The following is a 218,490-nucleotide window of genomic DNA, read 5'->3' on the forward strand; positions in this document are numbered from 1 at the left end:
ACAGCGAAGACGTGCATGCCGTGTTCGTGGGGCAAGGCGGGCATGTGCCGCTGCGCGTGCGCGTCTTTCTCGATTTCCTGGCGCAGCATGTCGACCTGGGGTGATGCGACGGGCTACAGGCGGACACGGCCGCGCAGTACAATATCGGCATACAACAAATACGGTCCGCAATGGTTCGGCCCGTATCGTGTCTCTGAATGGAAATATGTTCCTGGTAAAACCTGAACGCCGCCGCCTGCTGCAGGTGGGCGCGACCGTGGCTGTCATCGCGCTGGGCCTGGCCTCGCGCGCCTATCCCCAATTCCTTCCCGCCGCGCTGGGAAAATATCCTGGCGATGCCCTGTGGGCCATGATGATCGTCTTTGCGCTGGGCGCCTTCGCCACGCGCATGCGCACGTGGCAACTGGCGTTGACGGCCTTGCTGATCTGCTTTGCCGTGGAATTTGGCCAGCTGGTCCGGACGCCGTGGCTGGTCGAACTGCGTGCCCATCCGCTGGGGCACCTGGTGCTGGGTTCCACCTTCGGCTGGACCGACCTGCTCGCCTACACGGCGGGCGTGGCGATGGCGGCGCTGGTCGATGCAGCGGCGCTGTTCAAGCGCCGCTGAATCCGCTTACTTGACGTTACCCTCCGCATCGCGCAATTCCACGGGCGCCAGTTTCAGCTTGCCCAGCTGCGGGGCGATCTTTGCCTTGTCGCCCACGCCGATGACGACCAGCGTGTCCGGCTGCAGGTATTTTTTCGCCACCTGCTGCACCTGCTTGTCCGTCACGCTGGCAAAGCGCTGCGGCAAGGTGGTGTAGTAGTCGAGACCCAGGCCGTAGATATACGCGTTGGCCATGCTGGCGCTGATGCTGGCATTCGTCTCGAACTGGCCGGGCAAGGACAGCACCTGCGCATTGCGCGCATTCGCCAATTCCTTGCCGCTCAAGGGCTTGGCGATCATGGCGCGGATTTCCTTGAAGGTTTCCGACACGGCCGGACCCGTTACATCGGTGCGCACGCTGGCGGCAATCGAGAATGGACCAGGCTGGCTACGGTACTGGAATTGCGAGCGCACGCCATATGTATAGCCCTTTTCCTCGCGCAAGTTGGTGTTCAGGCGGCTGGTAAACAAGCCGCCCAGCGCCGCGTTCATCACTTGCAGCGGCGCGTAGTCGGGCGTGGCGCGCGGCACGGCGATGTTGGCCAGGCGCACGGCCGTTTGCGGCGCGCCCGGCTTGTCGACGAGGATCAGCCTGGCCTTCGTCGTGTGCGGCGCGGCCGCCACGGCCGGCGCCACGGTGCCCGCCTTCCAGGCGCCGAACTTCGCTTCGGCCAGCGCCTTCAATTCCGCTTCGAGGATATCGCCCGAGACGATCAGCGCCGCATTGTTCGGCAGATAGTGCTGCTGCCAGAAACCGTGCAGGTCGGCGCGGCTGGCCGCCTTCAGCGCCGCTTCCGTGCCCAGCTGGATGTAGCCGTACGGATGCTGCGGGCCATACAGGGCAGCCGCTTCCACGCGGGCCGCCACGGCGCCCGCATTCTCGCGCTGCTGGGCCAGTTGTCCGATGCGGCTGGCGCGCTGGCGCTCCACCTCTTCTTGCGGGAACTGCGGATGCAGCACCACGTCGGCCAGCACGTCGAGCGCCTGCGGGAAGGTCGATTTGAGCGACGTCAGCTGGGCAAACGAGGCATCCGCGCCGGAGCCGGTGCTGAGCAGGGCGCCCAGCTGCGCCACGTCGTCGGCGATTTGCGGCGCGCTGCGCGTGGCAGTGCCTTCCTGCAGCAATTGCGCCGTAAAGCTGGACAAGCCCGGCTGCGCCAGCGGATTGGCGCCCGAGCCGCTTTTGATCACCAGCTGGCTGGAAACGAGGGGCACGGCAGGGTTGTAGTGGTGGATCACGGTCAGGCCGTTCGCCAGCGTGAACGATTTTCCTTGCGGTAGCACGATCTTCGGCGCGGGACCGGCCTTCGGCACCGTGTTGCGCCATGGCTCGTCGGCATTGATGGCCGTGCCTGGCGCAGGCTTGACCTTGCCCGGCGCCGGCGTCGGCACTTCCGCGCCCAGGTCCGGCGTGCCGGGCACGCCATACACGACCACGCGCGACTGGTTCTTCAGGTAAGTGTCGACGGCGCGCTGCACGCCGGCCGCCGTCACCTGGCGGTAGCGTTCGATATCCTTGGCCAGGTAGCCGGGGTCGCCCAGGTACTGGTTGTATTCGTTGAGCAAGTTGGCCACGCCGTGGCCGCCCATTTTTTCCACCTGGCTCAGCATGCTCGTTTCGATGCTGTTGCGCGCGCGCTCCAGTTCCTTCTCGGTGGGGCCCTTGGCGCGCAGCTGTTCCAGCTCCGCCTGCAGGGCTTGCTCGATTTCCTCGGGCTGGTGGCCGGGGCGCGCCGTCGCGTCGATGGTGAAGACGGAAGTGAGCGCGTTGGAACCCTGGCTGGCGCCCACGTCCTGGGCGATCTGCTTGTCGTACACGAGGGATTTATACAGGCGGCTGGACTTGCCGCCGGCCAGGATGTGCGCGGCCATCGACAGTTCCGCATCATCCCCGGCATAGGCCGAAGGCGTCAGCCAGGCCATGAAGACGCGCGGCAATTCCACCCGGTCCTGCACCACGACACGGCGTTCCTGCGTGATGGGCGGCGTCACGACGTCGGGTTTCGGCACGGCCGGGCCGCTCTTGAAGCTGCCGAAGTATTTATTCACCAGCTCCTTGGTCTTGGCCTTGTCGATGTCGCCGGCAATCACCAGGCTGGCGTTGTTGGGGCCGTAGTATTTGCTGAAGAATTCCTTGATGTCGGCCAGTTTCGCGTTCTGGATATCCGCGTGCGAACCGATGACGCTGGCGTAATACGGGTGGGTCTTGGGAAACAGCTGGTGGTACAGCGCTTCCTGCACGATGCCGTAGGGGGCGTTTTCCACGCTCTGGCGGCGCTCGTTGCGCACCACGTCCTGCTGGTTCGTCAGCGCCGTCTGGTCGAGCACGTCAAGCAGGTAGCCCATGCGGTCGGAATGCGTCCACAGGGCCAGTTCCAGCTGGTTCGACGGCACCGTGTCGAAATAATTGGTGCGGTCGAAATCCGTGCTGCCATTCGAATCGGTGGCGCCCGCCCCTTCCAGCAGCTGGTCGGCCATGCCGCGCGGCACGTGCTTGGTGGCGGCAAACATCATGTGTTCGAACAGGTGGGCAAAGCCCGTCAGCCCCGGCGCTTCATTCGCGGGACCCACGTGGTACCAGATATTGACGGCCGTGACGGGCAATTTATGGTCTTCCACGAGAATGACGTCGAGGCCGTTCGGCAAGGTGTATTTTTCGTAGGCAATATTGGGCACGGCCGTCGCGCCCATGGGCGCCGTCGCGGCCGCATCGGCGGCGTGGGTCAGGCGCATGGGGGCGCCGTACAGCGACAGCAGCAGGGCGGGGAGGGCCAGCAGTTTGATCGGTTTCATGCATGCTTCCAGGCTAGGGTGGGGAAGACGCTGCTGCCCGCTCGTGGCTGGCGCAGCGCGACGGTGCTACGGTCGGTGCTACGGTTTATACAGCAGGGCTGCGCCGCCCAGCACCAGCAGTGCGCAGGCGATGGAGACGACGGCGGCCGCGCCCAGCAAGCGCCATTCGCGCGGCGTAAACCAGACGGCTGGCGCAGTCGCATTACCGGCAGGGCTGCTCAGGGCGGCTGGCGGCAGCTCAGGCAAGCCGCCAGCCGCGCGCGCCTGCGACGCCAGCGCTTGCGTGGCGGCGTCCAGCAGGGCCAACTGGCGCTCGACGGTTTCCGCCAGCACCGCTTCGTTCAACGCCACCAGGGCGAATATCGGGTCGTCGACGTCGATCTTGATGCCCGTCTTGTCGAACACGTGGCTGCGCAGTTTGTGCTGGTCCATCTACCATTGCACCTTGTCGAGTTGTTCGAAGATGTCGCGGTAGACGACCTTGATGCGCTGTTTTTCCATGATGTTGAACTTGTCGTTCTGCAGCACTTCCTGCATCGTCAGGCGCGCCGTGTTCATTTTCTTGACGTCCGCGCCGAAGGTGTCGGGATTGCGCTGGCTCAAGGTAATGCTGCCTTTCACGCGCGCGCGGTTGTCGCTGTACGACTGCGATTCGACAAACTGCTTGCCGGACGCCGATTGCAGCAGGCCGAAATGTTCGTTTTGCCACAGTACCAGCGGCACCTTGGTCGATTGCGCCGTGGCGACAAAGCCCGTGGCCGTGTCGTGCAGGGTGTCGCCGCCGCCGACGATGGTGTGGATATACACTTTGCGGCCCGATTCTTCCAGCAGCGAGAAGCAGTCGTTTTCCAGCAGATAGCCCATCAGCGGCGAAAAGGTATTGGCGCCATTGTCGATCACGCAGTTGCCGTCCGCTTCGAGGATGTCGATCATCAGGGCGTCGAAGCGTTTCGGGTCGATGTTGCGCGCATCCGTCATCACGGGCACGTGCTTGACCTGCATCGCCTTGTAGCGCGAAAAAGTGGCGTTTTCCTGATCGGTGTCATAGCAGCGCAAGGGCGTGTCGTCCTTGCCGCCTATCCATTGGGCCAGCAGGGTCGAAACCAGGGTCTTGCCGATGCCGCCCTTGCCCTGCAGGATGAAATGTACCGTGTTTTGCATTGCGACTACTCCAAGTTGTTGCGTCAGTGACAATCAAAGATACGTGGCAGGGGCGCGGGCGCCCGGCTAGGCCACGACTGGCATTTTTACCACAATCCTTTGCAAATATGCCATGCGCAAGAGCGAATCTGGTTATGATGTTAATCAGGATACCATTGATGTAGAGCAAGTTTTGTGTGAAAAATCCACCCCAGAGTGTGAACGAGGACGCAGTGCCGATCTCCAGTCTCGATAAAGCCGACATTGACCGTCTGAATCAGCAGGCCCTGTCCTGCCTGGTCGGCAACCGCCGCCAGGCGCGGCGGCTGGCGCAGATGGCGCTGGCGGCGGCGCAACGGCAACAGTATGCGCGCGGCGACGCGTATGCGGAACTCAATCATTGCTGGCTCGCGTATTACGGCGGCGAGGCGGAACCGTCGTGCGAGCGCCTGCGTGCGTATTTCCAGCAGAGCGGCGACCTGGAAGGGGGCATGGAAGTGGCGGCCCTGCAGGGCGCGTATGCGAGCCGGCGCGGCGATTTTGCCGATGCCGAGCAGCATTTCCTGCAGGCGCGCAGCCAGGCCGCGCAGATCCCCGACTCGCTGCACAAGTTCATGCTGTACGCGCGCCTGGGCGTCGATGCCCTGAACCGCGGCGATACGCAGGACGGTCCGCGCAATTTTTTGCTGGCGCTCGATATCGCCGAGCGCTTCGGCAGCCCCGCGCACCGCGTCAACAGCCTGTCGAACCTGGCGTCGTCGCAGCACGACCTGGGCAACGATGAAGACGCCATCCCCCTGCTGGTCGAGGCGCTCGACATCATCGGCACGCAAAAGCTCAAATACCAGCAAACCATCGTCTCGGCCAACCTGGCCATGTGTTTATTGGCCACGGGCAAGCCGGCCGAGGCGCTGGCGCTGGTGGAACCGTTTTACGAGTGGCCGGAAGAAGACCTGGCGATCCGCGCCTTTTTGTTCTGCATCGCCGCCCACGCCGCCATCCTGCTGCAGCAGCCCGCCAGCGCGCTGCAATTGCTGCTGCGGGCCGAAGAGTATGCGCGCCGGGGCCAGGACCTGGAAGAGCAGATGCATGCGTGGCTGGTGCGCGGCAAGCTGGACCTGCACGCGGGCCAGACGGTGCAGGCGCTGGCGTCGCTGACGCAGGCGCACAGCCTGCTGAGCTGGACGCGCAATCCGTTTCACCAGCAGCAGATTCTGCGGGGACTGGCCGACATCAATGCCCAGCTGGGCGAATGGCAGGCCGCGTACGGTTTCCTGCAGCAATACCAGGCCGCGTTCGAGGCCAGCAGCAAGTCGGCGCGCGCCTCGCGCAGCCTGATGCGCAACCTGGAAAAGGAAATGCACAGCCTGAAGGCCGAGCGCGACAAGGCGCTGGAGCTGCAGGCGGCGCGCGAATCGGAAAACGTCAAGCTCGAGCACCTGAACCGCGAACTGGCGCACCAGATCCTGCATGTCAATTCCCTGCAGGACAGCCTGAAGGAACAGGCCATGCGCGACCACCTGACGGGCCTGTACAACCGCCGCCATTTTGAAACCTGCCTCAATGCCATCCTGCACGCGGCCGATGCGGATGCGCCCGTGGCCATCGCCATCATCGACCTGGATTTCTTCAAGCGCGTCAACGACACGTACGGGCATAATTTTGGCGATGAAGTGCTGATCCAGTTCGCGCGCCTGGTGGAAAGCCAGCTGCGCGGCAGCGACATGGTGTGCCGTTATGGCGGCGAGGAATTCTGCCTGCTGTTGCGCGAAGCCGACAGCGTCATCGCCGCGTACAAGATCGACGATATCGCCGCGCGCTACCGCCAGCTGCTGATCCGGCAGGCGCCGCACAGCTTGTCGGGGTGCACCTTTTCGGCGGGCATCGCCGAGTATCCGCGCCACGGCGCGGGCCGCCACGAATTGCTGATGCGCGCCGACAGCGCCCTGTATGCGGCCAAACAGGCGGGCCGCGACCGCGCCTGCATCGCTGAGATCAGTTGATAAATCGCACCAGCCCCTGCAGGGCATGGACGACGGCCTGTTCGCGCACGGCTTGCCGGTCGCCCGCAAACACCCGCCGCTCCGTCTGCACGTGGCCGGCGCGGGCCCAGCCGAAGCAGACGGTGCCCACCGGCTTGCCGGGCACGCCGCCCGTGGGACCGGCGATGCCCGTGGTCGAGACGGCCACCTGGGCTGGGCTGTGGGCCAGGGCGCCCTGCGCCATGGCGGCGGCCACTTCTTCGCTGACGGCGCCGTGTGCCGCGATCAGCCCGGCGGGCACGCCCAGCATGCTGCTCTTGGCCCCGTTCGAATAGGTGACGAAGCCCCGTTCGAACCAGGCGCTCGAGCCTGAAACCTCGGTGACGGCCTGCGCCACGCCGCCGCCCGTGCACGATTCGGCCGTGGCCAGCAGCAGGCCCTTCGCCTGCAAGGCCTGGCCGAGCTCGGTGGAAAGGGAAACGAGGGCGTTGCTCATGGATGACTCCTGCGTGCGGTGGGAATGGTGGCAAGACTGTAGCATGGCCCACGGTAAAATAAACTTTCCCCGGTATCAGCGAAAATGCGTACACTCTTTTATACATTTGCTACCACTCCGGGCCGGCAGGCGGGCTGCCGCTGCGCCACCCTGGTGCGCATCGCCCGAATAGGCAGGCGGCATGGTGCCGCGCCTTCGTATGCATTATCTTTACTCGGTTGTCATGGCAATTCTGAACTGGACCTGGTGGCGTCATCCTGGCTCCCTGCGCAGCCCCTTGCGCGGCGCTGGCCGCGGCTGCCTCGGCTGGGGCTGGCTATTGCTGCTCCTGGGCGCGCTGTGTGCCGACGCGCGGGCGCAGGTGCCGGGAGAACTGGAACGCCAGGTCAAGGCCGCCTATCTGTACAAGTTTGCCGGCTATGTCGAGTGGCCCGATGGCAGCTTTGCCCGGCCCGATGCGCCGCTGGTGATCGGCGTGGCGGGCGCCGATGCGCTGGCCGACCAGCTGGAACAGAGCGTGGCCGGGCACAGCGTCAACGGCCGCGCCGTGCAGGTGAAAAAAGTGCGCCGCGGCGACGCGCTGGCCGGGCTGCACGTGCTGTACCTGGGCGCGCTGGAAAAAACGGCGTTGCAGGAGATGCTGGCCGCCAGCCGTGGCCTGGCGTTGTTGACGGTGTCCGATTCGGATGAGGTCTATGCGATGGGCAGCATGATCAATTTTGTGATGGCCGAGGACAAGGTGCGCTTCGACGTGGCCCTGAAACCCGTGGCGCAGGCGCATATCCGCATCAGTGCGCGCATGCTGCTGGCCGCCTATCGCGTGCAGACGGGGGGCGCCTGAGCATGATACGACTGCGTTCCATCCGCCGCAAACTGATGTCGGTGGTCTTGCTGACCACCCTGGTAGCGCTCGTCATTTCGCTGGGCACCATCGTCGTCTACGACTTGCGCGCCTACCACCGCAACCTGGTGGCCGATATCAGTACCCAGGCCGAGCTGCTGGGGCACATGAGCTCGGCCGCGCTGGCCTTCGACGACGAGCGCCTGGCGCTGGAAAACCTCAACCTGATGCGCATCCGCCCCCGCGTGACGGCCGGCGCCCTGTACAAGGCCGATGGCAGCCTGTTTGCCAGCTACCGGGCGAACCAGAATGTGGGCGAACTGCCGGCGAAGGTGGGCAAGGAAGGCGAAACCATCCAGGGCAGGTCCGTGGAATTGTTCAAGCCCATCGTCGACAATGGCGAACTGCTGGGCACCGTCTACCTGCGCGCCGATTACGAGCTGGCGGGCCGCACGGCCGACTACCTGGCCATCGCGCTGGGGGTGACGGTGCTGGCGCTGCTGGTGGCCTTGCTGCTGCTGCGCCGCCTCGACTTCGTCATCACGCAGCCCATCCTCGACATCGCCGACGTGGCGCGCGAAGTGATCGAGACGGGCGACTACTCGCGCCGCGCGCGCAAGCTCAGCGTCGACGAAGTGGCGCAGCTGGTCGATTCCTTCAACAAGATGCTGGCCGAGATCGAGCTGCGCACGCAGGCGCTGGAACGCTCGAACGGCGAGCTGGCACGCGAAGGCGAGCAGCGCACCCAGGCGCAGCAGGAAGTCATGCGCCTGAACCAGGAACTGGAAGTGCGCGTGCACGAACGCACGATGCAGCTGGAAATGACGAATGGCGAACTGGCCATGGCGATGGAAGAGGCGCGCAGCGCCAACTATGCCAAGTCGGCCTTCCTGTCGTCGATGAGCCATGAGTTGCGCACGCCGCTCAACGCCATCCTGGGCTTTGCGCAAATCCTCAGTTCCGACCGCCTGCCGTCGACGCTGGCGCAAAAGAAGGAGTTCGCGGGCCATATCCTGAAGTCGGGCCGCCACCTGCTGACCTTGATCAATGAAATCCTCGACCTGGCGAAGGTGGAGTCGGGCACGGTCAGCCTGTCGCTCGAACCGGTGGGCCTGGACGCCATCCTGCAGGAATGCCGCGACATGATCGCGCCGCTGGCCAGCCAGCGCGGCATCGCCATGGCCTTTCCCGATGCCTGTCCCCTCAACGTGCTGGCCGACCGCACGCGCCTCAAGCAGATCCTGTTGAACCTGCTGTCGAATGCGCTCAAGTACAACCGCGAGCATGGCGAAGTGAGCATCGCTTGCGCGCCGCAGGCGGGCGGACGCGTGCGCATCAGCGTGCGCGACACGGGCGTGGGCCTCGATGCCGAACAGGTGGCGCTGCTGTTCCAGCCCTTCAACCGGCTGGGGCAGGAAGGCGGCACGGAAGAGGGCAGCGGCATCGGCCTGGTGGTCACCAAGCGCCTGGTGGAACTGATGGACGGCAGCATCGGCGTGGCCAGCGCGCCCGGCGAGGGCAGCACGTTCTGGATCGAGCTGCGCGTGGTCGATGCCTTGCCCGTGCCCGCCGATCCGGCCTTGCCGCGGCCGGACCTGGCCGGCGCGCTGCTCGAGCACAGCGCGCCCGTGACCTTGCTGTACGTGGAAGACAATCCCGCCAACCTGACCCTGGTCGAGGAAATCGTGCGCTACTGCCCCCAATTGCAGCTGCTGACGGCAACGGATGGCCGCCTGGGCGTGGAGATGGCGCGCACGCATTTGCCGCAGCTGATCCTGATGGACATCAACCTGCCGCACGTGAACGGCACGGACGCATTGAAACTGCTGCGCGCCGATCCCCGCACGGCGCACATTCCCGTCATCGCCCTGACGGCCAACGCCATGCCGGGCGACGTGGAGCGCAGCATGGCGCTGGGCTTTTACCGCTACCTCACCAAGCCGATCAACCTCGATGAATTTACCGAGGCGATCAACAGCACCCTGGCCTATGTGGCGCAGCAGCGCCGGCAGAAGGGAACGGGTGCGCCATGATCAGCCAGGCCGATATCTATGCGGCGAAAATCCTCATCGTCGATGACCAGGAAGTCAATTTGCGCCTGCTCGAGCACTTGCTGCAGAGCGGCGGCTACACGGCCATCAGCAGCACCCTTGACGCGCGCGCCGTGGCCGGCCTGCACCAGCGCCACCAGTTCGACCTGATCATCCTCGACCTGGTGATGCCGGGCATGAGCGGCTATGCCGTGATGGATGCGCTGCGCCCGCTGGAGCTGGAAGGCTATCTGCCCGTGCTGGTGATCGCCGCCGACCCGGACGCCAAGCTGGCGGCGCTGGAAGCGGGCGCGCGCGACTTCATCAGCAAGCCCTTCGACGCGCTCGAAGTGCTCACGCGCATCCGCAACATGCTCGAAGTGCGGCTGCTGCACCGCGCCGCGCGCCACTACAACACCCTGCTCGAACGCACGGTGGGCCAGCGCACGGCCGAACTGCAGCGCTTTCGCGGCGCCATGGACGCCACCACCGACGCCATCTTCCTCGTCGACGTGCTGGGCATGACCCTGGTCGACGCCAACGACGGCGCTTGCCGCCTGCTCGGCTATGCGCGCACGGAACTGCTGGCGCTGGCGCCCGGCACCCTGCTGCCGTCGCCGCCGGCCCCGCCGCTGGCCGCGCTGCCGGGCGGCCCCGCCCACCTGGCCACGGAAGTGACGGAATGCGAACTGGTGCGGCGCGACCTGAGCCTGGTGCCCGTGGAACTGGGCTGGCACTGGTACGCGCAGGCGCCCGTGGCGGGCGGACCGGCCACGGGCGGCCTGCTGCTGATCGCCGTGGCGCGCGACATCAGCGAACGGCGCCAGGCGCAGGAGCGCCTGAAGCACCTGGCCCATTACGATGGCTTGACAGGGCTGCCGAACCGCAGCCTGTTCTACCAGACGCTGGCCCAGGCCGTCGAACTGGCGCAGGAAAAAAGCTGGCGCATCGTGGTGCTGTTCATCGCCCTGGACCGTTTTAAAAGCATCAACGACACCCTGGGCGCGGCGCTGGGCGACGAACTGCTGCGCCAGTTCAGCAACCGCCTGGTCGAATGCGTGCGCCTGCGCGACACGGTAGGGCGCCTGGGCAACGACGAATTCGCGCTCATCCTGACCATGAGCCGCAACCAGCAGGAGGCCGTGGCCGTGGCCAACCAGGTGCGCGAAGCCTTGCGCGCGCCATTCGACTTGCGCGGCCACGCGGCCACGCTGACGGCCAGCATCGGCATCGCCATGTATCCGGACGACGCCACCGACCCGGAAACCCTCATCAAATATGCGAATACGGCCATGGGCGGCGCCAAGCAGGCAGGGCGCGACGGCTACCGCTTTTTCACGGCCGGCATGAACGTGCAGGTGCTGGCCCGCCTGGACCTGGAACTGGCGCTGCGCCATGCGCTCGAACACGAGCAGTTCATCCTGTATTACCAGCCCAAGGTGGACCTGCGCACGGGCCGCATCAGCGGCGTGGAAGCGCTGCTGCGCTGGCGCCGTCCCGGCTACGGCCTGGTGGCGCCGGCCGAATTCGTGCCGGTGCTGGAAGACACGGGCCTGATCGTGCGCGTGGGCGCCTGGGTGATCCAGGCCGCCTGCCGCCAGATCGCCGAGTGGCGCGACAGCGAAGTGGGGGCCGTGCGCGTGGCCGTGAACGTGTCGAGCCGCCAGTTTGCCGAAGGCGACCTGGAAGGCGCGGTGACGCGCGCGCTGGCGCAGCATGGCGTGGCGCCGGAACTGCTGGAACTGGAATTGACGGAAACGGCGCTGATGTCGAATGCCGAGCGCACCATCGTCGTGCTGGGCAAGTTGAAGAAGATCGGCGTGAAGGTGGCCATCGACGATTTCGGCACCGGCTATTCGAGCCTGGCCTACCTGCAGCGCTTCCCCATCGACAAGCTCAAGATCGACATCGCCTTCGTACGCAACATCACCAGCAACCCGAACGATGCGGCCATCGCGCTGGCCATCGTCAGCATGGCGCACAGCCTGAAACTGAGCGTGGTGGCCGAGGGCGTGGAGTCGCGCCCGCAGCTCGAATACCTGCGGCGCAACCGCTGCGATGAAATCCAGGGCTTTTATTTCAGCCGCGCCCTGCCGGCGCTGGAACTGGGGCAGATGATCGCCGCCGGCGCCGGCCTGCCGCCCGGCCACGACCCGGCCGCCCAGCCCGCGCAAACCCTGCTCATCGTCGATGACGACGTCAACGTGCTGTCGTCCCTGCACCGCCTGTTCCGCCCCGAGGGCTACCAGATCCTCACGGCCAGCACGCCGGCCGAAGGCTTCGAAATGCTGGCCCTGCACCGCGTGCACGTCATCGTCTGCGACCAGCGCATGCCCAGCATGAGCGGCACGGAATTCCTCAGCAAGGTCAAGGAGCTGTACCCGGAAACCATCCGCATCATTTTGTCCGGCTACACGGGCCTCGAAGCGGTGCTCGACTCGATCAACCGGGGCGCCATCTACCGTTTTTATACGAAGCCGTGGGACGACACCCAGCTGCGCGACAACATCCGCCTGGCCTTCCAGCACTACTGGATGGTGAACCAGCCGGGGCTGGCGCGCGTGACGGTGCGCTAGCGAAAAGGCAGCGGAAAGTCAGTCGCTGAAGTGGTCGAACGACGACAGCTGCAAGTCCAGCGGCAAGCCCGCCGCATCGACCAGGCGCAAGCCGCTGCCGGCCTCGATGCGGCCCACGCGCGTGGCCGGCGTGCCGCAGCTGGCCGCCAGCGCGGCGATGGCCTCGCGCGACGCTGTCGGCGCCGTGAAGCACAGTTCATAGTCGTCGCCGCCGGCGGCCGTGTAGCGGCGGCGCAGGGCGGTGGCTTGCCGCGCCAGCACGGGGCCGGCCGGCAGGGCGTCGACGTCGAGGGTGGCGCCCACCCGCGACGCCTTCAAGATGTGGCCCAGGTCTCCCGCCAGGCCGTCCGAGATGTCGATGGCCGCATGCGCGAGGCCCTGCTCGGCCAGCGCGCAGCCCAGCGCCACGCGCGGCGTGGGCGTATGCATGCGCGCCGCTGCCGTCAGCAGGTCGGCGGCCGCCAGTTCCTGTTCCATGCGATAGCCGGCCAGCGCCAGGCGCGCATCGCCCAAGGTGCCGCTGACCCAGATATCGTCGCCCGCCACGGCCGCGCTGCGGCGCAGGGCCTGGCCCGGCGCCAGCTCGCCAAACACGGTGATGCAGATGTTCAGCGGGCCCTTGGTGGTGTCGCCGCCGATCAATTCGCAATTGAACGCGTCGGCCAGCGCGAACAGGCCTTCGGCAAAGCCGGCCAGCCAGGCGCGCTCCGCCTGCGGCAGCGCCAGGGCCAGGGTAAATGCCACCGGGCGCGCGCCCATGGCCGCCAGGTCGGACAGATTCACGGCCAGGCTTTTGTGGCCCAGCATGCGGGCGTCGGCGCCGGCAAAGAAATGCCGGTCTTCGACCAGCATGTCCGACGAGATGGCGATCTGCCTGCCGGCGCCGGGCGTGAGCAGCGCGCAATCGTCGCCGATGCCCAGGGTGGCGCGGCCGGGGCGCTGGCGCACGAAGTATTGTTTGATCAGGTCGAATTCGGAAAGCGCGTCGTGTGGGGCCATGGTTCGTCTGCAGGTTGAGTAAGGGTGTGGCGCTACTATTATAGGCTGGCCTACAATGCCCGTCTTTGCCAGCCTTGTTCATTTTCCTATGCCCCTACACGATATCCACACCGTGCTGCAGTCGTATCTTGACGACGGCTGGCTGCGCGACCCGCAGGCCGTCGGCCTGGACACGTTTACGGAGCCGGAACTGCTGGCGCGCGGCTTTGATGAACTGTGCGACGGCGGCCAGCTGTGCCTGTATGAGGACGAACGCTGGTTCCGCCGCGCCGGCCGCGCCGTGCAGGCCTCGTTCAAGGTGTATCTGCAGCAGGGTCGCTTGCACGCGAACGGGCTGGAACTCGGCTATCAAGTGCGCCTGGCAGGTTTCCTGCGGGCGGCGCGGCGCCCCCTGCCGCCGTTCCGGCTGCTGCTGGAAAGTGGCGCCCACAGCGGGGCGCTGCTGTTCGACAGCGGCCTGGTGCTGCAGTTCGCCACCAACCTGCGCGGCGCGGCCCGCCATTATTTCCTTACCCTCGTCGAGGGACAGCTGCCCGATCCCGGCGCAGGCGACCTCGACCTGCGCGCGGCCAGCGAGGGCCATGTGCAGGCCCTGTACGGCCACTGTGCGCCGGAAGAATTGCAGCGCCAGGCAAGGCGCGGCCATGCGGCCCTGCGCGAGCTGGCACGCGTGCTCGCTTAAACCTTCTTCGCCTGCGTCATGCCCTGCAGCAGCTTGGCCAGCAACTGGTCGAGCTGGCGCTGCTCGTCCGCGCTGAGTGCCGACAGCATGGCGCGCTCGTTGTCCACATGCAGCAGCACCAGCCGTTCAATCAGTTCCAAGCCCCTTTGTGTCAGGGCCACCAGCACGCCGCGCCGGTCCGACGGGTGCTTCTGCCGTTCGATCAGGCCTGCCGCTTCCAGCCGGTCGATGCGGTTGGTCATGCCGCCCGAGGACAGCATGGCCGCCTCGTACAGGGCCGTCGGCGTCAGGCTGTAGGGTGCGCCCGAGCGGCGCAAGGTGGCCAGCACGTCGAATTCGCCCGGTTGCAAGCCGTGTTCGGCGAACAGGGGGTTGAGCCAGTCGCGCGCCATCAGCTGCGCCACCGTGCCCAGCTGGCCCACCAGCTGCATGGCGCGGGTATCCATCTGCGGCAGTTCGCGCTGCCATTGAGCGGCGGCAAATTGCGCGCGCGTGTGTTCTTGCGGGGTATCTGTCATGGCGCTATCCATTTGTCTCGACATCAAGATACATTTCTATCTTTATGTTAAGATACTTTTCATCGAGTTATTTTATATGACGCATTAAACCATGTGCCTCCCAGCGAGGCAAGGACTACTCTCCCATGCCATCCGAACGCCCCGTCACCTCCCCGTTCCCCTCGTCCGCCCTGCTGGTGGCCGCCATCATCCTGCTGGGCCTGAACCTGCGCCCCATCCTGGCGGCCATCGGGCCCCTGCTTGACAGCATCCAGGCCGGCACGGGCCTCAGCAATGCCGACGCGGGCTTGCTGACCACCGTGCCCGTGTTCGCCATGGGCGTGTGCGCGCTGGCGGGCGCGCAGCTGCAGCGCCGCCTGGGCGTGCCGCGCGGCATCGGCATCGGCATCGCCATCATCGCGGCCGCCTGCGCCTTGCGCTGGCCCCTGCACGGCAGCGGCGGCCTGATCGCCACGGCAGCCCTGGGCGGCCTGGGCATCGCGCTGGTGCAAGCCTTGCTGCCAGCCTTCATCAAGCGCCATTTTCCCGAACGGGCCGGGCAATTGATGGGTTTGTATACGACGGGCATCATGGGTGGCGCAGCCATTGCCGCGGCGTCCGCCTCGCCGCTGGCGCAGTCGCTGGGTTGGCAGGCGCTGCTGGCGCTGTGGGCCTTGCCCGCCGTGGCCGCCGCGCTGCTGTGGCGCCGCGCATCGGCCGCGCGCGTGGAGGCCGGCAATGGCGCGGGCGCCAGCCTGCCCGTGGGCAGCCCCCGCGCCTGGCTGCTGATGGTGTTTTTCGGCATCGGCACGGGTGCCTACACCCTGGTGCTGGCCTGGCTGCCGCCGTTTTATACGGAACTGGGCTGGAGCGCGGCCCACGGCGGCTTGCTGCTGGGCGCCCTGACCCTGGTGGAAGTGCTGGCGGGTGTGGCGATTTCCAGCATTATCCACCGCTTCCCCGACCGCCGCATCCTGCTGCTGTCCGTCTTGCTGGCCGTGCTGGCCGGCCTGGCCTGCCTGATCGTGGCGCCCGCGCAACTGGCGCTGCCCGCCGTGATCCTGCTGGGTTGCGGCATCGGCGCGCTGTTCCCCCTGTCGCTGATCGTCAGCATGGACCATGTGGCGGACCCGGCCGGCGCCGGCGCCCTGCTGGGATTCGTGCAGGGCGGCGGCTACATCATCGCCAGCAGCATGCCCTTCATTGCCGGCCTGATCCGCCAGCATTCGTCCAGCCTGGCCCAGGCGTGGATGGTGATGGCCGCTGGCGTGGTGCTGCTGCTGCTGATCGCCGTGCGCTTCGCGCCGGGCGTGCGGCTGGCCCAATTGGATTAGCGTGCGCCTGGCGGCGGCCGGCAGCTGCTATATTTCGACCATGAACATCGTCGACCATTATTTGGCAGGATTGCGCCAGGCCATGCCGCCCGAGCCGCTGGCGGAGCTGGCGCTGGCCAGCGGCGCCAGCGCGGCGCAACTGGCCAGCCTGCGCCACACGTATCCGCTGTGCCCGGACAGCCTGCTGCGCTTGCTGGGCCAGTACAACGGCACCCATTATCAGGAGTATGCGGGCGGCATGGTGCTGGTGTACATGCTGGGCTCGGACGTGTTCGAGTATCCGTATTACCTGAGTTCCGTCGAGCAGATCCTCCGGGATGGACGGGCGAACCAGCGCAGCATCGCCGACATCTACGGCCATTGCCTGGACGACGATCCCGGCATCGTCGACGCCCGCATCGACGCCGGCATCCAGCAGGGCCAGCGCCTGTGTTTTTCGCACTGCATGAACAATGGCGGCTCGTCGCGGCTGTATATCGATTTCACGCCCACGGCGTCGGGCAAGGTGGGGCAGGTGGTGCGCTTCCTGCACGATCCCGATAGCTACCTGGTCATCGCCGACAGCTTCGACGCTTATCTGCACATGCTGATCGATGACGGCTATGCCTTCCTGACCGACGAAAATTTTGAATAGCCGGGCCGCGCCGCCGTCTCTGCTGCCCGCCAACCGCCGCATCGTGCTGTCCGGCGAGGCGCTGATGCGCCGCATCCTGTCCGCGCCGTTCGACACCACCCTGGGCGCGGACGAGATGGACGATATCGAGCGCGCCGTCGCAGCGCTGCCGCTGTGGCGCGCCGCCGACGCTTCATCATAAAAACTAATTGAAATCTAAAATTTGATAGTTTTTCCTGCTCAGGACGTTTGTGCTGCCGGACGGCCTTACAATGCTAGGTTATGCGTTTTCGTGATATCAGACTGTGGCTAGCGGAAAATACCTAGCTAATTGAAAGAATCGGTCTGATAAAATCCGGAACACCCGATCGACCAAACAGGAAGGCAGCACAGCATGGATTCGTCATCTGATAAAAAAGAAGAATTGCGTCAACAATTGCGCTTGGCCGCACTCGAGTATCACGAGTGCCCGCGCCCCGGCAAAATCAGCGTGACGCCCACCAAACAACTGACCAACCAGCGCGACCTGGCGCTGGCCTACTCGCCAGGCGTGGCGGCGCCGTGCGAAGAAATCGTCATCGATCCGGCCAATGCCTATAAATACACGGCGCGCGGCAACCTGGTGGCCGTCATCACCAACGGCACGGCCGTGCTGGGATTGGGCAATATCGGCCCGCTGGCCGCCAAGCCGGTGATGGAAGGCAAGGGTGTGCTGTTCAAGAAATTTGCCGGCATCGACGTCTTCGACATCGAGATCAACGAATCGGATCCCGACAAGCTGGTCGACATCATCGCTTCGCTGGAACCGACCTTCGGCGGCGTGAACCTGGAAGACATCAAGGCGCCCGAGTGCTTCTACATCGAGCGCCAGCTGCGCGACCGCATGAAGATTCCCGTCTTCCATGACGACCAGCACGGCACGGCCATCATCGTCGGCGCGGCCATCCTGAACGGCCTGAAAGCCGTCGGCAAGCAGATCGAGGATTGCAAGCTGGTCGTGTCGGGCGCGGGCGCGGCGGCGCTGGCCTGCCTGGACCTGATCGTCGACCTGGGCTTCCCGCTGAAAAACATCTACGTCACCGACCTGGCCGGCGTCGTCTACAAGGGCCGCACGGAACTGATGGACCCGGACAAGGAACGCTTCGCGCAAGACACGCCGCTGCGCACCCTGGCCGAGATCATCCCGGACGCCGACATTTTCCTCGGCGTGTCCGCCGGCGGCGTGCTGAAACAGGACATGGTGCGCAAGATGGCGCCCAATCCATTGATCCTGGCGCTGGCCAACCCGAATCCGGAAATCCTGCCGGAAGAAGTCAAGGCCGTGCGCAGCGACGCCATCATCGCCACGGGCCGGTCGGACTATCCGAACCAGGTCAACAACGTGCTGTGCTTCCCGTACATCTTCCGCGGCGCCCTCGATTGCGGCGCCACCACCATCACGCGCGAGATGGAAATCGCCGTCGTGCACGCGATCGCCGACCTGGCGCATGCCGAGCAGTCGGACATCGTCGCCACCACCTACGGCATCAGCAACCTGTCGTTCGGCCCTGAATACCTGATCCCGATGCCGTTCGATCCGCGCCTGCTGATCAAGATCGCGCCAGCGGTGGCCAAGGCGGCCGAGGATTCCGGCGTGGCCACGCGTCCGATCAAGGACTTGCAAGCGTACGCGGACAGCCTGCAGCAATTCGTCTACCGCAGCGGCACCTTCATGAAGCCGCTGTTCCTGATGGCCAAGTCCACGCCGGCCGACCTGAAACGCATCGTCTACGCCGAAGGCGAAGAAGAGCGCGTGCTGCGCGCCGTGCAAGTGGTGGTCGATGAAAAACTGGCGCGTCCTATCCTGGTGGGTCGTCCGCCCGTGCTGGAAGCGCGCATCCAGAAGTTCGGCCTGCGCCTGAAGCAGGGCGTCGACTTCGACGTCATCAACCCGGACTTCGACGAGCGCTATCGCGATTACTGGAATACGTATTACGACATGACCAGCCGCAAGGGCGTCACCGAGGAATACGCGAAGCTGGAAATGCGCCGCCGCCACACCCTGATCGGTTCGATGATGATCCACAAGGGCGATGCCGACGGCATGATCTGCGGCACCTTCGGCACCACCCAGCTGCACCTGAAATACATCGACCAGGTGCTGGGCAAGCGCGCCGGCAGCAATGTCTACGCCGCCATGAACGTGCTGATCATGCCGGAGCGCCAGCTGGTGATGGTCGACACGCACGTCAACGAAAACCCGGACGCCGACCAATTGGCCGAGATCACCATCATGGCCGCCGAAGAGATGACCCGCTTCGGCCTGTCGCCGCGCGCGGCCCTGCTGTCGCACTCGAACTTCGGTTCCAGCGACAGCGCCTCGGCGCAAAAGATGCGCGCCGCGCTGGCCATCATCAAGGAACGCGCGCCGGACCTGGAAATCGACGGCGAGATGCACGGCGATACGGCCCTCGACAGTAAGCTGCGCCACAAGCTGATGCCGAACTCGGACCTCAAGCACGACGCCAACCTGCTGGTCATGCCGAACATCGAGTCCGCCAACATCGCCTATAACCTGGTGAAGACGGCGGCCGGCAACGGCATCGCCGTGGGCCCGATCCTGCTGGGCTGCGCCAAGCCCGTGCACATCCTGACGCCTTCGGCCACCGTGCGCCGCATCGTCAACATGACGGCCCTGTGCGTCGTCGACGCCGTGGCGCAGCGCAAAGCCTAAGGGTTTAGCTGCCGCCTGAAAGCCGCGCCATCCGCAAGGAGGCGCGGCTTTTTTTACATGGGCGGCACGGGCAGGGCCGCGGCGGGCGGATGGCGGCGCAGGTAGTAATGGCGGTACAGCAGGATCTCGCCCCATACCAGCAGCAGCGCGGCCAGCGCGAACAGGGCCAGCGTGATTTTGAGCGAATTGAAATAGGCGCCGGCCTGCCGTTTGATGGCGTCGATGAAAATCATCGGCACCGACTTGTCGAGTTTGCTGAAATCGGCATGGCGCGCCACGTCGGTAGTCAGGCGCACGGCCAGATCGGTACCCAGCGCGGCCAGGTCGCTGGTCGCCTGGCCACGGAAGCTGGCACCCTTGAGCGCTTCGCCGAGCACGCCGACCCTGGTGATCAGCTGTTCCTGCAGCACCTGCGTCAGCAGCACGCTGCCGCGGCGCAGGATGAATTCATTGATCCAGCGCGCCTTGCTGCGCTCCCAGTAGCTGCCTGACGCGGGGCGGTAATACATGCCTTGCACGAAGGGCTCGAGCAGGCTGCGCACGCTGATGGGCTGGCCCGGGGCGATCAGCTTGACCTGCTGTTCCAGGTAGACGCGCAGCGCCGGCATCTGCGCCTCGAACACGGGCTGCACGTCGCGCTCGAGTGCCTGGTTGACGACGCGGTGCACGCCGTGCACGGCGCCCAGGCCGGCGCCGAGGAGCGGTAGCGCGAGCAGGATCAGCACATAGCTGAGCTTGGCTGCCACATGCCAGGCGGGAGGACGGCGCACCAGCAGGCATTGCCTGGCCAGCTGGTAGCAGATGCCCACCGCCAGCATGCAGCCGGCCGCGCTGCACAGCAGCATCCACGGCAGGGCGGTCCACAGCAGTTCGCCGCCGAACGGCAGCAGGCCACGGCCCCAATTGGCGAGTTGTTGATTCATGTACATTGCCTTGGCATGGATAAACAGGCAAGTATACCCATTGTGCAACGACAGGGAGCGCGCCTGGCGTCAGTGCGCCATCAGCACGGGCAAGGTCATCTGGCGCAGCACCGTTTCCGTCACGCCGCCCAGCAGAATTTCGCGGAAGCGCGCGTGGCCGTAGCCGCCCATCACCAGCAGGCCCGCATGCACTTCGGCGGCCATGGCCAGCAGCGCGGCGCCGATGTCGCCCGTGGCGACGGCGGGGCGTACTTCGACGGGCACGCCATGGCGGCTCAGGTAGGCGGCGATGTCGGCGCCCGGATGGCGGGCCGGCTGCGCATGGCCGGCGGGCGGGTGCAGCAGGGCCAGCACCACCAGGCGCGCCGCGCGCAGCAGGGGCAGCGCGTGGCCGATGGCGCGCGTCGCTTCCATGCTGCCATCCCAGGCTACCACCACGGTGTTGTCCACTTGCGCGAATTGGCCGCTGCGCGGCACGATCAGCACGGGACGGGCCGCGTTCAGCATCACGTACGGCACCAGGTCGCTCATGGCGCCGGGCAGCGCTTCGCCGGCGTCGTGCTGGCTGAGCACCGTCAAGTCGCTGTAGCGGGCGCTGACGGCCATGCCGCCGTCTTCGTCGTCTTCGATCAGGCGCCGTTCCAGCGACACGGCGCCGGCCTGGCGTGCCAGCGTTTCAAACTGGTCGAGCGCCTGTTCCGCCTGCCCGTGCAAGGCCGAAATCTGCGCCGCCACGGCCGCGCCGCGCATGCCGCGGTTGTTTTCCAGGTAAAAGCGCGATACGCCCGTCATCGCCGCGCCGATCAGGTGCGCCTGGTGCGCGTGCGCCAGCCGCGCGGCGATGGCGATACGCTGGGGCGCATGGCGCGACAGGTCGGCATGCACCAGGATGGATTTATAGGCCATGTGTCACTCGCTAGTCAGGATGGCAACAAGGCTAGAACGGCAACACGGGCAAGTCCAGCGTTGCCGTGCCGGGCGGGGATTTTCTTTTGCGGGGCTTGATGTGGATCAAAAAAACACAAGCAGCAGCCATCTGCAAGGCCTTCACGAGGAAATGCTGATCTGTTTGATGTGCATCAAAATGTCTGGCCCCCAGCCACCGATAATGGCATTGAACTCCTTGCTCTCCCAGTGGTCTGCATCGGCGCCGGCGCCATCTGTCCGGCACTTGCTTGTGTGACGCAACAACGCTGGCCGTGGCGGGAGTTCACTCCTCACGCCAGCGCGTGCTGTTCCCCCTGCTCCGCCCAGCGCAGCCGGATGGCATCGATGGCGGGCAGCTGCTGCACGAACAGGTCCACCAGTGCGCCGTCGAAATGCAGGCCCTTCTGCTGCTGCAGATAGCCGACGGCGTCCGTGACAGGCCAGGCACGCTTGTACGGGCGCACCGAGGTCAGCGCATCGAACACGTCGGCCACGGCAACGATGCGGCCCGCCAGCGGGATCGCTTCGCCCGCCAGCCCGTGCGGATAGCCGCTGCCATCCCATTTTTCATGGTGCGACAGGGCGATCTCGCGCGCCAGCGCCAGCATGCCGCCGCCCGCATGTTCGCCGATGATGTCGGCGCCGATGCTCGCATGCGTCTGCATGACGGACCATTCGTCCGCGTCGAGCTTGCCCGGCTTTTGCAGGATGCGGTCGGGAATGCCGATCTTGCCCACGTCGTGCATGGGTGCCGCGTGCAGCAGGTCGTCCGCGGCCGTGTCGTCCAGGCCGACGGCCACGCCCAGCACGCGGGCGAAATGGCTCATGCGGATCACGTGCAAGCCCGTTTCATTGTCCTTGTACTCGGCCGCCAGGCCCAGGCGCTGGACGATCTGCAGCCGCGTTTCCTTCAATTCGTCGATGCGCACCAGCGACAGGTGCGTGCGCACGCGGGCGCGCACGATGGCGGGGCTGAGCGGCTTGGTGATGTAGTCGACGGCGCCCGCCTCAAAACCGCTCAGTTCGTCGCGCATGTCGTTCAGGGCCGTGACGAAAATGACGGGAATGGCGGCCGTCAGCGGTGCCGCTTTCAGCTGGCGGCAGGCGTCGTGGCCGCTCATGCCCGGCATCATCACGTCGAGCAGGATCAGGGCGGGGCGTTCCTGCCGCGCCAGTTCCAGCGCCCGCGCGCCATCTTTGGCGAACAGCAGCGCGTAGTCGTTCTGCAATATCTGGCGCAGCAATTGCAAATTGGCCGCTTCATCGTCGACGATGAGGAGGACGGGCCTGGCGTGGCGTGGCGCATTCATGGGAGCTCCGGTGTCAAGGTGTGCAGCAAGTCGTGCAACAGCGACTGTGCCAGGGGGAAATCGAAGTCGTCGATGGCATGCCGTAGCGGCGCCAGCGCGACCCCCTGCGTGCCCATGGCGTGCTGCAACTGCGCTTGCGCCACGTCATCGAGTTCGCCGTGCTGCAGGGCATGCAGCAGGGCCTTGGCCGCTAGCCGGGCGGCGGGCGCATCGATGGCGCTTGCCGTTGCCGCGTGTGCCACAGGCGGCGCCAGCCGGGCGATGGCGGCCAGGGCTGCCGGCCATTGCGTCAGCAGGGCGCCCAGGGTCTCGCCCAGCTGCTGCGGCGTGGCGGGGCCGGGGCTGGCGCACGCCTGTTCCAGCGTTGCCAGGCTGGCGGCCAGCTGTTCCAGGCCGAGGTTGGCTGCCACGCCGCGCAGTTTGTGGCTCTGTGGCAAGAGCGCCGCATGGTCGCCGGCCTCGATGGCGGCCAGCAGGGCCGGCGGCAGGCGCGGATGCTCGCTGCCGAAACGGGCCAGCGCCGCGTGGTAGGCGCTGTCGTTGCCGGCCCAGCGCTGCAGGGCGCCCGCATGGTGCAGCACCCGCCCGCCAGCGGCCGGCGCCGCTTCGTGGCCGTCGTCGGTCGCTTCCGCCGACAGGCCCAGCACGCGGGCGATTTCCTGCGACAGCGCTTGCCACTCGACGGGCTTGGTGGCGAAGCCGTCCATGCCGGCCGCCAGCGCCGCCTTGCGGTGCGCATCGAGCACGCTGGCCGTCATGGCGATCACGGGCACGCGGGGACGGCCATCGCGCACGGCGGCGGCACGGATGGCCAGCGTGGCGGCCAGCCCATCCATGCGCGGCATTTGCAAGTCCAGCAGCAGCAAGTCGAAATCGCCGTGCTGCGCCAGCCGCAGGGCTTCCTCTCCATCGCTGGCCGTGGCCACCGTATGGCCGCGCTTGCCCAACAGTAAGCACAGCAGTTCCAGATTCTGCGGCACGTCGTCGGCGGCCAGCACGCGCAGGGGCGGCAGGCGCACGCTGCGGCGTTCGCTGGCGGGCAGCGCTGCCTGGCGTGCGGGCAACAGGGGCAGCATCACCTGGAACAGGGTGCCATGCGGCAGCACGGCATCGGCCCAGATGCGCCCCTGCATCAAGGTCACCAGCTGCTTGCTGATGGTGGTGCCCAGGCCCGTGCCGCCAAAGCGCCGCGTGGTCGAGGCGTCGGCCTGCACGAACGGCTCGAAGATGGCATCGCGCCGTTCCGCGGCGATGCCGATGCCGCTGTCCTGCACCAGCAGGTGCAGCTGGCCGTCCTGCAGGCGGGCGGCCAGGCTGACGGCGCCGCTGGCCGTGAATTTGATGGCGTTGTCGAGCAGGTTGCCCAGCACTTGCCGCATGCGCAATTCGTCGCCATGCAGCATGGCCGGCAGTTGCGGGTCGTACTGCACTTCCATGCGCAAGCCCTTGGCGCGCGCAGCGATGCCATACGTGGACGCCAGTTCGTCGACCAGGGCCAGCAGGCTGTAGTCGCGCAACTCCAGCACCATGGCGCCCTTGTCCAGCTTGGCCGTATCGAGCACTTCGTTGAGCAGGCGCAGCAGCGAGCGGCCCGACTGGCGCACGGTATCGAGATGGCGCCGCTGTTCCGGCAGCAGCGGCGAGTCGAGCAGCACGTCCGTGAAGCCGAGGATGGAATTCATCGGCGTGCGGATTTCATGGCTCATGTTGGCGACAAAGCTGGCGCGCGTGGCGGCCGCCAGCTCCGCCTTTTCCTTGGCCATGCGCAAGTCTTCCTCCATTTGCCGGCGTTCGCTGATGTCGAGGATGACGCCGTCGACCCAGCGTACGGCGCCCGCCGCGTCATGCACCACGGTGCCCCGCTCCCACAGCCAGCGCGCCGTGCCATCGGCACGCAGCAGCCGGTATTCGAGCAGGTAGGGCTCGCCGCTGGCAACGCTGCGGTTGAAGACCTCGATGACGTAGGCGCGCTCTTCGCTGGCGATCAGGCCCGTGATGGTGCGGCGCGGCGCGGCGCCCAGAAAGTCGGCGGGCGGATAGCCGGTGACCGCTTCCACGCCATCGCTGATGAACAGCATGGGCTGGTTTTCTGCCGTGGTGCAGCGAAACGCGATGCCGGGCAGATTGCCGATCAGCGAGCGCAGCTGCTGTTCGCTTTCGCGCAGGGCGGCCAGCATGGCGCGCCGTTCGCTGATGTCCGTAATGAACAGCACATACAGATCCTGGTCGGCCAGGCGCGCGCTGGCCATCGAGCGCTGCACGGCGACCGGTATGCCGTCCTTGCGCACGTAGACGATTTCCTCGCTGGTGTGGGATGCCTCGCCTTCGCCCGTGCGCAGGTGGTGCAGCAGGCCGTGCTGTTCCGACTGGCGCACGTCGCTGACCAGCAGGCTGACATGGCGGCCCACGATTTCCGCCTGCCGCCAGCCCAGGATGCGCTCGGCAGCGCCGTTGAAATCGACGATGCTGCCGCGCCGGTCGATGGTGATGACGCCGTCGACCGTGCTTGTCAGCAGCGAGCGGGTCCAGTTCTCGCTCTGGTTCAGGTGGCGAAACAGTTCGCGGTAGCGCAGGATGCCCACGGCCGAGGCGACGAGGATCGTCAGGGCGATGGTGAGCAGGGTCACGCTGATCACCAGCATGGGCCGGTTGGCATCGGCATCATTGCCAGGGGGAATCGTCCCCACGAAGCGGGCGGCCTGCATGCCCATGTAATGCATCCCAGCAATCGCGCAACCCATGACGCCAGCGCTGATCAAGGTGCGCCGCGAGGCAGACAGGCTGCCGCTCCAGCCGCGCAAGCCGAAGCGCACCCACAGGGCCACGGTGGCCAGCGCCACGGCAACGCACAGCGACAGGGCGAACAGCAGCGGGTCATAGCGCAGCGACAGGCCCATGCGCATGGCGTGCATGCCCGTGTAATGCATGGCGCCGATGCCCAGGCCCACGAGCAGGCCGCTCCTGAGCAGCAGCGGCGCCGTGACGGCGCGCCGGCTGATGGTGGCCAGGGCCACGAACGAGGCGGCCACGCTGGGCACGATGGACAGCAAGGTCAGGCCCGGAGCATAGGCGACGCTGGTGCCCAGTTCGAACGCCAGCATGCCGATGAAATGCATGGCCCACACGCCGCAACCCAGCGCCAGGCTGCCGGCCAGCAGGCACAGCAAGTGCAGGCGGCGGCTGATGCTGGCCTGCGCGCGGCTGTACGCCGTCATCTGGAAGGCCATCCACGACGTGAATATGGCGATCACCAGCGACAGCAGCACCAGGCCCGGCGCATGCTGGCCGTGGTGCTGCAGTGCCGGGTCGGCGGGAATATGGAACAGGTGCTGGATGCTGGCAGGTATCATCGTAGGAAACAGGTGGCGCCTCGTGGCACTGGCGTCGCCGCCGGCCGCCGCTGCGGGTGATCGATGCGAATTACCTTACCAGATTTCCGGAAACAAATATCTTAATTGTAATTATTTTGCCTGTCGTGCAAGCCCCGGGGCGGCGGGCAAGGCCAGGCAATCGTTGCTGCTCCCCATGGTAGCGGCCCTCCCGCACGGAAGTTGCAACTGAGAATTGTGTGGTTTTTTTGCAAAGTGTGACGCCTTGCCGGGCGGCATGCTACATTCGCGTCCTGTTTTTTCTGAAAGGATGACGATGCCTTCAAGTCACAACTTCTTGCAGCATAATCAGCAAGCCTGGGATGCCCAGGCGGCACGCAACAGTCCATGGTCGCAGCCCGTCGACAGCGCCACCGTCGCCGCGGCGCGTACGGGGCAGTGGCAGATCCACCTGACGCCCGGTCCCCTGCCGGCCGGCTGGCTGGACGCGGTGTGCGGCAAGCGCATCCTGTGCCTGGCCGGTGCCGGCGGGCAGCAGGCGCCCGTGCTGGCCGCCGCCGGCGCCCACGTCACCGTTTTCGATCTGTCTGAACAGCAACTGGCGCAAGACCGCATGGTGGCCGAGCGCGACGGCTTGCAGTTACGCACCGTGCAGGGCGACATGCGCGACCTGTCCTGTTTTGCCGACGCCAGTTTCGATGTCATCGTGCATCCGGTCTCTAACCAGTACGTGCCCGATATCGGTTCCGTATGGCGCGAATGCGCGCGCGTGCTGGCCGATGGCGGCGTGTTGCTGAGCAGTTTCTTCAATCCCGCCGTGTTCATCGGCGACCGCGATCCGCAATGGGCAAAGCAGGGCTTGATACGGCCCCGTTTCGTGCTGCCGTACTCGGATGTGGAGGATATGGACGCCGAGGCGCTGGCGGCGCGCATGGCCAAGGGGGAGGCGCTGGTCTTCGGCCATGGGCTGGACAGCCAGATCGGCGGCCAGCTGGCGGCGGGTTTCGTGCTGACGGGATACCACGAGGAAATGCATCCCCACCCGCGCTTTGAAATTGAAAAATACCTGCCCAGCTTTATCGCCACGCGCGCCGTCAGGCTGGCCCGCGCGGCATAGCCGTTGTCAGTTGTAGGGCTGCAAGTCGAGCCAGACGGCGTACGACAGGCGCTTGCCATTCCACAGGCCGCCGCCGCGGATGACGGCATCGCACGAGGTCAGCTGGCCCACCAGGTCCTGGCGGCCCAGGTTGCGGCGCAGGCGCAGGGCGTCGTTGTGCGACAGGTAGCCCACCAGCTGGCCATCGATGAAGACGGCGATGGCCTTGTCCTGGAACGGGTTGGCGTCGTCGCACACGAGCAGGGCCAGGCATTTTTCTTCCGCATTGCCGGGACCATGCTCGCCCGCCAGTCTGGCGATGGCGGGCTGGTACATCGATTCGTTTTCCACTTCCGACGCAAAGCGGCCCTCGTCGCTCCAGTGGTGCGCGGGCGCGCCCGCAGGGATCGCCGGCACGTACTGGCGCACCGACATGAGCGGCTTGTGCAGCGGTTTGGCGGGCGTGCGGCCACTGAAGACGTAGTACAGCAGGGCGATGACGATCACGATGGCAAGCAGGTAAAGCATGGTATCTCTCTGATTTCGGATGGGGGAGCCGCGGGCGCGCCGCGCGGCGCTGCCGCTACTATAGCAAGTTCGCCGCCCGCGCCCGGGTAAATCTGGCCATGATGCGGCGGCGCCGCCGCAGCGCCAGCGGGTCGCTCGCCACGATGGGCGAGGCGCCCGTCAGCCCCGAATAATACTGGCCGTGCCGGCGCAGGACCATGGCATAGTCGCGCAGTGCGTGGCCGTGCGCCAGCATGCGCGCGTCGCAATCGACTTCGATGGCAAAGCGCAGCCGGTGCAGCTGCCACCACAGGGGCAGGTTCCACGGCATGAGAATAATCAAGGCGTACGCCAGGGCCAGCAGTTGCGGGTCGCGCGCGGCCAGCCGGCATCGCGCGTGCGCCAGCAGCAGCGCCTGTTGCTGTCGAGGAATCAGTTGCAGCCAGACGGGCATCACGATGCGGGGCCGCAGCAGCCCCGCCACGCAGGGACCGATGCCCCCGCTCAGGTACACGGGCATGCCCAGCAAGGTGGCTTTTTGCCAGCGGCGCTGGTGCGACAGCAGCCAGACGCTGCGCAGTGCCAGCAGCATCAGCATGCCGCTCGATAACATGAACCAGCCCAGCTTCAGCTGCGCCTGTTCCGCCGGCATGGCCGTCAGCACGCGGGGCAGCCATGCCAGGGGCGGCAGGACGGAGGCAGCGATGGCCGCCAGCCACAGCCAGCGCGTCGCGCGCCCGCGCCCCTGCCGCACGCGCTCGGCGCGCCAGGCGCCGGCCGACAGCAGCAGCGCCAGCGCCATGGCGCACAGCAGCCAGGCAGGCATCGGGCGCCTAGCGCTTCAGCGCCATGCCGACGGAGGCGGGCGCCGTGTGCTGGAAGCCGAACTGCGCGTACAGGTCTTGCGCCTGGCCATCGGCGATCAGGCTGACATACGCGCTGGCGGGCACGTCGCTGTCGATGAACTGGCGGATTTCGCGCATGATCAGCTTGCCCAGGCCCTTGCCCTGGTGGGCGGGCAGCACGGCAATATCGACCACCTGGAAGAAGCAGCCGCCATCGCCGATGACCCTGCCCATGCCCACCACTTCGTCGCCCTGCAGCACCTGCACGGCAAACAGGGAGTTCGGCAAGCCCCTGGCGGTGGCTTCCATGGTTTTCGCGCTCAGGCCGGCGGCGACGCGCAGGTGCTGGTAGGTGGCGATGGCGGGAATGGCCAGGCGGGTGGTGTAGGGCGTTGCTGCGGTCAAGGCGGTCTCCTGTTGAACTGGTTTGGAGCGGCAATTATAGGCGGCCATGGGTTTCCGGGGCGGCACGCTTTATTCGCCGCGCACTATGTTGTCCGCGCCGCTTTTGCGCTATGGTGGCGACATCCATCCATTTGTTGAAAGCACGCCATGTCCGCAGGATTTACCGCCACCGAGTTGTCCGTTATGAATGAAGACGACGCCCTGATCACCACCCTGGCCGCGCCGGCGGGCAAAGGCGAGCCCGTCTACCTGATGCTGCAGCGCGCCGACGAGTACGACGAGCAGGACGTGGCCATGGGCATGGACGAGCCCTACATCGAATATGGCGGCCAGGAATTTTCCTGGTATGGCCACATGCACGCCGTGATCCTGCATCCGAACCGCCTGTCCGTGCAGATGGATGCCGAGGCCGCCATGCAGATGGACGACGACGGCCAGATCGACGTGCGTTTCAATTTGACGCCCGAGCGCTACGCCCAGCTGCAGCAGGCGCTGCGCACCACGTTCGAGGGCTGCGACTACTATCGAGAAGAACGTTGATCTGCGCGGACGGCATCGTTCACGGCGCCGTTTATGATCGATAGCGGGTAATGACTGGGGGAGACGACGATGACGGTGCTGATATTCGGTTTGCTGCTGTTCCTGGGTTTGCATTCGGTGCGCATGGTTGCCGACGGCTGGCGCAGCGCCCAGCTGGCGCGCCTCGGCGAACGGCGCTGGAAGGGCGTCTATTCGCTCGTGGCGTTCGTGGGGCTGGGCCTGATCATCTGGGGCTACGGCCTGGCGCGCCAGCAGCCGCAAGTGCTGTGGACGCCGCCCATGGGCTTGCGCCATGCCAGCGGCCTGCTGATGCTGGTCTCGCTGATTCTATTGGCGGCGGCCAATGTGCCGCGCAACCATATCAAGACCCTGGTGCACCACCCCATGCTGCTGGGCACGCAACTGTGGGCCGTTGCACATTTGCTGGCCAACGGCACCCTGGCCGACGTGCTGCTGTTCGGCGGCTTCCTCGTCTGGGCATTGTTTGATCTGTATGCCGCCGTGCAGCGCGACCGCGCGGCCGGCGTGGCGTACGAGGGGGGCACGGTGGCAGGCACCGTGATCGCCATCGGCGCGGGCTGTGCGCTGTGGCTGCTGCTGGCGTTCTGGCTGCATGGCGTGCTGTTCGGCGTGCGACCGTTTGGCTATTGATGGAGATGGAGCAGACGAAGCACATCGCCTTGCACGGCCAGCTGGTCGAGCTGCTGCCCATGCAGGCCGGGCACGCGCCGCAGCTGCTGCAGGCGGCGGCCGATGGCGAACTGTGGAACATGACGGTCACCGTGGTGCCGGGGCCCGCCACCATGGCCGCCTGCATCGCCACGGCGCTGGAAGGCCGGCGCGCGGGCACCGTCATGCCCTTCGTCATCGTGCAAAAGTCCACGGGCGCCATCGTCGGCAGCACGCGCTTCTGGAAAATCGACCGTATCAACCGCAAGATGGAAATCGGCCACACCTGGCTGGCCGCCTCCGTGCAGCGTTCGGGCGTGAACACGGAAGCGAAATTGCTGCTGCTGACGCATGCCTTCGAAGCCATGCAGGCCGTGCGCGTGCAACTGACCACCGACGAGCTGAACGAAAAATCGCGCGCCGCCATTGTGCGCCTGGGCGCCGTGCAGGAAGGCATCGTGCGCCACGAACGCATCATGCCGGACGGACGCAAGCGCAACTCCGTGCGTTTCAGCATCATCGATACGGAATGGGACGCGGTGAAGGCGGGGCTGGAAGGAAGGCTGGGGCGCTAATGCAAAAAAACCCGCAGCATCTGGCGATGGGCGGGTTTCATCATGTACTACGAATGTTCTGTGGTGCCGGGAGCCGGAATCGAACCGGCACGCTGTTTCCAGCGCGGGATTTTGAGTCCCGTGCGTCTACCTATTCCGCCATCCCGGCAACGCGAGACGCATTATCACTGATTTGTCACAATCTGGCAAGTTTTATGCTTGGCGTGTGTTTTAGATAAGCAATGAGAATCGTTGAAAGCGCCGATTCCAGCGCAAGAAGCGGAGTGCCGCGCCTGGCTTGCCGTCCTATCGTATTCCTTCATTTACCTGGAGGGATATCCCATGAAGCAACTGGACAACAAGGTCGCCATCATCACGGGCGCCAGCTCGGGCATCGGGCATGCGGCGGCGCGGCTGTTTGCCGGCCATGGCGCGCGGCTGGTGCTGGTGGCGCGGCGGCAGGCGGAACTCGATGCGCTGGTGGCGCAGCTGGCGGGCGGCGGCGCGCAAGCCGTGGCCTGCGCCGGCGATGTGGGCGATGCGGCGTGCGCGCAGGAGGCCGTGGCGCTGGCGCTGCAACGCTTTGGCGGCCTCGATATCGCGTTTAATAATGCGGGCGCCCTGGGACCCATGGGACCCACGCCGGAAGTCGCCCTGGAAGACTGGCGGGCGGCGCTCGATACCAATCTCACCAGTGCCTTCCTGGCGGCCAAATACCAGCTGCCCGCCATGGCGGCGCGTGGCGGCGGCTCGCTGATTTTTACATCGACCTTCGTCGGCCATACGCTGGGCATGTCCGGCATGGCGGCGTATGCGGCCAGCAAGGCGGGCGTGATCGGCTTGACGAAGGCCCTGGCGGCCGAGTGCGGCGCGGCGGGTATCCGCGTGAATGCCCTGCTGCCGGGCGGCACCGATACACCGATGGGGAGGCAAGTGGCCAGTACGCCCGAGGCGCTGGCCTTCGTGGCGGGCCTGCATGCCTTGAAACGCCTGGCCACGCCGGACGAGATCGCCCGCTCGGCCCTGTACCTGGCGTCCGATGCGTCGAGCTTTACCACCGGCACGGCGCTGCTGGCCGATGGCGGCGTGTCCAGCGTGCGCGCCTGAGCGATACGTAACGCGGCACCGGAAACGCCGACGGCCCGGGGATGAGCCGGGCCGTCGGTGTCTTGCAGCTTGCGCTATATCAAGCTCAGTTGTGAACCGAGTTCAGCTGGCGCGCGATGATGTCGTGATTGAGCCAGACGACGGGTGCTTGCGGCTCCGACATGGCGTGGAACATCAGCGGGCCCGTGCCTTCCAGGACCAGCGAGCTCAGGTGGTCGGTGATCAGTTCCTTGCGGTCCTTGTGCAGCTTGGTGATGTCGTCCGAGGTGCCGATCATGACTTCGGCCAGTTCCGGGGTGTTGTCCATCGGCCAGGCGGCAAAGTTGCGGAACTGCACGCTGGTGGCGTCGCCATTGTAGGCGGCGATACGGTCAAGCAAATCTTGCAGCGAGACGCCGTCTTCCAGCAAGCCCTGGCAGATCTTCCACTGTTCTTCGGCCCAGGCCGCGCCGCCTTCTTTTTTCAGCGCGTCGAGCAGGGGGAACAGCGACAGTTCCACGCCCACAAAAATGTCGGACGAGTTGGTGCGGATTTCCGGGCAGTTGAAGACGGTTGCCTTGATGCCTTTTTCCCACGCGGCCTTGGCCACGTTTTCCAGGCGCATCTTGGCCAGGCCTTGCGTGTAGTTGCTGTAGGTTTGCCACTGGTATTTACCGTCGATCAAGATCTCCGTGCCGTGGTAGCCGTAGGCGCTGTAGCGCACCTGGCCGCCCGTTTTCTCGATGCGGGCGCGGATCGCGGCGCTGCCGTCGATCAGGTGCTGCAGGGTGTTGGCCGTGACTTCGTCGAAGTTCATCAGGATCAGCTTGCCCAGGTCGCTGTCGAGCAGGGCGCGCGAGGACATGAAGCGCTCGCCGCGGCCCTTGTAGATGCGGTTGGCGATGGCCAGGAAGACTTTGACTTTCGGAATGCCGCCGGCCATGGTGTGGGCGAAATACACATTGCTGCCGTCAGGAATCAGGCTGTCCAGCTCGGCCATGGCTTTCGCCACGGAAGCGCTGAAGCGGGCGATGCCGGCTTCGCGGCAGCGTTCGATCTGCGCCCAGTCCAGTTTGTCTTCCTGCCAGCTCTTCAGGGTCATGTCGGCCAGCAGGGCCGTCGGGGTCGGCTCGCCGGCCGGCGCGTCGAGGTCGAAGCCGGCCATCAGCGGCACATTGATGATGCGGCCGCCCAGGTTGGCTTCCGCTTCCGCCAGCTCTTCCGCGTTCAGCGGGCGCAGCGCCATGTTTTCATCGCGGCGGCCCACCGTCATGCCGACGATATTCATGCCCGCCTTGCGCGCTTCGTCCAGCAAGCCATTCACATAGCCGCGGCCGAACAGCTCGCCGAACAGCACAAAGGTGTCGCCCTTGCGGAAGATATTTTTTTGCGGGATGTCTCTTAAGGACGTGATCTCGGTCATGGTATCAATTCATTCAAAAATTAGCGGGGCAGACGGCTAAACGCGCTGCCCGCTGGTTCAACATAGTGTGAAATTATGCGCCATTTCAGCGTGGAAAATCCTGTTGCGAACGATTCTCGTCTGGAATGGCATTTTCTTCTTCGTGCAGTTCTTATTCTTTCGCCATGGCGTATTTTACGCTGCCGCAGCGTACAACGCCCGCAGGCAGGGCCAGATAAGCCCGGCAGGCGCCGATATTACCTCAGCTTGGTCATGCTGGTCAGTAAAATTGATTTAAAACAAATCCTGCTGCCCGGACACCAGGCGCGAAAAATCGTCGCCCAGGAACGGCAGTATCGCGTCGGCCACCGGTTGCAGCTGGCGCGTCAGGTAATGGTGGTAATCGATGGGCGAACGCTGCGTTTCCAGCGGTTCCGGCCCCGCCACCGTGATCACATAGCTGATCCAGCCGCCGTTCTGGTATTGCAGCGGCCGCCCCTGCGCCAGATTGTAGGCGTCGGCCGTGCGCGCCGCGCGCACGTGGGGCGGCACGTTGCGCTGGTAATCGTCGAGGGGGCGGCGCAGGCGCTTGCGGTAGACCAATAAAGCGTCGAATTCGCCGCGCACCGTGCGCGCCACGTAGTCGCGCACATAGTCCTGGTAGGCATTGCGCTGGAAGATGCGCCTATATAGATCCTGCTGGAATTGCTGCGCCAGCGGCGTCCAGTCGCTGCGCACCGTTTCCAGGCCCTTGTAGACCATCTCTTCGCTGCCGTCGGGCTTGCCCACCAGGCCCGCGTAGCGCTTCTTGCTGCCTTCTTCCGAGCCGCGGATGGTGGGCATCAGGAAGCGCCGGTAATGCGTCTCGAATTCCAGTTCCAGCGCATTGTCCAGGCCAAACTCTGCGCGCAGATGCGCGTCCCACCAGGCGTTGACGTGCGCCACCAGGGCGCGGCCGATCTTGCCCGCCTCGTCATCCGTATGCGCTGTCTTGAGCCACACGAAGGTGGAGTCCGTGTCGCCGTAGATCACCTGGTAGCCCTGCTCGGTGATCAGTTCGCGCGTGCGGTGCATGATGTCGTGGCCGCGCAGGGTGATCGACGAGGCCAGGCGCGGGTCGAAGAAGCGGCAGCCGCTGGACCCCAGCACGCCGTAAAACGCGTTCATGATGATCTTGAGCGCTTGCGACAGCGGTGCGTTGCGCTCGCGCTTGGCCGCTTCGCGCCCCTGCCACACCTGTTGCACGATGGCGGGCAGGCAGTGTTTGATGCGCGAAAACTGCGCGCCCCGGTAGCCGGGCACGGTATCGGCCTCGTCGCCGCCGGTGCCCACGACCAGGCCCACGGGATCGATCAGGAAAGTGCGGATGATGGACGGGTACAGGCTTTTATAGTCGAGCACGAGCACGGAATCGTACAGGCCCGACTGCGAATCCATGACGAAGCCGCCCGGGCTGTTCTCGCCCGAGACATCGCCCAGGTTGGGCGCCACGTAGCCTTGCCGGTGCATCAGCGGCAGGTACAGGTGTTCGAAGGCGGCCACGGAGCCGCCGCTGCGGTCGGCCGCCAGACCCGTCACGCTGGCCCGCTCCAGCAAAAAAGTCAGCAATTCGGTTTTCGCAAAGATGCGCGTGACCAGTTCGCAATCCTTGAGGTTGTAGCGGGCCAGGGCCGGCTTGTCTTCGCGGAAGCGCCGGTCGATCTCGGCCATGCGCTGGTAGGGATTGTCGATGGACTTGCCTTCGCCCAACAAGGTCTGCGCCACGTTTTCCAGGCTGAACGAGGAGAAATTCCACGTGGCCGACTTCAGCGCCTCGATGCCGTCGATGATCAGCCGTCCCGCGGCGGCGGCAAAATAGTGTTCCTGCTTGCCGCCGTGCTCGCGCCATTCCATGACGGCGCCGCCCCGTCCCAGCCGCAGGGGCACTTGATAGCGCTCGGCATGTTGCTTGAGCACGCGCAAGTCGAACTGCACCAGGTTCCAGCCGATGATGGCGTCCGGATCGTGGCGTTCCATCCACGCGTTCAGGCGCTCAAGGATCTGCGCGCGCGAATCGCAGTATTCGAGGTCGAAATCGCGTTCCCCGTCGACGCCGTTTGGCGGCCCCAGCATGTAGACCTGGCGCTGGCCGCAGCCTTCCAGGGCCAGCGAATACAGTTCGCCGTGGGCCGTCGTCTCGATATCGAGCGATACCAGTTTTAGTGCGGGACGGTAGCCGGCAGCGGGTTTCAACTGGACGTTCTCGCCCGGGTTGGCGCCGTCAAATGCCACCGGCGCCGTAATAAAACGCTCCATCAGATAGCGCTCGGGCGGACGGATATCGGCTTCGTACACGTCGACGCCATGCGCGCGCAGCTGCTTTTCCAGCTTCAGCAAGTGCCGGTATTGCTTGCAATACAAGCCCAGCACGGGACGGTGGTGAAAGTCGGACAGCGACAGGGGGCGCAGCTCGGCATGGCGTTCGCCGCGCAGCAGCAGTTCCGCCTGTTCGCGCTGCTCCATGGGAATGAAGGCCACGGCCGTCTGCACGGGCAGGCGCACGTGGCGGGGCCCGGCATCTGTTGCCAACCAGAAATCGACCTCCGTGCCGGCGCTGGTGTCGCGCCAGTGGCGGGTGAGGATGAAGCCCTGTTCGGGCGGGTGCTGCGTGTTGCCTGTCATGGTGCCGTCAGTTGCCGTGGGTATCGTGTGTGCCGGTCTGCACATTACAGCAAGCCGGTGCAGGGTGGGGGCGGTTGCGGCTATAATTTTTGTAGTCGATGACCATAAGAAGAGCGCGTCGCGCCATTACCCTGGAGACAGCATGCAAGCAATGAGTTATGTACACGGCGCCCACGGGACGCCGTTGATCGGCGAAACGATAGGCGCTTACCTCGATGGCATCGCCGCCCGCTACGGCCAGCACGATGCGCTGATCGTGGCGCACCAGAACGTGCGCTGGACGTATGCCCAGTTCCAGCAGCGCGTGCACCGCCTGGCCGCCGGCTTGCTGAAGCTGGGCCTGCAGCCGGGCGACCGGGTCGGCATCTGGTCGCAGAACTGCGCCGAGTGGGTGCTCACGCAGTTTGCCACGGCAAAGGCCGGCTTGATCATGGTCAACATCAATCCCGCCTACCGCCGTTCGGAACTCGAATACGTGCTCGACAAGGTGCAGTGCAGCGCGCTGATTTTATCGCCCAGCTTCAAGTCCAGCGACTACCTGGCCATCGTGCAGGACGTGGTGCCGGAGATCGCCCGTGCGCGCGCCGGCGCCCTGCAATCGCCGCGCCTGCCGCAGCTGCGCCACGTCATCCGCCTGGGCACGGCCGCCACGCCCGGCATGCACCAGTTTGATGCCTTGATGGACGGCATCACCGACGCCGACCTGGCGCACCTGGCAGAAGTGAGCGCTACCTTGCAGTTTGACGATGCCGTCAACATTCAGTTCACGTCCGGCACCACGGGCGCGCCCAAGGGCGCCACCTTGACGCATCACAATATCCTGAATAACGGTTTTTTCATCGGCGAAGCGATGCGCCTCACGCAACAGGACCGCTTGTGCATTCCCGTGCCCCTGTACCACTGTTTCGGCATGGTGCTGGGCAACCTGGCCTGCGTCACGCATGGCGCGGCCATGGTGTTTCCCGGCGAAGGCTTCGATCCGAAAGCCGTGCTCGAGACGGTGCAGGCCGAACGCTGCACGGGCTTGCACGGCGTGCCGACCATGTTCATCGCCATCCTCGATCATCCTGATTTCAAGCAATACGATCTGTCGAATTTGCGCACCGGCATCATGGCAGGTTCACCGTGCCCGATGGAAGTCATGACGAGGGTTATCGAGCTGATGCACATGGCGGAAATTACCATTGCGTATGGCATGACGGAAACCTCGCCCGTCAGTTTCCAGACGGCGATCGAAGACCCGCGCGAAATGCGCGTCTCGTCCATCGGCCGCGTGCACCCGCACCTGGAAGTGAAAATCGTCGATGCGGAAGGGCGCATCGTGCCGCGCGGCGAAAAGGGCGAATTGCTCACGCGCGGCTATTCCGTGATGCAGGGCTACTGGGGCGATCCTGAAAAAACCGCGGAAGCCATCGACACGGCGCGCTGGATGCACACGGGCGACCTGGCCGTGATCGACGACAACGGTTTTTGCAGCATCGTGGGACGCTCGAAAGACATGGTCATCCGCGGCGGCGAAAACATCTACCCGCGCGAAGTGGAAGAATTCCTGTACCGCCACCCCAGCGTGCTCGACGTGCAATGCGTGGGGGTGCCCGATGCCAAGTATGGTGAAGAGTTGTGCGCCTGCATTATCTTGCGGCCGGGCATGCAAGCCACCAGCGAGGATATCCGCGCCTTTTGCGATGGCCAGATCGCGTATTACAAGATTCCCCGCTATGTGCGCTTCGTCGAAGAGTTTCCCATGACGGTGACGGGCAAGATCCAGAAATACTTGCTGCGCAAGCAGGTGGCCACGGATCTGGGGCTGGGCGCGGACTAGGCTTTTCGGCTGCCCATAAAAAACACCGGGACGCTCGCGCGGCCCGGTGTTTTTTTATTGGTCCGGCGTGAAGCTTAGGCCAGCGCGGCTTGCGGTGCGCGTGCTGGCGTGCGGCGGCGCATGAATGCCAGCAAGCCCAGGCCGGCCAGCAGCATGGCGTAGGTGCCTGGTTCAGGCACGGCCGAGACGTTGACCGTGTTGAAGCCGGAACCGTTCATGGAAACGTGGCCATAGTTGATCGAGCTGACGGAATTGGCGACCAGGGTGCCGTTCATGCTGCCCGAGCCGGAAAACGCGGCGTTCGGCGCCAGGATGCTGCCGTTGATGCCAACGTTGTTCAGGTTGGTGGTGGTGGCGTTGGAGAAGTTGAACAGCGTGCGGTCGGCGAAGCTGCCGAAGTTGTCGAAGCCGCCGCTCATGGTGATGTTGGTGGCCGTGCCGTTGATGATGATGCTGGCCGTGCTTTTCAGCGAGGACAGGTCCAGGGTCAGGTTATGCAGGTTCGACGCATCGATGTTGAAGATATTGACGTCGGCGTTGACATTGCCTACCAGGGTCATGTTGCCGTACTGGGAGACCACGGTGCCGTTCGATTGCAGCTTGGCCACATCGCCCGACAGGGTCGTCAGCTGCTGCTTGGCGCCCGCAAAGTCCAGGGTGGAGGCATTGCCCTTGCTGAAGGTGCCCGTTGGGTACCACGATGGCGCCGTCACGGTGCCGTTGGCATTGCTGACGCCGTATACGCCCGTACCGCTGATGGTGCCGTTGCCGATGTTCAGGCTGTTACCGGCGACCAGCGTGTTGGCGGCGCTGCCGGCTTTCTTGTTGGTACCGACGCTGTAGCTGTCCAGGTAGATATTGCCGCCCGCGGCCAGGCTGCCGCCCACGCTGGTGAAGCCGCTGGAGCCGCTGCTGCCGATATTGCCGAAGATGAAGGCCGAGTAGCCGTTGGCGACGCCGAGGTCAATCACGGTCGCCTGGGCCGAGGCGCTGAAGGAGAAGGCAAACAGGGCGGCGCTGATGAGCGGCAAGGTGCGTGTGGAAAATAATTTCATGAATAATCTCATAGTAAATTGGGGGACGAATCGGGCGGGAAAGCAAGACACCGCCATCGCGCAAGCCATCATTATAATCTAAAAAACAATTCTAGTTCAATTTAGGTAATTAACTATATTTAAAAGCAACACTTTTTCCGTCGCCGGCGCTGGTCTGGCGGGCAACAAAAAACCGGGACTGGCCCGGTTTTTTGCTGCTTATCTGACGCGCTGGTACAGGCGGAAGCGTTCCACGTCATCGGTGGGGCGGCGCCCTTCCCACAGTTTGATCCAGTCCGCGCCGTGGTGCTCGGGCAGCTGTTCCTTGCTGTCGGGAACCTTGATGCTATCTTGCAACAGGAACACATCGCATTGCTGCTGTCCCACGCTGGCAAACGGCAAGTGGCCGAAGTAGGCGAACGAGGCGCGCTGGGCGGCGCCCACATTGCTGTTGATGCATTTGCTGCCTGGCGGCAGGTGGATGGAAATCTGGTGCGCCACGCTGGCGTAGCTCTTGCTGTAGTTCAGCTGGGGCAGGAACAAGGTCATGATCAGTACCCAGATCAGGATCAGGCCGCCGGACGACAGCACCACGGCGCGCCACAGCACGGCCGGCTGGCGCGAAATGCGCCAGTGCACCAGCGCCACCCAGCCTGCGCTGACGCAGGCGGCCACGAAAAAGGCCAGCACGTCCAGTTCGGGTTTGAATCCTGGCAACAGTTTCAAGGCATTGTGGGCCAGGCGCGGCGGCCAGCCCGTCAGCGTGGCGAACCAGAACAGCCACAGCGTGGCCGCGCAAATGGTCAGCACCATCACGGAGAACCAGTCGATGGCGTTGATGGCGCCCCGTTTCATGGTCAGCAAGCCAAACGCCGCCATCACGGCCAGCGGCGGCAGCAGGGGCAGCAGCTGGCTGGGGTCGGGATCGGGATGGGACAGGCCCAGGATGGCCAGCATGGCGACAAAGGTCAGCGGCACGACGATGTGCAGCACGTGGTGCTGGCGGCGCCAGGCATACACGGCCCAGGCGGCGAAAGGCCACGCCGGCCAGAAGAACCAGATGCCGACACGCAAGAAATACTGCACGCTCTTCAGGCTCGGGGCGCTGAACTGGCGGCAATTCCACTCCATCCATGCCTGGATCGGCGAATGGCCGTATGGCTTCAGCCATTCGCCCGGCAGCAGCCAGACCAGGGTCAGCGCGGCGCCGATCAGGATGGCCAGCACCAGGTGGCGCACGCTGCGCAGCAGCGGCAGGCGCAGGAATACGGTGCACAGCAGCAGGGCGATGCTCAGCGCTGCCGGCGTGATCCAGCCGCGCGTGAGGGTCAGGCCGCCCAGCGCCAGGCCCAGCAGGGCCGCATTGCGCACGGACGGGCCTTCCACGTAGCGTACGGCGCGGTACAGCAGGTAAGCCATCAGGGAAACAAACAGTGCTTCGGCCGTGATGTCGTGGCTGTGCTGCAGCAGGCCCAGGCAGCCTAAATAGATGAGGACGGCGGCATCGGCCAGGGTGCGGCCGAAGTCGTCCGGCTCGGGTTGGCCGCCAAACGCCAGGCGCAGCGGCTGGGCGTCGTTGCGGCGGCCCAGGTTGAAGGCCGTGTACCAGACGGACAGGGTGCTGACGACGAAGATGCCGATGGTCGACATGCGCGCGCCGAAGACGTCGCCAGCGATCCAGCCGAACAGCTTGATGAAGATGGCGCCCAGCCAGAAGGCCAGCGGGCCCTCGTCCGGCACCGACAGGCCGGCCACGTTGGGCCACAGCCAGTCGTTCAGGCCGCCATGCGCCATGGTCCACATGATGCCGAAACTGGCGGCGTCATCGTTCTTCCACGGTTCGCGGCCGATCAGGCCAGGCAGGATGTACAGCAGGCCGAGCGCAAACAAGGCCCATCGTGGCAGCGCGAGTGTGGCAGCGGCGGGAAGGCGGACTGGCTTCATCGATAGTCGGTATCAGAAAAAAATGGCAAGACGCGACGAATGGCGTCGGGTATGCGCGAGTATAAAGTAAAGCGGCCAAAGACAAAAAAGGCAGCCGTAGCTGCCTTTTCTCTGGTAGCCGAAGCTGCCCTTCTTTGCCGCAGAGCGGCAAAAATCAGCCTGCTGCGACTGCGGTTTTCGAACCAACGGAACCGAACTTCTGACGGAACTTCTCGACGCGACCAGCGGTATCGACGATTTTGTGCTTGCCCGTGAAGAATGGGTGCGATTCAGCCGAAACCTCGATCTTCACCAGTGGGTAGTCCTTACCTTCGTGGTTGATCGTTTCGCGGGTTTGGATGGTCGAGCGGGTAACGAATTTGAAATCGCACGACAGATCGTGGAAAACAACTTCGCGGTATTCTGGATGGGTATCGACTTTCATGGGATTCTCTCTAAGTAGGTAGCCAAACAGCACTTCGTCGGTCGTCTTGCTTCTTGACCCGATTGCCGATCACTTGCCAGGGTTTAAAATAATGCAACCGTCGATTATATAGCGCTTTCCGGCCGGCGGCAATAAAAAAGCCGCTCCAGGAGCGGCTTGGGCCGGTAGCGCCTTGATATGACGCCACCGAGGGGAGGGAAACCGTAGCGAGCAGGCCCGATGTACGGCCGAGTAGCGCAGCTGTACGAAGGTACAGCGAGCAACACAGGCCGTAGAGCGGGACGCGCAGTAGGTTTACCCCCCTCGGCGCATCATGTCGAAGAACTCGGCGTTGTTCTTCGTTGCTTTCATCTTGTCGAGAATGAACTCCATTGCCTCGATCTCGTCCATCGAGTACAGCAACTTGCGCAGAATCCAGATTTTTTGCAGCTCGTTCGGCTTGATCAGCAGTTCTTCGCGGCGGGTACCCGATTTGTTCAGGTTAATTGCCGGATAGACACGTTTCTCGGCCAGGCGGCGTTCCAGGTGGACTTCCATGTTGCCGGTACCCTTGAATTCTTCAAAGATCACGTCATCCATGCGCGAACCCGTTTCGATCAGCGCCGTGGCGATGATGGTCAGCGAGCCGCCTTCTTCGATATTGCGCGCGGCGCCGAAGAAGCGTTTTGGACGTTGCAGCGCGTTCGCGTCGACACCGCCGGTCAGTACCTTGCCCGAGGCAGGGATGACGGTGTTGTAGGCGCGCGCCAGGCGGGTGATCGAGTCGAGCAGGATCACCACGTCTTTTTTCATTTCCACCAGGCGCTTGGCTTTTTCCAGCACCATCTCGGCCACTTGCACGTGGCGCGTGGCCGGCTCGTCGAAGGTCGAGGCGACGACTTCGCCGCGCACGGAACGTTGCATTTCGGTAACTTCTTCCGGACGTTCGTCGATCAGCAGCACGATCAGCGTGATATCGGGGTGGTTCGCCGTGATCGCATGCGCGATGTGCTGCAGGATCACGGATTTACCGGATTTCGGCGATGCCACCAGCAGGCCGCGCTGGCCTTTGCCGATCGGGGCGATCAGGTCGATGATGCGGCCGGTGATGTTTTCCTGGCCATTCATTTCACGTTCCAGGCGCAGCGGCTCGTTCGGATGCAGCGGCGTCAGGTTTTCAAACAGGATGCGGTGCTTCGAGGCTTCCGGCGATTCGCCGTTGACCTTGTCTACTTTGACCAGTGCGAAATAGCGTTCGCCATCTTTCGGGGTCCGTACCTCGCCTTCGATCGAATCGCCGGTGTGCAGGTTGAAGCGGCGGATTTGCGAAGGGGAGATGTAAATGTCGTCGGTGGACGCCATGTAGCTGGCGTCGGGCGAGCGCAGGAAGCCGAAGCCGTCAGGCAGCACTTCCAGGGCGCCGTCGCCAAAAATCTGTTCGCCGGACTTGGCGCGTTTTTTCAGGATAGCGAACATCAGCTCCTGTTTGCGCAAGCGGGCTGCGTTGTCAATGTCAAGACCGATCGCCATCTCAAGCAGGGCGGATACGTGTAGGGCCTTTAGTTCGGATAAATGCATATGTGTTGAGTGTCCCGAGACGGGATGTAAAGGTAGGGGAGGGGACTGCGTGGCTTGATTAATTATTCGGGAAGGTTTTGCATGAATGGTAGCAAAGCCGCTTTCCGGTGTGTCCAATCAGGCGGCGCTGCGGGCGCAGCGCTGCCCATCATACATTAAATGTTGCTGTCGACGAAAGTGGTCAACTGGCCCTTGGCCATGGCGCCCACTTTTTGAGCAGCTGCAACACCATCCTTGAACAGGATCAGGGTCGGGATGCCGCGGATGCCGAACTTGGCAGGCACAGCCTGGTTGGCGTCCACGTCCATCTTGGCGATCACGATGCGGCCCGCATATTCCTTGGCCACTTCTTCCAGGATCGGGGCGATGGCCTTGCAGGGACCGCACCACTCTGCCCAGAAGTCGACCAGTACTGGCACTTCGGATTTCAGGACGTCTGCTTCAAAAGATGCATCGCTAATGTGTTTGATATATTCGCTCATATTTTCCTCAAATGAGGGTGGGATCAATAATGCCTGGAATTAACCATACGCTGGTTCGCCATCCATGCTTCCTGGAATGCAGTTAGAAGATGGGGGCAATGGGCACAAATTCAATGTTCTTGGAAGGTGCGACCAGAGGTATGCAGGCGGGGATGGCTGAAATAATAACCCATTTTTTCAAAGCGTGGCGATTATTGCAGAAAAACTTGCGGCAGATCGTCCCCGCGCGTGCCGGCATGGCGGCAAAGCCGCATGCCTGCTGGCCCGCAGCGCCGTGTCCGCCCTTGCGGCCAGCCTCCACGCTCAGGCTTGGACGCTGGCCAGGCGCGCCGTGTGCTGCAGTTGCAAGTTCACCATGAGCTGCAATTCCGCGCTTTCCATCGGCTTGCGGAAGGTGCCCAAGATATGCAGGCCATTGGCCACGGCCAGGCGTTCGGCCGCCAGGCGCACGGCCGAGTGCAGGCCCGACAGCAGAACCACGCCGCCGCGGAAGCCATTGTCCGCCGCCATGCGCAGGAATTCGATGCCGTCGATGTCGGGCATGGACAGGTCGCAGATCAGCAGGTCGGGCTGGTGCTGCTTCAGGGTGGCCAGCGCCTGTTCGCTGTGCGACTCGCAGCGGATGTCGAACGGGCCCATTTGCTCGAGCATGTCGCTGAGCACGTCGAGCATGAAAACGTCGTCGTCCAGCAGCAGCACGCGCAACGGTGCCAGGCCTGCTTCGTTCTGTTCGCGGACTGCTTGGTTTGATACTGTATTCATCGTCATGTCTTTCTATGGATATGCTGCATCGCTGTCGATGCCGATACCTTGCCGCAACCCAATTGGCGGTAGCTAATCGTCATTGGCAAAGCTGGTGTTGTTCATGATTTGTTCGGTAATCTGTTCCAGCAGGGGCCACAGGCGCGCCACGATGTGCCGCGCCCGCTCGGCCTCGTCGGCCGGTTCGCCCGGCGCCAGGGTTTCCAGGTTGTGGCACAGCTCGGCCAGCCCCAGCGCGCCCACCGTGCGCGCCGACGACTTGATGCGGTGTCCCAGTTCGCGCACCTGGTGCACGTCGCCGCGCGCCAGGGCCGCATCGATGTCGCCGAAGCCATCCTGCGTGGTCTGCAGGAACTTGAAGGCGAATTTGCGCACCTTTTCCGGGTTGTAGCCCAGCAGCTTGGCCAGGATGGACAGGTCGATCACCTGCGGGTCGCCGGCCAGGGTGGTCTTGAAGGCGGGCGCGGCGCGGCTGCGGGCGGGCGGCGGCGGCGTCTCGCGCGCCGGCAGCCAGCTGGCGATGGTCTGGTACATCATGGCCGGCTGGATGGGCTTGGAAATGAAATCGTCCATGCCCGCGTCCAGGCAGCGCACGCGGTCTTCGCTGGTGGCCGTGGCCGTCATGGCCAGCACGCGCAGGTGCGCCAGCTGCGGGTCGGCGCGGATGTGGCGCGTCGCCTGCAAGCCATCCATCAGCGGCATCTGCACGTCCATCAGCACGCAGTCGAACTGCGTCTGGCGCAGCAGGTCGAGCGCTTCCTCGCCATTGTTGGCCAGGCAGACGGAGGCGCCCGCTTCTTCCAGCAATTCCAGCGCCACCTGCTGGTTGAACGTGTTGTCTTCCACCAGCAGGATGCGCGCATGCTTGAGCGTGCGCATGACCAGGGCCGCGTCGGCGCTGGCGCGCATGGCGGCCGCCGTCTGCACCATGCTGTCGAGCATGGCCGGCGCCGCCTGGTCGGAAATGCCCAGGTTGGCCGTGAACCAGAAGGTGCTGCCGGCGCCGGGACGGCTGTCGACGCCCACGTCGCCGCCCATCAGCTGCGCCAGCTGCTTGCAGATGGCCAGGCCCAGGCCCGTGCCGCCATACTCGCGCGTGGTGGAAGTGTCGGCTTGCTGGAAGGACTGGAACAGCTTGCTCATCTCGTCCTGCGACAGGCCGATGCCGTGGTCGCACACTTCAAAGCGCACCAGGCAGTGTTTCGCATCGGCCACCACCCTGCGCACTTTCACGGTAATGCTGCCCTGTTCGCTGAACTTGATGGCGTTATTGGCGTAGTTGATCAGTACCTGGCCCAGCCGCAGCGGGTCGCCCACCAGCACGGCCGGCAATTGCGGGTCGATTTCGAACAGCAGTTCCAGGTTCTTGCCGGCGGCGCGCGGCGCCACCACCGTCGTCAGGGTTTGCACCACATGGTCGAAACTGAAGTTGACGCGCTCGATCTCCAGCTTGCCCGCCTCGATTTTCGAGATGTCGAGGATGTCGTCGATGATGCCCAGCAGGTGCTCGCCGGCAAAGCGGATCTTTTCCAGGTAATCGCGCTGGCGCGGTTCCAGTTCCGTCTTGAGGGCCAGGTAGGCCATGCCGATCACGCCATTCATCGGCGTGCGGATTTCATGGCTCATGTTGGCCAGGAATTGTCCCTTTGCCAGGCTGGCTTCTTCGGCCACCTGCTTGGCCTGGTCGAGCTGCTCCGTACGCTGCGCCACCCGCTCTTCCAAGTGTTCGTTGAGCTCGCGCAAGGCGCTCTCGCTGCGCTTGTGATACGTGATGTCCGTCAGGCTGGCCACCACCATGCCCACCTTGCCGTATTCATCGCGGATGGCTTCCGTATTGACGGACAGCCACGACAGGCTGCCGTCGGGCTGCTTCACGCCCATCAGCACGTCGCGCATGGCTTCGCCCGTGGACAGGGTGATGTGCACGGGATGGCTGCGCTGGTCGAAGGCGGAGCCGTCTTCGCGGATGGCTTGCCACAGGCTGTTGCCGGCCGGACTGGCCGCCAGCATGCGTTCGGCGGCGGCGTTGCTTTCCAATATGTGGCCGTGGCTGTCCTGTACCACCAGGCCATTCGTCACGGCGCCGAAGACGGAGGCCATGCGCTGGCTGGAGTTGGACAGCGCGATCGACGCCTGGCGCCGCTCGGTGATATCGGTGATCATCGCCAGGGTGCCGCCCGGCTCGCCGTTGTCCGACTGGATGCTGGTGCTCGACAGCAAGCCCCACAGGCTGGACAAGTCCTTGCGGAAGAAGCGGAAGTCGACCTGGTCCGGCTGGCTGGCGAAGCTGCCGTGACTGGCCAGGCGGCGCTGCATCAGCAGCTGGCTGTCGCGGTCCATGAAGTCGAGCAGGGGGCGGCCCAGCATTTCCTGCACCGTGTAACCGAGCATGTGCGCCATCTTCGGGTTGACGAAGGTGGTCTTGCCATCCGCATCCGTCATCCAGATGCCTTCGGCCGCCGTCTGCACGATCAGGCGGTAGCGTTCCGAACTGGCGTGCAGCGCTTCCTCGGCGCGCTGCCGCTGCGTCATGTCGCGCAGCGAGACGATGGAAAACACCTGGCCTGCCATGCGCAGCGGCGACAGGCTGACCTTGGCGGGGAAATGCGTGCCGTCGCGGCGGCGCGCCATCATCACCCGGCCCGGCAGGCTGTGCCGCGCTTGCGGGTCGCCCACGGATTGGCTGGCCGTGCTTTCCGGCACCAATTGTTCCAGCGACATGCCCGTCAGTTCGGCCAGCGGATAGCCGAAGCAGCGCGCGCCGATCTGATTGGCGTAATGCACCTTGCCCTCGACATCGGCGATCAGCATGGCTTCCGGCGCCGCTTCCAGCATCGAGCGCATGCGCGCTTGCTCGTCCTGCTTGCGTTCGCTGATATCGCAGACGATGCCGCTGGCCTGCGTGGCGGCGCCATTCGAGGCGCGCGCCAGCACGGCGCCGCGCGCCAGCAGCCAGCGCCAGTGGCCGTCGCTGTGGCGCAAGCGGAATTCGCAGTTGAAGGTGCCGGACGCCTGGCCGTCCAGATGCTGGCGAAATGCCAGACTCAGGCGCGCGCGGTCGTCACGGTGCACTTCGGCCAGCCAGTCGCTCAATGTCTGGTCGAGCTTGGCGCTCTTGTCGCCCAGCACGTCCTGGTACTGGGGTGCGAACAGCAGCCGGTCGGACTGGCGCCGCCAGGTCCAGCCAGCCAGCGAGGCGCCCCGCAAGGCTTGCCCCGCATCCTGTTCGGCCAGCGCATGCGCGGGCAGCAGCAGGCGGTGCAACTGTTGCCGCAGGCGCCAGGCTTGCCAGCAAGCCAGTCCCGCCAGGGCGGTGGCGCTGGCGGCAGCATACGGCCACAGCAGTGCTGGCGCCATGCCGTGGACCGCCGCCTGGGCCGGCAGCGACAGCGCCATGCCGGCCGCCAGCATCGTACGAGCGAGCCGGCGCAGCGCAGGGCGCCGTGGGCGTGGTGCGCTGAAACTCGTGTGGCTGCAATACGACAAATGCATCCCTTTCTGGGGCGTGATTGGACTGTGCTGGCAGTGCATGAGACGCGCTCATATAAACGCCTGCGGCGCTTTCTGGCGGCAACTATAGCATCGAATATTTACTCGGAGTAGTTAAGTTCAGAAACGGCCAAAACGGCGTTTTTTTTGCCCCGCCATGGCTGTTTTTTTCGCGGTTTGGTGAGAATCCGTGACAAAGTTTGCGCGAAATCGTGCTACTGAACCACCAGATGGGAAGGCGCCTGATAAAACCGTAGCGAGCGGCAGCGATTTGTGGCTGAGAAGCGCAACCGTGCTGTAGCACGGTGAGCATCACAGGCCGCAAAGCGCGGCGCGCAGCAGGTTTTTCAGGTGTTCTCAGCTAAAGCTGCCGGCGAACTGATAGCGGTGTCCGGGATGCCACATGGTGGCGATCGAGGCGATCCTGCCGCCCGAGCGCGTCTGGCGGCGCAGCACCAGGCAAGCCTGCTTCGTGTCGATGGCCAGCATTTCGGCGATGTCGCGCGGCGCGGACAGCGCTTCGATGCTGTAGGTGGCGCCCTGCAGGGGGGCGGCGGCCATCAGGTATTCGTTCGGCGTGATGCTGGAAAAATCCTGCGTCATGTAGTCGGGCGCGCACTCGGGATTGACCCAGCGGTCTTCCACCTGGATCGGCACGCCGTTTTCGAAATGCACGATCAGCGAATGAAACAGCGGGTGTTCCGGCGGCAAGCCGAATTGCTTGGCCAGCAAATCCGACGCCTTGGTGCGTTCGAGCAATTGCAAGCTGCTGCGGTGGATATGCCCGCGCGCCCGCACTTCATCGGCGATACTCTTGATTTCCAACAAGGTCGCCTGGTATTTTTGCTGTGCCACATAGGTGCCGGAACCCTGGCGCCGCGTCAGCACCTGCTCGCTGGTCAGTTCGCGCACGGCCCGGTTGACGGTCATGCGCGAGACGCCGAATTGCTTGACCAAGGCTTGTTCGGACGGAATCACGTCGCCTTCCTTCCAGCGGCCGGCAGCGATGCCCACCAGCAGAAAATCCTTGATGCGCTGGAAAATGGGCGTATTTTCTTGTGTATTGTGATCGTCCAATGCGGTTTCTCCGGGGCGCGGGCTGGGCGCGCCGCCGGCTGGAGGCGCGATGGCCGATTTTAGCACCGAGCACGCTGCCCGCCGCCAGCCTTTTTTCGAATTCAAAAGCAAGCGCCGGAGTGCGGCGCGCGCGGCGACTGGCTATGCTGGTGACTGACTATTGACTTGCATGGAGTTGGCCATGAAACACTCTTACTCGACCGATGATGAACGCTGGGATGCCCTGCAGCGGCGCGCGCCCGATGCCGACGGCGTCTTTTACTACTCGGTGCGCACGACGGGCGTGTATTGCCGCCCTTCCTGCGCCGCGCGTCCCGCCTTGCGCCGCAACGTGGCTTTCCACGCCAGCTGCGAGCAGGCGGAGGCGGCCGGCTTTCGTCCCTGCCTGCGCTGCAAGCCCAACCTGCCGCCGCTGGCCCAGCGCCAGGCGGCCATCGTGGCCGATATCTGCCGCCTGATCGACGCCAGCGACGAGCTGCCTGACCTGGACAGCCTGGCGCAGGCAGCGGGCCTGAGCCGTTTTCATTTTCACCGCGTCTTCAAGGCGCACACGGGCATCACGCCGAAAGCGTATGCGGCGGCGCGGCGCGGCGAGCGCCTCAAGGCCGGCCTGCAGGGCGCGGCGAACGTCACGGAAACCTTATATGCGGCCGGTTTCAATTCCAGCGGCCGCCTGTATGCGGCCACGCCCGGCTTGCTGGGCATGACGCCGGGCGCGTTTCGCGCCGGCGGCAGCGGCGCCGTGATCCGCTTCGCCATCGGCGCCTGCTCGCTGGGCGCCATCCTCGTGGCCAGCACGGACAAGGGCATCTGCGCGATTCTGATCGACGACGATCCGGACGTGCTGCTGCGCGACTTGCAGGACCGCTTTCCCCGCGCCGAGCTGCGCGGTGCCGAGCCCGCGTACGAACGGACGGTGGCGCAGGTGGTGGGCCTGGTCGAGGCGCCGGGCCTGGGCCTGGACTTGCCGCTCGACGTGCGCGGCACCGTGTTCCAGCAGCGCGTGTGGCAAGCCCTGCGCGAGATTCCTGCCGGCAGCACGGTCAGCTATGCCGAGCTGGCCAGGCGCATCGGCGCCCCGAAAGGCGCGCGGGCCGTGGCGGGCGCCTGTGCGGCCAATGCGCTGGCCGTCGCCATTCCCTGCCACCGCGTGGTGCGCAACGATGGCGCGCTGTCCGGCTACCGCTGGGGCGTGGAACGCAAGCAGGCCCTGCTCGAGCGCGAGGGCGAGCGGTGAGGGCGCTGGACTGGCGCCGGATCGAGGATGATCTGAATCAATACGGTTGCGCCGTCGTGCCGGGCTTGCTGGACGCGGACGCCTGTGCCGCGCTGGCGGCCCGGTATGACGATGGCCCGCATTTCCGCAGCAGGGTGGTGATGCAGCGCCATGGTTTTGGCCAGGGCGAGTACCAGTATTTCGCCTATCCCTTGCCTGGCATCGTGGCCGCCCTGCGCGAACAGCTGTACGGCCCGCTGGCGGCCATCGCCAACCGCTGGCAGGCGGCCATGGGACTGGACGTGCGTTTTCCGTCCAGCCACGTCGATTTCCTCGCGCGCTGCCATGCGGCAGGGCAAACCCGGCCCACGCCCTTGCTGCTGCGCTACCGCGAGGGCGATTACAACTGCCTGCACCAGGACCTGTATGGCGAGCACGTGTTTCCGCTGCAACTGGCCGTACTGCTGTCGCGCCCGCAGGATGACTTCACGGGCGGCGAGTTCGTGCTGACGGAGCAGCGCCCGCGCATGCAGTCGCGCGTGGAAGTCGTGCCGCTGGCGCAGGGCGACGCCGTGCTCTTTCCCGTGGCGCAGCGTCCCGTCAATGGCACGCGCGGCAGTTACCGCGTGAACATGCGCCACGGCGTGTCGCGCTTGCGCACAGGCTTGCGCCACACGCTGGGCATCATTTTCCACGATGCGAGCTGAGCGTGTGACGCTTGAGTTTCCAGGATTACATGGCATGATGGCTACTCCCAGTCACTTTCCACTCCTGCCATGTCCGCGTTCCTCCGCCTGCTCTGCCTGTTGACGATCTTGCTGCTGCCCGCGGCCCATGCGGACGACGGCGCCGCCTCGCTCGTCGCGGAGGCCGCCTCCGCCATGGCACCGGCGCAGGCTGCGGCGGCCAGGACGGCACCGCTGATGTTTGCCAACCGCAAGGTCTTCGTCTTCCGCGCCGCGCTGGCCGGCTATCCGCCCGAAGAACGGGCTGCGGGGGCGCAGCGCCGCCTGGAAGGCGTACTGGCCAGGAATGGGCCCTTGCAGGCGAGCACGCGCATGATTCCCGAAGGCACGCAGGTGCTGCTCGATGGCGTGCAGCTGTTCGTCGTCGTGCCCGGCGACGTCAACTTGCTGGCCGGCGACACGACGGAAAGCGTGGCGAAAACGGCGGCCGGGGAATTGAGCAAGGCCGTGCTCGATTACAAGGAGCAAGGCAGCTGGCGCTATCTGGCCATTGCGGCCGCCGTGTGCGCGGCCGCCACCCTCGTCTTCTGGCTGGTGTGGATGGGCCTGACGCGCTTTTACCGCTGGGCCAAGCGCCGCAGCGGCATCCTGCTGGCGTCGCGCCTGCGCGACGTGCGCCTGAAAAACGTGCGCGTGCTCGATGCCGAGCACTACATCGCCTTTGCGTATCAACTGCTCAGCGCCGTGCTGTGGGGCCTGCGCCTGATGGCCACCTACCTGTGGGCTGCCTTCGTGCTGGGCCGCTTGCCGTACACGCGCTCGTGGGGTGAAAGCCTGAGCGGCTACCTGTTCGACGTGGCAGCCGACGTCTTCCACGCCATCATCGGCGCCTTGCCGGGGCTGGTGCTGGTGTGCGTGATCTTCGCCATCGCGCGCCTGATCGCCGCCACGGCCGCTTCGCTGTTCAAGCGCGTGGAAAGCGGCGAATTGCAGATCGGCTGGCTCGACAAGGACACGGCCCTGCCCACGCGCCGCATCGCCAGCGTGGTGATCTGGCTGTTCGCGCTGGCCATGGCGTATCCATATCTGCCCGGTTCGCACACGGCTGCCTTCCAGGGCCTGTCCGTGCTGGTGGGCCTGATGGTGTCGATCGGCGCGTCGAGCATCGTGGGGCAGGGCGCCAGCGGCCTGATCCTCATGTACACGCGCGCCCTGCGCAAGGGCGAATATGTGCGCGTGGGCGATTGCGAAGGCACGGTGGCCGACGTGGGCATGTTCGAGACGCGCCTGCGCACGGGCCTGGGCGAGGAGGTGGCCTTGCCGAACGCGTGGGTGATGTCGCAGACGACGAAAAACTATTCGCGCGCCCAGCCCGGCGGCGGCTTCGTGCTCGACGCCACCGTCACCATCGGCTACGCCACGCCGTGGCGGCAAGTGCACGCCATGCTGGAACTGGCCGCGTCGCGCACGACGGAACTGTCCACCACGCCAAAACCGTACGTGATGCAACTGGCGCTGCAAGATTACTACGTGCAATACCGCCTGGTGGCCTACGCCAGCGCCGAAGTCCCCCGCCAGCGCGCCGAAGTGCTGAACCGCTTGCACCAGAACATCATCGACGTCTTCAACGAATTCGACGTGCAGATCACCTCGCCGCACTACATCGATGACCCGAAAGAGTCGCACGTGGTGCCGCCGGAAGAATGGTTCAGGGCGCCGGCGAAGCGGGAGGAGGACTCGAGTCAAGTGGCGCCTCCCAAGTCTTGAGTGCTGTGACCGGTTTCTTGAGGAGGCCTGCCCTGTCGTGACTCTTCTTCGGGGGCACGGGCATTTTTCCGCTTGTCAGTGGAACGACGTGAAATCCCCCGGAAGGCGCCGTGAGCAGGAAAAAATCTGCCGAGTAGCGTGATGTGGGATCGGATAGGTCCGCGCCGTGATGCGAGTACTGACCGGGCGCAAGGCCTGCGCGCTTGCGTTAAGATGCCGGGCGTTTCCATGAACAGAAAGAGAACATGTCCAGCCCCTCCCGCACCGCAGCTTCCCGCACCGCCCGCAGCCTGGCCGCCGCCCTGGCCGGCGACCCGTTCTACCGCACCGTCACGGTGGCGTGCGGCGACGACGCGGCGGCGCGGCTGGCCATGCTGGAAGCCTATTTCACGCTGGCGCTGGCCGAGGGCGAGCAGGCGGGGCGGGGCGCATCGACCTGGCTGACGACGCGGGCAATGGCGCCGCCATCTGGACCACGGATGCGCCGGCGGCCCTGCGCCAGGCCGCCTACGCGCAGCGCGAAGCCGCCTTGCGCGACTTGCTGGGGGAGCGCGGCTTCGCGCATTTCACGGCCATCGTCGCGAACATGGAGCACGCGCTGGCGCCGCACGGTTTGCAGGATGCCTGGTATCTGTCGATCGCCGGCATCGCTCCCGCCGCGCAAGGGCAGGGGCTGGGCGCGTCCGTGCTGGCGCCGGGCCTGGCGGCCGTCGATGCGGCCGGCGCCGCGTGCTTCCTGGAGACCTACAACGAGCGCAGCCTGCCGTTCTATGCCCGCCTGGGCTTCGTGGTGGCAGGGCGTCATGCGGAAGCCGTCACGGGCTGCGATTACTGGCTGATGGTACGACCGCCCCGCGCTGCCTGATTGACCATTTTGCCAATTTCTATACACTCGTCTTTTCACTCATTTACTTAAAAGACCTGGAGATGGAAATGCCGACCCTGCGCCGCACCCTGCTCACGCTCGCCTGCCTGGGCGCCTTCGCCCTGCCCCACGCCCGTGCCGATATCGTCATCGAGAATGCCAACGGCTACACGCTCGACGCCAAAGGCAAGGTGGTGCGCTTCACGGCGCTGGCGTTTGACGACGGGGGCAAGCTGCTCGCCGTCGGCAGCGCCGCGCAGGTGAAACGCAAGGCGGCCAAGGGCGCCCTGCACGTCGACGTGCAGGGAAAAACCGTGCTGCCTGGCCTGATCGACGCGCATGGCCACGTGTTCGGCCTGGGCACGATCGCCAGCGGTGTGATGCTGTACGGTTCTGCGTCGCTGCCGGCCGCCGTGCAGGCCGTGGGCGACTTCGCACGCGCGCATCCGCAGCGCAGCTGGGTGATCGGCAATGGCTGGAACCAGGAAATCTGGAAACTGGGACGCTTTCCCACGGCAGCAGAACTCGATGCGGCGGAAGGCGCGCGGCCCGTGTGGCTGCGCCGGGTCGACGGCCACGCGGGCTGGGCCAACAGCCGCGCGCTGGCGCTGGCCGGCATCACGCGCGCCACACCCGACCCGGCCGGCGGCAAGATAGTCCGCGACGCGGACGGCAACGCCACCGGCGTGCTGGTCGACAGCGCCATGGACTTGATGGATGCCGTGCTGCCCAAGCCGGGCGACGTGGAAAACCGCGCCGCCCTCGATGGCGCGCTGGCGCAGCTGGCGCAGGTGGGCCTGACCAGCGTGCACGATGCGGGCATCGGCCAGATGCAGGACAGCCTGTTCCGCGACTATGCGGACCACGGCAAGCTGACGGTGCGCGTGTACGGCATGATTTTTGACACGACGGAAGACTTCGACGCGCTGTCGAATAACGGTCCCGTGAACAGCTATGCGCGCGACATGTACGCCTTGCGCGCCGTCAAACTGCTGTCCGACGGCGCCCTGGGCAGCCGCGGCGCGGCCCTGCTGGCGCCGTACAGCGACGATCCGACTACACGCGGCCTGCTGTTCTACCCGGACGCCGCCATGCGCGCGAAGATGGAAAAGGCCATGCGCGCCGGCTACCAGGTCAACGTGCACGCCATCGGCGACGCGGGCAACCATCAGATCCTCGACGGCTATGCAGCCTTGACCGCGCAATACCGCAGCGTGGGCCTGCGCCACCGCATGGAGCACGCGCAGGTGGTGCAGTTATCCGATATCCCCCGCTTCAAGACCCTGGGCATCGTGCCGTCGATGCAGCCCACGCACGCCACTTCCGACCAGAACATGGCGGAGCAGCGCGTGGGCCATGAGCGCATCAAGGGCGCGTATGCGTGGCGCACCTTCCTCCAGCAGGGTTCGCGCATCGCCTGCGGTTCCGACTTCCCCATCGAGTCGCCGAACCCGTTCGAGGGCATCCACGCGGCCGTCACGCGGCAGAACAGCGAAGGCTTCCCGGCTGGCGGCTGGTATCCGCAGCAGGCCATGACGGTCACCGAGGCGCTGCGCTGCTTCACCCTGGACGCGGCCTGGGCGGCGCACCAGGAAAAGGTCATCGGCACCCTGGAAGCGGGCAAGTGGGCCGATTTCATCGTCGTCGACCAGGACCTGTTTAGTGTGGAACCAAAGGCCATCGGCAATACGCAGGTGCTGCAGACGTGGGTGGCGGGCAAGCAGGTGTTCGAGAAAAAATAGGCAGTTTACGTTTGCAGAAACCTGTTGACTTGGTTGTATAGACAACCTATGCTGGGTGTACAAGAGCGGGCCAGGTATTAGGCTAGATACGCCCGCTCGCACCCTACGAGGAGACAGCATGAACAGCACAATGGACAACGATCCACGCTTTGATGCCAGCCGTGTCATCCGCGCCCCGCGCGGCACGGCCATGGCTTGCAAGAGTTGGCAGGCCGAGGCGGCCTACCGCATGTTGCAAAACAACCTGGACCCGGAAGTGGCGGAAAATCCGCAGCACCTGGTCGTCTACGGCGGCATCGGCCGCGCCGCCCGCAACTGGGCCTGCTTCGACCAGATTCTCGCCTCCTTGCGCGAACTGGAAGACGACCAGACCTTGCTGATCCAGTCCGGCAAGCCGGTGGGCGTGTTCCGGACCCACGCGGACGCGCCGCGCGTATTGATCGCCAATTCCAACCTGGTGCCGAAATGGGCGAACTGGGAACACTTCAACGAACTCGATCGGCAAGGCCTGTTCATGTACGGCCAGATGACGGCCGGCAGCTGGATCTATATCGGCACGCAGGGCATCGTGCAGGGCACGTATGAAACCTTCGCCGAAGCGGGCCGCCAGCATTTCGGCGGCGACTGGGGCGGACGCTGGATCTTGACGGCGGGCCTGGGCGGCATGGGCGGCGCGCAGCCGCTGGCAGCCACCATGGCGGGCGCCGTCTCGCTCAACATCGAATGCCAGCAAAGCAGCATCGACTTCCGCCTGCGCACGCGCTACCTGGACAAGCAGGCAGCCAGCCTGGATGAAGCCCTGGAACTGGTCAAATACCACACGCAGCGCAAGGAAGCGATCTCCATCGGCTTGCTGGGCAACGCGGCCGAAGTGCTGCCGGAACTGGTGCGCCGCGCCAAGGCGGGCGGCCTGGTGCCGGACCTGGTGACGGACCAGACTTCCGCGCACGACCTGGTCAACGGCTATCTGCCGCGCGGCTGGAGCGTGTCGGACTGGAAGGCGGCGCAGCAGGACCCGCAGCGCCACGCGCGCCTGACGGTGGCGGCTGCCGATTCCTGCGCCGCCCATGTGCAGGCCATGCTCGATTTCCACGCCATGGGCGTGCATACCGTCGATTACGGCAACAACATCCGCCAGGTGGCGTTCGACCAGGGCGTGCAGAACGCCTTCGACTTCCCCGGCTTCGTGCCCGCCTACATCCGCCCGCAGTTCTGCGAAGGACGGGGGCCGTTCCGCTGGGTGGCCTTGTCGGGCGATCCGGAAGACATCTATAAAACGGATGCGAAGATCAAGGAGCTGTTCCCGCACCACAAGCAGGTACACCACTGGCTGGACATGGCGCGCGAGCGCATCGCCTTCCAGGGCCTGCCGGCGCGCATCTGCTGGCTGGGACTGGGCGAGCGCCACATCGCGGGCCTGGCCTTCAACGAGATGGTGCGCACGGGAGAGCTGAAGGCGCCCATCGTCATCGGCCGCGACCACCTGGACACGGGTTCCGTGGCCAGCCCGAACCGCGAAACGGAAAGCATGAAGGACGGCACGGACGCCGTGTCCGACTGGCCTTTGCTCAACGCCATGCTCAATACGGCCGGCGGCGCCACCTGGGTCTCGCTGCACCATGGCGGCGGCGTGGGAATGGGGTATTCTCAGCATGCGGGCATGGTCATCGTGGCCGACGGCAGCGAAGCGGCGGCAAAACGCCTGGCGCGCGTGCTGGTCAACGACAGCGGTTCCGGCGTGATGCGCCATGCCGATGCCGGCTATGAAACGGCGGCCGCCTGCGCCAAGCGCAACGGCCTGATTCTTCCCATGCTTCCCTGAGACCTTGATCCGAATGACTATGACACAGCATGCCAAAAGTTGGACCCTGAAGCCGGGCGCGATGACCCTGGCCGACCTGCGCGCCGTCTGGGCCGCGCCGGCAAAATTGATCCTCGCTGCCGAGGCCTATCCCGTCATCGAGGCGTCGGCCGCCGCCGTGCAGGCCATCGTCGCCAAGGGCGATGCGGCCTACGGCATCAACACGGGCTTCGGCCTGCTCGCCAAGACGCGCATCCCCGATGAAAAACTCGAGCAATTGCAGCGCAACCTGATCCTGTCGCACTCCGTCGGCACGGGCGAGCTGCTGTCGGACGCCGTCGTGCGCCTGATCATGCTGATGAAGATCGGCAGCCTGGCGCGCGGCTTTTCCGGCGTGCGCCCGCTGATCGTCGACACCCTGATCGCGCTGTACAACGCGGGCATCATGCCGGCCATTCCCGCCAAGGGTTCCGTGGGCGCCTCGGGCGACCTGGCGCCGTTGTCGCACATGACGCTGGCCATGCTGGGCGTGGGCGACGTGCGCGTCAACGGCGAATTGATGCCGGCCCCCGAAGCGCTGGCGCAGGCGGGCATCGCGCCCGTGGTGCTGGCGGCCAAAGAGGGCCTGGCGCTGATCAACGGCACGCAGGTATCGAACGCGCTGGCGCTGCATGGCCTGTTCATGGCCGAGCGCCTGCTGGAAGCGGCCATGGTCACGGGCGCGCTGTCGCTCGATGCGGCCAAGGGCAGCGACTCGCCGTTCGACGCACGCGTGCACGCCGTGCGGGGACAGCCGGGGCAGATCCTGGCCGCGCAGATGTACCGCCAGCTGGTGGCGCACAGCGCCATCCGCGCCTCGCACCTGGAAGGCGACGAGCGCGTGCAGGACCCGTACAGCCTGCGCTGCCAGCCGCAGGTCATGGGCGCCTGCCTCGATTTGATCGGCAATGTGGGCCGCACCCTGCTGATCGAAGCCAATGCCGTCACGGACAATCCGCTGATCTTCCAGGATGGCCCCAACGGGCAGGCGGAAATCGTCTCGGGCGGCAATTTCCACGCCGAGCCGGTGGCCTTTGCCGCCGACACCCTGGCGCTGGCGATTTCCGAAATCGGCGCGCTGGCCGAGCGCCGCATCGCGCTGCTGATCGACGCCACGCTTTCCGGCCTGCCGCCGTTCCTCGTGCGCGATCCGGGCGTCAATTCCGGCTTCATGATCGCCCACGTGACGGCCGCCGCGCTGGCGTCGGAAAACAAGTCGCTCGCGCATCCGGCCAGCGTCGACAGCCTGCCCACGTCCGCCAACCAGGAAGACCACGTGAGCATGGCCACGTTCGCCGGGCGCCGCCTGGACGACATGGCGCACAACACGGCCGTCATCGTCGGCATCGAGCTGCTGGCCGCTGCGCAGGGCATCGATTTCCACCGTCCGCTGAAAACCTCGCCGCACCTGGAACACGTGCATCACCAGCTGCGCCAGAAGGTGCCGTTCTTCGATGCCGATCGCTTCTTCGCGCCCGATATCGAAGCGGCCAAGCAGATGGTGCTGCACGGCGAGTTGAGCAGCACGTGCAAGAATTTGTTCGCCCCGCTGTACGCCTGAGCGGGCGCAAGGAGACAAGCATGGATTTCCGCTTCAATGAAGGCAGCATCCCGCTGCTCGTGTCGATGCCCCACGTGGGCACCGACATACCGGACGATATCGCCGCGCGCATGACGCCGCAGGCCCTGGTCAAGGCCGATACGGACTGGCATCTGCGCGAGCTGTATGGCTTTTTGCAGGAGATGGATGCGTCCGTGCTGTCGGCGCGCTGGTCGCGCTACACCATCGACCTGAACCGGCCGCAGGAAGACACGAATCTGTATCCGGGACAGGATACGACGGGCTTGCTGCCCAGCGATACGTTTCACCGCGAGCCGCTGTACCTGCCAGGCCGCGAACCCGATGCAGCCGACGTCCGGCAGCGCCTGCAACGCTACTGGGCGCCGTACCACCGGCAATTGCGCGCGGAACTGGACCGCCTGCTGCGCGTGCATGGCGCCGTGGTGCTGTGGGATGCCCATTCCATCGCCTCGCACGTGCCGCGCTTTTTCGACGGCAAGCTGCCCGACCTGAATTTCGGCACGGCCGACGGCGCCAGCTGCGACAGCGGGCTGACGTCCGCCGTGGTCGATATCGCGCGCGCGCAGGATCAATTTACCGTGGCCTTGAACGGCCGCTTCAAGGGCGGCCATATCACGCGCCACTACGGCCAGCCGGAAGGCCGCGTGCATGCGATCCAGCTGGAGATGTGCCAGTGCGTGTACATGGATGAAGCGGCGCCGTTTGCCTACCGGCCCGACCTGGCCGCGCAGGTGCAGCCGTTGCTGCGCCAGATGATGGACGCGGCCGTGGCATGGGTGGCGCGTTGAGCGGCTGTCTGTTCGCGCGCCATGCGCTGCTGCCGCAGGGCTGGCGCCGCGACGTGCTGCTGGAATGGGACGCGGCCGGCGACCTGACGCGCGTCCAGGCCGATGCCGCGCCATCGCCAGGCGCGGAAGTGGCTGAATATGTCTTGCCCGGCATGGTCAACCTGCATTCGCACGCCTTCCAGCGCGCACTGGGCGGCATGACGGAGATTGCCGGCGATGGAACGGGCAATGCGCCGGACAGCTTCTGGACGTGGCGCGAACTGATGTACCGCTTTGCGCGCCACATCACGCCGGAGCAGATGCAAACCATCGCCGCGCAGCTGTTTGCCGAATGCCTGCGCCATGGCTACACGTCCGTGTGCGAATTCCACTACCTGCAGCGCGATGGGGCAGGCGCGCTGTATGCGCGCCCCGCCGAAACGGCCGAACGGGTGCTGGCCGCGGCGCGCCTCAGCGGCATCGGCATGACTATGCTGCCCGTGCTGTACAGCCATGCGGGCTTCGGCGAACAGCCCTTGAAGGCCGAGCAGGCGCGCTTTCGCACGGATGCGCAGGATGTCTTGCGCATCATCGAGGCGCTGGCGCCGCAGCGCGGCGGGCAGGTGGAAGTGGGCTTCGCGCCCCATTCGCTGCGCGCGGCCAGCGTGGCGCAGATCCGCGAAGTGGCGCAGGCACTGCCTGCGGGCCGCCCCATCCACATCCACATCGCCGAGCAGCAGGGCGAAGTGCGCCAGTGTGTCGACTACAGCGGCCGGCGCCCGGTGCAGTATTTGTACGACCACGCCGACGTCGATGCACGCTGGTGCCTCGTGCACGCCACGCATGTGCAGCCCGACGAGGTGGCGCTGATGGCTGCCAGCGGCGCCGTGGCGGGCCTGTGTCCCACGACGGAAGCGAACCTGGGCGATGGCCTGTTTCCGCTGGCCGAATTCATCGCCGCCGGCGGGGCTTTCGGCGTCGGCAGCGACAGCCATGTGTCGCAGTCGCCCGTGGAGGAATTGCGCTGGCTCGAATATGGCCAGCGTCTGCAGCGCCAGCAGCGCAATGTCGCCGCCACGCCGGATGAGCGCCGGGTGGGCGACTACCTGTGGCGGGCGGCCTTGCGCGGCGGCGCGCAGGCGGCCGGACGCAAGCTGGGCGCCCTGGCGCCAGGCTGCCGCGCCGACCTGCTGGCGCTCGACGAGGCGCACGTGAACCTGGGCGGCGCGGCCATCGGGGATGTGCTGGGCAGTTTTCTCTTTTGCGGCAACGACAACCTGGTGCGCGACGTGCTGTGCGGCGGCCAGTGGCAGGTGCGCGGCGGGCGCCACGTGGCGCAGGACGCCATCGCCACCGCCTACAAGCGCACCCTGGCGCAACTGAGGGCGCTCTGATGGCGACCTTCATCCCGCATGAATACCTGCGTGCCGCGCCGTGGAAAAATGGCGGCGGCAGCACGACGGAAATCGCCATTTCGCCAGCGGGCGCCGGTTTCGACGATTTCGACTGGCGCATCAGCCTGGCGACGATCACGGCCAGCGGGCCGTTTTCCTGCTTCCCCGGCATCGACCGCAGCCTGATGCTGGTCGATGGCGACGGCGTGCAGCTGACGCTCGATGGCGCGCGCAAGGTGGCCTTGAGCGCGGCGCAGCCCATGCTGTGGTTTCCCGGCGAAGCGGCCGTCGTGGCGCAGGTCAAGGGAATCACGACGGATTTCAACGTGATGACGCGGCGCGACCGCTGCCGCCACCAGCTGGAAAAGATCACGGCGCCGGGCAAGCTGGCGCGGCGCAGCGCGGCGACCCTGCTGTTCGTTGCCGGCGAAGGTTCCGTGCTGGCGCGCACTAGCGACCAGCAGTTCGCGCTGGCCCGCTACGACGCCCTGCTGCTCGACGCGGACGATGCGCAGGAATGGCGGCTCGACGCCTTGCAGCGTTCGGCCGTGCTGTGCGTCGACCTGTTTACCTAGGAGAGAAACGATGCAAGAGTGGGACCTGGTCATCCACAACGTCCACCTGGCCACGATGGAGCACGGTTATGGCGAGCTGCTCGACGCGGCCATCGCCGTCAAGGATGGCCGCATCGCCTGGTTCGGCCCCGGCGACGAGCTGCCGGCCAGCGGCGCCGTGCTGCACGACGGCCAGGGCTGCTGGCTGACGCCCGGCCTGATCGACTGCCATACCCATATCGTCCACGCGGGCAACCGCAGCGACGAATTCGAGGCGCGCCTGAATGGCGCCAGCTATGAAGAAATCAGCCGCGCCGGCGGCGGCATCATGTCCACCGTGCGCGCCACGCGCGCGGCCAGCGACGACGAGTTGCTGCGGCAAAGCCTGCCCCGCGTGCTGGCGCTGCTGGCCGAGGGCGTGACCACGCTGGAAATCAAGTCCGGCTACGGTCTCGACGCGGACAGCGAGGCGAAGATGCTGCGCGTGGCGCGCCGGATCGGACAAACGCTGCCAGTGTCCGTGCGCACCACGTTTCTCGGCGCGCACGCGCTGCCGCCCGAGCATGCGGGCCAGGCCGACGCCTACGTCGACCTGCTGTGCGCGCAGATGCTGCCCGCGCTGGCCGGCGATGGCCTGGTCGACGCCGTCGACGCGTTCTGCGAGCGCATCGGCTTCACGCCGGCGCAAACGCAGCGCATGTTCGAGGCGGCGCAGGCACTGGGCCTGCCCGTGAAACTGCATGCGGAGCAGCTGTCCGACCTGGGCGGCGCGGCACTGGTGGCGCGCTACGGCGGCCTGTCGGCCGACCACCTGGAATTCCTGTCGGAAGAGGGCGTCGCCGCGATGGCGCAGCACGGCACGGTGGCCGTGCTGCTGCCCGGCGCGTATTACTTTTTGCGCGAGACGCAGCCGCCGCCTGTCGCGGCATTGCGCGCGGCTGGCGTGCCGATGGCCGTGTCCACCGATTGCAATCCGGGCACCTCGCCCATGACGTCCTTGCTGCTGGCGATGAACATGGCCTGCACCCTGTGGCGCCTCACGCCGCAGGAAGCGCTGGCCGGCTGCACGATACACGCGGCGCGCGCACTGGGCCTGCAGCGGGAAACGGGCAGCCTGGCGGTGGGCAAGCGCGCCGATTTCGCCCTGTGGCGCATCGCGCGCCCGGCCGACCTGTCGTATGCGCTGGGCCTGAACCCGTGCGCGGGCGTGGTACACGGCGGTGTCTGGCGCGCGCCGGTGGTAAGCTTGACGGATTGATCATTCGTCCTGGAGCGCCGCGTGCGTGCTGTGCTGTTTTATCTGCTGTTCTTGCTCGTCTTCGCCGCCGCGCCCATGTCCTCCCTTGCCATGGACGGCGGTACCCTGAAAGTGGGCTCGAAGCGCTTTACGGAATCCTACATCCTGGGCGAAATCGTCAAGCAGAGCGCCGCGCCGCACGTCAGGGCGGAGCACCGCCAGGGGCTGGGCAACACGGCCATCGTGCTCGCCGCGCTGCAGGCGGGCAGCATCGACGTGTATGCCGAGTACATGGGCACCATCGCCAGCGAGATCCTCAGGCACGACAAGCCGCTTGACCTGGAACAGATGCGGCGCGAGCTGGCGGCACTGGGCCTGGGCGTGGCCGTGCCGCTGGGGTTCAACAACACCTATGCGCTGGCCATGCGCGGCGATGAAACGCGCATCGCCAGCCTGGGGCAGCTGGCGCAGCATCCCGCCTTGAAGTTCGGCCTGTCGCATGAATTCATCGGCCGCGTCGATGGCTGGCCGGGCCTGGCCGCCCGCTACGGCTTGCCGCAGCGCCCGCGCGGGCTCGATCACGGCATCGCCTATGAAGCGCTGGCGCAGCGCCAGGTGGACGTGATCGACATTTATTCGACGGACGCGAAGATCCGCCAGTATGGCTTGCGCGTGCTGGCCGACACGCAGCAGTATTTTCCCCGCTACGACGCCATGCTGCTGTACCGGCTCGATGTGCCTACCCGCTTTCCCGCCGCCTGGCTGGCGCTGGAAGGGCTGCGGGGGCGCATCGGCGAGGGCGACATGGTCGCCATGAATGCGGCCGTGGAAATCGACGGCAAGCGTTTTGCGGACGTGGCGCGGCAGTGGCTGGCGTCCGGTGCGCAGGCAGATAAACCGGCAACCGCCGTGCGCGGCAATCTGCTGGAGAAGATCATCGGCGACGATTTGTGGACCCTGACGCGACAGCACCTGACCCTGGTGCTGCTGTCGGTGGCCCTGGCGTGCGTGATCGGCATTCCGCTGGGCGTGCTGGCGGCGTTTTCGGCGCCGCTGCGGCAAACGGTGCTGGCCTTCGTGGGCGTGCTGCAAACGGTGCCGTCGCTGGCCCTGCTGGCGATATTGATTCCGCTGCTGGGCATGATCGGCACGATGCCGGCGCTGGTCGCGCTATTCGTGTATGCCTTGCTGCCCATCGTGCGCAATACGTGCACGGGCATCCTGCAGGTGCCGCAAGGCTTGCGCATGGCGGCGCTGGCGCTGGGCATGAGCCGGCGCGACCGCCTGCTGCACGTGGACTTGCCGCTGGCCTTGCCCGTGATGCTGGCGGGCATCAAAACGGCGGCCGTGATGAGCGTGGGCACGGCCACCATCGCCGCCTTCATCGGCGCGGGCGGCTACGGCGAACGCATCACCATCGGCCTGGCGCTGAACGACAACGACATGCTGCTGGCTGGCGCGATCCCCGCAGCCGCGCTGGCCCTGCTGACGCAAGGCCTGTTCGAACTGGTGGAGCGCTGGGCCGTAGCCGGCCAGCAACGCTGACGCCATCACAGGGAATGCAGTTTCGAGCGCACCGAGACGACGGCCTGGTGCAGGATGCGTTCAGCCTGGAAGTCGTTCTCGCGCTGTTCGGCGATGGCTTGCAAGTCGCGCGTGTAGCGTTCCAGGCGGGACCGCAGGTAGGCGCGGTAGATTTTCATGACGAGCGGTTTGGCAGAGACATTCATGATGTGGCTCCCGTATGCATAACGATTCGTTCATTGTGTGTGAGCGCATTGCTGCCATTTTGCGACGCATCAAACGCCAGCACGCCGTCACGTTGACGCGTTTGATATTCCGCAATGCCCCACCAGCAGAAGATGCCACACTGAATCTTCCCTGCCTGGCCCTGCCCGCATTGGCCGCAGGTTCCGATTCCCTCAAGCATACTCAAGGAGCGTCGCATGGTCATTTTTGCCGTGGTTGCTGGCTGCACCGCCTGCCTGACAGTGTACCAAATCTATAAAAATTCGCAGGGCGGCAATAGTCTTACGCAACAACATATCGGTTTGCACGGCACATTGATTGAGCCACGGAAATAAACTGTGGCAAAGGGGGGACAGTGAGCGCACTACTTTAAGGAAAATGTAAGGCCCGGTAAGCAAATGTAAAGGTCGGTACGGTGACAAGTCGTAGCGTTTATATTGATAACCGTTGATTGCATTCTCCCCCTCCCACTTGACAATGGGTTCACCCCGCGGTGCCGCTAGCCCGCGGGGATTTTTTTGGGCAATCGGTTTATGCGGGTGTCGGTGTTCCTGCCGACAATTGCGCCAAGGCATCGCCAGCGACGCGGCAGATGCGCCAGTCCGGCATCACGTCCGCGCCCATGCCCTTGTAGAAGTTGATCGCGTTTTCATTCCAGTCCAGCACCGACCATTCGAAGCGGCCGCAATCGCGTTCGACGGCCAGTTGCGCCAGCGCCACCAGCATCTGCTTGCCATAGCCCTTGCCGCGCACCGATTGCTTTACGTACAGGTCTTCCAGATACAGCCCCTTGCGGCACAGGAAGGTGGAAAAATTGTGGAAGAACAGGGCGAAGGTCACCACCTCGCCATTGTCCTCGCCCACCAGCGCTTCGCATGCAGGATGGGCGCCGAACAGGCTGTCGTGCAGCATGGACTCTCTGGCGATCATCATGTGTTCGAGTTTTTCAAACACGGCCAGTTCATGGATCATGCCGAAGATGGCGGCCACGTCGGTTTCCCGGGCAGGGCGGATGGCGAGAGTGGCGTTGCTAGTGTTCATGTTGCCTTTGCGGATGGAGGGGTGGAAATGGAGGCGACGGCAGCCGTCTTGCGGGCGCCCGACGTCAGGGCCCAGGCCACGCTGGACAGGCACAGCAGCATGCCCACCCATTCGATGGCGGCGGGCCGGTAATGTTCGAATTGCACCGACAGCAGCACGGAAATGACGGGCGTGACGACGCCGATATACACGGTTTTTTGCGTGCCGATGCGCGCGATTAAGGTGAAATACGCGCTGAAGGCGATCACCGAGCCGAAGATGGCCAGGTACAGCAATCCCATCCAGTAGCTGGGGCGCGCGGGCAGCTGCCAGGACTGGCCCGTGGCAATGGCCCACACGGCCACCATCAAGGTACCCCACAGCATGGTCCAGGCCATGGTCAGCATCACGTTGCCCGAGTGTTCGCGCACCTTCATGACCAGCGCGTTGCCCACCGTGCTGGAGACGGTGGCCACCAGGGCCAGCATGAAGCCGAGCAGGAAGTGGCCATTGCCGCCGCCCAGAATATCCTGCAGCGCCGCGCCGATCGACTGGTAGAACAGCAGCACGATGCCGCAGATGGCGACAAACGCCGCGCAGCAGGTGCTCCAGGTGATGGGCGTGCCGAAAGCGATGCGGTTGAGCAACGGTGTCCAGAATACCATCAGCGCAAACAGTACGCTGACGAGGGCGGAGACCAGGTACTGTTCGGAACTGTAGGTGCACACATAGCTGAGGGCAAACGAGGCCAGGCCTTGCAGCAGCATCCATTTTTGCGCGCGCCAGGGCAGGCGCAAGCTGTCGCCGCGCACGGCGCACCAGGCAAACAGGGTGGCGGAAGCCAGGCCGAAGCGGTAGACCACGGAAACGGCGGGGGCCACATCGCCCAGCTGCAAGGTGATGGCCCAGAAGGTGGAGCCCCAGATCAGGCAGGCAATGATGAACAGGAGAGGAGAGGACATCGCGCAAGTATACGGGCATCGCGCGGGGATGGCGAGTCTTGGTCGAGCTTGCTCAAAGAGTGGTCAGCAGACAACAGGCATTGAGCCAGCGCAGTGCTTCTGGAAAATGTTGAATTTATGAAAATATTTACTTTATTATCAAGTGAATATTTTCTGAATTGCATCTTTGAAGGGGACCACCATGCCAGCCTCATTGCAGATCAAAGTATGGAGCGTGCTTGTGTATGTCGTCGTGACTGCCGTGATCGCCATCTGGCTGCACCCTTCTGCCCTGCTCGCTGCCGGCGCCTTCGGCTGAGCGCATGCGCCGGCAAGCAGATCAGTGGGTGACGCGGGTCTTGCGGCCATCGGACAGCAGGCGCACGCGTTCGCCCGGACGGAACAGTTCGTCCGCGTCTTGCACGATGGCGCGCATGTCGCCATTGTCCAGGCGTACGGTAATTTCCAGGCCTGGCTTGTTGGAAGCGTTCGCTTCGATGCTTTTGCCCGCCATGCCGCCGGCGACGGCGCCCAGGATGCTGGTCGCGATGGCGCCCTTGCCGCCACCGACTGCCGAGCCGGCCACGCCGCCCAGCGCCGCGCCAGCCAGCACGCCCGTGCCCGTTTCACCCTTGTCGATGGTGACCTGGCGCACGGATTCCACCGTGCCCATGCGGACCGATTGTTCGTTCTGCGCCTGGCGCGCGTTGTACACGTTCGCCGAGTTCGGTTGTACGGCGCAGCCGGCCAGGGTGGCGAGCAATGCCACTGCAATAATTGGTGCTTTCATGTGGGACTCCCTTGGACAAAAGTTAGTTGCCGGTTACATTGACTGGCAGATGATGACTTATCATAAGGACACTTGCCTCATATAACTAGTTGCGAATAGTAAAATTCTGTTACGGCCCCGGCAGGCCACATGAGCGCTTGCCGCTCAATACGCGAGCCGCAGGCGCCGGTACAAAAATCCCAGCACGAACAGGGGACCGACCAGTAAAAAGCGCAAGTCGTCCAGGAACGACGGTTTCTTGCCTTCGATCTGGTGGCCGATGAACTGGCCTATCCAGGCCAGCACGAACAGCGCCAGCGACACGGGCAGGATGGTCAGCGCCGGCATCAGCAACAGCAGCCCCAGCATGGCGGCCAGCATCGCCAGCATGCCCGCCGCAAACGGGCGCGACAGTTTGTAATAGTAGTATAAGGCCAGAATACTGCCGAGCAGCGCCACGCTGGCATGCACGCTCCACAGCAGGCCCAGCAGGCTGAAAACGATCAAGGGCACGCACACGATGTGCACCCATTCATTGACGTGGTTGCGGTGGCTTTCGCCATACTGGGCCAGCAGGATGTCGATGGTGCGCATGGTGGCGTCTCTTATAGGAATGGTTATCCGGCAATTCTACACCGGCGGCCTGCCGCTGGTCTGCCGCCGTGGCGCGGGTAAAATGGCCTATTTCGACACTGCAGGACATCCGCCTTGAGCTTTCCTCTTTCCGCGCCAGCGCCCCTGGCCGCCCCCCGCAAGCGCTGTTTCGATCCCGTCGTCGATGCCGATACGCGCCTGCTGATACTGGGCAGCCTGCCCGGCGAAAAATCGCTGGCGCACAGCCAGTACTATGCGCATCCGCAAAACAAGTTCTGGATGCTGCTGGGCGAGGTGCTGGGCGTGGACCTGAAAAGCCTGCCCTATGAGGCGCGTCTGGCAACCTTGCTGGCGCACGGCGTGGGCCTGTGGGACGTGGTGGCGCAGGCGCACCGTAGCGGTAGTCTGGACAGCAATATCCGTAACCGCGACGACAACGATCTGCCCGGCTTGCTGGCCCGTTTTCCTGCCATCCGCGCCATTGCCTTCAACGGCGGCACGGCCGCCACATTGGGCATCAAGGTGCTGGGCGGGCAGGCCCCGCATTACCGGATCGTTGCACTGCCGTCGAGCAGCCCGGCCTATACCAAACCCTATCTGGAAAAGCTGGCGCAGTGGCACGTCTTGCGCCAGGCGCTGGCCTGACACCGTCCACTCCCGCCGCCTTCCTGTAGCCGGCGCCAGCACCGGACGCTGAACTCCTCCCCCATCCCGGCGCTGGCTGTTGCACCGCGCGATTCCCCCGCCGCCTGTTGTTTCCACGCCCATCTGCGACCCCCGCTTGATTTTTGCGCTTGCTTTTACTGATATATTACATTTAATATTCTGATATATCAGAGTGCGCCAGTTTGGTGCCACGACAAAAACACAGCGCGATGCCCGTCGCGCGCAGCAAGGAGATGGCTACGATGACCGAGTTCATGAATCAGGATTTTCTTCTCACCACCGAGACGGCCCGCAAGCTGTACCACGAAGTGGCGGCCGACCTGCCCATCATCGATTACCACTCGCATTTGCAGCAGGGAGAGATCGCCAGCCGCAAGACCTTCCGCAACATCGCCGAACTGTGGCTGGCGGGCGACCACTACAAATGGCGCCTGATGCGCACGGCCGGCGTGGCCGAGGAATTCATCACGGGCGAGCGCTCGGACCAGGAAAAATTCCGCGCCTTCTGCAAGGTGCTGCCGCTGGCGATCGGCAATCCGATCCACCACTGGAGCCACCTGGAACTGCGCCGCATCTTCAATATCGACCTCATCATCAATGAGGCGAATGCGGACGCCATCTGGGAACAGGCCAACGACATGCTGGCCACCATGGATACCTGGTCCTTGCTGGAACAGGCGGGCGTGGAAATCGCCTGCACCACCGACGACCCTGCCGACGACCTGCTGCAGCACGCGGAAATCGCCGCCTCCGGCCTGAAGACGCGCGTGCTGCCCGCCTACCGTCCTGACAAGGCCATGCGCATCAACCAGCCGCGCTTCCCTGACTACCTGCAGCGTCTGAGCGCGGTGGCCGATGTTCCCGTCACCTCGTTTGCCTCGCTGATCGCCGCGCTGGCCGTGCGCGTGGAATTCTTCCACTCGCGCGGTGCGCGCATCTCCGACCACGCCGTCGACGTGACCCTGCCCGTGCAGGCGGCCAGCGCCGAGGAGCTCGAAGCGCTGTTCGCCAAGCGCCTGCAAGGCACCTTGCTGACCGACGCGGAAAACGGCCTGTACCTGCGCGGCCTGCTCGAAGCGATCGGCCGCGTGTATGCGAACTATGGCTGGACCATGTGCCTGCACATCGGCGCGCAGCGTAACAACAACGACCGCATGCGCGGCTTGCTGGGACCTGACACGGGCTACGACTCGATTTCCGACATGAGCTGCAGCGCCGGCCTGGCCTCGCTGCTCAACGCGCTGGACCTGGACGACCGCCTGCCGAAGACCATGCTGTTCTGCCTGAATCCGAACATGAATGAAGTGCTGTCGACCATGGTGGGCAACTTCCAGGATGGCACGGTGGCGGGCAAGCTGCAATTCGGCCCGGCCTGGTGGTTCAACGACCACAAGGAAGGCAATCTGCAGCAGCTGGTGGGCTTCGGCAACCACAGCGTGCTGGGCGTGTTCGTCGGCATGGTGACCGATTCGCGCAGCTTCGCTTCCTACCCGCGCCACGACTACTTCCGCCGCCTGGTATGCCGCCAGATCGGCGAATGGGTGCACGGCGGCGAATACCCGAACGACTTCGAGGCGCTGGCCACCATCGTGCGCGGCATCTGCTACGAAAACGCGCAGCAGTATTTTCAGCTGTAATCCCATAGCCGCCGCCAGGAATTAGTCATGCAAAAAGTGTTGTGTATCCATCCCGACGACGACATGCTGGTCGCCTTGTCCGATCTGGCCGCCGGCGAAGTGGTGAACTGGGAGGGCGAGTCCATCCTCATCAGCAGTGCCGTGAAGACCAAGCACAAGCTGGCCCGCCGCGCCTTCGCGGCAGGCGACATCCTGCGCCTGTACGGCGTCCCCGTCGGCAAGGCCACCGTGGCCATCCGCCGCGGCGAAGCCGTCACCACGGAAAACCTGCACCATTACGCGGCCGAAGTGGAGCTCGAGCCGCAGGCGCCATACAGCTGGACGCCGCCCGACGTGGCGCGCCTCGATGGCGCCACCTTCCCCGGCGTGGTGCGCGCCGACGGCAGGGTGGGCACGGCCAATTACTGGCTGATCTTCCCCCTGGTCTTCTGCGAAAACCGCAACGTCGAGCACTTGCGCAATGCGCTCGAGGCGCCGCTGGGCTACACGCGCAACGACCTGGCGTCGTTCACCCTGTCCTTGCTGGGCGAGGACATGGAAGCGCCGAAGCCCGTCGTGCGACCCTTCCCGAACCTGGACGGCGTGCGCATCATCACGCACAACGGCGGCTGCGGCGGCACGCGCGCCGATGCGCGCTCGCTGTGCAAGATTCTCTCCGCCTACGCCGACCACCCGAACGTGGCCGGCATCACGGTGTTCAGCCTCGGTTGCCAGAACGCGCAGATCGCCATGTTCCAGGACGCGCTGGCGAAACAGAACCCGCATTTCGACAAGCCCTGCCTGATCTACGAGCAGCAAAAATGGGACAGCGAAGCAGCCATGATGAAGGCCGTGCTGACGGATACCCTGGCGCAGCTGAAGGAAGCGAACAAGGTACGGCGCCAGCCAGTGCCGCTGTCGCACCTGAAAATCGGCGTCAAGTGCGGCGGCTCGGACGGCTTTTCCGGCATTTCCGCCAACCCGGCCATGGGCCTAGTGTCGGACATGGTGGTGGCCGTGGGCGGCTCGTCCATCCTGGCCGAATTCCCGGAACTGTGCGGCGTCGAGGCCAACCTGATCGAGCGCTGCGAAAACGACGACGACAAGCGCCGCTTCCTGGGCCTGATGCGCGATTTCGAAGCGCGCGCCGAAGCCGTGGGCACGCATTTCGCCGACAACCCCAGCCCCGGCAACATCCGCGACGGCCTGATCACGGACGCCATGAAATCGGCTGGCGCGGCGAAGAAGGGCGGCACGTCGCCCATCGTTTCCGTGCTCGATTACGGCGAGCAGAGTCCGAAACCGGGCTTGTCGCTGCTGTGCACGCCGGGCGGCGACGTCGAATCGGTGACGGGCATCGTGGCTTCCGGCGCCAACGTGGTGCTGTTTTCCACGGGCCTGGGCACGCCGACGGGCAATCCCATCGTGCCGGTGCTGAAAATTGCCAGCAACACGCGGGTGGCGAAAAAGCTGTCGGACCTGATCGACTACGACTGCGGCCCCGTGATCGACGGCACGCCTTTGCCGGACGTGGCCAACGGCCTGTTCGACATGGTGGTGGCCACGGCCGGCGGCCAGTACCAGGCCAAGGCGGACCGCCTGCAGCAATACGATTTCATCTTCTGGAAACGCGACATTTCACTGTGAACGACATCCCCATGCAAGCATTGCGCCGCGGCGCGCCGTTCGACCTGCCGATCAAGATCCTGCAATTCGGCCAAGGCAATTTCATGCGCGGCTTTTTTGACTGGCAGATCGACCTGCTCAACGAACGCACGGGCCTGAACGGGGGCGTGGTGGTGGTGCGCCCGCGCGGCGGCAGCGCGTCGCCCCTGCTCGACGTGCAGGACGGCCTGTTTACCACCGTCGTGCGCGGCCTCGACGAAGACGGCCAGGCCGTCAGCACCTGCCGCACCATCTCCTGCGTGCAGCGCGAAATCGATCCGGCCACCATGTATGGCGACTACCTGGCGCTGGCCAGCCTGCCCGAGCTGCGCTTCATCGTCTCGAACACCACGGAAGCGGGCATCGCCACCAACGACAGCGACGCCTTCGGCGACGCGCCGCCGTCGAGCTTTCCCGCCAAGCTGGCGCGCCTGCTGTTCGACCGCTACGCGTATTTCGAGGGCGACCGCACGAAAGGCGTGGTACTGCTGCCGTGCGAGCTGATCGAACGGAATGGCCCGGCCCTGAAGGCGGCCGTGCTGCACTTCGCCCGCCTGTGGCAGCTCGATGCGGGCTTTGCCGCCTGGATCGAATCGGCCTGCGTGTTCTGTTCGACCCTGGTCGACCGCATCGTCACCGGCTACCCGCAAGACGCCGCCGCCATCGAGGCGGAACGCGGTTATCGCGACCAGTTCATGGTGGCGGCCGAATACTACTACCTGTTCGTCATCGAAGGCCCGGCAGCGCTGGCCGATGAATTGAAGCTGGCGGGCGCGGACCTGAATATCGTGCTGGTCGACGACATCACCCCCTACAAGAAACGCAAGGTGGGCATCCTCAACGGCGGCCATACGGCGCTGGTGCCGGTCGCCTTGCTGGCCGGACTCGAGACGGTGGGCGATGCCGTCAACGACGCACAGGTGGGCGGCTACCTGGCCGACACCCTGACGCAGGAAATCATCCCTGCGCTGCCCCTGCCGCAGGACGAACTGCAGCAGTTCGCGCGCGACGTGCTGCTGCGCTTCCGCAACCCTTACATCCAGCACCGCCTGGCGTCCATCGCCTTGAACAGCTGGAGCAAGTTCGCCGCGCGCATCGCGCCGCAACTGCTGCGCTACGTGGAATTGCACGGCCGCCTGCCGCAACGCCTGGTGCTGGCGCTGGCCGCCACCATGCGTTTGTACCGCGGCGACGTCATCGCCCTGTCCGACGATGCGGCCAGCCTGGCGTGGTTCAGCCGGGCCTGGGCCGATGCCGATGCGGGCCGCCTGACGTTACAGCAGCTGGCGCAGGGCTGGTTGGCGCAGGAAGCCGTGTGGGGCCGCGACCTGAACGCGGTGCCAGGCCTGGCGCATGCCGTGGCCACGGCCTTGCAGGACATCGCATCGCAGGGCATGCGCGGCGCCTTGCCGGCCGTGTAGGACAGCCGGACCGCAACACAGTACTACCGCAGCACCCATAAGAACCGAGGCCGAAGGCACTTCCCCAGGAAGGCTGAACGGCCCAAAAAGTGGCGGCGCAGCTGCGCCGCCTTGGATGGATAGAGGGAGACAACATGACTAAAATACGCGGCATGCGCTGGTGGATGGTCGGCCTGGTCACGGCTGGACTGATCGTCAATTACCTGGCGCGCAATACCTTGTCGGTGGCGGCGCCCACGATGATGAGCGAGCTCAATATCACCACGCAGGAATATTCGTACATCGTGGTGGCGTGGCAGGTGTGCTACGCGCTGATGCAGCCGATCGCCGGCTACGTCATCGACGCCATCGGCACCAAGATCGGCTTTGCCGTCTTTGCCCTGGCCTGGTCCGTGGCGTGTGCCTGCGCGGCCATGGCGACGGGCTGGCAAAGCATGGCGCTGTTCCGTGGCATGCTGGGCCTGACCGAGGCGGCCGGCATTCCCGCCGGCGTGAAAGCGACGACCGAGTGGTTTCCCGCCAAGGAGCGTTCGATCGCCATCGGTTGGTTCAACATCGGTTCCTCGATCGGCGCCCTGTGCGCGCCGCCGCTGGTGGTGTGGACCATCCTGCACGGCAGCTGGCAGATGTCCTTCGTCATCGTCGGCGCCATCGGCATCGTCTGGACGGGACTGTGGCTGGCTTTCTACAAGCATCCGCGCGACCAGAAACTGCTGTCGGACAAGGAGCGCGACTTCATCCTGGAAGGCCAGGAAGCGACCCACCACAGCGACAAGGCGCCCAAGGCGCGTTGGCACCAGATCGTCCGCAGCCGCAATTTCTGGGCCATCGCCATCCCGCGCTTCCTGTCCGAGCCGGCCTGGCAAACCTTCAATGCCTGGATTCCCCTGTATATGGCCACCGAGCGCCACATGAACATCAAGGAAATCGCCATGTTCGCCTGGCTGCCGTTCCTGGCCGCCGACATCGGCTGCGTGCTGGGCGGCTACCTGAGCCCGTGGTTCCACAAGTACTGGAAGGTGTCGCTGTTCACTTCGCGCAAGCTGGTCGTCGTCGTCGGTGCCGTGTGCATGATCGGCCCGGCCTGCATCGGCCTGGTGGCCAGCCCGTACGCGGCCATCGCCCTGCTGTGCGTGGGCGGCTTTGCCCACCAGACGCTGTCCGGCGCGCTGTATTCGATCACCTCCGATGTCTTCGGCAAGAACGAAGTGGCCACGGCCACGGGCCTGGCCGGCATGTCCGGCTACCTGGGCGCGACGATCTTCACCCTGGTGTTCGGCGTGCTGGTGACCCTCGTCGGCTACAGCCCCCTGTTCATGCTGCTGGCCGTGTTCGACCTGGTGGCCGCCGCCGTCGTCTGCCTGCTGATCCGCGAAAAGATGGCGCCGGGCGTGCCGCTGGCCAAGCCTGCCTTCAGTACCTGACGACCACCCCAGAATTTTTCCCGCTGTTTTCCTGCACCGCGCGGTGCGGCGGGGAGCTGTTTTTTTGATGTTTATACATATGCGCCAATGAAGGCGCGAGAAGAGGAGAAGCACATGACACTACAGAACAACCGTTGCACCCGCCGTGTCCTGGCGGCGGCGATCCTCGCTGCCCTGTCGGGCGGCGCGCTGGCCGAAGGCATCCTGGAAAACCGCCACGTGGAAACCCGCATCTACGGTTTCCTGAACGGCGAGATCGAATCGGTGAAAGCCGTCGGCGGCGCCACGCCGTACGCCAGCCGCGGCCGCATTTCGGACGGCAATTCGCGCATCGGCTTTGCCGGTTCGATCGGCCTGCGCGACGACTTCCGCGGCATCTGGCAGATCGAGGGCAGCCTGAACAACTTCGACGAGGGCGGCGTGAATGGCCAGGGCAAGTCGGCCACCATCGAATCGCGCAATACCTTTGTCGGTATCGAGAGCAAGCGCTTCGGTCGCTTCATCGTCGGCAATAACGACTCCGTCTACCGCAGCCTGGTGGGCTCCGGCGGCGCCCTGGGCGGCAACCTGGGCCTGACGGTGCAGGGCGTCGACGTGTGGAACAACACCTCGGCCCAGTTGAGCGGCAACGCCGACAGCCTGTTCGGCCGCGGCGAAGCGCGCTACAAGAACTCGGCGCACTACCTGTCGCCGGAATGGCGCGGCTTCCAGGCCGGCGCTTCCTACGGCTTTGACGAGCAGCGCACGACGGGCGACGACCGCGCGCGCTACTCGCTGGCGGCCAAGTACAGCATCGGCGCGTTCTCCATCGGCGCCGGCTACGACCGCCAGCAGAACACGGGCGTGGACGTGGAAAACCTGTCGAAGGGCTTCGGCATGCGCAACACCACCGTCAGCGGCGTGAACACCTCGTTCTACAAGCTGCTGGCGACGTACAAATTCCCCACCAAGACCTCGCTCGGCCTCGGTTTTGAGTCGGGCAGCTATGGCTATGCGGTGCAGTCGCTGCCCACGCCGGGCAATATCTACACCTCGCTGACCACGGGCAGCATGAAGCAGCGCTCCGTGATGGCGTCGCTGAGCCAGGAAGTGGGCTACGACGTCACCGTGATGCTGGCCGCCGGCAAGCTGGGCAAGCTGGACAACACCACCTTCGCCAAGCCGGATGATTTCGGCGCGACGCAGATTTCCCTGGGCGCGACCTACAAGATCGACGAGCAGTTCATGCCCTATGTGTACTTCACGCGCATCAACAACAAGGCGCAGCAAAACGTCAACCTGGGCCAGTCGCCACTGCACAGCAATAACTCGGGCCAGGACGATGCCTTCCTCGCGCCAGGCAATTCGCCGCGCGCGTTCGGTTTCGGCTTCATCGCCCGTTTCTGAAGTAGTCCGGCGCAAGCCGGGACAGCGCCGGCCACCGGTTCCAGCGGAACCGCGTGGGCGGCTCATTTATACAGCGTTGCCACCTCAGAGCGGCGCTTATATCAGGAGATGCATTCATGAAGTCAGGTAGCAAAAAACTCAACTCAGGCTGGACGCAGGCATGCGTCGCATTGCCCTTGGCCGCCATGCTGGCCGCTTGCGGCGGCGGTGGCAGCACCGACGGCGCCACGTCCACCACGTATAACCCGGGCAGCGTCTACCAGGTAGGCACGACCTCGTTCGACCCGGACCTGCCGGCAGAGCCAACCCTGCCGAAGGACACGCAGGTGTGCGCCACCCTGGAAGCGTCGAGCAACCTGGTGCGCCGTCCGGACGGCTCGCTGCCGCCGGAAGCCGATCCGTCGAAGCCGGGCGTGGGCGCGGTGGTCACCACCGCTACCGCCAATCCGGACCAGGCCCGCATCCAGGCCGCGCTGGACGCCTGCGGCGCCGCCGTCGATGCGGAAGTGGGCGCGAAGATCGCCGCCGCCGATGCCGCCGCCACGGCCGCGCAAAAGACCGCCAACGTGAAGAACGTGAATATCGCCGGCGTCTCGGGCGAGGAACTGGCCAAGCCTGAATACCGCGGCAGCAAGTTCGCCGTGCGCCTGGTGGTCAACAGCTCCGGCGTGGGCGATGGCTTCATCAGCGGCCCATTGACCCTGCCGTCCGGCGTCACCCTGTGGATCGACAAGGGCGTGACCCTGTACGCCTCGCGCGACGTCACCACCTATTCGCCGAATCCGGCCGGTCCGTACTGCGGCAACACGGCCGTCAGCTCCAGCAAGGCCGGCAGCTCGGGCAACTGCTCGGCGCTGATCAACGGCTCCAACCTGGTCAACTCGGCCGTCATGGGCGATGGCTCCATCGACAGCCGCGCCTATGCGGAAATCGTCACCACCAACAAGCTGTATCCGCTGATGAAGGTCGACATGACCTGCTCGAACACCTACGCCATGTATGCCACGGGCAAACAGGCGGCCGACGGCGTGTCGTGCGATAACGGCGGCACCATCGTCGATTCCAAGTCGTCGGCGCGCAACATGAGCTGGTGGGATCTGGCCTTCCTGGGCAACATGGTGCAGAACGGCGTGACGGGCACGGGCTCGCAGTCGAACTTCCGCATGATGGTCTTCAACTACGCGAAAAACCTGACCCTGTACCGCATCTCGCTCAATAACAGCGCCAACTTCCACGTCGTGCCGAGCGGCGTCGATGGCTTGACGGTGTGGGGCGTGAAGGTGCAGACGCCGACCCTGGCGGCATTCGCCAACCCGGCCGGCAACGGCAACCCGCTGTACAACGGCGAGACCTATAACGCGGACAACGTCAAGAACACGGACGCCTTCGATCCGGGCGCGGCAAGCAAGGCCATTTCCGGCAAGCTGGCCACGGGCAGCAAGACCACTTCGACGGGGGCCATGTCGTTCGACGGCTACCTGAAGAACTTCGTCTTCGCGTATAACTTCGTCAGCACGGGCGACGATGACGTGGCCTTGAAGGGCAGCGCCAATCCATCGCCGGCCGGCTCCGGCCTGTTCGCCATCGACGGCAAGCGCGACGTGCGCTCGGACCGCAAGCACGGCATCGTCATCGCGCATAACCACATCTACTGGGGGCATGGCATTTCCGTCGGCAGCGAAACGAATGCGGGCGTGACCAACGTCGAAGTGTATGACAACTCGTTCACGCATTCGGAAGAAGGCTTGCGCATCAAGTCCGACTACGCGCGCGGCGGCGAAGTGAGCAACATCCATTACCGCAATATCTGCATCCGCGATGTCTTGAACGCGCTGTTGTTTACCACCTACTACAGCACCAAGGCGCTGCCGACGGCCGGTCCGCAATATCCGAACTTCCACGACATCACCCTCGATAACGTGCGCATCCTGGGCAATACGGCCATCAAGCTGCAGGGCTTCAAGGCCAACACAGGAGGCTTCGACAATCCGCAGTATCCTCTGGTGATGTCCCTGAATAACGTGGTGACGGACTCGCCGAATGGCACGACGATGACCTCGTCGGACGCGAACCTGACGATCAAGGGCACCAACCTGCCGATCTTCGCCAATGCGGCCGAGCGCGTGACGGTCAACGGCACGGCGACGCAGGCGGTCGACGTGGAAAAAGTGGTCGATTGCAGCAAGGCCTTTGTCGACTTCCCGGCCATCGGCCAGTCGAACCTGTTCGGTTCGACCTGGGACAAGAAGTAAGCCTGCCACGCAGGCCTGGGTAGCACGGAAGTAGCGCGCGCCGCGCCGGCCATCTTTCGGGATGCCGGCGCGGCGCCGCTCTGAATCGATGGAAAATCGGGAGGAAACCGCAATGCAAGCACCACAAACCGTTTTCGTCATCGGCGAATGCATGATCGAATTGCAGCGCGCGGAGAAGGAACAGGCCATGGCCTACCGCTTTGGCGGCGACACCCTGAACGCGGCCGTGTACATGGCGCGCCAGCTCGACGCGGGCCGGCACGCGGTGGCGTACGTGACGGCGCTGGGCAGCGACAGCCTGTCCGACGACATGTGCGCCAGCTGGCAGGACGAGGGCATCGATACGCGCTGCGTGCAGCGCCTGGCCGACAAGCTGCCAGGCATGTACCTGATCGAGAACGATGCGCAGGGCGAGCGCCGCTTTCACTACTGGCGCAGCGATTCGGCCGCACGCCACTGGCTGCGCGGGCCGCAGGCGCCGGCCATCCTGCAGCAGCTGGCCGGCGCGCGCCACGTGTATTTGTCCGGCATCAGCCTGGCCATCCTGCCGCCGGCCGACCGGGAACTGCTGCTGGCGGCCCTGGCGCAGTGCCAGGCGCAGGGCGGGCAGATCATCTTCGACAATAACTACCGTCCGCGCCTGTGGGAAAGCGCCGATGCGGCCGCCTCGGCCTACCATCGCGTATTGAGCCTGTCGTCGCTGGCCTTGCTGACGCTGGACGACGAAGACGCCTTGTATGGCCCGGCCGACGTGGCGCAGGTGCTGGCGCGCACCTGCGCCCTGGGCGTGCCCGAAATCGTGCTCAAGCGCGGCGCGCAGCCCTGCATCGTCAGTTTCCACGGCGTCGTGGAGGAGGTCGCGGCCCGGCCGGTGGCCAAGGTGGTCGATACCACGGCGGCCGGCGACTCGTTCGGCGCAGCCTATGTGGCGGCGCGGCTGGCAGGGCAAGCGCCAGTTATGGCGGCAGCCGCGGGGCACCGCCTCGCCGCCTGCGTGATCGGCCAGCGCGGCGCCATTATCGCGCGCACGGAAATGCCTGCCGGATGAGCGCAGACCCTGTATCATCGATTACACTGTTTTTTCCTGTTTAACTTTGCCGCTTCGCTACAATAAGTCTATGAATCTGACGTCCTCTCTTCCTCCTGCCGATGGCGAAACCGGTGTCAGCGCCGCGCGCCGCGTGTATGGATTGCTGCGCCAGCGTATCGTCGACATGAGCATGCTGCCGGGGACGCGCATCGTGGAAAAGGAACTGGCCGATGAACTGGGCACCAGCCGCACGCCCGTGCATGAAGCCGTGCAGCGCCTGGCCGAGGAAGGCCTGATCGAAGTGCTGCCGCGCGTGGGCACCTTTGTCGCGCGCATCCCGCTCGATTCGCTGGAAGAAGCCATGCTGGTGCGCTGCGCCCTGGAGACGGCCATCATCGAGAAGGCCACGGAAAGGGCGACGCCGGAAGGCATCGCCAGCCTGCGCGCCATCCTGGCGGCCCAGGCCGAGTGCATCGCGCAGAACGACATCCGCGGGTTTCACCGCACCGATGAGAACTTCCACGCGGCCTTGGCCGAGCTGTCCGGCTATCCCGGCGTGTGGCCCATGATCCTGCAGGCAAAGACGCAGATGGACCGCTATCGCCAGCTGACCTTGCCCCTGGCAGGGCGCATGAGCGATGTCATGGCCGAACACAGTGACGTGGTGGAAGCGGTCGCCTCGGGCGATCCGCAGCACGCCGTCGCCGCCATGCGCAGCCATCTCGATCACGTGCTGCCGGTGCTGGAAATCACCCGCAAACTGCGGCCTGAATATTTCATGCCGCATCTCGCCGTCAAACCCAAACGCTAGCGTCCCTGCGCGCTCCATCGCCTGTCCACCGGCCGCTGCCAGCGGGCCGGCAGGGATAGCCACGCCTGTCGTGGCCGATGGCGCGCAGCCATGCACAGCGAATGCTCCAAAGGATACCCATGAAAGTCTCTCACCGCCTGATTCTGCTGGTTGGCGCCGCCCTGCTCGGCATGGCCCTGCTGGGTGCCTACAGCCTGCGCAACCTGTACCAGGCCATGCGGCATGACCGCGAGGCGCAGATCGTCAACATGCTCAAGATGGGCGAACACCTGGCCGCCCACTACCACGCCGAAGAACTGGCTGGCCGCTTGACGCGCGAACAGGCGCAGACGGCCGCCAGGCAGGCATTGACCCAGCTCAATAATGACGGCAAAAGCTATTACTGGGCGCGCCTGCCGAACGGCTTGAACCTGGTGCATCCGAATCCGAAGAATATCGGCGTGATCGCCGAGGGCGAAACCATGGATGGCCGGCCCGATTCGCAGGCCTATGTCGAGGCGCTGGCCAGCAGCGAAGTGGGCCTCGTCTCCGTCAAGAGCAAGCGCGACGGGCAGCTGGTGGCCAAGCTCAATGGCATCATCGCCTTCAAGCCCTGGGGCTGGTGGATAGGCACGGGTTTTTTCAATGACGATATCGAGAACGCATTCTGGCAAGCGGCCATGCAGTTCCTGTGGTTTTTCCTGGCCGCCCTGGTCGTGATGTCGGCGCTGGGCTGGCAAGTGATCCGCAGCGTGCTCGGTGCCCTGGGCGGCGAGCCGGCCTACGCGGGCGACGTCACGCGGCGCATCGCCGGGCGCGACCTGTCCGCCTCAGTGGAGCTGCGGGCGGGCGACAACGCCAGCCTGCTGCACAGCATCGCGCGCATGCAGCAGGACCTGGCGGGCACCGTGCGCCAGATCCGCGGCAACGCTTCGGCCATCGCCACGGCGTCGCAGGAAATCGCCAATGGCAACCTGGACCTGTCGGCGCGCACGGAAGCGCAAGCCAGTTCGCTCGAGCAGACGGCCGCCTCGATGGAGGAACTGACGGGCACCGTCAGCCAGAATGCGGGCAATGCGCAGCAGGCCAGCGCGCTGGCGGGCGATGCCTCGCAGCTGGCGCGCCAGGGCGGCGCCGTGGTGGCGCGCATGGTCGACACCATGGGCGCCATCCGCCAGTCGTCAAACCAGATCGCCGATATCACGGGCGTCATCGACGCCATCGCCTTCCAGACGAATATCCTGGCCCTGAATGCGGCCGTGGAAGCGGCGCGCGCGGGCGAGCAGGGACGCGGCTTTGCCGTGGTGGCGGGCGAGGTACGCAGCCTGGCGCAGCGCGCGGCCGGCGCGGCAAAGGAAATCAAGGCGTTGATCGGCGTCTCGGTGACGCAGGTGGAGGCGGGCGGCGAACTGGCCGGGCAGGCGGGCGACGCGATGCGGCACGTGGTCGACAGCATCGCCAAGGTGACGGCCTTCATGCACGACATCAGCACGGCCACGCACGAGCAAAGCGAAGGCATCGCGCAGGTCAACCAGGCCATCATCAGCATGGATGACGTGACCCAGCAAAATGCGGCCCTGGTGGAGCAGGCTGCCGCTGCCGCCCAGGCCATGCAGGAACAGGCGCATCAGCTGTCGGAACTGGTCAGCCTGTTCAAGCTGGAACGGTGAGTCAGGCGGCCGGGGTGTAGGCCTGCGCTTCCACCGGCTGCCCCTGGGCGTCGAATTTCAGCGCCACGGACAGTTGCGTCACGCCGATGGTGGCCAGCGCATCGCAGATGTCGTCGACTTCGTCCTGCAGGTCGGCCGCCAGGTCCAGCGGCTTGTCGGCGCTGTGCAGCAGCTCGCCGCCCGCCGTGGTGACGTTGACGCGCAACAGCATTTCGCCGTGCTCGTCGGCAGGACCGACGACCACCGAGACATCCGCTGCCGCCACATTGTTTTCTGCCAGTGCATGGTTGATGCCCGACATCATCTGCAGCATCGCATACTCGTTCAAGCCTTGTTCCTTGCCACCGTGGAACAGATCCTGGTACAGGAAGCTCACTTCCAGCGCATTGCCGGCCGGCGCCAGGCAGCGCTTGACGAGCCCGCCCACTTCCGTCGTCCACTGCTGGTAGCGGGCCATGCGCGCATCGAACCAGGCGTCGAGCGCCGCTTCGTCCTTCGGTTCCGCGTAGAACGGATCGTCCACGCGCTTGAGGGCAAAGCCCAGCAGGAAGCGCAGTTCGACGGCCGTGTCCTGCGGGCCGAAGGCCGTTTCGCTCCAGCCCACGATGCTGCTTTCCAGGCCCGGCGTGGCGACGATTTTCTTGTCCGTCATCGAAGAGTAGGCATCGCGCACCATCTCGTGCAGATGGCTGTAGGTGATGCGGTCGATTTCATCGAGGTCGTAGGCATGGCTCATCAGGACCACCTTGGCCTTGGCGCTTTCCAGCTGGGATTGTTGAAAACTCTTCACCAGCGCCTCAAAAGCGTCCTGGTCCTGGAAGCTGTCCGCTTGCTTCAGGCCGCCCGTGCTTTGCACCAGCAGGGGCACGACAAAGGCGTTGATTTCCATGGACGGGGCATTGTCGCGGCGGATCACGGAAATGGACGCGGCGTCCTCGATATGGCTGCGCAAATACTGGTAGGCGCCCACGTCCTCGTATTTGGCGCGCTCGATGGCGTCGTACAGGATTTCATCTTTCTTTTGATTCAAGGCCTTGCGGATCAGGCGGCCGAACTCGACGGCTTGCTCGGCCAGCACCGTGCCTTGCGATTCGCTGTCTTCCTGCTCCGCCAGGTTCAGGGCCATCGTGCACAGCATGCGTGTGACGGACTCATCCTTGTCTTCAGGCGTGTTGGCGGATTTACGGGGGACAGGGCGCTTATTTTTGGGCATGGCGATCAACAGGTTAAGAAATACGGGTCAGGCAAACGGAAACGGGCGCCAGGGCTTTGCCAGGCGCCGGGACAGATCATACAGGCGGACGCGGCCGCCCGATACATCAATGGTCGGTATCGAACATCTCGTGCAATTCGTCAAGCAGGTCGGCCGCTTCTTCCTGCGACAGGCCGAGATGCTGGCAGGCAAGTTCTCCGCCTTTATCCCATTCCAGCGAGGTACTGTTGCCATGGTAGCGTTGAATGCCTTTTTCGGCCAGCAGCGACAGGGCGACGAGCGAGCGAATGGCGTCGTCCGTGGACGGGTCCGCCAGTACCGAGTAGTCGTGGTGGTGCAAGATCGCCCAGGAGACATCGGAGGACAGGCCCCAGTTGCGCGCCAGCAAGCAGCCGATGGCCGCGTGGTTGGTCTGGTGGCGCGCGTCTTCCAGGCTGGTGAAGCAATTGTGCGCATCGTTGGCCGCCGCCGCGTAGGTGTTGACGTAGTCGGGGAAACGGTTCATCAGCAGGGGCACGCCGATATCGCAGAACAGGCCGAAGGTGTGGGCGATGTCGGGCGGGGCGATGCGCAGCTTGCGCGAGGTAAATACCAGGGCGCGCGCGCGCTTGGCCGACACATCCCAGAAGTTGGTCAGTTCCACGCCTTCCGCTTCCAGCGCCTGGCGCGCCAGCAAGCCCGTCATCATGGCGCTGCACTGGTTGATGCCGAGAAAATTGATGCCTTGCTCGACGGACTTGGCCTTGCGCGCGGCGCCATAGAACGGCGAGTTGGCCAATTTCAGCAGGGCGCCGGACATGCCCACATCGTCGGCGATGATGCGCGCGATGCGGCGCGGCGACGGGTCGTCTTCGGCCAGTTCGCGCTGCAGGTCGACCAGCAGGCTGGGACGCGGCGGGATGCGGATGGAACGCATCAAGGCGTCAACCGGATCTTCCTGCACTACCTGCTTTTGCGCTGCCGCTCTCATCATCACGCTTTCATCATCATTTTTGTGCCCGGTGGTTATTCTGTCGCGCGCTGCCGCTGCCCGCTTCATGAGCGTCTGGCGCAGTGCCCGACGATTATCGCTGTTTATGCATGGCAATAGTTCATCTCTGCAATATATTCTGGAAAAAATCCCCGTTTTGGCCTGGCCCAGCCGCTATTTTCGTCATTTTACGACGCTATCCGTCGGCGTTTTCGTGATGAAAAGATCAAGTTTTATTTGTTTTCAAGGCGGGACAAGGCGTGCGGCGCGAAGCGCGGCAGTACAATTGCCGGATGAAAAAAATCCTGGCAGGCATCGATTTTGCGGACGATTCCAGCAGCGTGGCGCGCCAGCTGATCGGCGTGACCGTGCTGGTCGACGGCGTGGGCGGGCGTATCGTGGAAACGGAAGCGTATGACCGGCTGGACCCCGCTTCGCATACGTATGGGGGCGTGACGCCGCGCAACGCCGTCATGTTCGGCCCGCCTGCGCACGCCTATGTCTACCGCTCGTACGGCATGCACTGGTGCCTGAACTTTGTGTGCCGCGAAGCGGGCCATGGCGCAGGCGTGCTGATTCGCGCCATCGAGCCGCTGGCAGGACTCGATGCCATGCGGGAACGGCGTGGCGTCGAGGGGGAACGGCTGCTGTGTTCGGGGCCAGGCAAGCTGTGCCAGGCCCTCGGCGTCAGCCATCTGCACAACCGGCTGGCACTGGATGCGCCGCCATTCCAGTTGCTGGCCCGCGAGGAAGATGTGACGGTGCAAGCGGGATTGCGCATCGGCATTTCCAAGGCGATGGAAACACCGTGGCGCTTCGTGCTGGCCGGTTCCCCCTACCTGAGCAAGCCGATGTAGAACAGCTAACCAAACCTGCTGCGCGTCGCGCTTCTCAGCTACAAATCACTGCCGCTCGCCACGGTTTTGTTCGGCGTTCTTGAGTGTGCTGGCACTAAACACCGCGCTTGCGGCGGGATGCGTTACCTGGCGTGTTGCTGCGTGGCGCACCGCGCAAGGGGCTGTGCAGCGCCCGCCTGTCGCTGCCTTCTCCCCTGGCGGGGCTGGCCGGATGCCGGAATGCCTCGTCCTCGGCATGGCCGGCCGGCGTAGCAGAGGGCCCGTCCAGGGTGAACACGGCCACGGCCGCCGACAATTTGACGGCCTGGTCCTGCAAACTGGCCGCTGCCGCTGCCGCCTGTTCCACCAGGGCCGCATTTTGCTGGGTGACGTCATCCATTTGCGTGACGGCATGATTCACTTCCGTGATGCCCGAGGCTTGCTCCGCGCTGGCCTCTTTCACGCGCTGGATGATTTCATTGACTTGCTGCACCGAGGCCACGATGGCGCCCATGCTGTCGCCCGCTTGCTGCACCGCCACGCTGCCGCCATCGATGGTGGTGACCGAGGTGGCGATCAGGGTCTTGATTTCCTTGGCCGCCTGCGCCGAGCGGTGTGCCAGGGTGCGCACTTCGGAAGCGACCACGGCAAAACCGCGGCCTTGCTCGCCCGCGCGCGCCGCTTCCACCGCCGCATTCAGCGCGAGAATATTGGTCTGGAAGGAAATACCGTCGATCACGCCGATAATATCCACGATCTGGCGCGAATTGGCCCGTATCGTCGCCATCGTCGTCACCGCCTGCTGCATCGACGCCCCCCCTTGCACGGCCAGGGTGGATGCTTGTCCCGCCAGCTCGCAGGCCAGCTGGGCGTTGTCGGCATTGTCATTGACGGCTTGCGTCAGCGCTTCCATGGCGCTCGATGTTTCTTCCAGCGAACTGGCTTGCATTTCCGTGCGCGCCGATAAATCCAGGTTGCCGGTGGCAATTTCACGCGAGGCCGTGTCGATCGCTTGCACGGCGCCCATGATGGTGCGCAAGGTCTGGTTCAGGTTGGCGATGGTCTGGTCCAGCACGCGCGACGTGTCGGCGATCTCGTCATTGCCCTGCTTGGGCGCGCCCGCCATCAGCTTGCCCGCCGCCAGGTCTTGCACGGCGTCGGCGATGCCGCGGATTTCCACCAGCATGGCGCGCCGCACCAGCATGGTCACCACGATGGAGACGAGGATCGATAGCAGGACCGTCAGCAGCAGACTCCAGCACAGGCTGCGGAATTCGGCGCTGGCCGTCGCATGGGCCTGGCTGCCGAGGGCCGTTTCCAGCGCCGACAGTTGCGCCAGCTGCGTATTGAACTGGCCGAATTGCGTTTCCGCCTTGAGCATGGAATTGGTGGCGATCGACTGGTCCATCTGCGCCATTTCCATGGTTTCCAGCACGGCCTTGCGGTAGCCGGCCAGGGCCGCGATGGCGGCATCGACCAGGGTGCGTTCGGCGCCCGTGGCCGTGGCGCGCAAGGTGGCCAGCTGGGTGCCGATGGCCGCATGGCGCGCCTTGATTTGCTGCTCCAATGTGTCGATGCGGGCCTTGGCGAAGCTGCCATTCGTCCACGACAGCAACTGGTACATATTGCCGTGCACATGCTTGGCGTCGCCGGCCACGTCGGATGCCGCCTTCAAATGCGCGATGCGTACCTGCACCATGTTTTCCAGCGAGGCATTTTGCCGCACCATGCCATACCAGGCACCGGTCGAGCTGAGTATCAGCAGCAGCAAGACCAGGGCGGGCGCCAGCAATAATTTCGGTCCTATGCGTAATCGATTGAGCATGCTTGACTCCCGGCTATGGCTGTTCAAACGGCAGGCGGCACAGGGGCAGGCGAGGGGGCGCGTGCACTGCATACGCATGCGCCGCCCCTGCCTTATTTCTTGTAGATCCCCGCTTCCAGCACCACGTCGTTGACGCGCAGGATGTACGTGGTCTTCGGCTCGATCTTGCCGGTGGTGGGATTCTTGTACTGGTAGTCGACCCAGCCCTTGCCCTGCCTTTGCGCCAGCTCAATGATTTCACGGCGATATTTCTTGCCATTCGCATCGGGCACATCCGTCAAATCCTTGCCCACGATGGAAGGATTGATGGGGTGGGCCAGCACGATACCCGTCTTGATGTCGCGCATGTCCACGTATAGCGAACCCTGCACGAATTCCGGGTCTTTCGCCGTGATTTTTTTCATCATTTCTTCTTTGCCATGCGCCTTCATGAAGGCGGCGCCCCGTTCCGCCATGGCGATGGCGTCTTTTTCCGTTGGTTCGACCGCGGCATGGACGCTGCCGCCCGTAAAGGCCAGGCACAGCAGGCTACCCGTGAATAAGCGTTTCATGAAAGCTCCTTGTGATATCGAGGGATGTGTTGCCAAGTCGTAATTTACGTCGCCGGGGTCCCCCTCAAATTGCGATGGCACAAACTAAGGTGTTGCTTGTCGGTAGCTTGCAACGTATCGACCGCTTGTTGATGTTTAGCAATTTGGTTCTGCACAGCAAGAACTATGATGACTTTCACAGCATGCCGGGCTGGCATGGCCGAGGCATAAACAGGCTGAATTGGCCGATATAGGGCTGATTTCATGGAAATTACCGCTATTTATTGGCAAGGAGCCGACCGTGGCCGCACGCATCCCCGAGCCGTTTTCACCGAAGTTCAAACCGTACACGCGGCATACCATTCAACAGGCGCGGCAGTGGGAATGGCTGCCGGACGAGCAGCGTGAAGCCGTGCAAGTGGTCTCGCACGTCTTGCCATTTCGCACCAATGAATATGTACTCGACCAGCTGATCGACTGGATCAATATCCCTGACGACCCCATCTACCGCCTCGTCTTTCCCCACCGCGACATGCTGCCGCCCGAGCAGTACGCGCACTTGCGCGAGCTGGTGCTGGTGCAGCGGGACAAGGCCGCCATCGATGCTTATGTGCATGGTATTCGCCTGGGCATGAATCCCCACCCGGCCGGGCAGATGACGCATAACGTGCCCAGAGTCAACGATACGTTCGTGCGCGGCCTGCAGCACAAATATGCGCAAACGGTGCTGTTTTTCCCCAGCGCAGGACAGACGTGCCACGCGTATTGCACCTTCTGCTTTCGCTGGCCCCAGTTCGTCGGCATGGACGACATGAAATTCGATGCGCGCAAGTCGCATGAGCTGGCTGCCTACCTGGCATTGCATCGGGAAGTGACGGATGTGCTGATCACGGGCGGCGACCCGATGATCATGAACACGCGGCAACTGGCCGCCTACCTGGAGCCGCTGCTGGCGCCGGGCCTGGAACACATCCAGAACATCCGCATCGGCACCAAGGCGGTGGCGTATTGGCCGCAGCGCTTTGTGTCGGACCGCGACTCGGATGATTTGCTGCGCCTGTTCGAGCGCATCGTCAAGGCGGGCAAGAACCTGGCCGTGATGGGCCATTACAGCCATGCCGTGGAGTTGCGCCAGGACATCGCGCAGCAAGCCGTCAAGCGCATCGTGTCCACGGGCGCCACCTTGCGCATGCAGGGGCCGCTGATCCGCCACATCAATGAAGACCCGGCGAGCTGGGCCGAGCTGTGGCAGACGGGAACGCGCCTGGGGGCGATTCCGTACTATATGTTTGTCGAGCGGGATACGGGCCCGCGCAGCTATTTCGAGTTACCCCTGGCGAAGGCGTACGAAATCTTCCAGGCCGCCTACCAGATGGTGTCCGGCCTGTCGCGCACGGTGCGGGGCCCTTCCATGAGCGCGTTTCCCGGCAAGATCGTCATCGATGGCATCGTCACCGTGAATGGCGAGAAACTGTTCGCCTTGCAATTTTTGCAGGCGCGCAATCCGGACTGGGTGCGCCGGCCGTTTTTTGCCAAGTTCGATGCAGATGCGACGTGGATGGACGATTTGAAGCCGGCCTTTGGCCAGGACAGGTTTTTCTTTGAAACGGATGAGCCAGCTCCGCAGGTGCCGCATAAAATCATCCGCCTGGCGCAGGCCGCCTGAGCATGCACGGCGCCGGCGCCTCGTCCCGTTCCGGCGCGGCCGTGTTTTGCCTGGTGTTCCTGCCGTTTGCGCTGGGGCATTACCTGTCGTGCCTGTTGAGGGGCGTGAATGCCGTGCTGACGGCCGAGCTGCTGGGGGCCATCGCCCTGACGCCAGCGCAGCTGGGCCTGCTGACCAGCGCCTTTTTTCTCGCCTTTGCATTGGTGCAATTGCCGGTTGGCATGGCGCTGGACCGTTACGGCCCCCGCGCGGTGCAACTGTGGCTGCTGGCGCTGGCGGCCCTGGGCGTGTGGCTGTTCAGTCGGGGCCACAGCTTTGCCGGGCTGATGTGGGCGCGCGCCCTGATGGGGGCGGGCCTGGGCGGCTGTTTCATGGCGGCCGTGAAAGCGATCTCGTGCGCCATCGCGCCATCGCGCCTGCCGTCCGTGCACGGCTACCTGATCGCCGTGGGCGGCCTGGGCGCGGCCACGGCCACGATGCCCGTCAAGCTGGCCCTGCATTACACGGACTGGCGCGGCGTGTTCCTGGGCCTGGCGCTGGCGGCGCTGGCCATCGGCTTGCTGATCCGCCTGCTGTCGCCGGCCATGCCCGCGCCTGCCGCTGCGAGGAACAAGGGGAACAAAGTCAGTGTCTGGAGCGTGTACCGGGACCCCGCCTTTCGCCGCACCATCGCGCTGATCCTGCTGCCGCACACGGTGTTCTTTGGCGTGCAGGGCTTGTGGGTGGGACGCTGGCTGGCCGACGTGGGGGGCTTGTCCGACGACAGCGTGGCGTACTTGTTGTATCTGGGCATGGCGGCCGTCATCTTCGGCGCCATCGGCATGGGCATGCTGACGGAGTGGGCCGGGCGGCGCGGTATTGCGCCTATGCAAGTGGCGGCCGCCGGCCTCGTCCTGTTTGTCGCCGTGCAAGTGGCGATGGCATGCAACGTGCTGCCCAGCCTGCCCTTGCTGTCCGTGCTGTTTACCCTGCTGGGTACGGTGACCGGCCTCGAGTATGCGATCGTCGCGCAAAGCATGCCGGCCAGCCTGACGGGCAGGGCCGCCACCTGTCTCAATCTGCTCATTTTCACGGGCGCCTTCCTGGTGCAGGCGGGCTTTGGCCTGATCCTCGGATGCTGGCCCCTGAACAGCCTGCAACAGTATCCGCCCCAGGCTTACCAGGTGGCATTTGGCGTGCTGGCGGCCTTGCAATTGCCGGGACTTGCGATGTTTTTCATCCGTCGCTACAGGCGTGCCGGACCATCCGGTAAAATGGCAGCCTGCACTGCGGCAATGATCAACTCCAAGGAAGACTATGAAACTCGTTCGTTATGGACGTCCAGGCAAGGAAAAACCGGGCCTGATCGATGAAGAAGGCAAACTGCGCGACCTGTCCGGCGTGATCGCCGATATTGATGGTGCGCAACTGTCCGACAAGGCCTTGCGCAAGCTGGCCAAGCTCGATGAAAAGACGCTGCCCTTGGTGCGCGGCAATCCGCGCTTCGGCGTGCCGCTGGCGAAAGTCGGCAAGTTCATCGGTATCGGCCTCAATTATGCGGATCACGCGGCCGAGGCCGGCATGGCTATCCCGGCCGAACCCATCGTCTTCATGAAGGCAATTACTTGCCTGAACGGCCCGGACGATAATGTCGTGCTGCCGCAAGGCTCGAAAAAAACGGATTGGGAAGTGGAGCTGGGCGTCATCATCGGCACGCGCGCCCAGTATGTGAGCGAAGAGGACGCCCTGAAATACGTGGCCGGCTACTGCGTCGTCAACGATATTTCCGAGCGTTCGTTCCAGCTGGAGCGGGGCGGCCAGTGGGACAAGGGCAAGGGTTGCGACACCTTCGGGCCCGTCGGCCCATGGCTGGTGACGCGCGATGAAGTCATCGACGAGCAGGACCTGGACCTGTACCTGGAAGTCAATGGCAAGCGCATGCAGACCGGCAATACGCAAACCATGATCTTCACGGTGGCGCAGATCGTCAGCTACCTGTCGCAATTCATGACCCTGGAACCGGGCGACATCATCGCCACGGGCACGCCGCCGGGCGTGGGCCAGGGCCGCAAGCCGCAGCGCTTCCTGAAGAAGGGCGACAGCCTGCGCCTGGGGATCGCCGGCCTGGGCGAACAGCAGCAGGGCGTGGTCGCCTGGACTGCCTGATGGCGGGTTCCAATATCGACCGTTTGCCGCCGCTGGCCCTGGACCAGCTCGACGCCCAGCAGCGGGCCGCCGCGCAAGCCATCATCGACGGGCCGCGCGGCGCCCTGTACGGTCCCTTCGTGCCGCTGATCCGCAGCCCCGAGCTGATGGAAACGGCGCAGCGCATGGGCGAGTACCTGCGCTACCGCAGCGCCATCGGCACGCGGCTGTCGGAGCTGGCGATCCTGGTGACGGCGCGCCAGTGGGACCAGCAGGTCGAGTGGGCCATCCACGCGCCGCTGGCCGTGCAGAACGGCATCGCGCAGGCGGCCGTGGACGCCATTGCCGCGCGGCGCGCACCGCTGGCCCTGAAAGACGACGAGCAAGCCGTGCATGATTTCTGCATCGAACTGCAGCAGCACAAGCGCGTCAGCGATGCCACGTATGCGCGCGCGCTGGCCCTGTTCGGCGAGCATGGCGTGGTCGACTTGATGGGCATCAATGGCTACTACACTTTCCTGGCCATGGTCATGAATGGCGCGCAGACGGCCGTGCCGGCCTTGGGCGTGCCGCCCATGCCCGCCTGATTAGAGGAGTTCTTCGGGCAAAGATGGACAAGATGTAATGAAGTTGAAATTATTCAATATATAATTTTGCTTCCCTTCCATTGCCAAGAAGCTCAATGAAAACTCGTCCGTGCTGTACCCTGATGGGCCGCGCCTTCCTGGCGTTGGCCCTTTCTTTTTGCCCCTTGATGACGGTGCGAGCGCTTGCCGCGGAAACCGCCGCCACCGCCAGCGCTTCCGCGCTGGAAAACTCCGTCGTCAAGGTGTTTTCCACCCTGCGGGGACCGGACCCCTACAAACCCTGGAGCAAGGCTGCGCCGCAGGAAGTGACGGGCTCCGGCGTCGTCATCGAAGGGCGCCGCATCCTCACCAATGCGCACGTGGTCGGCTATGCCAGCCAGGTGCAGATCCAGGCCAATGGGGCGGGCGACAAGATACCGGCGACCGTGCTGGCCATTTCGCGCGGCATGGACCTGGCCTTGCTGAAGATCGACGACGACAGCTTTTTCGCCAGCCACAAAGCGGTGCCGCGTGCCAATGTCTTGCCGGACGTGCGCGATGCCGTGCTGGCGTACGGCTATCCGACGGGCGGCACTTCGCTGTCGATCACCAAGGGCATCGTGTCGCGCATCGAATTCGTGCGCTACAACTTCCCCGTGTCCGGCTTGCGCATCCAGATCGATGCGGCCATTAACCCGGGCAATAGCGGCGGCCCCGTGATCGCCGGCGACAAGATGATCGGCCTGGCCTTTGCCGGCATGGCCAATGCGCAAAACATCGGCTACATCATCCCCAACGAGGAAATCGAACTGTTCCTGCGCGACCAGGAAAGTGGCGCGCCCAAGGGCAAGCCGGCCATGCGCGACATGACGCAGACGCTGGAAAATCCTGCGCTGCGCACGTATCTGAAGCTGGCCAAGGGTGTCGAGGGCGCCGTCGTGATGACGCCGGCCAGCAACGATGCCGCCTATCCGCTCAAGGAATGGGACGTCATCACGCATATCGGCGATTTTCCCATCGACAACCAGGGCATGGTCAAGCTGAATACCAACAGCCGCGTGCGCTTCCAGTACCGGGTGCAGCAACTGGCGAAAGACGGCCTGTTGCCGTTGACGGTGGTGCGCCAGGGCGCGCCCCTGAAAATCAGGGTGCCCGTTTCGGCGGCGCACCCGATGCTCATTTCCGGCCTGCAGGGCAATTACCCATCGTATTTCATCTTCGGTCCCATGGTGTTTTCGCGCGCCAGCACGGAATTCATGGCGGCGCCGAATGGCAATCCAGCGATGTTGGGCGGCATGGCGTTTGCCGGCAATCCGCTGGCCACGCGGCGCGGCGATGCGCCCGATAGCGAGCGCGGGGAACTGGTGGTGATTGCCGCGCCGTTCTTCCCGCACAAGCTGATGAATGGCTACAGTACCCGTTTCTTTTCCGTCGTCGATTCCGTCAATGGCGTGCGCGTGCGCAGTCTGGCGCACCTGGTGGCCTTGCTGCGCGACCAGACGGATGAGCTGCTGACGTTCCGCTTCCAGCAGCGCGACGCGGAAATGGTGGTCGTGCCCCGCAAGGAGATGCTGGCCGCAACGGAATCGGTGCTGACGGACAATGGCATTCGCTCGGAAGCGTCGCCCGACATGCTGAAGATCTGGAATGAAAAAACGCCGGCGAACTGAGCGTTCCCGGCGTTCCGTAGGACAACAGGCGCGGCGCACACCGCGGCTGTTGGATGTCAGGCGAGGACTTTTTTCAGCCACGCGCCGATGGCGTCGATTTCTTCCTGGCACAGCGAATGCTGCATCATGTATTCGTGCCATTCCACCTTGTAACCCATGCCGGTGAGCAAGTCGCGCGATTGCTGTGCGCGGGCGATCTGCACCACGGGGTCGGCCGTGCCGTGCGCCATGAAGATGGGCGTCTGCAGGCTCGCTGGCGTACGCTCGGCCGCCGTCTTGTCGGCCAGCGGCAGATAACCGGACAGGCACATCAGGCCAGCCAGCGGTTCCGCATGGCGCAAGCCCGTTTGCAAGGTCATGGCGCAGCCTTGCGAGAAGCCGGCCAGGATGATGCGGCTGGCGGGAATGCCGCGCGCCTTTTCGCGCGCGATCAGCGCTTCGATCTGCAGCTGCGAGGCGCGCAGGCCGTTCTCATCTTCGCGGCGCACGAGGTCGCTCACGAGGATGTCGTACCAGGCGCGCATCACATAGCCGTTGTTGATGGTGACGGGCATGGTGCCGGCGCTGGGGAAGATGAAGCGGATGGCGGGGCAGCCGCGCAAATCGAGTTCCTTCACCAGGGGCACGAAGTCGTTGCCGTCGGCGCCCAGGCCATGCATCCAGATGATGGAGACGGTGGGGTTCGGTGCGCTGTCGAGTTCTATGGTTTCCAGCAAGGTGCTCATGTATTTTCCTCAGGTAAAGGTTGCGCCGGACGCAGCGCCGATTTGGGACGGAAGGCCTTGCAGATGGCCGGATCGGTTTCCATGTAGGGGCCGCCGATGAGATCGATGCAATAGGGTACGGCGGCAAAGATGCCGTTCACCAGCTGATGGCCGTCGGCGTCTTTCAGTCCTTCCAGGGTTTCCTTGATGGCCTTGGGCTGGCCCGGCAAGTTCATGATCAGGGCGGCGCGCTCGGGCGTCTCGCGGATCACGGCCACCTGGCGCGACAAAATGGCCGTCGGCACGAATTGCAGGCTGATCTGGCGCATCTGTTCGCCGAAACCGGGCATTTCCTTGGTTCCGACGCTGAGCGTGGCATCCGGCGTCACATCGCGCCGTGCCGGGCCCGTGCCGCCCGTCGTCAGGATCAGATGGCAATGACTGAGGTCAACCATGTCGATCAGGGTGTTTTCAATCTGCGAGCGCTCGTCCGGGATCAGCCGCTTTTCCAGGCGAAACGGCGTGCGGATGGCGGCGGCCAGCCAGCTTTCCAGGGCGGGAATGCCCTGGTCTTCATACACGCCGCCGCTGGCGCGGTCCGAGATCGACACGAGGCCGATAATCAATTCGTCTTCGAGTGTGGTGGACATCGGTCACCTATAAAAAGTCTGGAGTGGCGTAAAAACAATAAAACCGGGATTATCCCGGTTTTTTGTCCATCCTTGGTTTTGGACGGCGGATTATTCGTCGTCTTCTGGCTCGACGCCGTCTTCATCCGCCTCATCCTTGCCGCCGTTTTGCTTCTTGGCGATCTGTTTCAGGATCTGGAAGATTTCACGGTAGGCCTTCGGCGGCTTGTTCTCGGCTTGCTCCTTGCGGGCATTGCGGATCAGGGTGCGCAGGTGCTGCACGTCCAGTTCCGGGTTTTCCGACAGCAAGACGGTCAGGGCCTTGTCGTCCGTCAAGAGTTTGTCGCGGCGGCGTTCCATCGCGTGCATGGCGGCCGTGTCGGCTTTCGACAAGCCTTTCCAGCTATCGATGGTGCGTTGGATGGCGGCAACTTCTTCTTCATCCAGGGTGCGCATTTTCTTGCCCACGTATTGCAGCTGGCGGCGGCGACCTTCGTGATCCTTGATCAGCTGGCATTCGAGGATGGCGTCGCGCACGTCTTCCGGCATGGGAACGCGCTTGACGCGGTCGCGTGCTTCATTGACGAGTTCTTCCCCCAGCTTTTGCAGGACGGTCATCTGGCGCTTGAGTTCCGATTTCGACGGACGTTCATATTCCTGTTCGAATTCGGACGATTGGAAGCCGCAAGCTCCCCGGTTTGGATTTGGCATGATATATAAGGCGGGAGAGGACTTGTGGACCGCTCCTGTAAACTGTAAACGACTGCTATGATAACCTTTTTAGCGGCTTTCCGAAGAAAACAGCGCATGAACGACTCCGTATTTACCCATAGTCAAGAGCAATTGCAGCAACTGGCCCGTGATGTGTTGTCTTTTGCGCGGGAAGCGGGCGGTACCGACGCTGCCGTCGAAGTCAGCGAAGGCGGTGGCCTGTCCGTTTCTGTGCGAAAAGGCAAGATCGAGACGATCGAGCAAAACAAGGACAAGGGCATGGGCGTGACCGTGTTTGTCGGCAAGAAACGCGGCAATGCCAGCACTTCCGATTTTTCGCCGTCCGCCCTGCGCGCCACGGTGGACGCCGCCTACAACATCGCCCGCTTCACGGCCGAGGACGATTGCGCGGGCCTGGCCGACGCGGACATGCTGGAAATGTCGCCCCGCGACCTGCAATTGTTTTATCCGTGGCTCATTTCCGCCGAGGAAGCCGTCGTGCTGGCCCAGCGGGCCGAAGCGGCCGCGTTTGCCGTCGACCCGCGCATCACGAACAGCGAGGGCGCCAGCGTGCACGTGCAGCAATCGCATTTTGTTTCCGCCAATTCGCGCGGCTTCATCGGCGGCTATCCGTTTTCGCGTCACACCCTGTCCGTGGCGCCCATTGCCGGCAAGGGCGCGAAGATGCAGCGCGACGACTGGTATTCGTCCGTGCGCGACGCGGCCAAGATGTCGAGCCCGGAAGCCATCGGCCGCTATGCCGCCGAGCGCGCCCTGTCGCGCCTGAACGCGCGCAAGCTGGGCACGCGCACCTGTCCCGTGCTGTTCGAGGCGCCGCTGGCGGCCGGATTGCTGGGTACCTATGTGCAAGCGACCTCGGGCGGCGCCCTGTACCGCAAGTCCACTTTCCTGCTCGATTCCCTGGGCACGCAGGTGCTGCCGTCGCATGTGCAGATCTTCGAAGACCCGCATGTGATCGGCGGCGTCGGTTCCGCGCCGTTCGATGAAGAGGGCGTGAAAACCGTCAGCCGCGACGTCGTCAAGGATGGCGTGGTGCAAGGTTATTTTCTGTCGACTTACACGGCCCGCAAGCTGGGCATGCAGACGACGGGCAACGCGGGCGGCTCGCACAATCTGTACCTGACTTCCAGCCAGACGGCCGCCGGCGACGATTTCGTTGCCATGCTGAAAAAGCTGGGAACGGGATTGCTGGTCACGGAACTCATGGGGCAGGGAACCAACTACGTGACGGGCGACTATTCGCGCGGCGCGTCCGGTTTCTGGGTGGAAAATGGAGTGATTCAATATCCGGTGGAAGAAATCACCATTGCCGGCAACATGAAGGACATGCTGCGCAACATCGTTGCCGTGGGCGCCGACGTCTTGCGCCGCGGCACCAAGCAGACGGGCTCCATCCTCATCGAGAGCATGGTGGTGGCCGGCGGTTGAACACTGCCCGGATACGCCCCAGCCAGCGGCATCGCTGCCGGCAGGCTGGGGCGCTACTAGTTTGCTCGCTTACTTCGATTGGACGTTGACGCAGGTCCACGAAATATTCGTGGCGTCCCATGTCGCTTTCCAGTTAATCGTCGTCTGGTCCCTGCATGCCTGCTCGGACGCAAACTTGGTATCCTGGTAGCGCTGGTAGATATAGCCGTCCTGAGGACGCCATACGGCGCCATACCAATAATTGTTGGCATCGACGGCGGTACCCAGCTGCTCAAGCGGTTTATTCTGGGCCGTGTTCTTGTAATCGATCGCGGAACTGCCATCCGCCTTGAAGAGTCGAACCCATACGGAATTATTCTGCGTGCCGGCCCCATCGACTGGAATGCACATTCTCGTCTTGGCCGTGTACAAGCTGTCAGGCATTGTCAGGCAGAAATATGGACTTGGCGAACCTGCTGCAATCGACCATTCCACGTTGGCGCTTGCCGTGCCGCTTGGGTCGCAGTAATTCGCGTATTTCCCCGCTTTGAAACCTTCCGTATAAGTCAGCGTTTGCACGCCTGAAAAATACGTCCCGGATGCGTTGCTAAGGGTGGGCAACTCGTTGCGGCCCGTGACGGACATACATGCCTTGTAGCCGGCATCGGCATAGCCGACCGCCATGCCGATGGGCTGCATGTTCGCATCCAGATGCAGTTTCCAGGTATTGCGGTATTGCAGTTTGCCACTGGCATTGCTACGCAGCAGTGAAATGACTTTGACGGATGCCGCTTGTTGCGACACACCATTGGTAACGAAGGGGGCTGGCTGTCCCAATTCCTGGCTGACGATCAATGTCGCCGTCCCAAGACTGCCATCATTGGATGCCAGGTTCGAGATGGTCAGGTCGCTGCTCAGGAATTTCTTTAATGCATCAGCGGCATTGATGGATGCCAGTACTGGTGCCGGTGGAACCACCGGTTTGAGATCCGGGCTGCTGCCATTCCCGCTACCACCGTCACCGCCGCCGCCACCGCCGCAAGCGGCGAGCAAGCTGACGAGGGCGCACAATATGGTCTGTTTCTTCATCTTTACAACCTAATATAGCGACAAGAATGCGTGTCGTTGCGCCGCGGCATTATAGGGAGTGTTGATTGTAGGAAATCTATCGAATTGTCTCATCGCCCCCTCCATTTCTCCTCCGAATACCGGTGCCATGCGCCTGCGTGCGTGCGTTCGACGCAAGCCAAGGTTGCCTGGCAGCCGCTGTGGCACCGTGCATGCGGTGATTTGCCAGCAGTGATCAGCGCGTCATACGGATGAAACATTGCCTTCGTATGATGTCGCCATCTGACGTTATCTGCGCAATTAGATGCTTTTAATGTAAGTAAGCCGAACTTCGTGATATTTCATGCAAGATACGAGTCTTGCCGTGACGCGTAGTTGTTGATCCAACCTGCATAGTAACTCTCTCCATGACCTACTCCCGTACCCGCATCGCCCGCGCGGTGGCCCTGTTGTGTGCCATGAACGCCCTGTTTGCCAATCAGGCCCAAGCCAGTGGCGATGCACCCGCTGCCCCAGCTTCCGCCAGCGACGCCATTGAAGCCCCGCAAGCCGTGATCGTCACGGGCACGCGTGGCAGCAACCGCACGCAGTTCGATACCATGGCGCCCGTCGACGTGTTCAACCGCGAAGATATCGGCGCCGTCGAATCGTCGGACTTGAACGATGTGCTGGCGCAACTCGTGCCGTCATATGTGGTGCAGCGTCTGCCGATGGCTGACGGGCAAGTGTTCGTGCGTCCCGCTACTCTGCGCGGCCTGTCGCCGGACCAGACCCTGGTGCTGGTCAATGGCAAGCGTTTCCACCGCAGCGCCTTGCTCGGCGCGCGCGGCGCGCAGGCGCCGGACCTGGCGCAGATTCCCGTGTCCGCCATCAAGCGCATCGAAGTGCTGCGCGACGGCGCTTCCGCCCAGTACGGTTCCGATGCGATTGCCGGCGTGATCAACATCATTCTCGACGACACGCCCGGCACGGAGGTCTCCGTGCACCATTCGCAATATGCGGAAGGCGACGGCAAGGGCAATGAGTTGAACCTGAAGACGGGTTTTGCCTTTGGCGAGACGGGCAAGGCGACGATTTTCGGCGCGCTGGCCAAGTCCGATCCCACGTCGCGCACGCGCCAGCGGGCGGACGCGATTGCTTTCCAGAATGCGCATCCGGAACTGAAGGTGCCGAATCCCGTGCAGCGCTGGGGCCAGCCTGAACTCGACAGCAAGCGCATCGGCTTCAACGCCAGCATGGCCCTGTCCGAGACGACGGAGCTGTACGGCTTCGGCCTGTTCAGCCGCAGCGACGGCACCTCGGACTTCAACTGGCGCAATCCCGACACCAGCACGGGCGCGTACAAGACCAGCAGCCTGTTCCCCGGCTGGGACTTGCGCAGCCTGTACCCGCTCGGTTTCAGCCCCAGCTATTCGAACGACCAGGACGATTTGCAGCTGGTGGCGGGCGTGCGCGGTCACTTCAACGACCGCTTCGGCTGGGATGTGAGCGCTTCCTACGGCCGCAACCGCATCGACTATCGCCTGGCCAATTCCATCAATGCGTCGATGGGGCCGAGCAGCCCGACGTCGTTCTACCTGGGGCAGTTGTCGCAGGTAGAAAAAATCCTCAACGCCAACTTTAATTATGAATTGCCCGTGGCATCGCTGCCGCAACCGCTGAACATCGCGTTTGGCGCGGAAGCGCGCAACGAAACCTATGGCGTGAAGGCGGGCGATGTGGCGTCCTGGACGGTGGGGCCGGGCGCAGCCATCGGCCTCGATGCGAACGCGAACGGCGCGCCAGGCTTCAGCGATCGCCAGGCGGGCAGCTGGGGGCAGGACAGCTATGCTGCCTACCTGGACGTGGAAGTGCCCGTCAGCAAGGCGCTGAGCCTGGGCGGCGCGGCCCGCTACGAGCATTTCTCGGAATTTGGCAGCACCGTCAACGGCAAGTTGTCGGCCCGCTATGCGCTCAGTGACGACCTGGCCCTGCGCGGCTCCTACTCGACCGGTTTCCGTGCGCCAACGCCGGGCCAGTCGAATACCAACAGCACAAACCAGGGACTCGACACCAAGACCCTGCTGTTGTTTACCAGCGGCCGCCTGGCCAATAACGATCCGCTGGCCATCCTGCTCGGCGCGCAGGCGCTGAAGCCGGAAAAATCGAAAAACCTGTCCCTGGGCTTTACGTGGAAGACGCCGGCCGGCTTTTCCGGTTCCGTCGACGTGTATGACATCAAGGTCAGCGACCGCTTCAGCACGTCCGCCTCGTTTGCCGTGCCGGCCGGCGTGGCCAATCCGCTGCGCTACACCTCCGTCAGCTATTTCACCAACGACTTCGACACCACCACGCGCGGCATCGATATCGTGGGCAGCCACCTGAGCCGCGTCGGCGACGGCAAGCTGAACCTGACCCTGGCCTACAACTACAACACCACCAAGGTCGATGGCGGCAAGTCCAGCCTGGTGACCAATCCGGCCCAGCGCCAGGTGTTCGAGGAGCGCCTGCCGCGCCAGAAAGCCACCATCAGCGGCAACTATGACCTGGGCAACTGGAACACCATGGCCCGCGTGCGCTATTACGGCGCGTGGACGGACAATTCGGGCAACGCCACGGGCGACATCTTCCAGCGTTTTGGCGCCATGCAATTCCTGGACCTGGCGGCCAGCTACAAGATCAACGACAAGCAGTCCGTGCGCGTGGGGATCGACAACGTGCTGGACAAGTATCCTGACGAGGCAACCTTCCAGGCCAGCCGCGGTCTGATCTATTCGCGCAATGCGCCGTATGACACGGACGGGCGTAACCTGTACGTCGAGTACAAAGTGAAATTTTAAGGGAGATGACGATGAATCCACAACGCCGCGCCCTGTTGCGCGCGGGTTCGCTGGCGGCAGCGCTGCCCATGGCTGCGGGCGCAGCATCGGCTGCGTCTGCCGCCCTGCCTCCGCCCTTGCCGCCGGTGCCGGCCGGCACCACGCCGGATGCCCTGGCCGGCAATCAGGCGTACTGGCAAGCCGTGGCTGCGCAATACGACACGACCGATGCCATCGTGCAGCTCGACAACGCCTTCTGGGGTTCGATGGCCAGGCCCGTGTTGCGCCATTACGAGCAGCAGCTGGCCATGGTCAACCGCGACAATGCCTGGTATGCGCGCATGCGCTTTCCCGCCGACTTCGAAGCGGCCCGCGCGGCGGCAGCCAGGGCGCTGGGCGTGGGGCTCGATGAAATCGTGCTCACGCGCGGCGCCACGGAAGCGCTGCAAGTCCTGATCGCCGGCTACAACCGCCTGCAGCCGGGCGATGCGGTGTTGTACGCGGATATCGATTACGACAATATGATCACCGTCACGCGCTGGCTGCAGCAGCGGCGCGGCGCCCAGGTCGTGTCGATTGCCATGCCGGAACCGTTTACGCATGACAACGTCGTTGCCGCCTATGTTGCTGCCATGGAACGCCATCCGACCTTGAAACTGATGCTGCTCACGCACGTCAATCACCGCAACGGCATGGTCTTGCCCGTGGCCGAGATCAGCCGTTTGGCACGCGCGCGGGGCATCGACGTCATCGTCGATACGGCGCATGGCTTTGGCCAGCTGGACATGACGATTCCTGACCTGCAGGCGGATTTTGCCGGCATCAACCTGCATAAATGGATAGGCGCGCCCGTCGGCGTGGGCGCTGCCTACATCAAGCGGGGCAGGGTGGCCGATATCGACCCCTATTTGGGAGAAAAGGCGGGCGACGATATCCGTACCCGCGTGCATACGGGCACGGTCAATTTTGCCGCCTACCTGAGTCTGCCGGCGGCGCTGGACTTGCACGCGCAGATCGGCGTGGCCAACAAGCAGGCGCGGCTGCGGCTGCTGCGCAACCGCTGGGTGGAGGCGGCACGCGCCATCGATGGCATCGAGGTGCTGGCGTCAGCCGACCCGCGCCTGACGAGCGCCATCGCCTCGTTCCGCCTGAAGGGCAGGACGAGCGTGGCCGACAGCTATGCGCTGTCGAAAAAGCTGGTACAGGAACACGGCATCTTTGCCGTGCCGCGCGACGGCCTTGCCAGTGGCGCGTGCGTGCGCGTCACGCCGGGCATCTTTACGCCCGAGTCGCATCTGGAGCGGCTGGTGGAAGCCTTGCGCAAGGTGGCCAAGGGCTGAGAGAAAAGCGCGGCCCGCCTGCAAGGGGCGGGCCGCGTGACTGCAGGTGCTGCTGTGCTTAGGCGCGCAGGGTCGCCAGGATAGGCTGCAGTACTGCCGCGCCCAGGGCGGCGCTGCGGGCGCCGCTCCAGCCCGTTTGCGGATCGGGATCGTTGGCGTTGTCCTTGAACGGCAGTTCCAGGGTCAGCGACAGGCAGCCGAAAGCGTGGGTGATGTGGGGCGAACCCATGGTCAGCACTTCCGGCGTGAACGGGCCGTCTTCATAGCCGTGCTCATCCTGGAAGTCGGGGCTGGCCACCTTGAAGTCGGCGATGAAGCGGTCTTGCTGGGCCTTTTGTGCTGGCGTGAAATTTTCCAGCGCATCGCTGCCGGCCACGAATACGTACGGCAAGCCTTCGTCGCCATGCACGTCGAGGAACAGGTCGCAGCCGATTTCATGCATTTTCTGTTTCACCAGGAATACTTCCGGGCTGCGTTCCATCGTTGGCGTCATCCATTCGCGGTTCAGGTTGGCGCCGGCCGCGTTGGTGCGCAGGTTGCCATGCACGGAACCGTCCGGGTTCATGTTCGGCACCACGTAGAAAACGGCGTCCTGCAGGCACTGGCGGGCAAACGGGTTGGCCTGGTCCAGCAAGGCTTCCAGCATGCCTTCGACAAACCATTCCGCCATCGTTTCACCGGGATGCTGGCGCGCGATGACCCAGACTTTCTTTTCGGCATCGGCGTCGCCGACCACCAGCAGATTCATGTCGCGGCCTTCCACGGTGCTGCCCAGGTCGATCAAGCGTACCAGCGGCGACGCTTGCGCGCTGTCGATCAGGGCCAGGTGGCGGTCCCATGGGTACGGCTCGAAATACGCGTAGTACACGCTTTCCTCTTCCGGCGTATGTTCGATGGTCATCACCGTACCGTCAAAGCTGGTGGGTACGCGGAACCACGTTTCGCGGTCGTAGCTGGCCACGGCCTGGTAGTCTTTCCAGCCGTCCGGGTAGGCCGACTTGCCTGCGTTCAGGAAGCGGATCGTGCACGCCTCGCCTTGCGCGCCTTGCAGGCGGAAGTAAAACCACTGCGTGATGTCGGCGTGGGAATCCTTGCGGATGTTCAGCTCGATGGATTGGGCATCGTCGGCGCGCAGCACCTCGATCGCGCCGGCGTCGAATTGCTGGCTGATTTTAATGGTCATGAGTGTTCCTGATAAAAACGTATGGGTTTTGCATCGTGTGCAATGGCGCGATGATACCTGTTTTGCGGCAGCCTTTGTGCTGGCGCAAACGATGACGGACACGCTTTGCTAACGTGATAGCTCCAACACGGGGAGATCATCATGGACGACAACGGCAAGCACATACGCGATCTGGAAAAGAAAATCAGCGCCCTCAGTGACGCCCTGGCGCACCTGGGCAAGGGCACGACCTTGCAGGAATTGCTGCGCATCATACGTTTTCCCGGCTATACGACGCCGGCCGAATTCACCTTCAATATGGCCATTCTCGATACCATGCTGGTGCAGGCCAATGCGCTGGAAAAGCTGGGACAGGACTTATTGGCAGGAGCCAAGCAGGTGGCGAAGCAGTAGCTTGAGGCGGGTTTGATATTTGCGCCCCAAACGCCAGGGCCGGGGGCGGACCCTCAGGGGAATAGGGAGCAATGGAGCGTATTCCGATTCCGAGAGAGGCGCCCCCGCTACCGGGCCGTCGGGTTCATGTATCAAGTCCACCGAAACGTTCAAAAAACCACGGCTCCACATCGGGCGCCTGTTCATCTTCGCGCCGCAAGGTGGCCAGGATATGTTCCTCGGCGGCCGCATACGTGATGCGGTACAGGTCGCGCGCCAGCGCATACGCCTGCGTGCCGGGCCACGGTTCGGGCAGCAGTTCGACGGGCAATTGCGGATCGTGCAACTGCACGCGGCGGTAGGCGTGCGTCAGCAGCGAGCGGATGACGAACGCCTGTTCCGCATCGAACACGGGCTCTTCCTGCAGCAGGGTCAGCAGCGGCTGGAAGCTGGCGATGAATTTCTGGTAGCCGGCCATCACTTCCGACAGATCCCAGCATTCGCCCACCATGTCGCGCAGGGGGCGCGTGCTGACACCCGGCAATTCCGTGGTGTGGCAGACATACAGCTTGCCCTGCACCTCGTTGCGCACCAGGATATCTTCCAGCGCCTCCGTATTGCTGGCTGGATGGCCAAAGATGCCCGGCGAGATCAAGCCATAGCCGGCCCATAATAATTCCTTGCGCAGCGCCCCCCGCTCGGCGGCGCCGATGCTGCCGGCCGGCCCGATCACCAGGGTCCAGCTGCCATCCCAGTGCACGACCAGTGGCGCATAGATGCGGCGGTAGGCGCGCTCGAAGCGGGCCAGCGCCTCCGGGCGTATCGTATAGGCGCTGCGGCGGCCGTCGCGCTGCGAGCTGAGCCAGCCTTCCTGCGCCAGGCGGAACACGCTGGTGCGCAACAGGCGGTCGTTTACGCCGAATGGCGCCAGCAGTTCGATCAGGCTGCCCAGCCAGATGGCGCCCCCCCGCGGCACGATGGCGTCGCCAAAGATGGTCATTACCAGGGACTTCGAGCGCGGCGGGTCGCGTTCCAGGAAATCGGCTATCCATGCCGTGCAGCGGGTGTTCTTCATGTGGTTCCGGTCTGGCCGTGTTGCGGTCGATTCAATAAAAGCAGCAGTTTACTTGGCTGCGCGGGTAGCGCGTCAATAATTTGCCGGAGGCGCTGGTGGCGCTGCCGTCGTGTTTTCTCATAAGCAATATCATACGCACAAAAAAGCTGCACAAGATACGATTTTTTAAAATGACTCAAATCAAGTGTATGCAAATCGATTTTTGTATCGTATTATCTGTTCATCGCACCGCGTTGCTGCGCAAAATCAAAGACATGGGAGACAGATCATGTACGCACAAATGGTTGAAACCGGCCTCAAAAACGTCCGTTCCATCGATGACATGGGGCAAGAGGAGCGCGCTTTCCAGGCCCGCATCGACGAAGGCATCAAGATCGAGGCCAAGGACTGGATGCCGGACGCTTACCGCAAGACCCTGATCCGCCAGATTTCGCAGCACGCGCACTCGGAAATCGTCGGCCAGTTGCCCGAAGGTAACTGGGTCACGCGCGCCCCCACCCTGAAACGCAAGTCGATCCTGCTGGCCAAGATCCAGGACGAAGCCGGTCACGGCTTGTACCTGTACAGTGCCGCGGAAACCCTGGGCGTGTCGCGCGACGACTTGCTGGCCGCCTTGCACTCGGGCAAAGCCAAGTATTCCAGCATCTTCAACTATCCCACGCTGTCGTGGGCCGACATGGGCGCCATCGGCTGGCTGGTCGACGGTTCCGCCATCATCAACCAGATCCCCCTGTGCCGCTGCTCGTACGGACCGTATGCGCGCGCCATGATCCGCGTCTGCAAGGAAGAATCGTTTCATGCGCGCCAGGGCTACGACATCATGATGTCGCTGTGCAAGGGCACCCCGGCGCAGAAAGCCATGGCGCAGGATGCCTTGAACCGCTGGTGGTGGCCGTCGCTGATGATGTTCGGTCCATCGGACGCCGCTTCCGTCAACAGCGCCCAGTCGGCGCAATGGCGCATCAAGCTGTTCTCGAACGATGAACTGCGCCAGCGCATGGTCGACCAGACCGTGCCGCAAATCGAATACCTGGGCCTGACCGTGCCCGATCCCGACCTGAAGTTCAACGCGGAAACGGGCCACTATGAATTCGGCGAGATCGACTGGTCCGAGTTCAACAATGTCCTGAAGGGCAATGGCCCGTGCAACCGCGAACGCCTGCAGACGCGCGTGACAGCGTATGAAGACGGTGCATGGTTCCGCGATGCCCTGGTCGCCTACGCAGACAAGCAAGCCGCGAACGAAAAAGCGGCAGCCTGAAAACATCTATAAAAGGGGATAGCAACATGAGCAAAGAATGGCCTTTGTGGGAAGTTTTCATCCGCAGCCAGCACGGCCTGGCGCACAAGCATGTGGGCAGCCTGCACGCTTCCGACGCCACCATGGCGGTCAACCATGCGCGCGACGTCTATACGCGCCGCAATGAAGGCGTGAGCATCTGGGTAGTGCGCGCAGCCGATATCGTCGCCAGCAGCCCCGGCGACAAGGGCGCCCTGTTCGAACCATCGAACAGCAAGGTGTACCGCCATCCCACCTTCTTCCCGATGCCGGAAGAAGTCAAGAACCTGTGATGGGAGCGCCGGCAATGGATGACAAGGTTAACTACTTGCTGCGCCTGGGCGACAACGCCCTGATCCTCAGCCAGCAGCTGTCGCAGCTGTGCGGCAAGGGTCCCGCGCTGGAAGAGGACATGGCGCTGACCAACGTGGCGCTGGACCTGCTGGGCCAGACGCGCTTGTGGTTCAGCTATGCGGCCGAACTGGAAAACGCGGGCCGCGACGAAGACGACATCGCCTTCCTGCGCGATGCCCACGATTTCAAGAATTGCCTGCTGGTCGAACAGCCGAACGGCAATTACGCCGACACCATGATGCGCCAGTTCTTCTTCGACAGCTGGCACTACTTTCAGCTGCTGGAACTGGCGAAATCGGCGGATGCGCGCATCGTCGAGGTGGCGCAAAAATCGATCAAGGAAGTGACCTATCATTTGCGCCGCAGCGGTGACCTGATCGTGCGCCTCGGCGACGGCACGGCGGAAAGCCATGCGAAAACGCAGGCCGCCGCCGACAAGCTGTGGATGTACACGGGCGAGATGTTCCGGTACGACGCCGTTGACCAGGCCATGGTCGCTGCCGGCATCGCGCCGCCATCGGACATCCTGCGCCAGGCTTTCCTCGAACACGTGGCCGAGATCTTCGCCGAAGCGACGCTGGTCATGCCGGCGCCCGACGCCTGGATGCAAAAAGGCGGCAAGCAGGGCACGCACACGGAACACCTGGGTTTTATCCTGGCCGAGATGCAGTTCCTGCAGCGCGCCTATCCCGGGGCGGAGTGGTAATGAACACGGCCGCGGCAGCGCTGGACGCCGCCCAGGTATGGGCCTGGCTGGGCGACGTGCCGGACCCGGAAATCCCCGTCATTTCGGTGGTGGATCTGGGCATCGTGCGCGCCGTCGAAGTCACCGGCGACGACGCCTGCACCGTGACGATCACGCCCACGTATTCGGGCTGTCCGGCCATGCAGGTGATCGCCGACGCCGTCACGGATGCCCTGCGCAGCCATGGCGTAGCGAAGGTGACGCTGGTGAACCAGCTGGCGCCCGCTTGGACCACGGACTGGATGAGCGAGACGGGCAAGGCCAAGCTGAAAGGCTATGGCATCGCCCCGCCGCAGCAGCAGGTGATCGACATCAGCGGTTTGCGTGGCGGCGTCAAGCGCCAGACCATGCCGAAACTGGAGGTGATCTGCCCGAACTGCGGTTCCACGCATACGCAGCTGACCAGCCAGTTCGGCTCCACGCCGTGCAAGGCGCTGTACAAATGCCTGGCTTGCCGCGAACCGTTTGACTACTTCAAGTGCCACTAAAAAATCAGGCACACGTTCCGAAGAAACTGGAGATGAAGCATGAGTAAATTTTATCCGCTGTGCGTGGCGAACGTGCGCAATGAAACGCGCGACACCATCGCCGTCACGTTCGACGTGCCGGCCGAACTGCAGCAGCAGTTCCGCTTCCAGCAGGGCCAGCACCTGACCTTGCGCGCCCATATCAATGCGGAAGACGTGCGCCGCTCGTATTCCATCTGTTCGGCGGTGCAGGACGGCACCCTGCGCGTGGCCATCAAGCGCACGCCGGGCGGCGCCTTTTCCACCTGGGCGAACGACACCTTGAAAGCCGGCGCCACCATCGAGGTGATGCCGCCCATGGGCCACTTCAACGTGCCGCTCGACTGCGTCAACCGCAAGCACTACCTGGCGTTTGCGGCCGGCAGCGGCATCACGCCCATCCTCTCCATCATCAAGACGACCCTGCTGACGGAACCCCTGAGCCGCTTCACTCTGTTCTACGGCAACCGCGCCTCGTCGTCCGTCATCTTCAAGGAAGAATTGACGGACTTGAAGGACGTGTACCTGGAGCGTTTGAACCTGGTCTACGTGATGAGCCGCGAGCAGCAGGACATCGAACTGTTCAACGGCCGCATCACGCAGGAAAAATGCGAGCAGTTCCTGCAGCACTGGATCAAGATCGAAGACTATGACAACGCCTTCATTTGCGGCCCGGAAGACATGATGCTGGGCGTCTCCGCGGCCCTGCAGGCAGCCGGCATGCCCAAGCAGAATATCAAGATCGAGCTGTTCGCCGCCAGCATCCCGAAAAACGCCCACAAGCCGCGCGCCCAGCTGGCCGCCGATGCCGTGCAGGAAACGGAAGTGACCGTCATCCTGGACGGCAACCACACCACCTTCACGATGGACAAGGACAAGGAATCCATCCTCGACGCGGGCCTGCGGCAGGGCATCGACATGCGCTACTCGTGCAAGGGCGGCGTATGCTCGACCTGCCGCTGCAAGATCCTCGACGGCAAGGTCGAAATGGACGTCAACTACGCGCTGGAGGATTACGAAGTGGCGCGCGGCTTCGTCCTCAGCTGCCAGAGTTTTCCATTGACCGACAAGGTCGTGGTCGATTTCGATCAGGCAGAATAAAAGCCGGGGTCAGACCCGCCGGGTCTGACCCCAGATTTCCGTTGCGGGCCAATAAATAAAAATAGCGAGACGCCATGACCTACCAAAACATCCTCTTCACCATCGAGCAGGGCATCGCCACGCTGACCCTGAACCGTCCCGACAAGCTCAATAGCTTTACGCAAGCCATGCACGAGGAAGTGCGCGACGCGATTGCGAAAGTCAATGCCGACAGCTCCGTACGCGTGTTCGTGCTGACGGGGGCAGGCCGCAGCTTTTGCGCGGGCCAGGACCTGTCCGACCGCGCCGTGGAACCGGGCTCGAAGGGCGTGGACCTGGGCGAATCCGTGGAAAAGAACTATGCGCCGCTGGTGCTGGCCCTGAAAGCGCTGCCGATGCCCGTGATCTGCGCCGTCAATGGCGTGGCTGCCGGCGCGGGCGCCAACCTGGCGCTGGCGTGCGACATCGTCATCGCCGGCAAGTCGGCCAGCTTTGTCGAAGTGTTCTGCAAGCTGGGCCTGATTCCGGACACGGGCGGCACCTTCTTCCTGCCGCGCCTGATCGGTTCCGCGCGCGCCATGGGTCTGGCCATGCTGGGCGAAAAACTGACGGCCGAAAAAGCGGAAGACTGGGGCCTGATCTGGAAATGCGTCGAGGATGCCCAGCTGGCCGAGGAAACGCGCAAGCTGGCCGTGCACTTCTCTACCGCGCCGACCAAGGGCCTGGCCTACACCAAGCAGGCGCTGGCCGCCAGCGGCGCCAATACCCTGCCGCAGCAGCTGGCGCTGGAAGCGCGCATGATGAGCGATCTCGGTAACAGCGACGATTACCGCGAAGGCGTGGCCGCCTTCATGGAAAAGCGTGCGCCGCAATTCAAGGGACATTGATATGGCCGCTCTGGACAACAACAGTATCGTCGCCGTCATCGGCAGCGGCGCCATGGGTGCCGGCATCGCGCAGGTGGCCGCGGCTGCCGGCTACACGGTCAAACTGTACGACACGCGGGCGGAAGCCGTCAGCAAGGCTTTGCTTGATATCGGCAAGATGTATGCGAAGCTGGCTGAAAAGGGCCGCATGACGGCAGACGAAGCCACGGCCGCCACGGCGCGCCTGCAGGCGGCCGGCAGCCTGGCCGATGTGAGCAACGCGGCCCTGGTGGTGGAAGCCATCGTGGAAAACCTCGACGTCAAGCGCGGCCTGTTCGCCGAACTCGAAGCCTTGGTCGATGACGACTGCATCCTGGCGACGAACACCTCGTCGATTTCCGTCACGGCCATCGCCGCCAGGCTGCGCCGCCCGGAACGCCTGGTCGGCATGCACTTCTTTAATCCCGTGCCCCTGATGGCGCTGGTGGAAGTGATCAGTGGCCTGGCCACCAGCGAGCAAGTGGCCGCCACCGTGTACGACACGTCTGTCGCCTGGGGCAAGAACCCCGTGCACGCGAAATCGACGCCGGGCTTCATCGTCAACCGGGTCGCCCGTCCGTTTTACGCGGAAGGCTGGCGTTTGTTGAGCGAGCAGGCAGGCGACCCGGCCACCATCGACGCCGTGCTGCGCGAGGCGGGCGGTTTCCGCATGGGCCCATTCGAATTGATGGACCTGATCGGCCACGATGTCAATTTCTCCGTCACGCAGTCAGTGTTCGGCGCCTATTTCAGCGACCCGCGCTTCACGCCGTCCGTGCTGCAGCAGGAAATGGTCAACGCCGGTTTCCTGGGCCGCAAATCGGGCCGTGGCTTTTACCAGTACGGCGAAGGCGCACCCGCTCCCGTGGCGCAGGCGGAAGGCGCGCAGCCCAAGCCGGAATTCGTCGCCCTGTCGGCGGCCATCGGCGGCGATGGCCGTGGCCACAGCGGCATCATCCGCAGCCTGGTGCAGCGCCTGGAGCAAGCGGGCATCGCGGTCAGCCGCCGCGTGACGCAGGAAGGCCAGGCGCATGACGAGGCGCCGGCCCTGCATTGCAACGGCGCCGCGATCTACCTGACCGACGGGCGCAGCGCCACCCAGCGCGCGCACGACAACCAGCATCCGGACACGGTGCTGTTCGACCTGGCGCTCGATTACGCCAATGCCCGGCGCATCGCCGTGGCCCGTGCCGACCAGTGCAGCGACGCCGCCTACGCGGCCGTCGTCGGCCTGTTCCAGGCAGCCGGTTTCATCGTCACGCGCCTGGACGACGTGCCTGGCCTGGCCGTCATGCGTACGGTGGCCATGCTGGCCAACGAGGCAGCCGACGCCGTCAACCAGGGCGTATGCACGGCGGCTGCCGCCGATATCGCCATGCAGAAGGGCGTCAATTATCCGCGCGGACCGCTGGCCTGGGCCGATGCGGTAGGCGTCCAGCACATCGTCACCGTGCTGCACCAACTGGCGCAGGGCTATGGGGAGGACCGTTACCGCGTCTCGCCGCTGCTGCGCCGCAAACTTGCTACTGGAGCCTCGTTTCATGCCGAATGAAGATCACAACATGACTGCACAAGCCCTGGCCGAAGCGGCGGCCGCCTCCATGCTGTCGCGCGATAACGCCACCGCCGCCATGGGCATCGCCCTGGTGGAAGTGGGACCGGGCCATGCGCGCATGACCATGAAGGTGCGCGCCGACATGCTCAATGGCCACCAGACCTGCCATGGCGGTTTTATCTTTGCCCTGGCCGACAGCGCCTTCGCGTTTGCCTGCAACAGCTACAACCTGAACACCGTGGGCGCCGGCTGCACCATCGATTACCTGGCGCCGGGCCGCGAAGGCGACGTGCTGACGGCGCACGCCGTCGAGCAGGCACTGGCGGGCAAGAGCGGCGTCTACGACGTCAAGGTCAGCAACCAGGAAGGACGCGCCATCGCGCTCTTCCGCGGCAAATCGATCCGCGTGTCGGGTGAAGTCATTGGCGGTTGAAGGTACAAGAGCAGGCTTGAACTGCCGGAATGGTTGTAGATTTTTTTAAGATTAAAAACGCCTCGACAAAACCGTCGCGAGCGGAAGTGAGTTGTGGCCGGGAAGCGGAACTGTGCTGTCGCACAGCGAGCATCGCAGGCCGCCAATCACGACGCGCAGCAGGTTTGGTCAGGCGTTACTAAAGGAGACAGAAATGGTCCAACGTACGCCTTCCCCGAATGACCTGGAGCCGATCGAACGCGCCAGCAAGGATGAACTGCAGGCGCTGCAGCTCGAACGCATGAAATGGACGCTCAAGCACGCGTATGACAACGTGCCCCATTACCGCGCCGCCTTTGATGCGGCGGGCGTGCATCCGGACGACCTGAAGTCGCTGGCCGACCTGTCGAAATTCCCGTTCACCGATAAAAGAGTCCTGCGCGACAATTACCCGTTCGGCCTGTTTGCCGTGCCACGCGAGCAGGTGGTGCGCATCCACGCTTCCAGCGGCACGACGGGCAAGGCCACGGTGGTCGGCTATACGCAGAACGATATCGATACCTGGGCCAACGTGGTGGCGCGCTCGATCCGCGCCGGCGGCGGCCGCGCGGGCGACATGGTGCACATCTCCTATGGCTACGGCCTGTTCACGGGCGGCCTGGGCGCGCACTACGGCGCCGAACGCCTCGGTTGCACGGTCATTCCCATGTCCGGCGGACAGACGGAAAAGCAGGTGCAGCTGATCCAGGATTTCAAGCCATCGATCATCATGGTCACGCCGTCGTACATGCTCAACATCATCGAGGAATTCACGCGCCAGGGGCTTGATCCGGCTGAATCGTCGCTGAAGGTGGGCATCTTCGGCGCCGAGCCGTGGACGGACGCCATGCGCTCCGAAATCGAAGCGCGCGCCGGCATCGACGCCGTCGACATCTACGGCCTGTCCGAAGTGATGGGCCCGGGCGTGGCGTCCGAATGCATCGAGAGCAAGGACGGTCCCGTCATCTGGGAAGACCATTTTTACCCGGAGATCATCGATCCGGAAACGGGCGAAGTGCTGCCGGACGGCGCAGAGGGCGAGCTGGTATTCACCTCTCTGTCGAAAGAGGCGCTGCCCATCATCCGCTACCGCACGCGCGACCTGACCCGCCTGCTGCCGCCGACATCGCGCTCGATGCGCCGCATCGGCAAGATCACGGGCCGCTCGGACGACATGCTGATCATCCGCGGCGTGAACGTCTTCCCCACGCAGATCGAAGAGCTGATCCTGAAAATGCCGAAGCTGGCGCCGCAATACCAGCTGGTGGTCACGCGCGACGGCCACCTCGACAAGCTGGAAGTGATCGCCGAGCTGCGCGTCGACCTCACGGCCATCATCTCGGCCAGCGAGACGGACGCTCTGGCGCGCGAGCTGGAGCACCGCATCAAGACGCATGTGGGCGTGAGCACGCGCGTGCGCCTGGTGGCCGCCGCCGGCATCGAACGCACGCTGACGGGCAAGGCCCGCCGCGTGGTCGACCAGCGCCCGAAGATTTTCTCCTAATTTTCCCTACATCGATCAAGCAGGATAGACCATGAACGAAGCCTTTATTTGTGACGCCGTGCGCACTCCCTTTGGCCGCTATGGCGGCGCGCTGTCGAGCGTGCGCGCCGATGACCTGGGTGCGCTGCCGATTGCCGCGCTGATCGCCCGCAACCCGTCCGTCGACTGGTCGGCCATCGACGACGTGTTTTACGGCTGCGCCAACCAGGCGGGCGAAGACAACCGCAACGTGGGCCGCATGGCCGCGCTGCTGGCCGGCTTGCCGGCCGCTGTGCCCGCCAATACCATCAACCGCCTGTGCGGCTCCAGCCTCGATGCCGTCGGTATGGCGGCCCGCTCCATCAAGGCGGGCGAGGCGGAATTGATCATCGCCGGCGGCGTGGAAAGCATGACGCGCGCGCCGTTCGTGATGGGCAAGGCCGACAGCGCGTTCTCGCGCGCGGCGAAAATCGAGGACACGACCCTGGGCTGGCGCTTCGTGAACGGCAAGATGAAGGCGCAGTACGGCATCGACACCATGCCGGAAACGGCGGAAAACGTAGCCGTGGAATTTGGCATCAGCCGCGCCGACCAGGATGCGCTGGCCCTGCGCAGCCAGCAGCGCTGGGCCGCCGCCCACGCGGCCGGCGTGTTCGAGCGCGAGATCGTGCCCGTCGCCGTGCCGCAAAAAAAGGGCGATCCGAAGATGGTCAGCGCCGACGAACATCCGCGTCCCGACACCTCGCTGGAAATGCTGGCAAAGCTCAAGGGCGTGGTCAAGGCGGACGGCACCGTCACGGCCGGCAATGCCTCGGGCTTGAACGACGGCGCCTGCGCCATTCTGCTGGCGTCCGCCGCCGCCGTCGACAAGTACAAATTGACGGCCCGCGCAAAAGTGCTGGGCATGGCCACGGCTGGCCTGGCGCCGCGCATCATGGGCTTCGGTCCTTCGCCCGCCTCGCGCAAGGTGCTGGCGCAGACGGGTCTGACCATCGAGCAGATGGACGTCATCGAACTCAATGAGGCGTTTGCCGCGCAGGCGCTGGCCGTCACGCGCGACCTGGGCCTGGCGGACGATGCCGCGCACGTGAACCCGAATGGCGGCGCCATCGCCATCGGCCATCCGCTGGGCGCATCGGGTGCGCGCCTGGTGATGGCCGCCCTGAACCAGCTCGAACTCACGGGCGGACGCTATGCTTTGTGCACCATGTGCATCGGCGTGGGGCAGGGTATTGCTGTAGTGATTGAACGCGTATAAAAAAGTAAAAAAAGGCGCAGGCTGGTAAAAAAGCGCCAACCATACATAGACCGTAGTGCCAACCTGGTGGAGACCACAATGATTGCCAATATCTTCAAGAAAACCCTGATCGCCGGCGTGCTGGCCATGTCCGCTGCGGGCGCGTATGCGGCCGATAACATCAAGATCGGCTCCGTGCTGTCCGTCACGGGTCCTGCCGCCTTCCTGGGCGACCCTGAGCTGAAAACCCTGCAGCTGTATATCGAGAAGATCAACGCGGCCGGCGGCGTCCTGGGGCGCAAGCTGGAACTGGTGCACTACGATGACGGCAGCGATGCGGCCAAGGCCAACGGTTTTACCAAGCGCCTGATCGAGTCGGACAAGGTCGACGTGCTGATCGGCGGCACCACCACCGGTGCAACGATGGCGATGGCGCCGCTGGTGGATCGTGCCGGCATGCCCTTCATTTCGCTGGCAGGCGCCGTGGTGATCATCGATCCGGTGAAGAAATGGGTGTTCAAGACGCCGCATACGGACCGCATGGCGGCCGAGAAGGTATTCGAGGACATGAAGAAGCGCGGCATCAGCAAGGTGGGACTGTTGTCGGAAACGAGCGGCTTCGGCGCCTCGGGCCGCAAGGAATCGCAGATCGTCGCTTCGAAATACGGCATCACCCTGGTGGCCGATGAAACCTACGGCCCGAAAGACACGGACATCACGGCGCAGCTGACCCGCATCAAGAATACAAGCGGCGTGCAAGCCGTCTTCGTCTTTGGCCTGGGCCAGGGCCCGGCCGTGGTGACCAAGAACTACGGCCAGCTGGGCATGTCAGCGCTGCCGCTGTACCAGTCGCATGGCGTGGCGTCGGACGAGTACCTGAAGCTGTCGGGCAAGGCCGCCGAAGGCGTGCGCCTGCCAACGCCGGCCCTGCTGATCGGCGCCATGCTGCCCGACAGCGACGCGCAAAAAGCCGTCGTCGTCGGCTACGACAAGACGTACAAGGACCGCTACAAGATCGACCCGTCGACTTTTGGCGGCTATGCGCTCGACGCCCTGAACCTGTCGGTCGACGCCATCAAGCGCGCCGGCGGCACGGACCGCGAAAAAGTGCGCACGGCGCTGGAACAGACCAAGGGCTTCGTGGGAACGACCGGTGTCTTCAACATGTCGGCCAAGGACCACATGGGCCTGGACCTGTCGGCTTTCCGCATGGTCGAAGTGAAGAACGGCGAATGGCAATTGTCGAAATGATGTTCGAAACAAGGTAAGCCGGAAGTACCCGCGCGGGTTGCCCTCGACGGCGGCCCGCGCGCAGCCGAACATAATGGAGACACCATGGAAGTCGCTCAATTTCTACAATTTCTGTATTCCGGGATGACGGTCGGTTCCGCCTATGCGCTGGCGGCGCTGGGCTTTACCATCATCTACAACACCAGCGGCGTGATCAACTTCGCCCAGGGCGAGTTCATCATGCTGGGCGGGATGCTGGCCGCCGTGATGTCCGCCGCCGGCGTGCCGCTGCCGCTGGCCATCATCCTGGCCGTCATCGCCACCGGTATCGTTGGCCTGCTGATGGAAAAGACCGTGATCGAACCGGCGCAAAACGCGCAGGTCATCACCCTCTTGATCATCACCATCGGCGCTTCGCTGGTGCTGCGCGGCCTGGTGCAAATCTGGCTGGGCAAGGATACGCATGCGCTGCCGGCCTTTTCCGGCGAAGCGCCGATCGAATTCCTGGGCGCCAGCCTGCTGCCGCAAAGCCTGTGGGTGCTGGGCGTGACGGTCGTCATCGTGCTGGTGCTGGGATGGTTCTTTGGCCGCACCCTGATGGGCAAGGCCATGCTGGCGACCTCGCACAACAAGCTGGCCGCGCAACTGGTGGGCATCAATACGCGCAAGGTGCTGCTGTTTTCGTTCGGCCTGTCGGCCCTGCTGGGCGCGGCGGGCGGCATCCTCGTCGCGCCGATCACGTATACCTCGTATGACGCGGGCATCATGCTGGGCCTGAAAGGCTTCGTCGCCGCCGTCCTCGGTGGCCTGGGCGGCGGCGCTGGCGCCATTGCCGGTGGCCTGATCCTGGGCATCGCCGAAGCCATGACGGCCGGTTACATTTCATCGGCCTACAAGGACGCCGTGCCTTTCGTGCTGATCCTGCTGATCCTGTTCTTCCTGCCGCAAGGCTTGTTTGGCGCTAAAAATTCGGAGCGAGTATGACCAACTTTTTCACACGCTCGCGCCACGGCGGCTTGCTGGTGCTGGCCCTGGTGCTGGCCATCCTGCCCCTGTTCCTCAGCAATGCGTTCTACTATGACGTGGCGATCCGCATCGCCCTGAACGCCATCGTCGTCATCGGCCTGAACCTGTTGATGGGCTATACGGGCCAGATCAGCCTCGGTCATGCCGGTTTCTATGGCCTGGGCGCGTATGCGTCGGCCGTGCTGACCACCCACTATGGCTGGCCGCCCCTGGCCGCGCTGGCGGCGGGCGCCGTCGCCACCGGCCTGCTGGCGCTGCTGCTGGCGCGCCCCGTGCTGAAACTCAAGGGCCATACCCTGGCCATGGCGACCCTGGGCCTGGGCATCATCATTTCCATCGTCATCAACAACGAGACGCAGTGGACGGGTGGCCCGGACGGCATCGGCGTGTCCGCCCTCACGGTGGCCGGCCTGGAAATCGCCGGCGAGAAATCGTGGTACCTGGTGTGTGCCGTGCTGCTGTTGCTGGTCACCTGGCTGGCCCTGAACCTGATCGATTCGCCCGTCGGCCGCGCGCTGCAGGCCATCCACGGCTCGGAAGTGGCAGCCCGCGTGGTGGGCGTCGACACGACCCGCTTCAAGGTGCGCGTGTTCGTGCTGTCGGCCGTCATCGCCAGCATCGCGGGCAGCATCAGCGCCCACTATATCGGTTTCATCACGCCCAACCTGGCCGGCTTCTTCCACTCGATCGAGCTGGTGACGATGGTGGTGGTGGGCGGCATGGCGTCGATCTTCGGCTCCATCATCGGTGCGGCCCTGCTGACGATCCTGCCGCAACTGCTGTCCAGTTTTGAAGGCTGGGAAACGGTGGTGTTTGGCGTGATCCTGATGGCGACCATGATCTTCATGCCCAAGGGCCTGGTGCCCAGCCTGGCCAGCCGTTCGCGCAAGCGGGCTGCCACACCCAAGGCGCCCGTCAAATCCGCGCAGGAGGTGTGACATGCTGACGATTAACAATCTGAGCAAGAGTTTTGGCGGCGTGCACGCGGTGCAGGACGTGAGCTTTACCGTCAAGGAAGGTAATATCCATTCCGTGATCGGCCCGAACGGCGCCGGCAAGACGACCCTGTTCAACCTGATCACGGGCGTGTACACGCCCACCAAAGGCGAGATCCTGCTCCATGACGAAAACGTGGCTGCCATGCCGCCCGATGCGCTGGCGCGGCGCGGCATGAGCCGCACCTTCCAGAACCTGCAGGTGTGCATGAACATGACGGCCATCGACAACGTGATGGTGGGCGCGCACCTGCGCCTGAACCAGAACCTGTTTGCTTCCATGCTACGTTTGCCGTCCGTGCGCCGCGCCGATGCGGCTTGCCGCGACGAGGCGGCGGACCTGATGGAGTTTGTCGGCGTGGGCCGGCATATCGATGACGAAGCGGGGCAGATGTCGTACGGCGCCTTGAAACGCCTGGAAATCGCCCGCGCGCTGGCGGCCAAGCCGAAGGTGCTGCTGCTCGATGAACCGGCGGCAGGCCTGAACCACACGGAAACGGGCGAAATCGAAGCCTTGATCCGCAAGGTGGCGCAGTCGGGCGTGACGGTGGTGCTGGTCGAGCATGACATGAAACTGGTGATGAATCTGTCGGACCATATCCTGGTGCTCGACTATGGCAAGAAGCTGGCCGAAGGGACTGCCGCCGAAGTGCGCGCCAATCCCGACGTGGTGGCTGCGTATCTGGGAGTGGCCGCATGATGATGGAACAACCTCAATCGCCGCTGGTGCTCGACATCCAGGGACTGACCAGCCATTACGGCCGCATCCAGGCCCTGCACGGCATCGACCTGCAGGTGCGCCAGGGCCAGCTGGTGGCGCTGGTGGGCGCCAATGGCGCCGGCAAGACGACCCTGCTGCGTGCCATCTCCGGCGTGCAGCCGATCAGCGCCGGCAGCATCGCCTTCGCCGGCCAGGACGTGAGCCGCATGAGCGCGGACAAGCGCGTGCGCAGCGGCATTTGCCAGGTGCCGGAAGGGCGGCAAGTGTTCGGCCCCATGACGGTGGAAGACAATCTGCGCCTGGGCGCCTTCACGCGTCCTGCGCAGGACGTGGCGGGCGACATGGAGCGCATGTACGGCCTGTTCCCGATCCTGAAGGAAAAGCGCCTGCTGCTGGCCGGGACGCTCTCCGGCGGGCAGCAGCAGATGCTGGCCATGGCGCGCGCGCTGATGGGCCGCCCGCAACTGCTGCTGCTCGATGAGCCGAGCATGGGCCTGGCGCCCTTGCTGATCGCGGAAATCTTCCGCATCGTGGCCGAGTTGCGCGACCAGGGCATCACCATCTTCCTCGTCGAGCAGAACGCGCATGCGGCGCTGTCGATCGCCGACGTGGGCTATGTGATCGAGACGGGCGCCATCACGCTGTCCGGCCCCGGGCCCGAATTGCTGCATAACGAGCAGGTGCAGAGCGCTTATCTCGGCATGTAAAAATCAGGGGGCAGACCCGTCGGGTCTGACCCCAGCTCTACGCTGCGTCTAGAAATAGATTTCGCGGCATTTGTATTGGAGAGTGAGTATGGTCAAAGTCTACGAAATCAACGGCGTTACCCCCGTCGTCCACCCCAGCGCCTACGTGCACCCGTCGGCCGTGCTGATCGGCGACGTGATCGTCGGCCCGCGCTGCTATATCGGCCCGCTGGCCTCGATCCGCGGCGACTTCGGCCGCCTGATCCTGGAAGAGGGCGCGAACCTGCAGGACACCTGCGTCATGCACGGTTTTCCCGGCTGCGACACGGTGGTCGAAGTCGACGGCCATATCGGCCACGGCGCCGTGCTGCACGGCTGCCGCATCGGCCGCAACGCGCTCGTCGGCATGAACGCGGTGGTGATGGACAATGCCATCATCGGCGAGGAGTCCATCGTCGCGGCCATGAGTTTCGTCAAGGCGGGCATGATCGTCGCGCCGCGCAGCATGGTGGTGGGCACGCCGGCCAAGGTGATGCGCGCGCTCACCGACGATGAAATCAAATGGAAAAGCTCGGGCACGGGCCAGTACCACGAACTGGCCGTGCGCTCCATGCACACGATGCGCGAAGTGGAAGCCCTGACGGAAGTCGAGGCGAACCGCCAGCGCCTGAATTTCGAATCGGCCTTGCCGCTGCACCTGCACAAGAACGCAGCAGCGCAGTAAGCCAGCATGGGCGCAGGTCGGATCAGCGGGGCAGAGCCCCGCGCAATCCGACACCACCAACATCACCAACACCTTTGTCTTACGGAGAAATCACATGGCTCACATATCCACGCTGCAAAGCCTGATCGCCGGCCGCTGGCTGGGCGAAAGCGCCGCCGTGCCCCTGCACAGCGCCTTGAACAACCGCGTCATCTATCACACGCACGGGGAAAAGATCGATTTCGACGAAGCCGTCACGTATGCGCGCAAGACGGGCGTGCCGGGCCTGATGGCGCTGGACTTCCAGCAGCGCGCCGCGCGCCTGAAGGCGCTGGCCCTGTACCTGGTCGAGCGCAAGGAAGAGCTGTATGCGATCTCGCACCTGTCGGGCGCCACGCGCGCCGATAGCTGGGTCGACATCGAGGGCGGCACGGGCACCCTGTTCGCCTACGCCAGCATGGGCAGCAACGAGCTGCCGTCGTCGAACGTGCTGCATGAAGGCCCGGCCATCGCGCTGGGCAAGAAGGGCGGTTTCGCCGGCACGCACATCCTGGTGCCGCGCGGCGGCCTGGCCGTGCACATCAACGCCTTCAACTTCCCCATCTGGGGCTTGCTGGAAAAATTTGCGCCCAGCTTCCTGGCGGCCATGCCCTGCATCGCCAAGCCGGCCACGGCGACGAGCTACCTGACGCAGGCCGTCGTGCGCATGATGCACGAATCGGGCTTGCTGCCGGCAGGCAGTTTGCAGCTGGTGATCGGCTCCACGGGCGACTTGCTGGACCGCCTGAATGGCCAGGATTTCGTCACCTTCACGGGGTCGGCCGCCACGGCCGCCAAGCTGCGCACGAATCCGAACCTGATCGCCCAGTCCGTGCCGTTCAACGGCGAAGCCGATTCGCTCAACTGCGCCATCCTGGCGCCGGACGTCACGCCAGACGACGTGGAATTCGACCTGTTCGTCAAGGAAGTCGTGCGCGAGATGACGGGCAAGTCGGGCCAGAAGTGCACGGCCATCCGCCGCATCATCGTGCCTGAGCACCTGATGGATGCCGTCGGCACGCGCTTGCGCGAACGCCTGGCCAAGGTGGTGGTGGGCGACCCGTCCATCGAAGGCGTGCGCATGGGCGCGCTGGCCTCGAAAGAGCAGCAGAACGACGTGGCCGAGCGTGTCGCCACCCTGTCGCAGGGTAACGAGGTGGTGTTCGGCGCGGCCGACGGCTTCAATCCGCTGGGCGATGGCGCTCAAGATGGCAGCTTCTTCTCGCCCACCCTGCTGCTGTGCCGCGACGCCTTCGGCAACGATGCCGTGCATGACGTGGAAGCGTTTGGCCCCGTCAGCACCATGATGGGCTACCACGATATCGATCAGGCGCTGGCCCTGGCCGCGCGCGGCAAGGGCAGCCTGGTGAGCACCCTGGTGACGCGCGATCCGAAGATCGCCGCGCGCGTGGTGCCGCAAGTGGCGGCCACGCATGGCCGCGTGCACGTGCTCGAGCGCGTGGCATCCGTCGATTCGACGGGCCATGGCTCGCCCCTGCCGCAACTGAAGCACGGCGGCCCTGGCCGCGCGGGCGGCGGCGAAGAGCTGGGCGGCGTGCGCGCCGTGCGCCATTACCTGCAACGGGCGGCCGTGCAAGGCTCGCCGACCATGCTGGCGGCCATCACGGGCGAATACGTGCGCGGCGCGGACGTCAACGAAAGCCCGATCCACCCGTTCCGCAAGCATTTCGAGGACTTGAAGACGGGCGACACTCTGCTCACGCACCGCCGCACCGTCAGCGAAGCGGACATCGTCGCCTTTGGCGGCATCTCGGGCGACTTCTTCTACATGCACTTCGACGAAATCGCGGCCAAGGAATCGCAATTCGGCAAGCGCATCGCCCACGGTTACTTCGTGCTGTCGGCCGCCGCCGGCCTGTTCGTCTCGCCCGGCGTGGGCCCCGTGCTGGCCAACTATGGCCTGGACAACCTGCGCTTCGTCGCGCCTGTCGCCATCGGCGACACCATCCGCGCCCGCCTGACGTGCAAGCGCAAGGTCGACCGCAACCGCAAGGACGTGTTTGGCGTGGGGCAGGGCGTGGTGGCGTGGGACGTGCAGGTGACGAACCAGAATGAAGAGCTGGTGGCCAGCTACGACATCCTGACCCTGGTGTCGAAGCGCGAATAAGCGTTTCCGGCTGGATTGGCTTGAACGGCGCCGCCCGCGATATTCGCGCGGGCGGCGCTTTTTTCATGCGCGAATGACGGACCCAATCCACGGAGTCCTTTTCGTCTTGAAGTATCCATAAGTGTATGAAAAGTATAGTGAAAGTGTGGTTTTGCACGGCGTGCTATTTAGATAAACCCCTCTAGAACGCGTGCTTTTCCCTTGAAAACGGGCGAATTCGCTCATTGCCTCCAGAAAACTTTCCAAAGTAAAACCTTTTCTCTGTAGCATGGTTTTACTCACTGGTCACGCCGCCATGCACGCCCAAGGCGATGGCGGCGCGAAAAAAACGGACCCGGCCTTTTACGGCCGGTGAGCCATCGGCCTCGAGTCCACTCCACGATTAATGTTCACCGCTACGGGTATTTAATTACTATGAATAAACACGTCCTGATTTTCCTGCTGGCCATGCCCCTGGCCATCAGCCATGCCTATGCCGAAGAGGCCATCGGCCCCGCCGTCAAGATCAGCGGTTACGGCAGTGCCGCCCTGACCATGGCCGATACCGGCAGCGCGCAGTTTGCGCGCCCGAACCAGGCTGCCGGCGCCGGCCGCACTGCGCGCACGGGTGTCGATTCCAACCTGGGCCTGCAGGCCAATGTTACCGTCAACCCGTGGCTGTCGGCCACCGTGCAGGGCCTGGCGCGCAAGGATGGCGAGGATGATTTCGGCGCGGAGCTGGCGTGGGCCTTTGCCAAGGCCAGGGTGTCGGACAGCTTCAGCGTGCGCGTCGGCCGCATGGGCTTGCCCGTCTTCATGATTTCCGATTACCGCAACGTGGGCTATGCGAACACCATGCTGCGCCCGCCCGGCGAAATGTATTCGCAGGTTCCCCTCAACAGCATCGACGGCATCGACGGCACCTACCAGTTCAGCGCGGGCGATACCAGCATCACCACGCAGCTGGCGCTGGGCCGCACCAAGGCCACCCTGGCCACGGGTCCCGATTCGACCGTGCAGGTGGAAGGCAAGTCCATCGTCGCCCTCAACGTGGTGGCCGAGCATGGCCCCGTCACCGTGCGCTTCGGCCGGGCCGAGACCAGGCTGACGATCAACGATTCGCCCAGCCTGAATACCTTGATGGGCAGCCTGCGCGCGGCCGGCAGCGGCTACAGGATCGCCCAGCTGGGCGCCCTGGCCGATGCGCTGGAAGTGAAGGACAAGAAGGCGTCGTTCACCTCCGTGGGCCTGGGCCTGGACTGGAACAACGTGCTGCTGCAGTCGGAATATGCAAAGCGCAAGACGGACAGCTATGTCAGCGACAGCACCTCGTGGTACGTGATGGGCGGCTATCGCATGGGCGCCTTTCTGCCGTACTACAGCCACGCCAGCCTGAAGGCCGATGGCCGCGTGAACAACACCGTGCCTGCCGCTTGCCCTGCCGGCTATCCGGCCGCCTGCACGCCGACCCTGCGCGCCCTGTCGGCCGGCGTCGATACCCTGGCCTATATGCGCAACCAGCTGGAGCAATCGACGGACAGCATCGGCGTGCGCTGGGACTTCCACCGTTCGGCCGCCCTGAAGGTGCAGATCGACCGCATCAAGCCGAAGAATGGCCCGGGCCTGTTCGTGCAAGCCAAGCCCGGCTTCCATGGTCCCGTCACGGTGGCTGCCGCCGCCATTGATTTCGTTTTCTGAGGAGCGCCGCATGAAACCATTTATTGCGAATGTGGCTGCCTTGCTGGCACTGTCGAGCGCCGTTCCCGCCATGGCCGAAGTGGTCGTGGTGGTCAATCCGAAGAGCGCCGCCGGCGCCATGACGAATGAACAGGTGGCGCAATTCTTTCTCGGTAAATCGACGGCCATGACGCCGATCGACCAGCCGGAAAGCGCCCCCGTGCGCGCCGAGTTCTACAAGAAGGTGACGGACAAGGAGCCGTCGCAGGCCAAGGCCCTGTGGTCCAAGCTGGTCTTTACGGGCAAGGCGACCTTGCCGAAGGAAGTGGCGAATAGCGCGGACGTGAAGAAGGCTGTTGCGGCCGATCCGAAAGCCATCGGCTATATCGAAAAGAGTGCCGTCGACGGCACCGTCAAAGTGGTGCTGACGGTGCCATAAAGCCACGCCAGCTGGGGCCGCGCGCCATGCGGCGACCCGACAATCGATCAACATCAGGAGACAGCAATGAGCATCAAACGCAAGATATGGGCGCTGCCTGTCGTCTCGGCCGTGATTTTCGGACTGGGATTGGCCGTCAGCGCCTATCTGTCCACGGCCACGCTCAATTCCATCCACGCCACCGAAAGTGCCGACTATCCCGTGCTCGACATGGCCAAGTCGCTGACCCTGGACGTGGCCGCCGTCGGCGACGCCCTGCGGGACGCCGTCAGCGAAGGCGACAAGGAGCGTATCGGCCAAGTTGGCGGCCAGGCCGTCAAGCTGCGCGCCAAACTGGGCGATTTTGCGGCGATCCCCGGCCAGCGCGAGCAGGGCCAGCGCCTGGCCAAGGAATTCGATGCCTACTATGCGCCGGCGCTGAGCGCGGCGCGCATCATGCTGGAAATGGAGGAAGGCAATCCGCAGGCGACCGTGGCGCGCATGCAGGGTGCGCTGGCTGTGCTCAACGCCGACCTGGCGAAGACCAATGAACAGGCGCAAGTGCAGTTCAAGCAGGGCATAGAACGCAGCGCGGCCAATGTGCGCAATGCGCTCAATACCAGCATCGCCGTGGCGCTGGCCGTCATCGTCTGCCTGGTGGCCGTCTCGCACTTCGTCGTGCGCGCCATCTGGCAGCAGCTGGGCGGCGAACCCGAATACGCGCGCCAGATCGCGCGCGCCGTGGCCGATGGCGACCTGTCCATGCATATCGTGACCGAGGCGGGCGACCAGGACAGCCTGCTGGCGGCGCTGAAGGACATGCGCGCCAAGCTCGGTGGCATGGTCTCCGATATCAAGGCGTCGGCCGAGACCATCCAAGTGGCCAGCGCGGAAATCGCCCAGGGCAATGCGGACCTGGCCGCGCGTACGGAATCGCAGGCGGGCAGCCTGGATCAGACGGCGCGCAGCATGGACAGCCTCACCAGCACCGTGCGCGACAACGCCGCCAATGCAGGGCAGGCACATGAACTGGTGGTGTCGGCGTCGGTGGTGGCGGTCAAGGGCGGGCAGGTGGTCAGCCAGGTGGTGAGTACCATGGGCGAGATCAACGATTCGTCCAGGCGCATCGTCGACATCATCGGCGTCATCGACGGCATCGCCTTCCAGACGAATATCCTGGCCCTGAATGCGGCCGTGGAGGCGGCGCGCGCGGGCGAGCAGGGACGGGGTTTCGCCGTGGTGGCGTCCGAAGTGCGCAACCTGGCGCAGCGCAGCGCGGCGGCGGCGCGCGAGATCAAGCAATTGATCGGCGATTCGGTGGCCAAGGTGAATGTCGGTTCGAAGCTGGTCGACGAGGCGGGGCTGACCATGGGGCAGATCGTCGATTCCGTGAAAAAAGTGGCCGATATCATGGCCGAAATCAGCGCAGCGAGCCAGGCGCAAAGCGCCGGCATCGGCGATATCGGCGTGGCCATCGGCAGCATGGACCAGATGACGCAGCAGAACTCCGCGCTGGTGGAACAGGCGTCGGCAGCGGCAGAATCGCTGCAGGAACAGGCCGTGCAGCTGGGCACGGCGCTGGCCGTCTTCAAGCTGGCGCAGGGCGGCGCCGTGCCGGAGGTCCGCGCCAATCGCCTTGGCGGCCCCGCCAACCCAAGCTACCTGGCATTGGCATAGCTTGCACTAACGCAGCGTCATCCAGCCCGGCTCAAGCCTGCAGCCCGAACGGATCGTCGATGCTGTGCGCCGGCTGCGTGAACCAGCGCGGACCGTTTTCCGTCATGTAGAAATGGTCTTCATGGCGGATGCCGAATTCGCCGGGGATGCAGATCATCGGCTCGTTCGAGAAGCACATGCCCACGTCGAGCGGCGTCGTGTCGTTGCCCACCAGGTAAGGCCATTCGTGGATATCGAGGCCGATGCCGTGGCCCGTGCGGTGCGGCAGGCCGGGCAGCTTGTAGCCGGGGCCAAAGCCGTCCGCTTCCAGCGAGACGCGCGCCGCGCGGTCCACGTCGCCGCAGGGCACGCCCAGCTGTGCGGCGGAAAACGCCGCGGCCTGCGCCGCCTTTTCGCTGTTCCACACGCTGCGCTGGCGCGCGCTGATGGCGCCAAACACATAGGTGCGTGTGATGTCGGAGATGTAGTTCATCACCTGGCAGCCCGTGTCGATCAGCACCGTGTCGCCCGCCTTCAGCGTTTGCACGTAATTGACGCCATGCGGATAGGCCGTCGCTTCGCCGAACAGCACGATGCAGAAATACGAGCGGGGCGCTCCCACCTTGCGATGCGCGCGCTGGATGAATTCTTCCACTTCCACTGTCGTGATGCCTTCATGCAGCATGCTGGCCGTGGCCACGTGTACGGCCAGGGTCATGTCCATCACGCGTTGCATCAGGGCGATTTCCGCGGCGGACTTGCGGCTGCGGCAGTAGGCGGTGACGGCGCGCGCATTTTCCAGCGCGTAGCCGGGAGCCAGCGGCCGGATGCCGTCATAGATGAAGAAGGCGGCGCTTTCGCAGATGCCCACGCGCGGCGGCGCGGCCGCATCCTGGGCTATGCCCATGCGTGCCAGCGCGTCGACGAACAGCTGGTACGGGCTTTCATGCTCTTCCCAGCAATTGACCTTGCCCTCGATGACCATGAAACCCGTCAAGGTGCTTTCTTCAAAGGCGGGGGCGATGTATTCGAGCGCTCCGCTGGCCGGCAGGATGGCGCCCACCATGCGTTCGCTGGCATACCACTTGGTGCCCGTGAAATAGGTGAGGTTGGCGCCCGCGTTCAGGTAGATCGCGGCGATGCCCTGTTTGCGCATGAAGGCTTGCGCCTTGGCGATGCGCCGCGCATGTTCGTCCTTGCCGATGGCGACCATGCCGGACGTCATGTCCGACAGCGATGCCAATGCCTGTTCGATGGAAGTGCCACCTATGCTCATGCCTGCTCCTTTGTTCGATGCGTGATGTCGATGCGTGATGCCGAAAGGCCGCATGATATCAGTTCGCGCCTTTCGGCTTGAGTCCGGGCGCGCCGCCGGCGGCATCGGGCTGGGCCAGCACCAGGTCGTGCGGATACGTGAATTGCCAGTCCGCGTAGCGCTGCTTGCGGCGCAGGCTGGCGTCTTCATCGAGGAAGTTGTCCTGCTTGATGGGCAGTTGCGGCGACAGCGAATGGATGCCGACGATGCGGCCTTCCTGCCGCAGCAGACCCCATTCCGCCTTGCCCGTGACGGGGTCCGCATACAGGCGGCGCAGATGCCGCCGGGCGTTGGCGTAGCGCGGGTCGCGCAACAGCTCCTGCAAGGTCAGGGGATAACGGGGGCGGCCATCGCCCGGCGTGCTGTCGTAGTAGCGGCCCAGCGCGTTGCGGAATTCGTGGCCGATGAACAGCAACTCGCGCTCCTTTTCGCGCCGCGCGGCCGTGGCAAGCAGCTCGCTGGCCAGCACCAGGCCCACGCCCATGAAGGCCACCAGCATCAGGGTCCAGATATATGCGAAGCCCCTTGCGCGGCGCAGGACGCTAGAGCTGCTCAAAGGGGATGCCCTCGCGCGTCTTGCCCTTGGCGCCGCTGCGCACGTCGGCCACGCCGCCTATCTCGCCATTGGGCGAGGGGATCAATTGCCAGGTGGCGGCGGACTCCGTGACGGGGTCCAGCGGCACGCTGCGGAAGTAGTGGTGGGTCACCAGGTCGGCCAGCGCGGCCGGATACTCTCCCTTGTCGGCATAGTATTTATCGAGGCCGCTCCTGAGCACCTGCAGGTTTTCCTTCAGTGCCACTTCCTTGGATTTTTCCACCGAGCCGAAATAGCGGGGAATGGCGATCGTCAGCAGCAGCGAGATGATGGCCAGTACCACCAGCAGTTCGACCAGCGTAAAGCCACGCCGCAAGGACGGGTAGGACATGTCGGTCACCATTGATTGAGCGGCACGCCGTTCAGGCCTGCCTTGGTCGAGCGCGAGGCGACGTCGAACACGTCCTCGCCTTCGCTGGGATTGTCGGGCGGCGAGGCGTAGGCGCGCTTGCTCCAGCTGTCGGCCGCGCTGCCCGCTTCCCTGGGCTGGAAGGGGTCGCGCGGCAGGCGGCGCAGGAAATAGATGTTCTGCTTCGAGGGGCTGCGCTGGTCGGGCACGCCCTCGACCAGTTCCTCGAGTTTTTTCGGATAGCCGGAAGCGCCCAGCGACAGCTTGATGCGGCCATTGTCCGAGGCGCGCTTGTAGGCGTCGATCGCTTCGCGCATCTCGATCAGGGCGCTGCGCAATTCATGTTCCTTCGCCCTTTGCTGCGCCACCTGCGCCATCGGCACGGCGACCGTGGCCAGGGTCGCCATGATCGCCAGGGTGATCATCAGCTCGATGAAGGTAAAGCCCCGCTGTTTCATGGCCCACCTCACTGGCCGCCCTTGACCGTGGCCGATGGCGTGGCGCCGGACTTGTCGCCGGCGGCGGGCGCTTCGTCGCCGCCCGTCATGGGCGAGCCGCTGCGCGGCGCGGCCGGCTCGGGCGCGGCGACGGCTTCGGGGCTGCCGCCCACGCTGGCGCGTCCACCCACGGAGGCCTCGGTACCGGAATTGAATTCGGCCGTCATCAGGTCGGGGCGGCGGATGCTGCGCAGCAGGCGCGGCGTGATCGACAGCACGATTTCGCTGCGCATGGCGTCGTCCTTCTGGCTGCCGAACAGGCGGTTCAGCACGGGCAGTTCGCCCACGCCGGGCACCTTGTTGGCCGTGCCCCTGTCCTCGTCGCTGATCAGGCCCGCCAGTACCTGCGTTTCGCCATCCTTCAGGCGCAGCACGGTCGACGCGCTGCGCGTGCCGATCTGGTAAGCCTGCGTACCCGTCTTGCTGATCACTTCCTTCACCACGTTCGACACTTCCAGGTTGATCTTGATGGCCACCTCGTCGTCCAGGTAGACGTTCGGCTCGACGTCGAGCTTCAGGCCCACGTCGATGTAATTGACGCTGTCGGAACTGACGCCGTTATTCGTCGTGACGGTAATGACGGGCACGCGGTCGCCGATGAGGATCTTGGCCTTTTCCTTGTTGCGCACGCGGATGCGCGGGTTGGCCAGGATATTGCTGTCGCTATCGGTCTTGTTGGCGTTGAGCGTCACGCCGCCGATGGCCAGGTTGATGTTGTCGCCATTGATGCGGTGCAGGTCGGCCACCTTCAGGCCGCCCAATCCCGTGCCGACGCCGGCCAGCGTGAGGCTGGCCTGGTCCGGCCAGCGTACGCCCAGCTCCATCAGGCGCGTGCGCTTCACTTCCAGCACTTCCACCTCCAGCATCACTTCCGGGTCGGCCAGGTCCTGCACGTTGATGATGCGTTCGGCCATGCGCACCATTTCCGGCGTATCGCGCAGCATGATGATGCCCAGGCGCTCGTCGGTGACGACGTCCTTGGCCTTGAGCAGGGTCTTGATGGAAAACGCCACCGTCTTGACGTCCGCATTGGCGAGGAAGAAGGTGCGCACCACCAGCTGCTGGTAATCCTTCACCTTTTGCGGCGTGTTCGGGTAGATCGTGATCGACTTGTCGCTGGTGACGCTCTGTTCGAGCTGGTTGGCGCTCAGCAGCATGGCGATGGCTTCCTCGATGCTGGTGTCGCGCACGGAAATGGTGGCGCGCAGGGCGGGATCGACTTCCTTGTCGAAGACGAAGTTCAGGCCCGACACCTTGCTGAGAAGATCGAACACGGAGCGCAGGGGCGCGTCGCGGAACTCCAGGGTGACGGGTTTGCGGTAGGCGGCAGCCAGCTTGCCGCCGGCCGGCCGCGCCTTCGCCTGCTCGTCTCCGATGCGGTTTTTCAGGGCCAGCGCCTCGCGCTGTGCGGGGCGTTCCTGCAGCACCTGGCGCAAGGCTTCCTGCGCCTGCGCGATATTCGCCTCGCCGCCGCGCTGGTAGCTGGCCTGCGCTTCCTGCACCAGCTTGCGATGCCGCTCATCCTGCGCCACGCCGTCCAGGCCACGCTGCGCCACGTCGTTGCTGGCGTCGAGCGCCAGCGCCTGCTGGTACAGCGCTTGCGCCCCGGGCAGGTTGCCCTGCTGGCGCAGCGCTTCCGCAGCGCCATTCAGCTTGTTCAGCGCGCGCATCCTGCCGTTCGTGACGGCGATGCGGTACTTGGCGTTGGTCGGCTCGGCTTGCGCCGCCTGTTCCAGCAGGGCCAGGCCCTGTTCCGTGCGGCCCGCTCCCAGCATGGCCTGGCCGTCGTTGTAGGCCTGGTTTCCGGCGCAGGCGGCCAGCAGGGACAGCAGCGGGAGCAGGGTGATGATGGTACCTGGTGCGCGTCGTTTCAATTGAGGTCCCCTACGGCGAGTGTCTGTTTCAGGTTGAGCGGCAGATAGGTAAATTGCAGTGCGCCCTGCACCACGCCGTCGAAGCGGTAGCGCTCTTCGAACGTGTCGCCGGGACGCGCCACCACGTTGCGGTCGCCCGCTTGCAGGAAGTAGGCAGCCTTGCCTTCGTCGACGAAGCGGCCGAGGAATTGAAAGGGCAGCGGCGGCGGTGCGTTTGCGTCGACGGCGGCGACGGTGCGCGTGGCCTGCGCCGCCTGCTGGTCGAGCATGATTTTTTTCGGCGTATCGGGCTGCCAGCTTTGCTTGGCAAACAGGGTGGCCGCTTCGTCATCGTCGAGGGCGCGCCGCGGATGGATCGCCAGCGGGCGGCCAGGCGCCGGCGCGGCGGCATCGGGAAGCACGGGCGCTGGCGCTACCTGCTCCATTTGGCGCGTGGTGGCCGTGGCTGGCCCCACGATGCTGCCTTCGTCTTCGGGCGCGAAGAGGGCGGCCAGCAAGGTGGCCACGGCGGCGCCTCCCAGAACGGCTTTTTTCATCGGCGCACCTCCGCCTTCTTCACCAACAGGATGAACTGGATGCGGGCGTCGATCTCGCCCGCTTCGATCTGCTCGCGCTTGAAGAGCACGGAGTCGAGCGTGAGGGTGGGCAGCTGCTGCAAGGCGTCGACGATGAACGTTTGCAGCTGCGTGTATTCGGCCTTCACGGGCAGGGTGATCTGGTAGCGCAGGAAGGCCGTATTGGCATCCTCCTGCGGCTTGTAGTCCGCCTTGGCCAGGGTGACTCCGCTCTTCTGCGCCACTTCCAGCAAGGTCTTCAGCTGCTCGGGAATGCTGTCATGCGCGGGCAGGTAGGCGTGGAAAGCAGCCAGGCTGTCGGCGTCGGCATCGAGCGCGATGGCGGCCGGCGGCTGCGCCGACTGTTTCGCCGCTGCGGCCAGTTGCGCCGCCAGTTCCTGCTGGCGCGCAGCCAGCGCCTCGCCCTGCTGCATGGCGAAGGCGGCCAGCGCCAGGCAGGCCGCGCCGATGGCGCTGGGCCAGCCCAGGGTACGCCACAGCCGTTGCGCTTCCCACCGCAGGCGCGGCGGCAGGCGCAGTTGCAGGCGTGGACGCGCCACGGGCGTGCTGGCTTTCAGCACGGATTTTATTGCCGCCATTGCGCCTCCAGCTGAAAACGGTACGGGTGTTCGGGAGCGTTCGCATTCATTTCGTGTTTGAGCAGGTACACGGAACTGAACATGGGCTGCTGGTTCAGGAAGGCCAGGTAGTTGAGCATGTCCTGTGGCGTTTCCGCTTCGGCGGCGATTTTCAGTACGCTGGCGCCATCCTGTCCCTGCTGCGCGTTCAGGTCCAGTCCCAGCAGGGCCACGCGCAGGTCGCGCGGCGCCTGCACCGTTTTCACCAGGCGCGTGACGGGCAGGTTGAGCTGGCGCACGGCGGCGGCCACCTGTTTCAGTTCGCTGTCGCGTTCGCGCTGCTGGGCCGCCGAGAGGGGGGCGCGCACGGGACGCGCGGGCTGCAGCTGGGCCAGTTGCGCTTCCAGGCGCCGCGTTTCCTGCGCCTGCACCAGCCAGTACACGGCGGCCGGCAACAGCAGCAGGGCGCTCGCCAGGCACAGGGCCAGGCGCCAGCCGCTGAAGGTCTGCATTGCGCCGGGCGCCAGCAATTCCAGGCGGCTCAGGCCCATGCGGCCTCCCGCATCAGGTGCGCGGCGCTGGCCACGGCAACGGGCTGGAAGCGCGCCGGCAGCGCAGCCTGAGGTTCGCCGCTCAGGTCGAGCAGCGCCACGTGTTCGATCGCATCTAGCTGCGGCGCGCGCAAGTTCCAGCGCCGCCACGCCCGATCCAGTTCGTCGCCCCAGGCGCCGCCGCAGGACTGGCTGTGCAGGGCCGCGATGCGCCCGCCGCTGCTGGTCGCCAGCAGCAGCCGTCCCGCTTCCACCAGGGCGAAGGCCGCCGGCTTGGCGGGGGCGAGGCTGCGCCAGGCCGGGCCCACGACGGGTTCGATGGACAGGCAGCGCCGGCCATGCGCGGCGGCGGCATCCTGCACGCCCTGCAGCAGGGCCGCATCGATGCCGCAGGCCAGGCGCGGCTTGCCGTACGGCGCATCGTCGGCAGCGAGGCGCCAGGCGCGCGCGCCATCGCCGTAGACGGCGGCGAACTGGCTGTGCAGGAAGCGCTGCGCGCTGGCCCGGTCGAGCAGGGCGCCGCTCCACGGCACCATCAGCATGGCGCACCAGCGGCTGGCCAGGCTGACGGCCAGCGGCAGTTTTTTTTCATTGTGCTGTTCGAGCCAGCCGCGCAAGCCTGCCAGCGCCACTTCCCAGCTGGCGCCGGGGTTCAGGATTGGCAAATGGAAGGCGCTGTCGGGAAAGGGACGGCCGGCGCGGCGCAGCACGCCGTGCAGTCCGTGCGGCGCCAGGTGCAGGCATACGGTGGCCCGGGTAACGCGTTCAATAAGTGACACGATTGAGCTCCGCTAAAGTGGTTTCGCCGCGCCGCACCAGATCCAGGCCCGCCTCGCGCGCCAGGCGGAAGCCGTTGCGCGCCGCTTCTTCCTTCATCTGGCTCAGGGGGGCGCGCGTGCAGATCATTTCGCGCATGGCGTCGCTGAGCATCAGGACCTCGGCGACGGCCTTGCGCCCCTTGTAGCCGGTGCCGCGGCAGTGGCCGCAGCCCTTGCCGGCCATGAATTGCCAGTCCTGCACCTGGTGCAGGGCCAGGCCGCTGTCGCGCAGCTGCTGCGCATCGGCCAGCACTTCGGCGCTGGCGTCGACGGCGCAATGGGCGCAATTGAGGCGCAGCAGGCGCTGCGCCACGATGCCGTTCAGGGCCGCCGCAAAGCTGTAGGCGTCGACGCCCATGTGCAGGAAGCGGCCCACCACGTCGAACACGTTATTCGCGTGCACGGTGGTAAATACCAGGTGACCCGTGAGCGCCGCCTGCACGGCGATCTGCGCCGTCTCGTCGTCGCGGATCTCGCCGATCATGATCTTGTCGGGATCGTGGCGCAGGATGGAGCGCAGGCCGCGCGCGAACGTCAGCCCCTTTTTTTCGTTGACGGGGATCTGCAGCACGCGCGGCAGCCGGTACTCGACGGGGTCTTCGATGGTGACGATCTTGTCCCGTCCCGTGTTGATTTCCGTGATGGCCGCGTACAGGGTGGTGGTCTTGCCGGAACCCGTGGGACCCGTCACCAGCAGCATGCCGTGCGGCTTGGCGGCCAGGCGGCGTATCTGTTCGATGGCATCCTCGTTCAGGCCCAGGCTTTCCAGGCGCAGGGCCTGTGCCGCTTCCGTCAGCGCGCGCCGGTCCAGCAGGCGCAGCACGGCGTCCTCGCCAAAGATATTGGGCATGATGGAGACGCGGAAATCGATCTCCGCCCCTTTCACGCGCACCTTGAAGCGGCCGTCCTGCGGGATGCGGCGCTCGGCGATGTCGAGGTCGGCCATCACCTTGATGCGCGAAATGATCTGTTCCGCCATCGCCAGGCCCTGCACCTGGCCGGCCTGCACCAGCACGCCGTCGACGCGGTATTTGATGACCAGGCTGGCCACGTCGCATTCGAGGTGGATGTCGCTGGCCTGGAATTTCAGGGCGTCGTAGATGGTGGAGTTCACCAGTTTCACCACCGGGCTGCTGTCTTCGCTGATGCGTATCAGCGAGATGTCCTCGATGCTCTGGTCGAGGCCAGGTACATCGTCGCCATGCTGCATTTCCTGCATCGCCTGCTGCACGCTTTCCTGCTGCTGCAGGTAGGCGGCCAGGTCGTCCGGATGCGCCAGCGCCACCGTGAAGGGCGTGGCCAGGGCGAAGTCGGCCCACTGCAGCAGGTCTTCGCTGAAGGGATTGCCGATGACGAGCACGGGCGGCACGCCGGGAGCGCCCGGCTGCAGCAGCACGCAGTCGCGCTGGGCGCAATCGGTGTAGGGCAGCTGGGCAAAGGCGGGCAAGGCGGCTTGCAGCTCGGCCATCGTCCAGGCCGGATAGCGGAACAGGGCGGCCAGCTGGCGCAAAAAGACTTCGGGCGGCAGGGCCGCCGTTTCCTGCAGCACGGCCATCTGCGGACGGCCCTGTTCCAGCGCGCTGGCGTGGGCGCGGCGCAGCATGGCCGCATCGAGCACGGCCCGTTCTTCGTCGCGTGCGTTCATGGCATGCCCCTCAAGATAAGCTCCCGGCCAGTTCGAAGATCGGCATGTACATCAGCACCACCACGCCGCCGATCACCACGCCGATGATGGTCATCAAGAGCGGTTCGAGCAGGCGCGAAGCCCAGTCCACCCAGCGGGCGAATTCCTCGTCGTGGAATTTGGCCGAGCGTTCCAGCATGTCGCCCAGGCGGCCCGTGTTTTCTCCCACTTTCAGCAGCGATTGCGCCACGGGCGTGGCCATGCCGGCCTGTTCCAGCGCGCTGGAAAACGGCATGCCTTCCTGCACCGCGCGGCGGGCCTGCGCCAGCTGCTCCTGCTGCGCCGGCAGCAGCATGGGCGCGACCATGGCCAGCGCCTTGTGCAGGGGGATGCCCGCATGCAGCAGCAGGCTCAGGGCGCGGTAGAAGCGGGCCAGGCGGAATTCCGCCGCCTTCCCGGCCAGCACGGGCAGGCGCAGCAGGCGCAAGAGCAGGGCCTGGCGCGCGCCGGCATTGGCGGCGCCGAAGACCACGGTGCCGACGGCGGCGGCCAGCGCGCCGGCGCACAGCAGCGGGTGGGCGGCCAGGGTCTGGCCAAAGCCCAGCAGCATCTGCGACATCCACGGAATTTCGCGCCCCGAGCTTTCGTAGACGACGCTGAACTTCGGCACCACATAGCCGAGCAGGAACAGGGTCACCAGGCCGCCGACGACGAGCAGCATGCACGGATAGATGGCGGCGGAAATGAGTTTTTTGCGGATGGCGTCGAACTGCAGCTGGTAGCCGACAAAGCGCGCCAGCGCCTCGGGCAGGTTGCCCGAGCGTTCGGCCGCATGCACGGTGGCGATGTAAATGTCGGGGAAGATGTCGGGGAAGCCGGCCAGGGTGTCGGAAAAGCTCTGCCCCTGCTGCAGGGTGAGCACGATGGCGGCCAGGGTGGCCTTGGCGCCCGCGCGCGTTTCCTTGTTGTGCAGGGTGGCCATGGCCTCGCCCAGGTTCAGGCCCGCTTCGAGCAGGGCCAGCAGCTCCTGGCTGAATTGCAGCAGGGGCAGTCCCTGCTTGCCCGGACGCGGCGCGGCGCCCGCGTCCTGCGCACTGCCGTCATCGACGGCCAGCACGCGCCAGCCGCCGCGCACGGCCGCGCGGATCGCCTCGGCCTCGCTGGCGGCGTCGATGGCCAGCGCCTGGCTGCCCGCCGGGCCCTGCACCTGGAGGTGGAACTGCATCGTCGGCTCAGGTGAGCATGGCGACGGAAGCGGACAGGGGCTGGCTGTTATGGGGGAAGGCGCGTGCGGTCAAAGTAGGCATCGGTCGGGAACAATCCAAAAAAAGTTCAATTCGTCGCGGGTACCGGCAGCAGCAAGATGCAGTGAGTTGCCTCAGGGTAGACTGGAATTGCCAGAAAATCAATCGTGTCGTGCTGCTGGATGCGGGCGGCTGGCCGCAATTGGCCGGCCGCCCGCATGTTCAGCCGCTTACTGGGTAACCAGGCTGACCTTGTCGATCACGAACGAGGTTTGCAGCGAAGCGTCCTCGGTCGCGGCAAACGAGATCTGCACGGTCTGGCCCTTGTAGGCGATCAGGTCGAACGTGCGGATCTGGTAGCCGGCTGCCTTGTTCACGTTCGAATACGTGGCCAGGGTGCCCAGCACCGTGCCGGCGCTGTTCTTCACGGTGACGACCAGCTTGTCGTACACGGTATTGCCCGTTTCCGCCGTGTCGATATGCAGCGCGAAGCTCAGGCTGGCGGACGTGGCGGCGGCCGGGATGGTCACGCTTTGCGTCAGCGATTCGCTGGCCGTGGTGCCATTGCCGCCCAGCCAGGCGTACTGCGTGCCTTCATACGCCACCTGGCCCGTGAAGGTGCCGATGGCGCCCGTGGTGCCGCTCCAGCCCGTGGCGCCGGACTCGAAGCCGCCGTTCGTCACGCGTTCGGTGGCGCTGCTGGTGCCCACCGTCAAGGTGGCGTTGTTCGACGTCGCCGTCACGGCTGGCGAGGACGAATCCGTCACCGTGGCCTTGAAGACGGCGCCGTTGTCGGCCGCTGCAGCCGTGAAGCTGTAGGCGGGCGACGTGGCGCCGCTGATCACGGCGCCGTTGCGGTACCACTTGTAGGTGTACGGCGCCGTGCCGCCGCCTGCGCCCACGGCGAACGAGGCGGTGGCGCCCGGTGCGACCGTGATGCTGGCCGGCTGGCTGGTGATGCTCACCGCGCCGCCCGTGGTCGATTCATCGACGTCGGCACCCACGTTGATGGCCGCATAGGCGCGCTTGACGGCGATCGACTCGGCGCTGCCCACGCCATACAGTTCCTCGGCAGCCTGCAGCACCTTGTTGCGCGCATCGGCGTAGTTGGTCGACGAAGTGAACTTGGTGGTCGCGGCCTTGAACCAGATGCGGTAGGCCTTGTCGCTGCCGATACCCGTCATGGCCAGCGGGCTCTTGTTCAGGTAGGAGCTGTAGTAGTCGCTGCTGGAGGTGGAGTTCGAACCTTGCGACAGGAAGTAGAACATGCGGTTGTTCGGGCCACTGCTGTAGTGGACGTCGAGGTTCTTGATGGTGCTGCTCCACGCATTCGGGCTGCTGCCATCCTTGCTTGGCTTGTACAGCCAACGCAGCGGCTGGCCATTCTTGGCGATCTCCTTGCCCGTCATCCAATCGTTGCCGGTGTTGGGGATGCTGGTGCCCGTGCCGCCGGCGCGCGCATACGCTTCCACCATTTCACCGGCGATGTCCGAGCTCGATTCGTTCAAGCCGCCCGATTCCTGCGAGTAGATCAGGCCCGAGGTGGCGTCCGTGATGCCGTGGCCCATTTCATGGCCGATCACGTCGATGGAGCCGAGGTTGTTGAACGAACTGCCGCCGTCGCCGATGTACATGCACTTGCAGCTGCTGTCGTAGTAGGCGTTGTCGTAGGCCGTGTTGACGTGGGCGGCAATGTGCGTGGCCGTGTTGTTGCCGTCCAGGCTGGACCAGCCCAGCACATTCTTGTGCGTGTCGTAGGTGTTCATCAGGCCCCACATGGCGTTCACGGCCGCCGTCTGGCCGTTGGCGTTGGTGGTGCTGCCGCCGTTGATGTATTGCTGGCCGTCGCCCCAGGTATTGCTGGTGCTGCTGTACACGCTGCCCGAGGTGGTGCCGTGGTTGGCATTCGTGATGGCCATGCCGCCGAAGCTGCCGCCCGTGCCGCGGCTGGGGTCCTTCATGGTGTAGGTGCTGCCCGTGAGCGTGGTGTTGAGCGGCACCTGGCCGTTGTACTGGCTGTTGCCGATGCCGGCCACGGTTTTCAGGGCTTTCCATTGACGCAGGATGCGGCCATCCTTGGCGCTGACGATGGTGTCGTAGTAGACGGGCTTGTTGCCGCTGATCATGCGCGTCTGCACCAGGTAGGCCAGCTCGTAGTGGTCGACCACGTCCTGCACGTCGAGGGCGTTCAGCGCGGCTTCCGATTTGTTCTCGGCGCCAGCCACGCGCACCGTTTTCATCACGGGGTAGATCAGCAGCTGCGCCTGCGGCGGTACATGGTCGACGGCCGGCACGCCGATGTTTTTCACGGCGGCGGCGATGGCGGCGGCGGCGCTGACGGCCGGCGTGGTGTCGATATCGGTGGTGGCGCTGCGGGTGACGGAATTGACGCCGCCGCTACCGAGGCCGGAGGCGCGGTCCGACACGGATTCGCTGACGATGTCGCCGGCGTTGTTGCTGACCACGACCGTCTCGGAACCGAAGACGGGCAAGCCCTTGTAGGTATGCTGGACGCGGCTCACGCGCGTGCCGCTGACGCCCGGATGCTGGGCGCCGACGGCAAAGCCATGTTCGGTATTGAGGCCGCGGCTGCGCGCCTGCGCCGCCAGCTTGTTGACCAGGCTGGCATTCTCTTGTGGAGAGGCCAGGGTGACCGGCGCGGCCATCAGGGTTTGTGGCAGCGGCGTGGCGGCGCCGGCCGTGGTGGCCATCAGCGGCAGGGCGGCGATGGATGCGGCAACTATCGTCAAACGTAAATTCATTTCTGCTCCATGGTATCGGTTAAGGAAATGGTGAATGAACTGGCCGCGATGTCTGATGGCCACCCCGACGGGCCTGGCGGCAGGCGGATAGCCTGCCGTTTTGTGGTGGCATGACGCCGGGTAGGGGGACACTAAACTTGTCGATATCTCCATGTCAAAAAATTCAAGAAATGGGTCACTACACGAATTTTTGTTAAGAATTGAACATTTATCGGCACTGTACTAGAGGAAAGTTTGATTTATCGCAAGCTGCAATTTTTGTTTTGGACTACTTCCTCAAATGGCGCGTTCTGTTGGAAAAACACTGTTGCATTTTTTAAATGTTGCGATCTACACTAGGTATTCGCGCGATCCCCTGCGGGCTGCGCGAGGACAAAAAAAGCGCACGCGGCAATGACCGCGTCCAGATACAGCGCATCGGGAAAAAATCGGGAGTTTCACATGACGTCAGTTCTGTTTTCTGCTGTTGGTTTCAGCCATTTCCCCTCTGGAGCGGCATTCATGCTGCATCCGCCTTCCTAGCCGCCGCTACCTGGCTCTTCCCCCGCGAGGGGATTCTTCTCAGCGAGTCCGACCGTGCCGCCCGGCGCGGCCGCTGGCGCAGTGCATCCTTTTTTTCAGGAAGGGTTGCCGGCTCCTGGTGCGTGCACCGGAATCACCGGCCCGAAGAACTATGCTTTCGATAGCGACCAAAGTGGAACAGATCGTGATGGAGTCGGCCTTTCTCAGCGAAGGATTGGGCCGGGGCCTGCTTAACCTGTCGGAACTGGCGCGCCAGCTGCAGCCGCAATTGCAGACCGATTTATGGAAGCCCGTGGGCCAGGCGGCCGTGGTGATGGCGCTGCGCCGCCTGGCCGAACGGATGCCGCAGCAGAAAAGCCGCGAGATCGTGCTGGCGCACCGCGCGGGCGAACTGTCCACGCGCAGCGAATTGATGATTTTTACCTACCGCTATTCCGACCAGACCTACGCCTGCCAGCGCCAGTTGCTGGCGCTGGCCGCACCCCAGCGCGGCACGTTCATCACGGTGACGCGCGGCGTCAACGAGGTGATGGTGATCTGCAGCCGCTCGCTGCATGCGCTGGTGGAGGAAGTTTTCGGCGCAGAGCAGGAACTGGCGCGCCTGGAGCGGGTCACGGCCGTGACCTTGCACCTGGCGCCCGAGACCTGCTACACGCCAGGCGTGTATCACGCCATCCTCAAGCGTCTGGCCTGGGAGCGCATCAACCTGATCAACATCATCTGCACGTATACGGAGCTGACCTTGTTGCTGGAACCGTCGCAGACGGGGGCGGCTTTTTCCGTGCTGTCGAAAATCGTCGCGCAATGAAAAACGTCCCGCTGCAGCGATGCAGCGGGACGTCGGCAGGCGCAGGCGCCGTTTATTTTTCCAGCTGCGTGCGTACGCGGGCAATCGCGGCGCGCACCTGGCGCGGCGCGGTGCCGCCCACGTGGTCGCGCGCGGCCACGGAGCCTTCCAGGGTCAGCACCTCGAACACGTCTTCGTCCGTCAATGGGGAAAACGCGCGCAGCTGCTCCAGCGACAGGTCGGCCAGGTCGCAACCGGCGTCGACGCAGGCGCGCACGGCCAGGGCCACCGCTTCATGCGCGTCGCGGAACGGCAAGCCCTTCTTCACCAGGTAGTCGGCCAGGTCGGTCGCCGTGGCGTAGCCTTGCAGGGCTGCCGCGCGCATCGCTTCCGGTTTCACCGTGATGCCACCGGCCATGTCGGCGAAGATGCGCAGGGTGTCGATGACGGTGTCGACGGTGTCGAACAGCGGTTCCTTGTCTTCCTGGTTGTCCTTGTTGTAGGCCAGCGGCTGGCCTTTCATCAGGGTCAGCAGGCCAGTCAGGTGGCCATACACGCGGCCCGTCTTGCCACGCGCCAGTTCCGGCACGTCCGGGTTTTTCTTTTGCGGCATGATCGACGAGCCGGTGCAGAAGCGGTCGGCGATGTCGATGAAGCCGATGCGCGGGCTCATCCAGATCACCAGTTCTTCTGCCATGCGCGACACGTGCATCATCAGCACGGCGGAGGCGGCGCAGAATTCGATGGCGAAATCGCGGTCCGACACGGCGTCGAGCGAGTTGTGGCAGACGTCGTCGAAGCCCAGGGTTTTGGCCACGCGCAGGCGGTCGATGGGGAAGGTGGTGCCGGCCAGTGCAGCGGCGCCCAGCGGCAGGCGGTTGACACGCTTGCGGCAGTCGGCCATGCGCTCGGCGTCGCGGCCGAACATCTCCACGTAGGCCAGCATGTGGTGGCCAAAGGTGATCGGCTGGGCCACCTGCATGTGGGTAAAGCCCGGCATGATGGTGTCGGCATGCTGCTCGGCCAGGTCCGTCAGCGCGCTGCGGAACGTCGCCAGCAGGGCGGTGATGTCGTCGATGGCGGCACGCACGTACAGGCGGATGTCGGTCGCCACCTGGTCGTTGCGCGAACGGCCCGTGTGCAGGCGCTTGCCCGCATCGCCTACCAGTTCGGTCAGGCGTTTTTCGATATTCAGGTGGACATCTTCCAGGTCCAGCAGCCATTCGAACTGGCCGGCGGCGATTTCCTGCGAGATTTGCGCCATGCCGCGCTGGATTTCCGCGTAGTCGGCCGGGCTGATGATGGCTTGCGCATGCAGCATTTCCGCATGGGCCAGCGAACCTTCGATGTCGAACAGCGCCAGGCGCTTGTCAAAAAATACAGAAGCTGTGTAGCGCTTGACGAGGTCCGAGACCGGTTCGGAAAACCGGGCCGACCAGGCTTCGCCCTTTTTGGAGAATTGATCAGTCATGAAAGAAGTCCTTTAGTGTAGGGCGATTATAAACAAGGTTGGCCTGCGGTAGGGCTTTTAGGGGCTTGCAGGGCCCTGAAATGGCCAGGAATGGGGCTGGCACGCCTGAAATGCCACGGCGCGGGCGCCGTGGCGCGTTCCATCCGGGCTTTTTGTATTCTGTCCCGCAAATCGTGCGTTTTGTCGCAATCCGATGGTGGTTCAAGCGCGATCGGCCTACAGTTCAATCATCGCAGCACACAACCCGCCACCCAAAGGAACCATCATGAACATCGCTAAAAACATGGAAGCCATCTTCGTTGCCGTCATCGCCATCGCCGCCGCCACCAGCCTGGCTACCGCCGCCGTGCCGAAATTCCGCGCCGCGCCTGCCGCCATCGTCGCCAGCGCCGACCAGGCCACCATGCACACCGTGCACGTCAGCGCCAAGCGCCTGAGCGCCGAAGAAAAAGCCGCACTGTAAGGGCGGCCATGCAATGCAGGCAGTACCCATCACCGGCGACCAGGACGGGCGGCGCCCCCGGTTCTTTCCTGCCCAGGTGACAGCAGCGCGCAAATCGCCGATGATCGGTTTTTTCCACGACAGGCGGACAGCGTGATGCCACACTTGAAGATCAGCAGCGACAAGGCGGAACTCGACGTTCCGGCCATTCACCATTTTCTCAGCACGCAATCGGCATGGGCCAGCGGCATCGCACTGGCCACCGTACAGCGCGCGATCGAGCATTCGCTCTGCTTCGGCGGCACGCTGGACGGCCGCCAGGTGGCATTCGCCCGCGTGGTCAGCGACTACACCACGTTTGCCTATCTGGTCGACGTGTATGTGCTGGCAGAGTACCGCGGCCGCGGCTACAGCAAGCGCCTGATGGAGGCCGTGATGGCACATCCCGACTTGCAGGGCTTGCGCCGCTTCATGCTGGCCACCAGCTCGGCACATGGCTTGTATGCGCGCCACGGTTTTACGGCACCGCTCCGGCCGGAGACGCTGATGGAGCGGTATTTTCCCGATATATACCGGCGTTGAACGGCTGGCGCGGTTTGCGCGCGGCCCCGTTCCTGCCCTGCCATTTCCAAGTACTGACTCCCCCAACCGGACCTGACGCCATGACCTCTTGCTTTCTCTGGCCTTTCCTTGCCGCTGCGCTCACCGCGACTGGCGCACCCATGTCGGAGGCATTCAGCCCGGCGCCTTGCGAGACGGGGATTTTCAGCCAGGGCCAGACGGATTTCGTCGCCCTCACCCAAGGGGGCAAGGGATACAGCTATACCTTCAGCGACGGGACAGTCGGCAACACGCAGGATGCCGGGGCGCTGCTCGCGTGCGGAAAGGACGCCGTGCTTGTCCGCGGCAAGGAGCGCTGGCCGAAAGTGGCACTGGCCGAATCGGATACGCGCTTCGCATCGGACGGCGTCATGCTCGCGGGCCGCTTGATGGAAGCGCCGGGCGCAGGCAAGGATACGCCGCTGGTCGTGTATGCCCACGGTTCCGAAAGCAGCGGCTGGATCGGCCGCGCGCGCGATCCTTACCAGATGGTGGGACGGGGCGTGTCCGTTTTCGTGTATGACAAGCGCGGCACCGGCCTGTCCGAAGGCGAATATACGCAGAATTTCCCGCGCCTGACCGATGACCTGGTGGCCGCGTCGCGCGAAGCCAGGCGGCTGGCGCAAGGCCGCTACGGCCGCTTCGGCCTGATTGGGGGTAAGCCAGGGCGGCTGGATCGCGCCACTGGCGCAGGCGCGCGCCAAGGCGGACTTTCTCGGCATCGGCTATGGCCTGGCGGTCGATATCGCGGAACAGGATGCGGCGCAGGTCGCCAAGGAATTGCTGGACCGCGGCTATGGCGACGAGGTCCTCGCCAAGGCCCGGACGATGACGGATATCACGGCAAGACTCGTCAGGTCAGGCTACAAGGATGGCCTGGATGACTTGTCCGGGGTGCAGCAGCGATTCGGCAAGGAGCCGTGGTTCGCCCTCGTCAAGGGCGGCTACACGGGCGTGTTCCTGGCGATGCCGGTCGAGGAATTGCGCAAGCATGGCATACCGCAGTTCGACAAGCTCGGTGTCGACTGGTCGCAAGATCCCGTGCAGGCATTGCGCCAGGTCGCGGTGCCGCAGTTGTGGGCCTTGGCGGAAGATGACCGCCAGGCGCCGCCGGCTGTCACCGTGGAGCGCCTGACTGCGTTGCGCAGCCAGGGCCAGGCCATCTCCATTTACCTCTTTCCGCAGGCCGATCACGGCATGCGCAGCTACGATCAGGCAGCGGATGGAACGCGCAAGCCCACCCTCATCGCGCCAGGCTATTACGATCTGATGGCCGACTGGGCCAAGGGCCGCGTCGAGGGACCTTACGGGCGGGCGTCTCGCAAATAAAGCCGCGGCGGCCGTGCGTCGCCACGGCTTACTTATTGCCAGTGCATCAGGCAGGGCGGAATCAGGAGCAGCAGCGCCAGCACCAGGTAAATCAGCTGCAGCGGAATCATCCACTTGGCCCACGTAATCCAGGGCACGCGCGCCAGCGCCAGCACGCCGACGGTGATGCCGGAGGTGGGGATCATCGGCGTGGTGAATTCGCCGAACTGGAAGGCCAGGATGGCCGTCTGGCGCGTCACGCCCACCAGGTCGGCCAGCGGCGCCATGATGGGCATGGTCAGCGCGGCCTGGCCGCTGCCGGAATGGATGAAGAAGTTGATCACCGACTGCATGAAGAACATCTTTTGCGCGGCGAAGACGGGACTCGACGAGGCTACCAGGGGCGTGAGCGCATGCAGCATGGTGTCGATGATCTGCGCGTCGCGCGCCAGGATCATGGTGCCGCGCGCCAGCGCGATGACCAGCGCCACGCTGACCATGTCGCGCGCGCCCTGCACAAAGGACGCCACCAGGCTGTCCATGTCGAGCCGGCCCACCAGGCCGACGACGATGGCCATCACCAGGAACAGGGCGGCGATTTCATCGATGAACCAGTCGTACTTGACGACGCCGACGACCATCGTCAGCAAGGTCGCCATGAAAATCCACAGCACGGCGCGGTGCGTGCGCGTCATGCCGGCAAAGCTGCCCAGGTCCATCGAGTGCTCGCTGCGCTTTTCGATGTCGAGCAGATAGGTCGGGCTTTTCTCCGGATGGCGCTTGACGCGGGCCGCGTACCACATCAGGAAGACGATGCTGACGGCCGTGGCGATGGCCCAGACGACCAGGCGGTAGCCGATGCCGGAAAAGATCGGCACGCCCGCGATGCCCTGCGCGATGCCGACGTTGAACGGGTTCAAAAAGGCGGCTGAAAATCCCACCTGCGAGCCGATGAAGGGAATCGACACGCCCGTGATGGTGTCATAGCCCAGGGCCAGCGCCAGCGGCACGAAGATCAGGATGAAGGGGATCGCTTCCTCGTTCATGCCGAAAGTGGCGCCGCCCAGGGAAAACATGGTGAAGAAGACGGGAATGATGGCGGCGCGCACGAAGCGCGAGCTGGTGTGGGCCTTGGCGATCGCCTTGATCAGCGAGTCGAAGGCTTCCGTCTTTTGCAGCACGGCGAAGGCGCCGCCGACGATCAGCACGAAGCCGATGATCAGGCTGGCGTCGACGAAGCCCTTGATGGGCGCCATCATCAGCGCTGTCAGTCCCTGCGGCTTGTTGTCCACGTAGTGGAACGTGCCGGGGATGATCAGCTGCTTGCCGTTGACCAGCTGCGTATCGAATTTCCCGCCTGGCACCAGCCACGTCGCCAGGGCGATCATGGCCAGGATGCCGCACAGCAGGACGAAGGTGTTGGGGAGCTTGAATTTTCTCATGGCGCTTTTTTGTGACATTTATTGGCTCAGCAGGCTGCCGCCGCGGAAGGCGACGGCGCCGGCGACCTTGCCGACGTTCATGCCGCGCAGGACGTGGCGGTGCGCGCTGCGCGCGAAGAAGACGCCGGCGACCGTGCAGCGCAAGGTGGTCGTCTCGCCGCTGACGGGATCGATCAGGTCGGCCAGCGCATCGCCGGCGGCCAGCACGTCGCCCATTTCGCGCAGGTAGACCAGCACGCCGTGATGCGGCGCGAGGATAGGTTCCACGCCGGCCAGCGGCGTCGGTGCGCATTGCGGCGCGGGCAGGTCGTCGCCGGCGCCGGCTATCTCCAGCACGCCCTCGATGGCGAGAAAGCGCAGCAGGGCGGTGGCGTCGCGTTCGGCCAGGGCGTAGCTCACTTCCACTTCGCCGCGCAATTCGACGGTGGTCGACAGGCAGGCGGCGGGGATCGGATAGCGTCCCTTGAAGTGCGCGTCGAGATCCCACCACAATCGGCTGCAGGCTTCGTCGAACGGCTCTTCGCCGGCCGCCAGCTCCAGCAGCACGGCGCGCGCGCCCAGCAGCGCGGACAGGGGCGCGATCTGCGCCGCCAGCGGCGTGCCCGTATAGATATGCAGGGCCGCCTCGTTATCGCAATGCAGGTCGAGCACGATGTCGGCGTCGATGGCCATGCCCAGCAGGGTTTTCTTGAGTGCCTCGGCATCCGTACCCGGCCGCCAGGCGGCGACGGCGTCGCGCGCATGCCGGCGTATCAGCGCCACGTTGGCTTGCGCATCCTGTCCCAGCTGGCCATCGAGGGTGGTCTTCAGTTCATCGGCCACGTGGCGGTAGGCGCGGTTGAAGTTGATGCCGGTGGTCAGGTCGAAGCGTCCGAACGGCGCGCCATGGATGGCTTGCGCCAGGCCGATCGGATTGGCGGCCGGCACCAGGATGATTTCGCCGTGGATCTTGCCCGCCGCTTCCAGCGCCAGCATTTCGCGGCGCAGGAATTGCGCCACCAGCATGCCCGGCACCTCGTCCGCGTGCAGCGCCGCCTGGATGTACACCTTCTTGCCGCTGCGGCTGCCGGCAGCCGTGCCGCCGAAGTGAAAACTGCTCAACTGGCAGGACACGCTGGCGTGCGCGGTGGAGATGGGATGCTGTTGTACTTGCATGGTGAATTCGCCCCAAAACGGGGCGCGGTTGATGGATTCCGGTCGATTATGTAGCATTATTTTCACGAAGTAAATCAATGAAAATCCTTTTACAAATATTTGTTGAGTTTTCTTTTTGATATGAGTACAGTAAGTTTCAGCGACCCGATTTCGCCTTTTCGCCATTCATCCGCAGTATCCAAGAACACAGGCCGCCAGTGATATGAAAGCATCCGCCAGTCCTGCCAGAAGCAGCGCCCGCACGCCACCTGCCGCCGCGCTGTCGTCGCCCGATGCCGCCTTCGCGCAGTCTCCGCTGGGACAGGCGCTGATGCACGTGCTGGCCAGCGGATCGGCTTCGCAGCGGCAGATCGCCGACTACCTGCTGCGCAACCAGATGCGCGTCATTGCGCTGGGCATCGAGGAATTGGCCGACAACTGCCAGGTGTCGACGGCCACCATCAGCCGCTTCGCGCGCGACATCGGCCAGAAGAATTATTCGGCCATGCGCGGCGCCATGGCCGAAACCCTGCAATCGCTGCTGCAGCCCGTCGACAAGCTGCGCCATACGATAGAGCGGCGCGCGCGCGCCACCTCGCCCGTCACGGAAAGCCTGGAGTATGCGGCCGCGAACATCGCCGCCACGTCCGCCGCCCTGTCGCTGCCCGACATGCATGCCGTGGTGCGGCGCCTGACGCGCGCCAAGGTGGTGTATGTGATGGGTTTTGGCCTGTCGGCCAACCTGGCCGGCATGCTGGTGCAGCATCTGCAGCCGTTTTGCCCGCATGTGGTGGAAGTGGTGGGTATCGGCGGCTCGGAAGTGGCGGCCGGGCACCTAGTCAACCTGACGGCGCAGGACGTGCTGGTGGTGATTTCGTTTCCCCGCTATACGCTCGATTGCATCGGCCTGGCCAGCTTCGCGCGCGACCGCGGCGCCTGCATCGTGGCGCTCACCGATTCGCCCGCCTCGCCGCTGGCCGAGCTGGCCGACCATGCGCTATTTGCGCAAAGCACGCATCCCGTCCTGCCCAGCAGCGCCAGCACGGCGCTGGCCATGATCGAGGCGCTGGCCGTGGCGCTGATGGTGTCGAACAAGGACAACGTCGACAAGGCCGCCCGCCTGAGCGAAGTGATCGCCGCCTACCTGTATGGCGGCGAGCATGGGGTGCAGGCTCCCAGGAAAACAGCAGCACAGCAGCGCAAGGCAGTCCATAAAAAGCAGTCATTATAAAAATCAGGGTCAATACCATTGGGGAGAGTTGGAATGCATAAGGAAAAACTACAGGGCGGGCCTGCACTGCCACGTGAAGCGGCACTGGCGCATGCCGTGCGCCTGGCGCTGGGCGCCTTGAGCGTGACGGCGGCGCTGGGCATGCTGGGCAATGGCGCGCTGGCACAGGAGCAGGATGGCGAACCTGCAGCGAAAAAAATGCAGCGCGTGGAAATCACGGGGTCGGCCATCAAGCGCCTCGAATCGGAGACGGCGCTGCCGGTGCAGGTCATCACGCGCGCCGATATCGAAAAGGCGGGCGTGACCACGGCGGCCGAACTGATGGCCCGCGTGTCGGCCAACGTAGGCGGCCTGACCGATGGCGCCAGCATCAATATCGGCGGCGACCAGCGCGGCTTCAACAGCGCCAACCTGCGCGGCGTCGGCACGTCGTCCACGCTGGTGCTGCTCAATGGCCGGCGCATGGCCAATTTTGCCTCGCCTGGCGACGATGCGGGCGTGGACCTGAATAACATTCCCGCCGCCGCGCTGCAGCGCGTGGAAGTGCTGCTCGACGGCGCCTCGGCCCTGTACGGGACGGACGCCATCGGCGGCGTCATCAATTTTATTACGCGCAAGGATTACCAGGGCGTGGAGCTGAATGCGTATGGCAGCGGCACGCAGGAAGGCGGCGCCGGCAAGCGCACGGCCAGCATCACGGCCGGCACGGGCGACCTGGCCACGGATGGCTACAATATCTTTGCCGTGGTCGACCTGCAAAAAACCGACCGCCTCAGCTCTTCGCAGCGCAAGTTCATTCCGAACCTCCAGGTGCCGCAGCGCCTCGGGCATTTGCTGTCCAGTTTTACCAGCCCGGCGAATATCCGCCTCAGCGGCGCCCAGCGCACGCATTTGCAGGACAACGATTTCCTGCTCAACGGGCAGCCGATCACCAACCGCCAGATCAATTTTTCGATCCCGAACTGCGCGCCGCCGGCCAATCTGTACCTGCCGGCGGGCACGGGCGGCGTCGATGCCTGTACCTATGATTACATGGGCGACACGGAGCTGTATCCGAAGACGGACAAGCAAAACCTGCTCACGCGCGGCGTGCTGAAGCTGAATAACGACCACCAGCTGTATGCGGAAGTGGCGCTGAGCCGCTCGCGCAGCTATTACGTGGGCTCGTCGGCACGCGTCATCGGCTATCTCGATTACAGCAAGGTGCCGCAGCTGGCCAATGCCGGTTTCGATACGGCGCTCGACGAGGATGGCGAACCGGTGGGGCGCGAACTGGAACTGCGCATGCGCCTGAACGAGGCGGGCATGCGCACCAGCGAGCTGACCAGCGAAAGCCAGCGCTTCGTCGTGGGAGCCACCGGCACGCTGGCCGGCTGGGACTATGACGTGGGCTTGAACCACAGCGTCAACGTGGTCAAGGACCGCGACACGCATGGCTATGTCCTGTACGACAAGCTGTTGCAGGGCATCGCCGATGGCCGCATCAATCCCTTTGGCCCGTCCGGCGCGGAAGGCAAGGCGCTGCTCGACAGCATCCAGGTCAATGACGAGGTGCGCCATGCGCGCGGCACCATGGACTCGCTCGATTTCAAGGCCTCGCGCGCGCTGATGGCGCTGGGCGGCGGCGACATGGCGCTGGCCGTGGGCGGCGAGGTGAGGCGCGAGCGCACGGAATTCCGTCCCTCGGCGTTGCTGATGAGCGACAACATCAACAACGACGCGGCGCCGGAAGGCGGCGTGGCCACCAGCGACAGCCGCAACGTGCAAGCCGTCTACAGCGAACTGCTGCTGCCGTTTACCAAACAGTGGCAGGCGCAGCTATCGGGACGCTATGACCATTACCAGCAGGTGGGCGGCGCCTTGAGCCCCAAGATCGGCCTGACCTACATGCCCAGCAAGCAGGTGCTGATGCGCGCCTCGGCCGGCAAGGGCTTTCGCGCGCCGTCGATGTCGGACCTGCACCGGCCCACGGCCTACAGCAGCACGGCGACCCTGCCCGATCCCGTGTATTGCGCGAGCGAGAACAACGATTACTCCGTCTGCGCCGATAACTGGGATACGCGCCGCTACAGCAACGACAAGCTGAAACCGGAGCGCAGCCGCCAGTTCACGGCCGGCCTGGTGCTCGAGCCGAGCCAGCACTGGACCTTCAGCTTCGATTACTGGAACATCAAGCGCACGGACCTGATCAGCGAAATCGGCGACGACATCATCCTGGGCAATCTGGGCAAGTACGGCGACCTCGTACACCGCAACGCTGACAATGAAATCGACTACATCGAGCTGCGCAAGGAAAACCGCGGCGCGCAAAAAGCCTCGGGCATCGATATCACGGCCGACCTGCATGGCGTCAGGACGGCGTGGGGACGTTTCGGCGGGCACCTGAGCGGCACGTACGTGCTCGATTCGAAAATCCAGACCAGCCCTGGCGACGATTTCATCAGCAACCTGAATACTTTCGTCACGGACGGCGTGGTGCAGCGCTGGCGCCACACGATCACCGTGGACTGGGACCACGGCCCGTATTCGGCCAGCCTGTCGAACACCTATTCGAGCGGCTATCAGGACCAGAATTCGGCCATCAACACGGATAACGGCAGCGTGGTGGCGGCCAACCGTGTGAAGGCGTATTCGATCTGGGACATGTCGGGCGCGTATGCCGTCAGCAAGCAGTTCAAGCTGCGCGCCGGCATACAGAATCTGTTCAATACCAGTCCGCCGTACTCGAACCAGGCGTACTATTTCCTGTCCGGCTACGACCCCACGTATACGGACCCGCGCGGCCGGCGCTTCTATGCCAGCGCCAATTACAGCTTCAAATAGGGCGGAAAAACTGGAGCTGCCGCAATACTGCTGTCATACGCAGCGGGTAGTATCGCAGTTCGATGGCGTTGGGTTGCAAGCAGCAGTATTGGCAGCAAGGGCGCGCGTCCGGCGCGCGCCCCTTTCTTTGCATTCGAAAGGCACCATGAAATCATCTTCAAGCCTGTATCACACATTCCGCGCCGCGCTGCTGTTCGCGTTGGCACTGTGCAGCGTCCATGCCGTGGCGGCACCTGGCGGCAGTGCCATCGGCAGCGCGCCGCAGGGCACGCTCGTCATCATCGGCGGCGGCCTGCGCGCCGACAATGCCGAAGTCTGGCAGCGCATCGTCAAGTTGTCGGGCGGGCCGGGCGCGCGCATCGCCGTGCTGGCCTCGGCCGCGATGAACCCGGAAAAATCGGGTGAAAGCATCATCAAGAAACTCAACCAATACGGCGCCGAAGCCTTTTTCGTGCCGCTGGCCGTCAAGCTGCCCAACCGCGATTACCGCAAGGCAGCCGAAGACCCGGCCATCGTCACGCAGATCAAGTCGGCCACCGGCATCTATTTTGCGGGCGGCGACCAGGGGCGCATCACGCAAGCCCTGCTGCGCCCGGACGGCAGCCGCACGGCCGCATTGGAAGCCATCTGGTCGGTCTACCGCAACGGCGGCGTGATCGCCGGTTCCAGCGCCGGCGCGGCTATCATGAGCACCACCATGTTTTATGACGCCAAACCGGTGCTCGACATGCTCAAGATGGGCGTGACGGATGGCCGCGAGATCGCGCCCGGACTGGGCTTCATCGGCAGCGACGTTTTCGTCGACCAGCATCTGCTGGTGCGCGGGCGCTTTGCGCGCATGATTCCCGTGATGCTGAAAAAAGGCTATCACCTGGGACTGGGCATCGATGAAAACAGCGCCATGGTGGTCGACGCCATGCGCGACGTGGAAGTCATCGGCTATAGCGGCGCCCTGCTGATCGACCTGTCGGGCGCTATCAGCGACCGCGGCGTGAAAAATTTCAACATCAGCAACGCGGCCATCAGCTACCTGGACCGGGGCGACAAATTCAACCTCGTCACGCGCGTGTTTACGCCGTCGCCGGACAAGGCCGACAACAAGCTCGATCCGAACCAGCCCGACATGCGCGAACCCGTTTTCACCAATGACATCCTCGGCAACAACGCCGTGCTGGACCTGATGGGCAACCTGATCGACAACGCGCAGCAGGAAGCCATCGGCATCGCCTTCGGCAACCCGCGCGACCCGTATCCGGACCTGGGCTTCGAGTTCCGCTTCAGTAAGACCGTCAACAGCGTCGGCTACAGCTCGACCGAGGCGGAAGCGTATTCGGTGCTGAAACTGCGCCTCGACATCCGTCCCATCCAGCTGCGCCAGCCGCTGTACCGCTACAAATAGCCGGCGCCGGCGCGCCGCCAGCGGGGCCACGCCGCGATCGTCAGGGCCCTGAGCAGCCACTCGACGGGGCCATATGCGTGGCGGCGCAGCCACCAGCGGCTCAACGGCAGCTGCAGGCCGAAGATGATGGCGGCCAGCGCCAGCGCGCCCAGCGGAGACACGCTGCCCATCAGGCGCGCGCCATACGCGAGGAACAGCCAGGCGCAGACGGCCGACTGCAGCAGGTAGTTCGACAGGGCCATGCGGCCCGTGTCGGCCAGCAGCGCAAACAGCGTGCCGTTGCGCAGGCGTTCGAACAGGGCCAGCGCCAGCGCCAGGTAGGCGCCCGCCAGCAGCGGCGCGCTGGCCAGTCCCACGGCCAGCCCCGCCACCTGCCACGCCTGGCTGTCCCCATACACGGAGGTCCACGCATAGATGGCGGCACCGGGCAGGCCGGCCACTGCGCCGGCCTGCAGCAGGCGCCGGCGCAGCGGCAGGTAATCGCTTGCGTGCAGCAGCATCTCGCGCTTGCCGGCGGCCAGGCCGCACAGGAACATGGCCAGCGCGCAGGGCGCCTGCACCAGCAGCAGAACGATCCAGATTTCACTCAGTTCGCGCAGGTGCTGCGCGATGACGGCGGCCGGCGTGGCACGGTAGGCGGCCAGGGCGGCGGCCGCTTTGCGCGCCATCGCCACGGCATTGTCCGCGGCGTCGCCCGTCGGTTGCAGGCTTTGCAGCCACGCCATGCCGGCCCAGAACGCCACGCAGGCGGCGACGAGGAGACAGGCCAGGGCCAGGGCGGGCCGCTCGCCGCAGCGGTGCAGCGCCAGCAGCACGATTCCCAGCACGGCATAGGTGGTGAGTATGTCGCCATGAAACAGGAACACCGCATGCAGGGCGCCGATCAGCCACAGGCCAGCCTGCCGGCGCAGCATGCGCGGCGCGAACGGCGCGCCGGCCCGTGCGGCCGCCTGCATCTGCAAGGTGAAGCTGTAGCCGAACAGGAAGGAAAACAGCAGATAGAACTTGGTCTCGAACAGCAGCGCGACGAGGAAGTGCGTGGCGCGGTCCACGCTGCCGTGAAAGGTCGGATCGGTCAATCCCAGGCCGAACCACGGCGTGGCGAAGGCGCCGATGTTGACGACCAAAATGCCGAACAGCGCGCAGCCGCGCAGGGCGTCGACGTCGGCGATGCGCGTGGGCGGGCTTGGCATGGCGGCCTTCATGCGAGTGCAGGGCGCAGGAAGCGCGCCAGCAGCAGGTGCAGGCTGGCGCGCTGCGCCAGCGGTGCATAATCGGGATCGACGGCGACCCGGTTGAAGATGCCGTCGATCAGCGCGGCGAGCCAGCCGGCCGTTTGCGCGGCGTCGAGCGCGGCGTCGACCTGGCCTTGCGCGGCCGCGCTTTCCAGCAGCGCCTGCACGCCCGCGCGCAGCACGGCGTCGTTGCGGGCCACCCTGGCCGCGATATCCGCGTCGCGCATCGCTTCGGCGGAAATTTCCAGAGCCAGTCCCGCAAAGTCCCCGTCGGCCGCCAGCGCCAGCACCAGGTCCATGAAGTCGAGCAGGGAGCCGTACGCATCGGCGCTGCCTTGCACGCCGGCGAAATAGGCGGCCGTCTCGCCGCCTTCCTGGTCGACGATGGCGGCGATGATGGCTTGCTTGGTGGGGAAGTAGTGAAACAGGTTGCCGGGACTCATGCCCGCTTGCGCGCAGATGGCGGCGGTGCTGGTCTGGTGAAAGCCCTTGCGCGCAAAGCAGCTGCGCGCGGCGGCGAGGATGGCGTCGCGGCGCGCCGCGTGTTTGTCGGGATCGATGGTGCGCATGGGGGAGGCTGCTCCTTTAATTAATCGACTAATCAATCTAATATAAATCGATCGTCTCGCATCGTCAAGCGTAGCGTGTGAAATGGGCGCTTTGCACGCCCGCATCCTGTCGCTACAATGTGCCGCAGCGGTTTTTCCCGCGCCCGCCGGCGGGCCCGCTGATTGTTTGGAAAACCGATCCCTTCACCTGTTTTTCTACCGTTCTAGGAATGACATGCAGCAGACCCCGATCCGATCCTTCCTTTGCGCGCTGGCACTGGCCGCCGGCATGCTTCCTGTCGCGCAAGCTGCCGGTGCGCCGCAGCCGGCCACCATGCGCCTCGATTACCAGCACAGCGGCAATGCGCTGGGCGAACATTATGCGGTCGAGCGCGTGCTGGTCGAACCGCTGCCATGGCCGGGCAACATGGCGCGTAGCATCGACGACAGCAACCGCGGCAACAACCTGCTGGAAGTGGTCGATATCAAGTCGGGCAAGGTGCTGTATTCGCGCGGCTTTTCCACCATCTTCGGCGAGTGGGCCAGCACCGATGAAGCGAAGACCACGACGCGGGCCTTCCAGGAATCCGTGCGCTTCCCGCAGCCCGAGCAGCCCGTGCGCGTGCGCATCCTCAAGCGTGACGAGCGCGGCCTGTTTTCCATCGTGTGGAGCACCGATGTCGACCCGGCCGCGCAGGACGTGATCCGCAAGCAGCCGCCGGCCCCCGTCAAGCCGATCCCGATCCGCATCAGCGGGCCATCGCCCGACAAGGTCGACCTGCTGATCATGGGCGACGGCTACACGGCCGCCGAAATGGGCAAGTTCGAAGCGACGGCGCGCAAACTGGCCGAGCACCTGTTTACCGTCTCGCCGTTCCGCGAGCGGGCCAATGACTTCAACGTGTGGGCCATGGCCGCGCCGACGCAGGAGTCGGGCGTGTCGCGTCCTTCGACGGGCGTGCACCATGCCTCGCCGCTGGGTACGCGCTACGATATCTTCGGCAGCGAGCGCTATGTGCTGACCACGGACAACCGCGCCCTGCGCGACCTGGCGCAATATGCGCCGTACGAATTCATCGAGATCCTCGTCAACAACGATACCTATGGCGGCGGCGGCATCTTCGGCCAGTTCAGCACGGCGGCGGCCAACAACGACTGGGCCAATTACCTGTTCGTGCATGAATTCGGCCACCATTTCGCCGGCCTGGCCGACGAGTACTACACCTCGCCCGTCGCCTATCAGTCGAATGGCGAGCGGCAGGAACCGTGGGAGCCGAACGCTACGGCGCTGCGCGATCCGGCCAGGCTGAAATGGAAGAAGCACGTCAAGGCCGGCACGCCGCTGCCCACGCCGTGGCCGAAGGAAGCGTACGACAGCCATGCGCGCGAGTACCAGAAGCAGCGCGCGGCCCTGCGCGCGGCCAACCGCCCGGAAAGCGAGATGAGCGACCTGTTCAAGGCCGACCTGGCGTACACGCAGCAGCTGTTCTCGAAGGCGCCGCAGCGCCACGCGGTGGGCGCTTTCGAAGGCGCGAACTACGAGTCGTCCGGCTACTACCGGCCCGAGATGCAGTGCATCATGTTCGACCGCAGCGAGACGTTCTGCTCCGTATGCCAGGACGGCATCAGCACCATCATCGACCTGTATTCGCGTCCCGCCCCGGCGCCAGGCAAATAATGGCCTTCATGTCATTCCTGTAATTCATGGTGGGCCATGTTGCATTGCAATAGCATGGCCCCCATTTTTGCCTTTTTCCGCCGTTCCCCCGCCGCCGCCGCGCATCTGCACTGGTTTTGCCGGCCATACCAATTGTCGGCTGCCGCCCCGCTTTTCTTTCCGCCAGCCCGATACAATTATCAAATAGCTACGGCGATTCGATTGCTTACAATTTGTTTCATTTAAATAATATTGATGTAGAATTTGATGTACATCAATGTTGCATCGCCGCAATCGCACTTATAGTTGACCTCGCTCAAAAGCGTCATGCATGCGGACCGGACTCATCACGAATTACGCATCTAAATGCTGTAGAGTAATTTTCGCCCCGTACCAGTTCCCCAGCAATGCACTGGCGCGGGCCTCGAATTTCAGTGACGGAAGCCAGATTCATGAAGATGCAGATCCCCGCGCCTGACGCGTGCAGTACCCTCCATCCCCATACCCCGATTGCCTTGCCGTATGCGCGTGCCGGCGGCGTGACGCTGGCCACGTGCGCGGCCTCCGTGTGCGCCGGCGCGGTGCAATGCGTGAACGCGGCCACGCCGTGGCCGGCCCTGCGTCCGCACAAGCCATGACGGCGCCCGCGCCGCAGTGCCTGCCATTGCAGGGAAAACGGGGGCTGGTGGTGGGCATCGCCAATGGGCAGAGCATCGCCTGGGGCTGCGCCAGCGCGTTGCGCGCGGCCGGCGCCGAACTGGCCGTCACCTGGCTCAATGACAAGGCCCGCCCGCACGTGGAACCGCTGGCGCAGCAGGTACAGGCGGCCATCATGGCGCCGCTCGACGTGGCCGTGCCGGGCCAGCTCGAAGCGCTGTTCGCGCAGATCGAACGGCAGTGGGGGCGGCTCGACTTCGTCGTCCACTCCATCGCCTACGCGCCGAAGCAGGATTTGCATGGCAGGGTCACGGACAGTTCCGCCGGCGGCTTTGCGCAGGCGATGGACATCTCCTGCCACTCCTTCATGCGCATGGCGAAGCTGGCCGAACCGCTGATGCCGGACGGCGGCAGCCTGATGACCATGAGCTACCTGGGCGCGGAGGAAGTCATCGCCGACTACGGCCTGATGGGCCCCGTGAAGGCGGCGCTGGAGTCCTCCGTGCGCTACCTGGCGGCGGAACTGGGTCCGCAAGGCATCCGCGTCAACGCCATTTCGCCCGGCCCCCTGGAGACGCGTGCCGCTTCCGGCATCGCCCATTTCGACCGCCTGATGGCCGACGCCATCGAACGCTCGCCCATGCGGCGCCTGGCCACCATCGAGGACGTGGGCGCGCTGTGCGCCTTCCTCGCCGGCGACGGCGCGCGCGCCATCACGGGCGGCACCCTGTACGTCGATGGCGGCTACAACATTCTGAATTGACTGGAAGATGATGACCATGGCTGTTCCCGTTCTATTCCCGCGCGCCAGGCTGGCCGCGCTGGCCGCCACGCTGGTCCTGGCCGGCTGCGCCTCGATGGCGCCGCCGTACGCACCGCCGCCGCTGCCCGTGGCGGCCCGGTATCCGGAAACCGATCCCGCTGGCGTGCAGGCTACCGATATCGCCTGGCAAAGCTACTTTGCCGATGCGCGCCTGCAGGCGCTGATTGCGCAGGCGCTGGCCAATAACCGCGACATCCGCATCGCCGCCCTGCGCGTGGAAGAGGCGCGCGCCGCGTATGGCATCCAGCGCGCCGAGCAGTTCCCCGCCATCGCGCTGGGCGCCTCGGGCAGCCGCGCGCGCGTGCCCGGTGACCTGAGCGTGACGGGCCGTCCCATGACGAGCGCGCAATACCAGGCCGGCTTGAACGTGAGCGCCTGGGAACTCGATTTCTGGGGCAGGGTGCGCAGCCTGAAGGACAGCGCGCTGCAAACCCTGCTGGCCAGCGACGAGGCGCGCCGCGCCGTCGGCGTGGCCCTGGTGGCGCAGGTGGCCAATGGCTACCTGGGCTTGCGCGAGCTCGACGAACGGGTGGCGCTGGCGCGGGCCACGGTCGACAGCCGCGCCGAATCGCTGCGCATCTTCACGCGCCGCTTTGAGGTGGGGTCGATTTCCAAGCTGGACCTGACGCAGGTGGAAACCCTGCTCAGCCAGGCCCTGTCCCTGTCGGCCCAGCTGGAACAGGCGCGCGCCGTGCAGGCGCATGCGCTGGCCCAGCTGGTGGGCGGCGCCGTCGACCTGGCGCCGGTGGCGGGTGAGGTGCGCCGCTTCGACGACGCCAGCGTGCTGCAGCCGCTGCATGCGGGCCTGCCCTCGGCGTTACTCACGCAGCGTCCCGACCTGGTGGCGGCGGAACACCAGCTGCGCGCCGCGCAGGCCAATATCGGCGCCGCGCGCGCCGCCTTCTTCCCGTCGATTTCGCTGACGGCGGCCTACGGCACGGCCAGCGCGGAATTGAGCGGCTTGTTCGATTCGGGCAGCGGCGCCTGGAATTTTGCGCCGCGCCTGGCGCTGCCGATCTTCGACGCGGGCCGCATCCGCGCCAATATGGACCTGGCCGAGGTGCGCCGCGACGTGGCCGTGGCCAATTACGAAAAGAGCGTGCAGGGCGCCTTCCGCGAAGTGGCCGACGCGCTGTCGAACCGGCGCTGGCTGGCGCTGCAGGTCGATATCGGCAAGACCACCTTGGCCGCGCAGAGCGAACGGGCGCGCCTGGCCAAGCTGCGCTATGACAATGGCGCCGCGCCCTACCTGGAAGTGCTCGACGCGCAGCGCGACTTGCTGACGGTCGAGCAGCAACTGGTGCAGACGCGCCGCGCGCTGCTGTCGAGCCAGGTCAGCCTGTACGCCGCCCTGGGCGGCGGCGCGCCAGCTGCCGCCACGTTCACCAATAATTAAAAGCGATTGCCGATACCATGACTCCACAACTGAAGAAAAAACTCGTTCCCGCCGCGCTGCTCGTGGCCGTCCTCGTGCTGGGCTTTGTGGCCTGGAAAAAAATGCGTCCCACGGGCCCCGGCGAAGGTTTCGTCAGCGGCAACGGCCGCATCGAGGCGACCGAGATCGATGTCGCCACCAAGCTGGCGGGCCGGGTCAAGGAGATCCTCGTGCGCGAGGGCGACTTCGTCAAGGCGGGTCAGCCGCTGGCCGCCATGCAGGTCGATTCGCTGACGGCCCAGCGCGACGAGGCGCGCGCGCGCCAGCAGCAGGCATCCGACGCCGTGGTGGGCGCGCAGGCGCAGGTGGCCGTGCGCGAAAGCGACAAGGCGGCCGCGCTGGCCATGGTGGCGCAGCGCGAAAGCGAACTCGATGCGGCCAGGCGCCGCCTGGCCCGCTCGGAAACCCTGTCGCAGGAGGGAGCGTCTTCGGTGCAGGAACTCGACGACGACCGCGCCCGCGTGCGCAGCGTGGCCGCCGCCCTGAACGCGGCCAAGGCGCAGGTGACGGCGGCGCAGGCGGCCATCGACGCGGCCAGGGCGCAGGTGGTCGGTTCCCGTTCGGCCGTGACGGCCGCCGAGGCGACCACGGCGCGCATCGATGCCGACCTGGCCGACGGCCAGCTGGCGGCGCCGCGCGACGGCCGCGTGCAGTACCTGGTGGCGCAGCAGGGCGAAGTGCTGGCCGGCGGCGGCAAGGTGCTCAACCTGGTCGACCTGTCGGACGTCTACATGACCTTCTTCCTGCCCGAGACGGCGGCCGGCAAGGTGGCGCTGGGCGGCGAAGTGCGCATCATCCTCGATGCGGCGCCCCATTACGTGATTCCGGCAACGATCTCATTTGTCGCGGCCAGCGCGCAGTTCACGCCGAAAACGGTGGAAACGGCCAGCGAACGGCAGAAGCTGATGTTCCGCGTGAAGGCGCAGATCAGCCGCGAGCTGCTGCAAAAGCACCTGGCCCTGGTGAAAGTGGGCTTGCCCGGCGTGGCCTGGGTGCGCCTCGATGCGCAGCAGGCATGGCCCGCTGAACTGACGGCGAAGGTTCCGCAGTGAGTGCAGCGGCCACTTCCTTTGTTGTCAGCATCAAGGGCGTCAGCCAGCATTACGGCAAGACGGTGGCGCTCGACGCCATCGACCTGGACGTGCCGGCCGGCCGCATGGTGGGCTTGATCGGTCCCGATGGCGTGGGCAAATCGAGCCTGCTGTCGCTGGTGGCCGGCGCGCGCGCCGTGCAGCAGGGCACTGTCGTCGCGCTGGGCGGCGACATGCAGGATGCGCGCCACCGCGACGACGTCTGTCCGCGCATCGCCTACATGCCGCAAGGCCTGGGCAAGAACCTGTATCCGACCCTGTCGGTCGAGGAAAACCTGCAGTTTTTCGCGCGCCTGTTCGGCCACGACGCGGCCGAACGCCGGCGCCGCATCGACCAGCTGACCCGCAGCACGGGCCTGCACCCCTTCCTGGCGCGCCCGGCGGGCAAGCTGTCGGGCGGCATGAAGCAGAAGCTGGGCCTGTGCTGCGCGCTGATCCACGATCCCGATCTGCTGATTCTCGACGAGCCGACCACCGGCGTCGATCCGCTGGCGCGGGCCCAGTTCTGGGACCTGATCGCGGGCATCCGCGTGCAGCGCCCGCAGATGAGCGTGATGGTGGCCACCGCCTACATGGACGAGGCGCAGCGCTTCGACTGGCTGGTGGCCATGGATGACGGCAAGGTGCGGGGTACGGGCACGCCGGCCGAACTGCTGGCGCGCACGCACAGCGACAACCTGGAAGCGGCCTTCATCAAGCTGCTGCCCGAAGCCAAGCGCGCGGGCCACCAGCCCGTGGTGATCACGCCGCTGGACGCTGCCAGCGCGCAGGACGTGGCCATCGAGGCCAAGGACCTGACCATGCGCTTCGGCGATTTCACGGCCGTCGACCATGTGAATTTCCGCATCGGCCGCGGCGAGATTTTCGGCTTCCTCGGTTCGAACGGCTGCGGCAAGTCGACCACCATGAAGATGCTCACGGGCCTGCTGCCGGCCACGGAAGGCAAGGCCTGGCTGTTCGGCAAGGAAGTCGATTCCAACGATATCGACACGCGGCGCAGGGTCGGCTACATGTCGCAGGCGTTTTCCCTGTACAGCGAACTGACGGTGCGCCAGAACCTGGTGCTGCATGCGCGCCTGTTCCACGTGCCGCAAGGCGAGATCCCGGCCAGGATCGATGAGATGGCGCAGCGCTTCGACTTGCGCGAGGTGATGGACGACTTGCCCGACAGCCTGCCGCTGGGCATACGCCAGCGGCTGTCGCTGGCCGTGGCCATGGTGCACAAGCCGGAAATGCTGATCCTCGACGAGCCGACGTCCGGCGTCGACCCCATCGCGCGCGACAATTTCTGGCGCCTGATGATCGAGCTGGCGCGGCGCGACCACGTCACCATTTTCATTTCCACCCACTTCATGAACGAGGCCGAGCGCTGCGACCGCATCTCGCTGATGCATGCGGGGAAGGTGCTGGTCAGCGATGCGCCGGCCGAACTGGTGCGCAAGAAGGGCGCGCCATCGCTGGAAGCGGCTTTCATCGCCTACCTGGAAGAGGCGGGTGGCGGCACGGCTGCGGCGCAGGAAAGCGAGGCGCCCGTGCAGAAAGCGGCAGCGCCGGAGCCGCAGCAGGAGCATAAACGCAGCCGCTTCAGCCTGGGACGCATGCTCAGCTACATGTGGCGCGAAACCCTGGAACTGCGCCGCGATCCCGTGCGCCTGACCCTGGCGCTGGGCGGCTCCGTGCTGCTGCTGTTCGTCATCGGCTTCGGCATCAGCCTGGACGTCGAAGACTTGAGCTACGCGGTGCTCGACCACGACCAGACGACCTTGAGCCAGAATTACACGAACAACCTGGCCGGCTCGCGCTACTTCGTCGAGCGTCCGCCCCTGCGCGACTATGCCGATATCGACAAGCGCATGCGCAGCGGCGAACTGTCGCTGGCCATCGAGATTCCGCCCGGCTTCGCGCGCGACGTGCAGCGCGGCGCGCCGGCGCAGGTGGGCGCGTGGATCGACGGCGCCATGCCGATGCGCGCCGAAACCGTGCAGGGCTACGTGCAGGGCATGCACCAGCTGTGGCTGGCGGACCAGGCCCTGCACCGCTATGGCATCAAGATGAACAACCCCGTCGCCATCGAGACGCGCTACCGCTACAACCCCGACGTGAAAAGCCTGCCGGCCATGGTGCCGGCCGTGATTCCCCTGCTGCTGCTGATGCTGCCGGCCATGCTGGCGGCGCTGTCCGTGGTGCGCGAAAAGGAACTCGGTTCCATCATCAATCTGTACGTGACGCCCGTCACGCGCCTGGAATTCTTGCTCGGCAAGCAGGTGCCCTACGTGCTGCTGGCCATGCTCAACTTCGTGCTCATGGCGCTGCTGGCGGTCACCGCCTTCGGTGTGCCGATCAAGGGCAGCCTGCCGACCCTGATCGGCGCCACCTTCATCTTCAATATCTGCGCCACCGGCATCGGCCTGTTTGCTTCGACCTTTACGCGCAGCCAGATCGCGGCCCTGTTCGTGACGATGATCGGCACCATGATCCCGGCCATCCAGTTTTCCGGCCTGCTCAATCCCGTTTCGTCGATGGAAGGCGTGGGCAAGGCGATCGGCCTGATGTACCCGGCCACGCACATGCTCAATATCAGCCGCGGCGTGTTCAACAAGGCGCTGGGCTTCGGCGACCTGCACGCCTCGTTCTGGCCCCTGATCGTGGCGATCCCCGTGATCCTCGGCGTGACGGTGGCGCTGCTGAAGAAACAGGAGAGCTGATATGCGGCACCTTGAAAACATCTACCGCCTGGGCGTGAAGGAAATCTGGAGCCTGATCCGCGACCCGATGATGCTGATCCTGATCCTCTACACGTTCACTTTGGCCATCTACGTGGCCGCCACGGCCAAGCCGGAAACCCTGCACATGGCTTCGATCGCCATCGTCGACGAGGATGGCTCGCCCCTGTCCGGGCGCATCGCCTCGGCCTTCTTCCCGCCGCAGTTCACGCCGCCCGCCATGATCAACCAGGGCCAGGTCGATGCGGGCCTCGATGCGGGCCAGTACACCTTCGTGCTGACGATACCGCCCAAGCTGCAGGCCGACGTGCTGGGCGGGCGCCAGGCGGAGCTGCAGCTGAACGTGGACGCCACGCGCATGAGCCAGGCCTTCAGCGGCAGCGGCTACATCCAGCAGATCGTCGCCGGCGAAATATCCGAATTCGCCAAGCGCTACCGGGGCGCGACGGTCTCGCCCGTGGAACTGGTGATGCGCGCGCGCTTCAACCCTTCGCTGAGCCAGGCATGGTTTGGCTCGCTGATGGAAATCATCAACCAGGTGACGATGCTGTCGATCATCCTCACGGGCGCGGCCCTGATCCGCGAGCGCGAACACGGCACCATCGAGCATCTGCTGGTGATGCCCGTGACGCCGGCCGAAATCATGCTGGGCAAGGTCTGGTCGATGGGCCTGGTGGTGCTGCTGGCTGCCGCCCTGTCGCTGAACCTGGTGGTGCGCGGCATGCTGCACGTGCCCATCGAAGGCTCGATCGCGCTGTTCCTGTGCGGCGCGGCCCTGCACCTGTTTGCCACCACCTCGATGGGCATTTTCCTCGCCACCGTGGCGCGCAGCATGCCGCAGTTCGGCATGCTGCTGATTCTCGTTCTGCTGCCGCTGCAGATGCTCTCGGGCGGCAGCACGCCGCGCGAAAGCATGCCCGAGCTGGTGCAGAACATCATGCTGATCGCCCCCACCACGCATTTCGTCGAATTGAGCCAGGCGATCCTGTACCGGGGCGCCGGCATCGACGTGGTATGGAAACCGTTCCTGGCCCTGCTGGCCATCGGCACGGCCCTGTTTACCTTCGCGCTGGCGCGTTTTCGCAAGACCATCAGCCAGATGGCGTAGGCCCGGTGCCGGAATGTTCCGGCGCCTGTTTGCATGAAAAGGATAGCCATGAAGATCGAATCTGCTCCATTTTTTTCCACCGGCGGCTTGCCGTCCCTGGGCATGCTGGGCGACTATGCACGCGACTCGTGGCAGCGCATCGTGCTGTATGCGGACGTGATGCGCCGGCGCGGCAACCAGTACCAGGAGCACCTGGCCGAGGAAGTGCCGAACGTACTGGATTTTCCCGCCGAACTGGTGATGTCCGGCCTGGAGCTGGCGCGCCCCGTCAACTACGGCCTGGCGCGCATCCTGACGCCCGACGCGCCGCAGCCCGATGCGTCGAAGCGCCCCTTCGTCGTCGTCGATCCGCGCGCCGGCCATGGCCCCGGCATCGGCGGCTTCAAGGCGGAAAGCGAGATCGGCGTGGCCCTGCGGGCCGGCCATCCGTGCTACTTCATCGGCTTCCTGCCCGATCCCGTGCCGGGACAGACGGTGGAAGACGTGATGCACGCCGAGGCGGCCTTCCTGGAGAAAGTCATCGCCCTGCATCCGCTCAGCGAGGGCAAGCCCGTCGTCATCGGCAATTGCCAGGCGGGCTGGCAAATCCTCATGACGGCCGCCATGCGTCCGGAGCTGTTCGGCCCCATCATCGTGGCCGGCGCGCCCGTGTCGTACTGGGCCGGCTGGCATGGCCGCAACCCCATGCGCTACGCGGGCGGGCTGATGGGCGGCAGCTGGGCCACGGCGCTGGCGGGCGACCTGGGCAACGGACGCTTCGACGGCGCCAGCCTGGTGCAGAATTTCGAGAAGCTGAACCCGGCCAACACCTTGTGGACCAAGCAGTACAACCTGTACGCGAACATCGACACGGAAGCGCCCCGCTACCTGGAATTTGAAAAATACTGGGGCGGCCACGTGTTCCTCAACGACGTCGAGATGCAGTACATCGTCGACAATCTGTTCATCGGCAACCGCCTGGCCACGGCCGAGCTGATCACCTCCGACGGCGTGCGCCTGGACTTGCGCAATATCCGTTCGCCCATCGTCGTGTTCTGCTCGAACGGCGACAACATCACGCCGCCGCCGCAGGCGCTGGGCTGGATCACGGACCTGTACCGCGACGACAACGATGTGCTGATGCACGACCAGACCATCGTCTACGCCGTGCATGACAGCATCGGCCACCTGGGCATCTTCGTCTCGGCCAAGGTGGGGCACAAGGAACACCAGAAATTCGCCAGCAATATCGACCTGATCAACCTGCTGCCGGCCGGCATCTACGAAGCGCGGATCGTCGACAAGACGCCCGACACGCCGAACGCCGACCTGGCCAGCGGCGACTACGTGCTGCAGGTCGAGCACCGCGGCATCGAGGACGTGCGCGCCATCGTGCAGCCTAGCGTGGAAAACGACCGCAAGTTCGCCGCCGCCGCGCGCGTGTCCGAAGTGAACCTGGCCTTGTACCGCACGTTTGCGCAGCCGTGGGTGCGCGCCATGGTCACGCCGCAGTCGGCGCGTTTCCTGCAGCTGTCGCATCCGCTGCGCGTATCGTACGAGCGCTGGACCGACCACAATCCGCTGGCCAAGCTGGTGGCCAGGGAGGCGGAAAAAGTGCGCGCCCACCGCCAGCCGGTGGCGCCCGACAATCCGCTGCTGGCCATGCAGGAAGCCATCTCCGGCGCCATCACGGCCGGCTTGAACAGCTGGCGCGACTGGCGCGACATGGCGCAGGAAACCACCTTCGACCTGGTGTACGGCTCGCCGCTGGTGCAGGCGTTGACGGGACAAGCCATCGGCGACACTACGCCGCCGCGCCCCCATCCCGGCATCTCGCCCGAGCATTGCGAATACGTGCGCTGCGAAACGCGCAAGATGGACGAGGACATGCAGCGGGGCGGCCTGGTGGAAGCGGCCGTGCGCGCGCTGTTCTACATCTACCGCTTCCGCATGATCGCCGACGAGCGCCGCGTCAACCTGGCCTTGAAACTGATCAAGCCGCAGTACACGCAGGATTTCAGCATGGAGGAATTCCGCGGCATCGTGCGCCAGCAGGCGCGCTTGATGCTGCATGATTTCGATGCCGCCATCGCTGCCTTGCCGACCTTGCTGTCGCGCGCGGAACCGGATGCCATCGGCGCGCTGGGCGAATGGTTGCAGCAGGTGCTGCAAGTGCCCGAAGCGCCGACGCCGGACGAGGAAGCGAGTCTGCAGCAGATGCTGGAGGTATTCGACCGGGCCATCCAGGCGCAAGCCAGGGCGCTGCCGCCGGCCGCGCGCGCATCCCAGGCGGCATCGCGGCCTGTTTCCCGGACCAAGGCCAAGGCCAAATCCGCCAAAAACATTACCCCTGCCTAGAAGACCACGATGACTACCAACCAAGACGATGATTTGCATATCGTGCGTAACCGCACCTTCGACCAGATCGCCATCGGCGACAGCGCCAGCATCACCCGCACCCTGAGCATGGACGATATCGCCCTGTTCGCGGTGATGTCGGGCGACGACAACCCGCAGCACCTGGACGCCGAATTTGCCGCCTCCAGCCGCTACCAGGGCGTCATCGCCCACGGCATGTGGGGCGCGGCCCTCATTTCCGCCGTGCTGGGCACGCGCCTGCCCGGCGCCGGCACCGTCTACACGGGCCAGACCCTGCGCTTCCTGCAGCCCGTGCGCGTGGGCGATACCCTGGCCATCAGCGTCACCGTCACGGCCCTCGAACCGCGCAGCCGCCACGTGACCCTGGCGTGCCGCTGCGTCAACCAGCATGGCGCCGTGGTGCTCGACGGCGAGGCGCAGGTGATCGCGCCCGCCGAGCAGATCGAACGCCAGCGCGCCACCCTGCCCGAAGTGCGTCTGCACAACGGCGACGGCACGCGGCGCCTGCTGGAACATGCGCGCACCCTGGGCCCCATCAAGGTGGCCGTGATCCATCCTTGCGATGAACTGAGCTTGTCGGGCGCTCTCGACGCGCATGCGGCCGGCCTGATCACGCCCGTGCTGGTGGCGCCGCGCGCGCGCCTGGAGGCGGTGGCGCTGGAAGCTGGCCTGAATCTCGCCGGCATCGCCATCGAGGACGTCGAGCATAGCCATGCGGCCGCCGCGCGCGGCGCCGAACTGGCGGGCAAGGGCGAAGTGGAGGCGCTGATGAAGGGCAGCCTGCACACGGATGAACTGATGTCGGCCGTGCTGGCCGCCAGCGCCGGCCTGCGCACCAAGCGCCGCATCAGCCACTGCTTCCTGATGCAGACGCCCGCGTATCCGCGTCCTTTCATCATCACTGACGCTGCCATCAATATCGCGCCCAACCTGGCCATGAAGGCCGACATCGTGCGCAACGCCATCGACCTGGCGCACGTGATCGGCGTGGCCCAGCCGCGCGTGGCCATCCTGGCTGCCGTGGAAACGGTGAACGCGGACATGCCGGCCACGCTCGATGCCGCCGCCCTGTGCAAGATGGCCGACCGCGGCCAGATCGCGGGCGCCATCCTTGACGGCCCGCTGGCTTTTGACAACGCCGTTTCGATCGCCGCCGCCACCGTCAAGGGCATCGTCTCGGAGGTGGCGGGCCGCGCCGATATCCTGCTGGTGCCCGACCTGGAAAGCGGCAACATGCTGGCCAAGCAGCTCGAATACATGGGCGACGCGGACAGCGCCGGCATCGTGCTGGGCGCGAAGATCCCCGTCATCCTGACCAGCCGCGCCGACTCGCGCGCCAGCCGCATCGCCTCGTGCGCCATCGCCGTGATGCTGGCCAACCATTACCGGAGCACGCCGCCATGAACGCACCCGTGACACATGCAGACGGCACCCTGATCCTGGTGCTCAATTGCGGCTCGTCGAGCATCAAGTTCGCCCTGTTCGAACAGGCGGACGGCGTGCTGCCGCAGCAGGCGCAATGGAGCGGCAAGGTCGAAGGCATCGGCCGCGAACACGCCACCTACCGGGCCGGCGGCCTGCCTGCCGTCCCGCTGCAGCTGGACCCGGCGCAGCCGCACCATGCGGCCCTCGAATACATCCGCGCGCAAGTCGTGGCGCAGCTGGCCGGGCGCCCGCTGCGCGCCGTGGCGCACCGCGTGGTGCACGGCGGCAGCAAGTATTTCGCCCCCGTGCGCATCGATTTCGCCGTGCTGGCGGACCTGAAAAGCTTCGTCCCGCTGGCGCCCCTGCACCAGCCGTTCGCCCTGGAGGCGATCGAGGTGCTGCTCGAATCGCGCCCCGATATCGCCCAGGTGGCGTGCTTCGACACGGCGTTCCACCACACGGTGCCGCAGGTCGAGCAGATGCTGGCCCTGCCGTACGATGCGTGGGAGCGGGGCTTGCGCCGCTACGGTTTCCACGGCCTGTCGTACGAATACCAGTCGCTGGTGCTGGAGCAGCGTTTCGGCCCCGTCGCGCGCGGCAAGGTCATCGTGGCCCACCTGGGCAGCGGCGCCAGCCTGTGCGCGATGGACAATCTGCACAGCGTGGCCACCACCATGGGCTTTTCCGCGCTCGACGGCCTGATGATGGGCACGCGCTGCGGTTCGCTGGACCCGGGCGCCGTCATCTACCTGATGGAAATCGAAAAACTGTCGCTGGAAAAAGTGGCGCACGTGCTGTACCACGAATCGGGCTTGCTGGGCGTGTCCGGCGTGTCGGCCGACCCGCCCGTGCTGCTGGCGCAGCAGGACCGGCAGGATGCCACGGGCGAGCGCATCCGCGCCGCGCTGGTCCTGTACATCCGCCGCATCGTGCGCGAGATCGGCGCCCTGACGGCTGTGCTGGGCGGGCTGGACATGCTGGTGTTTACGGCCGGTATCGGCGAGCACAGCGCGGAGCTGCGCCAGCGCATCTGCGCCGAACTGGGCTTCATCGGCCCCGTGCTCGACGGCGAAGCGAACGCGCGCAACGCCAGCCGTATTTCCACCGGTGCCAGCCGTATCGTGGTGGGCGTGGAACCGGCCAACGAGGAATGGGTGGCAGCCCGCCACGCGGCATTGGCCGTGTGCGCATGAGGTCCTGAACGCCGGCAGCGTGCTCAATGGAAAATTTGCCGAATTGCACATATTTTCCGTTGAGTGCGCCAACGCACTGTGTAGTTTCTGCTTTGTCTTTACGATGAAGTCATGCCATCGAGCTGCTGTCAACCACAGCCCGATGCCTGGCAAATTTGGAACATTTTGCCCGCCTTTAGTAAAAATAACTCGAATCCATATTGAAAGGTCTCATCATGAACAAATTACTCGCCGCTCTGATCGCCACCCTGTTTGCTACCGCTGCCTTCGCTCAAACCGCACCCGCAACGGAAGCGGTCGTGAAAGCCCAGGCTTCCGCACAAAAAGATGTCAACAAGGCTGCCGCTTCGGAAGCCAAGGTCGATGCCAAGGCTGACGCCAATGTCGCCAAGGCAGAAATGAAGGCCGACGAAAAGAAAGCCGACGCCCATCACAAGGCGAATAAAACCAAGGCCAAGGCTCACGACAAAGTCGTCAACGCCGATGCGGAAGACAAGCTGAAAGCGGAAGCCAAGGCAGACAAAACCGATGCCAAGGCCGATGCGAAAGCCACCAAGGCCGCCGTGAAAGCGAACGCCAAGGTCGCCAAGGAAAAAGTGGAAGCGAACGCCGACAAGGCCCTCGCCGCCACCAAGACGGAAGAAGCGAAGGCCAAGGCCGACGCTGAAGTCAAGGCTGCCGCCGCCAAGTAATTCCCCGTTTGCAGGCCACGGCCTGCATGCCCCAAAAGACAGCTGCGGCTGTCTTTTTTTTCGTCCGCGGTTTTTCCCTGCTGCCGCTTGCCAGCCTTGATCTGGCGCAAATGCTCCGCTTTTCGTCATGCCATAGTGAGCTGGAAAATAGATGAAGGAGACATCATGAGCACCGCTAAGACGAAAAAAGCACCGGCTACCGGCTCTGCCGAAGGCATGTCCGCCATGTCTTCCATGCAGGCGATGCCGGTCGAGGGCGACATCCACGCCAGCGTTGCCGCTGCCGGGAGCCGCGACGCCATGCCGGGGCCGCGCCTGGGCGTGTCATACGCGGACCAGCAGGCCGCCACGCATGCCGCAGCCGGAAGCATGCCTGGCGGCGGCATGCAGCAGGCATCGCAGGGCATGGCAGGCGCCAGTTGCATGCACGTGGGCGATGGCGGCGGCATGGGCGGCGGCCGCGATGATGGCGGTGGCGGTGGCGGCATGGGCGGCGGCGGAGGAGGGCAGGGCGGCGGCACGCCGCAGGTGCGCACCTGCGCCACGATGGATGTGCACCGCCGCCTGCTGACGGAAGATCCGTCCTATGCGAGCGTACGCGCCGATATCGAAAACCTGGCCGGGCTCTACGAGGGCGGCGGCAGCATCGCCGGACGTTCCGGCGTGACGCAGATACCGGTGGTGGTGCACGTGGTGTGGAACACGGCCGCGCAGAATATTTCGGACGCGCAGATCGCCAGCCAGATCGACGTGCTGAACCGCGATTTCCGGCGCGTCAACCCGGATGTGAACGGCACGCCGGCGCCGTTCCTGCCGCTGACGGCCGATGCGCGCGTGGAGTTCGCCCTGGCCACGACCGATCCCCATGGCGCGGCGACCAGCGGCATCGAGCGGCGCCAGACGACGGTGGCATCCTTCGGCGCGGACGATGCCGTCAAGTCGCAGGCGACGGGCGGCATGGATGCCTGGCCGGCCGACAGCTATCTGAATATCTGGGCGTGCCAGCTGGGCGGCGGCTTGCTGGGCTACGCGCAGTTTCCCGGCGGTCCGGCCGCCACCGACGGGGTGGTGATCCTGCAATCGGCCTTCGGCACGACCGGCACGGCGGCGCCGCCGTTCCACCTGGGCCGCACGGCCACGCATGAAATCGGCCACTGGCTGAACCTGAACCATATCTGGGGCGACGACGGCACGGGGTGCTCGGGCACGGACAATGTGGCCGACACGCCGAACCAGGGCGGGCCGAACACGGGCCAGCCGTCGTTCCCGCATATTTCCTGCAGCAATGGACCGAATGGCGACATGTTCATGAACTACATGGATTATGTCGACGATCCCGCCATGTTCATGTTCACGGCGGGCCAGGTGGCGCGCATGCAGGCTTGCCTCGACGGGCCGCGCGCCAGCATCGGCAGCGGGACTGGCGGTACTGGCGGCACGGGTGCCACGCCGCGTCAGAGTTCCTCGCCCGTCGTGGCCTGGGGCGCGAACCGCCTCGACGTCTTCGTGCTGGGCACGGACCGCGCGCTCTACCACAAGGCCTGGAATGGCACGGCCTGGGCACCCTCCGCCACCGCTTACGAAGGGCAGGGCGGCATCGGCACCAGCGCGCCGCAGGCGGTTTCGTGGGCGCCGAACCGGCTGGACGTGTTTGTGACGGGCACCGACAGCGGTCTGTTCCACAAGTGGTGGAATGGCACGGCCTGGGGGCCGTCCCTGACCGGCTATGAAGCGCTGGGCGGCTTGTGCGCGGGGGATCCGCGCGCCGTGGCCTGGGGACCGAACCGCCTCGACGTGTTTGTCGTCGGCACGGACCGCGGCCTGTACCACAAATGGTGGAACGGCAGCGCCTGGGGGCCGTCGCTGACGGGGTATGAAGCCATGGGCGGCATTTGCCTGGGCCAGCCGGAAGCCGTGGCCTGGGGAGCGAACCGCCTGGACGTGTTCGTCATCGGCACGGACCACGCCCTGTACCACAAGTGGTGGGACGGCACGGCCTGGGGGCCGTCGCTGACGGGCTATGAGCGCCTGGGCGGCATCTGCACTTCGTCGCCCAAGGCAGTGGCGTGGGGACCGAACCGCCTCGACGTGTTCGTCACGGGCACCGATGGCGCCCTGTACCACAAGTGGTGGGACGGCGCGAAATGGGGACCGTCGAACGATGGCTTCGAGCGCCTGGGCGGCATCTGCGTGGGCGAGGTGGAAGCCGTGTCGTGGGCGCCCAACCGGCTCGACCTGTTCGTCATCGGCACGGACAGCGCGCTGTACCACAAGGCGTGGAACGGCAGCGCCTGGAGTCCGTCGCTGACGGGATTTGACAACCTGGGTGGCATCAGCACCTCGCGTCCGCGCGCCACGGCCTGGGCGCCGAACCGTCTCGACGTGTTTGTCACGGGCACGAATGGCGCCCTGTTCCACAAGGCGTGGAACGGGACGGCCTGGTTGCCCTCCGTGAGCGGTTATGAAAGCCTGGACGGCGTGGTATCGTGTTTCTGACGTCCATGTTTTAAACGGGAGGCGGCATGCACGGCATGATGATGGCTTTGCCCAGCGGTAGCTGGACGCATTCCTTCGAGGAAGATGCGGACGGTATCGAGGTGTACCGGCCCACGGCCACGTTCCCCTTTCCGCCCAGCCGCAGGGGGCGCAAGGTGCTGGAGTTCGGAGGCGGAACCGGGAGCCTGGCAGGCGGGGAGGCGAACATGACCAGTATGGCACCCGGCCCCGATGACCGTCCCCGCGCCGGTCCCGTTGCCCGGCTGCGTCCGCTGGGCATGGGCCGCTTTGCCGTTGAGGATGTCGCGGGGGAGCAGGACGTGATCGACATCGTCGAAGCGACGCCCGACGTGCTGCGCCTGTCGCGGCGCTAAGATTCGCCAAGTTCGCCAAGTTCGCCAAGTTCGCCGGGCTCGCCGCGCAGCTTGTATGCGAGCGCCGTGCGGTTGCCCACGCCGAGTTTCTGGTAGATCGCATGCAGCTGGTTGCGGACGGTGGCCGGCGACTTGCCCAGTTCCCTGGCGATGCTTTTATACGGCAAGCCTTCGGCTACCATGGCCGCGACCAGCCGCTCGGCCGGGGTCAGGCTGCCGCATGGCAGCGTGCCTGAAATATTGTTGCTCATCCCTGTACTCCTGTGTTGGGGCGGCATGCCGATGGCATGCCTGCAGGGATAACGGAGGCGGACGGGGAATATGCAAAATTATTGCAGGGCCGGGGACGCTGGCCGGAGCAGGAAGCAGGAAGCCGGAAGCCGGAAGCCGGAAGCCGGGACCGTAGCGCGAGCCGAGGCAGGGACCATGGCAGGGGCTAGGGCAGGCGAAAAAAAAAGACAGGCGAACCTGTCTTTTTCTGCACCGTACACGGCCTCGCGGCCGTACCCGTCAGCTTGTCAGCCTATCGCCGCCATCGAGACCGGTTTCAGCTTGGCTGCCAATGCCTTGCCCTTCTTCGCGCGCTTGCCGAAGTGGTCGGCCAGGGCCGTGGCGCCCAGTGACGCATCCTGTGGCTTCGATCCCCGGCCGATGCCCGAGACCACCACGCCGCGCTGGGTGATCGGCTGCACGGCCAGCAGCTTGTCCTTGGCGTCCAGGTCGATCAGCTTGACGCCGGTGCCGCCCTTGGACAGGGTTTTCATTTCATCGAGGCCGAACACCAGCAGGCGCGCGCCTTCCGTCAGGCAGGCCAGGGCGCTGGCCGCCTCGGGGATGACCTTCGGCGCCAGAGGCACGTCGCCCTCATCGAGGGTGATGAAGGCCTTGCCGCCCTTCAGGCGGCTCGTCATGTCACCCGCCTTGGCGATGAAGCCATAGCCGGCGCTCGTCGCCAGCAGCAGGCTGGTGGCGCCATTGCCCGCAAAGTAATGGAGGATGCGCACGGCGTTGCCCGGCGTGCCGCCGCTCAGGTCGCACAAGGTCGTGATCGGCACGCCGTCGCCGCGCGCATTGGGCAGCGCCGAGACGGGAACCGAGTAAATCTTGCCGTTGTTGCCAAAGCCCAGCAAGGTGTCGACCGTGCGGCACTCGAAGGCGCCATGCAGGCTGTCGCCGGCCTTGAAGGTGAACTGCGCCGCATCGTGGCCGATGCCGGTGCGCGCGCGCACCCAGCCTTTTTCCGAGATGATGACGGTGACCGGTTCATCGACCACCTTCTGTTCCGCCACGGCTTTCTGCGCTTCCTCGATCAGGGTGCGGCGCGCGTCGCCGAACTGCTTGGCGTCCGCTTCGATTTCGCGGATGATGGCGCGTTTCATCGAGCCCGGGTTGTCGAGCAGGTCTTGCAGCGACTTTTCTTCCTTGCGCAGCTCGGCCAGTTCCTGCTGGATCTTGATCGTTTCCAGGCGCGCCAGCTGGCGCAGGCGGATTTCCAGGATGTCGTCGGCCTGGCGTTCGGACAGCTTGAACGCTTCGATCAGGGCCGCCTTCGGTTCATCCGAATTGCGGATGATCTGGATCACCTTGTCGATATTGAGCAGGATCGCTTCGCGCCCTTCCAGGATATGGATGCGGTCCCTGACCTTGCCCAGTTTGTAGCCGGTGCGGCGCGTGACGGTCTCGAAGCGGAAATCGATCCACTCGCGCAGGATGTCGCCCAGGCCTTTCTGGCGCGGACGGCCATCGCCGCCTATCATCACCAGGTTGATCGAGGTCGATGATTCCAGCGACGTATGCGCCAGCAGCATCAGCATGAATTCCGTCTGGTCCTGGTTCTTCGATTTCGGTTCGAACACCAGGCGCACGGGCGCGGCGCGGCCCGATTCGTCGCGGATGGTGTCGAGCGAATTGAGGATCAGCGCCTTCAGGGCCACCTGGTCCGGCGACAGCGCCTTCTTGCCCAGCTTGATCTTCGGATTCGTCAGTTCTTCGATTTCTTCCAGCACCTTTTGCGACGAGGTACCGGGCGGCAGTTCCGTGACGACGGCTTGCCACTGGCCGCGCGCCAGCTCTTCGATCTTCCAGCGCGCGCGCACCTTCATGCTGCCACGGCCGCTCGCATACATGTCCTGGATCTGCGAGGGCGGCGTGATGATCTGGCCGCCACCGGGGAAGTCGGGGCCCGGCATGATGGCCATCAGTTCGGCGTGCGTGATCTTCGGATCGCGGATCATGGCCACCGCTGCCTTGGCCACTTCCGCCAGGTTGTGCGACGGGATTTCCGTGGCCAGGCCCACGGCGATACCGGAGGCGCCGTTCAGCAGCACCATCGGCAGGCGGGCCGGCAGCAGCTTCGGCTCTTCCGTCGAACCGTCGTAGTTGGGCTGGAAGTCCACCGTGCCCATGCCGATTTCATCCATCAGCAGCCTGGCGATCGGCGTCAGGCGCGCTTCCGTGTAGCGCATGGCCGCGGCGCCATCGCCGTCGCGCGAGCCGAAGTTGCCCTGGCCATCGATCAGCGGGTAGCGCAAGGAGAAATCCTGCGCCATGCGCACCAGCGCGTCGTACACGGACTGGTCGCCGTGCGGGTGCAATTTACCCAGCACGTCGCCGACCACGGCCGCCGATTTGCGCGGCTTCGCCGTGGAGTTCAATCCCAGCTCGTTCATCGCATACAGGATGCGGCGTTGCACGGGCTTCTGGCCATCGCAGACGTCGGGCAGGGCGCGGCCCTTGACCACGGAGATGGCGTAGTCGAGATAGGCGCGCTCGGCGAAGGTGGACAGGGTCAGCGCTTCGCCGTCGAATACCGGTTCATCCGGCTCGATCGGCTCAGGCTGGGCATCGTCAAATAAATTGGTTTGTGTGGACATGGCGCTTGTTTCGGTATTAAGTGGTTGCGGTTGAATTCGTGGAGCTGATTATGACAGCCCGGATTTGGAAAAGGACTTGCCGTACGTCAGATACATGTAGCGCAAGGTGAGATACAGCACGGCCACGGCCAGTTCGACGCTGTGATGCATCATGGGCATGGCGCGGATGGACGGCGCCTGGGCGGCCAGCAGAAAACTGCCGATCGATGGTGCCAGCACCAGCGGCCACATCGTCTTCCAGCGGAAATCGCTGGGGGAAAACAGCAAGCCCGTACACGACCAGACATACAATGCGGCGCCGAGCAGGGCAGCCGGCAGCAGTGGTAAATACAGTGACAGCAGCAGGCCCGCGCAGCCGGCCAGCCAGGCCGTGCGCAGGCGCGGCAAGAGCGCCTCGGGGAAGCGGCAATCGCCATACAGGCCCGTGGCGCTGCGCAGGGCCAGCGCCGCCAGGCAAAACATCAATGGCATGGCTTCGCCGATGGCCAGCGCCGCCGGACCTTTGCCGCTCATGAACATGGCGACGAAGAGCGAAAGGCCCAGGGACAGGAGCAGCAGCATGCCATGCAGCAGTTGGCGGTTAATCGCATAGGCAAGCAAGGCCGACGCGCATAAGCCGGCCGAGGCGACAAGGCGCGTCGTGTCGCTGCGTTCGGGCAGGAAGAGCAGCAGTGCCAGCAGCAGATAGGGCGCGATCCAGCCCAGCTGCCGCAAGCCTGGCCGCGCCCACAGCACGGGCAGGCGTTCCTGCAGCCCCTCCTGCAGCGCGTCCAGGCGCGTGAACAGCGGCGCGGGCCAGCGCAAGGCATGCACGGCCAGCAGGGCAAAGGCCAGCACCTGGAAACCCAGCAGGCTGGCATAGGCGCCGATGTCGCCCAGCTTGAAACCGCCCGCATCGAGCACGCCGGCCAGCATGAAGTGCAGCACGAAACCCAGGCCGCCCGAGGCCAGGGCCGTCTGCTTGAAGTAGCGCTTGGAAAATACCGCCTGCTCCCATCGCTCGAACAAGTCCATATCGAGCTTGTAGGCCAGCATTTCGGCATGCTGCCAGCGTATTGTCTGCAGCAGCTCGCGCAGCTGCAGATTGAATTTTTGGTCGAACAGCTGGCGCGCATAGGCCGATGGCGCTTGCTGCGACATGATGCAGTCCAGGCCAGGATAGCTGTCGCGGTTGTCGCAGAAGTGGGCGAACGAGCGGTCTGCCCGGTAGCGCTGCACGGCTGCGCGTACCAGGTCGCCATGGCTGCGGCCCAGGTAGGAAAAATCGTGTTCCCATCCCAGCTGCTCGAACACGGCCTGGCGCAGCGGCAGGTCGTAGCCGGCGCTGGCGCAATAGCGCAGCGCGCACAGGTCGAATTCCTCGCGCACGTCGAGGTTGAGCAGTTCCTCGCGTTCCAGGAAGCCGGGCAGCAGGGCGGCCCCGTTGCGGCGCCGCGCCTGTTCCAGGAATGCCTGCCACAGGCTGGCCGCTTCCTGGACCGGGTCGATGGCGACCACGCCCCATTGTTCCGGCGGTGGCGCCAGTGCTGGCGCGGGTTCGGCGATCACGCCCCACAGTTCCGCCCCCGTGTCTTGCGCGGCGTCGTCGACGATGCCCCACAGGTCGGCCGGTTCCACAGGCGCGGCTTCGGCCTGCGCGGTTTCGACGCGTGCAGTTTCGGCCGGCGCTTCAGGCACCGCCACGGGCGCCGTATGTCCTTGCTCCTGCGGGGCGGCGGCAAACAGGTGCGCATGGCGCAGCGCATATTCATACGCGTCGCGCAGCTCCTGGAAGGCGGCCGGATCGTCTTCGGGACGCGTCACTTTCAGGCGTTTCGCGTACGCGCGCTTGAGGGCGCGCTCGTCGCCGGTCGGCTCCGTGTCCAAGATATCCCACAGGCTGCGCTGCCCGCTGTGCATGCCGCCGTCCATCTACAAAAAGCTCTCGCTCTCGACTTGGCGCAGCACGTCATCCAGTGCCTGGCGCGCCTTGCGGATGGTGTTCGGGTCCTGAGTCTCCAGCGCCGCCTGGAAATTGGCCGTATGCGCGGCCAGGTACTGGCGCACGTCGCCCAGCGACTGCTCGTACAGGCGGTCGGCGCGCGTGACCAGGGTGCGGTTTTCCAGCTGTTCGCGTGGGTGGATCTTCAGGTCGGCCAGTTCAAGAAAGCGCTGCTCGATCTGTTCCGGCGTCATCACGCCCGCATTGTCGCTGATGACCATCTTGTGCTTTTCCTGCGTGGCCAGCACCGTCACTTCCGCTTCCAGCACGCCGCTGATGTCGTAGGTGAAGCGTACGTCGATGCCGATCTCGCCCGCCTTTTTCGCGGGAATCGGGAAGCTGATCTTGCCGAGGAAGACGTTGTCGGCCACCAGGCGCGACTCGCCCTGGAAGATCGCCACGTTGATTTCCTTCTGGTTGTCGTAGATGGTGGTGATGTTTTCCGTGCGCGAGACGGGCACCACGGAATTGCGCTCGATGATGGGCAGGTAATGTCCGCCTTCGTACTGGTTCGCGCTGACCTGGCGCGAAATCGAAATGCCCAGCGAATACGGCGCCACGTCCGTCATGACCACTTCATCGAGTGCGGCGTCGCGCATCTTCAGGCCCGCCTGCACGGCGGCGCCCAGCGCTACGGCTTCGTCCGGGTCCAGGTGGATGGCGGGGAAGCGGCCGAACATGCGCGACACCAGCTTGCGTACCAGCGGCATGCGCGTGGCGCCGCCGGCCAGCACCACTTCATTCAGTTCCGCGGCGCGGATGGTGGCGTCGCGCAGCGCCCGTTCCACGGGCAGGCGCAGGCGCGCCAGCAGCGGTTCGCACAGCTGCGCCAGCTTGTCTTCGTTGATCTCCCAGCTGTATTCCTTGTCCTGGTAGCGCGTGGCCATGCGCGCGGACGGCTGTTCCGACAGCAGGCGCTTGACGCGCTCCGCTTCATCGCGCAGCAGCTGCTGCTGGCGCGGGTCGAGCAGGCGGTTGCCGACGGCGTCGCGCAGGCCGCTGCCTTCCAAAAAGGCGTCGACCAGCACGGTGACGAAGTCTTCGCCCCCTAAAAAATTGTCGCCGGCCGAGGCGCGCACTTCCATCACGCCTTCGAACAGTTCCAGGATCGACACGTCGAAGGTGCCGCCGCCCAGGTCGAAGACGAGGAATTTGCTTTCCTGTTCCTTGTCGCGGATGCCGTAGGCCAGCGCGGCGGCCGTCGGTTCGTTCAGCAGGCGCTCCACGCGCAGGCCCGCCAGCTGGCCGGCGATGCGCGTGGCCTTGCGCTGCGCATCGCTGAAATACGCGGGCACGGTGATGATGGCTTCCTCGACCTTGTGGCCCAGGAAGGCTTCCGCATCTTCCTTCAGCGCGCGCAGCACCATCGACGACAGCTCTTCCGGACGGAATTGCTGCGTGCCGAGGGTGATCTTTTTTTCGCTGCCCATGTAGCGCTTGAAGACGGCCGCCGTCAGCTGCGGGTGCGTCTGCAGGCGCTCGCGCGCGGCGCGGCCCACCAGCACGGTGCCGTCGTCGTCGATGCTCACGCACGACGGCGTCAGGTGTTCGCCCAGCGCATTCGGGATGATGGAAGCCCTGCCGTCGCGCCAGATGGCGACCAGGCTGTTGGTGGTGCCCAGGTCGATACCGATGATCATCAGATATCCGCCTCCGCCTCATTGCCGTGTTCCTCGATCCAGGCACGCCGTCCTGCCGCTTCGCCCTTGCCCATCAACATATTGAAGCGGGCGGCGGACGTCATGTGGTCGATTTCACCGAGCGTGACGGGCAGCAGGCGGCGCGTGTCCGGGTTCATCGTCGTTTCCCACAGCTGCTCGGCGTTCATCTCGCCCAGGCCCTTGAAGCGGGAGATCGACCAGGCGCCCTGTTTCACGCCTTCCTTGCGCAGCTTGTCCTCGATGGCCAGCAGTTCGCCGTCGTCGAGCGCGTAGATTTTCTGAATCGGCTTCTTGCCGCGCGCGGGCGCGTCCACGCGGTACAGGGGCGGACGGGCGATGCAGATGTGGCCCTTGTTGATCAGCGCGGGGAAGTGCTTGAAGAACAGGGTCAGCAGCAATACCTGGATGTGCGAGCCGTCCACGTCCGCATCGGACAGGATGCAGATCTTGCCGTAGCGCAGGCCGGACAGGTCGGGCGTGTCGCCGATGTTGTGCGGGTCGACGCCGATGGCGACGGCAATATCGTGGATCTCGTTATTCGCGAACAGGCGGTCGCGGTCCGTTTCCCACGAGTTCAGGACCTTGCCGCGCAGGGGCAGGATCGCCTGGAATTCCTTGTCGCGGCCCATCTTGGCCGAACCGCCCGCCGAGTCGCCCTCGACGAGGAACAGTTCATTGCGCGCGATGTCCGATGATTCGCAGTCCGTCAGCTTGCCGGGCAGCACGGCCACGCCCGAGGATTTTTTCTTTTCCACTTTCTGCAGCGAGCGCTGGCGCGATTGCGCCTGCTTGATCACCAGTTCGGCCAGCTTCTTGCCATAGTCGACGTGCTGGTTCAGCCACAGTTCCAGCGGCGGTTTGGCGAAGGTCGAGACCAGGCGCACGGCGTCGCGCGAATTGAGGCGTTCCTTGATCTGGCCCTGGAATTGCGGGTCCAGCACCTTGGCCGACAGCACGAACGAAGCGCGCGCGAACACGTCTTCGGGCAGCAGTTTCACGCCCTTGGGCAGCAGCGAGTGCATTTCGACGAAGTTTTTCACGGCGCCGAACAGGCCGTCGCGCAAGCCCGATTCGTGCGTGCCGCCATTCGAGGTGGGAATCAGGTTGACATACGATTCGCGCACGATGGCGCCTTCTTCCGTCCATGCCACCACCCAGGCGGCGCCTTCGCCTTCGGCAAAGCCTTCCGAGTCCGGCCCCGCGTATTGGGCGCCTTCGAACAGGGGAATCAGGGTTTCGCCATTCGAGACCTGCGCCAACGATTCGGTCAGGTAGCCGCGCAAGCCTTCCGCGTACAGCCAGGTCTGCGTATCGCCCGTTTTCGCGTTGGTGAGCGTGACGGTGACGCCGGGCAGCAGCACGGCTTTCGAGCGCAGCAGGCGCTGCAGCTCGGTTTGCGAGATGTTCGGCGAGTCAAAATACTTCGCGTCGGGCCAGGCCGTGACGCGCGTGCCGGACTTCTTGCCGTCGCGCGGGGCGGGGCGCGAATTCAGCGGCTCGATCACGTCGCCATTGGCAAACACCATGTGATGCAGGCCGTTGCCGTCGCTTTCCTTGCGCCAGACGGTGATTTCCAGGCGCGTGGACAGCGCATTGGTGACGGACACGCCGACGCCGTGCAAGCCGCCCGAGAACGCGTAGGCGCCGCCCGAACCCTTGTCGAACTTGCCGCCCGCGTGCAGCCGTGTAAACACGATTTCCACCGTCGGCACGCCTTCTTCCGGGTGCAGGCCGACTGGAATGCCGCGGCCATTGTCTTCCACGGTGATGCTGCCATCCGTGTTTTGCGTGACGGCGATATGCGTGCAATGACCGCCCAGCGCCTCGTCGGAGGCATTGTCGATCACTTCCTGAATGATGTGCAGCGGATTTTCAGTGCGGGTGTACATCCCCGGGCGCTGCTTGACGGGTTCCAGTCCTTTCAGGACACGGATGGATGATTCGCTGTAGTCGGATGCTGGTTTTTTAGTGGCCATACGTGTTCAAGCTAATAAAGACAGTGGTTGGAACGCCAGGCCAGGGCACTGCATGGCGCAATGACAGCGGCGGCGATAGCTGTATGAATATACAGTATATCCCGTCCAGCGTCACTGGGGGAGGGCAGTGCGGCAGGCATGGCGTCCTTGTGCGGACGCTCGCGCATTCTATCTTGTCCCGCGAGCAATAGCGCTACTCCAGGGCAACAACAGTGCGCTGCGCGCGTGGTTTGGCGCCAATTGTGATGGATTTTATGCGGTAAAGCCCCCGTTTTTACATCTTGTTTACAGCTGCCTCCCCAGTCTTTACGAATTTTTTAGACCCTTTTGGCTAATCTGCACACTATCAAAACAAACCTGAATGAGGGTGGGAATGGATCTCGTGTATCTCGGCTTGATTGCCGTGTTTTTCGTCGTGGCAGCCGGCTTTGCCGTCGCCTGCGACAAATTAGGGAGCGTCAAATGAACGCGTTTTATGTGCTGGGCGCCGTCGTGTCGGCTGGCCTGTTCGTGTACCTGCTGGTGGCGCTGCTGAAGGCGGAGGAACTGTGATGACGACGCAATCGATATTGCTGCTGGCGGCTTTCCTGGCCGTGCTGCTGGCCGCCGGCTATCCGCTGGGCCTGTACATGGCCAAGGTGGCTGGCGATGGCCCCGTGCGCGGCCTGGGCTGGCTGCAGAAGCTGGAAAACCAGCTGTACCGCTGGTCCGGCCTGCCTGCCGACAAGGCCATGGGCTGGAAAAGCTACGCCATCGCCCTGATCGTCTTCAATACCGTGGGCGCCGTCTTTGTGTACGGCCTGCAGCGCCTGCAGGGCTTTTTGCCCTTGAATCCCCAGGGCCTGGGCGCCGTCAGCCCCGATTCCTCGTTCAATACCACCGTCAGCTTCGTCGCCAATACCAACTGGCAGGGCTATGGCGGCGAGCAGACCATGAGCTACCTGACCCAGATGCTGGGCCTGGCGTGCCAGAACTTCTTTTCGGCGGCCACCGGCATTGCCGTGATCTTCGCGCTGGTGCGCGGCTTCGCCTCGCGCTCGGGCAAATCGATCGGCAATTTCTGGGTCGACCTGGTGCGCTCCACCCTGTACATCCTGCTGCCGCTGTCGCTGGCCCTGTCCGTCGTCTTCATGGGCGAAGGCATGATCCAGAATTTTTCCGCCTACAAGGAAGTGACCCTGCTCGACCACGTGGCGTATGAAACGCCGAAAGTGACGGCCGATGGCCAGCCCGTGCTGGACGCCGCCGGCAAGCCGGTGATGGAAGCGCAGGTGGCGACGACGCAGACGATCGCCATGGGTCCCGTCGCGTCGCAGGAATCGATCAAGCTGCTGGGCACGAATGGCGGCGGCTTCTTCAATGCCAACTCCTCGCATCCGTACGAAAACCCCACCGTGCTGTCGAATTTCCTGCAGATGCTGGCCATTTTCATCATTCCCGCCGGCCTGTGCTTCACGTTCGGCCGCATGGTGGGCGACACGCGCCAGGGCTGGGCCGTGCTGGCCGCCATGACCCTGATCTTTGTCGTCATGACGGCCGGCGTGATGAGCGCCGAGCAGCAAGCCAATCCCGCCTTGCAAGCCCTGGGCGTGGACCAGCAGGCCAGCAGCCTGCAATCGGGCGGCAATATGGAAGGCAAGGAAACGCGCTTCGGCATCAGTTCCTCGACCCTGTTCGCGGCGGTGACGACGGCGGCCTCCTGCGGCGCCGTCAATTCCATGCACGATTCCTACATGCCCCTGGGCGGCATGGTGCCGCTGCTGCTGATGCAGTTCGGCGAAGTGATTTTCGGCGGCGTGGGCACGGGCCTGTACGGCATGCTGATGTTCGCCATCCTGGCCGTCTTCATCGCCGGCCTGATGATAGGCCGCACGCCTGAATACCTGGGCAAGAAAATCCAGGCCTATGAAATGAAGATGGTGTCGCTGGCCATCCTGGTCACGCCAGCCCTCGTATTGACGGGCACGGCGATTGCCGTGATGGTCGAGCCGGGCACGGTGGGCGTGGCCAATCCGGGCGCGCACGGTTTTTCCGAAATCCTGTACGCCTTCACGTCGGCGGCCAACAACAACGGCAGCGCGTTTGCCGGCCTGTCCGCCAACACGCCGTTCTATAACGTGATGCTGGCGATCGCCATGTGGTTCGGCCGTTTCGGCGTGATCGTGCCCGTGCTGGCCGTGGCCGGTTCGCTGGCGGGCAAGCAGCGCCTGTCGGTCAATGCCGGCACCATGCCCACGCACGGCCCCATGTTCATCGGCCTGCTGATCGGCGTGGTGGTGCTGGTCGGCGTGCTCAATTACGTTCCCGCGCTGGCCCTGGGCCCGATCGTGGAACACCTGCAACTTTTCACAAAATAAGAGGCTACCATGTCACGCACAAGCCTGACCTTGTTCGATTCCGCACTGATTGGCCCAGCCATCGTCGATGCGTTCAAAAAACTCGACCCCCGCACGCAGTGGCGCAGCCCCGTGATGTTCGTCGTCTACGTGGGCAGCATCATCACGACCCTGCTGGCGACCCAGGCCGGGATCAGCGGTGGCCAGGGTGAAGCGCCGTTCGGCTTCATCGTCGCCGTCGCCGTCTGGCTGTGGTTTACCGTGCTGTTCGCGAACTTCGCCGAAGCGCTGGCCGAAGGCCGCAGCAAGGCCCAGGCGGCCTCGCTGCGGGCCCTGAAGCAGACGGTGATGGCAAAAAAAATGCAGACGCCGAAATACGGCACGTCCTGGCTGCCCACGCCTGCCACCGACCTGCGCAAGGGCATGACGGTGCTGGTCGAGGCGGGCGACGTGATTCCCGCCGACGGCGAAGTGACGGCCGGCGTGGCCTCCGTCGACGAGAGCGCCATCACGGGCGAATCGGCGCCCGTGATCCGCGAGTCGGGCGGCGATTTTTCCGCCGTCACGGGCGGCACCCGCGTGCTGTCGGACTGGCTGCTGGTGCGCGTATCCGTCAATCCGGGCGAAGCGTTCATCGACCGCATGATCGCCATGGTCGAAGGCGCCAAGCGCCAGAAGACGCCGAACGAGATCGCCCTGACGATCCTGCTCGTGGCCCTGTCCATCGTCTTCCTGATCGTCACCGTGACCCTGCTGCCGTATTCGCTGTTTTCCGTGGCGGCAGCCGGCAGCGGCACGCCCGTCACGATCACGGTGCTGATCGCGCTGCTCGTGTGCCTGATCCCGACCACCATCGGCGGCCTGCTATCGGCCATCGGCGTGGCCGGCATGAGCCGCATGATGCAGGCCAATGTGATCGCCACGTCGGGCCGCGCCGTGGAAGCGGCGGGCGACGTGGACGTGCTGCTGCTCGATAAAACCGGCACCATCACCCTGGGCAACCGCCAGGCGTCGAGCTTTGTACCGGCGCCCGGCGTGACGGAGCAGCAATTGGCCGACGCGGCGCAACTGGCCTCCTTGGCCGATGAAACGCCGGAAGGCCGCAGCATCGTCGTGCTGGCCAAGCAGAAGTTCAATATCCGCGAACGCGAGATGGGCAACCTGCACGCCACCTTCGTACCGTTCACGGCGCAAACGCGCATGAGCGGCGTGGATATTCCGGGCGAACAGCAGGTGCGCCAGCTGCGCAAGGGCGCGGCCGACTCCATGAAAAAGTATGTGGAAGCGCTGGGCCAGCCGTATCCGGCCGAGGTGGCGCGCGCCGTCGACGATATCGCGCGCCGCGGCAGCACGCCGCTGGTGGTGGTCGACGATGGCCGCGTCATGGGCGTGGTGGAACTGAAGGACATCGTCAAGGGCGGCATCAAGGAGCGCTTCGCGGAATTGCGCCGCATGGGCATCAAGACGGTGATGATCACGGGCGACAACAAGCTGACGGCAGCGGCCATCGCCGCCGAAGCGGGCGTGGACGACTTCCTCGCCGAAGCGACGCCCGAAGACAAGCTCAAACTGATCCGCAGCTACCAGTCCGAAGGCCGCCTGGTGGCCATGACGGGCGACGGCACCAACGATGCGCCCGCGCTGGCCCAGGCCGACGTGGCCGTGGCCATGAATTCGGGCACGCAGGCAGCCAAGGAGGCGGGCAATATGGTGGACCTGGATTCGAATCCCACCAAGCTGCTGGAAATCGTCGAAATCGGCAAGCAGATGCTGATGACGCGCGGTTCGCTGACGACGTTCTCGATCTCGAACGACATCGCCAAGTACTTCGCCATCATCCCGGCCGCCTTCGTGGGCACGTATCCGCAGCTGAAGGCGCTCGACATCATGCACCTGGCCAGCCCCGCCTCGGCCATCATGTCGGCCGTGATCTTCAATGCGCTGATCATCGTCGTGCTGATCCCGCTGGCCCTGAAGGGCGTGCAATACCGCGCCATCGGTGCAGCCAGCCTGTTGCGCCGCAACCTGCTGATCTACGGCCTGGGCGGCATCATCCTGCCCTTCATCGGGATCAAGCTGATCGACATGCTGCTGTCCGCCCTCAATTTAGTCTAAAGGAACCATCATGAGCACTATCGTACGTCCCGCCCTGGTCCTGTTTGCCGCGCTGACCGTGATCTGCGGCGTCGTCTATCCGTTTGCCACGGCCGGCATCGGGCAGCTGGCTTTCAACGATGAAGTCAACGGCAGCATCGTCGAGCGGGCTGGCCGCCCCGTCGGATCGAGCCTGATCGGCCAGTCCTTCACCTCGCCCAAGTACTTCTGGGGCCGGCCATCGGCCACCGCGCCGATGGCGAACAACGGCGCCGGTTCGGGCGGCTCCAACCAGGGGCCGAGCAATCCGGCCCTGGTGGACGCCGTCAAGGCGCGCATCGCCGCCCTGCAGGCAGCCGATCCCGGCAACCGCAACCCCATCCCCGTCGACCTGGTGACGGCGTCGAGCAGCGGCCTGGATCCGGAAATCAGCTTGGCGGGCGCCCTGTACCAGGCGCCGCGCGTGGCCCGCGTGCGCGCCGTACCGCTGGCGCAGGTGGAGAACGCCATCGCCAAGGTGCAGAAAACTGCGTATATCGGCTTTTTCGGCGAACCGCGGGTCAATGTGCTGGAACTGAATCTGGCGCTCGATGCGGCCGCGAAGTAAGATGATGCAGGGGCGGAGCCGCCGGTTTTGCCCCTGGTTTTGATATTAAAGATGCCCATGCTCCCCAACGACAGCCAACGCCCCGACCCTGATGCCCTGCTGGCGCAGGTGCAGGCGCAGGAACAGAAAGCCGCGCGCGGCCGGCTGCGCATTTACTTCGGCGCCTCGGCCGGCGTCGGCAAGACCTATGCGATGCTGGCCGCCGCCCGCAAATTGCTGGCCGATGGCCAGGACTTGCTGGTGGGCGTGGTGGAGACGCATGGGCGCCAGGATACGGCGGCCCAGCTTGACGGCTTGCCCGTGCTGCCGCTCAAGGCGATTGAATACCGGGGCAAGACCCTGTTCGAGTTCGACCTGGACGAAGCGCTGCGGCGCGCGCCGCCGCTGATACTGATGGATGAACTGGCGCACTCGAACGTGGCCGGTTCGCGCCATCCGAAGCGCTGGCAGGATGTCGAGGAATTGCTGGCGGCCGGCATCGACGTGCTGTCGACCGTGAATGTGCAGCACCTGGAAAGCCTCAATGACGTGGTGGGCGGGATCACGGGCGTGCGCGTGGCTGAAACCTTGCCTGACACGGTGTTCGACCGCGCTGATGAAGTGGTGCTGGTCGATATCCCGGCCGATGAACTGCTGCGCCGCCTGAAGCAGGGCAAGGTATACCAGCCGCAGCAGGCCGAGCGGGCGTCGCAGCATTTTTTCCGCAAGGGTAATTTGATCGCCTTGCGCGAACTGGCCCTGCGCCGCACGGCCGACCGGGTGCAGGACGACGTGCAGGCTTACCGCGTCGAAAAGTCCATCAATCCCGTGTGGAAGACGGGGGCCGCGCTGCTCGCCTGCGTGGGACCGCACGCGGGCGGCGAACACGTGATCCGCAGCACGGCGCGCCTGGCCAGCCAGCTGAACGCGGAATGGCATGCGCTGTACGTGGAAACGCCGCGCCTGCAGCGCCTGCCGGCGCGCGAGCGCGAACGCATCCTGAAAACCCTGAAACTGGCGCAGGACCTGGGCGCGCGCACGGCCGTCAATCCGTCCGCCGACATTGCCGGCGCTGTGGTCGAGTATGCGCGCAGCGCGAATATCTCGAAAGTCATCGTGGGCCGTGGCCGCGCCGGTGCGCTGGCGCGCCTGTGGCATACGCCGCCGGCCGCGCGCATGGCCAGCCTGGCGCCGGATATCGACCTGATCGAAGTGGGCTTGCCCGCTGCCGATGCGGCGCCCCGCCGCGCGGCGGGCGACGAGGCGGAGGCGCCGCGCCGGCCGTCGCGCCATTGGCGCTACATACTGGCGGCCGGCGCCAGCCTGGGCACGGCCATCGCCTCCGTGCCGCTGCAGCCCTACCTGGACCTGGCCAATATCGCCATGCTGTCGCTGCTGACGGTGGTGTTGGTGGCCGTGCGCCTGGGGCGCGGGCCGGCGGCGCTGGCCAGCCTGGTGGGCGTGGCCTGCTTCGATTTCATCTTCGTGCCGCCCCGTTTCTCGTTTGCCGTGGGCGACTTCCAGTACGTGATCACGTTTGGCGTGATGCTGGCCGTGGGCCTGATCACGGGCCACCTGACGGCCGGCCTGCGCTTCCAGGCGCGCGTTGCCTCGCACCGTGAGGCGCGCGCCCGCGCCCTGTACGAGTTTTCGCGCGAATTGTCCGGCGTGCTGCAGACGGAGCAGATTTTCGACATCACGAAAAACGCCATCGAACGGGCTTTCCGCGCGCGCGCCACCTTGCTTTTGCCCGATGACGAGGGCAGCTTGCAGGCCCCGAACGGCGCTCAGCCGCTGGACATGGGCATCGCGCAGTGGGCCTTCGACCATGCGCAGGCGGCCGGCACGGGCACCGATACCTTGCCGGCGTCGCCCATTTTCTACCTGCCGCTGATCGCGCCGATGCGCACGCGGGGCGTGCTGGCGCTGCTGCCGCTCGACGGCGCGCACCGCGGACGCTGGCTGCTGGTGCCGGAACAGCGCCAGCATCTCGATACCTTTGCCGCCCTGGCGGCCATCGCCCTCGAGCGCGTGCACTACATCGACGTGGCCCAGGGCGCGCTGCTGCAGATGGAGTCCGAGCGCCTGCGCAATTCGCTGCTGGCGGCCCTGTCGCACGACTTGCGCACGCCATTGACGTCGCTGGTGGGCCTGGCCGAGTCGCTGGCCCTGTCCAGGCCCCCGTTGTCGCCCGCGCAGCTGGACATGGCGCGCTCGCTGCAGTCCGAAACCGTGCGCATGAGCGCCCTGGTGGCGAACCTGCTGGACATGGCGCGCATCGAGAGCGGGCAGGTGCGCCTGAACCTGCAATGGCAGGCGCTGGAAGAAGTGGTGGGCAGCGCGCTGCGCGCCAGCGGCCCGCAATTGCAGCAGCATGCCGTGCAGACGCAGCTGGCGCCGGACCTGCCGCTGGTGCGCTACGACGCCGTGCTGATCGAACGCGTGCTGTGCAACCTGCTGGAAAACGCGGCCAAGTACACGCCGCCCGGCAGCACCATCACCGTCGCGGCCGGGGTGCACGGCCAGTTCCTGCAGGTGACGGTGTGTGACGACGGCCCGGGCCTGCCGCCCGGCCGCGAAGAAGCCATCTTTGAAAAATTCACGCGCGGCGAGCGCGAATCGAACAAGCCGGGCGTCGGCCTGGGGCTGGCCATTTGCCGCGCCATCGTCGAAGCCCACGGCGGCGCCATCCACGCGCAGCCGCACGCGCCGGGACAGGGCGCCGCCCTCGTCTTCAGCCTGCCGCTGGGCACGCCTCCGGCGCCGCCGGAGATCGAGCTGGATGACGCCAACGACCATGAAACAGGAAAACCAACATGAACGAACCTTCCGCCACCGCCCTGCTGGTCGAGGATGAACCGCAAATCCGCCGCTTCGTGCGCGCCGCGCTGGAAGACGAGGGCTGGCAGATTTTCGAGTCCGCCACCATGCAGCGGGGCCTGATCGATGCCGGCACGCGCCGGCCCGACCTGATCGTGCTGGACCTGGGGCTGCCCGACGGCGACGGCATCGATTTCATCGCCGACATCCGCAAATGGTCGGCCGTGCCCATCATCGTGCTGTCGGCGCGGGTCGACGAGCAGGACAAGATCCGCGCGCTGGACGCGGGCGCCGACGACTATCTGACCAAACCGTTCGGCGTGGGCGAGCTGCTGGCCCGCGTGCGCGCCACCCTGCGCCGCCAGCGCCAGCCCGCCGCCAGCGACGATGGCGTGGTGCAGTTCGGCGACGTGCGCGTCGACCTGAAAGACCGCCTGGTAACGCGCAACAAGCAGCTGGTGCACATGACGCCGACGGAATTCCGTCTGCTGTCGGTGCTGGTGAAAAACGCGGGCAGGGTGGTCACCAATCCCCAGCTGCTGCGTGAAGTATGGGGGCCGTCGAACAGCGAGAACGGCCACTACCTGCGCATCTACATGGGCCATCTGCGCCAGAAGCTGGAAGCCGATCCGGCCCAGCCGCAGTATCTGCTGACGGAAACGGCCGTCGGCTACCGCTTGCTGCTGCCGCTCTAAACCGCATTCCTTCCCCCGCTTGAAAACGGGCGCCGCGCGCGCCAGGGGGACGCTTTACCCAAAAATTTTGCAGCGGCGGGCCAGCTGCGCCATGTTGGCAAAGGCCCATACCACCCATGAAGAAGAAAAAACCATGAATAAAATGCTAGTTGCACTTGCCGTCGCCACCGCCTTTACGGGCAGCCTGGCCCACGCGGAAGAGGCCAAGCCCGACAATGAAGTCGGCTTCAACGTGGCCGGCGTGTCCGACTACCGCTACCGCGGCATTTCGCAGACGCGCCTGAAGCCCGCCCTGCAGGGCGGTGCCGACTACGTCAACAACCCGACGGGCCTGTATGCGGGCGCCTGGGCCTCCACCATCAAGTGGACCAAGGACGCGGGCGGCAGCGGCGACGTGGAAGTGGACCTGTATGCGGGCAAGCGGGGCCAGTTGAGCGACGCCATCGGCTATGACGTGGGCGTGCTCGCCTATGTATATGCGGACAACGGCTTGAAGCACGTCGCCGGCCTGGCCGACGCGGATACGCAGGAAGTCTACGGCCAGTTGTCGTACGGCCCTGCCTATGTCAAGTATTCGCACGCCGTCTCGAACCTGTTCGGCATCGTCAACAGCAAGAACAGCGGCTACCTGGACATCGGCGCGAATATCGACCTGGGCAACGGCTGGAGCGGCAACCTGCACGCGGGCCACCAGAAGGTCAAAAACAATGATGCGTCGAGCTACACGGACTGGAAGGCGGGCGTCACGCGCGATTTCGGCATGGTGACGGGCGCGCTGGCCGTGATCGGCACGAACGCGGGCAAGTCGGCATATGCCTCGCCCGTGAATGGCAATTTCATGGGCAAGACGGCGTTGCAGCTGACGCTCAGCAAGACGTTTTAATTGACAGAGGGGAGAGGCGGCGCATGCGCCGCCTTTTTTTTCGCTAAAAACGGGGTCAGTCACTGCGTGATCGGAGCACGTCCCATTGGGGCGCGCTCCCCCGTCGGGTCTGACCCCGGCTATCGAGAGCTATGCCGCGCGGTGATGGCTGTCGAAAACGGCGCAGTACAGCTGTCCCAGGCCGACCACGCGGGCGGCCGGTATCTGGATGGCCAGGACATGGGCGGCGGCCGCTTGCGTATCCGTTGCCAGCAGCACGCGCAGGTCCGGATTGACGCTGCGCGCGTGCGCGATGCGGCGCGCCAGGCCCGCCTGCGCGGCGGCGTCCGCTACGCCGTCCAGCGGCACCACCAGCACGCGCGCGGCGATCAGGGCCGAACGGCTGCCCATGGAGTCGCGGCCTTCGCTGTCGATGACGATGTCGTGGTAGCAGTTCACCAGGTGTTCCAGCTCCGGCTGCAAGCCCTTGGCGCTGATGGCGCGCGCCATCAGGCGCGGCCGCGTCAGGCTGCCGTGCATGGCGCCGTCGTGCATGTTCCTGGCCTGCGCCATGGCGCCCTGGCGCGGATCGGCATCGAGCAGCAGCACCTTGCGCCCGGCCAGCGCGCGCGAAGCGGCCAGCCGTCCGGCCAGGATGGATTTCTCCATCCCCCCGCGTTCATCCGTGATGGCGATGATCATCGTGGCGCACGGCTGGCATGATATTGGCGGCGGAGACCAGCTGCAGCAGGCAGCCTTCGCGTAGTTCTTCCTTCTCGCTGGCGGTCCAGACGGGCAGCGCCATCAGCTGCTCCAGCGCGTCGGCCAGCGCGGTCTGGCCGGCGGCGGACATCGGCGTCATCGGCAGGCGCAGTTCCTCGCGCACCTTGCCTTGCATGGCCAGCGCCGCCTTCACGGGAGCGGGATTCGGTTCGGAAAACAGCAGGCGGATGACGGGCAGCAGCGTCTTGAACAGGGCGCCCGCGGCGCCGTGGCGGCCCTGCCTGACCAGGTGGTACAGCTGCGCATACAGGTCGGGGCGCACCTGGGCGGCGGCCGACATGGCGCCGTGGCCGCCCATGGACAGGCTGGCCAGCAGCAGCGCATCGTCGCCACACAGCACGTCCAGGCGCGTGTCGAGCAGCAGTTCGCCCAGCTGCTGCAGCTTGCCGCCTGCTTCCTTGATGGCGACGAAGTGCGAGTCGCGCGCCAGTAGCGCCGCCGTCTGCGGTTCGATATTGACGCCCGTGCGGGCCGGCACGTTGTACAGCACGATGGAGTGGTCGGTGGCGGCGGCGATGGCCTGGAAGTGGCGCACGATGCCGTCCTGCGAAGGACGTACGTACGACGGCGCCGAAACCAGCAGGCCGGCCAGCGGATGGTCGTGGTAGCGCTGCACGGCGGCGACGACGCTGCGCGTATCGCTGCCGCCGATTCCCATCACGACGGGGAAGCGGGGGCCGACGGCTTCGAGCACGCTGTCGAGCAGCATGGTGTGTTCGGCGGCACTGAGCATGGCCGCTTCGCCCGTGGTGCCGCATGCCACCAGGCCGTCGACGCCGCTGGCGGCCAGTTCGCACGCGAGCTGCTGGGCTGCGTCGAAGTCGATGTCGCCGTCGCGAAATGGCGTGACCATCGGCACCCAGATGCCCTGGAAGTGCGCAGTAATGCGCGATGACGACATCGCCTGCCCGCACAAGTACTGGTTCATAGCGATTTCCCCTGGCTGATGCGGCCAAATTCCGCCGCCGGCAGCAGGCGCATGACGGCGTCCATGGTCAGGCGCAAGGCCGGTTCCGTCACGCACAGCCATACCTTCATGCGTTCGGCGTGGTCGACCGCCTCGACGCGCATGAACGACAGCATGCCGCCGCACGTCTTGACGACCAGCTGGCGCAGCTCGGCCAGGCAGGACTTGTCGACCGTGATATGCATGAGAAAAGTGGGCAGGCGGGGATGGCGGTGGGGCAGTGCTTGATGCGTTGGCAGGCGTGAATGGGGTTCCATGGTGGCTTTGCAGCGGTGGTTGAGGTACGTTCAAGATTAGCAGCGGGGGCGTAAAGATTCTCTAAAAAGCGGGGCCGCCCGCGTAAACGGACTGTATGCGGGCTGTCTGCAGTTTTCCGGCCCGCGTGTTGCGCGGATGCGCCGCGCGTGGGCTTTTGTTACAAAATTGAATCGTGCTTTCGGGGGCAGGGGTTTATATTGAAAACGTCTCCGCTTTCAGTCAGCCTTGCCATGTCAGACGAAAAAGATCCCCTGCAGCCCCCTTCTCCCGATCCTGCAACGCCGGCGCGGCCTGACCGGGTGGGCCGCCGGGCGCCCGATGATGAGCATCGCGCGCGCGATGCGGCGCCCCGCTACCTGAAGGACAACGACACGCCGCTGGCGCTGGCCTGGCGCGTGATCTCGTCGCGCTACCGCTCCATGCGCGACAAGGCGAGCCGCGATTTCATGCGGCGCACCCTGCGCATCGGTATCTCGGCGCGCATTTTTCACCCCGAACCGGGCGCCACTGGCCTGCGCAGCAAGAACCTGCAATACCTGGAAGAGTCGATTGCGCAGTGGGTCATGTCGCGCGACGTGCTGGTGTTCATGATCCCGACGGTCAATACCAGCGGCCAGCTCCACCCGAGCAACATCACCCTGCGCCACTATGCGCGCCACCTGGACGGCCTGGTGCTGCAGGGCGGCGCCGACGTCTCGCCGCAGACGTATTCCGAGGCGGCCACGCGGCCCGAATGGAATGGCGACCGCGCGCGCGACCTGTACGAACTGGAGCTGCTGCACGAATTCGTCGACGCGGGCAAGCCCGTTCTGGGCATATGCCGCGGCTGCCAACTGATCAACGTGGGCTTTGGCGGCACCCTGTACCAGGACATCGCCTCGGACGTGGAAGGCGCCACTTCGCACGTCAACGACCTGTATGACCGCCATCGCCACACCATCGTCTTCCCGAAAGGCTCGTCCCTGGCGGGCCTGTTCCCGAAGACGGGCGAGGCGCTCGTCAATTCCATCCACCACCAGTCCGTGAAAGACCTGGGACGCGACATCACCGTGGAAGCGTATTCGCAGGGCGACAACATCGTCGAAGCCATCCGCTACCAGCGGGCCCGCTTCGTCATGGGCTTGCAGTGGCACCCGGAATTCCATTCGGCGGGCGGCGTCGAGCTGCTCGATTGCACGCCCATTCTCGATAACTTTCTGCGCGCGGCGCGGGAGACGCGGTTTTGAGCGCGCACCTGATGCGCCGGCGCACGGTGCTGGCCGGCCTGCTGGCGCTGCCACTGGCGGGATTGCGCGCCGCGCCGCACCCGCATGAGGGCGCGCCGCCGTTTGCGCTGACGTCCGCCGCACGTGCCCGCACGCTGAAGGCGCGGGTGGCGCCGGCCATCGCCGAACAGGTGGTCAAGGCGGCGCGCAAGGATGCGGCGCGGCCCGTGCACCTGATGGCCGAAGTGCGCACGGGCGGCTTGCTGAAAGGCGAAGGGGGGCGCGAGACCAGCCAGCAGGCGCAGGAAGACTGGCGCCAGGCGCGGCTGCAGGCGCTGGCCTGGCGGCTGTCGGGCGAGATGGCGCATTTCGAGGCGGCGCGCCAGCTGCTGCTGGCCTGGAGCGGCGCTTATCGGCCGTCGTTCAGCCCTGTCGACGAGACGGAGCTGGCCAGCCTGCTGATGGGCCATGACCTGGTGCAGGAGCGCCTGAATGGCGTGGAGCGCGAGCAGGTGCGGGTCTTTTGCCGCACCCTGGCGCAGGGCTATTTGAGCGATCCGATCAAGGTTGGCGGCCCGTCCACGGCGCGCAACAACTGGCATAGCCACCGCATCAAGATCGGCACGGCCGCCGCGTATGTCACGGGCGACGCCTTGCTGATTGCGCGCGCGAAGGAGCGCTTCCTGGCGCACGTGCCGCGCAATATCGGCGCCGGCGGCGTGCCCTTCGATTTCGAGCAGCGCGACGCCCTGCATTACACCACCTACAGCCTGGAACCGCTGCTGACCACGGCCCTGATGGCGCAGGCGCATGGCGACGACTGGTATGGCGCGCCGGAAGCGCAGCGCCTGGCCGAGGCGCTGGCCTGGCTGGCGCCGTATGCGCAGGGCAGAAAGATGCACGAGGAGTTCGCGAAAAGCGCTGTGCCCTTCGACCGCAAGCGCGTGGCGGCCGGCGAAAAGGGCTTTACGGGGAACTGGGAACCCAAGGGCGCCGCCAATGTGTACCTGCTGGCGGCGCGCTTAGCCCCCGCTTACCTGCCGCTGGCGCTGGAGCTGCGCCCGTCAGCCTGGGCGCTGGCGCTGTACGGCGCTTAGTTGTGCTTAGTTGCGCCTAGTTGCGCCTAGTTGGAACGTCGCGTTAAAACTTCGTGCGCACGGTGAGCATCACGTTGCGCGGTTCGCCGTAAAAGCCCGTCTGGAACAGGCCCAGTCCCGTGAAGTACTTCTTGTCGAGCAGGTTGTTCACGTTCAGGCTGGCCGTGACGTTCCTGCTGATCTCGTAGCGGGCCAGCAGGTTGGCCAGCGCGTAGCTGCCCTGCTTGATGCGCGAATAATCGTCGATGGCGGGGTTCCAGATATTGCCGTAGTAACTGCTTTGCCAGTTGATGCCGCCACCGACGGTCAGCTTGTCCAGGCTGGCCGGCAGGCGCCACGTGCCTTGTACGCGCAGCAGGTGGGCGGGCTGCGTGGTTTGCAGCATGGTGGAAAAGACGTCCTTGCCATCCGCGTCGCGCACCTGGGTGTAGGTGTAGCCGGCGCTCAGCTTCACGTCCTTCATCACTTCGCCCGTCACTTCCATTTCCAGGCCGCGGCTGGTGACGCCGTCGATGGCCTTGTACGCTTCCTCGCCATTGACTTCGCCCACGGAGCTGGCCACATTGCTCTGGCGGATCTGGAACAGGGCGGCGCTGGCATTGACCTTGCCGTCCAAATATTCTGCCTTCACGCCCGCTTCCACTCCCTTGCCGCGCACGGGCGACAGAAAGTTGCGGTTCACGTCGCGGTTGCTCTGCGGCGCGAAGATGCTGGTGTAGCTGCCGAACACGGAATAGGTCTTGTCGATGTCATACACGACGCCCGCATATGGCGTGACGACCTTGTTTTCCTCGATGCGCGAGCGGATGCGCGCCGTGCCGGCGTCGAAGAAGCTGCGGTCCTGGTCTTGCAGGTAGTTGCTCACGCGGGCGCCGAGAATCACCGACAGCGCGTCGACGGGATGCAGGCGCACGGCGCCATACAGGCCGCTCTGGCGCGTGCGGTCGTTATCGTTGCCCAGGCGCTTGAAGGCCGGTTCCGCGTACTGGCCGCGCCAGTCGAAATAGCTGCCATCGAGGGGCGGATAGACCGATTCGTAGACGGGGCCATCCTGCTTTGCCGTCGAGGTGGAATAGCCGAACATCGCTTCGTGCTGGCGGCCGAAGGCCGTAAATGGTCCGCTGGCGTCGACGTTGACGGTGGTCTGGCGGCGGTCGCCCTTGTATTTGCCCATGAAGAAATACGTGCCTTCGCCCGTGTCGGGAGCGGGATTGCCGCCGCTGGCCGAACCGAGCACGCTGTCATGCTTGCTGCGCAGCTGGTTGGCGCTCAATTTCACCTTCCATTCATTGGCGAACGTATGTTCCAGCGACGCGAACAGCGTGGTGTTCTGCATGTCGCGGCGGCTCCAGTCCGTGGCCGGGTTCCACGAGGTGGGCATAGCGGTGCGCGTGCCGTCCGAGAACAGCACGGGGAAACCCGTCCAGGTCGAGCCGCGCGGCTTGTAATCCTGGTGCGTGAAGCCGGCCGTCAGCAGGGTGACGGGCGTGAGATCCGCCTCGACGATGCCGTAGGCGACGGCTTTCTGCTGCGTGTAGCGGTCCAGGTAGGAATGCTTGTCCTGGTAGGCGCCCACGAGGCGGCCGCGCACCGTGCGGCTGTCGTTCAGGGGGCCGGCGACATCGGCTTCGCCCCGGTAGTTGTCCCACGAGCCGGCGCCCAAGGTGGCCGAACCCTCGAAGCTGGCCGTGGGGCGCTTGCGCACCATGTTGACGGTGGCCGACGGGTCGCCCGAACCGCTCATCAAGCCCGTCGCGCCCTTCAGCACTTCGATGCGGTCGTAGATGGCCATGTCGCTGTTGGTCGTGCCCCAGTCGTACACGCCGTCGTAGATGGCCGATACGCCGTCGTACTGGAAATTGGTGACGGCAAAGCCGCGCGCCTGGAAGCTCCAGCGGTCGCTGTCGTAGTTTTGCACGCTCACGCCGTTGACGTTCTTCATGACGTCCGAGACGGCGTTGCTGTTCTGGTCATCCATTTGCTGGCGCGTGACGATGGTCAGCGACTGCGGCGTCTCGCGCTGCGTCAGGACCAGGCCAGTGGCGCCGCTGGCGGGGCCGCCCGTATAGCTGCCCGTGCCGCCCGTGACGGCGCTGCGCTCGGCTGCCGCCACCACGGTGACGCCGCTCATGACGGCCACGCCGCGGCTGTCCGCCGTGGCAGCATTCGCGCCAGCGGGGATCTTTTGCAGCAGGTAGCCGCCGTTCGGCTGCGGCACGGCTTGCAGGCCGCTGCCGGCCAGCAGCACGCGGAAACCATCGTGCACGCCATAGCTGCCTTGCAGGCCGGCGCTGCGCAAGCCTTGCGTGGCCTCGCTGGAGAACGCCAATAAAATGGCGCTGTCGCTGCCGAAGCGCGTAAGCACGTCGCCCAGCGCGCCGGCGGGAATGCTGTAGACGCGCACTTGCTGGCTTTGTGCCTGGGCCAGCGCGGGCAGGGTGAGGGCCAGGCCGATCTGCGACAGGGTGCAGGCGAGGACGGTGCGGGTCAGGAGGGAACGCGAAGCGTGATGCATGGAATAAAACCTTTCGTGGATGCGCAAGATGGAGACTGCCTGTCTTCCAAGTCACGCGAGCACGGCGAAACAGCTCACTTTGCGGAAAATATTCTTAGCGCGCCGCCAGTTCGATGCGCACCACCTGATGCCCCCAGAAGCGCGTGACGGTATTGCGCCGCAGATGCAGGCTGGCGCTGACGGCGTCGAGGATGGCACCCACGTCGGCCAGCGGATAGGAGCCGGACACGCGCAGGCCAGCGATGGCGGGCGTGCAGGCCAGCGGCTGCTCGCTGTAGCGCGACAGCTCGGCGAGGAAATCGGCCAGGCGCATGTCGCGCGCCACCAGCATGCCGTTCAGCCAGGCGCCGCCATAGGGGGCCAGCGCCTGGCGGTGCAGGCCCGCGCTGTCGAAATGGGCACTTTCGCCGGGACGCAGCACCAGGCGCTGTCCGCCATCGCCGGCCAGCACGGCGACGGCGCCTTCGAGCACGCCGGCGCTGGCATAGCCATCGTGCAGGCGTACCGTGAAACGCGTGCCCAGCGCCTGCAGCTGGCCGTGCGGCGTGTCGACGAAGAAGGGCCGCTGCACCGCATCCTTGCCGGTGGCGATGAAGATTTCGCCGGCCAGCAGCGCGATGCGCCGCCGTTCGCCGCTGTAATCGATGTCGATGGCGCTATGCGTGTTGAGCGTGAGCTGCGTGCCATCGCGCAGAGTCACCACGCGGCGCTGGTTGATGCCCGTGCGGTAGTCGGCCGTCCAGCTGCGCCACGGACCGCGGCGCTCAAACGCGTACAGCGCGGCGCCGCAAGCCAGCAGCAGGGCCAGGGTCTTGACGGCGTGGCGGCGCGGCGCATTCGCTTGCGCGCAGGCCCGCAGCAGCGTCGCATGCGTCCCGGGCGGCAGGTGTTCGTGCTGCAGTTGCAGTTGCTGCCACGCCTGCGTGGCACTGCCGGCCCGCTGCAAATGGCGTTTCACCGTGGCCAGCGAGATGCCCAGCCGGCGCGCGATATCGTCCTGCGGCAGTTCGTCGAGCTGGCGCAGCAGGAAGGCGCGCTTGACGGGCGGCGGCAAGCCATCGAGCATGCGGTCCAGTTCGAACAGCGTGGATAGCAGCAGCGCCCGTTCCTCGGGCGACGGCGTGTGCGGGGGCGGCAGTTGCGCCAGCACGTCCAGGTAAGCCTGTTCCAGCTTCTGGCGGCGGTAATGGTTGAACAGCACGCGCTGGGCCACGGTGGCGAGAAAGGCGCGCGGCTCGCGCGCGGCGACGGCGTCTTCGCGGTCGAGCAGGCGCATGAACGTGTCCTGCGCCATGTCGGCCGCGCAGGCCGTGCTGCCCAGCTTTTTGCGCAGCCAGCCCTGCAGCCAGCCGTGGTGCTCGGCATACAGTGTGGCGATGTCCTGGCGTTGTAGCGGCTCTGCCAGCGGCATCGCATTCCCCTTGCATGGCCCATCCAACGGGGCTGGGTCCTTGGTTTGAACAATAATAAGAATCATTCTCACTTATTGTAGCAAGCGGGGGCGGGGACTGTAAATGACGGGGGCGGCGGGGTGTGGTTTTTTGGGTTGGCGCTGTTGCGCCTGATTGCACCCCAAAAGCAAGATCTGGGGTCGGACCCTGAGGGGCCGACCCCGGCAGTTCAGGTGCTGGGGAGAACGGGCCAGCCCTCAATAATTCATCGGTTCGCCCCGGAAGCAGCGGATGGCCGAATCGACCATCCCCTCGGCGCTGCCCTGCAAGCTATGCTGCTTGCGCAGGTATTGCGCATCGCTCCACTGCTTGGCCACGTCCGACAGGTGTTTCAGGGCCGGCGTGCTGCCCAGCGCCTCGGCGTGCGGCTCCATCTTGCGCAGGGTGGTCATGATGTCTTCGCGCAGCGACATCGTCTCGTAGGTTTTCGGATGCGTGATGGCGCCGTCGAGGCCGAAGCGGCAGGCCTGGAAGCGGTTGTAGTTATACACGAGGTAATCGTCTTCCACCGGCGGCGCTTCCTTGCGTTCGAGCAGGTAGCGGCATAGCGCCTGCAGGTAGGCGGCCAGCGCGGCGGCGCGCTCCACCGTCAGCGGCGTGTCGCACACGCGCAGCTCGATGGTGCCGAATTCCGGCTTGGGACGGATATCCCAGTAAAAATCCTTCATGCTCTTGATGATGCCCGTGTTCTCCATCTTGGCGAAATACTCGTTGGAGAACTGGTCCCAGCTCAGGGTGAACGGCGCGCGCCCGCTCATGGGAAACGCGAACACGGAATTGAGGCGCGCCGAGTCGAACAGGGTGTCGCGTCCCTGCACGTAGGGCGAGGATGCCGACAGGGCGATGAAGTGGGGGATGTAGCGGTTCAGCGAATGCAGCAAAAACATGGCGTCGTCGCCCGAGGCGCAGCCGATGTGCACGTGCTGGCCGAAGATGGTGAACTGCTTGGCCAGGTAGCCGTACAGTTCCGAAATCTCCTGGAAGCGGGGCTTGGAAAAGATCTTTTGCGACGACCATTGCTGGAATGGGTGGGTGCCGCCGCCCGCGATGCCGATATTGAGCTTGTCGCCGGCCGTGATCAAGGTATCGCGGATTTCCTGCAGCTGCTCCAGCAGGGGGCCGTGATGCGTGTGCACGCTCGAGTTGATCTCGATCATGCTCTCGGTGATTTCCGGCGTGACGTTGCCGGGGAACGGTTTTTTGTTCAGCAGATGCAGCAGGTCGGGGCTGGCGGCCGTCAAGTCGTAGTCCGACAGGTTCACCAGTTGCAGTTCGAGTTCGACGCCGAAAGTCAGCGCGGCCGATTGGCCAAAGGGTTCCAGCGGCATTTAGCGCTCCTTGATTTCGTGGGTTTCTTTGGCCAGCATCAGCACGCGCTGCACCAGCACGGGACCGACCAGTTCCAGGCCCAGGGTGACGGCAGCCAGGGCGTTCAATTCGTCGCCGAAGTTCACGCCATGCTGGCGCGCGTGTTCGAGCAGCAGGATGATGAAGACGGAGACGGGCGTGAGCGCCACGCCCGTCAGCACGCCCTTGCGCCAGGAAATGCCGCTGACATGCGAAAACGCGGCCACGCCGACGACTTTGGTCAGCAAGCGCCCGCCGACGACGGCCAGGGCCAGGCCTGCGCCGGCCGTCACGCTGGCCCATTCCAGGGTCGAGGCGGCATACACGAACAGCAGCACCGTCAGCAGCTCGCCCAGCGCGCCGAAATTGCGCTGCGCCTGGCTGAAGGCGACGCGGCGGTGGCGCGCCACCAGGCCGAAAGTGAGCGTCGCCAGCAGCGGCGACAGGCTGGTGGTGTAGGTGAGGGCGACGAGCAGCATCACCGACAGCGCAAAGGCGACGGTGGCATCCTGCGCCATATTGCCCAGGCGGCGCAGCATGGCCGGCACGACGATGCCGAAGACGGTGCCGGCGGCCACGGAGGCGGCCAGCACGGCGGCGCTGCTGCTGCTCGCTTCGATCAGGTCGGTGGAACTCTGGAACATCCAGAAGCCGACGATGATGTTGAACGTGAAGACGGCCAGCACGCAGTTGAGCGCCGTCAGGTGGACGATGCGCTCCGTGACCTGGCCCGAGCTGCGTTCCTCGTTAATCACGCGCATGATGGTGGCGGGCGAGGTGGACATGGCCAGGGACGCCAGCAGCAGCGCCGTCATCGAGGTGGAGCCGAATTCGATGCCGATGAAGTAGACGACGGCAAAGGTCAGCAGGGACTCGACCAGGCCCGTGACGGCGATCCACGGGTTGTTCTTCAGCCAGCGCAGGTTGATGCGGTAGCCGACTTCGAAGAGGATCAGGCCGAAGGCCACGTCGGCCAGCACCAGCATGGGGCCCGCGTCCGTCTGCGGCAGCACGCCCACTTGCGTCTGCGCCAGGATGAAACCGATCACGCCATAGAAGCTGATGCGCGGCAGGCCAGTCCAGCGGTGGCCGAATTCGCCCACCACCCAGGCCAGGGTGATGGCGAACGGCCAGGACAGGTCGGCGGCGATCGAGAGGAGACTTTGCATGCTCATTCCTTTGAAATAGCGCTGGCACCGGCCGGCAGCACGGGGGCTGGCGCGGCAATGTCGTGGTGCAGCGATGGTGCATTGTTTGCGCAGAGCGATGCGCCGATTCTACCGGAGCAGAAGGCGCGCACGATGTGCGCAATCGAACAGTGTCGCGGCCATGGCGGCCGCGCACAGGATGCAGCAGGGTGGGGCAGGGCTGGTATCAGCGTATGCTACCCGCCCGCAGCGGAGATGTTCCGCACGGTAGTTCCGTGTTGCAGTGTACGACATGGCGGCCCCCTGCCGCCATGGACTTTTTGTCGTGAGTCTTTATTTACTAAGCAGACGCATGCCCCGTTCCAGCCCGTCGATCGACAGGGGGAACATGCGGTTGTTCATCAATTGCCGCATGACGCCGATGGACTGGCGGTATTGCCACAAGCCTTCGGACTCGGGATTGAGCCAGATGAATTTCGGGAACGCCTGGGTAAAGCGCGCCAGCCACGTCGATCCCGCTTCCTCGTTGTTGTATTCGACGCTGCCGCCCGGCTGCAGGATTTCATAGGGGCTCATGGTGGCGTCGCCGACGAAGATCAGCTTGGTATCGGGCGGGTACTTGCGCAGCACGTCCCAGGTGGGAAAACGCTCGGCGTTGCGGCGCCGGTTGTTCTTCCACAGGTAGTCGTAGACGCAGTTATGGAAGTAAAAGAACTCCATGTTCTTGAATTCCGTCTTCGCCGCCGAAAACAGTTCCTCGGTGCGCTCGATATGGTCGTCCATGCTGCCGCCCACGTCGAGCAGCATCAGTACCTTGATGCGGTTCTTGCGCTCGGGGCGCATCCTGATGTCCAGATAGCCCGCGTTATTGGCCGTGGCGGCGATGGTGGCATCGAGCGCCAGTTCGTCTTCCGCCCCTTCGCGCGCGAACTTGCGCAGGCGGCGCAGGGCCACCTTGATGTTGCGCGTGCCCAGTTCGCGTTCGCCGTCGTAGTCCTTGTAGCTGCGCGCTTCCCACACTTTCACGGCCGTGCGGTTGCCGCCCTTGCCGCCGATGCGGATGCCTTCCGGGTTCGTGCCGCCATTGCCGAACGGCGACGTGCCGCCCGTGCCTATCCACTTGCTGCCGCCCTCGTGGCGTTCCTTCTGTTCCTTCAGCAGCTCGTTGAGGCGGTCCATCAGCTTGTCGTAGCCGAATTTTTCCAGCTGCGCCTTCTGCTCCTCGGACAGCTCGCGCTGCATGCGCTTGAGCAGCCAGTCGAGGGGAATCGCCGCATTCGTGTCGAAGGCGGCGTTGACGCCCTTGAAGTACTGGGCAAACGCGCGGTCGAACTTGTCGAAATGGGCTTCATCCTTGACCAGGGTCAGGCGCGCCAGATAGTAAAAATCGTCCATCGACGCGTCGATGACGTTCTGTTGCAGCGCTTCGAGCAGGGTCAGGAATTCCTTGATCGAGACGGGAATCTTCGCATCCTTGAGCGTGAAGAAGAAGTCGATCAGCATGGCACTTCCTCTGTCCCTTCGCCGCCCGCGCGGGGCAGCGCGGCGATCGGGCGCTGCGCCAGCTTGTAGCGCAGGTGGGCCGCGATCTCGGGCCACTCGCCCCGCGTGATGCTGTACATGACCGTGTCGCGCACGGTGCCGTCGCGGCGCAGTGCATGGTGGCGCAGCACGCCATCCTTTTTCGCGCCCAGGCGTTCGATGGCCGCCTGCGAGGCATGGTTGAAATTATCGGTGCGAAAACCCACCAGGGCGCAGCCGAGGGTGTCGAAGGCGTGCGCCAGCAGCAGCAATTTGCAGGTAGTGTTGACGTGGCTGCGCTGGCAGCGCTTCGCATACCAGGTGTAGCCGATTTCCAGGCGTCCGATGGCTGGCACGACGTCGTGGTAGCTGGTGGTGCCGAGCACTTCGCCGCTGGCCGCATCGACGACGGCAAAGGCGAAGCGCGCGGGGCGCATCTCGATGCCCTTGAAGATGTACTGGTCCACCTGGTCCGGCTCGGGCACGGAGGTGACGCGCAGGTTCCACAGCGCGCCGTCCGCGGCTGCCGCGCGCAAGCCGGGCGCATGGTGCGGCGCCAGCGCTTCGAGGCGGATGCCGTGCAGTTCCAGGGGCGCGAAGACCTTGTCCGGGCTGATGTCGTTCACCGGCGCTCCTTAGCGGCTGGTGCGCGACATGAACATCAGGCGCTCGAACAGGTGCACGTCCTGCTCGTTTTTCAGCAGCGCGCCGTGCAGCGGCGGCACGACGGCCTTGTTGTCCTTGCTGCGCAAGGCTTCGGCCGGGATGTCTTCGGCCAGCAGGAGCTTGAGCCAGTCGAGGAATTCCGACGTCGACGGTTTTTTCTTCAGGCCCGGCACGTCGCGCACTTCATAGAAGGTTTGCAGCGCCTGGGCCAGCAATTCCTGTTTCAGGTGCGGGTAGTGGACGGCGACGATCTGCTCCATCGTGTCCTTGTCCGGGAATTTGATGTAATGGAAGAAGCAGCGGCGCAGGAAGGCGTCCGGCAATTCCTTCTCGTTGTTCGAGGTGATGATGACGAGCGGACGGTGGCGCGCCGTGACCATTTCGCGCGTTTCGTAGACATAGAACTCCATGCGGTCCAGTTCGCGCAGCAGGTCGTTGGGGAACTCGATGTCGGCCTTGTCGATTTCATCGATCAGCAGCACCACCGGCTCGGGCGCCGTGAAGGCCTGCCACAGCACGCCCTTGACGATGTAGTTCTGGATGTCGCGCACGCGCTCGTCGCCCAGCTGCGAATCGCGCAGGCGCGAGACGGCGTCGTATTCGTACAGGCCCTGCTGCGCCTTGGTGGTCGATTTGATATGCCATTGCATCAGCGGCATGTTCAGCGCGGCGGCCACTTCCTCGGCCAGCATGGTCTTGCCCGTACCCGGCTCGCCCTTGATCAGCAGCGGGCGCTGCAGGGTCAGCGCCGCATTCACGGCCAGTTTCAGGTCGGCGGTGGCGACGTAGCTGTCGGAACCTTCGAAGCGTAGGCCTTGCTGGGGGGGCTTTGCTTGCATGAGCGGTCTGCCAAAGTAGGGAAACGGTGAGTATAAACAGAACTGTGGCGCACTGCCACGTGGACGGCCTGTGCCTGCCTGCCTACAATGCGGGTTTTATAGGTGGACTTGCAAGAATATCTTGGCTAGAATCGGCAAGTAGCAGCTTAATTGGCAACCTTAATTGTCAATACATAAGATCAAAAAAAACCAGCTCTGGCGTTTCTCCGATTACCTCTGTTCACTTTGCCACTATGAAAAAAATATTTGCACTTCTCGTGCTTGCCGGCATAGCAAATGCCGTCACAGCGGCTGACATTGTAGGAAACGCCAAGGCAGCCGCTGCCAAGGTGGAAATGTGTATCGGTTGCCACGGCATCCCCGGTTACAAGGCAACCTTCCCCGAAGTGTTCCAGGTGCCGATGATCGGCGGCCAGCCGGCAAAATATATCGAGAATGCGCTGCAAGCCTACAAGAAGGGCGACCGCAAGCACCCCAGCATGAAGGGCATCGCCAGCAGCCTGTCGGACCAGGATATCGCCGATGTCGCCGCGTATTATGCGCAACAAGCCAAGCCGAACTGAGGACCAGCCAGATGAAAACATTACTCGCCGCCCTCGTTTGCGCCACCGTCTCGTTCGGCGCCAGCGCCGCCGGCAATATCAACACGGGCAAGGCCCTGGCCGAAAAATACAGCTGCGCCACCTGCCACGGCAAGGATTACGGTTCGCCCATCGACCCTTCCTACCCCAAGCTGGCGGGCCAGCACCGGGACTACCTGGAACACGCCTTGACGGCGTACAAACGGGGCGACAAGGCCAACGGCCGCAACAACGCCATCATGACGGGCCAGGTGAAACCGCTGAGCAACCAGGACATCAAGGACCTGGCCGCCTACCTGCACAGCCTGCCGACGACCCTGGTCATCCACCGCTGAGCGGTATCGCAGGGTCTATTAGTTGTTCTGATACCTGACAAAAGCGTAGCGAGCGGAAGGGAGAGGCGGCCGAGACGCGGAACTGTGCTGAAGCACAGTGAGCATCGCAGCTTGCCTATACCGACGCGCAGTAGGTTTGGTTAGGTGTTCTTCAGCCCCACCCGGCGCGCCAGCTTGTGCAGGTTGCTGGCGTCCAGCCCCAGCTGCCGCGCGGCGGCGGCCCAGTTATCCTGATGCAGCAGCAGCGCTTGCCGGATGGCCTGGCGCTGGCTCGCTTCCACGATCTGATGCATGGACAGCAGCGGCGCCGCCGGCGTGCCGCACGCTGCCGGTTCCGGCAGTAGCGCGCCTGCGCCGGCCGGCGTCTCCAGCGCATCGAGGTCGAGCATATCCGTTTCCAGGGTCACGATGTCCTTGCGGTCCGCGCCGCGGATCACGGCTTTCAGCGCGGCCCGGCTGATCACATGTTCGAGTTCGCGCACGTTGCCCGGCCAGCGGTATTGGCACAAGGCGTTTTCCGCCGCGGCGGACAGGCGCAGGCTGCGCAGGCCCAGGCGCGCGCGGTTCAGTTCCAGGAAACCGCCCGCCAGCAGCAGCACGTCATTGCCCCGCTCGCGCAGCGGCGGAATCGGCACGGGATACACGGACAAGCGGTGATACAGGTCGGCGCGGAACGAGCCGTCGCGCACATGCTCGCGCAGGCTGCGGTTGGTGGCGGCGATCACGCGCACGTTGACCCGGCGCGGCCGGTCCGCGCCCAGGCGCTGGATTTCGCCATTTTGCAGGGTACGCAGCAGCTTGGCCTGTATCGACAGGGGCAACTCGCCCACTTCATCGAGGAACAGGGTGCCCCCTTCTGCCGCCTCGAAGCGCCCGGGCCGGTCGCTGACGGCGCCGGAAAACGCGCCCCGCACATGGCCGAACAATTCGCTCTCGGCCAGCGATTCCGGCAAGGCCGCGCAATTGACGTGGATCAGGGGCTTGCCCGCGCGGCGCGACAGGCGGTGCAGCCGGTGCGCGCACAGCTCCTTGCCCACGCCCGTTTCGCCCAGCAGCAGCACGGGCAGTTCGGAATCGGCCACCACCTGCAGCTCGTGCAGCAGCTGCGTGATGGCGCTGCTCTGGCCCACGAAGTCGTGTTCCTCGCGCGGCGCCTGCGCATCGGCCAGCATGGCGCCGCCCGACAGGCGCAGCGCGCGGATTTCCGTTTCCAGCCGCGTCACGCGCACGGCTGCCTCGATGGCGCAGGCCAGTTCGCCCAGCTCGCGCTGCGCCTGCCCGTCGAAGGTGCCCACCTGCAGCGCGTCGAGCGTGATGACGCCCCAGCGTTCGCCCTCCAGGTCCAGCGCCATGCCCATGCAGTCGTGCACGGGCAGCGGCTCGCCGGCCCGCTCGGCGATCAGGCCGTCATACGGATCGGGCAGGGAACTGTCGTGATGGAAGCACAGCACGCCGCGCCGCCGCAGGATGGCGGCCAGGCGCGGATGGTCGGCGACGGCGAAGCGGCGCCCCAGCGCATCGCTGGCCAGGCCGGCCATCGCCACGGGACGCAGGTGCTCGCCGTCGAGCTTGAGCAAGGCCACGGCCTCGCAGCCAAAATGGGCGCGCAGGCTGCCCACCAGCCGTTGCAGGCGCACGGCCACGGGCAGGTCGGCAACCAGGTCGGCGAGCAGCAGCAGGTGGATGGCGGTGACGGTCATAAGTACCATGCAGGGTACAACGGACCACGGTCAACCACGGTCATTACGACCGTGCATTTTTCAAATCGTTGATTTAAAACAAGTTTTTCCTGGCACACGGTTTGCCTAGGTAAGGGGGCCGAACCGGCATACAAGACCAAGGAAAGCTTGATGAAAACGACTCCCTCCCTCCGCGCCATTGCCGCCGCCGTCTGCGTCCTGGCATTCCCCCTGTCCGTCCAGGCCGAAGCGACCGCCCATGCGGCGTCCAAGGCAGGCGTGGCTGCCCCAGCCACGCTCAAGCGCTATGAGCTGCAAACCAATATCGTCGACGGCAAGATGGTGTTCATCGACGCCAAGGGCCAGGTCAATCCCGTGCTGGCGGCGAATGTGGGCGACACGGTCGAACTCGTGCTGAAAAGCGGCGAAGGCGCCGAGCACGACCTGCTGATCCCGGAACTCAACGTGGCGTCGGCCAAGTTCAGCGCCAATAGCGGCAGCACCAGCGTGCGCTTCAAGGTGACGCGCGCCGGCACGTTTACCTATTACTGCTCGATTCCCGGCCACCGGCAGATCGGCATGGAAGGCAAGCTGCTCGTGGGCGGCACTTCGCTGGCCGAAGCGGGAGCGCCGAAGGCTGCTGGCGCCGGCGCGGCCAGCGAATCGGGCCAGGCCGCCGCGCTGGCCCTGTACACGCCCGCGCCGTCGCCGATGCGCGGCCCCGATCCTTCGGCCGTCAGCGTGGCGGCCAATCCGGCCTCCGTGCCCGCCGCCATCGGCACGCGCGCGCCGCAAACCCTGAAATACCGCATGGAGACGGTGGAACTGCCGGGCAAGCTCGATGACGGCACCAGTTTTACGTACTGGACCTTCAACCGGCAAGTGCCCGGCCCCATGCTGCGCGCGAAGGTGGGCGACACGGTGGAGCTGACCCTGTTCAACGCGAAGGACAGCAAGATGATCCACTCGATCGACTTGCACGCGGTGACGGGCGGCCATGGCGGCGGACAGCACACGCAGGTGGCGCCGGGGCAGGAAAAAACCGTCACCTTCAAGGCGCTCAATCCCGGCCTGTTCGTGTACCACTGCGCCACGCCGCTGGTGCCGCAGCATATCGCGGCCGGCATGTACGGCATGATCCTGGTCGAGCCGGAAGGCGGCTTGTCGAAGGTGGACCGCGAGTACTACGTGATGCAGGGCGAGATGTACACGGGTCGTCCGCACGGCGCGCCCGTGCACCAGGAACCGAACCTGGAAAAGATGGCCAATGAACTGCCCGACTATTACGTCTTCAACGGCGAAGTGGGCGCCCTGAGCAAGACGCATAAATTGCAGGCGAAGGTCGGCGAGACGGTGCGCATCTATTTCGGCGTGGGCGGCCCGAACAAGATTTCATCGTTCCACATCATCGGCGAGATCTTCGACAAGGTGTACAGCGAAGGCTCCATCAGCAGCCCGAAACACGACGTGCAAACGACGCTCGTGGCGCCGGGCGGCGCCACCATCGTCGAACTCGAGGTGCAGCACCCGGGCAGCTATCTGCTGGTCGACCATGCGCTGTCGCGCGCCGGCAAGGGCGCCGTGGGCGTGCTGGAAGTGACGGGCGAAGCCGTGCCCGGCGTCTACCACGCGGGCGCGGTGCAATAAATTTAGCTATTCATCCTCAAGGAACTGTTATGGAAATGATCGACCTGTCCCTGGGCCAGCTGGCCCGCCGCATCCCCGGCGCCACGCGCCTGTTCGATGCGCACCGCCTGGATTTCTGCTGCGGCGGCAACAAGACCCTGCGCGCGGCGGCCGAAGCGGCCGGCGTGGATGCGGCCCCCATCGTCGAAGAATTGCGGCTGCTGGCCGGGCGCGCGGATGCCAGCGGCGAGCGCGACTGGCAGGAAGCCTCGGCCACGGAGCTGGTGGAACACCTGCTGGCGCGCTACCACGCCGTGCACCGCGAGCAGCTGCCCGAGCTGATACGCCTGGCACGCAAGGTCGAGCAGGTGCATGGCGGCCGCGCCGACTGTCCGCACGGGCTGGCGGAACACCTGTCGGCCATGGCGCAGGAACTGGAAAGCCATATGCGCAAGGAAGAAGACGTGCTGTTCCCCATGATCGTGCGCGGGCAGGGCCCGCGGGCGGGCGCGCCCATCAATGTGATGCGCATGGAGCATGACGACCATGGCGTGGCCCTGCGCGCGCTGGAAGACATGACGAACGGGATCACCGCGCCGGCCGGCGCCTGCACCACCTGGCGCGCGCTGTACACGGGACTGCGCACCTTCCGCGAAGACCTGATGGCGCACATCCATACCGAAAACAATATCCTGTTCGAGCGCTTTGCGCCGGCCGCGGTGCACTGACAAAGGAAAGACCCATGGGTCCCTACAAAAAACTCTGGTTCACCCTGATCGGTGTGCTGATCGTGACGTTTTCGCTGCTCGGCTACTACGGCACGGAAGTGTATCGGCAGGCGCCGCCCATCCCCGCGCAAGTGCTGGCGCCCGATGGCCGGCAGCTGTTCGACCGCGAGGGCATCCTCGACGGCCAGACGGCCTGGCAATCCGTGGGCGGCATGCAGCTGGGCTCCATCTGGGGCCACGGCGCCTACCAGGCGCCCGACTGGACGGCCGACTGGCTGCACCGCGAACTGACGGCCTGGCTGGAACTGGCCGCGCAGGAGCAGCATGGCAAGGCGTACGGGGCGCTCGACGGCCCCGCGCAGGCGGCGCTGCGCGAAGCGCTCAAGCTGGAATACCGGGGCAACCGGACCGACGAGGCGCAAGTGCTGCGCCTGTCGCCGCGCCGCGTGCAGGCCATCGCCAGCACGGCGCGCTATTACGACCAGCTGTTCTCCGACGCGCCGGCCCTGCACGCCAGCCGCGAGCATTTCGCCATGAAGGAAAACACCTTGCCCAGCGCCGCGCGGCGCGCGCAGATGACGCAGTTCTTCTTCTGGACGGCGTGGGCCGCCGCCACCGAGCGTCCGGGCCAGAAAGTGACCTATACGAACAACTGGCCGCATGAACCGCTGATCGGCAACCAGCCCAGCGGCGAAAACCTCGTCTGGTCGGTGGCCAGCGTGGTGGTGCTGCTGGCGGGCGTGGGCTTCCTCGTGTGGGGCTGGGCCTTTTTGCGCGACCACGACGACGCGCTGCCGGCCGCCGGTCCGCGCGACCCGTTGACGGCGTTTGCCCTCACGCCCTCGCAGCGGGGATTGGGCAAATACCTGTTCCTGGTGGCGGCCCTGTTCATCTTCCAGGTCTTCATCGGCGGCTTTACGGCGCACTACACGGTGGAAGGGCAGCAGTTCTACGGCATCGACGTGTCGCGCTGGTTCCCGTATGCGCTCACGCGCACCTGGCATATCCAGGCCGCGCTGTTCTGGATCGCCACGGGCTTCCTGGCCGCCGGCCTGTTCCTGGCGCCCCTGATCAATGGCGGCAAGGACCCCAAGTGGCAGCGCCTGGGTGTCGACGTGCTGTTCTGGGCGCTGGTGCTGGTCGTCGCCGGCTCCTTCATCGGCAACTACCTGGCGATTGCGCAAGTGATGCCGCCCGAGTGGAATTTCTGGCTGGGCCACCAGGGCTATGAATATGTGGACCTGGGCCGTCTGTGGCAGATCGGCAAATTCGCCGGCATCCTGCTGTGGCTGGTATTGATGCTGCGCGGCGTGGTGCCGGCCTTGCGCCAGCCGGGCGGCGACAAGAACCTGCTGGCGCTGCTGACGGCATCCGTGGGCGCCATCGGCCTGTTCTACGGCGCCGGCCTGTTCTATGGCGAACGCACGCATTTATCGGTGATGGAATACTGGCGCTGGTGGGTGGTGCACCTGTGGGTGGAAGGCTTCTTTGAAGTCTTCGCCACCACGGCGCTGGCCTTCATCTTCTCGACCCTGGGCCTGGTGTCGGTGCGCATGGCCACGACGGCCAGCCTGGCGTCGGCCTCGCTGTTCATGCTGGGCGGCATTCCTGGCACCTTCCACCACCTGTACTTTGCCGGCACCACCACGCCCGTGATGGCCATCGGCGCGAGCTTCAGCGCGCTGGAAGTGGTGCCGCTGATCGTGCTGGGCCATGAGGCGTGGGAAAACTGGCGCCTGAAGGAGCGCGCGCCATGGATGGAAAACCTGCGCTGGCCGCTGATGTGCTTTGTCGCCGTCGCTTTCTGGAACATGCTGGGCGCAGGCGTGCTGGGCTTCATGATCAATCCACCCGTGGCCCTGTACTATATCCAGGGCCTCAACACGACCCCCGTGCATGCGCATGCGGCGCTGTTCGGCGTGTACGGCTTCCTGGCGCTGGGCTTTACCTTGCTGGTGCTGCGCTACCTGCGGCCAGACTGCCGCTTCAGTCCTGCGTTGATGAAGACGGCGTTCTGGGGCTTGAACGGGGGGCTGGCGCTGATGATCTTTACCAGCTTGCTGCCGATTGGCATCATCCAGTTCCATGCCAGCGTGACGGAAGGCCTGTGGCATGCGCGCAGCGAGGCATTCATGCAGCAGCCGCTGCTGCAAAACCTGCGCTGGATACGCACCTTCGGCGACGTGGTGTTCATCGTCGGCGCCATCGCCATGGCGTTGCAGGTGGTGCTGGGGTTGCTGGAAAGAGGGCCTGCACAGGCCTTGCCTCAGCGCATGAAGGAGGCAGTAAAACCGATGTGAGGTAGTACTGGCACAACACCTGGCAAAACTGTAGCGAGCGGCAGCGATTTGTGGCTAAGAAGCGCAACCGTACTCTAGTACGGTGAGCATCGCAGGCCGCAAAGCGCGACGCGCAGTAGGTTTTGACAGGTGTTCCTACCGGCGGCGCACGCAGTCGATATACGCATCCGTATCGGGCGGCAAGCCCGAGCGCTGCGAAGCCCAGATCATCTGGCCCAGGCATTCCATCACTTCGTGCTGGGCCGCATGGGCCGAATCGAGGCGCTGCGTGAGTTGCTGCACGGCGGGGCGGATGCCGCGCGGCTGGTCGACCTGCACCTGCTCCGTGATCGACAGATGCATGGACAGGTGCAAAAACGGGTTCGCCTGTCCCCCTTCGACGGAGTAGTCGCGCGCCAGCGCCGCTTCGACGTCGGAGAGCTCGTTTTCATATTCGGGGTGTTCGAGGATCCAGTCGAGCGCGATCGCTTCCATCGGCGTGAGGATTTCATGGGCGCGGTGCTTGCGTAATGTTTCACAAAAGAAACGGCGCACATCGTCGGAAGAAGGGTTGAACATGGCTGAATGACTATGGCTAAAGGGCAGCCGGCATTGTACCGCGTACGTCGGCGCAGGGCATCGGGGATGCCCTTTTTGCCGTCCGGCGCCCGCTTCCATGACCCGATAGTCACCGTCATTTAATACCCTGCAGTAAGTATTATCCACTACCGCCGCAGCCCGGCAGCGCCAAATAACGGTGATAAAATCGCCGTTCTTGATATTTGCACTGGACATGACGGCGATTTCATTGCCGGTTTTTCAGCCGACAACGATGTCCGCGCTGTCCATTGCCCGCACCTTTGCCACCTGATCTTGCTCTCGGGATATCCCGGAGCGTGGCAGCATGCCTATCACCATCGACATGGACCTGTCCGGCCGCCCTGGCGTGCCGGAGGCCAGGCTGTTTTTCGTCCGATATGCCGGTAGCCGCGATGCTCCGCCACGGTGGCGCGCAAGAATCACCCTTCAGTATCCAAACATGGAGTTACGAATGCGTAAATCGCTATTACTTTTGATGTCGTGCCTGATCCTGGCGGCATGTGACAAGACCCCTCCGGCCTCGTCCGAAAAACCGGTCGACGTGCTGCTGGTCGGCGCCGGCACCATGAGCGCCACCCTGGGCAGCATGCTCAAGGAACTCGACCCGTCGCTGACGATGGAAATGTACGAGCGCCTCGATTCCGTGGCCGCCGAAAGCTCGGACGCGATGAACAACGCGGGCACGGGCCACTCGGCATTTGCCGAACTGAACTACACGCCGGAAGGGGCCGATGGCAGCATCGAGACCAAGAAAGCCGTCGAGATCAACGAGCAATTCGAAATTTCCAAGCAATTCTGGGCTTACCAGGTGGCCAACAAGCACCTGGGCGCGCCGCAGACGTTCATCAACAACGTGCCGCACATGAGCTTTGTGTGGGGCGATGCCAATATTGCTTTCTTGCATAAGCGCTATGAAGCGCTGCAAAAGCAAAACTTGTTCAAAGGCATGCTGTACTCGGAAGACCAGGCGCAGATCGCGCAATGGGCGCCGCTGGTCATGCAAGGCCGCGACAAGGGCCAGAAAGTGGCGGCAACGCGCATGGAAATCGGTACCGACGTCAATTTCGGCAACCTCACGCGCGGCCTCGTCAAATACCTGACGGACAGCCATGGCATGGCCTTGCACCTGCGTCACCAGGTGGAAGACATCCAGCGCGGCGCCGATGGCGTGTGGAACGTCAAGGTGAAAAACCTGGCCGATGGCAAGGAAAAGAATGTGCGCGCCAAGTTCGTCTTCATCGGCGCGGGCGGCGGTTCGCTGCCGCTGCTGGAAAAATCGGGCATTCCGGAAGCCAAGGGCTACGGCGGCGTGCCGGTCGGCGGCCAATGGCTGGTGACGACCAACCCGGAACTGGTGGCAGCGCATGCTGCCAAGGTGTACGGCAAGGCGTCCGTCGGTTCGCCGCCGATGTCCGTGCCGCATCTGGACACGCGCATCATCGATGGCAAGAAAGCCCTGCTGTTCGGCCCGTTTGCCACGTTCTCGACCAAGTTCCTGAAAAACGGTTCGTGGATCGACTTGCCGGCCTCGATCGGCAGCGGCAACGTCAAGCCCATGCTGCAGGCAGGCTATGACAATATTCCACTGACGAAATATCTGGTCCAGCAAGTGATGAACACGCCGGAAGACCGCCTGGCAACCTTGCGCGAATATCTGCCGAACGCCAAGATGGAAGACTGGACCTTGCAGAATGCGGGCCAGCGCGTGCAGATCGTCAAGGATGACCCGGTCAAAGGCGGCTTGCTGCAGTTCGGCACGGAAGTCGTCGGCGCCGCCGATGGCAGCATCGTTGCCTTGCTGGGCGCCTCGCCAGGCGCCTCGACTGCGCCGCCGATCATGATCAAGGTGCTGCAGACGGCATTCAAGAGCCGCCTGGCGACGCCGGAATGGCAGGCGAAGATGGTGGAAATGGTGCCGTCGTACGGCCAAAAGCTGAACGGCGATCCGGCCCTGGCCAACAAGATCCGCCACTACAGCAGCGGCATCCTGGGCTTGAAGGCGTTCACGCTCGACGTACCGCCTGCGCCTGCGGCAAACTAAGCAAGACTGACCGGCAGGGGAGTTTCCTGCCGGAATGAAAAAAAGGGGCAGCCTGTTCAGGCTGCCCCTTTTGCGTGGGAGAGTGCGTTCATGGTACGGCGGACTACTCCTTGCCCGGCAAGATCAGCTCGGGCGTGCGTCCTTCGGCGGCGGGGCCGTCGCAAGGCTTGGCCGCCGCGCCGCCATCCTGTGCCCGTGGCGCATGGGGCTGGCGCAGGTAGCGCGCCGTATGGCGGTGCTGCTGCTGTGCGTTGCCATGCACGGGCCAGGTCAGGAAGCGGGACAGCTCCTGCAAGGCGCGCTGGTACACATCGCGTTTAAATTCAATGACGACATCGAGCGGGACCCAGTACTCATGCCAGCGCCAGGCGTCGAACTCGGGATGGTCGGTCAGGCGCAGATTGACGTCGTTATCGCGCGCGCACATTCTCAGCAGAAACCAAATCTGCTTCTGGCCACGGTAGTGGCCGCGAATCTCGCGCTTGATGAAGTGGTCTGGCACTTCATAGCGCAGCCAGTCGCGGGTGCGGCCGACAATTTTGACGTGTTCCTGTCTGAGTCCGATTTCCTCTTCAAGTTCGCGAAACATGGCTTGTTCCGGTGTTTCGCCATATTTGATACCGCCTTGCGGAAACTGCCATGAGTGCTCGCGCACCCGCTTGCCCCACCACACCTCGTTCTGGGCGTTTAGCAGGATGATGCCGACGTTGGGCCGAAACCCTTCACGGTCGAGCATAATGCACCTCAAACTTTCTGCGACAGTGCGTCTTTTTTTACATAATTACCCACAACTTCGCAAGCCGGCCACCTTTTCGGGGTGCGAAAAGCGCCGGAATCGCACCAATTGAGCGCATTTGTGTAAAGTATGGACGCATCAGCCAGCTAATCCTTTAAAATTAGGTTGATTATAACCCTCTCTTTTTAAAAAGAATTCACCGTTATGCGCGCCTCCCGTTTTTTTATTTCCACACTTAAAGATGCACCTTCTGACGCGGAAATCGTCAGCCACCAATTGATGATGCGTGCAGGCATGATCAAACGCCTCGGTTCCGGCATCTATACCTACATGCCGATGGGCTTGCGCGTGATCCGCAAGGTGGAAGCCATCATCCGTGACGAGATGAACAAAGCCGCCGGTATCGAACTGCTGATGCCGCTCGTGCAGCCGGCCGAACTGTGGCAGGAGACGGGCCGCTGGACCAAGATGGGCGACGAACTGATGCGCGTGAAAGACCGCCACGGCCGCGAATACGCGATCCAGCCCACGTCGGAAGAAGTCATCACGGACGTCGTGCGCACGGAAATCAAGTCCTACCGCCAGCTGCCGCTGAACTTTTATCATATCCAGACCAAGTTCCGCGACGAGCGCCGCCCCCGCTTCGGCCTGATGCGCGGCCGCGAATTCACCATGAAGGACGCGTACTCGTTCGACCGCGACCTGGCCGGCATGCAAGCGTCGTACAAGGTCATGTTTGACGCCTACACGCGCATCTTCACGCGCTTCGGCCTGAAATTCCGCGCCGTGGCAGCCGACAACGGCGCCATCGGCGGTTCCGGTTCGCACGAATTCCACGTCATCGCCCACACGGGCGAAGACGCGCTCGTGTACTGCCCGACGTCCGATTACGCGGCCAACATGGAAGCGGCCGAAGCGCTGCCGCCAGCGGGCGAGCGCCCGGCCGCCGCCCAGGCACTGACGAAAACGGCCACGCCGGACACCGTCAAGTGCGAAACCGTGGCTGCCCTGCTCGGTATCGACCTGGCGCAGACCGTGAAAACCATCGCCCTGACGGTGGAAACGACGGGCAAGGACGAGAAAGTCACGAAACAGCACTTCATGCTGCTGCTGCGCGGCGACCATGAGCTGAACGACATCAAGGTGGGCAAGGTTGCCGGCCTGGCCGGCCACCGTTTCTCGACGGAAGCGGAAATCCTGGAAGTCTACGGCACCATCCCTGGCTACCTGGGCCCGATTGCTACCCGCGCCCCCGTCACCGTGGTGGCGGACCGCACGGTTGCGCACATGAGCGACTTCGTCTGCGGCGCGAATGAGGCCGGTTTCCACTACACGGGCGCCAACTGGGGCCGTGACGTGGCCGAGCCTGCCATCGTGGCCGACTTGCGCAATGTCGTCGCCGGCGACGCGTCGCCGGACGGCCAGGGCGCGCTGGCCATCGAGCGCGGCATCGAAGTGGGCCACGTGTTCCAGCTGGGCACGGCGTACTCGGAAAGCATGAAAGCCACCTTCCTCGACGAAAACGGCAAGCCGGCGCCGCTGCAGATGGGCTGCTACGGCATCGGCGTGACGCGCATTCTGGGCGCCGCCATCGAACAGAACTTTGACGACAAGGGCATCATCTGGCCCGCATCCATCGCGCCGTTTGAAGTCGTGCTGTGCCCGATGGGCATGGACCGCAGCGAACTGGTCAAGGAAGAGACGGAGAAGCTGTACGCGGCCCTGCAAGGCGCTGGCGTCGATGTCATCGTCGACGACCGCGGCCTGCGTCCCGGCGCCATGTTCGCGGACTGGGAACTGATTGGCGTGCCGCACCGCATCGTCATCGGCGAACGGGGCCTGAAAGAAGGCAAGCTGGAATACCAGGGCCGCCGCGACGCGGAAGCCACCGGTGTGGCGCCGGACGCGATCGTCGCCTTCATCCAGGGCCAAATGGCGCAGTGAAGCGCCTATCGGTAAGCAAGGCGGCCGGCGCGCTCGCGCTGGCCGCCGGCCTGGCCTGCGCCTCCCCGGCGCAGGCCGGCAACCAGAAAGAGGAGGCGCTGGCCGACTCCGTCCGCCTGGCCCTGTCGCACGCGATCCGCGACGAGCGCCCGCCGCAACCCAAGTTTGCCACCCCTGCCGACCTGCAGCGCTACCAGCAATGGCTGGCGCAGATGTCGCAACGCCTGCAGCGCAAGCTGCCGGATGCGCAGCTGCGCACGGAATTCCTGGAAACCGTCTGGTACGAAGCGCGCCGCGCGGGCCTGGAGCCGGCCCTGGTGCTGGGCCTGATCCAGGTCGAGTCGGCCTACCGCAAATACGCCGTCTCGCTGGCCGGCGCGCGCGGCTACATGCAGGTGATGCCATTCTGGACGGGCGTCATCGGCGACAGCGACCGCAGCAAGCTGTTCCACATGCAGACGAATCTGCGCTATGGCTGCGCGATCCTGCGCATGTACCTGGATATGGAAAAGGGCGATCTATACCTGGCGCTGGGGCGCTACAACGGCAGCCGGGGACGGGCCGAGTATCCGAATGCCGTGCGGGCGGCGTGGAGGCAGTGGGAGTTCAAGCCGGGTGGGTGACGCAGGGCCGGGGTCAGACCCCCTCGACCGTTAGCGCAAGCCCCTGAGTTGGAGGCATTGAGGGTCTGACCCCAGCTGTCGGGTTTAGGGGCAAGGTAACGTTACCTTGGACCACAGGTAAGGGCCGGGGTCAGACCCGACAGGGGCTGACCCCAAAAAAATGCCCCGCTCGCAGTGATGCGGCGGGGCACTCGCTCGGTGTTAGCCGGCGCATAGCTGATTATTTCAAATGATCGGAGATCAGTTTCGTCATTTCAAACATGGAGACTTGGGCTTTGCCGCCGAAAACAGCTTTCAGCTTGTCGTCCGCATTGATCATGCGGCGGTTGGCCGGATCTTGCAGATCGAGTTTTTTGATGTAATCCCATACCTTTTTGGTCACTTCCGTGCGCGGCAGTGGTGCTGCGCCAACAACGGCGGCCAGATCTTTCGATGGCGTCATTGCTTTCATGAATGCTGCGTTTGGTTTGCGTGGTGTTGCCGGTGCTGCCGCTTTCTTTGCCGCTGCTGGTTTAGCTGCTGCTTTGGCTGCGGGTGCTGCTTTCTTGGCGGCTGCAGGCTTGGCTGCTGCTGCTTTGGCTGGCGCTGCTACTGGGGTTTTTTTGGCTGTTGCCATCTTCGAGCCTCCTTAACAAACACATGGGAAATTGCGCAATTAATCGCACGGCTAATATTGGTGTGGATTTACCTTGTATGCAAGTGTTTTTCACGTTTTCACGAGGAAAAAGCAGGGAAATGACGCGCCTGTCTCCCGGGCGCACCGCTTGGGGGCGCGGAACGGCGTTTTTACCCGTAAATGGCATGCTTGCTGACTGTGCGGGGAGGGGCACTGCGGGGGAGGGAAGAGTGATGCCGGACACATGAAAATGCAATCCGGCATTATTTAGAACGATGTTTTTAGCCTATCGAGTTTTAACACGCGGCTTAATGAAGGCCTTCAAAATCACAGCGAGCGGATGGTATTTGTGGCCGAGAAGCGCAACCGTACTTTAGTACGGTGAGCATCGCCGGCCGCAAAGCGCCCCGCGCAGCGGATTTTGAAGCCTTCCACTACCTCATGCCAGGCATCATGCCCTTCATGGAACGCATCATCTTCATCATGCCGCCGCCCGACAATTTCTTCATCATCGTCTGCATTTGCTCGAATTGCGTCAGCATGCGGTTCACTTCCTGCACCTGCACGCCGGCGCCGGCGGCGATGCGGCGCTTGCGCGTGGCCTTGATCAGTTCAGGCTTGGCGCGTTCCTGCGGCGTCATCGAATCGATGATGCCGCACATGCGGCGCACCTGTTTATCCGCCTGATCCATGTTCTTGCCGCCTGCCGCCTGCTGGAACTGGGCCGGCAGCTTGTCCATCAGGTTGGCCATGCCGCCCATTTTCTTCATCTGCCCCAGCTGCGCCTTGAAGTCGTTCATGTCGAACTTGCCGCCGACCTTGATTTTCTGCGCCAGGTCGGCTGCCGCCTTGCTGTCGACGCCCTTGCGCGCCTCTTCCACCAGGGCGAGGATGTCGCCCATGCCGAGGATGCGGTTGGCCATGCGGGTCGGGTCGAACGCTTCCAGGCCGTCGAGTTTTTCCGACACGCCGGCAAACTTGATCGGCTTGCCCGTGATGTGGCGCACGGACAGGGCCGCGCCGCCGCGCGCGTCACCGTCGAGCTTGGTCAGCACGATACCCGTCAGCGGCAGCGTGTCATTGAAGGCCTTGGCCGTATTGATGGCGTCCTGGCCCAGCATGGCGTCGACGACAAACAGGGTTTCGATCGGTTTCACGGCGCCGTGGACGGCGGCGATTTCGCGCATCATCTCTTCGTCGATGCCCAGACGGCCCGCCGTATCGATGATCAGCACGTCGTGGTAATGCTTTTTCGCCCAGTCCAGCGCGGCCAGCGCGATATCGACGGGCTTGTCCGTGCTGGTGGACGGGAAGAAGTCGGCGCCTACCTGGGCCGTGACCGATTGCAGCTGGGCGATCGCGGCAGGGCGGTACACGTCGGCCGAGACGGTCAATACCTTCTTCTTCTTTTCTTCCTTCAGATACTTTGCCAGCTTGCCGACGGTGGTGGTCTTGCCCACACCCTGCAGACCGGCCATCAGGATGATGGCGGGCGGCTGCTGGGCAAAGCTGATCTGCGACGCTTCCGGTCCCAGGTCGGCGCCCATCAGGGCGGCCAGCTCGCGCTGCACCACGCCCACCAGGGCCTGGCCTGGCGTGAGCGAGGAAATGACATCCTCGCCCATGGCTTTTTCTTTGACTTTGGCGATGAATTCGCGCACGGCGGGCAGGGCGACGTCGGCTTCGAGCAGCGCCAGGCGCACTTCGCGCAGCATGTCGGCGGTGTTCGCTTCGGTCAGGCGCGCCTCGCCGCGCATGGTCTTGACGACTTTGGCAAGCCGTTGGGTGAGATTATCTAGCATGATGAACCTGCAATGAAAAGCTTGGGAGTGGGCGGCGCTAAGAGTCTACGCCAGCAGGAGATGCCTGCATCTGCTGGGGGAGGCCCTAAACCGGACGATGGGCGCCATTTTACCCCATCGCGGGGCCCTGGCGGTCCCACGCTGCACGGCCTGGCGGTTGGCCTGCTTTTGAATTAGTTGGTATTTCTGGCAATGCCACGATTGCACGAAAGCCAAAAACACGGTTAAAATGAGAATAATTCTTATTTACATTCGCAGGCGCGCCGCGCTTGACGGGAAAGGGATGCCATGTCGGCCGCCGATTTTGCCCAGCAACAGGACTTGCACGCGCTCTACAGCAGCCATCACGGCTGGCTGCAGGGCTGGCTGCGGCATAAGCTGGGCAATGCGGGCGAAGCGGCGGACCTGGCGCAAGACACTTTTATCAGCGTGCTGAGCAACGGCACGGCGCCGCAGATCCGCGAAGCGCGGCCTTTCCTGGCCACCATCGCGCGGCGGCTGGTGGCGCACCGCTACCGCCGGCAAGTGCTGGAAGACGCCTATCTGGCGGCGCTGTCCTGTTTGCCGCCCGAGGCGGCGCCCGCGCCGGAAGCGCGTTTGTTGGCGCTGGAAGCCTTGCAGGAAATCGACACGGCCCTCGATGGCTTGCCGGGTCCCGTGCGCACGGCGTTCTTGCTGGCGCAGCTCGAAGGCCTCAGCTATGCCGAGATCGCCGCGCGGCTGCAGGTGTCGGCCAGCTCGGTCAAGCAATACCTGACGCGCGCCAACCGCCAGGTATTTTTCTCCCTGCCGGCATGAGCACGGCGGGCGGAGCTGCGGTCCCGGCGGCCATCCGCGACGAGGTGCAGCAGCAGGCGGCCGAGTGGCTGACCATATTGATGTCGGGCGAAGCCAGCGAAGCGGAATACGCCGCCTGGCAGCGCTGGCGCGGCGCCGACCCCGAACATGAACGGGCCTGGCAGCATATCGAAGCCGTCACGCAGCGCTACAAAGGCGTGTACCGCGACGGCGCGCAGCGCACGGCGGCCGCGCAGGCGCTGGCCAGTGCCGGGCCGCCCGCCAGCGGCAAGCGGCGCCAGTTGCTGGCGTGGCT

184 protein-coding genes, 1 tRNA gene and 1 pseudogene (1 of these 186 cut by a window edge) are annotated in these 218,490 nt (G+C 64.8%); 109 read left to right on the forward strand and 77 right to left on the reverse strand.

What is annotated here, in order from left to right; translation table 11 throughout:
* Positions 1-104: the end of a LysR family transcriptional regulator gene (locus GCN74_RS01275; protein WP_152254969.1), read on the forward strand. Its footprint begins 802 nt before the window's first position; the window shows 104 of its 906 coding nt (coding positions 803-906); its start codon lies beyond the left edge, outside the window; the stop codon is at positions 102-104.
* Positions 105-205: 101 nt separating this feature from the next.
* On the forward strand, positions 206-607 hold the full coding sequence (locus GCN74_RS01280; RefSeq protein ID WP_152254970.1) for a DUF2809 domain-containing protein: 402 nt from the start codon (positions 206-208) through the stop codon (positions 605-607).
* Between the two features lie 6 nt (positions 608-613).
* Here the strand turns inward: GCN74_RS01280 and GCN74_RS01285 are convergent, their stop codons facing one another.
* The 3 genes from GCN74_RS01285 to GCN74_RS01295 form a co-directional block, all read right to left on the reverse strand.
* A complete protein-coding gene (locus GCN74_RS01285) occupies positions 614-3,439 on the reverse strand; it encodes a M16 family metallopeptidase (RefSeq protein ID WP_152254971.1) in 2,826 nt (941 codons plus the stop codon).
* Between the two features lie 78 nt (positions 3,440-3,517).
* Positions 3,518-3,871, reverse strand: coding sequence for a hypothetical protein (locus GCN74_RS01290; RefSeq protein ID WP_193316924.1), 354 nt, complete (start codon positions 3,869-3,871; stop codon positions 3,518-3,520).
* A complete protein-coding gene (locus GCN74_RS01295) occupies positions 3,872-4,600 on the reverse strand; it encodes a hypothetical protein (RefSeq protein WP_152254972.1) in 729 nt (242 codons plus the stop codon). It lies immediately after the preceding gene.
* A gap of 212 nt (positions 4,601-4,812) precedes the next feature.
* On the opposite strand from GCN74_RS01295, the gene GCN74_RS01300 reads away from it, so the two are divergent.
* Positions 4,813-6,582: a sensor domain-containing diguanylate cyclase gene (locus GCN74_RS01300; protein WP_226938805.1), complete on the forward strand. Its 1,770-nt coding sequence runs from the start codon at positions 4,813-4,815 to the stop codon at positions 6,580-6,582.
* Here GCN74_RS01300 and GCN74_RS01305 read toward each other — a convergent pair.
* Positions 6,575-7,057: a CinA family protein gene (locus GCN74_RS01305; RefSeq protein WP_152254973.1), complete on the reverse strand. Its 483-nt coding sequence runs from the start codon at positions 7,055-7,057 to the stop codon at positions 6,575-6,577. The genes GCN74_RS01300 and GCN74_RS01305 overlap by 8 nt on opposite strands.
* A gap of 223 nt (positions 7,058-7,280) precedes the next feature.
* On the opposite strand from GCN74_RS01305, the gene GCN74_RS01310 reads away from it, so the two are divergent.
* From GCN74_RS01310 to GCN74_RS01320, 3 genes are read left to right on the forward strand one after another with little or no spacing between them, the layout of a single operon-like run.
* Positions 7,281-7,898, forward strand: coding sequence for a YfiR family protein (locus tag GCN74_RS01310; RefSeq protein WP_193316925.1), 618 nt, complete (start codon positions 7,281-7,283; stop codon positions 7,896-7,898).
* Positions 7,899-7,900: 2 nt separating this feature from the next.
* Positions 7,901-9,931 (forward strand): ATP-binding protein, encoded by a 2,031-nt coding sequence (locus tag GCN74_RS01315; protein ID WP_152254975.1) that lies wholly within the window; start codon positions 7,901-7,903, stop codon positions 9,929-9,931.
* Entirely contained in the window at positions 9,928-12,504 is a 2,577-nt protein-coding gene (locus GCN74_RS01320; protein ID WP_152254976.1) for an EAL domain-containing protein, read from the forward strand. The genes GCN74_RS01315 and GCN74_RS01320 overlap by 4 nt, the downstream gene beginning before the upstream one ends.
* A gap of 18 nt (positions 12,505-12,522) precedes the next feature.
* Here GCN74_RS01320 and thiL read toward each other — a convergent pair whose 3' ends face one another.
* Positions 12,523-13,503: a thiamine-phosphate kinase gene (thiL, locus tag GCN74_RS01325; protein ID WP_152254977.1), complete on the reverse strand. Its 981-nt coding sequence runs from the start codon at positions 13,501-13,503 to the stop codon at positions 12,523-12,525.
* A gap of 88 nt (positions 13,504-13,591) precedes the next feature.
* Between thiL and GCN74_RS01330 the strand changes: the two genes are divergently transcribed.
* Positions 13,592-14,185, forward strand: coding sequence for a hypothetical protein (locus tag GCN74_RS01330; protein ID WP_152254978.1), 594 nt, complete (start codon positions 13,592-13,594; stop codon positions 14,183-14,185).
* Here the strand turns inward: GCN74_RS01330 and GCN74_RS01335 are convergent.
* On the reverse strand, positions 14,182-14,703 hold the full coding sequence (locus GCN74_RS01335) for a MarR family winged helix-turn-helix transcriptional regulator (RefSeq protein ID WP_152254979.1): 522 nt from the start codon (positions 14,701-14,703) through the stop codon (positions 14,182-14,184). The two genes, GCN74_RS01330 and GCN74_RS01335, sit on opposite strands and share 4 nt — an antisense overlap.
* 125 nt (positions 14,704-14,828) lie before the next feature.
* On the opposite strand from GCN74_RS01335, the gene GCN74_RS01340 reads away from it, so the two are divergent.
* The 4 genes from GCN74_RS01340 to GCN74_RS01355 all read left to right on the forward strand — a co-directional run bounded on the left by GCN74_RS01340 (position 14,829) and on the right by GCN74_RS01355 (position 19,342).
* A complete protein-coding gene (locus GCN74_RS01340; protein ID WP_152254980.1) occupies positions 14,829-16,016 on the forward strand; it encodes an MFS transporter in 1,188 nt (395 codons plus the stop codon).
* A gap of 1 nt (position 16,017) precedes the next feature.
* On the forward strand, positions 16,018-16,650 hold the full coding sequence (locus tag GCN74_RS01345; protein ID WP_226938806.1) for an SMI1/KNR4 family protein: 633 nt from the start codon (positions 16,018-16,020) through the stop codon (positions 16,648-16,650).
* Positions 16,643-16,831, forward strand: a complete 189-nt coding sequence (locus GCN74_RS01350; protein WP_152254981.1) for a hypothetical protein — start codon at positions 16,643-16,645, stop codon at positions 16,829-16,831. Before GCN74_RS01345 ends, GCN74_RS01350 begins: the two co-directional genes overlap by 8 nt.
* 192 nt (positions 16,832-17,023) lie before the next feature.
* On the forward strand, positions 17,024-19,342 hold the full coding sequence (locus tag GCN74_RS01355; protein ID WP_131373471.1) for an NADP-dependent malic enzyme: 2,319 nt from the start codon (positions 17,024-17,026) through the stop codon (positions 19,340-19,342).
* A gap of 53 nt (positions 19,343-19,395) precedes the next feature.
* Here GCN74_RS01355 and GCN74_RS01360 read toward each other — a convergent pair whose 3' ends face one another.
* The 4 genes from GCN74_RS01360 to GCN74_RS01375 form a co-directional block, all read right to left on the reverse strand.
* Positions 19,396-20,265, reverse strand: a complete 870-nt coding sequence (locus GCN74_RS01360) for a hypothetical protein (protein WP_152254982.1) — start codon at positions 20,263-20,265, stop codon at positions 19,396-19,398.
* Between the two features lie 69 nt (positions 20,266-20,334).
* Complete coding sequence (locus GCN74_RS01365) at positions 20,335-21,171, reverse strand: universal stress protein (RefSeq protein ID WP_152254983.1); 837 nt, start codon at positions 21,169-21,171, stop codon at positions 20,335-20,337.
* Between the two features lie 311 nt (positions 21,172-21,482).
* On the reverse strand, positions 21,483-22,502 hold the full coding sequence (locus tag GCN74_RS01370) for a two-component system response regulator (RefSeq protein ID WP_152254984.1): 1,020 nt from the start codon (positions 22,500-22,502) through the stop codon (positions 21,483-21,485).
* The gene (locus GCN74_RS01375; protein ID WP_152254985.1) at positions 22,499-25,852 is read right to left on the reverse strand and encodes an MHYT domain-containing protein; all 3,354 of its coding nucleotides are present in this window, start codon (positions 25,850-25,852) and stop codon (positions 22,499-22,501) included. Before GCN74_RS01375 ends, GCN74_RS01370 begins: the two co-directional genes overlap by 4 nt.
* Before the next feature lie 295 nt (positions 25,853-26,147).
* Between GCN74_RS01375 and GCN74_RS01380 the strand changes: the two genes are divergently transcribed.
* Positions 26,148-26,948 carry a class I SAM-dependent methyltransferase gene (locus GCN74_RS01380; RefSeq protein WP_152254986.1) on the forward strand — a complete coding sequence of 267 codons (801 nt, stop codon included), beginning with the start codon at positions 26,148-26,150 and terminating at the stop codon, positions 26,946-26,948.
* A 6-nt stretch (positions 26,949-26,954) separates the two neighbouring features.
* Here the strand turns inward: GCN74_RS01380 and GCN74_RS01385 are convergent, their stop codons facing one another.
* The 3 genes from GCN74_RS01385 to GCN74_RS01395 are packed head-to-tail and all read right to left on the reverse strand — an operon-like array spanning position 26,955 to position 28,684.
* On the reverse strand, positions 26,955-27,455 hold the full coding sequence (locus tag GCN74_RS01385) for a hypothetical protein (RefSeq protein WP_152254987.1): 501 nt from the start codon (positions 27,453-27,455) through the stop codon (positions 26,955-26,957).
* Between the two features lie 58 nt (positions 27,456-27,513).
* Positions 27,514-28,260, reverse strand: a complete 747-nt coding sequence (locus GCN74_RS01390) for a M56 family metallopeptidase (protein WP_152254988.1) — start codon at positions 28,258-28,260, stop codon at positions 27,514-27,516.
* 7 nt (positions 28,261-28,267) lie between these two features.
* Positions 28,268-28,684, reverse strand: a complete 417-nt coding sequence (locus GCN74_RS01395; RefSeq protein ID WP_226938807.1) for a GNAT family N-acetyltransferase — start codon at positions 28,682-28,684, stop codon at positions 28,268-28,270.
* Between the two features lie 147 nt (positions 28,685-28,831).
* On the opposite strand from GCN74_RS01395, the gene GCN74_RS01400 reads away from it, so the two are divergent.
* From GCN74_RS01400 to GCN74_RS01410, 3 genes are all read left to right on the forward strand, one after another.
* Positions 28,832-29,224: an Imm10 family immunity protein gene (locus GCN74_RS01400; protein ID WP_152254990.1), complete on the forward strand. Its 393-nt coding sequence runs from the start codon at positions 28,832-28,834 to the stop codon at positions 29,222-29,224.
* Between the two features lie 69 nt (positions 29,225-29,293).
* A complete protein-coding gene (locus GCN74_RS01405) occupies positions 29,294-29,875 on the forward strand; it encodes an NnrU family protein (RefSeq protein WP_152254991.1) in 582 nt (193 codons plus the stop codon).
* 5 nt (positions 29,876-29,880) lie between these two features.
* A complete protein-coding gene (locus GCN74_RS01410) occupies positions 29,881-30,468 on the forward strand; it encodes a GNAT family N-acetyltransferase (RefSeq protein ID WP_152254992.1) in 588 nt (195 codons plus the stop codon).
* A 61-nt stretch (positions 30,469-30,529) separates the two neighbouring features.
* Here GCN74_RS01410 and GCN74_RS01415 read toward each other — a convergent pair.
* Positions 30,530-30,616: transfer RNA gene (locus GCN74_RS01415), tRNA-Leu, on the reverse strand.
* A 173-nt stretch (positions 30,617-30,789) separates the two neighbouring features.
* Between GCN74_RS01415 and GCN74_RS01420 the strand changes: the two genes are divergently transcribed.
* Positions 30,790-31,554 carry an SDR family oxidoreductase gene (locus GCN74_RS01420; RefSeq protein ID WP_152254993.1) on the forward strand — a complete coding sequence of 255 codons (765 nt, stop codon included), beginning with the start codon at positions 30,790-30,792 and terminating at the stop codon, positions 31,552-31,554.
* Positions 31,555-31,639: 85 nt separating this feature from the next.
* Here the strand turns inward: GCN74_RS01420 and GCN74_RS01425 are convergent, their stop codons facing one another.
* Positions 31,640-32,956: an enoyl-acyl carrier protein reductase FabMG gene (locus tag GCN74_RS01425; protein WP_152254994.1), complete on the reverse strand. Its 1,317-nt coding sequence runs from the start codon at positions 32,954-32,956 to the stop codon at positions 31,640-31,642.
* 273 nt (positions 32,957-33,229) lie between these two features.
* Positions 33,230-35,596 carry a DNA polymerase II gene (locus GCN74_RS01430; RefSeq protein WP_152254995.1) on the reverse strand — a complete coding sequence of 789 codons (2,367 nt, stop codon included), beginning with the start codon at positions 35,594-35,596 and terminating at the stop codon, positions 33,230-33,232.
* 142 nt (positions 35,597-35,738) lie between these two features.
* Between GCN74_RS01430 and GCN74_RS01435 the strand changes: the two genes are divergently transcribed.
* Entirely contained in the window at positions 35,739-37,418 is a 1,680-nt protein-coding gene (locus GCN74_RS01435) for an AMP-binding protein (RefSeq protein WP_152254996.1), read from the forward strand.
* Positions 37,419-37,492: 74 nt separating this feature from the next.
* Here the strand turns inward: GCN74_RS01435 and GCN74_RS01440 are convergent, their stop codons facing one another.
* The 8 genes from GCN74_RS01440 to hutC all read right to left on the reverse strand — a co-directional run bounded on the left by GCN74_RS01440 (position 37,493) and on the right by hutC (position 48,187).
* Complete coding sequence (locus tag GCN74_RS01440; RefSeq protein ID WP_152254997.1) at positions 37,493-38,473, reverse strand: choice-of-anchor A family protein; 981 nt, start codon at positions 38,471-38,473, stop codon at positions 37,493-37,495.
* 198 nt (positions 38,474-38,671) lie between these two features.
* The gene (locus GCN74_RS01445; protein WP_152254998.1) at positions 38,672-40,396 is read right to left on the reverse strand and encodes an ArnT family glycosyltransferase; all 1,725 of its coding nucleotides are present in this window, start codon (positions 40,394-40,396) and stop codon (positions 38,672-38,674) included.
* 154 nt (positions 40,397-40,550) lie between these two features.
* Entirely contained in the window at positions 40,551-40,820 is a 270-nt protein-coding gene (locus tag GCN74_RS01450; RefSeq protein ID WP_086137204.1) for a type B 50S ribosomal protein L31, read from the reverse strand.
* A gap of 294 nt (positions 40,821-41,114) precedes the next feature.
* Positions 41,115-42,377 (reverse strand): transcription termination factor Rho, encoded by a 1,263-nt coding sequence (gene rho, locus GCN74_RS01455; protein ID WP_010401543.1) that lies wholly within the window; start codon positions 42,375-42,377, stop codon positions 41,115-41,117.
* Positions 42,378-42,532: 155 nt separating this feature from the next.
* A complete protein-coding gene (gene trxA, locus GCN74_RS01460) occupies positions 42,533-42,859 on the reverse strand; it encodes a thioredoxin TrxA (RefSeq protein WP_152254999.1) in 327 nt (108 codons plus the stop codon).
* Between the two features lie 303 nt (positions 42,860-43,162).
* On the reverse strand, positions 43,163-43,621 hold the full coding sequence (locus GCN74_RS01465; RefSeq protein ID WP_152255000.1) for a response regulator: 459 nt from the start codon (positions 43,619-43,621) through the stop codon (positions 43,163-43,165).
* 72 nt (positions 43,622-43,693) lie between these two features.
* A complete protein-coding gene (locus tag GCN74_RS01470; RefSeq protein ID WP_152255001.1) occupies positions 43,694-47,017 on the reverse strand; it encodes a PAS domain-containing hybrid sensor histidine kinase/response regulator in 3,324 nt (1,107 codons plus the stop codon).
* A gap of 450 nt (positions 47,018-47,467) precedes the next feature.
* The gene (hutC, locus tag GCN74_RS01475; RefSeq protein WP_152255002.1) at positions 47,468-48,187 is read right to left on the reverse strand and encodes a histidine utilization repressor; all 720 of its coding nucleotides are present in this window, start codon (positions 48,185-48,187) and stop codon (positions 47,468-47,470) included.
* 181 nt (positions 48,188-48,368) lie between these two features.
* On the opposite strand from hutC, the gene ada reads away from it, so the two are divergent.
* The 12 genes from ada (at position 48,369) to GCN74_RS01535 (ending at position 63,382) form a co-directional block, all read left to right on the forward strand.
* Positions 48,369-49,424, forward strand: coding sequence for a bifunctional DNA-binding transcriptional regulator/O6-methylguanine-DNA methyltransferase Ada (ada, locus tag GCN74_RS01480; RefSeq protein ID WP_152255003.1), 1,056 nt, complete (start codon positions 48,369-48,371; stop codon positions 49,422-49,424).
* On the forward strand, positions 49,421-50,110 hold the full coding sequence (locus tag GCN74_RS01485; protein WP_152255004.1) for a 2OG-Fe(II) oxygenase: 690 nt from the start codon (positions 49,421-49,423) through the stop codon (positions 50,108-50,110). Before ada ends, GCN74_RS01485 begins: the two co-directional genes overlap by 4 nt.
* Before the next feature lie 69 nt (positions 50,111-50,179).
* Positions 50,180-51,856, forward strand: a complete 1,677-nt coding sequence (locus GCN74_RS01490; RefSeq protein WP_152255005.1) for a mechanosensitive ion channel family protein — start codon at positions 50,180-50,182, stop codon at positions 51,854-51,856.
* A gap of 340 nt (positions 51,857-52,196) precedes the next feature.
* Positions 52,197-52,721, forward strand: coding sequence for a GNAT family N-acetyltransferase (locus GCN74_RS01495; RefSeq protein ID WP_152255006.1), 525 nt, complete (start codon positions 52,197-52,199; stop codon positions 52,719-52,721).
* Positions 52,722-52,789: 68 nt separating this feature from the next.
* Positions 52,790-54,463: an amidohydrolase gene (locus GCN74_RS01500; RefSeq protein ID WP_152255007.1), complete on the forward strand. Its 1,674-nt coding sequence runs from the start codon at positions 52,790-52,792 to the stop codon at positions 54,461-54,463.
* 118 nt (positions 54,464-54,581) lie between these two features.
* A complete protein-coding gene (gene hutU, locus GCN74_RS01505; RefSeq protein ID WP_152255008.1) occupies positions 54,582-56,285 on the forward strand; it encodes a urocanate hydratase in 1,704 nt (567 codons plus the stop codon).
* A gap of 19 nt (positions 56,286-56,304) precedes the next feature.
* Complete coding sequence (hutH, locus tag GCN74_RS01510; protein WP_152255009.1) at positions 56,305-57,864, forward strand: histidine ammonia-lyase; 1,560 nt, start codon at positions 56,305-56,307, stop codon at positions 57,862-57,864.
* A 20-nt stretch (positions 57,865-57,884) separates the two neighbouring features.
* Positions 57,885-58,673 carry an N-formylglutamate deformylase gene (gene hutG / locus GCN74_RS01515; RefSeq protein WP_152255010.1) on the forward strand — a complete coding sequence of 263 codons (789 nt, stop codon included), beginning with the start codon at positions 57,885-57,887 and terminating at the stop codon, positions 58,671-58,673.
* Positions 58,658-60,046, forward strand: coding sequence for a formimidoylglutamate deiminase (locus tag GCN74_RS01520; RefSeq protein ID WP_152255011.1), 1,389 nt, complete (start codon positions 58,658-58,660; stop codon positions 60,044-60,046). The genes hutG and GCN74_RS01520 overlap by 16 nt, the downstream gene beginning before the upstream one ends.
* Positions 60,046-60,621 carry a HutD family protein gene (locus GCN74_RS01525; protein WP_152255012.1) on the forward strand — a complete coding sequence of 192 codons (576 nt, stop codon included), beginning with the start codon at positions 60,046-60,048 and terminating at the stop codon, positions 60,619-60,621. The genes GCN74_RS01520 and GCN74_RS01525 overlap by 1 nt, the downstream gene beginning before the upstream one ends.
* A 10-nt stretch (positions 60,622-60,631) precedes the next feature.
* Positions 60,632-61,858, forward strand: coding sequence for an imidazolonepropionase (hutI, locus tag GCN74_RS01530; RefSeq protein ID WP_152255013.1), 1,227 nt, complete (start codon positions 60,632-60,634; stop codon positions 61,856-61,858).
* Between the two features lie 75 nt (positions 61,859-61,933).
* On the forward strand, positions 61,934-63,382 hold the full coding sequence (locus GCN74_RS01535) for a glycine betaine ABC transporter substrate-binding protein (protein ID WP_152255146.1): 1,449 nt from the start codon (positions 61,934-61,936) through the stop codon (positions 63,380-63,382).
* A gap of 5 nt (positions 63,383-63,387) precedes the next feature.
* Here GCN74_RS01535 and GCN74_RS01540 read toward each other — a convergent pair whose 3' ends face one another.
* From GCN74_RS01540 to GCN74_RS01560, 5 genes are all read right to left on the reverse strand, one after another.
* Positions 63,388-63,567, reverse strand: a complete 180-nt coding sequence (locus tag GCN74_RS01540) for a hypothetical protein (protein WP_034746290.1) — start codon at positions 63,565-63,567, stop codon at positions 63,388-63,390.
* 550 nt (positions 63,568-64,117) lie between these two features.
* A complete protein-coding gene (locus GCN74_RS01545) occupies positions 64,118-64,627 on the reverse strand; it encodes a GNAT family N-acetyltransferase (RefSeq protein ID WP_152255014.1) in 510 nt (169 codons plus the stop codon).
* On the reverse strand, positions 64,624-65,568 hold the full coding sequence (locus tag GCN74_RS01550) for a DMT family transporter (protein WP_152255015.1): 945 nt from the start codon (positions 65,566-65,568) through the stop codon (positions 64,624-64,626). The genes GCN74_RS01545 and GCN74_RS01550 overlap by 4 nt, the downstream gene beginning before the upstream one ends.
* Before the next feature lie 319 nt (positions 65,569-65,887).
* Complete coding sequence (locus GCN74_RS01555; protein WP_152255016.1) at positions 65,888-66,337, reverse strand: hypothetical protein; 450 nt, start codon at positions 66,335-66,337, stop codon at positions 65,888-65,890.
* Positions 66,338-66,481: 144 nt separating this feature from the next.
* Positions 66,482-66,910 (reverse strand): DUF962 domain-containing protein, encoded by a 429-nt coding sequence (locus tag GCN74_RS01560; protein WP_152255017.1) that lies wholly within the window; start codon positions 66,908-66,910, stop codon positions 66,482-66,484.
* A 114-nt stretch (positions 66,911-67,024) separates the two neighbouring features.
* Here GCN74_RS01560 and GCN74_RS01565 point away from each other — a divergent pair, with 114 nt between their 5' ends.
* From GCN74_RS01565 to GCN74_RS01610, 10 genes are all read left to right on the forward strand, one after another.
* Positions 67,025-67,555, forward strand: a complete 531-nt coding sequence (locus GCN74_RS01565; RefSeq protein WP_226938808.1) for a DNA-deoxyinosine glycosylase — start codon at positions 67,025-67,027, stop codon at positions 67,553-67,555.
* A 263-nt stretch (positions 67,556-67,818) separates the two neighbouring features.
* Entirely contained in the window at positions 67,819-69,213 is a 1,395-nt protein-coding gene (gene uxaC, locus GCN74_RS01570) for a glucuronate isomerase (protein ID WP_152255018.1), read from the forward strand.
* A 27-nt stretch (positions 69,214-69,240) separates the two neighbouring features.
* Positions 69,241-70,839, forward strand: coding sequence for a UxaA family hydrolase (locus GCN74_RS01575; RefSeq protein ID WP_152255019.1), 1,599 nt, complete (start codon positions 69,241-69,243; stop codon positions 70,837-70,839).
* Between the two features lie 11 nt (positions 70,840-70,850).
* Positions 70,851-72,278, forward strand: coding sequence for a tagaturonate reductase (locus tag GCN74_RS01580; protein WP_152255020.1), 1,428 nt, complete (start codon positions 70,851-70,853; stop codon positions 72,276-72,278).
* Positions 72,279-72,412: 134 nt separating this feature from the next.
* Positions 72,413-73,702, forward strand: a complete 1,290-nt coding sequence (locus GCN74_RS01585) for an MFS transporter (RefSeq protein ID WP_131373512.1) — start codon at positions 72,413-72,415, stop codon at positions 73,700-73,702.
* A gap of 114 nt (positions 73,703-73,816) precedes the next feature.
* On the forward strand, positions 73,817-75,088 hold the full coding sequence (locus tag GCN74_RS01590) for a porin (protein ID WP_193316926.1): 1,272 nt from the start codon (positions 73,817-73,819) through the stop codon (positions 75,086-75,088).
* Between the two features lie 116 nt (positions 75,089-75,204).
* On the forward strand, positions 75,205-77,340 hold the full coding sequence (locus GCN74_RS01595; RefSeq protein WP_152255022.1) for a glycoside hydrolase family 28 protein: 2,136 nt from the start codon (positions 75,205-75,207) through the stop codon (positions 77,338-77,340).
* 112 nt (positions 77,341-77,452) lie between these two features.
* Positions 77,453-78,388, forward strand: coding sequence for a sugar kinase (locus GCN74_RS01600; protein ID WP_152255023.1), 936 nt, complete (start codon positions 77,453-77,455; stop codon positions 78,386-78,388).
* A gap of 70 nt (positions 78,389-78,458) precedes the next feature.
* Positions 78,459-79,181: a GntR family transcriptional regulator gene (locus GCN74_RS01605; RefSeq protein ID WP_152255024.1), complete on the forward strand. Its 723-nt coding sequence runs from the start codon at positions 78,459-78,461 to the stop codon at positions 79,179-79,181.
* A gap of 119 nt (positions 79,182-79,300) precedes the next feature.
* The gene (locus tag GCN74_RS01610) at positions 79,301-80,830 is read left to right on the forward strand and encodes a methyl-accepting chemotaxis protein (RefSeq protein ID WP_152255025.1); all 1,530 of its coding nucleotides are present in this window, start codon (positions 79,301-79,303) and stop codon (positions 80,828-80,830) included.
* A 1-nt stretch (position 80,831) separates the two neighbouring features.
* On the opposite strand, the gene GCN74_RS01615 is transcribed toward GCN74_RS01610, so the two are convergent.
* Both GCN74_RS01615 and GCN74_RS01620 read right to left on the reverse strand, forming a co-directional pair.
* On the reverse strand, positions 80,832-82,043 hold the full coding sequence (locus GCN74_RS01615) for a hypothetical protein (RefSeq protein ID WP_152255026.1): 1,212 nt from the start codon (positions 82,041-82,043) through the stop codon (positions 80,832-80,834).
* 106 nt (positions 82,044-82,149) lie between these two features.
* The gene (locus tag GCN74_RS01620; protein WP_152255027.1) at positions 82,150-83,016 is read right to left on the reverse strand and encodes an HDOD domain-containing protein; all 867 of its coding nucleotides are present in this window, start codon (positions 83,014-83,016) and stop codon (positions 82,150-82,152) included.
* 290 nt (positions 83,017-83,306) lie between these two features.
* Between GCN74_RS01620 and GCN74_RS01625 the strand changes: the two genes are divergently transcribed.
* Positions 83,307-83,870, forward strand: coding sequence for a DNA-3-methyladenine glycosylase (locus GCN74_RS01625; protein ID WP_152255028.1), 564 nt, complete (start codon positions 83,307-83,309; stop codon positions 83,868-83,870).
* A 94-nt stretch (positions 83,871-83,964) separates the two neighbouring features.
* Here the strand turns inward: GCN74_RS01625 and GCN74_RS01630 are convergent, their stop codons facing one another.
* The gene (locus GCN74_RS01630; protein WP_152255029.1) at positions 83,965-85,674 is read right to left on the reverse strand and encodes a methyl-accepting chemotaxis protein; all 1,710 of its coding nucleotides are present in this window, start codon (positions 85,672-85,674) and stop codon (positions 83,965-83,967) included.
* A 92-nt stretch (positions 85,675-85,766) separates the two neighbouring features.
* Positions 85,767-86,225 carry a cache domain-containing protein gene (locus tag GCN74_RS01635; RefSeq protein WP_152255030.1) on the reverse strand — a complete coding sequence of 153 codons (459 nt, stop codon included), beginning with the start codon at positions 86,223-86,225 and terminating at the stop codon, positions 85,767-85,769.
* Positions 86,226-86,505: 280 nt separating this feature from the next.
* Here GCN74_RS01635 and GCN74_RS01640 point away from each other — a divergent pair, with 280 nt between their 5' ends.
* From GCN74_RS01640 to GCN74_RS01660, 5 genes are all read left to right on the forward strand, one after another.
* Positions 86,506-87,870: a KamA family radical SAM protein gene (locus tag GCN74_RS01640; RefSeq protein ID WP_226938809.1), complete on the forward strand. Its 1,365-nt coding sequence runs from the start codon at positions 86,506-86,508 to the stop codon at positions 87,868-87,870.
* A 2-nt stretch (positions 87,871-87,872) separates the two neighbouring features.
* Positions 87,873-89,222: an MFS transporter gene (locus GCN74_RS01645; protein WP_226938810.1), complete on the forward strand. Its 1,350-nt coding sequence runs from the start codon at positions 87,873-87,875 to the stop codon at positions 89,220-89,222.
* On the forward strand, positions 89,167-90,015 hold the full coding sequence (locus GCN74_RS01650; protein WP_152255032.1) for a fumarylacetoacetate hydrolase family protein: 849 nt from the start codon (positions 89,167-89,169) through the stop codon (positions 90,013-90,015). Before GCN74_RS01645 ends, GCN74_RS01650 begins: the two co-directional genes overlap by 56 nt.
* Positions 90,015-90,581, forward strand: a complete 567-nt coding sequence (locus tag GCN74_RS01655; RefSeq protein ID WP_152255033.1) for a carboxymuconolactone decarboxylase family protein — start codon at positions 90,015-90,017, stop codon at positions 90,579-90,581. The genes GCN74_RS01650 and GCN74_RS01655 overlap by 1 nt, the downstream gene beginning before the upstream one ends.
* Before the next feature lie 95 nt (positions 90,582-90,676).
* On the forward strand, positions 90,677-92,230 hold the full coding sequence (locus GCN74_RS01660) for a S1C family serine protease (protein ID WP_226938811.1): 1,554 nt from the start codon (positions 90,677-90,679) through the stop codon (positions 92,228-92,230).
* A 56-nt stretch (positions 92,231-92,286) separates the two neighbouring features.
* On the opposite strand, the gene GCN74_RS01665 is transcribed toward GCN74_RS01660, so the two are convergent.
* From GCN74_RS01665 to yjgA, 3 genes are all read right to left on the reverse strand, one after another.
* Positions 92,287-92,955: an alpha/beta hydrolase gene (locus GCN74_RS01665; RefSeq protein ID WP_152255034.1), complete on the reverse strand. Its 669-nt coding sequence runs from the start codon at positions 92,953-92,955 to the stop codon at positions 92,287-92,289.
* The gene (gene mog, locus GCN74_RS01670) at positions 92,952-93,584 is read right to left on the reverse strand and encodes a molybdopterin adenylyltransferase (protein WP_152255035.1); all 633 of its coding nucleotides are present in this window, start codon (positions 93,582-93,584) and stop codon (positions 92,952-92,954) included. The genes GCN74_RS01665 and mog overlap by 4 nt, the downstream gene beginning before the upstream one ends.
* 90 nt (positions 93,585-93,674) lie before the next feature.
* Positions 93,675-94,274, reverse strand: a complete 600-nt coding sequence (gene yjgA, locus GCN74_RS01675) for a ribosome biogenesis factor YjgA (protein WP_152255036.1) — start codon at positions 94,272-94,274, stop codon at positions 93,675-93,677.
* Between the two features lie 96 nt (positions 94,275-94,370).
* Here yjgA and pmbA point away from each other — a divergent pair, with 96 nt between their 5' ends.
* A complete protein-coding gene (gene pmbA, locus GCN74_RS01680; protein WP_152255037.1) occupies positions 94,371-95,723 on the forward strand; it encodes a metalloprotease PmbA in 1,353 nt (450 codons plus the stop codon).
* Between the two features lie 69 nt (positions 95,724-95,792).
* Here pmbA and GCN74_RS01685 read toward each other — a convergent pair whose 3' ends face one another.
* Positions 95,793-96,791 carry a hypothetical protein gene (locus GCN74_RS01685; protein ID WP_152255038.1) on the reverse strand — a complete coding sequence of 333 codons (999 nt, stop codon included), beginning with the start codon at positions 96,789-96,791 and terminating at the stop codon, positions 95,793-95,795.
* A 386-nt stretch (positions 96,792-97,177) separates the two neighbouring features.
* Here GCN74_RS01685 and GCN74_RS01690 point away from each other — a divergent pair, with 386 nt between their 5' ends.
* Positions 97,178-99,589 (forward strand): TonB-dependent receptor plug domain-containing protein, encoded by a 2,412-nt coding sequence (locus GCN74_RS01690; protein ID WP_193316927.1) that lies wholly within the window; start codon positions 97,178-97,180, stop codon positions 99,587-99,589.
* A gap of 11 nt (positions 99,590-99,600) precedes the next feature.
* The gene (locus tag GCN74_RS01695) at positions 99,601-100,908 is read left to right on the forward strand and encodes an aminotransferase class V-fold PLP-dependent enzyme (protein WP_152255039.1); all 1,308 of its coding nucleotides are present in this window, start codon (positions 99,601-99,603) and stop codon (positions 100,906-100,908) included.
* Between the two features lie 58 nt (positions 100,909-100,966).
* Here GCN74_RS01695 and GCN74_RS01700 read toward each other — a convergent pair whose 3' ends face one another.
* A complete protein-coding gene (locus tag GCN74_RS01700; protein ID WP_152255040.1) occupies positions 100,967-102,091 on the reverse strand; it encodes a M14-type cytosolic carboxypeptidase in 1,125 nt (374 codons plus the stop codon).
* A 141-nt stretch (positions 102,092-102,232) separates the two neighbouring features.
* Here GCN74_RS01700 and GCN74_RS01705 point away from each other — a divergent pair, with 141 nt between their 5' ends.
* The gene (locus tag GCN74_RS01705) at positions 102,233-102,484 is read left to right on the forward strand and encodes a hypothetical protein (protein ID WP_152255041.1); all 252 of its coding nucleotides are present in this window, start codon (positions 102,233-102,235) and stop codon (positions 102,482-102,484) included.
* Between the two features lie 124 nt (positions 102,485-102,608).
* Here the strand turns inward: GCN74_RS01705 and paaX are convergent, their stop codons facing one another.
* Entirely contained in the window at positions 102,609-103,538 is a 930-nt protein-coding gene (gene paaX / locus GCN74_RS01710) for a phenylacetic acid degradation operon negative regulatory protein PaaX (protein ID WP_152255042.1), read from the reverse strand.
* 268 nt (positions 103,539-103,806) lie between these two features.
* Between paaX and paaA the strand changes: the two genes are divergently transcribed.
* The 20 genes from paaA to GCN74_RS01810 all read left to right on the forward strand — a co-directional run bounded on the left by paaA (position 103,807) and on the right by GCN74_RS01810 (position 124,412).
* Positions 103,807-104,799 (forward strand): 1,2-phenylacetyl-CoA epoxidase subunit PaaA, encoded by a 993-nt coding sequence (gene paaA, locus GCN74_RS01715; RefSeq protein ID WP_152255043.1) that lies wholly within the window; start codon positions 103,807-103,809, stop codon positions 104,797-104,799.
* Positions 104,800-104,825: 26 nt separating this feature from the next.
* Positions 104,826-105,110, forward strand: a complete 285-nt coding sequence (gene paaB, locus GCN74_RS01720; RefSeq protein ID WP_034746356.1) for a 1,2-phenylacetyl-CoA epoxidase subunit PaaB — start codon at positions 104,826-104,828, stop codon at positions 105,108-105,110.
* Between the two features lie 14 nt (positions 105,111-105,124).
* Positions 105,125-105,877: a 1,2-phenylacetyl-CoA epoxidase subunit PaaC gene (paaC, locus tag GCN74_RS01725; protein WP_152255044.1), complete on the forward strand. Its 753-nt coding sequence runs from the start codon at positions 105,125-105,127 to the stop codon at positions 105,875-105,877.
* Positions 105,877-106,404, forward strand: a complete 528-nt coding sequence (gene paaD, locus GCN74_RS01730; protein ID WP_152255045.1) for a 1,2-phenylacetyl-CoA epoxidase subunit PaaD — start codon at positions 105,877-105,879, stop codon at positions 106,402-106,404. Before paaC ends, paaD begins: the two co-directional genes overlap by 1 nt.
* Before the next feature lie 39 nt (positions 106,405-106,443).
* Positions 106,444-107,523 carry a 1,2-phenylacetyl-CoA epoxidase subunit PaaE gene (gene paaE, locus GCN74_RS01735; protein WP_152255046.1) on the forward strand — a complete coding sequence of 360 codons (1,080 nt, stop codon included), beginning with the start codon at positions 106,444-106,446 and terminating at the stop codon, positions 107,521-107,523.
* A 74-nt stretch (positions 107,524-107,597) separates the two neighbouring features.
* A complete protein-coding gene (gene paaG / locus GCN74_RS01740; protein WP_152255047.1) occupies positions 107,598-108,389 on the forward strand; it encodes a 2-(1,2-epoxy-1,2-dihydrophenyl)acetyl-CoA isomerase PaaG in 792 nt (263 codons plus the stop codon).
* 1 nt (position 108,390) lies between these two features.
* Positions 108,391-109,959: a 3-hydroxyacyl-CoA dehydrogenase PaaH gene (gene paaH / locus GCN74_RS01745; protein WP_152255048.1), complete on the forward strand. Its 1,569-nt coding sequence runs from the start codon at positions 108,391-108,393 to the stop codon at positions 109,957-109,959.
* Between the two features lie 10 nt (positions 109,960-109,969).
* Positions 109,970-110,395, forward strand: a complete 426-nt coding sequence (gene paaI, locus GCN74_RS01750) for a hydroxyphenylacetyl-CoA thioesterase PaaI (protein ID WP_413541514.1) — start codon at positions 109,970-109,972, stop codon at positions 110,393-110,395.
* A 193-nt stretch (positions 110,396-110,588) separates the two neighbouring features.
* The gene (gene paaK, locus GCN74_RS01755; protein ID WP_152255050.1) at positions 110,589-111,917 is read left to right on the forward strand and encodes a phenylacetate--CoA ligase PaaK; all 1,329 of its coding nucleotides are present in this window, start codon (positions 110,589-110,591) and stop codon (positions 111,915-111,917) included.
* Positions 111,918-111,948: 31 nt separating this feature from the next.
* Positions 111,949-113,154, forward strand: coding sequence for a 3-oxoadipyl-CoA thiolase (pcaF, locus tag GCN74_RS01760; RefSeq protein WP_152255051.1), 1,206 nt, complete (start codon positions 111,949-111,951; stop codon positions 113,152-113,154).
* A gap of 78 nt (positions 113,155-113,232) precedes the next feature.
* Positions 113,233-114,384 carry an ABC transporter substrate-binding protein gene (locus tag GCN74_RS01765; protein ID WP_152255052.1) on the forward strand — a complete coding sequence of 384 codons (1,152 nt, stop codon included), beginning with the start codon at positions 113,233-113,235 and terminating at the stop codon, positions 114,382-114,384.
* 84 nt (positions 114,385-114,468) lie between these two features.
* Complete coding sequence (locus GCN74_RS01770) at positions 114,469-115,347, forward strand: branched-chain amino acid ABC transporter permease (RefSeq protein WP_152255053.1); 879 nt, start codon at positions 114,469-114,471, stop codon at positions 115,345-115,347.
* Positions 115,344-116,327 carry a branched-chain amino acid ABC transporter permease gene (locus GCN74_RS01775; RefSeq protein WP_152255054.1) on the forward strand — a complete coding sequence of 328 codons (984 nt, stop codon included), beginning with the start codon at positions 115,344-115,346 and terminating at the stop codon, positions 116,325-116,327. Before GCN74_RS01770 ends, GCN74_RS01775 begins: the two co-directional genes overlap by 4 nt.
* 1 nt (position 116,328) lies before the next feature.
* Positions 116,329-117,084 (forward strand): ABC transporter ATP-binding protein, encoded by a 756-nt coding sequence (locus GCN74_RS01780; protein WP_152255055.1) that lies wholly within the window; start codon positions 116,329-116,331, stop codon positions 117,082-117,084.
* The gene (locus GCN74_RS01785) at positions 117,081-117,812 is read left to right on the forward strand and encodes an ABC transporter ATP-binding protein (protein ID WP_152255056.1); all 732 of its coding nucleotides are present in this window, start codon (positions 117,081-117,083) and stop codon (positions 117,810-117,812) included. The genes GCN74_RS01780 and GCN74_RS01785 overlap by 4 nt, the downstream gene beginning before the upstream one ends.
* Before the next feature lie 88 nt (positions 117,813-117,900).
* The gene (gene paaY / locus GCN74_RS01790; RefSeq protein ID WP_099666450.1) at positions 117,901-118,515 is read left to right on the forward strand and encodes a phenylacetic acid degradation protein PaaY; all 615 of its coding nucleotides are present in this window, start codon (positions 117,901-117,903) and stop codon (positions 118,513-118,515) included.
* Positions 118,516-118,609: 94 nt separating this feature from the next.
* Positions 118,610-120,661 (forward strand): phenylacetic acid degradation bifunctional protein PaaZ, encoded by a 2,052-nt coding sequence (gene paaZ, locus GCN74_RS01795; protein ID WP_152255057.1) that lies wholly within the window; start codon positions 118,610-118,612, stop codon positions 120,659-120,661.
* Between the two features lie 414 nt (positions 120,662-121,075).
* Positions 121,076-122,338, forward strand: coding sequence for a hypothetical protein (locus GCN74_RS01800; RefSeq protein WP_152255058.1), 1,263 nt, complete (start codon positions 121,076-121,078; stop codon positions 122,336-122,338).
* Between the two features lie 10 nt (positions 122,339-122,348).
* Positions 122,349-122,756 carry a hypothetical protein gene (locus GCN74_RS01805; protein WP_152255059.1) on the forward strand — a complete coding sequence of 136 codons (408 nt, stop codon included), beginning with the start codon at positions 122,349-122,351 and terminating at the stop codon, positions 122,754-122,756.
* Positions 122,757-122,822: 66 nt separating this feature from the next.
* The gene (locus GCN74_RS01810; RefSeq protein ID WP_226938812.1) at positions 122,823-124,412 is read left to right on the forward strand and encodes a methyl-accepting chemotaxis protein; all 1,590 of its coding nucleotides are present in this window, start codon (positions 122,823-122,825) and stop codon (positions 124,410-124,412) included.
* A gap of 31 nt (positions 124,413-124,443) precedes the next feature.
* On the opposite strand, the gene GCN74_RS01815 is transcribed toward GCN74_RS01810, so the two are convergent.
* The 12 genes from GCN74_RS01815 to GCN74_RS01870 all read right to left on the reverse strand — a co-directional run bounded on the left by GCN74_RS01815 (position 124,444) and on the right by GCN74_RS01870 (position 137,152).
* Positions 124,444-125,667, reverse strand: coding sequence for a M24 family metallopeptidase (locus tag GCN74_RS01815; protein ID WP_152255060.1), 1,224 nt, complete (start codon positions 125,665-125,667; stop codon positions 124,444-124,446).
* 58 nt (positions 125,668-125,725) lie between these two features.
* On the reverse strand, positions 125,726-126,262 hold the full coding sequence (locus GCN74_RS01820) for a type II secretion system protein (protein ID WP_226938813.1): 537 nt from the start codon (positions 126,260-126,262) through the stop codon (positions 125,726-125,728).
* Positions 126,249-126,632, reverse strand: coding sequence for a type IV pilin protein (locus GCN74_RS01825; RefSeq protein WP_152255061.1), 384 nt, complete (start codon positions 126,630-126,632; stop codon positions 126,249-126,251). Before GCN74_RS01825 ends, GCN74_RS01820 begins: the two co-directional genes overlap by 14 nt.
* A gap of 5 nt (positions 126,633-126,637) precedes the next feature.
* On the reverse strand, positions 126,638-127,108 hold the full coding sequence (locus GCN74_RS01830; RefSeq protein ID WP_152255062.1) for a type II secretion system protein: 471 nt from the start codon (positions 127,106-127,108) through the stop codon (positions 126,638-126,640).
* A gap of 8 nt (positions 127,109-127,116) precedes the next feature.
* On the reverse strand, positions 127,117-129,021 hold the full coding sequence (locus GCN74_RS01835) for a secretin and TonB N-terminal domain-containing protein (protein ID WP_226938814.1): 1,905 nt from the start codon (positions 129,019-129,021) through the stop codon (positions 127,117-127,119).
* The gene (locus GCN74_RS01840; RefSeq protein WP_152255063.1) at positions 129,018-129,557 is read right to left on the reverse strand and encodes a hypothetical protein; all 540 of its coding nucleotides are present in this window, start codon (positions 129,555-129,557) and stop codon (positions 129,018-129,020) included. The genes GCN74_RS01835 and GCN74_RS01840 overlap by 4 nt, the downstream gene beginning before the upstream one ends.
* Positions 129,554-130,174, reverse strand: coding sequence for a type 4a pilus biogenesis protein PilO (gene pilO, locus GCN74_RS01845; RefSeq protein ID WP_152255064.1), 621 nt, complete (start codon positions 130,172-130,174; stop codon positions 129,554-129,556). The genes GCN74_RS01840 and pilO overlap by 4 nt, the downstream gene beginning before the upstream one ends.
* A complete protein-coding gene (locus GCN74_RS01850) occupies positions 130,162-130,704 on the reverse strand; it encodes a hypothetical protein (protein WP_152255065.1) in 543 nt (180 codons plus the stop codon). The genes pilO and GCN74_RS01850 overlap by 13 nt, the downstream gene beginning before the upstream one ends.
* Positions 130,695-131,483 carry a hypothetical protein gene (locus tag GCN74_RS01855; protein ID WP_152255066.1) on the reverse strand — a complete coding sequence of 263 codons (789 nt, stop codon included), beginning with the start codon at positions 131,481-131,483 and terminating at the stop codon, positions 130,695-130,697. The genes GCN74_RS01850 and GCN74_RS01855 overlap by 10 nt, the downstream gene beginning before the upstream one ends.
* Entirely contained in the window at positions 131,470-133,167 is a 1,698-nt protein-coding gene (locus GCN74_RS01860; RefSeq protein ID WP_152255067.1) for a GspE/PulE family protein, read from the reverse strand. Before GCN74_RS01860 ends, GCN74_RS01855 begins: the two co-directional genes overlap by 14 nt.
* Before the next feature lie 10 nt (positions 133,168-133,177).
* Entirely contained in the window at positions 133,178-134,371 is a 1,194-nt protein-coding gene (locus tag GCN74_RS01865) for a type II secretion system F family protein (RefSeq protein ID WP_152255068.1), read from the reverse strand.
* Positions 134,372-134,620: 249 nt separating this feature from the next.
* A complete protein-coding gene (locus GCN74_RS01870; protein ID WP_152255069.1) occupies positions 134,621-137,152 on the reverse strand; it encodes a M4 family metallopeptidase in 2,532 nt (843 codons plus the stop codon).
* Positions 137,153-137,825: 673 nt separating this feature from the next.
* On the opposite strand from GCN74_RS01870, the gene GCN74_RS01875 reads away from it, so the two are divergent.
* The gene (locus GCN74_RS01875) at positions 137,826-138,482 is read left to right on the forward strand and encodes a hypothetical protein (RefSeq protein ID WP_152255070.1); all 657 of its coding nucleotides are present in this window, start codon (positions 137,826-137,828) and stop codon (positions 138,480-138,482) included.
* A gap of 52 nt (positions 138,483-138,534) precedes the next feature.
* Here GCN74_RS01875 and argH read toward each other — a convergent pair whose 3' ends face one another.
* Positions 138,535-139,932 carry an argininosuccinate lyase gene (argH, locus tag GCN74_RS01880; RefSeq protein ID WP_152255071.1) on the reverse strand — a complete coding sequence of 466 codons (1,398 nt, stop codon included), beginning with the start codon at positions 139,930-139,932 and terminating at the stop codon, positions 138,535-138,537.
* A 265-nt stretch (positions 139,933-140,197) separates the two neighbouring features.
* On the opposite strand from argH, the gene GCN74_RS01885 reads away from it, so the two are divergent.
* From GCN74_RS01885 to GCN74_RS01900, 4 genes are all read left to right on the forward strand, one after another.
* Complete coding sequence (locus tag GCN74_RS01885; RefSeq protein WP_152255072.1) at positions 140,198-140,395, forward strand: hypothetical protein; 198 nt, start codon at positions 140,198-140,200, stop codon at positions 140,393-140,395.
* A 135-nt stretch (positions 140,396-140,530) separates the two neighbouring features.
* Entirely contained in the window at positions 140,531-140,956 is a 426-nt protein-coding gene (locus tag GCN74_RS01890) for a GNAT family N-acetyltransferase (protein WP_152255153.1), read from the forward strand.
* A gap of 140 nt (positions 140,957-141,096) precedes the next feature.
* A complete protein-coding gene (locus GCN74_RS01895; protein ID WP_152255073.1) occupies positions 141,097-141,858 on the forward strand; it encodes a hypothetical protein in 762 nt (253 codons plus the stop codon).
* A complete protein-coding gene (locus tag GCN74_RS01900; RefSeq protein WP_152255074.1) occupies positions 141,803-142,303 on the forward strand; it encodes a hypothetical protein in 501 nt (166 codons plus the stop codon). The genes GCN74_RS01895 and GCN74_RS01900 overlap by 56 nt, the downstream gene beginning before the upstream one ends.
* Positions 142,304-142,335: 32 nt before the next feature.
* On the opposite strand, the gene GCN74_RS01905 is transcribed toward GCN74_RS01900, so the two are convergent.
* Entirely contained in the window at positions 142,336-143,724 is a 1,389-nt protein-coding gene (locus GCN74_RS01905) for a YfcC family protein (RefSeq protein ID WP_152255075.1), read from the reverse strand.
* An 18-nt stretch (positions 143,725-143,742) separates the two neighbouring features.
* A complete protein-coding gene (locus tag GCN74_RS01910; RefSeq protein ID WP_152255076.1) occupies positions 143,743-144,879 on the reverse strand; it encodes a succinylglutamate desuccinylase/aspartoacylase family protein in 1,137 nt (378 codons plus the stop codon).
* Between the two features lie 202 nt (positions 144,880-145,081).
* On the opposite strand from GCN74_RS01910, the gene GCN74_RS01915 reads away from it, so the two are divergent.
* From GCN74_RS01915 to GCN74_RS01925, 3 genes are all read left to right on the forward strand, one after another.
* Positions 145,082-146,089 carry a MurR/RpiR family transcriptional regulator gene (locus GCN74_RS01915; RefSeq protein WP_152255077.1) on the forward strand — a complete coding sequence of 336 codons (1,008 nt, stop codon included), beginning with the start codon at positions 145,082-145,084 and terminating at the stop codon, positions 146,087-146,089.
* 33 nt (positions 146,090-146,122) lie between these two features.
* On the forward strand, positions 146,123-148,912 hold the full coding sequence (locus tag GCN74_RS01920; protein ID WP_152255078.1) for a TonB-dependent receptor: 2,790 nt from the start codon (positions 146,123-146,125) through the stop codon (positions 148,910-148,912).
* A gap of 145 nt (positions 148,913-149,057) precedes the next feature.
* On the forward strand, positions 149,058-150,311 hold the full coding sequence (locus GCN74_RS01925) for a cyanophycinase (RefSeq protein ID WP_152255079.1): 1,254 nt from the start codon (positions 149,058-149,060) through the stop codon (positions 150,309-150,311).
* Here the strand turns inward: GCN74_RS01925 and GCN74_RS01930 are convergent.
* Positions 150,302-151,504, reverse strand: coding sequence for a DUF418 domain-containing protein (locus GCN74_RS01930; RefSeq protein ID WP_193316928.1), 1,203 nt, complete (start codon positions 151,502-151,504; stop codon positions 150,302-150,304). The genes GCN74_RS01925 and GCN74_RS01930 overlap by 10 nt on opposite strands.
* An 8-nt stretch (positions 151,505-151,512) precedes the next feature.
* Complete coding sequence (locus tag GCN74_RS01935; RefSeq protein WP_152255081.1) at positions 151,513-152,115, reverse strand: TetR/AcrR family transcriptional regulator; 603 nt, start codon at positions 152,113-152,115, stop codon at positions 151,513-151,515.
* A gap of 214 nt (positions 152,116-152,329) precedes the next feature.
* On the opposite strand from GCN74_RS01935, the gene GCN74_RS01940 reads away from it, so the two are divergent.
* The 13 genes from GCN74_RS01940 (at position 152,330) to GCN74_RS28625 (ending at position 170,126) form a co-directional block, all read left to right on the forward strand.
* Positions 152,330-153,772 (forward strand): IgA Peptidase M64, encoded by a 1,443-nt coding sequence (locus GCN74_RS01940; protein WP_152255082.1) that lies wholly within the window; start codon positions 152,330-152,332, stop codon positions 153,770-153,772.
* Positions 153,773-154,203: 431 nt separating this feature from the next.
* Positions 154,204-154,389 carry a hypothetical protein gene (locus tag GCN74_RS01945; RefSeq protein ID WP_152255083.1) on the forward strand — a complete coding sequence of 62 codons (186 nt, stop codon included), beginning with the start codon at positions 154,204-154,206 and terminating at the stop codon, positions 154,387-154,389.
* On the forward strand, positions 154,386-155,171 hold the full coding sequence (gene fabI, locus GCN74_RS01950; RefSeq protein WP_152255154.1) for an enoyl-ACP reductase FabI: 786 nt from the start codon (positions 154,386-154,388) through the stop codon (positions 155,169-155,171). The genes GCN74_RS01945 and fabI overlap by 4 nt, the downstream gene beginning before the upstream one ends.
* A 10-nt stretch (positions 155,172-155,181) precedes the next feature.
* The gene (locus GCN74_RS01955; protein WP_413541516.1) at positions 155,182-156,627 is read left to right on the forward strand and encodes an efflux transporter outer membrane subunit; all 1,446 of its coding nucleotides are present in this window, start codon (positions 155,182-155,184) and stop codon (positions 156,625-156,627) included.
* Positions 156,628-156,644: 17 nt separating this feature from the next.
* Complete coding sequence (locus GCN74_RS01960; protein ID WP_152255085.1) at positions 156,645-157,718, forward strand: HlyD family secretion protein; 1,074 nt, start codon at positions 156,645-156,647, stop codon at positions 157,716-157,718.
* Positions 157,715-160,462 (forward strand): ribosome-associated ATPase/putative transporter RbbA, encoded by a 2,748-nt coding sequence (gene rbbA, locus GCN74_RS01965; RefSeq protein WP_152255086.1) that lies wholly within the window; start codon positions 157,715-157,717, stop codon positions 160,460-160,462. The genes GCN74_RS01960 and rbbA overlap by 4 nt, the downstream gene beginning before the upstream one ends.
* A gap of 1 nt (position 160,463) precedes the next feature.
* Positions 160,464-161,588, forward strand: coding sequence for an ABC transporter permease (locus GCN74_RS01970; RefSeq protein ID WP_152255087.1), 1,125 nt, complete (start codon positions 160,464-160,466; stop codon positions 161,586-161,588).
* A gap of 48 nt (positions 161,589-161,636) precedes the next feature.
* Entirely contained in the window at positions 161,637-163,925 is a 2,289-nt protein-coding gene (locus tag GCN74_RS01975) for a DUF3141 domain-containing protein (RefSeq protein ID WP_413541515.1), read from the forward strand.
* Positions 163,926-163,934: 9 nt separating this feature from the next.
* Positions 163,935-165,350 carry a bifunctional enoyl-CoA hydratase/phosphate acetyltransferase gene (locus GCN74_RS01980; RefSeq protein ID WP_152255088.1) on the forward strand — a complete coding sequence of 472 codons (1,416 nt, stop codon included), beginning with the start codon at positions 163,935-163,937 and terminating at the stop codon, positions 165,348-165,350.
* Positions 165,347-166,564: an acetate/propionate family kinase gene (locus GCN74_RS01985; RefSeq protein ID WP_152255089.1), complete on the forward strand. Its 1,218-nt coding sequence runs from the start codon at positions 165,347-165,349 to the stop codon at positions 166,562-166,564. Before GCN74_RS01980 ends, GCN74_RS01985 begins: the two co-directional genes overlap by 4 nt.
* 215 nt (positions 166,565-166,779) lie before the next feature.
* The gene (locus GCN74_RS01990) at positions 166,780-167,256 is read left to right on the forward strand and encodes a hypothetical protein (protein WP_070224288.1); all 477 of its coding nucleotides are present in this window, start codon (positions 166,780-166,782) and stop codon (positions 167,254-167,256) included.
* A gap of 165 nt (positions 167,257-167,421) precedes the next feature.
* Positions 167,422-169,752 carry a M43 family zinc metalloprotease gene (locus GCN74_RS02000; RefSeq protein WP_226938815.1) on the forward strand — a complete coding sequence of 777 codons (2,331 nt, stop codon included), beginning with the start codon at positions 167,422-167,424 and terminating at the stop codon, positions 169,750-169,752.
* Between the two features lie 206 nt (positions 169,753-169,958).
* Complete coding sequence (locus GCN74_RS28625; protein WP_193316929.1) at positions 169,959-170,126, forward strand: hypothetical protein; 168 nt, start codon at positions 169,959-169,961, stop codon at positions 170,124-170,126.
* On the opposite strand, the gene GCN74_RS02005 is transcribed toward GCN74_RS28625, so the two are convergent.
* The 5 genes from GCN74_RS02005 to GCN74_RS02025 all read right to left on the reverse strand — a co-directional run bounded on the left by GCN74_RS02005 (position 170,123) and on the right by GCN74_RS02025 (position 178,617).
* The gene (locus GCN74_RS02005) at positions 170,123-170,377 is read right to left on the reverse strand and encodes a helix-turn-helix domain-containing protein (protein ID WP_193316930.1); all 255 of its coding nucleotides are present in this window, start codon (positions 170,375-170,377) and stop codon (positions 170,123-170,125) included. The genes GCN74_RS28625 and GCN74_RS02005 overlap by 4 nt on opposite strands.
* Before the next feature lie 267 nt (positions 170,378-170,644).
* Positions 170,645-172,999 (reverse strand): DNA topoisomerase IV subunit A, encoded by a 2,355-nt coding sequence (gene parC, locus GCN74_RS02010; RefSeq protein ID WP_152255092.1) that lies wholly within the window; start codon positions 172,997-172,999, stop codon positions 170,645-170,647.
* Positions 173,000-173,047: 48 nt separating this feature from the next.
* Positions 173,048-174,898, reverse strand: coding sequence for a J domain-containing protein (locus GCN74_RS02015; RefSeq protein WP_152255093.1), 1,851 nt, complete (start codon positions 174,896-174,898; stop codon positions 173,048-173,050).
* A 12-nt stretch (positions 174,899-174,910) separates the two neighbouring features.
* Positions 174,911-176,620: a molecular chaperone HscC gene (locus GCN74_RS02020; RefSeq protein ID WP_152255094.1), complete on the reverse strand. Its 1,710-nt coding sequence runs from the start codon at positions 176,618-176,620 to the stop codon at positions 174,911-174,913.
* Positions 176,620-178,617, reverse strand: a complete 1,998-nt coding sequence (locus tag GCN74_RS02025) for a DNA topoisomerase IV subunit B (RefSeq protein ID WP_152255095.1) — start codon at positions 178,615-178,617, stop codon at positions 176,620-176,622. Before GCN74_RS02025 ends, GCN74_RS02020 begins: the two co-directional genes overlap by 1 nt.
* Before the next feature lie 462 nt (positions 178,618-179,079).
* On the opposite strand from GCN74_RS02025, the gene kdpF reads away from it, so the two are divergent.
* The 7 genes from kdpF (at position 179,080) to GCN74_RS02060 (ending at position 188,031) form a co-directional block, all read left to right on the forward strand.
* Entirely contained in the window at positions 179,080-179,169 is a 90-nt protein-coding gene (gene kdpF, locus GCN74_RS02030; protein ID WP_152255096.1) for a K(+)-transporting ATPase subunit F, read from the forward strand.
* Positions 179,169-180,974: a potassium-transporting ATPase subunit KdpA gene (gene kdpA / locus GCN74_RS02035; protein WP_152255097.1), complete on the forward strand. Its 1,806-nt coding sequence runs from the start codon at positions 179,169-179,171 to the stop codon at positions 180,972-180,974. The genes kdpF and kdpA overlap by 1 nt, the downstream gene beginning before the upstream one ends.
* A gap of 9 nt (positions 180,975-180,983) precedes the next feature.
* Positions 180,984-183,068, forward strand: a complete 2,085-nt coding sequence (gene kdpB / locus GCN74_RS02040) for a potassium-transporting ATPase subunit KdpB (protein ID WP_152255098.1) — start codon at positions 180,984-180,986, stop codon at positions 183,066-183,068.
* A 10-nt stretch (positions 183,069-183,078) separates the two neighbouring features.
* A complete protein-coding gene (gene kdpC / locus GCN74_RS02045; RefSeq protein WP_152255099.1) occupies positions 183,079-183,654 on the forward strand; it encodes a potassium-transporting ATPase subunit KdpC in 576 nt (191 codons plus the stop codon).
* 57 nt (positions 183,655-183,711) lie between these two features.
* On the forward strand, positions 183,712-186,453 hold the full coding sequence (locus GCN74_RS02050; protein ID WP_152255155.1) for a DUF4118 domain-containing protein: 2,742 nt from the start codon (positions 183,712-183,714) through the stop codon (positions 186,451-186,453).
* Complete coding sequence (gene kdpE, locus GCN74_RS02055) at positions 186,450-187,148, forward strand: two-component system response regulator KdpE (RefSeq protein WP_034746496.1); 699 nt, start codon at positions 186,450-186,452, stop codon at positions 187,146-187,148. Before GCN74_RS02050 ends, kdpE begins: the two co-directional genes overlap by 4 nt.
* Positions 187,149-187,281: 133 nt before the next feature.
* Positions 187,282-188,031, forward strand: a complete 750-nt coding sequence (locus tag GCN74_RS02060; protein WP_152255100.1) for a TorF family putative porin — start codon at positions 187,282-187,284, stop codon at positions 188,029-188,031.
* Positions 188,032-188,160: 129 nt separating this feature from the next.
* On the opposite strand, the gene GCN74_RS02065 is transcribed toward GCN74_RS02060, so the two are convergent.
* The 3 genes from GCN74_RS02065 to GCN74_RS02075 are packed head-to-tail and all read right to left on the reverse strand — an operon-like array spanning position 188,161 to position 190,017.
* The gene (locus GCN74_RS02065; protein ID WP_264372863.1) at positions 188,161-188,679 is read right to left on the reverse strand and encodes a cobyrinic acid ac-diamide synthase; all 519 of its coding nucleotides are present in this window, start codon (positions 188,677-188,679) and stop codon (positions 188,161-188,163) included.
* Positions 188,680-188,689: 10 nt separating this feature from the next.
* The gene (gene dapA / locus GCN74_RS02070; protein ID WP_152255102.1) at positions 188,690-189,721 is read right to left on the reverse strand and encodes a 4-hydroxy-tetrahydrodipicolinate synthase; all 1,032 of its coding nucleotides are present in this window, start codon (positions 189,719-189,721) and stop codon (positions 188,690-188,692) included.
* Positions 189,718-190,017, reverse strand: a complete 300-nt coding sequence (locus tag GCN74_RS02075; protein WP_226938816.1) for a hypothetical protein — start codon at positions 190,015-190,017, stop codon at positions 189,718-189,720. The genes dapA and GCN74_RS02075 overlap by 4 nt, the downstream gene beginning before the upstream one ends.
* 231 nt (positions 190,018-190,248) lie before the next feature.
* On the opposite strand from GCN74_RS02075, the gene GCN74_RS02080 reads away from it, so the two are divergent.
* Positions 190,249-191,244 carry a gamma-glutamyl-gamma-aminobutyrate hydrolase family protein gene (locus GCN74_RS02080; RefSeq protein WP_193316931.1) on the forward strand — a complete coding sequence of 332 codons (996 nt, stop codon included), beginning with the start codon at positions 190,249-190,251 and terminating at the stop codon, positions 191,242-191,244.
* Positions 191,241-192,320 (forward strand): alginate lyase family protein, encoded by a 1,080-nt coding sequence (locus tag GCN74_RS02085; RefSeq protein ID WP_152255103.1) that lies wholly within the window; start codon positions 191,241-191,243, stop codon positions 192,318-192,320. The genes GCN74_RS02080 and GCN74_RS02085 overlap by 4 nt, the downstream gene beginning before the upstream one ends.
* A 43-nt stretch (positions 192,321-192,363) precedes the next feature.
* Here GCN74_RS02085 and GCN74_RS02090 read toward each other — a convergent pair whose 3' ends face one another.
* The 8 genes and pseudogenes from GCN74_RS02090 to GCN74_RS02120 all read right to left on the reverse strand — a co-directional run bounded on the left by GCN74_RS02090 (position 192,364) and on the right by GCN74_RS02120 (position 201,807).
* A complete protein-coding gene (locus GCN74_RS02090) occupies positions 192,364-194,835 on the reverse strand; it encodes a TonB-dependent siderophore receptor (protein ID WP_152255104.1) in 2,472 nt (823 codons plus the stop codon).
* Positions 194,836-194,929: 94 nt separating this feature from the next.
* Positions 194,930-195,781, reverse strand: coding sequence for a FecR family protein (locus GCN74_RS29130; protein ID WP_226938824.1), 852 nt, complete (start codon positions 195,779-195,781; stop codon positions 194,930-194,932).
* Positions 195,764-196,246 (reverse strand): annotated as a pseudogene (locus GCN74_RS29135) (sigma-70 family RNA polymerase sigma factor); the annotation flags it as partial. The gene GCN74_RS29130 and the pseudogene GCN74_RS29135, both read right to left, overlap by 18 nt.
* A 237-nt stretch (positions 196,247-196,483) precedes the next feature.
* Positions 196,484-197,614: a YbdK family carboxylate-amine ligase gene (locus tag GCN74_RS02100; RefSeq protein ID WP_101482803.1), complete on the reverse strand. Its 1,131-nt coding sequence runs from the start codon at positions 197,612-197,614 to the stop codon at positions 196,484-196,486.
* On the reverse strand, positions 197,615-198,802 hold the full coding sequence (locus tag GCN74_RS02105; RefSeq protein ID WP_193316932.1) for a cation:proton antiporter: 1,188 nt from the start codon (positions 198,800-198,802) through the stop codon (positions 197,615-197,617).
* Positions 198,803-199,114: 312 nt separating this feature from the next.
* Entirely contained in the window at positions 199,115-200,284 is a 1,170-nt protein-coding gene (locus tag GCN74_RS02110) for a vWA domain-containing protein (RefSeq protein WP_152255107.1), read from the reverse strand.
* On the reverse strand, positions 200,278-200,928 hold the full coding sequence (locus GCN74_RS02115; RefSeq protein ID WP_152255108.1) for a GNAT family N-acetyltransferase: 651 nt from the start codon (positions 200,926-200,928) through the stop codon (positions 200,278-200,280). Before GCN74_RS02115 ends, GCN74_RS02110 begins: the two co-directional genes overlap by 7 nt.
* Positions 200,929-200,937: 9 nt before the next feature.
* Entirely contained in the window at positions 200,938-201,807 is an 870-nt protein-coding gene (locus GCN74_RS02120; protein ID WP_152255109.1) for an AAA family ATPase, read from the reverse strand.
* 233 nt (positions 201,808-202,040) lie between these two features.
* On the opposite strand from GCN74_RS02120, the gene GCN74_RS02125 reads away from it, so the two are divergent.
* Positions 202,041-202,370 carry a c-type cytochrome gene (locus GCN74_RS02125; RefSeq protein ID WP_077408527.1) on the forward strand — a complete coding sequence of 110 codons (330 nt, stop codon included), beginning with the start codon at positions 202,041-202,043 and terminating at the stop codon, positions 202,368-202,370.
* An 11-nt stretch (positions 202,371-202,381) separates the two neighbouring features.
* Positions 202,382-202,723, forward strand: a complete 342-nt coding sequence (locus tag GCN74_RS02130; protein ID WP_152255110.1) for a c-type cytochrome — start codon at positions 202,382-202,384, stop codon at positions 202,721-202,723.
* Positions 202,724-202,863: 140 nt separating this feature from the next.
* Here the strand turns inward: GCN74_RS02130 and norR are convergent, their stop codons facing one another.
* Entirely contained in the window at positions 202,864-204,423 is a 1,560-nt protein-coding gene (gene norR / locus GCN74_RS02135) for a nitric oxide reductase transcriptional regulator NorR (protein ID WP_152255111.1), read from the reverse strand.
* A 150-nt stretch (positions 204,424-204,573) separates the two neighbouring features.
* Here norR and nirK point away from each other — a divergent pair, with 150 nt between their 5' ends.
* The 3 genes from nirK to GCN74_RS02150 are packed head-to-tail and all read left to right on the forward strand — an operon-like array spanning position 204,574 to position 209,056.
* Positions 204,574-206,049: a copper-containing nitrite reductase gene (gene nirK, locus GCN74_RS02140; RefSeq protein ID WP_152255112.1), complete on the forward strand. Its 1,476-nt coding sequence runs from the start codon at positions 204,574-204,576 to the stop codon at positions 206,047-206,049.
* A 29-nt stretch (positions 206,050-206,078) separates the two neighbouring features.
* Complete coding sequence (gene ytfE, locus GCN74_RS02145) at positions 206,079-206,756, forward strand: iron-sulfur cluster repair protein YtfE (protein ID WP_152255113.1); 678 nt, start codon at positions 206,079-206,081, stop codon at positions 206,754-206,756.
* A 14-nt stretch (positions 206,757-206,770) separates the two neighbouring features.
* The gene (locus GCN74_RS02150) at positions 206,771-209,056 is read left to right on the forward strand and encodes a nitric-oxide reductase large subunit (RefSeq protein ID WP_152255114.1); all 2,286 of its coding nucleotides are present in this window, start codon (positions 206,771-206,773) and stop codon (positions 209,054-209,056) included.
* A gap of 135 nt (positions 209,057-209,191) precedes the next feature.
* Here the strand turns inward: GCN74_RS02150 and GCN74_RS02155 are convergent, their stop codons facing one another.
* Complete coding sequence (locus tag GCN74_RS02155) at positions 209,192-209,614, reverse strand: DUF1841 family protein (RefSeq protein ID WP_034780276.1); 423 nt, start codon at positions 209,612-209,614, stop codon at positions 209,192-209,194.
* Positions 209,615-210,086: 472 nt separating this feature from the next.
* On the opposite strand from GCN74_RS02155, the gene mqo reads away from it, so the two are divergent.
* A complete protein-coding gene (gene mqo / locus GCN74_RS02160) occupies positions 210,087-211,676 on the forward strand; it encodes a malate dehydrogenase (quinone) (protein ID WP_226938817.1) in 1,590 nt (529 codons plus the stop codon).
* A 103-nt stretch (positions 211,677-211,779) separates the two neighbouring features.
* Here mqo and GCN74_RS02165 read toward each other — a convergent pair whose 3' ends face one another.
* Positions 211,780-212,412: an RNA pyrophosphohydrolase gene (locus tag GCN74_RS02165; RefSeq protein WP_152255115.1), complete on the reverse strand. Its 633-nt coding sequence runs from the start codon at positions 212,410-212,412 to the stop codon at positions 211,780-211,782.
* A 204-nt stretch (positions 212,413-212,616) separates the two neighbouring features.
* On the opposite strand from GCN74_RS02165, the gene GCN74_RS02170 reads away from it, so the two are divergent.
* Both GCN74_RS02170 and GCN74_RS02175 read left to right on the forward strand, forming a co-directional pair.
* Positions 212,617-214,356 carry a proline--tRNA ligase gene (locus GCN74_RS02170; protein WP_152255116.1) on the forward strand — a complete coding sequence of 580 codons (1,740 nt, stop codon included), beginning with the start codon at positions 212,617-212,619 and terminating at the stop codon, positions 214,354-214,356.
* On the forward strand, positions 214,353-214,979 hold the full coding sequence (locus tag GCN74_RS02175) for a lytic transglycosylase domain-containing protein (RefSeq protein WP_152255117.1): 627 nt from the start codon (positions 214,353-214,355) through the stop codon (positions 214,977-214,979). The genes GCN74_RS02170 and GCN74_RS02175 overlap by 4 nt, the downstream gene beginning before the upstream one ends.
* Positions 214,980-215,199: 220 nt before the next feature.
* On the opposite strand, the gene GCN74_RS02180 is transcribed toward GCN74_RS02175, so the two are convergent.
* Entirely contained in the window at positions 215,200-215,595 is a 396-nt protein-coding gene (locus GCN74_RS02180) for an SWIB/MDM2 domain-containing protein (protein ID WP_071650146.1), read from the reverse strand.
* A gap of 434 nt (positions 215,596-216,029) precedes the next feature.
* The gene (gene ffh / locus GCN74_RS02185) at positions 216,030-217,397 is read right to left on the reverse strand and encodes a signal recognition particle protein (protein WP_152255118.1); all 1,368 of its coding nucleotides are present in this window, start codon (positions 217,395-217,397) and stop codon (positions 216,030-216,032) included.
* A 288-nt stretch (positions 217,398-217,685) separates the two neighbouring features.
* On the opposite strand from ffh, the gene GCN74_RS02190 reads away from it, so the two are divergent.
* Both GCN74_RS02190 and GCN74_RS02195 read left to right on the forward strand, forming a co-directional pair.
* Positions 217,686-218,195 carry a sigma-70 family RNA polymerase sigma factor gene (locus GCN74_RS02190; RefSeq protein WP_152255119.1) on the forward strand — a complete coding sequence of 170 codons (510 nt, stop codon included), beginning with the start codon at positions 217,686-217,688 and terminating at the stop codon, positions 218,193-218,195.
* On the forward strand, positions 218,192-218,490 hold a 299-nt coding region (locus GCN74_RS02195), incomplete at its 3' end, for a FecR/PupR family sigma factor regulator (protein ID WP_152255120.1). The genes GCN74_RS02190 and GCN74_RS02195, both read left to right, overlap by 4 nt.

The sequence above is a fragment of the Janthinobacterium sp. FT14W genome (assembly GCF_009208755.1).
Classification (GTDB): Bacteria; Pseudomonadota; Gammaproteobacteria; order Burkholderiales; family Burkholderiaceae_D; genus Janthinobacterium; species Janthinobacterium violaceinigrum.

Coding starts and splice junctions, on each gene's coding strand:
- GCN74_RS01620 (WP_152255027.1), bottom strand. CDS start 83,016: ATGATGAGAGCGGCAGCGCAAAAGCAGGTAGTGCAGGAAGATCCGGTT.
- GCN74_RS02130 (WP_152255110.1), top strand. CDS start 202,382: ATGAAAACATTACTCGCCGCCCTCGTTTGCGCCACCGTCTCGTTCGGC.
- GCN74_RS01555 (WP_152255016.1), bottom strand. CDS start 66,337: ATGAAAGCACCAATTATTGCAGTGGCATTGCTCGCCACCCTGGCCGGC.
- GCN74_RS01540 (WP_034746290.1), bottom strand. CDS start 63,567: ATGAATGTCTCTGCCAAACCGCTCGTCATGAAAATCTACCGCGCCTAC.
- GCN74_RS01825 (WP_152255061.1), bottom strand. CDS start 126,632: ATGTCCTACCCGTCCTTGCGGCGTGGCTTTACGCTGGTCGAACTGCTG.
- GCN74_RS01490 (WP_152255005.1), top strand. CDS start 50,180: ATGTCCGCGTTCCTCCGCCTGCTCTGCCTGTTGACGATCTTGCTGCTG.
- kdpA (WP_152255097.1), top strand. CDS start 179,169: ATGACGACGCAATCGATATTGCTGCTGGCGGCTTTCCTGGCCGTGCTG.
- GCN74_RS02090 (WP_152255104.1), bottom strand. CDS start 194,835: ATGCATCACGCTTCGCGTTCCCTCCTGACCCGCACCGTCCTCGCCTGC.
- GCN74_RS01550 (WP_152255015.1), bottom strand. CDS start 65,568: ATGTCCTCTCCTCTCCTGTTCATCATTGCCTGCCTGATCTGGGGCTCC.
- pcaF (WP_152255051.1), top strand. CDS start 111,949: ATGAACGAAGCCTTTATTTGTGACGCCGTGCGCACTCCCTTTGGCCGC.
- hutG (WP_152255010.1), top strand. CDS start 57,885: ATGGATTTCCGCTTCAATGAAGGCAGCATCCCGCTGCTCGTGTCGATG.
- GCN74_RS01400 (WP_152254990.1), top strand. CDS start 28,832: ATGTCCGCAGGATTTACCGCCACCGAGTTGTCCGTTATGAATGAAGAC.
- kdpF (WP_152255096.1), top strand. CDS start 179,080: ATGAACGCGTTTTATGTGCTGGGCGCCGTCGTGTCGGCTGGCCTGTTC.
- GCN74_RS01815 (WP_152255060.1), bottom strand. CDS start 125,667: ATGAGCATAGGTGGCACTTCCATCGAACAGGCATTGGCATCGCTGTCG.
- GCN74_RS02000 (WP_226938815.1), top strand. CDS start 167,422: ATGAGCACCGCTAAGACGAAAAAAGCACCGGCTACCGGCTCTGCCGAA.
- GCN74_RS02190 (WP_152255119.1), top strand. CDS start 217,686: ATGTCGGCCGCCGATTTTGCCCAGCAACAGGACTTGCACGCGCTCTAC.
- GCN74_RS02075 (WP_226938816.1), bottom strand. CDS start 190,017: ATGGAACCCCATTCACGCCTGCCAACGCATCAAGCACTGCCCCACCGC.
- GCN74_RS01770 (WP_152255053.1), top strand. CDS start 114,469: ATGGAAGTCGCTCAATTTCTACAATTTCTGTATTCCGGGATGACGGTC.
- GCN74_RS01630 (WP_152255029.1), bottom strand. CDS start 85,674: ATGCTCAATCGATTACGCATAGGACCGAAATTATTGCTGGCGCCCGCC.
- GCN74_RS01780 (WP_152255055.1), top strand. CDS start 116,329: ATGCTGACGATTAACAATCTGAGCAAGAGTTTTGGCGGCGTGCACGCG.
- GCN74_RS01885 (WP_152255072.1), top strand. CDS start 140,198: ATGAACATCGCTAAAAACATGGAAGCCATCTTCGTTGCCGTCATCGCC.
- GCN74_RS01445 (WP_152254998.1), bottom strand. CDS start 40,396: ATGAAGCCAGTCCGCCTTCCCGCCGCTGCCACACTCGCGCTGCCACGA.
- pilO (WP_152255064.1), bottom strand. CDS start 130,174: ATGGCGGCAATAAAATCCGTGCTGAAAGCCAGCACGCCCGTGGCGCGT.
- GCN74_RS02100 (WP_101482803.1), bottom strand. CDS start 197,614: ATGCCGCTGGAACCCTTTGGCCAATCGGCCGCGCTGACTTTCGGCGTC.
- GCN74_RS01865 (WP_152255068.1), bottom strand. CDS start 134,371: ATGCAGTTCCACCTCCAGGTGCAGGGCCCGGCGGGCAGCCAGGCGCTG.
- GCN74_RS01305 (WP_152254973.1), bottom strand. CDS start 7,057: ATGAGCAACGCCCTCGTTTCCCTTTCCACCGAGCTCGGCCAGGCCTTG.
- dapA (WP_152255102.1), bottom strand. CDS start 189,721: ATGAACCAGTACTTGTGCGGGCAGGCGATGTCGTCATCGCGCATTACT.
- GCN74_RS01915 (WP_152255077.1), top strand. CDS start 145,082: ATGAAAGCATCCGCCAGTCCTGCCAGAAGCAGCGCCCGCACGCCACCT.
- GCN74_RS01330 (WP_152254978.1), top strand. CDS start 13,592: ATGCCCCTACACGATATCCACACCGTGCTGCAGTCGTATCTTGACGAC.
- GCN74_RS01465 (WP_152255000.1), bottom strand. CDS start 43,621: ATGAATACAGTATCAAACCAAGCAGTCCGCGAACAGAACGAAGCAGGC.
- nirK (WP_152255112.1), top strand. CDS start 204,574: ATGAAAACGACTCCCTCCCTCCGCGCCATTGCCGCCGCCGTCTGCGTC.
- GCN74_RS01840 (WP_152255063.1), bottom strand. CDS start 129,557: ATGAAAAAAGCCGTTCTGGGAGGCGCCGCCGTGGCCACCTTGCTGGCC.
- GCN74_RS01655 (WP_152255033.1), top strand. CDS start 90,015: ATGGCGGGTTCCAATATCGACCGTTTGCCGCCGCTGGCCCTGGACCAG.
- GCN74_RS01360 (WP_152254982.1), bottom strand. CDS start 20,265: ATGAATCAACAACTCGCCAATTGGGGCCGTGGCCTGCTGCCGTTCGGC.
- GCN74_RS01355 (WP_131373471.1), top strand. CDS start 17,024: ATGGATTCGTCATCTGATAAAAAAGAAGAATTGCGTCAACAATTGCGC.
- GCN74_RS01340 (WP_152254980.1), top strand. CDS start 14,829: ATGCCATCCGAACGCCCCGTCACCTCCCCGTTCCCCTCGTCCGCCCTG.
- GCN74_RS01290 (WP_193316924.1), bottom strand. CDS start 3,871: ATGGACCAGCACAAACTGCGCAGCCACGTGTTCGACAAGACGGGCATC.
- paaH (WP_152255048.1), top strand. CDS start 108,391: ATGGCCGCTCTGGACAACAACAGTATCGTCGCCGTCATCGGCAGCGGC.
- GCN74_RS01310 (WP_193316925.1), top strand. CDS start 7,281: ATGGCAATTCTGAACTGGACCTGGTGGCGTCATCCTGGCTCCCTGCGC.
- mqo (WP_226938817.1), top strand. CDS start 210,087: ATGCGTAAATCGCTATTACTTTTGATGTCGTGCCTGATCCTGGCGGCA.
- GCN74_RS01380 (WP_152254986.1), top strand. CDS start 26,148: ATGCCTTCAAGTCACAACTTCTTGCAGCATAATCAGCAAGCCTGGGAT.
- GCN74_RS01890 (WP_152255153.1), top strand. CDS start 140,531: ATGCCACACTTGAAGATCAGCAGCGACAAGGCGGAACTCGACGTTCCG.
- GCN74_RS01370 (WP_152254984.1), bottom strand. CDS start 22,502: ATGAATGCGCCACGCCACGCCAGGCCCGTCCTCCTCATCGTCGACGAT.
- GCN74_RS01575 (WP_152255019.1), top strand. CDS start 69,241: ATGCAAAAAGTGTTGTGTATCCATCCCGACGACGACATGCTGGTCGCC.
- GCN74_RS01635 (WP_152255030.1), bottom strand. CDS start 86,225: ATGAAACGCTTATTCACGGGTAGCCTGCTGTGCCTGGCCTTTACGGGC.
- ytfE (WP_152255113.1), top strand. CDS start 206,079: ATGGAAATGATCGACCTGTCCCTGGGCCAGCTGGCCCGCCGCATCCCC.
- GCN74_RS01665 (WP_152255034.1), bottom strand. CDS start 92,955: ATGAGCACCTTGCTGGAAACCATAGAACTCGACAGCGCACCGAACCCC.
- GCN74_RS01860 (WP_152255067.1), bottom strand. CDS start 133,167: ATGAACGCACGCGACGAAGAACGGGCCGTGCTCGATGCGGCCATGCTG.
- paaX (WP_152255042.1), bottom strand. CDS start 103,538: ATGAAGAACACCCGCTGCACGGCATGGATAGCCGATTTCCTGGAACGC.
- GCN74_RS01320 (WP_152254976.1), top strand. CDS start 9,928: ATGATCAGCCAGGCCGATATCTATGCGGCGAAAATCCTCATCGTCGAT.
- GCN74_RS02005 (WP_193316930.1), bottom strand. CDS start 170,377: ATGAGCAACAATATTTCAGGCACGCTGCCATGCGGCAGCCTGACCCCG.
- GCN74_RS01375 (WP_152254985.1), bottom strand. CDS start 25,852: ATGATACCTGCCAGCATCCAGCACCTGTTCCATATTCCCGCCGACCCG.
- GCN74_RS02110 (WP_152255107.1), bottom strand. CDS start 200,284: ATGCTGATCGACTTCTTCTTCACGCTCAAGGATGCGAAGATTCCCGTC.
- paaG (WP_152255047.1), top strand. CDS start 107,598: ATGACCTACCAAAACATCCTCTTCACCATCGAGCAGGGCATCGCCACG.
- GCN74_RS01650 (WP_152255032.1), top strand. CDS start 89,167: ATGAAACTCGTTCGTTATGGACGTCCAGGCAAGGAAAAACCGGGCCTG.
- parC (WP_152255092.1), bottom strand. CDS start 172,999: ATGTCCACACAAACCAATTTATTTGACGATGCCCAGCCTGAGCCGATC.
- GCN74_RS01985 (WP_152255089.1), top strand. CDS start 165,347: ATGAACGCACCCGTGACACATGCAGACGGCACCCTGATCCTGGTGCTC.
- GCN74_RS01700 (WP_152255040.1), bottom strand. CDS start 102,091: ATGACCATTAAAATCAGCCAGCAATTCGACGCCGGCGCGATCGAGGTG.
- GCN74_RS02120 (WP_152255109.1), bottom strand. CDS start 201,807: ATGCAAGCAAAGCCCCCCCAGCAAGGCCTACGCTTCGAAGGTTCCGAC.
- GCN74_RS01910 (WP_152255076.1), bottom strand. CDS start 144,879: ATGCAAGTACAACAGCATCCCATCTCCACCGCGCACGCCAGCGTGTCC.
- GCN74_RS01930 (WP_193316928.1), bottom strand. CDS start 151,504: ATGCCAAGCCCGCCCACGCGCATCGCCGACGTCGACGCCCTGCGCGGC.
- GCN74_RS02105 (WP_193316932.1), bottom strand. CDS start 198,802: ATGCAAAGTCTCCTCTCGATCGCCGCCGACCTGTCCTGGCCGTTCGCC.
- GCN74_RS02020 (WP_152255094.1), bottom strand. CDS start 176,620: ATGATCATCGGTATCGACCTGGGCACCACCAACAGCCTGGTCGCCATC.
- GCN74_RS01765 (WP_152255052.1), top strand. CDS start 113,233: ATGATTGCCAATATCTTCAAGAAAACCCTGATCGCCGGCGTGCTGGCC.
- paaY (WP_099666450.1), top strand. CDS start 117,901: ATGGTCAAAGTCTACGAAATCAACGGCGTTACCCCCGTCGTCCACCCC.
- GCN74_RS01875 (WP_152255070.1), top strand. CDS start 137,826: ATGCTTTCGATAGCGACCAAAGTGGAACAGATCGTGATGGAGTCGGCC.
- GCN74_RS02180 (WP_071650146.1), bottom strand. CDS start 215,595: ATGGCAACAGCCAAAAAAACCCCAGTAGCAGCGCCAGCCAAAGCAGCA.
- ada (WP_152255003.1), top strand. CDS start 48,369: ATGAAACACTCTTACTCGACCGATGATGAACGCTGGGATGCCCTGCAG.
- GCN74_RS01895 (WP_152255073.1), top strand. CDS start 141,097: ATGTCGGAGGCATTCAGCCCGGCGCCTTGCGAGACGGGGATTTTCAGC.
- GCN74_RS01690 (WP_193316927.1), top strand. CDS start 97,178: ATGACCTACTCCCGTACCCGCATCGCCCGCGCGGTGGCCCTGTTGTGT.
- GCN74_RS01405 (WP_152254991.1), top strand. CDS start 29,294: ATGACGGTGCTGATATTCGGTTTGCTGCTGTTCCTGGGTTTGCATTCG.
- GCN74_RS01625 (WP_152255028.1), top strand. CDS start 83,307: ATGAAAAAAATCCTGGCAGGCATCGATTTTGCGGACGATTCCAGCAGC.
- GCN74_RS01785 (WP_152255056.1), top strand. CDS start 117,081: ATGATGATGGAACAACCTCAATCGCCGCTGGTGCTCGACATCCAGGGA.
- paaZ (WP_152255057.1), top strand. CDS start 118,610: ATGGCTCACATATCCACGCTGCAAAGCCTGATCGCCGGCCGCTGGCTG.
- GCN74_RS01280 (WP_152254970.1), top strand. CDS start 206: ATGTTCCTGGTAAAACCTGAACGCCGCCGCCTGCTGCAGGTGGGCGCG.
- uxaC (WP_152255018.1), top strand. CDS start 67,819: ATGACCGAGTTCATGAATCAGGATTTTCTTCTCACCACCGAGACGGCC.
- GCN74_RS02150 (WP_152255114.1), top strand. CDS start 206,771: ATGGGTCCCTACAAAAAACTCTGGTTCACCCTGATCGGTGTGCTGATC.
- GCN74_RS02065 (WP_264372863.1), bottom strand. CDS start 188,679: ATGGAGAAATCCATCCTGGCCGGACGGCTGGCCGCTTCGCGCGCGCTG.
- GCN74_RS02015 (WP_152255093.1), bottom strand. CDS start 174,898: ATGCACAGCGGGCAGCGCAGCCTGTGGGATATCTTGGACACGGAGCCG.
- GCN74_RS01585 (WP_131373512.1), top strand. CDS start 72,413: ATGACTAAAATACGCGGCATGCGCTGGTGGATGGTCGGCCTGGTCACG.
- GCN74_RS01450 (WP_086137204.1), bottom strand. CDS start 40,820: ATGAAAGTCGATACCCATCCAGAATACCGCGAAGTTGTTTTCCACGAT.
- GCN74_RS01545 (WP_152255014.1), bottom strand. CDS start 64,627: ATGAACACTAGCAACGCCACTCTCGCCATCCGCCCTGCCCGGGAAACC.
- GCN74_RS01615 (WP_152255026.1), bottom strand. CDS start 82,043: ATGCCCAAAAATAAGCGCCCTGTCCCCCGTAAATCCGCCAACACGCCT.
- GCN74_RS01425 (WP_152254994.1), bottom strand. CDS start 32,956: ATGACCGAGATCACGTCCTTAAGAGACATCCCGCAAAAAAATATCTTC.
- GCN74_RS01470 (WP_152255001.1), bottom strand. CDS start 47,017: ATGGCGCTGTCGCTGCCGGCCCAGGCGGCGGTCCACGGCATGGCGCCA.
- GCN74_RS01520 (WP_152255011.1), top strand. CDS start 58,658: ATGGGTGGCGCGTTGAGCGGCTGTCTGTTCGCGCGCCATGCGCTGCTG.
- mog (WP_152255035.1), bottom strand. CDS start 93,584: ATGTCCACCACACTCGAAGACGAATTGATTATCGGCCTCGTGTCGATC.
- GCN74_RS01935 (WP_152255081.1), bottom strand. CDS start 152,115: ATGCGCACCATCGATCCCGACAAACACGCGGCGCGCCGCGACGCCATC.
- GCN74_RS01870 (WP_152255069.1), bottom strand. CDS start 137,152: ATGAATTTACGTTTGACGATAGTTGCCGCATCCATCGCCGCCCTGCCG.
- hutU (WP_152255008.1), top strand. CDS start 54,582: ATGAACAGCACAATGGACAACGATCCACGCTTTGATGCCAGCCGTGTC.
- GCN74_RS01430 (WP_152254995.1), bottom strand. CDS start 35,596: ATGACAGGCAACACGCAGCACCCGCCCGAACAGGGCTTCATCCTCACC.
- yjgA (WP_152255036.1), bottom strand. CDS start 94,274: ATGCCAAATCCAAACCGGGGAGCTTGCGGCTTCCAATCGTCCGAATTC.
- paaI (WP_413541514.1), top strand. CDS start 109,970: ATGACTGCACAAGCCCTGGCCGAAGCGGCGGCCGCCTCCATGCTGTCG.
- GCN74_RS01645 (WP_226938810.1), top strand. CDS start 87,873: ATGCACGGCGCCGGCGCCTCGTCCCGTTCCGGCGCGGCCGTGTTTTGC.
- GCN74_RS01940 (WP_152255082.1), top strand. CDS start 152,330: ATGCAGCAGACCCCGATCCGATCCTTCCTTTGCGCGCTGGCACTGGCC.
- GCN74_RS01810 (WP_226938812.1), top strand. CDS start 122,823: ATGAGCATCAAACGCAAGATATGGGCGCTGCCTGTCGTCTCGGCCGTG.
- GCN74_RS01660 (WP_226938811.1), top strand. CDS start 90,677: ATGAAAACTCGTCCGTGCTGTACCCTGATGGGCCGCGCCTTCCTGGCG.
- GCN74_RS01775 (WP_152255054.1), top strand. CDS start 115,344: ATGACCAACTTTTTCACACGCTCGCGCCACGGCGGCTTGCTGGTGCTG.
- GCN74_RS01525 (WP_152255012.1), top strand. CDS start 60,046: ATGGCGACCTTCATCCCGCATGAATACCTGCGTGCCGCGCCGTGGAAA.
- GCN74_RS01800 (WP_152255058.1), top strand. CDS start 121,076: ATGAATAAACACGTCCTGATTTTCCTGCTGGCCATGCCCCTGGCCATC.
- GCN74_RS01960 (WP_152255085.1), top strand. CDS start 156,645: ATGACTCCACAACTGAAGAAAAAACTCGTTCCCGCCGCGCTGCTCGTG.
- argH (WP_152255071.1), bottom strand. CDS start 139,932: ATGACTGATCAATTCTCCAAAAAGGGCGAAGCCTGGTCGGCCCGGTTT.
- GCN74_RS01535 (WP_152255146.1), top strand. CDS start 61,934: ATGTCCTCCCTTGCCATGGACGGCGGTACCCTGAAAGTGGGCTCGAAG.
- GCN74_RS01980 (WP_152255088.1), top strand. CDS start 163,935: ATGACTACCAACCAAGACGATGATTTGCATATCGTGCGTAACCGCACC.
- GCN74_RS01335 (WP_152254979.1), bottom strand. CDS start 14,703: ATGACAGATACCCCGCAAGAACACACGCGCGCGCAATTTGCCGCCGCT.
- paaC (WP_152255044.1), top strand. CDS start 105,125: ATGGATGACAAGGTTAACTACTTGCTGCGCCTGGGCGACAACGCCCTG.
- GCN74_RS01605 (WP_152255024.1), top strand. CDS start 78,459: ATGAATCTGACGTCCTCTCTTCCTCCTGCCGATGGCGAAACCGGTGTC.
- GCN74_RS01295 (WP_152254972.1), bottom strand. CDS start 4,600: ATGCAAAACACGGTACATTTCATCCTGCAGGGCAAGGGCGGCATCGGC.
- paaE (WP_152255046.1), top strand. CDS start 106,444: ATGAGTAAATTTTATCCGCTGTGCGTGGCGAACGTGCGCAATGAAACG.
- norR (WP_152255111.1), bottom strand. CDS start 204,423: ATGACCGTCACCGCCATCCACCTGCTGCTGCTCGCCGACCTGGTTGCC.
- GCN74_RS01805 (WP_152255059.1), top strand. CDS start 122,349: ATGAAACCATTTATTGCGAATGTGGCTGCCTTGCTGGCACTGTCGAGC.
- GCN74_RS01955 (WP_413541516.1), top strand. CDS start 155,182: ATGACCATGGCTGTTCCCGTTCTATTCCCGCGCGCCAGGCTGGCCGCG.
- GCN74_RS01580 (WP_152255020.1), top strand. CDS start 70,851: ATGCAAGCATTGCGCCGCGGCGCGCCGTTCGACCTGCCGATCAAGATC.
- GCN74_RS02060 (WP_152255100.1), top strand. CDS start 187,282: ATGAATAAAATGCTAGTTGCACTTGCCGTCGCCACCGCCTTTACGGGC.
- GCN74_RS01695 (WP_152255039.1), top strand. CDS start 99,601: ATGAATCCACAACGCCGCGCCCTGTTGCGCGCGGGTTCGCTGGCGGCA.
- GCN74_RS01435 (WP_152254996.1), top strand. CDS start 35,739: ATGCAAGCAATGAGTTATGTACACGGCGCCCACGGGACGCCGTTGATC.
- GCN74_RS02170 (WP_152255116.1), top strand. CDS start 212,617: ATGCGCGCCTCCCGTTTTTTTATTTCCACACTTAAAGATGCACCTTCT.
- GCN74_RS01900 (WP_152255074.1), top strand. CDS start 141,803: ATGACGGATATCACGGCAAGACTCGTCAGGTCAGGCTACAAGGATGGC.
- GCN74_RS02080 (WP_193316931.1), top strand. CDS start 190,249: ATGTCAGACGAAAAAGATCCCCTGCAGCCCCCTTCTCCCGATCCTGCA.
- GCN74_RS02050 (WP_152255155.1), top strand. CDS start 183,712: ATGCTCCCCAACGACAGCCAACGCCCCGACCCTGATGCCCTGCTGGCG.
- GCN74_RS02155 (WP_034780276.1), bottom strand. CDS start 209,614: ATGTTCAACCCTTCTTCCGACGATGTGCGCCGTTTCTTTTGTGAAACA.
- trxA (WP_152254999.1), bottom strand. CDS start 42,859: ATGAGCGAATATATCAAACACATTAGCGATGCATCTTTTGAAGCAGAC.
- GCN74_RS01600 (WP_152255023.1), top strand. CDS start 77,453: ATGCAAGCACCACAAACCGTTTTCGTCATCGGCGAATGCATGATCGAA.
- GCN74_RS01925 (WP_152255079.1), top strand. CDS start 149,058: ATGAAATCATCTTCAAGCCTGTATCACACATTCCGCGCCGCGCTGCTG.
- GCN74_RS01705 (WP_152255041.1), top strand. CDS start 102,233: ATGGACGACAACGGCAAGCACATACGCGATCTGGAAAAGAAAATCAGC.
- GCN74_RS01365 (WP_152254983.1), bottom strand. CDS start 21,171: ATGGCCTATAAATCCATCCTGGTGCATGCCGACCTGTCGCGCCATGCG.
- kdpB (WP_152255098.1), top strand. CDS start 180,984: ATGTCACGCACAAGCCTGACCTTGTTCGATTCCGCACTGATTGGCCCA.
- GCN74_RS01560 (WP_152255017.1), bottom strand. CDS start 66,910: ATGCGCACCATCGACATCCTGCTGGCCCAGTATGGCGAAAGCCACCGC.
- kdpC (WP_152255099.1), top strand. CDS start 183,079: ATGAGCACTATCGTACGTCCCGCCCTGGTCCTGTTTGCCGCGCTGACC.
- GCN74_RS01315 (WP_152254975.1), top strand. CDS start 7,901: ATGATACGACTGCGTTCCATCCGCCGCAAACTGATGTCGGTGGTCTTG.
- GCN74_RS01420 (WP_152254993.1), top strand. CDS start 30,790: ATGAAGCAACTGGACAACAAGGTCGCCATCATCACGGGCGCCAGCTCG.
- GCN74_RS01945 (WP_152255083.1), top strand. CDS start 154,204: ATGAAGATGCAGATCCCCGCGCCTGACGCGTGCAGTACCCTCCATCCC.
- paaB (WP_034746356.1), top strand. CDS start 104,826: ATGAGCAAAGAATGGCCTTTGTGGGAAGTTTTCATCCGCAGCCAGCAC.
- paaD (WP_152255045.1), top strand. CDS start 105,877: ATGAACACGGCCGCGGCAGCGCTGGACGCCGCCCAGGTATGGGCCTGG.
- kdpE (WP_034746496.1), top strand. CDS start 186,450: ATGAACGAACCTTCCGCCACCGCCCTGCTGGTCGAGGATGAACCGCAA.
- fabI (WP_152255154.1), top strand. CDS start 154,386: ATGACGGCGCCCGCGCCGCAGTGCCTGCCATTGCAGGGAAAACGGGGG.
- paaK (WP_152255050.1), top strand. CDS start 110,589: ATGGTCCAACGTACGCCTTCCCCGAATGACCTGGAGCCGATCGAACGC.
- GCN74_RS02025 (WP_152255095.1), bottom strand. CDS start 178,617: ATGGCCACTAAAAAACCAGCATCCGACTACAGCGAATCATCCATCCGT.
- GCN74_RS01610 (WP_152255025.1), top strand. CDS start 79,301: ATGAAAGTCTCTCACCGCCTGATTCTGCTGGTTGGCGCCGCCCTGCTC.
- GCN74_RS01390 (WP_152254988.1), bottom strand. CDS start 28,260: ATGCCTGCCTGGCTGCTGTGCGCCATGGCGCTGGCGCTGCTGCTGTCG.
- GCN74_RS01285 (WP_152254971.1), bottom strand. CDS start 3,439: ATGAAACCGATCAAACTGCTGGCCCTCCCCGCCCTGCTGCTGTCGCTG.
- GCN74_RS01970 (WP_152255087.1), top strand. CDS start 160,464: ATGCGGCACCTTGAAAACATCTACCGCCTGGGCGTGAAGGAAATCTGG.
- GCN74_RS28625 (WP_193316929.1), top strand. CDS start 169,959: ATGACCAGTATGGCACCCGGCCCCGATGACCGTCCCCGCGCCGGTCCC.
- hutH (WP_152255009.1), top strand. CDS start 56,305: ATGACACAGCATGCCAAAAGTTGGACCCTGAAGCCGGGCGCGATGACC.
- GCN74_RS01440 (WP_152254997.1), bottom strand. CDS start 38,473: ATGAAATTATTTTCCACACGCACCTTGCCGCTCATCAGCGCCGCCCTG.
- GCN74_RS01850 (WP_152255065.1), bottom strand. CDS start 130,704: ATGGGCCTGAGCCGCCTGGAATTGCTGGCGCCCGGCGCAATGCAGACC.
- hutI (WP_152255013.1), top strand. CDS start 60,632: ATGCAAGAGTGGGACCTGGTCATCCACAACGTCCACCTGGCCACGATG.
- rho (WP_010401543.1), bottom strand. CDS start 42,377: ATGCATTTATCCGAACTAAAGGCCCTACACGTATCCGCCCTGCTTGAG.
- ffh (WP_152255118.1), bottom strand. CDS start 217,397: ATGCTAGATAATCTCACCCAACGGCTTGCCAAAGTCGTCAAGACCATG.
- paaA (WP_152255043.1), top strand. CDS start 103,807: ATGTACGCACAAATGGTTGAAACCGGCCTCAAAAACGTCCGTTCCATC.
- GCN74_RS01595 (WP_152255022.1), top strand. CDS start 75,205: ATGAAGTCAGGTAGCAAAAAACTCAACTCAGGCTGGACGCAGGCATGC.
- GCN74_RS01685 (WP_152255038.1), bottom strand. CDS start 96,791: ATGAAGAAACAGACCATATTGTGCGCCCTCGTCAGCTTGCTCGCCGCT.
- GCN74_RS01590 (WP_193316926.1), top strand. CDS start 73,817: ATGACACTACAGAACAACCGTTGCACCCGCCGTGTCCTGGCGGCGGCG.
- thiL (WP_152254977.1), bottom strand. CDS start 13,503: ATGGCCCCACACGACGCGCTTTCCGAATTCGACCTGATCAAACAATAC.
- GCN74_RS01830 (WP_152255062.1), bottom strand. CDS start 127,108: ATGAAACAGCGGGGCTTTACCTTCATCGAGCTGATGATCACCCTGGCG.
- GCN74_RS01920 (WP_152255078.1), top strand. CDS start 146,123: ATGCATAAGGAAAAACTACAGGGCGGGCCTGCACTGCCACGTGAAGCG.
- GCN74_RS02165 (WP_152255115.1), bottom strand. CDS start 212,412: ATGCTCGACCGTGAAGGGTTTCGGCCCAACGTCGGCATCATCCTGCTA.
- pmbA (WP_152255037.1), top strand. CDS start 94,371: ATGAACGACTCCGTATTTACCCATAGTCAAGAGCAATTGCAGCAACTG.
- GCN74_RS01990 (WP_070224288.1), top strand. CDS start 166,780: ATGAACAAATTACTCGCCGCTCTGATCGCCACCCTGTTTGCTACCGCT.
- GCN74_RS01905 (WP_152255075.1), bottom strand. CDS start 143,724: ATGAGAAAATTCAAGCTCCCCAACACCTTCGTCCTGCTGTGCGGCATC.
- GCN74_RS01975 (WP_413541515.1), top strand. CDS start 161,637: ATGAAGATCGAATCTGCTCCATTTTTTTCCACCGGCGGCTTGCCGTCC.
- GCN74_RS02125 (WP_077408527.1), top strand. CDS start 202,041: ATGAAAAAAATATTTGCACTTCTCGTGCTTGCCGGCATAGCAAATGCC.
- GCN74_RS01500 (WP_152255007.1), top strand. CDS start 52,790: ATGCCGACCCTGCGCCGCACCCTGCTCACGCTCGCCTGCCTGGGCGCC.
- GCN74_RS01410 (WP_152254992.1), top strand. CDS start 29,881: ATGGAGCAGACGAAGCACATCGCCTTGCACGGCCAGCTGGTCGAGCTG.
- GCN74_RS01385 (WP_152254987.1), bottom strand. CDS start 27,455: ATGCTTTACCTGCTTGCCATCGTGATCGTCATCGCCCTGCTGTACTAC.